Source organism: Hymenobacter crusticola, from assembly GCF_002154225.1.
GTDB classification, from domain to species: domain Bacteria; phylum Bacteroidota; class Bacteroidia; order Cytophagales; family Hymenobacteraceae; genus Hymenobacter; species Hymenobacter crusticola.
In genome coordinates this window covers 1-180,662 of sequence record NZ_MTSE01000010.1, presented here as the reverse complement: position 1 = coordinate 180,662, position 180,662 = coordinate 1, and the positions used below count along the sequence as shown (strand labels likewise).

Here is a 180,662-nt window from a genome sequence, read left to right as displayed (position 1 = left end):
CTCCTTTTTTCAAGGAGGGGTTGGGGGTGGTCTGGCTAGAACTAGGAAACTAGACCTAGCTTGTCGTTCAACGACCTTTAACCACCCCCAACCTCTCCTTGAAAAAAGGAGGGGAGCTCCTAGTTTCTAACTACTTCACGACCTCCACCTTGATGTCGACATCCTTCTTTGGCCAGCTGTAAGCATCGACTGGCTCGTTGGCTATTTTGTCGATAACCTCTAAGCCCTCGACTACTTCGCCGAAGACCGTGTATTTGCCATCGAGGGCCGGAACGCCACCATCCGTCTGGTACGCTTTGAGTTGGGCGGGCGTGAGCTTGCGACCCGACATGGCTTGGGCCATAGCAGGAGCCATCTTTTTGCCGTGCACGATGTAGAAATCGTTGTTAGAGGAGAGGCGGCCTGGGTTCTGCTCGTCGTCGTAGCGGGCCATGCCTAGGGCACCGTGCTTGTGAAAGTGAGCGGGTCGCACTTCGGGGGGCAGGTGGTACTTCGTAATGCGGATGGTGCGGTGGTCGGAGCGGCCACCCTGTATCACGAGGTCTTTCACCACACGGTTGAAAACCGTTTCATCGAACACGCCTTTGCGGGACAGCAGCAAAAAATTGGCTTTGTGGATGGGGGTATCGTCGTAGAGTTTGATGCGCATATTCCCTAACCGCGTGTGAAGAATAACTTCGGAGGCCGGGTACTGCTTCAAATAGGCAAGGAGCAGGGGCGCCGCGTTGCTGTCGGTGAGCGTTGTGAGGTCGGGGCCCGGCGCGGAGGGTGGAGCAGGTTTCGCAGCAGGAGCTTCGGTGGGCTGGTCTGCCTGGCCGCACGCCGTAGCAAACAATAGAGCAACGCCTAACCCTACTACTTTCGACCAGCCAACGAGCACAGAACGGAGAGAAAACATAGGAGCGGAAAAGAGAAAAGTGCAGCGCCTCAAACGGCGCTATCCGAATAAACGGGCTGCTAGCTGACGTATAACCTAGGCAAACAGCTTGAAAAGCAAGAGGCTAGGCCACATAAGGCACAAAAAAAGTTGCTGCCGCCCAAAGGCGACAGCAACTCAAAGTAACTAGAATATGCGGAAAAGACCGGGGCTAGCTTACAGCTTGATGCCCATCTTTTTGGCAATGTCCTTGAACATTTCCGGATCGTAGTCATCAGCGCCGGGCGAGTTGAGCTGGGGCTCTTCCTCTAGCTCGGGGTACGGCACGCCCATAAAGCCACCTTGGATTACTTCCAGGGGTTGGCCGTCTTCGGGGTGCGAACCGTTCCAGATGATGCCCGCTTGCTTGTAGTCGTCGGGGCTGAACGTATAAAGTTTCAAGTGGAGCTTCTGCTCTTCTTGCAGCTTTTTCGCTTCAGGGAAAGCATCATTGCTAAGCTCCGGTACGGGCACTAGCTTGCTTACTTCCACGCCAGTTAGCTTCTCCAAGGCTTTTGCGTAGGCTACCACGTGTAAGCCACCGCGTACCAGCAAGTAGCCTACCATCGTGCGGGCGCACGGATCGGTTACCATTTCATACACGCGCATCTTGTTGGCCCGCGCTCCGCACTCCAGGAAGAAATTATGAAGCAAATCAAGCTTTAGGTTGCCGCTGCTGTGCACATATTGGCCTGTCCAAGGGTTGCCCATCGAGTCGTAGGGCAAGGCCGCTTGGGCGCTGGAGAGGAAGTGGTACGAGTTGCGCGCGTCAACTACCTCTTTCAAGGGACCTGGCTTTGGATCTTTGCCCCGAACGGTTTGGCCCGTCAAAAGCAAGTTGATGGCGTACGATACCGCCTCAATGTGGCTATATTCTTCGGCTGCAATGCTACAAGTCAGATCATAAAAAGGGCGCAAACGGTTACGTCCGCGGAAGTTGAACGACTGGAACGTGTAGTTCATTAGGGTCGACATTTCCCCGTATTTACCACCTAGCAACTCCTGAATGGCGGCCGCATCATTGGGCGAAGGATTCTTGGGCTTGGGCAGTTCAACGGCCAGCCGGTCATAGCGTAAGATCATTGTAGGCAGGTAAGGGTGAAACGAAAATGAGTCTACGGCGCGGGGAGCCGAGTGTATCAGCTCCCCGTGCCGTAGACTCATCGTACGCGGTTACTTACCTGGGGTTGGTATAATATATTGGAGCTCAACAGCAAATGCGGAGCGCCCCGCGACCTAGTTCCAGCCGTCGTCTACCTTCTTTTGGGGCTTTATTTTCTGCTTCTGCTTAGGAGCTTCGCCACCCTTCGTCTTTACTTTTATCTTCTCAGGCGTAGCTGAGGGCGTTGCGGGAGCCGCTGGAGCTGCGGCGGGCGTTGCGGCTTCGTAGGTAGCAGGCGTGGCCGGAGCTTCTTCCGCCGACTTAATCTCGTCGGGGCGCTCTATGGCTTTTTCTTTCTGTAAGGCGAGCAATTTTTCCTGGGGCACCAGCTCATTCTTGTTCCAGGTTTTGATTTGAGCGGCTAGCTCGGCCTTTTCGGCCTTGGTTTGCTTTTTCGGCAGCAAGGCATCTAGGTCGGGGCTGCCGGCATCTTTCCAGGCAGTCATCCACATCGAAGCCACCATTGTGGGGGCACCCTTGAGCCGGTAGGCTACCTGCCCGCCTACTTCCTTGTGGTAGGCATCGGCGAAGGCATCAGAATAGGAGCGACGCGTTTTGCCAAATTTGTGTGAATAAGTGTATTTGGTTTCGGGCGTGAAGTCGCGCGTCACCTTTTCCTCCAGGTCGAATGTAGCACCTAAGAAGCCGTATGACTCTTGCACTACTTGCCAGATAGCGCCCTGTGGATCCTTCAAGTAATGGCCCGGGTCGCTGTCGAGCTTGTACTCCGCAATGTGGCGCTCAGGTAACTTGCTTTCCCACAAGCTGTGCAAACCGGCCTGGTTAGTCAGCTGGCCGTCGTAGTTTTCGGTGGTGTGCAGCGGCACAAAAGCGTCCGAGACGTAGTGACCTAGATCGGCGGAAAGGCGAATGATAGCGGTAGTGTCACGCTGCTTAAACGCTTCGGTGAGCTGATCCTTTACTTCCATCACCGTCCACGGCACCGTGCCGTATTTGCGTAGCGTATCGGTGGAGTACTTGGCGCTGGCTTTGTCCCAGGCTTTGGGCATGTCGCCAAACGGGTTGTCGCCGTAATGGTCCATGTCGATGTAATGTTTGGGGGCTTCGGCAGGGTCGGCTTCGCGGCGCTCATCGGGCGCCGTTATTAGCCGTACAATTTCGGAGAGGTGCCGAAAATAAAAGCCTTGCATAGCGCTAGGCAAGGCGTAGATGGCAACCTGCCCGATGGTGCGGTGGGCAAAAAAGCCCCAGCCAGGGGATAAGGCTGGTAGCAGGAGCACCAGGGCCAGCACAAGTAATGTCTTTCTCATAACGGATAAGGAAAATAAACCGCCAAGCGTACGGCAATACGAAGGTCGGAATTTTCTTATAAGTTTTGGATAATGCCGGGATATTCGGAGGAGATAGGAGCTAGCTAGTAGAAGGTAAAAGTTGCCAATTAAGACAATCTTGCGCCCACCAGCTTCTATCTTCTACTGCCTCGCCCTCAAGCCCTAGGTCCTGCCATGAATATTTCTAGGAAGAAAATAAATTACGACATCAACCCGCCGCTGCGTAAATACCTGCACGACTACGACCGCGAAACTAAGCTGCCCGTCACCTACGCCGATTTGCAGCACTTCACGGGCTCCTTCCCGCGCCTCGACCGTGCCGGGCGTGACACGCTCTGGCAGACGGTATTTTACGAGCCGAGCAGCCTGCGCGAGCTGTCTACGGGGCTGTCGGAGGTGTATGCGCTGCTGAAAACCGACGGCGACCTGTCGTTTTCGGAGCACCTTATTGCGGACCGGATTGATTACTGCCGCTTCGGGAATAGCAATCCGTTTCGGGTGCGCATCGTCAACCAATACAACGACAACTACGACTACTTCTACGTGAAGCGGGCGGATGCCTCGCGGGTGTACGGCCTGGAGCTAGAACACATCTTGTCGCCTAATCGCATCAACTACCTCGTTTACCGCGATTCGCTGATTGAGGAACACATTGCGGGTATCCCCGGCGACGACTTTATTCGGCACCACCTCAACCGGCCCCACCTCAACCAGGTGCGCATTGCCAAAGAGTTTGTGAAGTTCAATGAACGGTGCTTTGCCCGGCTGCTCGGCGACATGCGCGCCTACAACTACGTTATCGACGTGACGCCCGACTTCGAAGATGAGCAGTACCGCGTGCGGGCCATCGACTTCGACCAACAGAGCTACGAGGGGCGCAAAACGATGTACTTGCCGCAGTTCTTCAAAGACAACCTAGCTATTGTGCAGATGTGCGGCGAATTGCTCACGGCCGAAAGCGTGCGGCAGTACCAAACAGAGGAACGCTCGCTCATGGCCCGGCGGGTGCGTACCGCGCGTTACCGTCTCAAAGATCTGATCGACTGCATGCGCGCCGATGAAGTGTCGACGCCCGAAAAAGTACTCGAGCTGAAAGCCGAGCTAAACCGCCACCACCGTACCGAGCTGTTTGATCGTTGCCGCTCCATGGGCGACGTTGTGCGGTTGAACCTGCAGATTATGCTTCTCGGAAAAAAAAGGTGAGCGGAGCATAGTAGCCTACGCTAGCTATGCTCCGCTCACCTTGCTATGATGCCGGTATGCTACCTAGCTTTTCTTCGTGCGGGTTTCTACTGCCTCAGCAGCATACCGCTCCGAATAGCGTTCTAGCAGCTCCCCTAGGCGCGTGAAGATGAAGTCCACAGCTTGCTCCCGAACCGAAACACAGTCGCCTTCAAATTCTTGGCGTACTTCTGTTGCGTGATTTTGGTGCAGGAAGGTAAAAAACATAGTGCCCACCGGCTTGATGTCGGCTTCGGAAGCACCGGCCCCGCATAAGCCCGTGATGGCGACGCACACATCAGCGGGCAGTTTCTTGTGCAGGCCCATCACCATCTCGTTTGTCACCTGCTGCGACTCGGCCGTGTACAAACTCAAGGAATCTTGGCTTACTCCCAGCAGCTTGTGCTTAGCCAGCGGATGGTACGTAACGACGCTGCCGAGCAATACTTCGGAGCTGCCAACACCTTTGGAAAACTCGGATGCTAGCAGACCCGCCGTGCAGCTTTCAGCAAAGGCAATGGTGAGCTTGAATTGCAGAAATTTCTTGACGAGGTTATCTATTTCGGGTGTTTCCATTGCGAAAGTACATAGAGCGTAGGGCTGCATATACTTTCGCAATCGGTTCTGGGTTGGCAACAAACAGCGGCTTTTATTGCCCGGCTCTTAGCTAGCTCAACTGTACAAGCAGCATACTCTAGCGCTTAGCTGAACCATTGGAACGTAGCCTTTTAGGACGCCTGATTGGATAAGCCGGTCATATAGAAACGGTTATCCCACAAGCTCCTCTAGCGCCTAGGAAAGAGCAATCAACTACGCGGAAATAGCCACGCAGTAAGTGCCAATGGAGCACGAATTAGTTAGGAAAATACGACATGAGAATCAAAACGCTTTAATCTTAAATTAATGTATATAAAGCGTTGAATAAAGCAACTTTTGAGTGGTTATTTCAGTCAACTAAACAGCACCTAGAGGATGAGCGTGAAGTGACTTGTTGGTGAAGAAAAGTAGGCTGCTGTAGCTAGGGTTGATTACCAATAGATCAGTCAGTTTATACGTTCACCTTTACCACTCAAGTAATGTTTACATGTCTATTATTCTGCCTGCGTTGGCAAGGCTTGATTATGCTATTTGCTCTGGTGCTGCTATCAGATGTTGCCAGCGCGCAGACATTTGATCAGGTAACGGCCATTGATGCCAGGCTAGGCAACGGCACCGCAGTGGGATACAACTTGGCAACCGACGCTGCTGGTAACGTCTACGTCACAGGAACATTTCAGGGGCGTCTTGTACTCGGGTCTACCACGCTAACAAGTGTGGGCGCCGATGCTCAGTTTGTAGCGAAGCTAGATGGGAATGGGAGTTGGGTGTGGGCCGTACGTGGTGGCAACACCAGCTCGCAAAGCTCCTTTAGCAGTGCGCCAAACTTAACAGTAGACGGGGCCGGGAATGTTTACGTCACGGGACCATTACTAGGAAGCTTTGCTTTCGGATCTACGGTCTTACAGGCTGCCAGCAGAACCGGCGCTGATATAATGGTGGCGCGCCTGAATGGAACAACTGGGGCGTGGGAGTGGGCTGTGCGAGCAGGCAACGCAGATAATGTAGACAACACGCAACAGGGAACCGACATTAGCGTGGATGCTACGGGTCATGTATACGTTACGGGAGGCTTCAGCAAATCAACTACTTTCTACGGACCTGCCGCTACTCCGCAGCTTACCCTGACAAGCACGGGGAGTACCAGTGACATTTTTGTAGCTCGATTGGCCGCAACCACGGGTGCCTGGCAGTGGGCGGTGCATGGGGGCGGTGCCGGCTCCGACCTAGGTACGAGCCTGACCGTCGATGCTAGTGGGAGTGTGTACCTTACGGGCTCTTTCCAGGGTACCGCAGCCAGTCCTGCTTCCTTCAGCCCGGCAGCGGGTACTAGTGCACTCACCCTAACCAGCCCGGGTGGCTCCAGCGATATTGTCGTGGCTAAGCTCGACGAAAACTCCGGGACTTGGCAGTGGGCCGTGCGGGGGGGCAGTACCGAAGCGGATGCTGGAACAAGCATTGCCACGGATGCGAGCGGGCACGTATTTGTTACGGGAAAATTCAAAGGTGGCGGCACCGTGAATTCTTATCCACCGATTCCGGTCGCGCCCGCGACATTCGATAGCCCTAGTGCCGCGCAACTTACCCTCACGGGTACCCCTAGTGCGCTACACGACATCTTTGTGGCCCGACTCGACGCCACAACGGGCAATTGGCAGTGGATCGTGCGAGGTGGCGGTGGCTATACGAATTCGGGAACTAGCATTGTGGTAGATGCCACTGGTACACCTAGTATAACGGGATATTTTGGATCAGGCGCCTCGTTTACTCCGACCAGTTCGGGTAGTCCCATCAACTTGACTGGGCTTAGAGCTAACAATGGTTTTCTGGCACGATTAGATGCTGCTACGGGCGCATGGCAACAAGTAACATCGGTTGCTGCTCCCAATGGCTCAACTAGCTACGGCTCCGCCTTGGATGGTAACGGACACGTCTTTCAGACGGGCTTTGTCATAGGCAATGCAAAGTTCGGCGATTCGCCCGCAACGACCGTCCTAGGTTCTCACTTGCAAAATGTTTTTATAGCCCGGCAAGATGCCACTGCGGGAGCGGTGCAATGGGTGGTGAGTGCGGAAGCAGGTGGCATGAAGCAAGTAGTCAGTACGACTTCCGATGCAGCAGGCAACGTCTATGTGGCAGGAGTTTTCCGAGGAACTATCGTGTTTGGGAATACGACATTGACAAGTGAAGGGACGTACGAGGGTTCTGAGGGTTCTGGTAGTGACCTGGCGGTATTTATTGCCAAGCTAAACCCGGCAGGTGCCTACCAGTGGGCGGTGCGGATAGTCGGCACTGCTTTGTACGCCAATAATAACCCGTACCTATTCGATATTCGGCGGCAGGGCTTTGATATTGCCGCCGATGCTAGCGGGCACGTATACATTACCGGTGGGGTTATGAATAGCGCTACTTTTTACAATGCGACGACGGGTAGCGTGGCCCTGACCTTACCACAAACGTCACCACAAATAGGTTACAACCGTGTCCGAACCTTCGTTGGGCGTTTAGAAGCTTCTTCGGGTACGTGGCAGTGGGCAGTACCAGCGGGAACTGATCCAGTCAACAGCAGTGGTGGGTTTTGTCTGGCCATAGATGCCGACGATAACCCCTATGTAGGAGGTATTTTTCAAGAGAAAGCCACTTTCGCTAAAAGTGGTGGCGGCGAATTTACGCTCACCGCAGAGCCCGTTTATAGCGAAATGTATGTGGGGCGCCTAAACCCTGCGGATGGTACCTGGCGCTGGGTGGTACGTGGGGGTGGCCCCAGCAACGACGTAATCTATGGTATTGCAACTGATGCCAGCGGGCACGTATTCGTCACGGGCTGTTATATTGGTAGTAGCACTTTCGATAGCCCCACGGGTACTCAGCTTACGTCATCTGGCTTTGTGAACGGTACGCAAGCAGTAGTAGCCCGGCTCGACGCCGCAACAGGCAACTGGCAGTGGGTTGCGAAGGCAGGAACCACCGATCGACTCTCACAGGGAGTGTGCCTGGGACGTGGTATTGCGGTTGATGCTAGTGGTGACCCTTATGTAACGGGCAACTTTACCAAAGATGCCGTGTTTGGTTCGAGCGCGCTAAACCCGGGCGGTGATCAGACGAGCGCTTTCGTGGCGCGCCTCGATGGCGCTACTGGCACATGGCGCTGGGCCGTGAGCAGCAAAGCAGGCGCCGTCTCGGGCGATAACATCGAAGTAGATAAGGCTGGACACGTTTATGTGGTAGGTACGCTGTATAGTAACTCTACATATGGTACGCCTGTCTTTAATGCAGTACCTGCCACGGGAGCTTCTTTGCTAACGCCTACTACTTATGGTGATAACGATGGGTTTGTGGCCCAACTTAGTACTGCCACCGGCGCGTGGCAACAAGTAGCTACCGTTGGAGGCACTGGGCAGGACCAGGGCGCTGACCTCGTGCTAGGTAGTCAGAACCGGTTATATGTGTCAGGAAATTATATGAGCAGTGAACCGGCGTTTGGATCCTTGAAGACCTTGAATGGAGGGACTCATTATAGCACAGGCTTTTTAGCGCGTCTGTCATCGGGTTGGGTGTTGCCTGTGCGGGAAAAGCAGTTGGAAGCGCAGAAAGCTAGCTTCCGGGTGTTTCCAACGCTTGTCAGCACAGGGCAGTCGTTGCGTTATGCTGTTGAAGAACAGCTAGGAAAAGAAGCTCTGATAGAGCTATACACGGCGACGGGGCAGCGAGTAGCGCAGTGGTCGGTATCGGCGGCAACGGGGGCACTGCCAGCGCCAGCACTGCGCGCAGGCGTTTACCTGGTGCGCTTGACGAGCGCAGGCACTACGCAGGCCACGCGCATTGTCGTGTATTAAGTTTGAAAAAAAGCGCCTAGCCGCGTCTTAACATAAAGACGTGGCTAGGCGCTTTCGTTTTGGTTGATGCTCGCGAACTTACTCCTGTTTGTACACCACGCCCTGCTTCATCACAAAAGACACTCGCTGCAAGGTTTTGATGTCCTGCAAAGGGTCGCCGTCGACGGCGACTACGTCGGCTAGCTTGCCGGGCTCTAGCGTACCTAGGTTGGTGGTTTCGCCCAGCAGATCGGCGGCGTTGAGGGTGGCGGCGCGCAAGGCTTCCAAGTTGGGCATGCCCGCTTCGGTCATGTATTGAAACTCCAGGGCATTCACGCCATGGCGATACACGCCAGCATCCGTGCCAAAGGCGATTTTCACGCCGGCTTTGTAGGCTTTGCCGAAGGTACCTTGCAGCAAAGGGCCAATACTAAGCGCCTTGGGCTGCACCGCTGCCGGGAAGTAGCCCACGATTTTAGCCGAATCAGCCACTGACTTGCCGGCAATGATGGTGGGCACGTAGTAGGTGTTGTACTTTTTGGCGAGCTTCATGCCGTCTTCGTCCATGAGGGTCCCGTGTTCAATGCTGGTCACGCCGGCGCGTATAGCCCGCTTGATGCCTTCCGCGCCGTGTGCGTGGCAGGCCACTTTCATACCTAGGTCGCGGGCCGTTTCGACTACGGCTTTAATTTCTTCCTCGCTATACTGCGGACCGCTGCCATCTTTCGATAAGTCGAGCACACCGCCGGTAGAGGCAATCTTGATGACGTCGGCGCCGCGCTTGAACTGCTCGCGTACCGCTTGGCGGCATTGGTCGGGCCCATTGGCTACACTCGATGGCTGACCTAGCTTGTCCATCAGTTCGCGTGAGAGGCCATTCGTATCATCCATGTGGCCACCCGTGGCCGAAATGGCATTGCCGGCTGTGAAGATGCGCGGGCCAACCACTTGGCCGCGGTTCACAGCGTTGCGCAGCGATACGTTCACGCCCGAGCCACCTAGGTCGCGCACGGTGGTAAAACCGGCCATGAGTGTTTTGCGCGCGTTGTCAAGGGCACGGTACGCTAGGTCGGCGGGATTGAGGATGAACTGCTCGCTGAAGTTGTTTCGGCCGGGCTGCGTCTCGATATGTACGTGGCAGTCGATGAGACCGGGCAACACGGTTTTGTTCTTCAAATCAATCACCTTATCGGCCGCGCTACCGGTGGTGTAACCTTGCTGCACGGATGCCACGCGGCCATTTTCTACCACGAGGGTCATCTGCGTTTGCGCCCGACCGGAACGGACGTCGAGCAAACGGCCACATTGCAAGTAGGTTTTCTGGGCGTGTGCAGTAAACGCCGATAGTAGTAAGCCGCTGAGGAGGAGGGGTAGAGGTCGTGTGAGCATAGAAGAACGGTTAGGAAACAGCATTAAGGTAGGCATTAGAACTATGCTGCATGTAGCGGTATCTGGTCGAAATGCCTACCTTGTTCGGCGTTGTTCACTTCTTTTCCAACCTACCTTTTTCCTTAATGGCTACCCACGACGAATTCGAAACCGCGGCTCAGCGCGCCCAGCAACTCCCCACGAAACCTTCCAACACAGTTTTACTAGAACTTTATTCGCTCTACAAACAAGCCACCGAAGGCGACGTAACCGGTTCGCGTCCTGGTGGGTTTGATTTCAAGGGCATTGCCAAGTATGATGCGTGGGCTAGCCTCACGGGTAAAAGCAAAGAAGCGGCCCGCCGCGAATATGTGGAACTGGTAAACTCCCTGTTCGCCTCTGCCTAAGGAAGGCACCGCTTTAGGCAAGGTTCTCAAGCTCAAGCGAATTTTATAGCTAGCTTTTAAGAATATAACTACAATTTCAAAAGAAAGAGGCATCCCATCTAGGATGCCTCTTCGCTTTGCTAATCGTCCACAAAATCCGAGGAATCCGAAAAATCCGCTCGAATCCGTGGTTTAGACTTTCGGAGCGGGTAGGTCGAAGGCGACGGCGTTATGCTCGAAGTGGCCTTTGTGCGAACCATCACAGAAGGGCTTGTTGCTGGAAAGGCCGCACCGGCAGATGCTGACCCGCTCGCGCCCGCCTAGGCCATAGGGCTGGCCTTGCGCATCTACAATTTCGAAGTCACCCTCTACGCGCAGAGAGCCATTAGACAGAACGGTAAGTTTGGTTGCCATGAAGAAGAGATTAGGTAAAATAAAGCGAAGTATGCGTTGCGGAATACGTGCATACTAAACGTGTCGGGCAAGATACAACAAAACGCCCCGATCGATTAAGAACGGGGCGTTAGGAAAGCCAGTCAATTAGCTAACGAAGTAGCAAAGCAACCTTACTGCGTGAGCACTGCCGTAAACAAGCGCCGTTCGCTGGTACCATCCGGCAACAGCGCATTTACTTGCAACACATAGGTGTTGTTTGCCCGCGACATCGCATTCGTGCCGGTAGCTGTGGCACCCACTACGGCGCCATCAGCGGTGTTGCGGAGAGCATTAGCAGGTACGCTTAAAGTCGCCACGCCATCCGCAACGGGGAGGGTACCTAGGTCCTTGGCCTTCGCCGTACCGCTTACCGAGTAAGTGCTTGTAACCTGCACGTTGCTGGCCGCACTCACACCGCTGATCTTGAGCGTCAGGGTGCTGTTTCTGTTGTAGTCAGCAGTAATCGTCTCGATGTTGTCGTTGAAGGTGATGGACGTTTTGGGGACGATCATCTCGTCCAGAACGTCATCTTTTTTACAGCTAGCCAAGCTGAGCGCCACCAGGCAAAGAAGCAACAAGTGGTGTAAATATCTTCTCATAGTTGTCTTTCGTGAAAATGGAGGAAGGCCAATGGCTTTCCTGTGAAGCTAGGTTCCCTAATTCCTAGCGGCCTGGGTCCCAGAAAACGGTTGGTGCAGTAAGGTCCGTGCGAGCAGGCGTATTCTGTGGGTTGGCTGTCCGCTCCACGTCGGAGTAGGGCAGCACACGCGGAATCTGCGTCAGTACGGGGTTGATCGATACCGGTGTGAGGCTCGGGAAACCAGTACGACGCCAGTCAGACCACGGCTCGACAGCAACGCCATAGTTGGCTACAAACTTTTCCTCTATGATGTTTTGGAGTGGTGTAGCCGCCGTTGCCAGCGCAGGCCGACTCGCGATGTAGGTGTTGATCGCAGCAGTAGTCACGCCGGCCATCTGCATAGAAGCGGTGATGGCGTCGTTGAGTTTGGTTTGGGCTAGCGCTACATTGCCACTACGCAAGTAATACTCGGCCAGAATGAAGTTATACTCCGAGTACGTGAGCATCCGGATAGGCGCATCACCAGCGTATTCCTGTGCACCTGAGCCCGTTTTGGCACCACGCAAAAATGTACCAATTCGGGAGAAGTTAGTGTTTACGCCTAGGTAGCCAGTACCATTACCCGCACCAGTATATTGCCCCGCTGGAGATTCCGTGAAGTAGAACGGACGGCGTGGGTCATTCTTGGTATTCATTATGTTCACCAGCGTAGTGCTGGGGAAGAACTGGTTGGCCCGGCTCGTCTCAAACTGGTTGATTGGATTCGTCTTGCCGGCTACGGCTTCAAAAGCTAGCTGGAAGTTATCCGCGTTGCTCGTCATGAAGGCACTAGCGGGTTGGCTTAGCAGCGTAGCCAAGTTGGAATTAGCCGTTGCGGAAAGCTTGGGGTAGTAGTGCAGGTAAAGCCGCAGCTTAAGCGTGTTGGCAAACTTCTTCCACTTCACTATGTCACCACCGTAGATCAAGTCGTCGGCACTGGGACGTAGCGTAGAGGTTTTGTCCAAATCGGCCACGCCAGCGTCGATTAGGGTAATGAGGCCCGTGTACACATCCTGTGATGACGTGTAGGCAGGTTGCGGGTTATCTGCAAACTTCAAGGCTTCCGTGAAAGGAATATCGCCAAAAGAGTCAGCCGTTATGGAGAACAAAAACGCTTGCATCAGCTTGCTAACGCCTGCGTAAACGGGGCTAGAAGTCTGCGTCTGCTCAATGAGCTTCTGCAAATCAGCCTGGGCGCTACCGTAAATAGCCGTGCGCCACACGTTGTTCATGTCCGTCGGCGTAATGTTGTAACGGTCGTAATCGACAGGTTGTACACCGGCGCCTCCTTGGCCCGCAAACTGTTGCACAAACAAGGCTGTGTAGCGGTGCAGGTCCGAGCCCATTAAAAAACCTAGGTGCGACTCGGCGCCCACCAACACGTTGTTGGGTGGCGCAACTAGTACGGCATTAGGGCTATTATTTACGTCCAAAAAGTCGTCGCACGCGCTGAGTAGCCCCAGCGCTGCGGTAAACGCTACGTATTTAGTAAAGCGAGAAAGTTGCATGCTTGCAGGAGGTAAAGCCGTTAGAAAGTAAGCCGGATAGAGCCGCCATATGTGCGGGTCTGAGGCAACGCGTTATACTCCAACCCTTGTGAGTTGCTCGCGCCCTGGGCATTTACCTCTGGGTCGATGTGCGGCACGTTTGGGGCGTATAAAAACACGTTACGGGCGTTAAGACCTAGCTCTACAGAGCCTAGGAAGGTGCGGTTAGTCAGGGCTTTTGGCAGCACGTAAGTAAGTGCTACTTCCCGCAGACGGATCCATGAAGCATCAAAGATGATGTACTCGGCCACGCTGGCGCCGTAGAGGTCGGTGAAGTAATCTTCGGCCGTAATCTGCGTGGTGTTGGGCGAGTAAGTGCCATCACCATTAGCTACTACGCCCTTGTGTACGTAAGTCCGGTTGCGGTCTTGAGTTTCTTTAACCGAGCCTGAGCGCCGCAAGTCGGTGATGTTGCGGCCGTAGATGTCGCCGCCGTAGCGAACATCAAGCAGCGTATTCAACGTTAGGCCCTTCCACGAGAACGTGTTCGTCATGCCGCCCGTCCACTGTGGGTTTGGGTTGCCTACGATCTGGTTCGTAGCGGCTGTAGCCGTCCGGCCATTCGCATTGAGCAACAACTGGCCATCAGGGGCATGTTGGAAAACACTACCGAAAATAACACCATAAGGCTGGCCCGCAATCAGGCGAGTGCTAGGGGTTGTGAAGCCTCCAAGGGTAATCTGATCGACACCAGGAGCTAGCTCCAGTACCTTCGTCTGAACGTGCGTCCAGTTGATGGAGTTGCTGTACGTGAAGTTAGTGGTCTTAACTGGAGTGGAAGTAACCAGCAATTCAATTCCTTTCGCTTCCGAGCGCCCAATATTCTGGTACGAACTGGTGAAGCCTGAGGCGCCCGCCACTGGTACTGCAAAAATGATGTCTTTGCTTTGCTGATTGTACACGGTAGCCTCCAACCCGAGGCGTCCGCCGAAGAAGCTCAGGTCGGTGCCTACTTCATAGCTGGTCGTAAATTCTGGACCTAGGTTCGCGTTGCCCGCAGCGTTGCCATACGATTGGCCTGATTGTCCTCGGAAAGGGAAAGCAAGGGCAGGGCCAAAACCGTCGGAAGGGTTGTTGGTAGAGGCGTAGTACGTCTCGGTCCGGTATTCGTCCGCTTCGCGGCCTACCTGGGCCGCCGCTCCCCGAATAGAAGCAGAGCTCAAGAAACGATTGTCTTTCAGGCTAGGAATCAGCTCCGTTAGAACTACACTAGTCGAAACGCCAGGATAGAAATAAGAACGGTTGTTTTTGCCGAAAGTAGAAGACCAGTCATTCCGGCCGCGTAGCGTAATGAAGGCAGCCTTGCGGAAATCAAACCCTACTTCGCCGAAGGCTCCAATCAATCGACGCTCAGTTTGCAGTCCGTAAGGAGTGAAGTTGAGCGTATTGGTAATGTTGTTGTAACCTCGTACCTGAATGTTGTTGCCTACCACGCCGATGTCGGTCGTGCGGCGCTGGTTGATTTCGTTGCCTAACAGAACACGAACCCCAAACTTGTCATTCAAATCGCGGTGCGCATTTAGAAACAAGTAAGAGCTTAGCTCGCGCCGTGTGAAGGTTTCATCTTCAATAGCACCTACGCCGCTTACGGCTGAAGCGCCTTTCCCGTCACGAGCGTTTACCCGCTTGATGGTTTGGGCATACGTGTCAGTACCTAGCTTGTAGTCTACCGACAACCAATCCGTGAAGTCATACCCTAGGCTGATGTTGCCCACAATACGGTTGAGCTCATCGTTATAGGTGTTGTACTTGATCGTCCACAAGGGGTTGTCGTCGGTGCTGTACCACGTGTTGTTCGCAGCAAGGCGTCCGTTGGTAGTCGTCACGTCAGCCGGAACCTGTTGGCCACCGGTAGGCAGCTCGTAAGGGTAGCGGCTGAGGTCGTAGCTACGCGGCAAAAACCACGAGCGGAAGAAGGGGTTAGCGAGTTGGTTGCCCTGCTGCGTCCGTTGCGAAACGTTATTGGTGAAGATCGTACTAATAGAGGTGCGCAGCTTCGGCGTGAGGTTGGCGCTACCATTGAAGGTCACCGTGTTTCGCTTCAGGTCGTTGTTGTCCAGAATACCTACCTCGTGCAGGTTACCGTAGGAAGCATAATAGCGCGTACGCTCAGTGGCACCCGAAAGCGAAACATTGTTCTGGAAGTTGGAGCCTGTTTTAAACAGATCCTTTACGTTGTCGGGGTTGATGGAAAGCTGCTCCTGCTCTCCGCGGAAGTTGGTTACGGTTTGTCCCGTTACCAGTGGCCCCCAAGACGTATTGCTTAGCGGATTAAATACGCCGCGGTTGCCCTGCCCATAGATGTTCTGGTAATCAGGCATGCGCGATACCTGCACGATATTGTAGTTCGACAGGAGCGTTACGGTCTGCTTCTTCGAGTTTTGAGAAGAGCCTTTCTTTGTAGTAATAATCACCGCACCGGCTGCTGCACGCGAGCCATACAGCACTGCCGCTGCAGGTCCTTTCAGCACCGATACTGATTCAATGTCATCTTGGTTGATGTCGATAGCACGGTTGGAGTTTGAAACGCCAGATTGTAAGGCGTTGCCTGTGCCAGTGGCGCCACCGCCGTTATCGATTGGAATACCATCTACTATGAACAGCGGTTGGTTGCTACCCGTGAACGTCGTTTGGCCTCGAATAAAAATGCTGGCCGAGGAGCCTACCATGCCGCTAGAGCCTTGAATGCGCACACCAGCAACCTTCCCCGTCAAGGAGTTAACGACGTTCGTTTGCCGGGCCTGAGTCAGTTCTTCATTTTTGATTTCCGAAACTGAATAACCTAGGGCCTTGCGCTGTTGCTCCACGCCGAATGCCGTGACAACTACTTCGCTAAGTTGCTTGGTGTCCTCCGCTAGGCGAATGCTAAACTTTGTTTCGTTCCCTACAGGTAACTCCTTGGTTAAGTAGCCAACGGAGCTAATAACCAGCGTACTATTTCCTTCAGGTACACTAAGGGTAAAAGTACCATCTGCATTGGTCGACACACCGTTGGAGGTGCCTTTCAGTAGGATGGTTGTGCCGGGTAGCCCACTGCCCGTAGTTTGGTCGAGAACTTGTCCAGAAATGCTTCGGTTTTGGGCCGCCACTTGTTGCATTAAAGCAACAGTAAGAACGGGAATCGTAAGTAGAGTTTTTCTCATGCTAGAGCCTTTAAAAATAGATGTGTGGTAAAGAGCCTTTTGCTCGCATCCTTCCAAGAAAAACACTACTTATCGTAAAAACAAGATCTGTAAAAAAATACTGTAGTTTTTAATGGAATATTAATGCGTTTGTCTTCCTTTTAATGATTTTAAAATATTTTGAGCTTTTAGATAAAAAGAATTAACGCAGAGATGCGGGAAGGGTCATTCGCATAATTTGTGAATAAATAGTAATAAACTGTGATGCGTCTACCGCATACTACATTTCCGACGATGATCAGGTGAAGTAACAAGAAGAGGGGCCACACGAATCTTCGTGCGGCCCCTCTTCTTGTAATGCTAATGTTTTGGACGAGTTAAGCCAAGAAAAGCAGTGCTTACAATAGTTCCTTGCGCATCACGTAGTCGTTCATCCAAAACGGGCCAATCGGAATATCTTCCTCACGGTAGTGCTGAAAGCCCTGACGCTCATAAAACGCAATAGCCGGATTATAGCGGTTAACGTTCAGCTCCAGAGCGGTGCCACCAGAAGACCGCGCAATATCTTCTACTGCCTTGATCAACTGCTGACCTAGCCCTTGACCTTGGTGGGAAGGTAATAAGTAGATCTTGTTGAGGTGGTAAATGCCTTGCTCCTTAGCCGAATATGACGCAAAGCCGCTCGGGTGGCCTTCACAGTATAAAATCAAAAACTGTTGACCTTGCTCCCGCATCTGCCGCTGCAACGAGGCAGGCGTGTAAATGACGCGGTACATGTATTCCAGTTGATCCTTGGAGATGATAAAACGATACGTCGGCTCCCAGGTAGCTTCGGCAAGGCTGACAATGGTGGGGATGTCGGCCAGGGTGGCAGGCTGAACAACAACGGCGGCAGAATTTGCTAACATAGGCTGCAAAAACGTCATTTTCTGGCGAAGAACCGAACCCATTTCGCTTGTATCGCCCTTTTAGGCCCGAAATTCCTGGCTTCTAAAATACGAACGATGCTTGGTAGTCGTTCGTATACAACATTCACCTTATTGCATACAATGAAACGACTCTTGCTGCCGCTTGCCCTTCTGACGACGATACTGACGCCGCTTGCTACCCAGGCCCAACAAAAAACGACGGCGGCTACTCCTTCAGCAGTAGAACGGGACTTGCGCACCTTCAGCGCCTGGGTCGATCAAAAGATTGATAGTGCTTCGGCTGGGGCGCACCGCAAATGGCCTAAGCTTATGGCTGACTACGACCGGCAGAGCGCCCGCCTCGACCGCGCCGTGGATAGCCTCTCTGTGCAATCGAAGCAGAAATACGTAGCCCAGAAAGCACGCTACAAGGCGTGGTCGGCGGAGCAGCAGCAGCTAGAAGCTAGCGTGCAGAGCGACCCAGCCAAAGCCACAGCCATCCAAAATAAACTGCTGGGCGAAAATGTAACTATCAGTAAGACTCGCGCCGCCGAGTTACCCGATTTGTACGGTCGCTTCTTAGAGTCGACGCGGGCACAGCGCCGCAGCTGGACTGCTACCGACTGGACTGCCGCAGGGGTGGTGCTCGCTAAGCTGAATGGCCGCTATGACCAAGTGCGTGACCAGCTGGATATCGACGAAAAAGTGCGTATCCGCTCGTTACAAGGTGAATTTCGGACGCTGGAGAAAGCCAAAGATGTGAAAGACATCTTTAATGGCCTCTAAACTCGTTGCCTAGGTAGGGGCTGGCGTCGTAGCCAGCCCCATGCCGCCGGGACGCTGTAGAACAACTTGATGGCAAGGTGAGGCTGCACGCGCTTGGCGAACTCCGTGCTAACAATCTGGTTGCTGACGTCAGTCGCGAAAACGTAGGCTACCGCTCGCAGGCCATCCTTCAAAGCGCGAGGTAACCACTCGTACTCAAGCCAACTCATGGCCTCGCTCCAGTCGCCAGTTGATTGGTGCTTGTCGTTGAGTAGTAAGGGGCAGTGTAGCCAGCTTTGGAGCGCCGTTGCTTGCTGGGCACCTTTGATAACTTCAATCGCCGTCAGGTTGCCGTACCAGCGGGCATATAACACTTGTTCGGCTTCGTAATGCCAGAACTCAATAAGCCGGTGGCCGTGCGTATCCGACACGGTCGATAGTAAGCGCGGTTGGGTAGGCATCGGACGATAAGGAAGAACGATAGGGGAAACGATAAGACACGTATCTAATATAACATAAAGGAGGAATTTATGTACTATGCTGTGGCGCTGCCACTATGCTAAGTAATTGGCCGTGGTTCTGACCCGATGCGTTATTTTTGCGGCTCACTTTTCGTTCCGCCCCTAGGTCATGCATATTGCAATCGTCGGAAATATTGGCGCCGGCAAAACCACGCTAGCTAATAAATTGGCCCACCACTTCCACTGGGAAGTGTTTTTGGAAGACGTAGATCACAATCCGTATCTCAAAGATTTCTACGACGACATGCCCCGGTGGGCGTTTCACTTGCAGGTATATTTTCTAAATAGCCGTTTTCGTCAAACGCAACGAATTAAGACGTTGCAAAGCGCTGGTAAAGGCGTAATCCAGGACCGCACCATCTACGAAGATGCCCACATCTTCGCGGCTAACTTGCACGAGTCTAGCCTTATGACGGAGCGCGACTACCAGAACTACCTAAATCTGTTTGAGTCGATGATTAGCATGGTAGAGCCGCCCGACCTGCTGCTGTACCTACGCGCCGATTTGCCGAAGCTGATTCAGCAGATTGAGAAGCGCAACCGCGACTACGAAAACAATATCAAGATTGAGTACTTGCGCAATCTTAACGACCACTACGAAAAGTGGATCAGCAGCTATAAGCATGGTAAGCTGCTGATCGTGGATGTAAACCACCTCGACTACGTACAGAACCCTGAGGACCTAGGTACCATCATCGACCGCATCAACAGTACCTTGTTTGGGCTGTTTTAATCACAGCCCTAGAGGCCGAACGCCCCACCGTGCGCTTGGCCTCTAGGGCTGTGCGAAACCTAGCAGGTCGTTATAGTTACGGCAAAGCCTGAATGCGCCGGGGGCCATTTCTACCGGTTTGCTGTTGGATATGCGCTTTATTCTCCCTCCAACGCTCGATTCAAGAATTGCACGAGCGGCTGTGCCGCTTGAAAGCTAGCTAGCACACGCGGCACAAAATCGGGCGCCAGCAGCTCGGCATCGGTGAACGATTGCGACACAAAGAAATCTTTCAGTTTGAGCCACTCAATATCGGGGTCGTTCTTGTCGTATCCTTTCGGTGGACGTTGGAGCCGTTCGCCCTCGAAACCATCTGGGAAGTGCTGTTGCATCTTCGGGGCTTGGCGCAGCTCATGAAACTCGGCGCCGTTGTAGTGAATTTCCTGGCGGATACGAGCTAAGCTCGCTGGCTCTGGGCGCCATTTGCCGGCGCCTACCCACGTTTGGCCGTTAGCTTCCACCGCAATAAAATAGCCAGCCCACGGTGAGTGGCGCCCGCCGCGGCCCATGCCGGCTCCCATCCGGTTTTTGTAGGGCTCGTCGCTCTGCTGAAAGCGGTCGTTTTTGTTGATACGGAACATCGAATCGGAAGGTGTGATGCCTTGCAAATCGGGGTCGAAGCGCTGCAAGCCGTGCAGCAGCTCCTGCACTAGGGCCGTGAACGTGGCCCGCGCCCGATGATAGTCGGCACGGTTGGCATCCATCCAGGCTTTATTGTTGTTGGCAGCTAGGTTGTTCAGGAATTTGAGCAGAAAGGGGAGGTCCATGCGTAACAGAAGAAAGGCGGGCTGTTCACTACAACCTGCCCGGCAAGAAATAGATTTGGCAGCTGGCAGAAAGCTACTTGTACGTCAGCACCGTTAGGGCGTCGCCTACGCGTAGCGTTCCTTGCTTAGGACCCGTAACGTTCTGGCCAAACATGACTTTCTTATTGATGGTGCGGTAAGTAGCTAGGGTGCGTAGCGGCTCGCCATGACTACTTTTCTCTGCCGTTTGCTGATCTATAGTTGTCATGACGCACCGGCTGCAGGCGCGTACCGCCCGAAAAGCGAGGTCGCCAATCTGGAATTCATTCCACGTGTCTTCGGCGTAGGGGGCGCCGCCTGAAAATACGAGGTTGGGCCGAAACCGATTCATTAGTACGGGCTGATCGAGGCGGGTATTTAGCTCATCTAAAGCCGATTGCCCAATGATCAGGTAGGGGTAATCATCCGCAAAACTCACTAGCGTGTTTTTGGGGTTCAGTTCCGGCTCTACATCGCGGCGCACCATATCCGACATATATACCAGCTTACAGGGCTGGTTTAGCGCTATGCTGAGCCACTCGTCGACGGCTTTGTCGGCGCGGCAAGCAAACACCATGTCGTCCCAAATCGTGACGAACAAGGTGCGCTCGGGGCTAGCTTCGAAGGGAACGTAGAGCGGCAGCAGCTCCGGGCGTTGCCGGTGCGTGAGCAGGAAACCGTTGTAGGCAGGATGAACATCAAGCAGCGCCATTTCGGCGTGCTGACGCTGGGTCATGAACTGGTTGCGCTCGTTCACAATCAGCCAACGGCGGTCGTGGCGTAAGCCTCTTAGTTCAATATCAGCTTCGGTCAGTCGAATACCGCCAAGGGATTTAACAGGATAAATGTAGAGGTCGGAGAGGGTAAGAGGCGCAGACATGCGGGCAAAGGTACAAAGCTAGGTTCTGGCCTAGGCTGTCAAAGGCCGAAGAATAAGTAGGCCCTAAACACAAGCAGAGACGCGCACTAGTGCGCGTCTCTGCTTGTGTTTACTTCATTTGTAGCGCTTAGGGCTGCTGTTGGGCTATTTCCACGGCGCGGTACAGGTTCACCACGCCGCCTGTGTTAGAGAGCTGATCGAAAGGTACTTTCGTCTGCGTGCCGGGCTTCAATACCTGCGTGTGGTAGGGCACCGCCGACTGCTGGATAATGCGCTTCAGATCAGTGGGCGTCAGCTTGGGAAAGTACGACTTCAATACCGCGGCAATTCCTGACACTACGGGGCCGGCCATACTGGTGCCGCTTTCGTTGCCGTATTTGCTGCCGGGCAGCGTCGAATAGATGTTTACGCCGGGCGCAAACACATCTACAGTGCGCTTGCCGTAGTTAGAGAATTCGGCAGCTAGCTTCTCATCGTCTTGGCGGGCCGAGGCTCCTACCGTAATCATGTTCGGAATGGTTTTGCCATCCAGGAAGCGCGGCGAAGGATATTGCGTTTCCACATCGAGGTCCTTGTTTTCGTTGCCGGCGGAGTGCACTAGCAGCACGCCCTTGCTGCCCGCGTACCGGATAGCTTCTTCCACGGCAGGGCGCTGGGGCGAGTAGTACTTGCCGAAGCTCATATTGATAATCTGAGCACCGTTGTCGACGGCGTATCGGATGGCATTGGCCACGTCCTTGTCATGCTCGTCGCCATTGGGCACCGCCCGCACCGCCATGATGCGAATGTTGTCGGCTACGCCTTGCACCCCTAGGTTGTTGGTACGGTCGGCACCGATAATGCCTGCCACGTGCGTGCCGTGTTCGGGGTCGGGTCCGGTCACGTCTTTGTTGCCGTAAGCGTGGTCCTTGGTGTTATCAGGGTTGTCACCTACAATTTCGCGCGGGTTATACTTGAGGTTGAGCGAGTAATCCAGTCCGGTTTTACCGTGCTCGGCGGCCTTTTGCATTTCGGCTACTACCGTTTCGGCGTCGGCAAAGCCCATCGTAGTGATGCCTCGGTAAAGCTGCGTGGTGACGTCGAGCAAAGCCGGGTTAGTCGTGGGTGGGTGGTGCAAGGTGGCCGTATCGAGACGGGACACATTTAGCGCCTTCTTCACCTGCGTTACTACTTCGCTGGTTTGCTCATAGAGCTGGCCAATTTGCTGCGCTTGTTGGGTGCTCTCGGTGAGCTTCTCCTGGTAGGTTTTCTTTACCTGAGTGTACAAGTCAAACTCGTCGCGTTTGGCTGCCGGCACCGACGTACGAGTTTTGCCTTCGTACAACGGTTGCAGCTTGGCCATCAGGCGGGTGTCTTCGTAGGTGTCGATGTCGACGTTGCGGCCATCCTTGGCACCTAGGAAATTCCAGCCGTACACGTCGTCGATAAAGCCGTTGTGGTCGTCGTCTTGCCCATTGCCCGCAATTTCTTTGGGGTTCTTCCACAGCACGCGCCGCAGATCTTGGTGGGCGGTATCCACACCCCCATCAATCACCGCCACGATAACAGGCGTAGACTTACGGCTCTTTAGTAGCTCTTGGTAAGCACGGTTGGTGCTCACGCCCACAACGCCACCATCGGTTTGTGCATCAAGGTGAAACCACTGTTGGGCTTGCGCTTCGGCACGAGTGGGAGGAGCGGGCGGCGCTGCTGGGGTTTGGGCAAAAGTAGCAGCCGGCACCAATAGCGCCAGTAGCAAAGGCTTGAGGGAAGAAGACAAGGAAAAAGACATTAGTGAGATGCAAGCAAGAAAGCGAAGTATACGCTGCCCAACACAAAACCGAAGCTAGGGGTGCAACGACGAATAAAGAAAGTAGTGATTAGGCCAAAGACGCTGAATTTGAGGGGAAGACGCATTACACAGCCGTACCTTGTGCGTGAGGCAACAGCCAATCTTCGCCGGCCCGACTTAGACATTGCACCCGCGTATTTTTGTCGCGGTATACTTCCAGCAGGCCTTCCCGAACGAGCGCATCGGCCACGCGCTGAGCAGCTTGCGCCGTAAGGCCTGCGGCAGCTCCCAGTTGAACGTTGGTCTGCCAGCGTTCAGCCATGAGCGCATAAGCAATACGCGCTAGCGTGCGACGGCGGCGCGGATCTTTGGTGCCTAGGCGTGCCCCGAGTGCCGCGCCTAGTCGCTCCTGAATGGCTTCGGGGGTAACCAAGATGGGTGGCGTTTCGTCGCGAGTAGCAATGCGTTGCGCAAATTGTTCGAGCACGGAAGACGACGAAGGCAAGCCGGCATCAGTCATACGACAGCGGTCTGGATATAAATATTAACTAGTTGGATGTAAATGTGTAGCGAATAGATAAATATTGTTAAGTCTGGGGTCTACTTAGTTAGCAATTAGGTATAAGGTAGATGATCTTGTGTTGAATAACCTGTTAAGTAGGGCCTTATCAACCATACACCATTAAAAACGGATGTACTGGGCAAATAATTTAAGTTAATGGCTCTAGTATCGAAAGTGTTAGCTGAACTAACTACCGCACAGCCGACTCGATTGGACTTCGTTTGGCAAAGATAACAAAAGCTAGGCAAGGACTTGGGCAAAGGCATAACGGCATAAAGCTACCTTGCAAGAGGACTGTTGCGCAGTTATTAGCTGTGTAAAATGCTACAAAGTGAAAGAGTGCGGCAACCTCTAGGCGCGTCGTGTATCTTTACCTCGTTCTATTGTTCCTGTCCGAATGCGTCTTTCTAATCTTCGTGCCGCGGTACTTCTGCTGTTGCTGCCGCTGCTAGCCCACGCCCAAACGCCTAAACATTACACCTCTGCCGATATTGCCCTAGGTCTGCGCAAACTCAATGTGCTGGGCTCAGTGCTCTACATCGCAGCTCACCCCGACGACGAAAACACGCGCCTGATTGCCTACATGGCTAACGGCCGTCTGCTCGAAACTGGCTACCTAGCATGTACCCGCGGCGACGGTGGACAAAACCTCATTGGGCCCGAAATCCGGGAGCAGCTAGGTGTCATCCGGACGCAGGAGTTGCTGGCGGCTCGCCGCACCGATGGTGGCCGGCAGTTTTTCACCCGCGCCAACGATTTCGGCTTCTCTAAAACGGCCGAAGAAACCTTTACCATTTGGGACAAAGAGCAGGTGCTCGCCGATATGGTGTGGGTGATTCGCCAGCGCCGCCCCGACGTGCTCATTACCCGCTTCCCACCGGATGCCCGCGCTGGCCACGGCCACCACACGGCGTCCGCTATCCTCGCTGCCGAGGCTTTTGATGCGGCTGGCGACCCTAAGCGCTTCCCTGAGCAACTGAAGTACGTGCAAGCTTGGCAGCCTAAGCGCTTGCTCTGGAACACGGGCAGCTTCTTCGTGAAACCCGGCGAGTCGATGGCTGGCTATATCAGCGTGGATGCGGGCGGCTATAATGCCTTCCTAGGTCAGAGCTACGGCGAAATTGCGGCAACTAGTCGCTCCAATCACAAAAGCCAAGGTTTTGGATCGGCTGCTACGCGGGGAGAAGCCCTGGAGTATTTTCAGCCGGTGAAAGGGGAGAAGGCGGCCAAAGACCCGTTTGAAGGTGTGGATATGACGTGGAACCGCGTGAAAGGCGGAGCAGCTGTGGGGAAGCTGATTGATGAAGTGATTAAGAAGTACGACCCTAGCAATCCGTCGGCTAGTGTGGCGGGGTTAGCCAAGGTATATGAGTCCTTGTTCCGCTTACGGATGAGTAACAAGGACGCTTTCTGGCTGGATGAGAAGATTAGCGCTACTTCTGCTTTACTACAAGCTTGCTCAGGAATTTACGCAGAAGCAGTGGCAAATGAGTCAAGTATCGCAACCGGTTCAGAGCTCACAATAGATTACGAAATTGTAAATCGGTCTGTGCTGACAGCAAAACTGGATAAGGTTACAATCAGCAAAGTTTATTCTCCTAATGATCCGGTAACAGTTACGTTAGACGCTCCGCGAGTAGATTCTAAGCAAGCTGCTGAACTTGTACCAAACAAACGAGTGAACGGAAAGCTAACAGTCAGTGCATTCACCAACTCTTTGGTTTCACAGCCCTATTGGCTTCGTGAAGAAGGATCAGTCGGAATGTACAAGTTTACGGAGCCTAATCCACAAGGCACGGTGAAGGAGCAGCTACGTGGTACGCCCGAAAATGCTCCTGTAGCTTCTGCCTTCTTCTCTTGCACCATTAATGGAGCATCACTTCTTTTTACCGTTCCCGTTCAATACAAGCACACTGACCCCGTCCAAGGCGAGCTGTATCAACCCCTGGCCGTAGTGCCAACAGTGGCGGTAAACATCGGCGGCAAAGCCTACGTCTTCTCCGAAAACCAGCCGAAAACCGTTCCTGTAACCGTGCGCGCGGGGCGTGATGGCGTGCGGGGCACCCTAGCTTTAGCATTGCCGGCGGGCTGGAAATCAGAGCCCGCGTCGGCTAGCTTCGACCTAGCTTCGAAAGACCAAGAGCGAACCATTCAGTTTCAGGTGCAGCCAACGGGCAACCAAGAAAGCGTGGGCCAGCTTCGCGCCGTAGTTACCGTGGATGGACAACAATATGCGCGTGGTATCCAGACCATTGAGTACAACCACATTCCAACCCAAACGCTTTTCCCCGAAGCTGTAGCGCCGCTCGTGAAAGTGGACCTGAAGCGCAAAGGTCAGCAAATCGGCTACCTCATGGGCGCCGGCGACGAAGTGCCCGATGCCTTGCGCCAAGTGGGCTATACCGTCACGCTGTTGAAGGAAACTGACATCACGCCCGAAAATTTGCGGCGCTTTGATGCCGTGCTGCTTGGCGTGCGCGCCTACAACGTGCTCGACCGCCTGAAGGTGCTCCAGCCCACCCTACTCGACTACGTGAAGGATGGCGGCAACCTCGTGGTGCAGTACGTGGTGAACCGCGGCACCGTAATGCCGCAAATTGGGCCGTACCCCTTCATGCTTTCTACCGACCGCGTGACGGTAGAAAACGCCGACGTTACATTTCTCAAGCCCCAACACCCCCTGCTGAACGCGCCCAACAAGATCAGCAACAAGGATTTTCAGGGCTGGGTGCAAGAGCAAGGCTTGTATTACCCGAGCCAATGGGACGCGCAGTATCAAACCATCATCAGCAGCCACGACCCGAACGAGAAGCCTAAGGAAAGCGCTATTCTCGTGGCCGATTACGGCAAAGGGCACTACATCTACACAGGGCTGTCGTTCTTCCGGGAGTTGCCGGCGGGCGTGCCTGGGGCCTACCGGTTGCTCACCAACATGATTTCGCTCGGTAAGTAACTACATGAACACGACAGTGCCGCAACGGCGCGAACTTCGATACTTTATCCTAGGCTGCTGCGTGCTGTGCCCGATTGCTTTGTGGGTACTGGATAAGCCGCTGGCTCTGTGGCTGCACGAGTACACCCGCGAGCTACAGCCCTTTTTCGAGGCGCTTACCAACGCCGTGGATAAAGTGTACATGACGTTGTTTTACTCCGCCGACCTAGGTGGTGTGCCCATTGGCTTTGTGGCGCTGTTCGTACTGTTTCTGTTGGGGCGTTTTGTGCTGCATGCTCCGAACCCAGGCGTGTTTTTGCTGATCGGGTTGGTACTACTCAACAGCGGAGTTGCCACCAATCTGCTCAAAATCTACTTCCAGCGCCCACGGCCCGATGCTTTTCTACTGCACGGCATGGCGGGCACGGGCTTCTGGCAGGCTACCACCCGCGACTATTCATTTCCCTCCAGTCACGCCACGCTTTACTTCAGCTTATTATTTCCGTTGGCTTGGCAGTTTCCGCGGTACCGGTGGCCGCTGCTAGTGTTGCCCATGCTGATCACCGTGGGACGGCTTGTGCTGGAGCTACACTTCCTAGGCGATGTGCTAGCTTCTGTTGGTCTGGTGGGCGTGCTCACTTGGCTGTTTAGCCGGCTGCCGTTCATTACGCCGCGCACGCCCTTTCGCTTGCGCCGGTATCAGCCGACAAAAACAGACGAATAGAGAAACGACGCCGTTTAGCTTAACCTCCCAAACTGTTAGAAGATGAGAAGCTAGCAGGTAAGTTCCTACCCTATGAACCACCCCGACAACCCACCACTCTTAACAAGCTGGCGCGCATGGTACCTCTTGGTACTCGCCGCTTTAGCCGCCGAAATCGTTGGCTTCACGCTTCTAACCCGCTACTTCGCGTGAGCCTGCTCGACTGGCTGGTCCTCGGTGCGACGTTGTTCTTCATTGTGGGCTACGGCACCTGGCGCACCCGCGGCAGCCGCGACCTGAACTCGTACCTGCTTGGCAACCGGGAGGCGCAGTGGTGGGGCATCGGGCTGAGCATTGTGGCTACGCAGGCCAGCGCCATCACCTTCCTGAGTGTGCCCGGCCAAGCCTACGACGACGGCATGCGCTTCATTCAGTTTTACTTCGGCCTGCCCCTCGCGATGGTTCTCATTGCCGCCGTGGCCGTCCCGATTTACCACCGCTTGCACGTATTTACGGCCTACGAATACCTCGAAACGCGCTTCGACCGACCCACGCGCACTTTGGCCGCTGGCTTATTTCTGCTCCAACGGGGCCTTAGCAACGGCCTCTCTCTGTACGCGCCGGCGCTGGTGCTGTCAGCCATCCTAGGGTGGAATACTAGCCTTACCGTGTGGCTGATCGGCGGGCTTATGATTGGCTATACCGTAGTGGGAGGCACGCGCGCCGTAGCGGTTACGCAGCAGTGGCAGGTCGCCGTTATCTTCACCGGCATGGTGGTGGCGGGTTACTTGCTAGTGCATTATCTGCCTGCCAATGTAGGGTTCGGGGATGCGTTGCGCGTGGCCGGTCATCAAGGCAAGCTCAACCTCGTCGACTTCCACTTCGACCCCAAAGACCGCTACAATTTCTGGTCGGGCATGACGGGGGGCTTGTTTCTGGCGCTATCTTACTTCGGTACCGATCAAAGCCAAGTGCAGCGCTACCTAGCCGGCCGCAGCATCAGCGAAAGTCGTTTGGGCCTGTTGTTTAATGGGCTAGTCAAGGTGCCCATGCAATTCGGCATTCTGCTGATTGGCGTGCTGTTGTTTGTGTTTTATCAGTTCAATGCCCCGCCGCTTACGTTCAACCGCCCAGTACGCGAACAGCTAGCCACCAATGCGCAGTACGCACCGGCGCTTCGCCAATTGGAGCAACGCCAAGCCACCATTGCCGCTGCCAAGCAAGCGGCTAACGCCGAGTTGGTCAACGCATTGCATGCCAATGATGCCGGGCAGTTAGCTAGGGCCCAAACCCATTTGCAGGTAACGGATGCGGCCACCCAGGGCTTACGTGCCGATTTGAAGTCGCTCCTGAAGCAAGGTGCGCCCACGGCCGAAGCGAAAGACACAGACTACATCTTCCTTTCCTTCGTGCTCGATTACATGCCGCACGGCTTCATTGGGTTGCTGATTGCCGTGGTGCTCAGCGCGGCCATGAGCAGCTCAGCCGCTGGCCTCAATGCCCTCGCTTCCACCACCGTCATCGACTGGTACCGGCTAGCTCGCCCAGCCGCCGATCAGCAGCACTACGTACTGGTGTCGCGCTGGGCTACGGCGGGGTGGGGGGTGCTAGGTATTGGGTTTGCGTTGTTTGCAGCGAAGCTAGAGAACTTGATTCAGGCCGTCAACATTCTAGGGTCGTTGTTTTACGGACCTATTCTGGGAATTTTTGTAGTGGCTTTCTTCATGCCACTGATCAAAGGCAGGGCAGTGTTTTGGGCCGCTGTGCTTGGGCAAGTGCTGGTGTTGTTGCTGTTCTGGCAAACCGATATTGCTTACCTCTGGTACAACATTATTGGCTGCTTTCTGGTGATGCTATTCGCGGCAATAGGGCAGAAGCTAGCCCGCCTGTAGCGCAGACTACAAAGCTCACGCTACAAAAAAGCCCCGGCGTTGCAGAACGCCGGGGCTTTTCAATGCTAGGTAAATGAGTCTTACTTACCGGCCGTGCCTTTCTTAGCTTCGGCAATCAGGTCGTCGTTCATTTTTACGTAGTCGTTGTTTTTCGCTTCGGTAGCTAGCTTTTTCGACTGCTCAGCGGCCGTGATGGCGCCTTTGTAATCCTTCATCTTGAGGCGGATCTTCGCTTCCGTCTGCACGTTCCAGAACTTGGGGTCTTTCTCGTTGGCCTTCTGAATCCAGGTAAGAGCCTGTTTCAGATCTTTGTTGTTGTCGTAGTAATAAACGGCGGCGGCAGCGTAGTTATCGGGCGTCACGGCGGCACCACCGTTCACCACTTTCTCGTTGATTTGGGCCATCACCTTGGCGTCTACTTCCGTGGTGATGCGGAATTTAGCGCCAGTGTTTTCCCACTGCATATCTACGTTGGCGGTGGCCGGCGTCAGGTCGCTGAAGTTCATTGTGAACGTCTCCACCTTGCTGGGCAGCTTGTAGGTTTTGGCCGTGAAGGTAGCCACGTTGTCCTCGTCCTTGAAGCCATCGACGTTGGCTCCTAGCTTCGTGTTCTTGTTCAGTACCATGGCCCATGCGTCCTTGTTCGGAATGCTGTAGAGGCCATACTCGCCGGCCGGAATTTTCTTGCCCTCCATGATTACTTCGTCGGAGAACTTGATGGTGGTGGTGGCGTTGGCGCCCGTGCGCCAGCGCTTGCCAAGTGGAGCGAGAGGAGATGCTACTCCGAAAGCAGTGCGCCCTTTCAGGCTAGGCCGCGAATAGGTGATGGTGATGTCGGTGAGACCAACGCGCTGCGTAACGGTGCTTTTGGGGCTAGGTTGTGGGGTGGTAATCTGCGCTTCGGCGCGACCAGCTAGGAGCATGCCGGTGAGGGCAAGAGCCGCAAACCCGGCGCGGGGAGAAATAGACAAAGTGGTCATGAAAAGGGGTGAATTAGTTGATTAGCGACCTAAAATTAGCAAAACCGCAGCGGGCGTAGGCTTTTTGTTTGCCACGAATCTCAAGTAGCGCGGACTTTGCCGTTCGCATTGCATCATTCCCACGCACAGGCCACAAAGTCTGCGTTACTTACGCGCCGTTCAACTATCCTTGTAGCGAGAACAAAGCACACCCAATGAATCTGCAAAACGCGTCGGCAACCCGTTGCTGCTCAGTTCGCCACCAGTTGAAAGCAGCAATAGCGAAGGGGAAGTGGCTAAGGCAAATAATCGTTGCCCTGCTAACTTCCGTGCTCACGGTAGCGGCCGCGCAGGCGCGCATTGTGCGCATCGAAATTACCAGCGTGCAGTCGCCCACGTTTGAGGGAAAGGCTTTCGGGAAGGTGGGCGCATACGAAAAATTGCGAGGCAAGGCCTACGGGGAAGTAGACCCTAGCTTGCCGCAAAATGCCCTTATCACGGATCTGGCATTGGCGCCGCGCAATGCCCGCGGCATGGTGGAGTACTCGATGGATATCTACCTGCTCAAGCCGCTCAACCTGCGCCAGGGCAATCATAAGCTGTTTTTGGAAGTGAATAACCGGGGCTCGAAGCTCTTTGGGGGCCTCAACAACAGCAGCGGCGGCAACGACCCTAGCACGGCGGCGCAGGCGGGCGAAGGATTTCTGATGAACCAAGGCTACACCCTAGCCTGGAACGGCTGGGACACGTCGGCTGCGGCGGGCAATAATAACTTGACCATCAGTGTGCCTGTTGCCCACCATCCGGATGGCTCGCCGATTACCGGGCCCGCGTACGAATACATCAGCTTCGAAAACACCACGACGCAGACGTTCAACCTCGCTTATCCAGCCGCCACGCTGGACCCAGCGCGGGCCACGCTCACCGTCCGCCAGCGGCTTAATGATGCACCCACGCCGGTGCCAGCTAGCGGTTGGGAGTACGCGAGTGAACGCACCATCCGGCTGCTGCCTGCCGGCACGGCCTTCCAGCAGAGTGCCATTTATGAGCTGGCGTACACGGCCAAGAACCCCGTGGTGGCAGGCCTAGGTTTTGCCGCTACCCGCGACTTTGTCGCGTTTCTGCGTTACGCCAAGGGCGATGATTTTGGCAATCCAAACCCGCTCGCCAGTGACGTACGCTATACCTTTTCCTACGCCCTTTCGCAGCCCGCCCGCTACCTGAACGATTTTCAGACCCTAGGTTTTAATACCGATGAGCAGGGCCGTCGCGTGCTAGATGGCATGGAAAACTGGCTAGGCGGTGGCAGTGGCATCGGGCTCAACTTCCGGTTTGCTCAGCCGTCCCGCACCGAGCGCAACCGGCAGAATCACCTTTACCCGGAAGCGCTGTTTCCCTTCGCTTACCCGGTGCTCACCGATCCGCTGACGGGCCAAACCGCCGGGCGTTCCGCTCGTTGCGCAGCGGCGGGTACCTGCCCCAAAGTGTTTGAGATAAACTCTGCTAATGAGTATTGGGTAAAGGCTGCGTCACTCTTACACACTGATTTGCAAGGCAATGATTTGCCCGATCCGGCAAATGTGCGGTTCTTCCTGATTTCCGGCGCCCAGCACGGTACCGGCGACGCCAATAACCGCGGTGTGTGCCAGCAGGGCCAGAACCCAACCAATGCGGAGCCCGCTTTGCGTGCTTTGTTTGTTGCCCTCGATCGGTGGGTGACTCAAGGCAGCGCACCACCTAAGAGCCAGGTACCTAGGCGCTCGGAGGGCACGGCCGCGCTGGCCGTGGCGCAACCCGGCTCCCTGACGGGCAGCGTACCAGCGGCAGACCTAGGGTGGCCATCCATCCCTGGCGTAACGTACACGGGCCTCATCAGCACGCGCTACGCGCTGGATTTTGGTCCTGGGCTAAGCCAAGGCCTTATCACGAAGTACCCGCCCACCGTAACGGGCCGGCCGGTGTACCCCAGCTTTGTATCGAAAGTAGATGCGGATGGCAACGAAGTAGCGGGCATCCGTCTGCCGATTGTGGCAGCACCCTTGGCCACAACCACCGGCTGGGCTTTGCGCCGGGCGAGCTTCGGGGAAAACGAGGGCTGCGAAGCTGCCGGTCAATATTTGCCTTTTCCCTTAACGCCTGCCGACCGCGCCGCTACCCATGACCCGCGGCGGTCGGTGCAAGAGCGCTACCGTACACATGCCGGCTATGTAGCAGCCGTGACAAAGGCAACTAAAGAGCTTGTGCAGCAACGATTTCTGTTAGCAGAAGACGCGCAAAAGTACATCCAGGCTGCGGAAGCTAGCTCCGTGTTGCGGTAGGCGGCGGCAGGTTTGCTGCTACACGGATGCTTAGTGCCTGTGTCTGTCCTATTGAACATCACTTCGACCAATGGGAGAAATAACGTTCAATGAGCTCTTAATACACGGCCACCTCTTTTTCGTCCAGCAACTCTTCCAGAGCTGCTGGTGTAGCCGGCGCGACTAGGCGCCGCAGGTCTACGTAGTAACACGCCATTTGCTGAGGGTAGAGCAGAAGCCAATCGCCGATGTGCACGGCATAACGTAGCTTCTTCCAGTGAATTAGAAACTCGCCGGCTGTGCTCCGGCTGGTTATGCTATCGGCGTTGAACTGATAACTAATTGGTTGCTGGAGCGCCGTATTCGTGGCGTAGCCCTTTCGTAGCTCCCGCTTCACGCGCCACTGCCGCCACCACGCATACACCAACGCTATGCCCCAAGCTGGCAAGAAGCCCCAGAAAACTTCTGTTGTTGGGTGGCGCACCCATTGCCAGATACCTAGCCCAAAACTAATGGTCAGCAGCAGAATGGACACGTACAGGAGCCACGTAACACGGCGAGTGCGCGGCTGCTGCCCCCAGAGTTGGTAGTTGACGGCCACATATTCATCGGCAGTCATGGTAACGTGGCGAGCTTCGATGGGAAGCGGGAAGCTAGGCAATAGGGCTAGGTTTAGGGCTGAGTTTGCTCAGTGCTGCGCGCAAAGATACTTTAGCTTGCGCCTAGTTAGCGTCTTGACAAGAATATGTTAATTCGGTTGATTAACAATTAGGCTCAGGTAGTGAACACCGTATTCATGCAAAAGCTTCTTTACCTAAGAGTCAGCTAAAAAATAGAACTGTGTTACTATACAAAAAGAAAGGCGAAGCATTGCTCCGCCTTTCTTTTTGTATGGTGGTTTGAAAAACCTAGGTCAACTCAAACTGTAGCTTCAGTAGATTCGCGTAAAGCCCGTTCTCATTGTCGGCGAGCTCCTCGTGGGTGCCTTGCTCCACAATGCGGCCGCCGTCAATCACCAGGATCTTATCCACCTTGCGGATAGTGCTGAGGCGGTGGGCAATGATAATGCTGGTGCGGTCCTTCATTAGCTCGTCCATGGCTCCTTGCACCAGCTTTTCCGACTCCGAGTCGAGGGAAGAAGTAGCTTCGTCGAGGATGAGGATGGCAGGATTTTTCAGGATGGCGCGGGCAATGGCAATGCGCTGGCGCTGACCGCCCGAAAGCTTAATGCCTCGCTCACCCACTATGGTATCGAAGCCTTCAGGGAAGCTTTGAATAAACTGCCACGCGTTGGCTTTGCGAGCGGCCGCCTGGATTTCCGCGTCAGTCGCGTCGGTTTTGCCGTAGGCGATGTTTTCGCGAATGGTGCCACCAAACAGCAGCGTTTCCTGCGGCACGATACCAATATGACGTCGTAGCGCCGTAAGATCGTACTGGCGTACGTCGCGGCCATCGACTAGAATATGCCCCCCGCTGAGCGGGTAGAACTGCATCAGCAGGCCGGCAATGGTACTTTTGCCTGCGCCGCTGGGGCCTACAAGAGCGATTTTCTCGCCCGCTGCAATGCAAAAGTCAATGTCTTGTAGCACCGGCACATCGGGGCGAGTTGGGTAGCTGAACACCACGTGTTCGTAGCGAATATCGCCGTGTATTTGCAACTGAGCCGCATCCGCTTGCTGGTACGTTGGCTCGCCTTCTTCGTCTAGTATCTCCAGAATACGCTCGGAAGCACCTAGGGTACTCTGCACTTTGCCGTACAGTTCGCCCAAGCCAGCTACCGAAGCACCAATAAAGGCCGTGTAGATAATAAAGGCCGTCAGGTCGCCGATTTGTAGGTGGTTAGGATCGGTGACGGGCGTGTGTACCAGCGTAGCGCCGCGCCAGAGTACCAGAATAATGCCGCCAAACAAACCAATAATCACGAACGACACAAAACCGCCCCGGTACAAATTGCTTTGCAAAGCGGCCCGCACCACCTTGCCCAAGGAAGAGTTATAGCGCCCAATCTCAAACTGCTCATTGGTGAAGGCCTTCACCGACGTAATAGCTTGCAGGGTCTCCTCAACGATAGTATTAGTGTGAGCTAGCTCCTGCTGCACGGTGCGCGCTAGGGTGCGGATTTTACGACCAAATAGCCCCGCCGCCAACACGATCGGTGGGAAAGTAAGCAGCATAAACAACGACAGCTTCCACGACACAACCATGATAAAGGCAATGCCGCCCACCAGCGTAAATACCTGCCGAAATAGCTCTGCCAAGGTCAGTGAAAATGAGTCCTGAATCTGGCCTACGTCGGAGGTAATGCGCGACGTGATGGCGCCCACCCGGTTTTGCTCGAAGAAGGGAATAGGCAGCTGCATGAACTTGGCGTACAGAGCCTGCCGAATGTCACGCACCGTGAATTCGCTCACCTGAGTGAAAAACCAAATGCGCCCAAAGGAAAAAATACCCTGCAGAACCGTCACCACAAACAGCCCGATTGCCACGCGGTTGATGTCGAGGGCTAGGCCTCCCGGCAGCACCAACGGCTCACCGGTGGCCACGTTCACCAGCTTGCCCGCTATCCAAGGAAACGACATGGTACTGAGGCTACTAAGCACCAGCAGCACCATGCCCACGCTGAACGTGCCCCGGTAGGGCAGCACGTAGCGAAAAATCCGCAGGCCGCGCCGGAACGATTCTTTGTTCAGTTTCACCTTTGGCGCTTCGCTACCTAGCTCGCCGCTGGTGTTCAATCCACTTCTAGCCATTTGTATAGAAATTAGAGCTTAGAAGACAGCGCTGAGGTAGAAGCAGGTGACAAAGCAGTAAGCACATACTAGCTATGGATCTAGGTTCTAAGCTCTTCCTTCTAAGTTCTATCAAAAGATTATTCAAACTTTACCTTGCCTTTCGGCTGCTCTACTTCTAAAGTAGCTGAGTTGCCAAACGGAACAAGCAGCTGAACCTGTACCGGGACTGCCTCTCCCTTTCGGGTGGCGGCCTTCCACGGGGGCATTACCCTGAGGACGCGCAAGGCTTCTGCGTCGCACTCGGGGCTTAGGCCCTTGGTGACGACCAACGTGGTCAAGTCTCCATCGGTTTCTACTATGCCCGTTACCACCACGTTGCCAGTAATCTGCTTGACGCGGGCCGCCTCCGGATACTTCACTTGCTGCTGAAAAAATTTGTTTAGGGCAGGTTGCCCACCCGGAAACTGCGGCGCTACGTCGGGCCGGTTAGCAGCCGGATTTTGCTGGGCTTGCATGTGATTTGCCTGCAACTCAATGGGCTGCTTCGCTGGTGCCGGAGTTGGCTGGACCTGCGCCGAAACCCTCAAACTTACGAGCAGGAAGATGAAGAAAAGATGTTTCATGAAGAATAAAAAAGTAGCGCGGAACGGCTTCCGCGCTACCAAGTATAGAAGTGGCACCAGACGCTCTTCCTAAACAACGGCTAGCGAGCAGAGTTCACCGGAAGAGAGGCGGGCCGTGAAATTGCCAGAAGGCCTAGGAAAGTCATTAAACCATTGACTATCAAGATCTCAAATCCAAACTCATAACCACCAAACCATGCTTTGGAGTTGGCGTTAATGATAAAAGTCAGGATAGGGCAGGCCACGCAAATGTAAGGCACGAGCTTGTCGTTGAGAGCCCGGCGCGAAAACAGTCCGAACGAGTACAAGCCTAGCAACGGCCCGTACGTGTAACCCGCGGCTTTAAACACCGCCGTAATGACGCTTTGGTCGTTAATGGCCTTGAAAATCAGGATGATGAGAATAAGAATAACGGAAAAAGCTAGGTGGGCTAGCTTGCGATAACGAGCCTGCTGCTGCTCAGGGAAGCGCTTGATATCCAGAAAATCGACGCAGAAAGAGGTAGTGAGCGCCGTGAGGGCCGAATCAGCCGAGGCGTATGTCACGGCGATGATGCCGAGGATGAACACAATACCCGCAAACAGTGTGAAGTGCTCAGTGGCTAGCAGTGGAAATACGTTGTCGCCGATGATTTTGCCAGTTGCTGAGTTAGTAGGAAGCTGAATGCCTTTCGCGGCGGCAAACTTGTAGAGCAACACTCCTAATGACAGGAAAAACACATTGACCAGCACAATAGAAATTGTGAACCAGAACATATTTTTCTGTGCTTCCTGCAAGTTGCGGCAGCTTAAGTTCTTCTGCATCAAGTCCTGATCGAGGCCCGTCATCACAATCGTGATGAAGGCACCCGAAGCAAACTGCTTCCAGAAGAACTTGTCGTCTTTCAGGTCAGAGAAGTAAATGCGCGACATGTCACTATCGCGCACGGTCTGTACCATCTGCTTGAAACCTAGGTTTAACTCTGAAGAAATCAGGTAAATGCTCACCCCTACGCAGGTGAGCATGGCCAGCGTTTGGAAGGCATCCGTCCACAAAATGGTTTTGAGGCCGCCACGAAACGTATACAGGTAGATCAACAGGATGCTAACCGAAACCGTCACGGCGAATGGCACGCCCATGGCATCAAATACGGCGAATTGCAATACCCCAGCTACCAGAAACAAGCGAAATGCCGCACCAATGGCCCGCGACAGCAGGAAGAAAAATGCGCCCGTCTTATAGCTCCAGAAGCCAAACCGTTGCTCCAGGTAAGTATAAATTGAGACGAGTTGTAGCCGATAGTACAGTGGCATGAGCACCGTACCAATAACCAGATAGCCAATAATATAGCCAAATACTACCGCCATATAGCTCCAGGCTTGCCCCATAACCATACCTGGCACCGAAATGAACGTGACCCCCGAGAGCGAGGTGCCAATCATCGCAAAGGCTACCATATACCATGGCGCATTACGGTTCGCAATGAAGAAGCTCTCACTGGTAGCCTTGCGCGAGGTAAGCAAGGAGATAATAATCAGGACGGTAAAGTAGCCGGCAATGAGGCTGAGGACCAGAGTAGGAGACATGCAGACAGGGAAATAAGCGTAAAGATATAGTAAGCTGTCACAACCAAATCAGCATCATCGGGGAGAGGCTAGATAGTGCACCCTGGTAATAGAGGTAGGTAGCTGATCTGGTGTTAGCTACAAATTGATCTATTCGAAGATTTTTTAGCTTTGGCGCTAGGGTACAGGTAACCTTTTAGGTAAAGAAAGAAGCTAGGTTGAACGAATTGAGGCCGGGTGCGTACCACATCTCACAATCGTTTCCGGAAACGATTGTGATCCTTTCCTTTTAGCTAAGTCATCTAAGTGCCTAGGTTGGTCTACGTGACCCGTTATCTTCAAAGATAAGCGCCCAAAATGGTGGATTTAGGCATAGTAGGAGTAGCAGGTAGTACTGCTGTCCTCATGGTTGGTTCAATTGCATTTTTTAACTGAAACGTTTGCGGTGTGTGTCGCTCTACCTCTTCAATCGACTATATGTCAACTTCTTTTACCAACATAAATCTGTTTATGACCTAGCTCATTCACGTTCTCTGCCATTGTTTCACTTAACGCCATTTATGAAAACAAAACTCTACGCTCTCATTGGTCGGATCCTGACGCTCCTGGCTTTTGTGCTGGCTGTTTTACTGGCCACTGGTGTTCATGCCCAGGCCTTCGTCTCCTCATCTACCAGCGCTACGGCTAGCCAGGGTCAGCCACTAACAATCTGGTAATCTGCTAGCTAAATGGCATGCACTAGAGGCACGTTGTCCGCAACTACATCCCTTCTGAATACGGAACATGGGCGCCGCCTCATGAAGGTTCTATCTCATCCACATTCCCAACACCACTATGATAACACATAGACTCAGCTTTCTTTCTTTAGCATTGCTAACCTCAGCAAGCCTCTACGCCCAAAATGCGCCAGTAACGCAGCAGATGGAATCGGGCGCACTTGGTAGCGATTGGAATACACTCACGGCGACGGGCACGACGTATATCACCTCCGCCACCGATGTGGCCGCTTCCCAAAACCCGGGTAACGCTACGAAGGTGGCAAGCTACACCGTCACATTTCCAGGACCCGGCTCCTACGACCTTTACGTGCGCGTGCGGGTGGGCTCGGGTGCCGCCAACGACGACAGCTTCTACTATGGCAATGGTTTCGGCGTCAAGGACCCAACCAACAGTGACGATTGGACCATCTGTAACAACCTGTACGGGGTGGGTTACACGGGTGGCGCCTTGGCAGTAGATGGTGGTGGCACGGCGGCTCAAACAGGCGTGTGGAAGTGGCTCAACCTTTCCAAGTTCAACGGGGGCGAGGCGCCCGTAACCTTCGTTGTGGCGGCCAATAACCTAACGCAAACCTTCCAGATTGGCGGCCGTGAAAACGGACTCGATATTGACAAGGTGGTCTTTGGCACAACAGGGTTGTACTTCACCGTCAATAACCTAGATAACGGGCAGCAGGGCTCAGTCAATCCGCCCACGCCGCCACCTACGCCCACTGGACCGCCCATTGCCGCAGGCAAGTCGAAGTTCCTAGGTGGTATCTACAGCAACGCACAAGCACCTAACTTCACGGCATACTGGAACCAGGTAACCCCCGAAAACGCCGGTAAGTGGGGCTCCGTCGAATCTACCAGGAACGTGATGAACTGGGCAGAGCTCGACGCGGCTTATAAGCTAGCGAAGGACAACGGCCTCCCGTTCAAAATGCATACGCTTATCTGGGGTGCACAGCAGCCTACCTGGATTGCCAGTCTTCCTCCGGCCGAGCAGTTGGCCGAAATCAAGGAATGGTATATGTTGGTGGCCCAGCGCTACCCAAACATCGACATCATTGAAGTAGTGAATGAGCCGTTGCACGCCCCGCCTACCTCGCCCGGTACCAACGGAGATGCCGGCAACTACGCCAATGCCCTAGGTGGTAGTGGCACTACCGGTTGGGACTGGGTGATTACTTCGTTTCAGTTGGCGCGTCAATATTTTCCGCAAGCCAAGCTGTGGCTCAACGATTACAGCGTGGAAAATACAATTACCAGTGCGCAGAACTATTTGGTTATCATAAATTTGCTCAAAAGCCGGGGCCTGATTGACGGCATTGGGGTGCAAGGCCACGCCTTCTCCACCCGGAACACGCCCGCCTCCACCCTGACCACCACTATCACCTCGTTCGCCCAGACGGGGCTGCCCGTATACATCACGGAGCTGGATATCGACGGCGTCAATGCGCAAGGACAATTGGACGATCAGATTCAATTAGCGGAATACCAGCGCGTATTTCCATTATTCTGGACGAATCCGGGGGTAAAAGGAATTACGCTGTGGGGCTACCGCATTGGACACTGGCGCACCACGCAAGGCGCGTACCTAGTGAACTCCGATGAAACCGAACGCCCGGCCCTCGCTTGGTTGCGGAGTTATGTAAAAGAGACGGTGCTAGCCACTAAAACCGCTGAGCGGTTTGCCGTTAATGCGTATCCGAACCCAGCCGCTGGGGGGCAGTTCACCCTGCAAGGCACCGAAAAGCTCAGCCGCATCCGCGTGCTCGACCTGAGCGGTAAGCAGGTATACGCTGTGCAAGTTGCCAAGCAGCCTGCTATAGACGTAAAGCTTAACGTGGCGCCAGGCCTTTACATCGTGGAGTTGTCGGATGGGCAGAGCACACAGTCGAAGAAGCTAGTGGTGGAGTAACCTAGGTTGCCTTCTAATCGCCACGCGTAAAGCTTTACAAAAGCCCGTTTCATATGATGGAACGGGCTTTTGTATTTCAAAGCATCAGCCGTAAGTGCCACTCTAACAGCTGAAGAGATGACCACGTGTGCAGGGTAGTGTACATAAATTGTTTATATCTAATTTATTTAATATTTATCTGCATGCTATTTGATGGAGTTCGTGAGCCGATAAGGCAGTTCTCTTACGCGTTCATCTATAACATCATTGCATGAAATTTTATTTACTCTGTATCGCTAGCCTGCTAAGTGCCAGTGCAAGTATGGCGCAACTAACGCGTCCCAGTCGCGAAATTCGTCCCGAGCGCAAGCAACCACAAGACCCGATTCAGGCTGAGTTGTCTAAAGCAACTATTGCCCAAGCTCCCGCAAAAAAGGGGACTACTAGTACAATAGTACCTAGTAGTATGATGGCCTACATTTGGTCAACGAGCACTAGTAAGTGGGTGCTACCCCCAACGTTACACAAGTATATCTACGATAGCAAAGGCAGTTTGCAACAAGAAATAATTGCGGACTCATCTGCGACGCAGCCCGCATCTCGTTATTCTTATTCTTATAACTCCAATGGCTCAGCATCTACCTATCTAGAAGAAACCTGGACAGGAACAGCCTGGAGGAATGCCTCACGCAGTGTTTTTAGCTATGACAGCCGTGGCTACGAAACCGAGTGGTTAAGACAAAAGTGGGTGAATGGCGCCTGGGAAAATGAGTCTCGTGATATCAGCAACTATAGCAGCCTGGAAACAGAATTGCTGAGACAAGATTGGGTGAATGGTGTTTGGCAAAATAAGTCGCGATTGGCTTATTTCTTCAATACCCAAGGCCGGTACACGGGTGATGTCTACCAAGAGTGGGATGGGAATATGATAGTTTATGGCTACCGAACCTCCTTTACCTATAACGCTAATGGAGCTATAACTCAACAAATAAGCGAGAGTTGGGACAAAAATCGTAACGATTTTATCCTAACATACCGCTACTCATACATTTACAACGCTGCTGGTGGGAGAATAGAAGAAGTAGGCGAAGACTGGAACATTGTAACTAACAGCTTCGTGCCTTCTAGGCGCTATATATATACCGTAGTAGCTGCGCAGCCATGGTCAGAATATGTACTCCAAGTATGGCAAAACGGCACTTATGTGAACGCCTGGCGCACTATTAATCCTATTCGTGATGCAGAAGGACGGTTGACTCGCTATGAATCACAACGTTGGTACAGCACTATTTGGCAAGATGAAGAGCGTACTACCATTTCGTACCAAGCAAATGGCTCCTATGAGCAATTAATAGAGAAGTACGTGAATGGTGAATGGACTAATAGTCTTCGTTATAGCGATATCAATCAGGAAGAAGGTGTCTTTTTGGAAAATAAGAGTGAGACTTGGAATGGCAATTCCTGGAAGATCTTCTATGGTCGGCGTTTGGTGCTGAACTACGATGCGGCAGGGAACATCAAGCGCAGAGTCGACCAAGAATATAGTACCGCTGACGAAAAGTACATCAATACTAAACTATATACTTATGGTAATTACCAAACAATCACGCTAGCAAATCAACGTGCCGCGGCTCTGACAGCTGCTACCCAAGTGTACCCTAATCCTACTGCTGGCAAGGCGACGTTGCAGCTAGCTGGTTTACCGCAAGGCCAAGGTGTACTACAGGGTCAATTGCTTAATACCCTAGGTCAGGTAGTACAGCAATTCACGCTCAAGCTGCAACAAGGAACTGTCAACCAAGAGCTAGATCTAAGTCAACTGAAGGCTGGCGTTTATACCTTGCGGATACAGACGAAAGAAGGAGCCATCGTGAAGCAAGTCGTCCGACAATAAGTAGCTAGATCTCTACACGAAAGCCCAGTCAGCGGAAGCTGGCTGGGCTTTCGTATTTCTATAGGCTGTGTTCTATTCCCAATCTTGCCAGCGCATCACTTCGCCTACGGCTGGCGCGTGTAGCTCACCGCGAAGCATGCCGCCGTGCGCTACTTCTTCCAGGGTGCGTAGCGGCTCGGAGGCGGGCTCATCGGAGAGGTCGAAGGTACCGTAGTGCATGGGCACCACATGGCCGGCGCGCAGCACGTTGGCGGCTTTGGCGGCCTCGTGCGGGTCCATGTGGCTCAGGTGCATCATAAACGAGGGTTTGTAGGCCCCAATCGGCATCAAAGTAATGTCGATGGGGCCAAATTGCTCCTCGATCTGCTCGAAGTGGGGGGCGTAGGAAGAGTCGCCGGCAAAGTAGAGAAGCTTATCCGCCACCCGAATCATGAAGCTGCCCCAAAGCACACGGTTCAGATCGTTGAGGCCACGGCGGTGCCAGTGCGAGGCGGGCAAGTAAGTGATTTCCAAAGGGCTATCGGGACCTAGGTCGTACTGCTGCCACCAGCCAGCTTCTTGCACCGGCAGTTGCCGCCCCATGCCGCGCAGGAGCGGCGTCATGCGCAAAGGCGCCAAGGCTTGCATCTGCGGATTTTGGCTAACGAGCAGCTTGATGGAACGCTCATCGAGGTGGTCGCGGTGCCCGTGGCTGAGCAGCAGGTAGTCGATGTTGCGAATGTCCTCGGGGCGGCAAGGCAGCGCATGGCGGTGGCGCAAGCCCAGGGAGGAAAATAGCACGGGGTCGAAGAGGAGTGTGCGGCCGCCTGCCCGCAGCAGAAAGCACGCGTGCCCTAGCCACACCAGCATGTCTTCCTTCGACTCAAAAACGTCGGCGCACGGCACCACAGCTGGAGCCCACGTATCGGCTTCCTTCTCGGCCTTCTGTTTGTTTTTGGTCATAACCTTCCAACGGAAAACAGTGCTGAAGCTAGGTTCGTACAGCGTGTCGCCATTGGCAAATTCATTCCCGAAAAGCTTATTGCCGGGGTAATTACGACGTATCGTCGTCAACTGCGGGTTGTTGGCGTAGCTAATGCGGGCGGCCATGAAGGAGGGGTTAGGAGCGAGGATTCGTTTGGGAGCCAAGCTAGGGAAGAAACAGGTGTACGTTCTGTTCTTTGCCAAGAGAAGCGCCCTTTATCTAGCCTAGCACGGCACAACAAGCCGTGTGCAGTAGACTCTTACAAACAACAAAGCCCCGGAAACTTCCCAGGGCTTGTTGCGCAAAAGCGAAAAAACAGGTTATAGCGCAGCGGCTAATACCCATATGGCATCATGGGCGAGCCGTACATGCCACCGTACCCATATCCTGGGCTAGCACCTTGCGATACGCGCACCCCACCCGACACCGAAATATTTTCTGTCAATTGGTAGTCGGCGCGAATGTTCACGCCCGAGCCCATACTGCCAAACCCAGCGTACGGATTCACTCTAGGGGCAAATGGCTGAGTGGAGAGATCTTTCCACGCCATGCCGGTGAGAGCCAGCCGGGGGCTTACTAAATAAGTACCGCCAGCCTGTACGAGCACATTGTTGGCAGTGTTGAAGTTTGGCGTTAGAGGTTGGTTCGTCTCGCTTGTGTAACGATTGCCTAGGTACGATTGCGTGCGCAGAAAGGTAGTACCCGCGAAAACCCGGAAGCGATTGGAAACTTGGTACGTAGCTGTTGGGCTGATGTAAGACATGGTGCCATAGCGACCAGCGAACTGCATACCCGCGTCTAGGTTGTACGATACTCGGGAGCGTATCAAACCAAGCTTCGATGCAGGCTCAGGAGCTCTTGGGGTCTGCGCGGCAGCTGTACCCGCCCAACACAGGCTAGCACCAAGAAGCAAAATAGAGAAGGAGAAACGCATAGGAGGCAGTGCTAAAGACAGAAACCAGCCGAAATCAAGTTCAAGATACGCAAAACCTAGGCTTTACAGAAGAAGTGAGCGGGCCACTTTTGTATTGGTTGAAAAAGGAACAAGGCATTATGGATGACGGGTGGGGCGCGTTAGCCACACAACACCGCCGAGGCACAACGCAAACCAGGCAAAAGGGAGCCGTAAGTCTACTAACGATAACGCGCCGAAAACCAAGGTGGTTGCAATACTAGCTAACCCCTGCATGGCTTGGTTTAAGCCAAAGATTTCGCCTCGGTTGGCAGCCGTTGTTCGTTGGGCAAGCAAGCCTTCCAGCAAGCCCTGAATCAGCGACAGGGTAAGACAATCGACGATGGTAAGAATAGTGAGTGCCGTGATGGAGTGACCTACCAGCCCATAACCGGCTAGGGTAGGGGCACCAAGCAAGGCTAGCCAAAAAATGGTGCGGCGCGGTGGCAAACGGCCCGCTAGGTAGGTGTAAAATAAATAGTTGATAACAATGCTGAGTCCGCCGAAGAAGATGAAGTAGTACGACAAGCCGCGCGCGGTGAGCTGCAATTCGCCTAGGCTAGCGTAAGCAACAAAGTAGAAGTAGTAGCCTGTGCTGAGCGTAAGTGCGACTTGGGTGAGGACCACGCGGCGCAAGCCCGGCGCCGCTAGGTCGTGCGCCCGAAGGCGTGCCCAGAGCGTCAGCACGTTGGTCGCGCGGCCTACTTCGGTCCATAGCTCTGCGCCACGCACCGCCGAGCGCTGAAGTTGAGTTTCGCTGAACCCTAGACTCAGCAAGACATTCAAACCCGATAACCCAACGGCTAAGCTGGCTACAGCGTGCGCCTGCTCTGGCAATGGCACGGCAAACAGCGTTAGGACCAAGCCGGCGGCCATAGGGCCCAGTACGAAGCCCAGCGATACAATAGCGCCTTCAATACCTAGGTTCTGAAACAGCCGCTCCTTGGGAGAAATATCGGTGATGGCCGAGCGCACGGTAGCGTACATGCCATTGGTGAGTCCATCACTAAGCCGATTGGTGAGGTAGTAGCCCGCGCGCACGGGCAACAGCAAGCAGTTGGCCGCCAGCGTGCCCACCGCCGAGATAATCAGGATTGGACGCCGCCCGTAGCCGTCGGAGAGGCGACCTAGCAACGGGGCCGAAAAAAGCTGTACCCCCAAAAATAGCGCAGTGCCCACCGAAAGCCATACCTGCGGCTGCGGCAATCCGCGCACAAATTCGGGCATGATTGGGCCTACCGCCGACCCTACAATGACATCGAGCAGAATGATAGCATAAATCAGATAAAGGCGGCGGTCTTGGAACATGCCCGTACGTACGGCTAACAAGCAAAAAAGCCGTCCTACTACTGGACGGCTTTTCGGAAATAAAAACAATAGCCGCTTTCTACTTCGCCTTGCTACCTAGCCAAGCCGCCCGGTACTTCTGCATCTGCTTGGTTACGGGGCGACCCGCTTTCTCATTCGGGACAACTTCCAGTAGCGGGCTCTCAACCAACGTCACTTGCGCTGTGCGTTCCTGCCCACGCGAGCGAAAGGTCACGGGGATGGCGTCGCCGGGCTTGTGTTGCGCTAACAGTTGGGTGAGCTCTGCCTGGTTGCGCGGCGACTTGCCGTCGAGTTTGGTGATTTGGTCATCGCGGTCGAGGCCAGCTTGGTAGAGCGGGCTGCCCACGAGCGTGTTGCCGCCCACGGCAATGATACTATCGGCAAAGGCTAGGCGCGTTAGCCCTAGGCTAGCTTGGCCCGGCTTGGCCCGGCGTACCACCAGGCCTGCAGGCGCGAGCAACTGCTCATAGTTGGGGAGTTGATGCCCCGTGATATGCTCGCGAAAGAAGCGACCAGCAAAGGCCGTATCGCGGCTGACCTGACCGAGTACGCGTTGCAGATCAGCCAAGGTATAAGGGCGCTCGGGGGCGTAATCGCGCTGCGGCTTGCCATGTTGCTGCCACACAGCCCGCATAAAAGCATCTAGGTCAGTCTTGTAGTTCTGGCGCAGCATCATGTCCAACGCTAGTGCATTGCCTGCCCCAATAATGTAGTAAGATAGATAGGTGTTACCGCGGTTGTTGGGATCAATGCTGACGGCGGCATCCACGAAGGGTGCCTGCTGGCTCATCTCCACGGGCGAATAGCGGCTGGCCCCCGGCGAATTGAGCATGGCATTTACCACGCCGGTCACATCTTCTAGGTATTGATCTTCGGTAAATGCACCAGACCGCCGCAAGATCAGGTCGCCATAGTATTGGGTGAAGCCTTCCGCAAACCACAGAGCCTCACTCATGTTAGCGCGCTCAAAATCGAACGGTTCCAAGGACTTAGGGCGAATGCGCTCCACATTCCACGAGTGGAAAAACTCGTGCGATACCGTACCTAGGTTTCGCAACACGCCGGGGCCACGCAACGGACTGCTGCTCGTGATACTGGTGGAGTTGCGGTGTTCCATGCCATCGCCGCTGGTCTGGGGCAAGTAGTTAGCAACGAACGTGTAACGGCCGAAATCGTAGCTAGGCAGCTCGCCGAAAATAGCTGCTGCTTCGCGCACTACTTTTTTAGTTAGCTCCGCGTACGTGTCTAGTTCCGCATCGGTGCCCGTGTGCACCACGGCTAGCTCTATGGTCTTGCCTTGTTCCTGCCAAGTGCGCACCTTCTGCGGCCCGAGGGATGTTGGGCTGTCCATAAGATACTGCAGGTGAGGCGCGTAGTAAGTGCCTTTTGCCGGATCTGGCTTGAGCTGCGTAGCTACTTGCCAGCCCGTTGGGAGCTCAAACTTTACTTCGGCCGGTCGCTGCTCCTGGCCATGAGCGAAAGCTAGGGTAGCCGGCATGTTCAAGTGAGCGTGGATCTGATCGATGCCGGCGTAAGTACCATCGGTCCGGTCGCCGTAGAGCGTGTAGGTGAAGCGCACCGTACCATCGTGGCCGCTTACGTCCCACCCATACGGATCGGACTGGTTTATTTTTAATGCTTTTCCTTTAGAGTCAGTGGCTTGCACGGCATACACGTTTTTGGCAAACTCGTGCAAAGCGTAGCGCCCCGGTGAGCTGCGGGCCATGCGCACTTGCAAGGTGCCCGGCTTTAGCTCCGTAAAAACCACCGTGATGTTGGCTTCGTGGTGTGCGGCATTAGGGAAAGCAACGGTATACTGTACTGGCGTTGTTTGCGCCAGTGCCGCGCTAGGCAGGGCCATCGCGAGCAAGATAGTAGCGGCAAGATTCCGCATAGGGAAGTGGTTGTGAAGAGTAGAAAGCGCCTAAAATTAAGAGCCAAGTTGAGAAAACAACGTTGGTTCACGCTTCTGCTGGTTCCTCAAAAACGGTGGCTTCAATCATGCCCGCGTAAAAAGTTCGCCGGTTTTGTGCCCGTAGCCCTAGCTTATTCAATTCAGCATGGAGCGCTGGTAGCTGCCGGGCACTAATACCAGTCGTAATCCGGAAGAATTTATACATCACAGCCAGCAAGGCCCGTTGCCACCCCAGCGGCGGCTGACAAAAGTCGGCCAGCAGCCACACGCCGCCAGGTTGCCGCGCCGCATTGAGCTGCTGCATAACGGCTTGCAGTCGGGCGGGGGCAAATAAGTCTAAAAAGAAAAAGGTGACAATCGCGTCAAAAGTCTCGTGCGTAGCTAGCGAAGCTTCGGTGCCAAGGCGAAACTCTACTTGCGCCAGGTACCTAGCTCCCGTGCCGCGCAGGGCCTGCTGCGACTTGCGCAACATAGCGGTAGAGGCTTCTAGGTAAAGCACCTGCGCCTGTGGACACCGGCGGAACACTTCGCCCAGTACCCAACCCGTGCCACCACCAATAATCAGTATTTTGGGGGCACCCGGTGGCAAGCCGACCAAGGCTGCCTGTTGAGCTCGCCGCAGCGCTCGGCCAAAGACTAGCCTAGCTAGGAAGTCATAAAAGCCTGCTACTCGGTCGAAGCCCGAATCCGGAGTCGTCATAAAGGAATGTAAGCACTGGCTTGCACCCTACGCCGTTCAAGGTAAGAACGTTGTATGGGAATCTGGTAGCGGCGTTAGCGCGTAAAACATTATGGTAGCGCAGGCGCAGGGGAAAGCCAGTCGCTTGGGGACCCCTGGAGTATTTTTTGTGTTAGGCAACGTATGACGAATCATTTGCGCCGTTTGCTAGCTGGCCTTACGCTGTTTGTGGCCGAGTTCACCGTCACCCTGCTGGTTGGCATTCTAGGAGTTCTCATCTTTCTGTTTTTAGGGCGCGAAGTGCTTAATCAACAAGTAACTGCCTTTGATGAGCAAGCAACAACCTGGGTCCGTGCGTTGCTAGGCCCCAACCAGTTAGGCTGGGTGCGCAGCGTGACGTTCTTAGCTTCGGCCAACTTTATTATCGTCGCTGCCTCGCTGCTGATCGGCTACTTCTTGCTGCGCCGCCGCCACCGATGGTACACGCTGCTGGTGCCGGTGGTGGCCATTGGGAGCATCGTACTAAACCTAACGCTGAAAAACGCTTACCAACGGCCACGACCAGCCATGCCGTTAGTAGCCGCCGAAGGACTGAGCTTTCCTAGCGGCCACGCCATGATTGCGGCGTCTTTTTACGGTTTGCTGATTTATTTAGTGCAAACGCATATGCGCAGTCCTACATTACGCTGGATACGGCGTCTGCTAATCCTAGGGCTGATGTTCCTAATTTTACTCATTGGCCTCACCCGAGTGTACCTGCGCGTGCACTATACCTCCGACGTGCTGGCCGGCTTTATGGCTGGCGGCGTGTGGCTTCTGCTAGCAATTCCGTTGCTTAAACGCATTGAAAAAGAGACCAAAAAACGGTTTAAGTCTACTATGCAAGCAGCTGAAAAACAGGCTCAATAGCGTAGAAAACAACTTTTTTTAGGAAAATATTTTCTTGGTTTTGGCGAAACATTGCCTACTGCCTGTATCTTTGCACCGTCAAAAGGCACCTCTAGCATAAGAGATGTTCTTTGCACCACCCGCGCTTGTGGCGAAATTGGTAGACGCGCTGTCTTCAGGCGGCAGTTCCGAAAGGTGTGAGAGTTCGAGTCTCTCCGAGCGCACAGAAAGCCGGCCCCGATGGGCCGGCTTTTTTTGTTTTGGCTGTCTCTGTTTTAGCCACCATTGCGCTATCACTGGTACATAACGCTCGCTTATGAAGAAGCTCACAGAACGTTTTCTGGCCTTGCTAGGCTTGCTGACGGCCGAGTTAGCACTCGCGGGCGTTGTGTTCCTCGGTGCCTTTGGGCTATTCTTCTACCTAACCCGCGTGGTATTCGTAGAGCATTCCACGACGCTCGATAACTTCGCCTTTCGGCAGATGGACGAGCTGCGCGCCGCCGAGCCAAGCTTAACTGCTTGGGTTAGGCGCATTACTTTTTTTGCCTCGGCACCCTTTCTGACGGGCGCGGGCATTGTACTACCTAGCCTACTAGCTTGGCTGAAGCGCCGCCGTGAAGCACTAGAGTTGTTCTTGGCAGTGCTAGGTTCAACTCTTCTAAACCAGTTTCTGAAAAGCCACTTTCACCGCTCGCGCCCCGAAACCGCTTTGTTTCCCCAGCCCGGCTTGAGCTTCCCAAGCGGCCACGCCATGATTGGGGTGGCGCTGTACGGCTGTGCGGCGTGGCTGCTGTGGCGTCATGGTCGGCACCCTTTCTGGTCGGCGCTGCTGCTTGGGTGGGCGCTTGTTGTTGGCCTGAGCCGCATCTACCTGCACGTGCACTACGCCACCGATGTGCTCGCTGGCTTTGCTGCGGGCATTGTGTGGCTGGTGCTGTTACGTACTGCCTTGCGCCTATGGTGGCGGGAGCAGCAGCAGGTAACGATACCTGAGGAGCTGTGAAACTGTACAGGTACAGGTTTCCTGGCTCCTCAGGCATAGCTAGGTAAGCTTTACACGTACGCGCAGCGCCAACAGACCTTTGACACCCTGGAGTTCTTCCAGCTCTAACTCCTCCACGCCGGGCTCTAGAAGCTCGCGGTCTTGGAGATAGTCGATGTACTCGAGGTACTCGTCGGCCTCCCGGGACTGGGAATACACCAGTGCAATGGTGCCCGGTTGCGTGAGCCGTTCGCCAGTGCCAAGCACCGTGGCCTTGTCGATGCGCTTTTTAATGATTTCGTAGCGAATGTTATAAGCGCCGTCCACGTCAAACTGACGCTCATCTTGTCGGAAGCGGATGCTCAGCGGCTGGCTGTGTACCAAGATGAGCTGGGTAGTGTCGAGCGGTACAGGCAAGCTAGGTTTCAGCGCCTGGGTGCGCCGCGTAATCTCAATGGTAACCAGCAACTGCCACAAACGCAGGTTCTTGAGGAAAACCAAGTCAAAGGGCTTGTTCTCGACCAAAGAAGCGCCCATGTAGATATTATATTCCACCCCATCGGTCTTAAACCGTTGGAAATAGTGGGGGTACATTTGCTGCGCTTTTTCTTCCTCCTCGTCGAGGTAGTCGCTGATGGTGTCGTTGAGCAACATCACGCTCTGCTCGAAGGCTTTCCGGCGTTTGTAGAGAATACCTAGGTTGGCGTCCATGTTAGCCCAATAATCAGCGATGACTGGGCGCACATCGGGGGCATTCTCCGCTAAGTAGTCAAATAGCGGCTCTACTTCCGTCTTCAGCGACTCGAAGATGCTGACCTCATCGCCCGTCAGGATGCCCTGGCGAAGCCGGCGTAAGTTCTTGTTTACGTAAAACTTAAGCTCGTCCAAGATGGGCAGCTCCTGGTATTCTGAAGCTTTCTTAAGGACTTTATTGGCTAGCGTGAGGTGCTCAATCAAGTCGGCTTGAATGGCTTCGTTGCGAGCCGTGCTGCTGCTGCGAATGTCGGAAGAGCCGTGCAACGGGTACACATCGTGGAAGACAATGCCTTCCATCTCCGCGTTTTTGTTGCCAGCCTCAAACTGCTCTAGCAGGTGCAGGGCCGCATCCGTGAAGCGCCATTCCATAGTCGGGTGAATGGCCGTAAATTTCTCCCGAATAATAGATTGGACGCGCGTTTGCAACTCTTCCGCATTGCGCTTCACCGCCACGGCAAACAGCGGCACAAACTGTGTTACCTTCTCCAGGCAAAATTCGTCTAGGTCGCCTACGTTAGGGGAACCTAGCTCCAGCAAGCCCACCGTGTCGTCGCCGTAGGGGAGCAGCGCCAGGATGGCCGAGTTAATACCCAGGCTCATAATCTGCTGACGTAGGTCCTCGGGGATGTCGGCTTTGGCCACATCTTCAAGTACCAGCGGCTGGCGGTCTTGCCAAAGCTGATTATAGATCAGGCGGAATCCGCTGGTAGCATCCTGGTTCGTGAGCTGCTTGGTCAGAAAGCTATGGTTGATCTTACGGCCAAAATCAACGAATGCCTGTTTCTTTTCGTCGTAGGCAGCAATACCTAGCTGAAGAAAAGGTCGGCCAAACAGTACGCGCAGCTTTTCCTGAATCTGCTCGAGGCGGTCCGAAGCTTGCAGTACGTCGCGCTCCAAAAGGTCGTACTTCAGCTCCGACAAGATTTCCTGATCCGTGACATCTACCAGGTGAAGGATGTTGAATCCTTCTAGCTCAAACTTTTCGGCCGGCAAGTATTCTTGCCACAAATCAGTGCGGTGAAAATTGCGGGTGAGCAGGTCGATCTGCTCTTCCGTCAGCTCCGGCCGCTCGCCGATTACGTGCACGTTCAGGAACGACGAATCGAACGTAACGCTGTAATGCCGATACAAGCCAATGTTGTAATCGGGCACGGTGAAAATGATGGAGCTCGTCGTTGGGAGCGTTACGCCGTAAACGTTCTCTAGGATGAGCTGATACACCATGCGCGTGGTGTGAATGCTCATGGTACGCGCATCAATATTAAGCGGCTGCTTAATGGTCCTGTTGCCATTGAGCAACACTTGCTCAAAGAGCGGCGTTTGGTAGAAACTATAAAATTGAAACGGGGGAATAGCGCCACTGATATCCGTTTCGCGGGCGGCCGGCGGAAACAGCGCAATCATAAGCGTTTCAACTAGGTCGCAGTTGCATTCCAGCACGCTCATATCGGTAATCGGGCCACGGCACCAATCGTGGGCCGCTACCTGCTCTCCGATGGCATGGGCCAGCAGCGAAATGCCAGGATTACTGTCTTGTTCGCGCGACTTCCAATAGGCAATAAGCGGCTCTAAGCTTAGCGTCGATTTGAAGGGAAACCCCAAAACAGTCGGACGGGCGGTGAGTTCGGTCAGCATAGTGGAGGCAAAACAGATGAAGGCGCTAATAAGTTGAGGGGGAGAGCGATAATCGAAAGCCTACCTAGCTTTGCCTAGTATTTGTATACGTAGCTAGCCTTAGTACCGGTTCAGCGTGTAGACCCGTCGCTGGGTTTGCCCGTTTGGTCTGAATTCAAAGGTGATCGTGTTCGTCGGAACACCGTACGTTTTCGTCTGGCTAATCTGGGCACTTTTGTTTTGATTTACCCAGTAGGTACAGCAACCGTCACCTTGATAGCTACCCTTGAGCTGAATGTTGTTAATAGTGTAGCGTACAGTATCTGGTTTAGAACCAATCACACGGTGCACAACAAATAGGGCGTACTCATAACCGTCCAGTTTCAAGTTGTTGGCGGTTGTGAACGGCGTATTGTTATTGAGCACGATAGCCAGGCTGTCTTGTCTTTGAGTGCGGAGAAACTGTATAGTTTCGACGGCTTTTTTAACTGCCGGATTGGTGGGTTTGGTGTAGCGCTTCAGATACACCGTATCGATGTCTTTCCGAGCAAAACCCTGTGTGCTAGCTGTGTCTAAATTGAATTTGAAGAACAGAGCATCGGCGTAATCGTCCTGCTTATCGCAGGCAACACTGCCGCAACAAGCGGCTAAAGCAAAGGCAGCTCCGCCGGTCAGGAGCCAGGAAAACAAGGTGCGTAGCATAGAGCGCAAAGATACGTGAGGCGTCCGCAGCAGCTTCAATAAAAAAGCCAGCCCTGCGCGGACTGGCTTTTGTACGTAATTCGGGCCTAAGTTATTGCTTTAGGAAGCGTTTGGTTTCGGTGCCGGTACGCGTTGTGATTTTGTAGTAGTAAGTGCCGCTAGGCAGATCATCCACGTTCGTGATGAGCACCTGGGGACCTTTTTCTTTGTTTTGTTGGCTGATCAGCGTCCGCAAAGTAGTACCTCGGCCGTCTAGCAATTCTATCGTTACGGGACCAGCTTTCGAAACAGCGTACTCTAGCTGGGTAGTAGCCGTACTTGGGTTTGGAAATACCGTGGTACCTAGGTTGTTAGCCGCAGTGCCCAGCTTCTCGGCGGAGTTAGGATCCATTAGCAGAAACACACTTGGGCGGAAGTAATGACCTAGGCCCGTACCGCCGCGTCTGTGGCGTCCACCTGCAAAACGTGCTGTTGTCTGCTGCTCTGTAGTAGCGTATTTTGCTACGATAGCCTTGGTGTCGGCCATCCATTTTTCCCGTTGCGGCTCAATCTCTGTGGCGAGCTGCTTGATGTTGGCGCTGTACTTTTGGGCTAGCTGTCCTACCTTCAGCATAATGGCGCGCATTTCGGTCCGCTGTTGCTGGAATTGCTGGCGTTGGGCTTCCGTTAACTCTAAGCGCGCAGGCCCAGACTGACCACCGGCAGCAGTAAGCCGTAGACTTTGGCGCAAAGCTTGGCCCTGGCGGCGGCTGGCTTGTAGCTGTGCGCGGTAGGTGGTCAGTGCGGCTTTATCTTCGGCCGATAGCTGCACTTCTAGCTTTTGACGCTGCTGGCGCACTGTGGGCAACACGTTTTCCGCGTAGTAGGCCCGGAGCTCTTGGCGGGCTGGTTTGTCGGCCCCACGAGCCGGACCCTGGGCAAAAGCGCCGAGGTAGCCCGTGGTCAAGAGAAGCACAAGCAGAAAGAGAAGAAAAGCTTTGAAGGAAGTGACTCTCATGATAGGAGAAAGATAAAGTTGCTAAACCCGATTTCTCCCAATAGATCATGACTGCCGTGAAGCGTTTAATGAGGACGCAAAAAAACCGCTCAATCTTTTGAGCGGCTCCAGTGCCTCGCGTGAGTAAGCTAGCTGCTGGTGCAGCTATATTGGTATTATCGATCCAGGGCAGTAGCGCCCGATAAGGGGCCCATTGGGCCGCCAGCTAGCAGCTTGGTTCGCAACGAATCCGACACACCTTCGATTTGCGGCCGAATCTGGCTAAGCGCGTGACGCAGAGCGTCGATGTCGGCTAGGCGGCTCGCGTTAGTTTGCGAATAGCCGTGGTAGAGCGCGACTTGTACCGTTGAGTAGCCAACGCCCCGGTAGCAACCGAGTACCTTGCCGTGCGAATTGATGACCTGCACTTGCGCGCGCACGCTGCTCCGGTAATATTCTAGGGGTACTCCAAGTAAGCTAGGTGCCATGAGCGTAGCCATCTGCAAGACCTGAAACCCTTTGCCTTTGCGCTCATTCACTACGGAAGTGATGGTAAGCTTCAGACAGCCGAATTTTATATTGTCAGTGGGGTCGACAATGTTCTGGGTTACTTCGTGCTGAAACAGCTGCTGCGGTGCATCTGCTAGCAGGCTGTCGGTGTTGTCCAGCGTGCTATGGTCGATAGCTAGCTCTAGGTTGGGCAGGCGATTCTCGAACGCGGCCGAGTGGGGCCTGAAAATCACCCGATCAACTGAAACGCAGCTAACCAAAAGGGGGAAACAGGACAAGCAAAGCAGCGAGTAACGCAGCAGAGAGTTCATGTAGATAGGCAGCAAATAGGTCAGGAGGGCGTAAATAGAATACAAAAATAAACAACTGTCACACTATTTCTTCCTGGGGTAATACAATTATATAATAATTAATATAAATACTTGAATAAACAAAAAAAGCCTGTCTATGACAGGCTTTTTTTGAAGAAACAGTATGATTTTGCTTCTTTTGCTTACAGGCTAGCCTAAGGAAAATACATAATTTACTATGAACGTAAAATCCTAATGAGCCTGATGGGCTAGCTCGCTATCGGGTTCAGCCAAAGCCGTGACGTCGGGGGCATAGTAGTTATCAACAAACTCACCTTCCCAGCGCGCAACTACGGCAGTTGCTAAGCAGTTGCCAATCACATTGACGGCCGTACGAGCCATATCCATGAGAGCATCGATACCAAGGATGATGAATACTGGCCAGGAGGGTAGGTTAAACGAAGCTACCGTTGCCAACAGAATAACTAGCGAGGCGCGGGGCACCCCAGCTACACCTTTGCTGGTGAGCATGAGGGTGAACACCATGACCAACTGTTGACCAAACGAAAGCTCTATCCCGGCGGCCTGCGCGACAAAAACCGCGGCCAGCGATAGATAGAGGGTAGTGCCATCGAGGTTGAACGAGTAGCCCGTTGGCATCACAAAGGCCACAATACGGCGTGGCACCCCAATGCTCTCCATGGCCTCCATCGCACGAGGCAATGCTGCTTCTGAGCTAGTTGTGGCGAAGGCAATACTAACCGGCTCGGCAATAGCTTGCACAAAGCGCTTCACTGGAATACGCATGAGCAAGGCCACCGGCAATAGCACCAGCAGCAAAAAGGCAATGAGGGCTCCGTAGAGCGTAAGGAGCAACTGAAAAGCATTCAGTAGCGGTGCAAAGCCCATTTTGCCAACGGTGTAAGCGAGGGCACCGCCCACGCCCAACGGCGCAAAGAACATGACTACATTCGTAAACTTGAACATCACTTCTGATAAGCTCTCGGCGAAGCGGAGCATCGGACGGCGGTGCTGCTCGTGCACCATGGCTAGGCCAATGGCGAAGATGATGGCGAAGATAACTACTTGTAATACTTGCCCTTCTGCTATCGACTTGGCAATATTTTCGGGGAAAATATGCAAGATGATGTCGGCCGTGGTTTGCTCGACGGGCTGCAGCTTTTCGGCGTCGGCTGCTACGCCGCTCTGCGAAACCCCGACGCCAGCCTTCGTTAGGTTGATAGCAGCTAGGCCGATGAAGAGGGCAAACGTGGTGATAATCTCAAAGTAAACCAGCGCCTTAAGCCCCATCTTACCAACCTGCTTCAGGTTGGCATGTCCGGCAATACCAACTACTAGCGTAGCAAACACGAGTGGGGCAATAATGGTCTTTACCAAGCGCAAAAAAACGTCGCTCAGCACTTTTAGCTTCATGGCTACCTCCGGGGAATCGTGCCCTAGTTCGGCCCCCACAAACATGCTCACGACAATCCAGAACGTGAGCGAACGGCGCTGCGCAGCGTAGAGCGCGAGAGCCGCCAAGAATATCCACCGCACTGCAACGGGAACAGCTGCCGGCAGCGCAACTACTTGGTAAGCAGTCAGCGCGGTGAGGGCCGCAGCCAGTAAGAAAAGAACAAGAACTAGCGGGACAAGACGCGAAAACTTCATGCAGGAAAGTCAGGGGTGAATCGGCGGAAACTCAGCAAAGATAAGTTTTTGCGCTTGTAAGCAGGTGCCTCTTTCCTAGGCAAGCGCCTCAACGAAAAAAGGCCACAAAGTGGCCTTTCTGCGAAGGGAGCCTAGCCTATGGCCAGCTGCGCTGCGAAGCACAAGCGTTACTTAGCAACAACCACTTTTTGCGTCAAGGTACCAGTACTGGTTTTCACCCGTAGGATGTACATGCCGGTTGCTACCTGCGGCGTCACGTGGTAAGCTTCCCCGTTGTTAGCTAGCAATTCCTGCTGAAATTGTTGCCGGCCGCTCATATCAAGTAACTCTAGCGTAGCTGACTGAGCTACATATTGCTGGAGCTGTAGGTAGAACTTGCCGGCGTTCGGGTTGGGGTACACCGTAAAGCTAGCTGGTGGTACCTGCTCGATGGTAACAGCTTTGATAGGAGAATACACACGCTTGTCGTTGGCAAGTTCTTGCCGGAGTCGGTAGTAAACTAGGCCGACGGGCGCTTCGGGGTCTTTGGCTTGGTAGACGTGTGGGTCGGCGCTGGTGCCAGCACCAGCTTGATAGAGCAGTTCCTGAAAGTTTTTTCCGTCTACTGACCGTTCCACGACAAAGCGCCGGCTATTGCGCTCAGTCTGCGTGTGCCAGTCCAGCGTAACCGACTGATAGCGCGCGGCTACGGCAAAATCAGTTAACACGGGTGTGGTAAAAGCGCCAACGACCGGGTAAAATACCCCGTTGGGCACAACTTGTCGCACTAGGTTATTATCCTTATTAGCGTATTCTAGTACTAGTCCCTGACTGCCGCCGTGCTCTCCATAATACACCACGACATCATGCAAGCCAGCACTAAGTACTTTCGTAGCCGTTACTTCTCGGTAGCTGGTTTTGTCGCCTAGGTTGCTGGCTACTGGTTTCGAGTCGTTATCGAACCACAGGGAAGCGCCATCGTCCGAACCGAGGTAGAATGTGTACGTGCCAGGCGTTGTGATGTACAGTTTACCCCGAAAGCGAGCACTAAACTCATCGGGTCTGTTGGGCGCATAGTAAGTTGCTACGGGACCAATGGTAAAGTTGTCGTTTTCCGCTTCTTCGAATTGTAAATTGTCAATAATGCGGTCGGTGATAGCAGGTGTATGAGTCTGAAAGAATACTAGGTCGTCGTAGAAATAACCTTTGTAATAGTCCGCACGAAGGCCAACGGCATCGTTTGTTTCTTGCGCCTGCGCAGGGTGGGTGCGGAAGGCAAAAAACGAACAGCTACTTATAAAAACGGTGAGTTTGAACAGAAGAGAACGGGTGGAAAAAGCTTTCATGGACTCGAGAAAAAAGACGGGAGAGGCAGAGGAAGGTCATATAAGGATAATACGATAGTGGGCCTGGAAAAGATGACGATTACAGTAAATAGTATGGTATTTTCTCTAGTTAAAAATAAGTAATATATTTATTTATTTGAATGTTAATAATTTACGCATTGAGTAATTCAGTAATTATTTTTCTCGAACAATAAAAACCATTCCCTGTTGAGCTTGCTCGTACGCTAAAAAGCTAGGCCCGCACACCTTACGCCGCCTTAGGTGCGCTACGGATGAGCCAAGAAAACTTTGTGGAATTGCCTATTTGCTAAAGGTGCCGGCCGCTATGTAGCATGTTATCCGGTAATTGAGTAACGACCTAGCTGCTCAAAAAGCGGAAAGACGTAGGGTAACCTGCTAGGCTCTGCTAGTCGTTAGTAGCTGACAGATAGCAGCTAGGAACTGAAAGGAAGATTTTCGTTGGCGAGTTGCATTACTGAATGATGCTATTTGTACTATTCAGTTATCTTTAACACAGGCTCGGGCATGTTGAATCTGCCATAAATGCCCAATTTGCAGGCGCAAACACTTGCTTCTTTTTTCTGCCCATCATCATTGGCCTACCATGCTCACCTGGACGCTCGAAACGCGTGAATTGCCCTTGCGCTACATTTGGAAAATATCCCGGAGCGCTTCTACTTCCAAAACCAACCTGCTGGTGCGCGTAAGTTCTGCGGGCGGTGCTATCGGGTGGGGGGAGGTAGCCCCAAATATCCGCTACGGCGAAACACCGACCGGTTTGCAGGTCGAATTTGAACAGCTGCTAACCAAGGGGCTCGATAAGGTCGGTTCGTTGGCTGAGCTAAGTAGCCTGCTTGATGCACAAGCCCCCGCTCACGCTCTGCGGTTTGGGCTTGAATCGGCGTATGTGCATCTGCTGGCCAGCCAAACGGGGCAGCCGGTAGCGCACGTGCTTGGCCTGGCGGTGCCAGCCGCCGCGGTACCAACGGCATTTACGCTGCCTATCATGGAGCCCGGTGTGGTAGCTGCTTTTGTGCAGGGGCAGCAGATGGGGCGTTTTGAGCTGCTAAAGATTAAGGTAAACCAGGAAAGTGGTTACGATCTGCTACGCGAAATAACCCGCGCGCTACCAAATCGGCTACTTATTATTGATGGCAATGAGGCGTGGGCCGACGCTGATAGCTTGTTGCAGTTTTTGGAGCAGATCAAGACGCTGCCAGGCTTGCGAGTGCGCCTACTGGAGCAGCCTTTGCCGGCCGCTTGCGCCGACCACTACCGTTATTTGCGGCCGCTGAGCCCGTATCCGGTATTCGCCGACGAGTCGGTAACGGATACCGCTGACTTTGCCGACATAGCTCAGCAGTTTCACGGCGTGAATATGAAACTAATGAAGGCTGGTGGCTACCAGAATGGCATCCATTTGCTGCGCCAAACCCAAGCGCATGGTCTCCAGACGATGATTGGTTGCATGGTGGAAACCACGCTAGGTATCTGGTCGGCGCTACAAGTTAGCAGCCTCGCGCAGGTGTGCGACCTAGATGGGTTCCTGGTTGTACAGGATGAACCGTTCGGCTTAGTACAGGAGGAAAAGGGGCTACTAACTGCGGCGCTTACACCGTTGATTTAGGTGCTCACCAGCAATCACGCTAGCTTATAGCACCTAGCCATTGAGAATAGCTAGGTGAAATGAATTTTTTGTTTGATACAAGAATTTGGCTCTTCGCTAGCCTCGCCCGTCCAGAAGGCTAGAGAGCTTATAGCAAATCGTAAATTTTTCTCGAATAGTGTTGCAACATATAATGTATGTACATATATTTGCAATGTTTTCCAGCCGCTCATGAAAATCGAAGACGAAATCAAACAGCCTGTGTTCAAAGACGACTACCAGAAAAGCTACATCAACCTGATGTACACCGCTGGTTGGTTAGGCTTGCGGCAGGCCGCGTCCTTTCGGGAGTATGGGGTTACCGGCCCGCAGTACAACATCCTGCGCATTTTGCGGGGGCAGCATCCGAAGCCCGCAACGGTGAACCTGCTCATTGAGCGCATGCTGGATAAAACCAGTAATGCTTCTCGCATCGTCGATAAGCTGGAAGCGAAGCATTTGGTGACGCGTACAGTTTGCCCGAATAACCGGCGGGCCGTGGACATCTGTATCACGGAGGCAGGCCTAGGTTTGCTGCAACGCATTGACCAAGAAGGGGCTATCGAGCGGACGGGCTTGCAAAATCTCAGTCAGGAAGAAGCTACCGAACTCAATAGATTACTTGATAAAATCCGCGACTGACGGCTCTCAGTCTTTCTCTTTCCCTTTTCAATCATGAAAAAAATTGCTCTGTCCGCTTTGGTTGTAGCTAGCCTGTTTACCGCTCCGGCTTTCGCTGGCAACCCTGTTGCTAATAAAGCTACCGCTAGCACCGCCAAGCCTGCCGACGCAGCTTATAAAGTACAGCCTCAACTCAGCAAGCTAGGTTGGGAAGGCAAAGCTGTAACGCACGGTCACAATGGCACTGCTGATTTCACGGGTGGTGAAATCCTGGTGCGTGGCAACCAAATTGTAGGCGGCACTGTGACCGTTGACATGAAGACGCTGAAGGCTACCGACATCACCGATGCCGAGAACAATGCTAAGTTCATGGGCCACATCAACTCCGATGACTTCTTCAGCACCGCTAAAAACCCAACGGCTACGTTCAAAATTAAGAGCGTAACGCCTATTAAAGGGGCTGCTGCCGATGCAAACAACGTAAACATCACCGGCGACCTGACCATCAAGGGCATCACTAACTCGGTGACTTTCCCCGCGAAAGCTGGCGTGAAAAACGGAGTAGCTGCTGCTTCAGGCGTTGCTACTGTAAACCGCACGAAGTACGATATCAAGTACGGCTCGAAGTCGTTCTTTGAAGGCATCGGCGACAAAGCTATCTATGATGACTTTACGCTGAGCTTCAACGTAATTGCCAAGAAGTAAGCTCGTAAAGCTAGCACCAGCTAGTCAACAAAAAAGCCCGCTGTTGTAGCGGGCTTTTTTGTTGACTAGCTGGTGCTACTAGAAGTACCTAATAGCCTCCGCCATTTGGCAGAGATTGGGCCGGCATTGAGCTAGGTGCCGCTTGATTAGGCTGAATGGTAACGCTGTTATTACGCAACGATAAACGTAGCGGAGCCACGTTCGTCTCGCGCAGGCTAATGATGCCATAAACCGTTTCGCCCGGGTGGATAACCTTATTAGCCATATCGTAGCGCACAAACTCTCTGCGCAAGTTTGCATTAGCTGTGCCAGCCCCGATCATGTTGCCAGCTGCGATAAATGGCCCGGTGGGTAAGAAAGTGCCGCCGGTTGTAGTCGTTTGCCCGGTATACTGATTGGTTGTGGTAGTGCCCCCGACGTTGAAATTGAGGAGAGTATATAGCGCGTAAATGGCCACGCCCTGCTTTAAATCGTGCGCAGCTTGTACGGGCGGAACCGGCATAATGGGACGGTCCCCAAAGGAGAGCTCCAGGTCACGGGAGAAATCTAGGTCAGTGCTAGTATTGTTCTTTAAACGTATCGCTACTACTTGGTAGCCTCGTTTGTGCTCTTTCTTAGTGTACTTCTTATTGCCACCGTGCTGCTGAAGAGCGCTATATTGGTAGCTAAACTCCAGGGGTTCGTTGGAGCGGCTGTTTGATTGGTAAGTACTGATACGGTCGGGCTGAATGGCATGGTAGCTACCAGCACAGCCTGTTGCGGCTAATAGAGTTGCACCGGCCACGAAGCAGGTAAAATTTTTCGGCATAAAGCAGATAAGTTGGAAGGATAAAGTTGGAATAGGCTCCGACAGTTTCCTCACAAAGGGCATACCTACTGCCTGGTTGTTTATAAATTACTTACTATATAATAAGTTAAATATAAATATTTAGTTGTTTTGTTATGTGCTTTCTTTTGGAGGTTGATGAAGTGGGTTCACCATCGGAAGTCATAAAGGAATAGCTAGCTCCCGCGGCAGCTCAAACCGCAGGTTACGACTCTTGCTGCGGTTATGCAGCTGGGTGAGAAAATCGTCTAGCTCGGGCTTGTATTCCAGCCAGAGGTCCTCGTGTAGGTTCGTCAGGACCAACTGCGCGGTGCGGGTGGTCAGGCGGGCGGTGCCCACGTAAAAACCATTGTAGGGCGAGTCGAATTGGCCGGTATAGTTATCGAAGATCAGCCGCAACGTATACAGGTTCAGGTCAACTTCTAGGCGCTTATCTTTGGTGATGCGACGGGCGCGGGCAGTTTCCTTAGTGGCTTTGCTCAGGGCTTTGGTGAGGCTACGGTTGAGCAGGCGGCCCGTCACGGCTACGTTGAATAGCTCATGGATGCGGTCAGAGGTTTCGGCAAATACCTGCTCCACCGTCACTTCGGGCAGCAGCTCGAAAGCTAGGGTCTCGTACAACTCGGCGTCGCGGCGCACGGCACGCAATAGCAACGCTTCTTTCTCTTTGTCGGAGAGATGTTTAAGGGCTTTCTTGAACTCACTGGAAGGAACGGGCATAGAACAAACGCGGAAAGCTAGCTAGGAGAGAAACGAAGAGAGAGATGAGCTGGCAAAAGATTTTGCAAGCTAGTGCATCGGCTGGCGTAACAGACGAAAACTACCTCTGTTTTCACGAAACGATTTGGCCGCCAATGGGGTTATATATGACCGCAATACCTAGTCGGACCTACCTTTTGTGCCTGATATACCGTACTTTTGCGTCATGAAAACGAACCCGCAAATCGATTACGAAGAGGACGTACTGTTACTCGAAGAAACTATCGACGTGCGCGACCTGATCGTGTACAATGACGACGTGAACACTTTCGAACACGTTATCAAAACGCTTATTGACGTGTGCGGCCACGAGCCCGAGCAGGCGGAGCAGTGCACCCTGCTAATTCATTATAAAGGCCAGTGCACTGTGAAGCACGGCGCCTACGATGAGCTAGCTGGTATGTGTACCGCCATCCACGACCGGGGTATTTCGGCGGACATACTTTAGATGGTTAAATGGCTAAATGATTAAATGGTTGGTCGTTCGGGCCTAGGTTTTAGAACCATCAGTCATTTAACCACTAACTATCCAGCCATTTGACGATTAAACTAGATGGAGTTTCCTTCCAAGCTGATTGAAAATGCCGTTGGGGAGCTGTCGAAGCTGCCAGGCATCGGAAAAAAAACGGCCTTGCGGTTGGCCTTGCACCTACTCAAGGCCGAGACGGATACCACGGCTTCCCTAGCCGAAGCGCTAGCAAAGATGCGCTTCGAAATTACCTATTGTCAGACTTGCCACAGCATCTCCGACGCTGAAGAGTGCTCGATTTGTGCCAACAAGCTGCGTGACCACAGCACCGTCTGCGTGGTGTCGGATATTCGGGATGTCATTGCCATCGAAAATACGGCGCAGTACCAAGGCGTGTACCACGTGCTCGGCGGCGTTATTTCGCCCATCGAGGGAGTTGGCCCGTCGGATCTAACTATTGACTCCCTATTAGCCCGCATTCCGGACTCAGAAATCAAGGAAGTTATTCTCGCTATCAGCCCTACCATGGAGGGTGATACCACTGCTTTCTACTTGTCGCGCAAGTTGCGCGACTTTGAGGGTGTGCACATCAGCACCATTGCGCGCGGCATTCCGATGGGCGGAGAGTTGGAATATGCCGACGAAATTACGCTTGGTCGTAGCATCGTAGATCGGCAGCGGCAAGTGCGGTAAGCTAGGCGCCGTTCGTTCTTTGAGCCGGTGGTCAGCGTGTGGAGCTGGCCACCGGCTTCTTTTTGCAAGGCTATTGCCAACTAGTACGAGGGCGCAAAAGCGGAAACTAGGGGCTAGCTGAAATAGCTAACGTCAGATATCTTACTTTTGCCGCCCCATTCATTTTGCAATAAGCCAATGCTCACAGTAGAAAAAATCGGTGGCACCTCCATGAGTGCGTTCGGCGATGTGCTGAACAACATCATCCTGTATAACCGAACCGGCGCGGAGCTTTACAACCGTATTTTCGTCGTGTCGGCGTACGCGGGGGTAACCAACTGGCTGCTGGAGAACAAGAAAACAGGTGAACCAGGTGTGTATCACCGCATCACCGAGCATAAGAAGTTTCATCAGTCACTCAAGGAAGTGGCCGTGAAGCTGAAGGCACTCAACAAGAAATACGAGTCGCTGGGCCTGGATATAGCCGCTGCCGATGCCTTTATTGAGCAACGCATTCAGGACGCGCAGACTTATCTGAATAGCCTAACCAACATTCTCGCTTCGGGCTACGTGAGTAGCGAGAATATCTTGCAAGCCGCTCGCGAAATCCTGGCGTCTATCGGCGAAACGCACTCGGCCTTCAATGCCGTGAACATCCTTCAGAATCGCGGCATCAACGCCACGCTGGTAGACCTAAGCGGTTTCCACGACCATAAGTCGTACACCATCGATCAGCGCATTCGGCACGCGTTCAAGAAGATTAATTTCGCCGAAACTATTTGCATTGCCACGGGCTACGCGAAGGGTACCGAAGGTATCATGCGCGAGTTCGACCGCGGTTACTCGGAAGTGACCTTCAGCAAGATAGCGGTGGCGGTGAAGCCGCAGGAAGCCATTATCCATAAAGAGTACCACTTGTGCACCGCCGACCCTACTATGGTTGGGGTGGAGAACTGCTTCCCCGTAGGATTCACCAACTACGACGTGGCCGACCAGCTAGCGGACGTCGGGATGGAGGCTATTCACCCGAAAGCCTCGAAGCCGCTGGAGATCAATAAGATCAATCTGCGGATCAAGAATACGTTCGAGCCCGAGCACCCCGGTACGCTTATCACCGAAGATTACATTTCGCCTCAGAAGCGCGTGGAAGTAATTACCGGCACGGAGAAGGTAGTAATAATCGATGTCTACGATCCACTCATGGTAGGCGCGGCCGGCTACGACCTCGATATTATGCAGACCTTCTACGACCTAGGTATCAGCTACAGCTTCAAGGCCACGAGTGCCAACAGCATCTCAGTCGTAATCTGGGAGAAGGATTGCCACAAGAAGCTGGTGCAGGACTTGCAGGCCAAGTACGAGAAGGTGACCGTCGAGAAAGCAGCCATGGTCTGCATTATCGGCTCCAACATCGACCAGCCGGGCTTGTTGGCCAAAGCAGCGGGGGCCCTAGCCAACGACGGCGTCAACATTATGAGTGCAGGCTTTGCGCTGCGCAAAGTCAACATTCAATTTCTGGTCGCCCGGGGAGATTTTCGCAACGCTATTATTGCGTTGAACAAAACGCTGTTTTTTTAAAAGAAAAGCAAGCTAACATGCGGTGGGCTCCGGCCGAAGTTGTACCATTGTGTAGTGCAGCTTTGGTTGGGGCCCACCTCGTTTTTGAGAGGACTATAGACGGCCACCCTTTGCGTATCTTGTAAGACTTCCTCACGCGTCCCTGTCCTCCGTCCCGTGAAGCTTTCTATCGTTATTGTTAATTACAATGTTAGCTATTTTCTGGAGCAGACCCTGTTATCGGTCCGGCGAGCGGTGGAGAAGTGGGGTGCGCCAACTGAGATATTTGTGGTCGATAACAACTCCGTGGACGGTTCTGTGGCCATGGTGCGGACGCGCTTCCCAGAAGTTGTTCTGATCGAAAACAAAGACAACCCAGGTTTCTCCAAAGCCAATAACCAAGCTATTCGGCGCGCCTGCGGGGAGTACATTCTGTTGCTTAACCCCGACACCGTCGTAGAGGAAGACACTCTGCAAGCCTGCGCCAACTTTATGGACCAGCACCCCGAGGGTGGGGGGCTAGGGGTGAAGATGCTGGATGGACAAGGTAAGTTCCTACCCGAGAGCAAACGCGGCCTGCCCACGCCCTGGGTGGCCTTTCACAAAGTATTTGGCCTAGCTAAGTTGTTTCCGAAGTCGCGCCTATTTGGCCGCTACCACCTGGGCTACCTCGACAAGGATCAGACGCACGAGGTGGAAGTGCTCAGCGGAGCCTTTATGTGGCTACGGCGCAAGGCCCTAGACAAGGTAGGGCTGCTGGATGAGGATTACTTCATGTATGGCGAGGACATTGATTTGTCGTATCGCTTGATGCAAGGTGGGTGGAAGAATTACTACTTCCCCGAAACCCGCATTATTCACTACAAGGGCGAAAGCACGAAGCGGACGAGCATCAATTACGTGTTCATCTTCTACCAAGCCATGGTCATTTTCGCCCGCAAGCACTTTGCACCAGGCCGGGCCGGCGCTTTTTCCTTACTTATCAACCTAGCTATCTGGCTACGGGCCGGAGCAGCCATGGCTGAGCGCCTGCTAGCGCGGGTGGCCCCGGTGCTGCTCGATGCCGGGTTGATTTATGGTGGTATGTACTTTCTAAAGAAGTACTGGGAAGTCAACCACAAGTACGCCCCTGAGCCGTATCCGCCCGCATTTATGGTGGCAGCGGTGCCGGCTTACATTGTTGTGTGGCTCACGACGGCCTATTTCAGCGGAGCCTACGATAAAGCCACGCGCGCATCGCGCATTGTGTGGGGCGTGTTTGTGGGCACTATCCTGATTTCGGCCATTTCCAACTTTCTGGATGCCTACCGCTTTTCCAAGGCCCTGATTATCCTAGGTGGTACTTGGAGCGTGGCGGCCCTCGTGGGCAGGCGGCTGGCAGTGCATTTCTTGCAGTATGGCTATCTGAGTTTGAATGAACGACGCCCCAAGAATATTGCGGTAGTCGGCACCGCTACGGGCAGCCGCCGGGTCCGGCAGCTCTTGGAAGCAGCTGGGGTGCAAGCGCGCATTATTGGGCACGTAAACCCCGCCGGTAGCCCTGAGGATGCCAACGACGACTCGCTGGGCGAGCTGCGGCAGATGGAGGAAATCATTCGTATTTATGAGCTAGATGAGTTGATCTTCTGCGGAAAGGATTTGCCCGCCAGTCAGTTTATTGCCCTGATGGTGCGGCTCTCACAGCAGATTTCCATCGACTACAAGATTCTGCCGGAGGATAGTGAATACATTATTGGTAGCTCTTCCAAAGATTCGCCCGGCGACTATTATGCTCTGAACATTGGGCTGAGCCTTTACCAGCCCCAGCAAATGCGCAATAAGCGCCTGCTCGACGTGCTCACCAGCCTAGGTTTCTTGTTGGGCACGCCGCTGTTTATCTGGTTTGAAAAGCGCAAGGCCGGCTTCCTGCGCAACTGTTTGCGAGTGTTGGCCGGTACGCGCACCTGGGTAGGGTTGCGGCATTCGGCAGGGCCCCGGCGTACCGCCCGCGCTATTTTGTCGCCGGCCGACGTAGCCGAGCACGGCGCCCCTCTGACCGATTCTACCCGGCGGCGCCTGGAGCTGCTCTACGCCCGGAACTACGTGCCTAGCACCGATTTGAGTATTTTGTTTCGGCGGTTTCGCTGGCTAGGCCAGGAGTAAAGTTAGCGTAACGTACGTGCGTTAAATTCTTACTTTTGCGCATTCTCCATTTCGTTACTGTCTCATGTCCAACCCCGTTGCTACCGTTGCTTCCTCTTTCTTGTCGGACCGTGTCACGACGATGCAGGAATCGCAAACCATTGCCATGGCCAAAAAGTCGCGCGAGCTAGCGGCCCAGGGTCATGACGTTATTAACCTGAGTTTCGGCGAGCCGGACTTCCAAACGCCGCAGTACATTAAAGATGCGGCCAAGCAGGCCCTCGACGAAGGCTTCACCTTCTACACGCCCGTGCCTGGCTACCTCGATCTGCGCCAAGCGATTGTTGAGAAGTTTAAGCGCGACAACCAGCTGGACTACAAGCCCGAAAACATTGTGGTAAGCACCGGCGCCAAGCAATCGTTGGCGAACGTGCTGCTGAGCATGGTAAATCCTGGCGACGAGGTAATCATCTTCGCGCCGTACTGGGTGAGCTACTCGGAGATGGTGAAGCTGGCCGAAGGCAATCCAGTGGAACTGGTGGGCACGCTGGAAAATGAGTATAAAGTAACGGCCGAGCAGCTAGACGCAGCCATCACGCCGCGTACCAAGCTCATCATGTACTCGTCGCCCTGCAACCCAACAGGCTCCGTGTTTACGCGCGAGGAGTTTGCCGCTATTGCCGAGGTAGTGGCTCGCCACCCGCACGTGCACGTGCTGGCCGACGAGATTTATGAGTACATCAACTTCACGGGTGAGCACGTGAGCCTAGCCCAGTTCGACGAAATAAAAGACCGGGTAATTACCGTGAATGGTTTCTCAAAGGGCTATGCCATGACGGGCTGGCGCGTGGGCTACCTAGCTGCGCACAAAGATATTGCAACGGCCTGTGACAAGCTGCAAAGCCAGATTACGTCGGGTACTTGCTCCATCGCGCAGCGCGCGGCCCTCGCCGCACTAAAAGGCGGGCGAAGCTCGGCCGATGAAATGGTGACGGCTTACAAGCGTCGCCGCGACCTGGTGCTGGAAATGGCGAAAGATATTCCCGGCTTCATCATGCCGAAGCCAAACGGCGCGTTCTACGTTTTCCCCGACGTGAGCGGCTACTTCGGCAAAACGGCTCCTGACGGCTCGACCATTGCTAACGCCAACGACCTAGCACTGTACCTGCTCAACGACGCCCACGTATCATCGGTGGACGGTGAAGCGTTTGGGGCGCCAAGCTGCATTCGCTTCAGCACGGCGGCAGCCGATGAAAAGCTGAAGGAAGCGTTTACGCGCATCAAAGCTAGCCTTGAAAAGCTGAAATAAGCAGTAGAACGAGTAATGCGAAGCTCCGGCTACGCGCACAAACAGAGCAAGTTTCTGAAAGCCGCGCAAGGTGAACAAACGCGCAGGAACTTGCTTCGCTTGCGCGCGTAGCCGGAGCTTCGCGCTACTTGCCGTTCTGCCTTACCTTTGCGCTTTCTTTTCAAAACATCACAATGCCTGCGCTTACGCCGTCCGCCACGCTCCCTACTTTATTCGACGCTTTCACCAATTTGACTGCCCTTATTGTGGGCGACGTCATGATAGACGCTTACGTGTGGGGCAAAGCTAGCCGCCTCTCGCCCGAAGCGCCCGTGCCGGTGGTAAGCGTGAGTCGCACCGAGCAGCGGCTCGGGGGCGCGGCCAATGTGGCGCTGAATGTGCAGGCTCTTGGGGCCACGCCGTTGCTTTGCGCCGTGGTAGGGCAGGATACCGGCGGCGACCAGTTGTTGCATTTGTTGGCAGAAAAGCACCTTTCCGCCGAGGGTATTGTACGGAGCGCTTTCCGGCCTACCACCGTGAAGCAACGTATCCTCGCTTCCGACCAGCATTTGCTACGCATCGATTCAGAAGTGGAAACGGATTTGAACGCGGAGGAAAACGCGCAGCTTATCGCGCGCTACGAGGCGCTACTAGCCCGGGCTGATGTCGTTATTTTTGAAGATTACGATAAAGGGGTACTGCACGAAAACAGCATTCAGCACTTCATCGACCTAGCTCGTCAGCGTGGCATCCCGACGGTGGTTGATCCGAAAAAGAAGAACTTTCTGGCCTACCGGCATTGCACCTTATTCAAGCCTAACTTGAAAGAGCTACGCGAAGGTCTGAAGCTAGAATTCAACGACACCGACGCCGACCGGCCAAAATTTGAGGCAGCCGTGACACAGCTCCGAGAGCTACTTACGCCCGAAATTGTGCTAGTAACGCTCTCCGAGCGGGGTGTATTCAGCGAATCGGATGCGACAGGGCGCACCTACATTCCGGCGCACATTCGCAGTATCTCTGACGTCTCCGGCGCCGGCGACACCGTAATCAGTATTGCGGCCCTGTGCATCGCGTTGGGGCTCACGGCACCTGCCACTGCGGCACTGGCCAACCTAGGTGGTGGCCTGGTGTGCGAGCAGGTAGGCGTGGTACCGATTGAAAAGCAACGACTACTGAAAGAAGCTGTAGCGGCGCGAGTGCTAGGCTAGCAAGTAGACCTAGGTCACTCAACGATTACCCCATACTTATTGACCAGCCCCGGCAACCCTTCAAGCGCAAACCGTGCTTTTTGAAGTGGATTACTATCGGGGTCGATGATGAACCCAGTGGCCGTGCGAAAGTCAGCGCCGCTTAGTTGCGTCTGGTGGAAAATAGCGCCCGTCAGCGTACAGTCCTGAAAGACGGAATTGGTAAGGTCAGCACTGGTGAAATCGACGTCCGTCAGGGCGCAGTTAACAAAGCGGGTACTCAGCATACGCTTGCCATAGAACGAGGCATACGACAGCTGACAGCCATCGAAGTGCACTTCGAACAGCATATCCCGGCAGGCGGTGAATTGAACGCCTGCTAGCTTACACTCTTGAAACGCAATGTTTTGCAGGCCCGCACCGGCTAAAGCTACCAACGACAGGTTGCAGCGCTCAAACAGACAATCAATGAACCGCTTGTTGGAAAGATCAGCGTTGGAGAAGTCACAGTTGATAAAATGACACTGCTCTACTTCCTGGTAAGGCTGCAACTGCTCACGCGTCCAGCGTTCAAAGACGTTTTCGGGCGGAAAGCTACTGGGTTTGCGAGAAGCAGCGCGGCGTTTCATGCGTAATCAAAAAGAAAAGTGCGATGAACGAAGCCATTCATCGCACCATCAAAGCTAGGCTGGGGAAGGATAAACAGAATAATTTAGCGCATCTGCGGGCTGTACTCTTTCACGGTCTCGATAAAGACGCGCACGTTGTCGGCGTCGGTGTCGGGGTACACGCCGTGGCCTAGGTTGGCAATGTGGCGGTGTGGTCCAAACTGCCGCAGCATCTCGATGGTGGCCTGGCGCACCTGTTCGCGCGTGCCGTACAGGGCGCAGGGGTCGAGGTTACCTTGCAGGGTTTTGTCGCCAACAAGCGGCCGCACCAAGCTAGGGTCTTGGTTCCAGTCGAGGCCAATGGTGCGGCAGGGGAGCTGGGCGAAATCGGCTACGGCAAAGAAAGCACCTTTGGCGAACACCGTGACGGGCACATCTGGAATGGCGCGGCAGATTTCGGCAATGTAGCGCGTGCTAAACTCCTGGTACTGGTGTGGCGGCAGGATGCCCGCCCACGAGTCGAACACCTGCACGAGGTTGGCGCCGGCTGCTACTTGGGCTTGCAGGTAAGCAATGGTCGTATCCGTGATTTTGCGCAGCAGCTTGTGGGCTAGCTCCGGCTCGGCGTACAGCATCCGCCGGGCTTTGGAGAAGGTCTTGGAGCCGTGGCCCTCCACCATATACGCCAAGATCGTCCAAGGGGCGCCGGCAAAACCGATGAGCGGCACGCGGCCATTGAGCGCCTTTTTGGTCACACGAATAGCTTCGAGCACATACCCTAGGTGCTCCTCGGGGTCGGCCACGCGCAGGTTTTCCACGTCCCGCGCCGATTTGATAGTTTCTGGGAACAGCGGGCCGCGGGCTTCCAGCATCTCGTAGGTGAGGCCCATGGCCTCGGGTACCACCAAGATGTCGGAGAAGATGATGGCTGCGTCCACGTCCAGCGCATCTACGGGCTGAATGGTAACCTCCGCCGCTAGCTCCGGCGTTTCGACCAGTTCTTTGAAACCGCTCAGGCGGGCACGCAGCTCGCGGTATTCAGGCAGAATGCGACCGGCTTGGCGCATGAGCCATACGGGCGTACGTTCGGTTTCTTCGCCGCGGGCGGCACGGAGCAGCAGGTCGTTTTTGAGCATAACAGGGGTGGTGAAATCGGCCGCAAGTTACGGCGGCGCGGGCGTTATTTCGTGCAGGTGCTTCTTCCCACGGTGGAAGGAAGCCGAAAAACGCAGTTGTACGCAGAAGCTAGGCTAGGATTCTGCGGAATCTTCGGGAAGTGAAGCGTTACTCCTGAAACAGCGCCTTAATCGCCGTAGCCATAAAATTCACCCCAATAGCTAGGGTAATAAAGCCCATAATCCGAGCTAGCGCCGACATACCCGGCCGCCCTAGGTAGCGCGTGAGCCGTAGCGACGACATCAGAATGATATAGCTTGCCAGCGCTACCAGCACAAAGCCAAATACAATTAACCCCATATCGGCATAGGTCAGGTGCTTGGTGAACAAACCAATACAGACCGCAATAGAGCCCGGCCCCGAGAGCATGGGCATGGCCAACGGCGTAAAGGAGATGTCATCTTTCTGCATGCTTTCTTCGAGGGCTGCCGGCGACACCCGGTCGCGGTTGCCACCAGGGGTGAGCAGGTCGAAGGCCGAGCGCATCAGCAGAATACCACCCGCAATGCGCAAGTGATGAATGTTGATACCGAAGAAGTTAAGCACGTATTGACCCGCGAAAAAGGATACGGCTAATACGCCCACCATGTATATGCAGGCCCGCAAACCCGTCTGGCGGCGGGCGGCGGGCGAGTCCGATTCCGTCAGCGTCAGGAAGACGGGCATGGCGCTGAAGGGATTAACGACCGAAAACAAAGTGGTGAAGGTGGCAAGCAGAATTTCCATGGAGCGCGAGCAAACGACGTCCCAAAGGTACAAGGATTGCCCGTCGGCAGAACTGGAAAATACTATGTTTGCAGCTTAACTGCGGAAGGAGCTGCTACGTACAAAGCTATACTCTCCTCTTCTCTCCCTGACCCTACACGTTCCTTGATCTGTGTCCAAACTTGACTTCACCTGGCTATTGCTAGCCCGGTGCTTAACGCTGCTCGTCGGCGTAATGGCACTAGTGGCTACCTTATTGCCTCTGCTTCGCCAACAAGCGTGGTGGATCCGCGTGTTCGATTTTCCTCGCCTACAAATTGTGGGCGTATCCCTGGGCAGTGCCCTAGCTGCCTGGCTGCTAGGTGTTCACCACTGGCCAGCAGGCGTCGTATTGCTCGCATTGCTAGTGATAGCCTCTGGCTACCAGCTCTTCCGTATCCTGCCGTACACGCCGCTGCGGCCGAAACAAGTGGAAGATAGCAAGCTCGACGGCAGCAAGGCCGCGCGACAACGGGAAATCAGTATTCTGGTAACGAATGTGCTGATGACCAACCGCGACGCGGGCCGCTGCTTGCGCGTCATTCAGGATTACGACCCCGACATCGTGTTAGCCGTCGAAACCGATCAGTGGTGGCTAGATCAGCTGGAAGTATTGAAAGCTCGCTATCCATACACTGCCCTAAGACCCTTGCCGAACACCTACGGGCTGCTGGTTTTTTCGCGGTTGGAGCTTGTAGAGCCGCAGGTTCGCTTCTTAATCGACGATGATATTCCGTCGTTCCATAGTCGTGTCGTGCTGCCCTCGGGCGAACTGGTGCGCCTGCACTGCCTGCACCCGAAGCCACCCGCACCCGCCGAAAGCAAAACGAGTACCCGCCGCGACGCCGAATTGCTACTCGTCGGCCGTGAGATTGAATATTCCGACGAGCCCACCATTGTGGCTGGCGACATGAACGACGTGGCGTGGTCGCACACTTCGGAACTGTTTCGGCGCATCAGTGGGCTCTTAGATCCGCGCATTGGCCGTGGCTTGCTGCCTACTTTCCACGCCGAATACAGCCTATTGCGCTGGCCGCTCGACCATATTTTTCACTCGGCGCATTTCAAAGTGAAAGATATTCAGCGGCTGCCCTACATTGGCTCCGACCACTTTCCCATCTTCATCCGTCTCAGCTACGAACCGCAAGCCAAGGCCAAGCAATCGTTGAATGCCGAAAAGCCCGATGCAGCTGATGAGGAAGAAGTGGAAGAGAAAATTGCCAGTGGCTTTGAGGAAGAAGCCGAAGAAGAGCGTGAGCAGCAAAAGTCTGCAAATCAAGGTATTACGTCTACAAAAAGCACCAAGTGAGTAGAGTAACATCTGCCATTCCTGGTATTATGCAGAAGCGGCCCTAGCTACTTAGATAGCTAGGGCCGCTTCTGCATAATACCAGGAATAATACTTAGTCGTCGGCTTCGTACAGAAAGGCCATCTGCCACTGGGCCACTGCCGCTGGCAACAAACGCATCACAGTGTTGCGAAGCTGATAGATGAACGGATTCTTGATCTGTGAAGCCCAGCCTAAAAACCAGGAGGTTTGCACAATGCGGGTAGTCCGAGGCCTTCGTCGCCGCTCAAACTCGCGGAATGCAGCAGGCAGCTCTGCGTTTTGCTCCAAGCACCTAGCCAGGATAGCTGCATCCTCCACTGCTTGGCCCGCGCCCTGACCTAGGTTCGGCGTCGTAGCGTGGGCCGCGTCGCCGAGCAGTAGCACACGCCCGTAGGCAAAGCGGCGAATGGGTTTGATATCCAGAATATCGCCCCACAAGTAGGCATCGGCGGGCGTATGGGCCAGTAGCGCGGGTGCGGGATAGGGGAGGTCGGCAAAGAGTTGCTCTACTTCAGGCTTGTGTAGGTTTTTGAAAACCGGATCATTCGGAGTGGGCGTGTTGACGCAAGCAAACCAATACACGCGTCCGTCTACCAGCGGCACGTAGCCGAAACGCCGGCCGCGCGTCCCCCAGATTTCGGTGGAGTTGCCAGGCGGCAAGCCTAAGCTAGCAGCATCGACCACGGCCCGCCAACAGGTGTAGCCCGCGTAGCGCGGCTGGCTTTGCGGGAGCAGCTGCAAACGCACCCGCGAGCGGATACCATCGGCCGCCAGCAGGGCATCGCCGGTAGCGGTGGAGCCGTCGGCAAAGTGCGCCGTGACTTGGTGGTCTTTTTCTTCGAAGCGCACAAACGGCTTCCCTAGGTGCACAATGGTAGATGGCAGTTCACTGAGTAGCGCCTTCTGTAAATCGGCGCGGTGGATGCCAACGTTATCGAAACCTAGCTTGCGGGTAAATGGCTCTGTATCGGCTGTTTGCAATGCGCGGCCTTGGTGGTCGAGCAGGCGCAAGCCCTTAACCGGCTGCGTGTACGCTTGCACTGTTTCGTATAAACCTAGCTGCTGAAGTGCCCGCATGGCGTTGGCGCCCAGCACCACACCAGCCCCAATTTCGCGCAGCTCGCGGGCCGCCTCGAACACCTGCACTGTATGACCTAGGTTGAGCAGTGCCCGCGCCGTGGTAAGCCCATTGATGCCCGCGCCGATAATGAGAAAGTGCATAGAGGAGAACTAAAGAGTGCTGTAACTTTAGCAACAACTTCGTGCTATGCTATCATTCCCCATTCTCCTAGCTGCTATGCTTTTGCATGCGCCACAGGACCCAGACGCGCCTCGCGCCCTCAACTTGCAACGCATTCCTATAACCGGCCCGCTGCCAACGAGCTTTGTGCCTAGTGGCTGGCTAGTAGAGAAGCAACTCACGGCAGACCTCAATGCTGACCAGCGCCCAGACAGGGTATTAATGTTGAATGAAAAGAAAGTTGCTCAGCAGGAAAATTCCGGCGACGAACGTGCTTTGGTAGTGCTTTTGGCACAACCCGATGGCACTTGGAAACGAGTGGGTGCTTCCAATAAGGTTGTTTACTGCAAAAGTTGTTACGGCGCGCTGAGTGGCCCCGCAGGAGGCTTCCCCGACGTCAATGTGAAGAAAGGTGTGGTCGTTATTTACCAGGAAGGCGGCTCGCGCCAAGCTTGGAACACGACCACGCGCTTCCGCTACGAGCCTAGCACAAATCGAATGCGGCTCATCGGCGTGGATGAAGTGGTGGTTGACCGCGCCAACGGAGATATCAGCACTACTAGCACCAACTTGCTCACTGGCACACAGGAGGTGTCGGAGGGGAGAATTGATCAGGATCAAGTCAAAAAGACGCGCCATAGTGTGAAGGCGTCGAAGCGCTACTTGGAAGGGTTCAATCCAGATGAAGTGTGGAAATAGAGCAGAGACGAACGTCATCTCGACCAGCGGCAGCAATGACGTTCGATTGGATAGAAAACACAAAAAGGCCCGGAAGCTAGCTTCCGGGCCTTTTTAGTATGCTAAGCAGCAATTATTTGCCTACTTCTTCGTAATCAACGTCGGTCACGTTGTCGTGGCCGGCGGGCTGGCCTTGCTGGCCGTTGCCGGCACCACCAGGCTGACCACCGAAGCCGTCAGCACCAGGCTGGCCTTCGGCACCACCTTGGGTAGCGTTGTACATCTCGGTCGAAGCCGTCTGCCAAGCTGCGTTGATAGCATCCATGGCCGTGCTGATCTGACCTAGATCTTTGCTTTCGTGCGCTTTGCGCAAGTCAGCAAGGGCATTTTCGATGGCGGTTTTGTTGCCAGCGCTCAGCTTGTCGCCGTACTCTTTCAGCTGCTTCTCGGTTTGGAAGATCATCGAGTCGGCAGCGTTTACTTTCTCAATGCGCTCTTTTTCCTCTTTGTCAGCTTGCTCGTTGGCTTTCGCCTCGTTGCGCATCCGCTCGATGTCAGCATCAGACAAGCCCGACGAAGCTTCGATCCGGATCTTTTGCTCTTTGCCCGTGCCTTTGTCTTTGGCCGATACGTGCAGGATACCGTTGGCGTCGATGTCGAAGGTTACTTCGATTTGCGGAACGCCACGGGGTGCTGGTGGAATGTCCGACAAGTGGAAGCGGCCAATCGTGCGGTTCTGGCTAGCCAACGGACGCTCGCCTTGCAACACGTGAATCTCTACCGAAGGCTGGTTGTCGGAAGCCGTCGAGAACGTCTCCGATTTCTTGGTTGGAATCGTCGTGTTCGACTCGATGAGCTTAGTCATCACGCCGCCCATCGTTTCGATACCCAGCGAAAGCGGGGTCACGTCGAGCAGCAGAACGTCTTTTACTTCACCAGTCAGTACACCACCTTGGATGGCAGCACCCACGGCAACTACTTCGTCAGGGTTTACACCTTTCGAAGGCTTCTTGCCGAAGAACTTTTCTACTTCTTCCTGGATGCGGGGGATACGCGTCGAACCACCTACCAAGATTACTTCGTCGATATCCGACGTGCTTAGGCCAGCGTCTTGCAGCGCCTTTTTGCAGGGCTCCATCGAGCGACGAACTAGGTTGTCAGCAAGTTGCTCGAACTTAGCACGGCTCAGTTTTACCACCAAGTGCTTCGGACCCGAAGCGGTAGCCGTCACGTAGGGCAGGTTGATTTCCGTCTCGTTCGAGCTAGAAAGCTCCACTTTAGCCTTTTCAGCAGCTTCTTTCAAGCGCTGTAGGGCCATAGGGTCTTTGCGCAGGTCGAGGCCTTCGTTTTCCGAAGAGAATGTCTCCGCCAGGAAGTTGATGATCACTTGGTCGAAGTCGTCGCCACCTAGGTGCGTGTCACCGTTGGTGCTCAGTACTTCAAACACGCCATCACCTAGCTCCAGAATCGAGATATCGAAGGTACCACCACCTAGGTCGTACACGGCGATTTTCTGATCTTTGTGCTGCTTATCTAAGCCGTAGGCTAGGGCAGCAGCAGTAGGCTCGTTGATGATACGCTTCACGTCGAGGCCCGCAATAGCACCAGCTTCTTTGGTAGCTTGGCGCTGGGCATCGTTGAAGTAAGCCGGAACCGTAATAACGGCTTCGGTTACAGTAGTACCTAGGTAGTCTTCAGCGGTTTGCTTCATTTTCTGAAGCACCATAGCTGAAATCTCTTGAGGCGTATATTGACGGTCGCCGATTTGAACCGCTACGGTGTTGTTGGAACCGCGCACCACATCGTACGACACGTGCTTGGTTTCTTCGCCCACTTCGCCGAAGCTACGGCCCATGAAGCGCTTAATCGACTGGATTGTATTCGTAGGGTTGGTAATGGCCTGACGCTTTGCCGGGTCACCGACTTTACGTTCGCCTTTACCATTATCGAGGAACGCCACAATCGAGGGAGTCGTGCGACGACCTTCGCTATTCGGAATCACCACTGGCTCGTTGCCTTCCATAACGGCGACGCACGAGTTGGTGGTGCCGAGGTCAATACCGATTATCTTTCCCATGTGAATGGTTACAGTTTATAATTAGAGAGGAAATGTCAGTTTCAAAGTGTGCGAATCACGCACGCTGGGATAATGACAAGCAGCGTACCAGGGCCGTTTTTAGGCTTTTTTCGTGACAGATTGTCAATAACGATCCGCTGCCAGTTACTTTTTCGGTCGGACTGACTTTTACGAGGGAAAACTGCCCAAGGATAACTGCCAAGACGGCTTAATTATGACCTGTACTGTAGCGCTAAGCCTAGGTATAGCACATCGTTGCACGACACTGGCGCTGTTGCTCGTTGCCATCCAGCACGATTTTTAACTCGGCTTATCAGCGCACGGCCGGATTTGCAATCCGGTCGTTGGAGCTGCGGATTTGCAATCCGCCCGTGCGCGCCGTTAGAGTTGTCATTCAAACGTAGCTGCCCACGTTGCGGGGAGGTGGGGATTACAAATCCCCACCTCCCCGCAACCTGATTGCAAATCCGGCCGCGCCGCGCAGATGCTGAGCACGCCACATAGAGCAACTAGTAGGCTTAGCCGTTTTGGCTAACACAAAGGGCATTTCGGCTCAATCTGCCTTCCCAGCAGCGGTGACCTTTGCATCATCAACCAACCGAAATAGCTCTTTATGAAAGCGGTAAGAATTCATGCCTTTGGCGGCCCGGAAGTTTTGCAAGTAGAAGAGAACGTAGCGCGCCCAGTGCCGGCAGCTGATGAAATCTTAGTTAAGGTATATGCCAGTGGCGTAAACCCAGCCGACTGGGTAGTACGGGAGGGTGGCAACGACGTGCTGCGGCCCTACCTGACGTTGCCCATGATCCTAGGTTGGGATGCGGCCGGCATTGTGGAGGAAGTGGGTAGCGCGGTAACGGAGTTTCAAAAAGGGGACGCGGTGTACGGCGAACCTAGTTTCCCCAGCGCTGGTAGCTACGCGGAATATTGCGCAGCCAAAGCCAACCAGTTTGCCCATAAGCCCAAAAGCATCAGCTTCAACGAAGCGGCGGGCGTGCCGCTGGCCGGCCTCACGGCCTGGACGGCTCTCTTCGAAGATGGCCAACTGCAGGCTGGGCAACGCGTCCTCATTCAAGGCGCCGCGGGTGGGGTAGGTAGCTTGGCCGTGCAGTTTGCCAAAGCTAAAGGCGCCTATGTCATCGGCACGGCCTCGGCCAGCAACCTAGAATACCTCCGACAGTTAGGTGCTGATGAAGCGCTGGACTACCGGAATCAGCAAATGACGGAGCTAGCTCAGAGTGTAGATATGGTGCTGGAAGCCTCGCCGCTGCGCGACAACGCGGAGCGCCTGCGCACGGTGGCCGTGCTGAAGGAAGGCGGTATCTTTGTTAGCGTCAATCTGGATTTTCCGTTTAATGAGGCAGTGCAAGCCGCCCTGGCCGCCAAGCACGCTACCGGTAAACTGTCGAATAACCAGCCCCGGCAGGAGTGGCTAACCGAAATGGCCCAGCTAATTGATGCAGGCCAGGTACAGGTAGTCGTTAGCCGGGTATATCCGCTGGAGCAGGTGGCCGATGCTCACCGCGAAAGCGAAACCCGGCACGTGCGGGGCAAGTTGATACTGGAAATTCGAAAAGAAGCCGAGCAAGCATGAGGCATTTCAAGACGATAAGCGACTTCCATGCCTACCGCGGCTTGCCGAAGCCCCAGCACCCGTTGCTTAGCGTGGTGAATGTTGGGACGGTAGGACCCCTGCACGCCGAAGAGCCAACCAATTTGCTCTTAGACTTTTACACACTTTCGGTCAAACGAATGCGCAACGTCAAGGCCACGTACGGGCAGCAGCCGTTCGACTTCGATGCAGGCATCATGTCCTTTATGGCGCCCCGGCAGGTATTCAGCATCGCGGCGGTCAATCAAGACGAGGATATAGAAAAATCAGGGTGGGTGCTCTACATCCACCCTGATTTTATCTGGAATACGCCGCTGGCTACAACCATCAAGCAGTACGATTTCTGGGATTACGCGCTCAACGAATCATTATTCCTTTCTGCCAAGGAAGAGGCCACCATCATGGCTATTGTCCTCGCTATTCAGGAGGAGTATGAGGCCAATATTGATAAGTTCAGCAAGCCTATTATCGTTTCGCAGATCGAAAGCTTGCTGAATTATGCCGACCGGTTTTATCACCGCCAATTTATTACCCGGGAAAAAACCAATCATCAGGTGCTCGAACGGGTAGAAACTCTGCTCCACGCATATTTCAACAGCCAAGACTTGGTGGAGAAAGGCTTACCAACCGTGCGTTACGTTGCCGAACACTTGCACCTCTCGCCTAAGTATCTGAGCAGCCTGCTGCGCGTATTGACCGGGCAGAACACCCAGCAGCACATTCACGCCAAGCTGATCGAAAAGGCCAAGGAAAGATTATCGACGACGAGCCTCACCGTGAGCGAAATTGCGTACGAGCTAGGTTTTGAACACTTACAGTCGTTCAGCAAGCTATTCAAAGCCAAAACGAAACTGTCACCGCTAGAATTTAGGACTTCTTTTAATTAAGAAGGTAGAGCGAAGCCCGTGTTGCCAACCGGGCATGATACTCCAGACTTCCTCGGTTGTGGGATGCCCTCCTGTAGCGTCAAGCAGGAGCTTGGCACTACAACGTGGCATACTGCCCCAAAAACCCGTTAATCCTATCACGCCAAACCTTCGGGTAGAGAACATGATACGGCTCGTGGCCAACTCCCACGAAGTAATGCCGATCCTTCGGGCCGCCTAGGGCGTCGAAGATTTCGTCTGTTTCTTGGCGCGTCACGCGGGCATCGTCGAGGCCGTAAAGGAGCAGGGTAGGAGCCGTAACGCGCCGGGCAAACTCCCGCGAATTCATCTTGAAGGGCCAAAAACCATTCTGTACGCCCCCCCAGAACACCAGCAGGTTGGCCAGGGGAAAGTCAGGCACGCCCATAGAATGAAAACGGATCTGCGTGGTTTCGAGCAGGCTGCCGTAAGGGCACTCAATGATGCTGGCCGTTGGCTTGATACCCAGTTCGCTTTGGGCCCGCAGAATGGCTACTGCGCCCATCGAAATGCCATAAAGGCACACCGGCGTGGTGGGCGTTTGCTGGTGCAAGAAGTGAAAGGCCGCCGCCACGTCGAAGGCTTCGCGGTAGCCCACGGTGCACTGGTTGCCATCGGAGCCACCATTGCCCGCAAAATCAACGAGCAGAACCGAGTAACCTAGCTGGCGGAAGTTGTCGGCTTCGGTCAGTAGCTTGTCCTTGTTGCCCGTGTAGCCGTGGAACAACGCCACGCAGCCCTTGGCCTCGGGCAATGCACTGTACCACGCTTCCAGACGACCATTGGGGCTAGCTAGCTCGATGGTTTCGTACGGAAACGCGGGGTAAATCTGGTTTACCGGCTTGGGGTTCTCGACGCCCGTGAGCAATACTTTCAGCCGGTCGAAGCGGGACAACTCCTCGGGCTGATCGGTGCGCGGCTTTAGCTCAGTGGAAAAATGCGTGAAGTTCCAGGCATGGCAAAAAGCGAGCACATTGGCGGAGGCAAACAGGAAAAGAGCACCAGCGGTAAGCGGAAAACGTAATTTCATCGAGGTCGGCGAGCAGTGGGGTTGCCACGCGGCGGCCGATTACCAGAACCGGGTTGGCTGCCGGAAGTTTTGGGACTTGTTGGGCGTCCTCCAACTGGTTTGCGGGCGGCAGGCTGCTCAGCGGAAGGAACGTCAGCTGCGCCCTTTTTCGTGAGTGCAGGCCGCTGATCTGGCATTTTAGTAGCCGAAAAAGCTGCTTTTAGCTTTTTTACTTCTTCCGCCGTGAGTTCGCGCCACTGGCCGGGTGCCAAGTTTTCGATACCTAGGTGTGCAATCTGGCTGCGCACGAGCCGCAGGGTGGGGAAGCCTACCGCCGCCGTCATTTTGCGCACTTGCCGGTTCATGCCCTGCGAAATGGTAATGCTCAGCCAAGAGGTTGGGATGTTGGCCCGAAAGCGAATGGGTTTGCTCCGCTCCCAAAGAGTGGGCGCTTCGGCCAGCAGTTCCACTTGCGCGGGTGTCGTGAAGCCGTCTTTGATTTGCACGCCGCGACGTAGCTTTTCCAGCGCTTCTTCCGTCGGCTCGCCTTCTACCTGAGCTAGGTACGTTTTGGGCACCTTAAAACGCGGCTCCGACAGCCGGTGCTGCAAGGGCTTGTCGTCGGTGAGCAGTACGAGGCCTTCGCTGTCGTAATCCAAGCGGCCAACGGGGTAAATGCCGGGCACTGCTACAAATTCCTTGAGGGTGGTCCGGCCATTCTCGTCGGTGAATTGGGTAAGAACTTCAAACGGTTTGTTGACGAGAACGTAGCGCATTGATTTAGAAATTAGAGGTAAAAACTAAGAACGGAGAGGAACAAGTCAACAGGAGTCAGCTGACCTGCCATTTGCGCTGTGGGAGCTTGGATTTCGGCGCTCAACATACATAGAACGCACTCCACGCGTTCTAGCCGCTCACTTCTACGTTTGCCTAATGTTACTGCTTTCGCGCTTGTAGTTGCTTTAGGCGAACTTCAAGGACGCGGCGCGGTACTGCCGATACCACGTTGCCATTCGGGTACACGATAAACTCGCCACTATCGCGCGTGGTACGACCCGTTTTGCTTTGCTCGCGGTAAGTATGGTACACGTAGGTGGCAATGTGCGTTGTGTCGGTGGCTAGCTTTTCCGAGGGTTGCGCTTGGCGGGAAGCAACAGTGGCTGTGTGGGGTAGTATGTGGCCCGCCTCATCGCGAAACGTTACTGTATCGGCGGCAGCCGTGAGTTCCGCGAGTTTGGCTGCGTAAGCGACGGAGTCTTTGCGGCTGAAGGGGCGAAAGGTAAACTTCTCGGGTCGATAGTAGCCGGGTTCACCTAGGCCGCTGCTGACGTATTCAGAAACAGCAGCTTTCGATTGCCGCTCCGATGAATTACAGCTAGTCAATAGGGTAGACCCAAGCAGCAGGAAGAGCGGAGCAAATTTCATGGTGTGCAATAAACTAAGAGTAGAGCCGAGGCAGCGAATGTAAAAGCGCGCCACCATGCAATGCTGGTAAGCATGGCTTAGCGCGTACCACGCAAAAATAGCAGCCAAAGAATTGATCAGATGCCGCCTGAATACTTCCGGGTGGCCCATTCGGTGGTTATCAGCGCCAGCAGGAGGAAGAACAACCATTTGAGGTTGATAAGATCCTTCAGGTCTTCTTGGCTGTAAAGCACCGGCTTGTAGTCGGCTTTTTGAATATCCTGCGTGAGCTGGGCAAATTGGCTCGGATAATACAGCCGCGAATTGTTGCGACGACTGAGCTGGTAGAGCAGGTTGTGGTTGGCACGGGCATCGAGGGCTTCGAGTTGCTGTTCCTGGACCAGCAGCTCGCCCCGATCTTGCTGGGCTTGGCCGCCGAGCGTGGCGCGAGCTTGGTAGCGGTAGAGGCCACCGGGCAGCGAACCTAGGTGCAGCGGAGCACCATCTTCGCCGGTGGTGTAGCTGAAGGTGCGGGTCTTGTTTTTTTCGTCGGTAAGCGTGAGGCTGATCTGCTGGCCGTAGATGCGCTCAAAAATGGCGTTGTAGGTTTCGGCCCCGAACGTCACGTCGTCGGCAGTGGTGAAGGCATCCTGGGTGGGATAGACGTCGAGGCGCTTCTTGTTGGCATTTTGGGTCAACAGTTGCAGCGTGCGAATGATCATGCGGTCATACGCTTCGGGGCGGTCGTCGTGGTCAGCGGCTTCTTGCAGACGCCACTGCCAGCTGCCATCGGTGAGCAGCGTTGCCTGCTTTTGCGTTGGTAGGCCACCAAGAACCAGCAAGGGCTTCTGCGTGCTTACCTTACCCACTTGCTGAAACAGCGCGGCTTCGGCACCGCCCCCTAGGCGCAGGTCGCCGAAGGGTACGGCTGCGGGCGGGTATGCGGCAAAGCGCCGTAGGGCCTCTTCTTCGAACGTGAAGCGCGAAAACGCAGGATTCGGTACGGGCGTCACGTCGTCGGTCTGGGTGCCGCGGGGCGTGATGGTGAGGCCCGAACCTAGGGTGTTGTACGCGTTCAGGTCCGACTGCGCACCTAGGATGTAAAAGGCCGGAGTACGCTTGGTGCGAATTTGGGCCAGCACTTCGGCGCCCGCGCCACCACGCGCCGGAATCTGGTGCAAGATGGCTACGTCGTAGTCCTGCGCTTTGAGCGGCGCAATGCCCGGCAAATACGAAACTAGGTCGAAGTTGTCGTTTTGCAGGATAGCGGCCCGCAGCGCCTTCAAATCGGGATGGGGAGCAGCGCCGGCTAAGAGCACCCGGAGTTTACCTTTCACTACTTCTACGTAGGCAAACTTGCTGTTGTTAAGCGTTGTAAACTCGCCAGGCTGCTTCTCAATCACCACCTCGTAGCGGCGCTTACCGGGCGCGGGCGCCGTAATTAAAAAGGTTGTTTTTTGGCGCCGCTGATTCGGAGCTAGGGTCACGCGCTTGGTTTCGAGCACGCGGCCCTTCTCCCGCAACTGTACCGTGGCCACCCCACCGCTAAAACCATCATAGCCAATTTCAGCTTCAATCGGGAAGCGGTTGCCGCTGAAGGCTACGCGGTTGTAGGTAAGCGCTGGCAAACTCAGGTCCTTTTTAGGCACGGTGTCGCCTACGGCTACACTATAGATCGGGAAGTTGAACTGCGAATATACCGGCGACTGGCCCTGGTTCACAATGCCATCTGACACCAGCACTACGCCAGCGAGGTTGCGCCCATCATAAGCTTCCTGCACGCCCGAGAGCAGGCCGTTCAAGTCCGTAGCCGGCACCTGAAAGCGTAGCGAATCGGGCCGGGAGGTGCGGGCGTTCGGGTCGAGAGTGCGGGTTTCCACGTTGAAGCCCCGGCCGCGCAAGGTGGTTGCTAGCTGTTGCAGACCGGTACTGGCCTGGCTAAGCACAGCGGGCGGCGTGAACAGCCCCACCGACTGCGAGTTATCGACGGCCAGCACCACTGTGGGCTTTTCCGTCGTCGTGCTAGTCGACTTCACGAAAGGTGACAGCAGCAGAAAGCATAAGAAGCTGACGACCAAGAAGCGTAGCAACGCCAGGCCGTAGTTTAGGGGCTTGCTCCACGGCGCCTTAGCCGAGTAAAGCAGGGCCGCATAGCCTGCCCCCGCCGCCAGGCACAGCAGAATAAACCAGGGAGAAGCAGAAACAGAAATCAAAGGCGAGTTGGATAGCTAGAGCGATAAGAACCCCAGTTGGCCCTGCATAGTTGCTTGCAGGCAAAGGAGCCCCGGCGAAGGTAGGAAGTTGCGGGCGAAGCGAGTGTAGAAAGCTAGGTCGTTATCTTGGGCTGAAGTGCTATTATAATGAATGGATCAACGTAGTGCTAACGTCTTTGTCTGTATGTGGAAGCTAGGTTTTAGGCTATTATTAGCAACGCTTAGTCTGTGCGCACTGTTGCCAAACAGGTGCATCTCTCAACGCAAACCAAGCAGTCCGCCCAAGCATTTGCTTGGTAATCTTCGCTACGATACGCTCTTGCTAGCTGCTGATTATTCGGAATGCGGTGAGTTTGGTGGTCACCATGAAATAATTAAGGTGTATATGCAAGAGCAGGAGCGAGTACAACTGCGCAACTCTCCTGATTGGGAATCGCTGCCGCTCACCGCCGCGTGGTTTGTGGATAGTACCCAATGTCCTCAACCTAGGGTAAAGCTTGTCTTTAAAAAGCAACGGCTGCTTCAGATGGAGGAGGAAACTAGTATTAAGCAGTACATACAAGCGCTTTTGTTGGAGAACCTTAAAGACAATGGCATGACGATGAGCAATGCGGGCAACCACTATCAGGTTAAAAAAGCGCGGAGAGATGATTTGCAAGTCACTTACTGGGATGTCCATGACTCATTTAGTGGATTTGAGGTGCTACGCAAACGGCTGTTTGGAAGATAATCTATAGCAATGAGCCAGGTTCGGCTCTGGCGCTTTGATTCCGAACTTCGCTAGTAAGCGTATTGAGAAAATTGAGCGATTCCTAACCGGGTATGGTGGCCGCCAAATGGCTTATGGAACTGCTTTTGTATTGCGTATTTTTGTCTGTAGACAGGAACTTGCTTAGTGCAAAGAACCCAAGGTCAAGGCGGCTCCGATAGTTAGCGCATGAAAAAAGTATTATTTATTCTGTTAGCAACCCTAGGTTTCATTTTCGCCCACAATCCAGCCCGTGCGCAACGCATCGTGCGGGTAAAGCTCAGCGATGGGGGCTCCACGCTAAACGCACATTTCCCCCGCGACTACACCGACCGAACCTTTATCAAGGGGTTGGCCATGTACCGCAACAAGATTGAAGACTTGGTGGGTTGCCTTATCTTACTAGAAGACAAGGACAAGGCGAGCATCATCGGGCAATACATTAAGTCGGGGGAGCCGCCTTTGCGCAGTTCTACGCTGTCGGATGTGCTGTACAACTCCAAAATCAGCTCGGCTTCGGCCATGAACGGCAGCTATATGGTGGCCTCGGTGGCGGCGTCTACCGCGTCCATTGTGGAGGTCATTCTGACGGACGTGAACGGCGTGTTGGTGCCCGAAACCTCGATTCCGTACCTAGATATTTGCCGAGCCGCCAAGAACGTTGATAAGGAGATTAAGAAGAAAATCTACTATATCCGGTCGGCGAAAGTAACGAGCGTGCATAGCCGCACTTACCAAGAAATTAATACAGAGGCCGGCATTAGCGGCACTGTATTCAGCGCGGGCGGCAAGGTGTACAACTCCTCCGATCAGTTCAAGACGGATTACGTCGTGTCGGTGGACTTAGTGAGCCTCACCAACTTGCTCATGACCAAGAACTGCGACAACCTGATCAGCAACAGCGAGCTAGCTGTGCGCCAGCAGGTGCAGCAGGAGAAGATGGTGGTAGACAGAGCTGAGCAGGAGCGCCGCATGCGCGAAAGCGAATTGAACGCGGCCCGCGCCGAAGCCAACGAGCTGAAAAATCGCGTGGCCGAAATGCAGGAAATGCTAAGAAGTCAGCGCGTAGTAGCCGACGAGTACCGGGCGCAGGTAAATAACCTCAAAGATGAGCTAATGACGGCGCAGAAGAAAGTCACGCGCCTGCAAGCCGAAACCGTCGAGGTTCAAACCAGAGCTTCTCAGGTAACGGCCTCTGCGCAAGCGCAACCCGCAGCAACTGAGAGTAAAGCCACCAACCTGGTGCAGAAATCAGATATATCCGTGATTTCGGAAGTGAAGAACTTGTCGAGCGAGGAAGTAAAGCAGATGGGTTTCAAAGAAGTGAAGCCGGAGTAGAGAGATACCAATCAACAAAGCGGAAGCTGTTTTTGGTGAATCCTTGAAACAGCCTCCTGCCTTTGTTGGAACTTAGGCTGCCACCAACTCCGGCTGCTGCACCTGCTTCCGCCGCCGAAGAACCAGCGCTATGCAAAACAGAATGCCGCCCGCTACCATCACCGCCCCGACCCACTCCGGCGACGTGTACCCTAGGCCCGCCGCAATCGGCAGACCACCTAGGTAGGCGCCGAGGGCATTGCCGGTGTTGAAACCCGATTGGCTCAGCGAGGAAGCCAGCATCTCGGAACCCTTCGCCGCCCGGATCATGAGCATTTGGATAGGCGCTGCCGTGGAGAAAGCTAGGCCACCGGTCAGGATGGTCATCAGGACAGTAGGAATTTGGTAATGAGCCGCTAAAGGAATAGCGAGGAGCGCCGTCGTCATGGCCATGAGCAGCCACGTGGTAGCCCGTAGCGGCGACATGCGGTCGGTGAGCCAGCCACCTAGGAAGTTGCCCAGTGCCATACCGACGCCGGCCAGCACCATGAGGAAGGTAACGGCATTGTTGCTGAAGCCCGTCACCTCCGTGAACAGCGGCACGATGTAGCTAAACCACGCGAAAAAGCCACCATTGCCGAGCACCGTAATGGCAATAATCATCCAGGGTTCCAGCTTAGTAAAGGCGTGAAACTCATCTTGCAGGCGCGTGTTCTTGGCCGGCAAATCGGGGAGCAAGCGGCGCACACTCACCACCGTGAGTAAGGCCACCACCACGATTAGCACGAACGGAATTCGCCAGCTGAAGTTATGACCTAGGTAGGTGCCAATCGGGACGCCGATGATGTTGGCAATGGTAAGGCCCGCAAACATAATGGAGACGGCCTGCGCTTCTTTGCCCGGCGCTGCCAAGCGCCCCGCTACTACGGCGCCCACACCAAAGAATGCACCGTGCGGCAAACCAGAAATAAACCGCGTCAGCAGCATGATATGATAGCTAGGTGCCAGCACTGATAACGCATTTCCCAGCGCAAACAGCCCCATCAGCAGGGCCAGGATCTGCTTGGGCGGCAGCTTGCCCGTGAGAGCTACCAGCAGCGGCGCCCCTACCACCACACCCAAGGCATAAGCCGAAATGAAGTGCCCCGCCGTCGGAATGGAAATGTGCATGGCGTGGGCGATATCCGGCAGAATACCCATCATGACAAATTCGGTCATACCGATGCCGAGTCCGCCTAGCGTGAGGGGAATGAGGGAGCGTTTGGAGTTCATGAAAGCAAATTGATTATAGCCGTAGCGGGATGTAGCGCAAAGCGCTGCCTCGCGGATCGTTGAACAACTTGCACCTAGGTTGTTGCAAGCGTACCTATTCAACGGTAGCGCGAGGCAGCGCTTCGCGCTACTGTATAAAGGAAGTGTCGGGCCGTCAGGCCCTCTTAACCAAGGCCTAACAACCCGACACGTTGCATTCTTGTTCAGAAATAAAAAAGAAAACCTAGGTCAGCATGCCGCCATCAACCTGCAACACCTGGCCCGTAATGTAGGCCGAATCGTCGGAAGCTAGGAAAGCGGTAGCCTTGGCCACGTCTTCCGGCGAGCCGCCACGCTTCAGCGGAATGGCTTTGCGCCACTCGTCCACTTGCTTGGGGTCGAGGATACCCGTCATTTCGGTTTCGATGAAGCCAGGCGCAATAGCATTGCAGCGAATGTTGCGCGAACCTAGCTCCAGCGCCACCGACTTGGTGAAGCCGATGATGCCCGCTTTCGAGGCGGCATAGTTGGCCTGCCCCGCGTTGCCTTTGATGCCCACCACCGAGGTCATGTTGATGATGCTGCCAGCTTTGGCGCGCATCATCGGCTTGGTAGCAGCCTTGGTGAGGTTGAACACCGATTTGAGGTTTACGTTCAGCACCTGGTCCCACTGCTGCTCGCTCATGCGCATGAGCAGGCCGTCTTGCGTGATACCGGCGTTGTTTACCAGAATATCCAGCTTGCCAAACTCGGCCACCACGTCGTCGACCAGCTTTTCGGCCTGGGCGTAGTCGGAAGCGTCGGAGCGGAAGCCCTTGATTTTAGTGCCGTGCGCCGCCAGTTCCTGTTCGAGCTGCTGGCCTTTTTCCACGCTGGAAAGGTAAGTGAACGCCACGTTGGCACCTAGCTGAGCGAAATGCGCCGCAATTGCGCGGCCAATTCCTTTGGAAGCGCCCGTGACGAGGGCGGTTTTTCCGTCGAGCAGTTTTGTCATGCGGCGAAGGTAGTAAATGGAGTTGTTAGCCGATAGCCATTAGCGCTGGCTTTCGCCTAAAGTCTGGGCAAAGCAATCAAGTGCGTAGCTTGCAGCGCTGTTTTGTTTGAGAAGCTAGCCGCTAATGGCTACCGGCTAACAGCTCTTACTCATGCGTGAAGTCGACATCTGCATTCTGGGGGCCGGGCCAGGTGGCGCCACGGCCGCCCTACACCTCGCCAACGCCGGCCAGCGTTGCCTGCTCGTAGACCGCGCCACTTTTCCGCGGGATAAGATCTGCGGCGATGCCCTCAGTGGCAAAGTAGTGATGGAGCTACGCCGCATCGGCGCCGATTTGCCTGGCAAGCTAGCTGCCTCGCCCATGCAAGTGCCCGCCTGGGGCATCGACTTCTTTGCCCCCAATGGCCGCCGACTTAGTATCCCGTTTAAGCCCACCGGCGGCAGCACCGACGTAGTAGGCCACGTAGCCAAGCGCCTCGACTTCGACAACTTTCTACTTGAAGAGGTGCGTCGCCGCCCCGAAATTGAGCTGCTAGAAGGCGTCGATATCACGCGTCACGAGCGTACCGCTGCCGGCCGTTGGAACCTAGCTTCGACCGATGGCGCCGTAGAAATTTCGGCTAAGCTGTTGCTGGTTGCCAACGGTGCGCAGTCGGCGTTTGTGCGTCAGGTGGCGGGGCACGCGCTGGAGCCGGCGCACCACTGCGCTGGCCTGCGCACCTACTACCAGGGCGTAACGGGCCTGAATCCGGCGAGCTTCATCGAACTACACTTTCTCGAAGAATTTTTGCCCGGCTACCTCTGGATTTTCCCTTTGCCTAACGGCCAAGCCAACGTCGGGGTGGGCATGCTAACGGCGGCCGTATCGAGCAAGAAAATAAATCTGCGCGAGCGGCTCCATGAAATACTCGCCACGCACCCCGCGCTGAAAGACCGTTTTGCCACGGCTGAGCGGCTAGGTCCGGTGCGCGGTTTTGGGTTGCCGCTCGGCTCGAAGCGGCGGGCACTGTCGGGCGAGGGGTATATGCTCCTGGGTGACGCAGGCTCCCTCATCGATCCGTTCACCGGCGAGGGCATCAGCCACGCGATGGTCAGCGGGCGGCACGCGGCCGATTGGGCAGCGCAAGCGCTAGCGGCAAATAATGTCGCCCCTAGCTTCTTGCGCCAGTATGATGCGGCCGTATACCGCCGGCTCGGGCAGGAGCTGCGCCTGAGCCACGCCATGCAGCGGCTCCTGAACTATCCTTGGCTATTCAATTTCATCGCGAATCGGGCCACCAACAACCCCACTTTGGCCGCGACGCTGTCAAGCATGTTCGTCGACCTCGATTTGCGCGAGCGGCTGCGCCAACCTAGCTTTTACTTGAAGCTGCTGTTTGGCGGTAAGCTGTAGCGAGAAGTTATTAGAAGCTACGGCTGCTCGGTAGCCGAAACCTTCGCATCTGGGGCGGTAGCAGAGGCGCCGGTGGTGTCGATACCAACGGAGTCGCGGACGCGGGGCTCTTGCTTTTCCGAAAGAAGGGCACGCCGAGCCTCTAAGCTAGGTTTTTCGGTTTCGATGGTGGTGGCGCACTGCGTAGTGAGCAGCAAGGTAGCAAGCCCAAAAAGTAGCGTAAGTAAAGAGTGTTTCATTGTGGTATGGTCAGGAAGGGGCACCGGTAGCCGGGTTGCACTTTCTACGTAGCGCGGTTGTTTGAAGGGGGTAAGTATTTCGCATTTCTACTTTGCCAAGTCCTTAACAATAGCCGCCAACCCTAGGTTATGGTGGGTAGCAAACCCTGGTTATCTTTGTCGCGCCTCCCGGCCCTGGCCCGGCGCGGTTTTCTTTTCTAATCTGTTCTCTTCAAGACAAGTAACATGGCATTGCAATACGACCTGGTCGTTATCGGCAGCGGCCCCGGCGGCTACGTAGCGGCTATTCGGGCCTCGCAGCTCGGGCTGAAAGTAGGCGTGATAGAGCGGGAGTCGCTCGGCGGTATCTGTCTCAACTGGGGCTGCATCCCGACGAAAGCGCTGCTCAAGAGTGCTCAAGTATTTGAATACATGAACCATGCAGCCGACTACGGTCTGAAGGTCGAGGGCGCGAGCTACGATTTTGGGGCAGTAATCAAGCGCAGCCGCGGTGTGGCCGATGGCATGAGCAAAGGCATCAACTTCCTGTTCAAAAAGAATAAAATCGAAACGGTATCGGGCGTGGGCAAGCTGCTCGCCCCGGGCAAAGTGGAGGTGACGAAGGCCGACGGCAGCAAAGAAACCGTGGAAGCCAAGCACATCATCTTGGCCACCGGCGCCCGCTCGCGCGAGCTGCCCGCTATGCCGATTGACGACAAGAAAATCATCGGCTACCGCAAGGCCATGACGCTAGAGCAAATGCCCAAGCGCTTGGTGGTGGTAGGCTCGGGCGCCATCGGCGTTGAGTTTGCGTACTTCTACCGCTCCATGGGCTCGGAAGTGACGGTAGTAGAATTCCTGCCCCGCATCACACCCGTAGAAGACGAGGAAGTTTCCAAGCAAATGGAGAAATCCTTCACCAAGATGGGGATCAAGGTGATGACCAGCGCCGAAGTGACCAAGGTGGACACCAGCGGCCCTGGCTGCAAAGTGACGGTGAAAACTGCCCAAGGCGACCAGCAAATTGAGTGTGACGTGGTGCTATCGGCTGCCGGTGTAGTAACCAACATCGAGAACATTGGCCTCGAAGAGCTAGGTATCAAAACGGAGCGTGGCCGCGTAATTGTGGACGACTTTTACCGCACCAACGTGCCCGGTATCTACGCTATTGGCGATATTATTCCCGGTCCGGCATTGGCACACGTTGCTTCGGCCGAAGGTATTATTTGCGTGGAAGCCATCACCGGCCACCACCCCGAGCCGCTCAACTACCAGAACATCCCAGGCTGCACGTACGCGTCGCCGGAAATTGCCTCGGTGGGCCTCACCGAAGCCGAAGCCAAAAAGCAAGGCTACGACGTGCTAGTGGGCAAGTTCCCCTTCTCTGCCTCGGGCAAAGCCAGCGCTGGCGGCGTGAAAGACGGCTTCGTGAAAGTTATCTTCGATAAGAAGTATGGCGAGTGGCTAGGAGCCCACATGATCGGCTCGAACGTAACCGAGATGATTGCCGAGGTAGTCGTAGCGCGCAAGCTCGAAACTACCGGCCACGAAATCATCAAGGCTGTGCACCCGCACCCCACCATGTCGGAAGCGATTATGGAAGCGGCGGCGGCGGCTTATGGTGAAGTAATTCACTTGTAGTCTGTTCCGGCTATTTGATCAAGTAAAAAGCCCTAGCATCCGCTGCCGGATGCTAGGGCTTTTCGTTGAAGACAAGACATCTCTTAAACCATGGAAAAATTTCCTTCCTACCAGCGTTTGTTCTTATTCCTGCTGGCTGGTATTGCTTTGGTCGTAGTTGGCGGCTTGCTGAAGCGGCAAAACGTGGGCGGCGCTGGCTTGTTTGCGCTGGCTGGGCTAGCTATTCAGGCCATCGCCATGATTATGATGGTGTATCGGTATGCAAAAGGACTAGGAAAGAGCTAGCGCAGCTTTAAAAGCGAAGTGAATGCACCCCGCCGATTGGCTTTGGTGCAGCTGCCGCAAGCAAGACGCCCGTTTTGCTAGGTTGCGTTCTTATAACTTGTTATCAACAGGCGGACAAACCTCCCAAGCCGAAGGACGCAGCGTGAGCAACTGGCCGGGTTGGTAGGGGTAGCCATCGTTGGGCAAGGTGATTAGCAGAGTAGAGCCGTCGGAAGCTAGGCGCACTCGGGCTTGGTTGCCCGGCAGTATTTTCACAATTGTAGCCTGAGTAATCGAGATAGAAGTTGGCGTTGGGAGAAGCGTTGGTGGGCCATCTTGGCGCACCCGACCTAGGTCTAGCTCAATAACCCGGTCGGCTAAAGCGTGCACTTCCGCCGGATCGTGGCTAACCAAAATAGTGGTTAGGTTAAATTCATGGTGGGCATGGCGTAGCGCTTGTTGCAGGTGTTGACGCGTGGGGTAGTCGACGGCGGCGAGGGGCTCATCCAGCAGCAGCAGGCGCGGACGTCGCGCCAGAGCCCGCGCCAAGGCCACGCGTTGCTGCTGCCCGCCCGAAAGTTGTGATGGGTAGCGGTGCGCCAACGCTTCAAGCCCCGTTAGTGTGAGCAGTTCCGGCACAATTGCTTGGTTCTGTTGCCTCGGTAAGGCAAACGCTAAGTTCTGCTGCACCGTCATGTTCGGAAACAGCGCATAATCCTGAAACACAAAGCCAATAGAGCGGTGGGCCGGCGGAAGCCACACCCGGCGTTTATCGTCGTACCATACCTGCTCACCCGCCCGCAAGTAGCCGGCCTCGGGGCGCGTCAGGCCGGCGAGCAGGCGTAGCAGCGTGGTTTTGCCAGCGCCCGAGGGGCCATACAGCGCCACAAACTCACCCGGCCGAATAGCTAGGTGCACGTCCAGTGTAGCAGGTCCGGCCGCCGAGTGAAGCGCTTTGATCAGGTGAAAATCGAGCATCAAGCGGAGTAGTTAGACCGACGTTTGGTAAGCCAAGACAACAGCAGCAGCAGCAGCAGCGCCAGGCCCACCAGCACGAGGGAGTAGGCGTTTGCTTGCGCATAATGCTGGCTTTCTACGGCGTCATAAATGGCGATGGAAGCCACGCGGGTTTGACCGGCAATATTGCCCCCGATCATCAGCACCACCCCAAACTCGCCGATGGTGTGCGCGAAGGTGAGCACAATGCCACTAAGCAGCGCCGGCTTGCAGTTGGGTAGCAACACCCGCCACAGTGTAGTCAGGCGCGATTTGCCCAAGGTGGCGGCGGCTTCAGCCAGGGAAGGAGGCAGGCGCTCGAAGCCTGCTTGCAAGGGCTGCACCATAAACGGCAAACTATACAACAGCGAGCCAATAAGAATACCCGTGAACGTAAAGTTGAGTCGCAGACCTAGCGTGTGCTGCAAAAACCGCCCTAGCCCAGTGTCGGGACTGAAAGCCAATAGCAAATAGAAGCCTAGCACCGTAGGCGGCAGCACCAGCGGCAGGCCTACGAGCACTTCCGCCAGTGGCTTGATGCGGCTGCGGGTGTAGGCCAGCCAGTAAGCCAGTGCCGTGCCGATGCCCAGCAGCAGCAAGGTCGTGAGGGTGGCCAAGCGCAACGTCAGTGCCAGCGTTTGCCAGTAATCTTGCAAGGGGAGAAGGGGCTAGCGGGGAAGAGTAAAACCGTACGTGCGCAGCACTGAGCGAGCCGGAGCGCTGGCTACAAAATCGACAAACTGGGTAATAGCTGGGTGTTGTGCCCCGCTTTTCAGCACCACAAAGCGCTGCTCCAGCGGCGCGTAGGCTTGCTGCGGAATTAGGTAATAGCGCCCTTGTGCTTTCAAAGCAGGGCTAAGAGCTAGGGCCAGAGCGAGTATACCCACATCGGCGGCACCCGTGGCGGCGTAGTTGGCCGCTTGGGCAATATTTTCTCCGAACACCAAGCGCGGTTGCACCCGGTCGTAGAGCTGGTAATGGCGTAGAATTTCCACTGCCTTTTTGCCGTAGGGCGCGTGTGTGGGGTTCGCAATGGCAATTTTTCTTACCCGCGCGTCGAGCAGCGTTTGCTCACCCCGGAGCGCTGGGTCCAGCGTTTTGCTCCACAGCACCAGTTGCCCTTGGGCGTAGAGCACGGGTGCCGCTGCCGCGAAACCTTGCGCTTGCAGCTGCCGCGGATAGTCGCTATCGGCGGAGAAAAACAGCTCAAACGGAGCGCCGTGGCGAATCTGCTCGTAAAACTTGCCCGACGACCCATACGTCACGTCGACGCGCACGCTAGGGTGCTGGGCCGCGAATACCGCCACGAGCGAATCCATGGCGTACCGCAAATCGGCGGCCGCGGCAACCCGTAGTGTAGTCGTCTGGGCCGACGATTCGGCAGCAGGCGAGTGCTCTTGCGACGAGCAAGCCGTGAAAAGCAAGCCGGAAAGCGCGAAGAAAAGCCAGTATAAACGGGACATAAAGGGAAGACTACAAAAAAAACAGCCACAAGCAGCTAGTCCAAAACCAACAGCGCAAAGAGCGTCGCCCGGCAAGACCACTGCGCCGCTCCCGCACCTAGGATGGCTGAGCGTTGTGCTTTTGCCTATATAACGAAATAGACGAGCTGACGTTTGCTTCTGGCTGCGGCTTTTCGCTTGTTGTCAAACGGCAGCAGCCCGTTCACTTAGTCCTGCGACGACGCTACCAGTGGCTTGGCGGGCGCAAGGCTAGGTTTCGGTTTGCGACTTACCAAGAATACGCCCAGAAAAATCAGCGACGCTTGCAAGGCTTTCTCCAGCGTAAAAGTGTCTTTGCCGAGCCCAACGGCAATAATAACGGCCAGTACCGGCTGCAAGTAAATGTACACGCCCGTCAGGGCGGGGCTGGCGTACTTAAGGGCCCAGTTGTTAAGCAAATACGCGAGAATCGTGAGGCAGATGACCATGTACAGAATCTCGGACCAGATGAGCAGCGGCAGGTGAGCATAGTCGATAGCTACCGCCTGCCGCCAGCCGAAAGGCACTACCGCCAAGGCGCCCACCAGAAAAATGCGGGCCAGAACCGTGAACGGATGATACTTGCGCATCAGTGGGGTGACAATAACCAGGTACACGCCGAACGCCGTGGCATTGAGCAAAATGTATAAGTTGCCCAGCGGCGTATCCTGGCCCGGAGTAGCACCGGTTTTACGACCTAGGATGATGAGGGCAGCACCTACGCCCGCCAGCACAATCCCCGCGGCCCGCGCACGGGTAATCTTTTCCCCGAGCAGGACGGCCGACGCGAGTACAACCACAATTGGCGACACTGTTTGAACCAGCGACGCGTTAATAGGCGTAGTAAGCTCTAGGCCCGAGAAAAAAAGCAGTTGATTAGAAGCAATGCCAATCAGGCCGCAAAGAACGGCGCGAACGTTATCGGCGCGGCCGGTAATGCGGTCTTGCGTAACCAAGCGGCTCAGAATACCAAAAAACAATGCTGCGCCGATAACGCGCAGCGTGACCAACCCAAACGGCCGGGCAAAATGCGGCATTACATCTTTCGACAGGCTGTAGTTGGCTGCGTAAATGAAAGCCGCTGTAAACAAGGCGGCGTGGACGCGTATAGGATTTTTCATTTCAAGGCAAAGGTACGCAGGCAACATCCCAACCGCCTACTTTTGCGCCTCACCTAGGTTATATGGCTACCGGTTCCCTGTTCGACTCTGACGCTTCTGCTTCTTCCGCTCATTCGGCTACTACGGCGGCGCGGCCCGGCGCCCCGCTGGCCGAGCGGCGCCGCCCCCACACCCTCGCCGACTATGCTGGCCAGCAACACTTGGTAGGCCCGGAGGGCGTGCTGCGGCGTTACCTAAACGCGGGGCGCTTGCCTAGCCTCATCCTGTGGGGACCACCCGGCGTAGGCAAAACCACCCTAGCGCACCTACTGGCCGACGAGTTGAAGCTGCCTTTTTCGGCCTTGAGCGCCATCAACGCGGGCGTGAAGGACGTGCGCGAGGTGATTGACCGGGCCAAAAAGCAGCGTAATACCATTTTGTTTATTGATGAGATTCACCGCTTTAGCAAGTCGCAGCAAGATGCGCTGCTCGGGGCGGTGGAGCAGGGCGTGGTTACGCTCATCGGAGCCACCACGGAGAATCCCTCCTTTGAAGTCATTCCGGCCTTGCTGAGCCGGGCGCAGGTGTACGTGCTAGAGCCGCTCGACAAAGATGTGCTCATCAGCATTGTGGATAAGGCGCTGGCGGAAGATGAAATCTTGAAGCAACGCAACGTGCGCATGGCTGAGTACGGCGCCCTGCTCACCATCTCGGGGGGCGATGCGCGCAAACTGCTCAACCTGCTCGAAATTGTAGTGGAAGCTAGCCGCCCCGACCCGGCCACGGGCGAAATTGTCATTACGGATGACGTGGTGCAAAAGCTAGCGCAGCAGCACCTAGCTCGCTATGATAAAGGCGGCGAAATGCACTACGACGTTATTTCGGCCTTCATCAAAAGCATCCGCGGCTCCGACCCCAACGCGGCGGTGTACTGGCTGGCTGTGATGCTGGAAGGCGGCGAAGATCCGAAGTTCATTGCCCGCCGCTTGCTCATCCTTGCCTCCGAAGATGTGGGCAACGCCAACCCCAATGCGTTGATGCTGGCGCAGAGTTGCTTTCAAGCTGTAACCGTGATCGGGATGCCTGAAAGTGAGATTATTCTGTCGCAAACGGTGGTGTATCTGGCTACCAGCGTCAAAAGCAACGCCTCGTACCTTGCCATCAAGCAAGCTCGCTCGCTCGTACGGCAACAAGGCGTGCAGGCGGTGCCTATTCCGCTACGCAACGCGCCTACCCGGCTGATGAAGCAGCTAGGTTACGGAAACGAGTACATGTATTCGCACGACTACGAAGGCAGCTTCGCCTACCAAGAATTCTTGCCCGAGGCGCTCAGCGGTACTGTTTTCTACGAGCCCGGCCAAAATGCCAGCGAAGCCAAGCTCCGCGAGCGGCTACGACAGTGGTGGGGCGAGAAGTACAAATATTAACGTAGCGCGGCCTTCGTGATCCGCACTTGCCAGTAGCAGCGGCCAACGTGCTATGAGACAAACGCGGACTTCAAAGTCAGCGCTACGCCACGCGGAAAAGCACCCAAAGCCTTCTACATTTGTTAGGCTACCATCTACCTATTTTTCAATCTACATGAGACAATTTCTTAAGTACGTGCTGGCTACCCTGGTAGGCCTCGTACTTTTCGCCGTAATCGGCGTGGTGGTGCTGATCGGGCTAGCCTACAGCGCCTCCCGCTCTGAAAAAGACGTGGTAGTAGCCACCAACTCTGTGCTGGAGCTGAAGCTAGATAAGCCTATTTCGGAACGCGAAAATCCGGGTTCTTTTGCCGCTTACATCACCGGCGACAACGCCCAAAGCACGGGCCTTGACCAGCTCAAAGACGCAATTCGCCGCGCCAAAACCGACGACGATATCAAGGGCATCTTCTTGAATGTGGAGCTCGTGCAAGCTGGTATGGCCACGCTAGAAGAGGTGCGCGACGCGCTGTTGGACTTCAAAAAGTCAGGCAAATTTGTTGTGGCGTACAATGACCTAGCTTCCGAAAAGAGCTACTACCTCGCTTCAGTCGCCAACAAAATCTACCTGAATCCGCAGGGCACGCTGGAGTTCAACGGCCTCAGCTCGGAAACGTACTATTACAAGAATCTATTCGAAAAGGCTGGCATCGAGCCATATATCTTCCGCGTAGGTTCGTTCAAGAGCGCAGTGGAACCCTACTTCCGCGAAAGCATGTCGGACTCGGCACGGCTGCAAACAACGTCGTTCCTAAACTCACTCAATAACTTCATGCTCGGCCACGTAGCCACGGCGCGGGGTATTGCCCCGAACCGCATCAAGATCATCAGCGACTCGATGCTGGTTCATAATGCCGACGACGCCAAGCAGCTCGGCCTCGTGACGGACCTAGGGTATTACGACCAAGCCCTCGACTATATGAAGGGTAAAGTGGGCGTGGCTAAAGACAAGAAGCTGAGTATGATCAGCCTCGACCGCTACGCGAAGTCGCAGGATGAAGAAGGCGACGCCAGTGGCAACCGCATAGCTGTTGTATACGCCGAAGGCGACATCGTGACGGGCAAAGGTGGCGATGACAATATTGGCAGCACGCGCTTCGCGGAAGCTATTCGCAAAGCTAGGTTAGATGATAAGGTGAAGGCGGTGGTGCTGCGCGTAAACTCCCCTGGTGGCTCGTCGCTGGCGTCGGATATTATCTACCGCGAAGTAGCCCTCACAAAGAAAGTGAAGCCCGTTATCTGCTCTATGTCGGACGTGGCGGCTTCGGGTGGCTACTTCATCGCCATGGCCTGCGACACCATTGTGGCGCACCCAAACACGATTACGGGCAGCATCGGGGTGTTTGGCGTATTGCCTAACATCCAGCCGCTGCTGCGCGACAAGCTAGGCGTGACCACCGACCGCGTGACCACCGGTAAGTTCTCTGATTTGCCCACCATCACGCGCCCGCTCACGGCTTTCGAAAAGCAACAGCTCCAGAAAGAAGTGGATCGTATTTACGCCGACTTCACCACCAAAGCCGCGCAAGGTCGCCACATGCCGGTAGAGCGCTTGCGCCGCCTGGCCTCGGGGCGGGTATGGTCGGGGGAAGAAGCCAAAGCCCGCGGCCTCGTCGATGTGCTCGGCTCCTTCGATGATGCCATGCGTATTGCCGCTCGTCGGGCCAACCTGAAAACTGACGAATACAAAGTGCAGTACTTGCCCAAGCAAGACGCCAACCCGTTTTTAGCGCTATTCAATAGCTTTGGCGAGGAAGCTCGCTTGCGAATGATCAAGCAGGAAATGGGCCCCATGTACCCCATGTACGAGCAATACAAGAAGCTCACCCAGATGCAAGGCGTGCAAGCTAGGTTGCCGTTTGAGCTGAGTATTCAATAGCTAGCTGCTTAAAAAGGTAACCGGCACCCAGGCTGAACTCAACGGAGTACTCGCCTGGGTGCCGGTTACCTTTTTAAGCAGCTGTTTTTTGGTAGCAATGGTGATCGTTGCGCCCAAATGAGATTAAGTAGTGTACTCTATATATTACCACAACTCATGGATACTCCCCAAACGCTCATTCGGCAAGCATACGCTGCATTCAACGCACGCGACATCCCGACGGTCCTTGCCACGCTCCACCCCCAGGTGCGCTGGTCGCGGGCCTGGGAGGGCGACTATGCTACCGGCCACGACGAAGTGCGAACGTATTGGCAGCGGCAATGGCAAGAACTGGACCCACACGTTGAGCCTACCACTATCCGGGAACTACCCGATGGGAGACTAGAAGTAACGGTGCAGCAGCTAGTGAAGGATATGCAGGGAAAACTAATTTTTGAGGGTCTGGTGAAGCACCTGTACACCGTCGAAGACGGCTTGCTGCGGCAAATGGACATTGAGCAAGTGTAGTACCTATCTGCTCAGTAGTCAGAAGCTTGATTATTGACCTGCTTTACCTTTTAAGTAAAGGCTGCTCAGGTAGGAAAACAAAACGCCTCGTCGCAGACGAGGCGTTTTGTTTTCCTACAATGGTAGGTACACTACGGCCGTCGGATGCCGTGGTAAATGGTGGTGCCCGTACCGTTGCTGGCGCCTGTTCGCTTGGCAACGCTAAAAACGGCACTATCGCCAGCAGTGTAGAAAGTGGCGTTGGCGATTACACGTGGCGCGGCTGACGTATTCAAGCTATAAAAATTATAGGCAGTGCCATGCGGAAGCTGAGGTGCGCCCGGCACGCTAGGGTAATAGTTAAGCAGCGCATCGCCCCATTGCACGCTACTTGCACCGGTTGCCGCAATAACTACTTCTTGGTCAGGCAAGCGCGTTCTAGTAGTAGGTGATTGGTAAGCGCTGTACTCATAAACGACTTTGCAGAGGTAGGTTCCGGAAAATGGCAGATCTATGCGGTTGAAAAGATTGAAAGGCGCAATTTTGATCGTTTTGGTTACGGAGTCACTTTTTCCGAAACCTAATGCTTTAAGCTTAACTGAATACACGCCCGGTGATTCGTAGATATGCGAAGGATTTTCTGCTTGTGAAGTAGTGCCATCGCCAAAGTTCCACATGTACCGCAGCCCATTCTTGGACTTGTTCTGGATAACTATGGTAGTTGCCGATTCACCGTTCTCTGGCAAGTCGAAGGCCGTAGCAAACTCGGTATCAGGTTGAATTTCATTGTCTTCGCAAGAGGCTAATACAATAGCAGATGCTAAGAGTAGTAAAGGAAGCTTCATGATTAATGAATCGCAGCTTTATTATTTTATAAAATAAGTATATACATCAATAAATATGCTAAAGCATAAAAGCACCGTGACTATCTGCACGATGCATTACTGCTAGGCTGCTACGAGCCTATAATGAGTGTAGAAGTAAGGAATAGCTCCTGTCAGAAGTTACAATGCGTATACTTGTAGCCTCTGGCTCTTTTCTCTATGCAACAACTCCGCGACGCTACCGCTTACATCCGCCAGCAAATTGGCGACTTCCAACCCGAATTCGGCATTATCCTCGGGACTGGCCTAGGTGCTTTGGTGAAAGACGTAACCATCGAGCACACTTTGCCTTACGCCGACATTCCGCACTTCCCCGTGTCGACGGTGGAAAGCCACTCCGGCAACTTGCTGGCGGGCACATTGGCGGGCCGGCGGGTGCTGGTGATGCAGGGGCGCTTCCATTATTACGAGGGCTACTCGATGGAGCAGGTGGTGTTTCCGGTGCGCGTGATGAAGCTGCTCGGCATCAAGAAGCTATTTGTGAGCAACGCCGGCGGTGGCCTCGACCCTGAGATGAACTACAGCGACCTGATGCTGATTGAGGATCATATCAACTTGCAGCCCAGCAACCCGCTAGTGGGCAAAAACCTGGATGAGCTAGGTCCGCGCTTCCCCGATATGTATGAGCCTTACGACCTAGGTTTGCTGATGCAAGCCGAGGCCGCCGCCCGCGAGCTAGGTTTTGCCGACAAGGTGCGGCGAGGCGTGTACGCTAGCTTGCCTGGGCCTATGCTCGAAACACCCGCCGAGTATCGCTACCTGCGCACCATCGGCGCCGATGGCGTGGGCATGAGTACGGTGCCCGAGGTTATTGCCGCCCGCCACGCCGGCCTGCCAGTGCTGGCCGTGTCGGTTATCACCGACTTGTGCGCGCCCGGCAAGCTGAAGCCCGTGGAGCTAGCCGACATCTTGCGCGCCGCCGCCGACGCGGAACCGCGTCTAACCGCTTTATTTAAAGCGGTCATTGCGCGGCAGCAAAGCACTTAGACTGCGGCCGGGTAGGGTAGTGGTAGCACTATCGGCAAACTGGTAGCGCAGATCCGGAATAGCGAGTTCCTCGAACACCAACTTGCTTTTGCCACTCATCGTGAGCTGGGCCTGCTGAATGTGGTTGCCGGTCTGAAAGCGCACAACAGGGCCACCAGTGGCATGCCCAGCTATTACCCGCAGCCGGTGGAGCGTATTATCGCGTAGCTCAACCAAACTGCCATTGTCGGCCTGGATTAGCAAGCTATCCTGCGCAAAGCCTTTCACCAACACCCGGCAGTTGTCCCAGGGTTGGGCTAGGTCCGTCTGGGTCTTGCCCTTCACGGTGTAGGTGGCATCGGTGCGCAACGCGGCAAGGCTTGGGCACGTGATGATAATCGTTGCTTCTCGGTTGCCCAGGAAAAGGGGGCGGAATTCGCTGGGAAAGTGGACCCCTAGGGTCAGTTCGCGTCCGCGCCGCTGCACGTGCAGTACGTCGTTTAGGGACTTAGAAACCCGCACGCTGTACGGGCCTGGCTGAATACGCACACTGGTTAGGCTAGCCGCCTCCAGATGCAGCGCGTTGAAATCGCGGAGCGGCAGCGTCACGAAATCCCGGAGTGGGTCGCGGAAAGAGCCGGCACGGTATTCGGCCCGGAGCGCGTTATTATAAAGGCCAAGAGCCACAAGCAGCACCGCCAGCGCCGCCAAAACTAATTTATTGCTGGTTTTCATGGGAAACGGAAGGGAGAGGAGACGTAGGAAAATGCGTGGCTGTGTAGGTAGCATAGCGTTGCTGCACTTCATCGAGGCTGATGCCGAGCAGGAAAATGGTGCGGAAGAATTCGGGCAACTCTTGCTGCACAAACCGTTCGCGGCGATATACCTTGATTTTGTCGTCGCTGGCGGGAGCCACAAAAAAGCCGATGCCGCGCTTGTTGTAAATCACTTGCTGCTGCTGCAAAAAGTCGTAGGTGCGCATCACCGTGTTGGGGTTCACTTGCAAGTCGCCGGCTAGCTCGCGCACCGAGGGCAGGCGATGCTCTTCGGGCCACGTGCCCAGCAAGATTTGGTCGCTCACGTAGGCCGCTATTTGCAGGTAAATGGCTTCATTATCTTTGAATTCCATGGGTAGAGCCTCGCGGCTTAAAGTTGCTTTTCGCGCAACCGCGCGTAGGCGGCCAGCCAGAAAAGAGCGGAAAGAACCAGCAGCATAAGCTCCGGCAAATACTGTTGAGTGCCCGTGGGCGTGAGGCGATAGTACGCACGCTCATTCTCAATGAAATCGGCGCTCAAAAAAGGAAGGCTAAAGCGCAAATCAACGCCCAGGGTTGACTTCAAAAAGCTGTAGTTGAGCACGCTCACCAGCATCAGGAGGGCAAAAAAGGCTACGGCTGTTTTGATAAAAGCGAGCTTCTCGAAAAACAAACTTCCCCATAAGGCTAGGCTGTGCACGGCGGCAAACAGCAGAAATGAATAATAGGCTTTTTCCTCCCGCGCAAATAGGTTCAACACTGGCTTCTGCTGGGTTCCGTATTTCGCAAGCGTTATAACTACGCTATCGACGGCGTAGAAGACCCCGATGTAGACAAGCAGGAAGAACAAGAAAGAGTACAGCCACGCTACCACGTACTTTTCGAGGTGTGAGGCGGGCAAGCTCAGGGCTGCAATGGCCCGCGCCTTACCGCTAAAATCGGCGAAAATATTACTGGTGAACAGAAAGCCGCCGCCTAGCATGAACATCCCAAAAAACACAGCCTGGGCTCTGGTGTTGGGTGCGCCGCCGTTCAGATAGCTCAGAAAACCTAGCACCAGCAGCAGAGCGCCCGCTAGCACGCCAGCACCCATCAAGTAGCTTTTCCAGTGTTCGGCGGTGTGCTTCTGAAACAGCCGGCTAAAGCGCGGCAGACTAAACAGATTGTACATAGCTAGGTTGGTTGAGGTAGGAAGTGAGCGCCTGATTAGGCGCCGTAATGGCATTGAACAATAACTCTAAATCAATCTTGCTGGGCCTGCCGGTGAGATTAGGCAAAATCGCCTGCTGGCCCCGCATCGAGTCTTCGGCGTAAAGCGCTTCGTGCGCGTGAGCGGGACTTACCGTCGCAAAAGTGAGGTGCTCCGCTAGCTGCTCGAGGTCTTCGTTCAGGACAATGCGCTGTTGATGCAGCACCACTACCGTATCGATGAGGTTATCTAGGTCGCGTACCTGGTGGGTGGAGATGATAACGCAGCGCTCCGGCGTGAGGGTCGAGGCAATCAATCGGCGGAATTGCGCTTTCGAAGGAATATCCAGGCCGTTAGTGGGCTCATCCAGCACCAGCAGGTTGGTGTTGGTAGCCAGGCCAAAGGCAATCATGAATTTCTTCTGCTGCCCAAAGGACAACTGGCTTAGCACAGCGTGTAGTGGCACATCAAATTCGTGCAGGTAGCGCTGAAAGCTAGCTCCATCAAACTGCGGGTAAAAGCTAGCGGTGCGCGCAACAAACTGCCCACCCGAGAGGGCCGGCACATACACTTCCTCGGGCAGGAAGTACACCTTCTCCAGCATGGAGGGTAAACGCTTTGCAGTCGACTGGCCATTGAGCAAGCACTGACCTGCCCGCGGAAAAGCTAGCCCCACCAAGTTCTTGAGCAGCGTGCTTTTGCCCGCGCCGTTTCTGCCCAACAGCCCATAGATATGCCCTTGCTCCAAGGTTAGGCACAAGTCTTCTAATAACAGAGGACGGCCAGGATAGCCGAAGCTCAAATTCTCAACCTTTATCATGTTTATTACTGTTATGGTGTACTATTGATGTAATACACCATAAACATACTTATTGCTTCTATTGCTTGTACAGGGTACCCCGAAAAATATTTTTAGCAGTCAACAGCTTACATAAACAAACTCGCCTTTCTGCTGCTGCTCGTACCACGACGGGTACAAACAGCGGCAGAAAGGCGAGTTAAGTGTTAGACCGTAGGCTTGACAGCTAGCTTGTTGCAAGCCAGCATAGGCGTAAGCCCCAAGCCTAGCTTAGCGTACTAGTGTGAAAGTATAGAGCTCGTACTTGTTCTCTTTATTTCCACGGCCGTAAAGTAATCTCTGGGTATTAACACCATTGATTGTGTATTCTTGGGCTACTCCTTTATGGTCGGTGAGCTGTAGCGTATGATTGCCATCACCGGCTAGCTTCCAAGTTCCGATGTAGCCCGTGCTATCAGCTAGCAACGTTTGGGCGTAACGACCATCGGCCATAAACTGGATACGATATCGGTCTTTAATATTTGGGCCATCGGTGTATTGGCTACCAGCCATTATCTGCTCTAGCTGCCACGTGTGTACGACCTGCGCCATGGTCACGGGCTCTAGGGGGGGAGGCGTGCACCCACATTTCCCCGGCTCTATCCCCGCGGCATTACAGCTCACCAAGAAGGCGCCGAGGCTCAGAAATTTTAGATAGGTAGTAACTGTACGAAGCATATAGGAAAGAATTAGGTATAAAGGATATGTAGAGGAGACCTATTAGCCTCCAAACGTTGCATAAGAGCTAGCTAGAAAAGATAATTATTTCAGAATAACCGTCTTGCGCTGGTAGTTCAGCACCGTGAACACGCCTACGCCGCCTTGTACTGTCGATCGGATAGCCGATGGTTGGGCGAAGGGGTTACCGTTCGCGCTGCGCGCATCATCCGTCGATTGCATAAACTGGTAGTACGGCTGATCGATGTGATACAAGCTAATGACGAGCGTATCCTGTGGATTGAACCGGTAGCTGGTACCTAGGGTAACGAGCTGTCCGTTGGTTAGCCGGTCATCGACGTTGTAATCGCTCTCCGTGTCCTTATTGACGAAGTTTTTGTGGATCTGGAAGCGGTAGAAGTCGGTCGTGTTGGCGGGGTCTTGGAACCGGGCTAGCACATACGCCTGACGTTCTCCTTCGGGCTTGTCATTAAACTTCCATTCCACCGATTCGATGGGAATAGTCGTGGGCATGGTGGCCGTGCCCGTTAGGTGGCGGCCTTGCTTATCCGTAATATCCAGCTGGAAGGTATTGCCGGGGCGGGCTGTAAGGCGCCGCTTGCTGATGTGCGTGTACGTCTTGCGCGTGCGCCGGTCCAGGCCGGGTGCGTATTGGAGCGTGTCGTGAGTGCCGTTGGGTAAGGTAAGGACCACCGTTACCTCGGGCAGCGTGATGGTTTCGGTCGTTGAGAGGTAAGGCACGGTTTCCGTCACCGTGAGGCGCGGCGTGATGCCGTCTTCCAGGTAGCATTCCGCCACGAGTTGAGCCGGACCAGAAGGTAACTCGATATCAATGTCTTTCTGCAAGCCGCAGTTGGCTAGCAAGAAAACAGGTAACGTATGGAGCAGGCGCAACGAGGTGGGACGGAAGTTCATAGGGCGACAAAAGGAACGGAAAGCAAGGCTACTGAATCAGAACTTAGAACTTGAAATTGTAGGTAAGCGCCGGGATAACTGGGAACAGCGACACTTGCCGAGCCCGGTAACCAATTACTAGGTTCGTCTGCTCGTCTTTAACCTGATCGAAGTAGATGAAGTACGGGTTGCGGTGATTGTAAGCATTATAAATGCTCAGCGTCAAGTCTTGTTCGCCGTGGCGCGGCCGGAATTTATACACCACCCCTAGGTCGAGCCGGTGGTAGGAAGCGAGGCGGTAGCTGTTGCGTTCGGGGTACACAGGCACCACGTTGTAATTAGCGCCATAGATATCTTGGTAAATGAAGCGGCTCTGTGGTAGCGTGGTTGGGTTGCCCGACGAAAAGACGAAGGAGCCCGTGAGGTTGAACCGGGTGGAAAGCTGGTGCAGCACCACTGCCGTCAGGTTGTGGCGGCGATCATAAGTTGGATAGAAGGTTTCGCCGTTGTTGATACCCGTCGTGCCTCGTTGGGGTGGAAACTTGCGCTTGGTCCAAGCTAGGGTGTAGCCAATCCAACCCGTGGTGCGGCCTTGCTTTTTCTCCAGGTACAGCTCATTGCCGTAGGCCCAGCCGTTGCCAAACAAAAACTCGGCATCCAAATCGGAGTTGGCAAAAAGCTGCGCTCCGTCACGGAAATCCACCTGGTGATGCGCCCACTTGTAGTACACTTCATCCGTCAGCAAAAACTTGCCATTGCCTAGCAGAAAGCTCACGCCCGTCGCTACTTGCTGCGAGCGTTGGGGCTTCACATTCAGGCGCGATGGATACCAAATATCCGTTGGGAGCGTAGCGCCGGAGTTTGTCACCAAGTGCACATACTGGTACATCTGGGCGTAGCTCAGCTTCAGCGAGGTCTTAGGCGAAATTGAATACCGACCGGCGAAGCGTGGCTCGATGCCGCCAAAGTGGTCGGAGCCGGACTGGAAGCCGGTGAGGCGCAACCCGTAGTCTAGCTGCAAGTTTTTGTTGACGCGGAAATTATCAGAGATGTATACCCCAGCTTCCTGCCCCGTGTAATGCACATCGGAGTTGATGTTGAGCGTACCGTCGCCACTATTGGCATTCAGGCGCCCTACCCCAAATTGGTGGTTGGTAACCGTGGCGCCAAACTTCAGGGCATGTCGTTTGCTGAGCGCATAGTCAAAATCGGTACGGATGGCCTGGTCGCGGATATTCGACGAGATACCGAAGCCAAACTGGTCGAGCTGGTTACCAATCTGGTATTTATAGTCGGTACCCGAGACAGTGGTGTTCACGTACAACTTGGGCGAAAAGACGTGGTTCCAGCGCAGGGAGCCTACCGTGTTGCCCCAGTTGAAGCTGATATTGAAACCATTGGTGCTGTTGAAGCCAAAAATATCACGACCTAGGTAGCCCGTCAGGAACACCTGGTCATTGTCGCCTAGCTTGTAATTGGCCTTGAAGTTGAAGTCGTAAAAGTAATAATCCGGGATGGGGTTGTAGTCCGGAGACCCTTCGTTGAGCTTGTTGATCTGGCGGGTGAAAATGTCGAAGTACGTCCGCCGGCCCGACACGAGAAACGAGCCCTTGCCTTTCTTAACGGGCCCTTCCACCGTTAGGCGCGAAGAAATAAGCCCAATGCCGCCGCTTACCCCGATCTTCTCCGGGTTGCCTTGCCGTAGCTTCACATCTACCACCGACGACAAGCGCCCGCCGTACTGCGCCGGAAAGCCACCCTTGTACAGATCCACGCTCTGCACGGCATCTGAGTTGAATACCGAAAACAGCCCGAACAAGTGCGACGGATTATACACGACGGCATCGTCTAGCAAGAACAAGTTCTGGTCGGCGGAGCCGCCCCGTACGAAGAGGCCACTGGTGCCCTCGCCGCCGTTTTGCACGCCGGGCTTGAGCTGTAAGGTTTTCAGAATATCGACCTCGCCAAAAAGCGCCGGCAGAAGTTTGGCTTCGCGAGCCGTGAGGCGCTCGACGCTCATTTGCGGGGCCCGTAGCTTCTGCTCCAAGGTACCCGAGCCTTGCACCACCACTTCACCGAGCTCGTTGTTGGCCGAAGCTAGGCTGAAGGAGAGCCGCTGGTTTTTGGTCAGGTTGATAGTGCGCGTCAGGGTTTGATAGCCAATAAAGGAAATCACAAGGTCCTGCGTGCCCGCCGGCAACGACACCGAGTAGAAGCCCGTGGAATCGGCTGTGACACCCGTGCCGAGGGCGGGAGCCGCCACCGTAGCGCCCGGCAAGGCCTCTTTTGAATCGGCACGTACGTAACCGCTCAACGTAAAGCGCGCCTGTGCCCAAGCAGGCAGAGGCGCGCTAACTACCAATAATCCGAGAAGGGAAACGAACAGTAAAAGTCTAAAACGCATTACGACAGCAGGAAAGCACAAAGGTAAAAAGATGCGCTTCCCTAACGTCGGCTCTCCGTTATTTATCGTGTTTTCAATACGATATAACTTTTGCGCTGTGTTAGTAGCACTACTCGCAAGTACGCTATTGCACGTAGGATTGCAACGTCTGGGTAAGCTGCGGCGCTGATACCACGCCCGCCTGCCGCCATACTGGCTGTCCTTTGTGGAATAAAATCAGCGTGGGAATGCTCTGAACCCGGAATTGCTGGGCCGCCGCTTGGTTACGGTCGACATCAATTTTAATCACTTTTACTTTTCCTTGGTGTTGCGCGGCTACTTGCTCCAGAATAGGCGCCATGGTTTTGCAGGGGCCACACCAGTCAGCGTAAAAATCGACCAGAACCGGCATTCCGGGACTATTAATAAGTTCGGCAAAAGACTTCTTAGGCATGATCAAGCTTCGTTAAGTACACAAATTGGGAAGCGCTAGCCACAACAACAAGCGCTTCGGCTTTACTACGAAACTTGCTGGCAAAAGGAATAGTGCAAAAGAGAAAAGCCCGGCGCAAGTGCGCCGGGCTCTTTCCAAAAGCTAGGTTGCTTTATTTCTCGATTACGGTGATGTCGTTGGCGGCGGGTGCCAGCGTGAAGCGGCCACTCACCACACGCTTTCCGGCTACTTGGCATTCCCAAACGTACTTGCCCGGCGTTGCTTTGGCTGCTTCGCCGGCACTCGTAGCGAAATATTCCGCCTCCGACGGCTCCGACGGAAATACCACGTCAATCCCTTTTTGGGGTGAGTCAACCTGCTTGGAAAGGATATATTCCTTGCCCGTAGATTGGTTGGTGACGACAAACTTGGCGGTATAGGTGCCGATTTGTCCAAATTTATCCACCACGCCCAGCTTCACGTAAGGATCAGTCGACACCAGCCACGTTTGAGCGTAGGAGGTTGTTGGAGCAAGAAAAAATAGCACTAGAAGCAAGCCAAAGGCCCGGCAAACATGCGCAAAAGAGGAGGTAGAAGCGGGAGTAGCGTTACGCATAGAAGGAAGAGAAATGACAAGCAAGACAAGTATGGTTGATACCGCAGTAAGCCCCGTAGGACGCTGGGAATCATCTAAGAAGTAGAAAAGCAAAATGCTAGCCAATCAACTAAAATTGAACTATAGCTGTACTTGAAAATTTATCAAGTTGATAGCACCAAGGGTTATTCTTTGCAAAAGCATGCGTGTTTGCGTGTGATTATTGTTGAATCAATAAGAAGTATGCCACGTCGTCGTACGGTTCATTCAGATCAATTTCTCGAAACAGAGCGCCGAACCAGCGGCGAGCCGCAGTGCCAGTTGTGCTTGCGATACGTTCGGCACGTGACGCGCCACCACTTAGTGCCACGAGAAGAAGGAGGGCGCTACGGGCCAGTCGCGGATCTGTGCCAGCCCTGCCACAGCACCGTTCATTTGCTGTTGAGCAACCGAGAGCTAGCCCGGAAGTACGGTACCATTGAAGCGCTACGAGAAGCAGAAGAGTTGCAGAAGTATCTGCACTGGATTCGGCGCAGCCGGGTAGAGCACATTTCCAATCGGCGTCGGCGCTGGAACTAGGGGTGGCACATGCTTTCTTCGCGCACAAAAGCTCGTATCGTTTCCGTCAGCAGCATACCCCTAGAAGGCACTGGTCTTATCTTCGAGCTTTCCGGCGGCGGGCTGAAGCGCGCTGGCTGAGCCGTTTCTCATTACGATTCATGCAACACTATTTTGTTCCCTTCGCCCAATTGCGTCAACAGCCTACTATTCTAGTAGATAGTACTGGCCTAGGTGCCGCGCTGGTGCTCGCCCATTGGCGCGGCGCCGCTACTCCGGAGTCGTTGCGCGATGATACCAGCGCTGGCTCTGTGTTGCGTGCTTTGCGCGCGCCTACTGTGCCTGGCTTCGCTGCAGCAGCTGTGTCGGCCAATCATTTTGATGTAGATGGGTTTGTGGGGGTGTGGAGCTTGCTGTATCCTGAGGCCGCTCTGCGCCACGAAGCGCTGCTGCGGCTCACGGCCACCCTCGGCGATTTTCGGGAGCTAGATTGGAACAACCCACTAGCTGACCACGCCTTAAAGCTGGTGTGTTGGCTTAACGCCAAAGAAAAAGCACTGTTTTACCCGCCTTTTGGGGCACCAGCCGTTCGGCGTCGCGAGGATGAAGCTTCCGCTGACAAATTTGCGTGGTTTCTGCCCGCCTTCGGCGAAATACTGGAAAATCCGGAGGTCGGCCGTGGAGCTTGGGAGCCGGAGTTTGTGCGCGTACACGAGGCTAGTGCCGTTATGCAAAGCTCTGCTACATACCTCACGCGCTACCCAGAAATTGGGCTGCTGGTGGTGCACACGCCGGAGCCGCTGCCGTACTACGCCTTGTTTGGGCCGACGGCGGGCTTTGATATGGTGCTAAGCTGCTACGGTGGGCAACGGTATGAATTTGAATACAAATACACCACGTGGATCGACCTAGAGTCGCGGCCGACGCTGCCCCGTTTGCCACTCGATAACCTAGCTACTCGCCTGAACGCCCTGGAAACCAGCGCCCGCCGCTGGACCTTCGACCCCGTGACCGACACGGGGCCGTTGTTGCGTCTTGCGGGCAAAGGCCTTACCAAAGCGCAGCGCTACGCCGACCCCGATCAGCGTCCAATCTACACGTCTTCGATGCCCCCAGAAGTGATGGAGCACGAGATAGTCACGTTCTTCCAGCAGCATTACGCGGCCATTACGCCCAGGCGGTACTGGAGCTGGACGGAAATTCGGGAAGTGGGCGCTAAGGCAATGGCCTCGTAAGCTGAAACATAACGCCTAGCTAGTTTCGCCAAACCCTACTACGCGTAGGGAGCTTACTCCTCCGGCGCCCTTACGCACGTGAATCTGCGTGGTGACGCGCTCCTTCAAGGCATCTACGTGCGAGATGACGCCAATCATTTTGCCGGAGCCCTGCAACGTTTCTAATGCAGAAAGCGCCACATCTAGCGTGTCAGGGTCGAGTGTACCGAAGCCTTCGTCAATAAATAGCGTGTCGATCTGCGTTTTGCGGCCTGCTAATTCTGACAGACCTAGGGCTAGCGCTAGACTCACCAGAAAGCTTTCGCCACCTGATAGCGAATTCATGGAGCGCGTGCTATCGGCTTGGTAATGATCGACGATGAGCAGGTCAAGGTGCTCGTCGGGGTTCCGTGTGATGCGGTAGCGGTCGTTGAGGCGGTGCAGGTGGCGGTTGGCTAGCTCCGTCAGGCGGGCCAGGGTTAGGCCTTGAGCAAACTCGCTGAACTTCTTCCCGTCGGCTGCGCCAATGAGGTCGGCGAGGCCGCGCCAGCGGCGAGCTTCTTGCTGCTGCTGCTCTAGCTCAACGGCTAGCTTGGCATGCCGCTCTAGGCCGCGGTGATGATCGGCGAGGCGCTGCTGCCGTTGCCCTAGCTGCTGGTTGAGCAGGGCTAGGTTTTCATTAAGAGCTTTGACTTTCTCACGAATCGTTTCGGAAGGCTCATCGGTCAGGGCCCGCGCTTGTTCTACCTGAAGCTGTTGGGCGGCTTCGGCGAGGCGCTGCTGGATAGCGGCCACGGCGCGCTCATGGCTTTGTAGCTCATCGGTGAGGCGGCGTGCTTCTGTATCGGGTAAGAGCAAGCTGGTCAGCGCCGCAGGGTCGTGGGGGAGTCCCGCAGCCGCTAGGCTAGCAACGAGGGCAGCATGCTGGTGCTGGCGCTCTTGGTGCTGGTGCTCCGCATCCTGCTCACGCTGCCGAAGCTGATCTTCAGCGCGGGTGAAACGGGTTTGCTGTTCGTGCAGCGTTTGCGTGAGGCGCTCCAGCTCCGCGGTACGGCGCTGCACTTCATCGGCAAACTGCTGGCGAGCCACGGCTATGTCAGGGCCTGCAAAAAGGGCCTGGCGTTGCGCTTTCTGCTGCTGAATGGCGGCATACTTATCGACCAAGTCCTGCTTGTTTTCGCGCAGCCACTGATGGGTTTCCGTGTGATTTTTGCCGAGTTCATTCAACCTAGCTTGGCTGGTTTCGCTCTGCTTTTCCAGCGAAGCCAATGCCTCTTTCTTCTGCTCAAACTCCGCGCTGAGCTGCCGACACCGAGCAATTAGCTCCCGCCCATTTTCCTCATTGAAGCTCAATCCAAAGCTGCTCAGCAAACTGCTGATCTGCTGCTTCACTAGCGGTACGCGCTCTTCCGCGTCGTGAAGCGCGGCGGTTACCGTGGCTAGGTCTTGCTGGTATTCCTGCTGCTGGCGCTGTGCACTTTCCTGCTGGCTAAGCGCTTGCGCTAACGCTACTTCGGCTGCCGGTCGTTGTTGCTCTAGGGTGCGTAGCTGCTGCACCACCGCCTTTACTTCGTCGGCAGCTGTCTTTTCGTCGGCTTCCAACAGCAAAGACAAGGTACCCGGCAGGGCGGCAGTAAGCTGTCCGCCGGCTTGCTCCAGCATGTTCACGTAAGTCGACGTGCGGTTCAGGCGCGTGTTCAGCGCGCGTACCTTCTGGCTAAGCTCCTCTTCCCGGTTTTTGTCGCGCTCCAACGACTCTTCGCTGATGCCTAGCAGACCAGCAGCAAAAGGGTGCTCAAGGGCACCACACACCGGGCACGGCTGCCCCGGCGTGAGCAGTTCGCGCGTTTCGGTGTGCGAAAGAATAAGCTGCTGGAGCTGCATGGAGCGGCGCAGGTCGTCCCAGTGCTGCTGCTGCGCCTGATAATCGCGCTCTAGCTGCGCCCGGTGATGGTGCAACCGCCGCAGCCACTGGTCGCGGTGAGTGGCGGCAACTTGCAACTGCGCGCCTAGGTCGGTGAGCTGCTGCTGGGCGAAGCTAGCCTGCTGCTGGTGCTTCGTAACAGCCTCTGCTGCTTGCCGCTGCCGTTGCTGAAGCCCTTGTTGGCGTTGCCGTAGCTGGCCTAGCTCGCTGCGCAGATGGTCCCAGTCCTGCAGGTGAGCTGTGAGTTCTGGTAGAGTGTCGGCTAGCTCGGCTAGAGGCCGGTGTTGGTTGAGCCACGCTACTAGCTCGGTTACTTGTTGCTGGAAGGCGCGCGCCTGCGCCGCCAGTTGGTCTAGCTCCGCTTTCTGGCGTTTGCACTGCTCGTTTCTTTGGTCGTAGAGCTGCCTAGCTTGTAGGAGCAGATCTTCGTCGCGCTGCACTAGCAAATCGAGCTGCTCAGCGGCGCGCAAGCGAGGTTCCTGCTCCTGCTGAGTTGCCAGAGCTGCCGTTCTAGCTTCGGCAGCAGCAGTGCGTACTTGGGTGGCAGCAGCTAGCTGCTGTTGGAGCTGGGGAAGCTGCTGGCGCAAATCGTCTGCACTGCGCCGGAGCTTCTGAATGTCTTCTTCCGCGCGCTGTAGCAACGCCCACGGCGTGCGGAAGGGTAGGGCTTGGGCGTGCTTATCGAGGCGTTGCTGGGCGGGAACTAGCGTTTCAGCTTTGGCCGTGAGCTCCGTAAGCTGCTGTTGGCCGCGGTGCTGCTGCGTGGTAAGCTCAATCAAGCGGTTGAGCCAGTTTTGTGCTTCCGTCAGACGCTGTTGCTCCTTAGTAGCAATGGTTACTTGGCTTTGCAGGTTCTGTACTTCCGCTTCTAGCTCCAGCACTTCCGCGGCGGAAAGCAGCGTGACGCCAGCCAGCCCGGCGCGCAATACGTCTACGTGCTGAGCCTCTTCCTTCGCCTTACGGAAGGCAAACACGGAAATATCTGAGTACTTACGCGTATCCGTAATCTTCTCCAGCAACTGTGCCCGCTCACCGGGACTCGACTTCAGAAACCGCGTAAACTCACCCTGCGCCAGCAACACCGAGCGCAAAAACTGCCGGTATTCTAGGCCGCTCAGCTCCGCCACTTTACTCGGGACCTTCGACTTGTAGGTCTCCAGAAAAGGCCAGGTTTCTTCGCCCCCTATCACGCGCCGTTCGCTCAGCTCCATGCGCGAATCTTGCAGGGGGCCATCAGGGCGCTTGCGGGCGCGGTGCTGGCCCCACTTGGCGCGGTACCAGTTGCCATTCACGGCAAACTCCACTTCCGCCCAACTTTCGCCCGTGCCATGGCTCATCACCTGCTCGGGGCCGCTGCCGTCGTGGCGCGGCACTTGGCCGTAGAGGGCTAGGGTAATGGCGTCGAGAATAGTGGTTTTGCCCGCGCCAGTAGCGCCGGTAATGGCAAACAAGCCGGCATCAACGAGCGGCGAGTTGGCAAAATCGACTTCGTGCTGCCCGCGCAGTGAGTTCAGGTTGAAGAAGCGGACGCGGAGAATTTTCATAGGTGGAAGCCGGCGAAAGAAAGAACCGGGTAGAGCTAAGAGACTGTCGTGCTAAGTGACGTGAGGGCAGCTAAGAGAAGAGCCGCAAAATGCCGTCACTACAAACTTGTAAGACCACGAAGATACCTATACTTGTGCTGCGGAGGCAAGTAAAAACGCCGCTATAATCTTTCAGCTGCTATGATTCTTATGCCCACATTCGCTAAGGGAAGCCCGCTTTAGGTACCAACCTAAAGCTTTATGAAACGAGTCAAACAACTCATAAAATCCTTTGGCATCCTTGCAGAAAGACCATTTGCTGCTCTGCCCACCAAGATTTCAAATGTGCAAGTTGCGCGGGTAACCCACTGCAAGAATGAATGTCCATTTTGCTTTCCGCACGGAGTTGAAACTTCGAACGCTACCATTCTAAATCGGCAGCGAAGTTGGAAGCGGTTTCGCAAAACGCAGTGGAAACGCTAAACCAACAACGCCACCTAGGTAACCTAGGTGGCGTTGCTTTTAGTGTCAAGTGTCTTGTTAGAAACTAACGTTTTGCTGTCAGTACGTCTGGCACTTTGGTCCATTGAATATCCGGGTAACGGTCGTTGTCTAGCGGCTCCTCTAATTTCGCTAGGCCCGTGAACATGTTGTGCAAATACTGCATACCCTGCCAAGGTGGGAATACTTCGTCTTTGGCTGGCATCAGGGTGCGCGTCACGTTGATCATGCCTTTCAAAAAACCTAGGCTTCCAACCCGGAACAACTTATAGGGCTTTCCCGTGGCTTTGCTGGCGTCGGCCTGCAACTCGCGGATGCTGGCTACTTCACCGGCCACGCGCAAGTACCTAGGGGTGCTTGGGTCGAGGGCGGCGGCGGCGGTGAAGTTGGCGGTGTCGACCATGGTGGTAAAATCCAGCGGCTGATCGGCGTCGCCCCAGTACACCACTCGGCGCGGACCTTGCAACACAACCGGCGCCTGACCCTTGAGCAGGTCCATGAACATGCCGTTGAGAATAGACGTGGCTTGAATGGGTGCTTGATCAACTCGGCGCTGAAACTCCCGGCGCAGGTCGAAGTTGCGGTTTGAGCCCTCTGGCAAACGGGTAAAATCGGCTGAGTAATCAGAGGGGATAAAGCGCGGCACCCCCGCGGCTACGGCCGCGTCGAGCAAGCGCGTTTGCGCCTCCACAATCACCTCGCGCAGCCCCGACAGCGCTGATACCACGCACGTTGCGCCAGCGCAGGCTTTTGTTAGCTCTTCGGCGTTAGTATAGTCAATTTCTATTAGCTCACACCCTTGCAAGCGCAGCGAAGCGGCTTCGGCAGTGTTGCCCTTGCCCGGGCGCACCAGTGCCCGCACTGTGGCTCCTCGCCGCCGAAGATGATGGGCAATCAATAAACCTAGGGCGCCAGTAGAGCCAGCTAGCACGATGGTAGCCGGTTCTGAAGCTAGGGTATTAGGGGTGGTGGGCTTTGTCGCCATTAAAATCTGCTGTTAGAAACTGAGATTGCGCCCAATTATATTGTTACGAAGCGTAACAAGACATACAGGCGAAGGCAGAGAATGTTATAGATAGTGCGCGCTACGCCTCCCGCATCAATTCTAGGAGTTCGTCGAAGGTGCGCAGTAGGTCTTGGCGTGCTTCTTCCGGCTCGCTTTCCAGGCGACGCTCAAACACTTCGCGCTCCGTGAAGTCGTGGAGGCTGCGGGTAAGAGGCTCGGGCTCATCGAGCGGGCGCAAAGCCACGAGGCGCAGGTGACGACGATTTAGAACTTCAAGCTGGGTACGATCGAGCGTTGCAAGGACCTTCAGGAGCTGCTCGGCAACTTCGGTTTGTCCGAGCTCGGAGCGCACTTCCAGGTCGATCCAGGCGGGCAGCGAGTAGCCTGTGTTGTCGTACGTGGTGAGCTTGCTGAGCACTTCTTCCAGGCTGCCATGGAAGCGGGCTAGCCGTCGGCTGCCGGGCACGGCGAGGGGTTCGATTGTTACGCTGCCTAAAGCGAAATTCAGTAGGACCACCTCTTTGCCGTGGTCGATTTCGGAGAAGGAGAGGGGAATGGGCGAGCCGGAGTAGCGGATATGCTCGCGGCCCCCCACGCGCTGCGGCCGGTGCAAGTGCCCGAGGGCCACGTAATCGAATACCGTTGGGAAGTGCTCGGCCGACACCTGACCTAGGTTGCCGACGTGAATGGTACGCTCCGAATCGGAGGCAGCCCCCCCGGCGGCGTACAGGTGACCGGTGGCTAGTACCGGCACGCCTGCCTCTTTGAGCTGCCACACCAACTCGACCTCGGCGGCGCGAGCGTAGTGGTCGGCAATGCCCTGGCGGATGCGGGTTTCGCGCTCCTCCGCCGATTCGCCCGGCACCGACAGGCGCACATCCCGGTCGCGCAAGAAGGGGATGGCGCACACTACCAGTCCAGGTTTGCCGAGGGCATCGTCTAGCACAAGTACTTGTTCGTCAAAGCACTCGGGCACGCAGCCTACCACGTGCACGCGCAAGTGGCGTAGCAAGCGAGCCGGGGCATTGAGTGTGGCAGGCGAATCGTGGTTGCCGCCCACTATCACAATATCGCGGCAGTCGGTGGCCTGCATTTGCAGCAGAAAGTTATAGTACAGCTCCAGCGCGGCATTCGACGGCGAACCGGTATCAAACACGTCACCCGCCACCACGAGCACTTCTACGGCTTGTTCGCGTACCGTCTGAACCAGCCAGGTAAGGAAATGCCGGTGTTCTTCGGTACGCTCGTGGCCGCCAATAAAGCGCTGACCTAGGTGCCAATCAGCCGTGTGAAGAATTCGCATAGGAGAGGAAAAGCAAAGAAATCAACTTCGAAAATAGCTGATTTTCGGTGAGGAAGCTAGAATGGTCCTGTTGCGGGAAGCGTCGGCGGCGTGCGGCGCATGGTATGTTTGGCGCTAGAGTAACCTAGGTGCTTTGCCTATGCCGACGCAAAAAGCCCCGGCCGCGCTACCTCCGAAGGAAAGCCGCGCAGCCGAGGCGAGTACATTGAGAAAGGTGATGCCTAGTGCACGGGCTGCTTCTCAAACTCCGTAATGGCTTCCCCTAGGTCGTACACGGTGGCGCCGGGGAGGGCGGCCTGCAAAATGCTAGCACCCGCCGCCGAGCGGTACCCACCCGCGCAATGCACCAAAATAGGTTTGTTGATTGGCACCTCGCCCGCGCGGTCGCGCAATTCGGGCAAGGGAATGTGTAGCGCATTCGGAAAAATCGATTGCTTACTTTCCGTTGTGTTGCGGATATCAACGATGGTAAAATCCTCGGGACGTTGGCGCACGTGTTCTAGGTCGAGCTCAGGACTGGTAACCGGCAGCACAGGGGGCGTGAGCAACGCGCCGCGAATGTTGGTTTCGTAGCCAATTTTGGCCGTTTTGCGGATAACCGTGTCGAGGGCAATCTGCGAATCAGCAATCAAATAGAAAGACTCTTTCGGGCCCACAACTGAGCCTAGCCAGGTTTCAAACTTGCCACCGTCCATCAGGTTGATGGCGCCCGGCAAGTGACTAGCGCGGAACGAAGCCGCTGGCCGGGTATCAACCACCAGAACGTCGTTTGCTAGCAGCGCATCTGACTGCAAGCGCGGCACTGCGCGCACGCTGTCTTCAAAGGGCTGGGCACCTAGCTTGTTGAGCGCGACATCGTAAGGAAAATACTTCGGCACAAATGGCTGGTCCTCCAACAATACGCGCACGAACTCCTGCTCCGGCATGGGCTGTAGGGCGTAGTTGGTTTTCAACTCCTTGCCGATGGTGCTATCGAGGTCGGGGCTGGTTACTTTGCCGCATAAGGAGCCGGGGCCGTGCGCTGGGTACACGCGCGTAGCGGGCGGCAGCGACATCAGCCGCTGGCGGGTGCTGCGGTAAAGTTGCGCGGCAAGTTCTTCGCGCTGGTGGCTGCCGAGGGCTGCATCTTCGCGCAGATCGGGGCGGCCTACGTCGCCCACAAAAAGCGTGTCGCCGGTAAACACGGCCCGGGTCTGGGCGCTATCGTCCATGAGCAGTACTGAGATGCTGTCGGGCGAGTGGCCGGGCGTATTGATGGCGTGCAGCTCCATGGTACCTAGGTTGATTCGGTCGCCGTCGTCGAACGTATCGTGCGGGTAAAGAGCTTTCGAATATTTGCTGCAGTAAATAGTAGCGCCGGCTTCCTCCGCTATTTCTAAATGGCTGGAGACGAAGTCGGCGTGGGTATGGGTTTCGATGACTGCCACGATGCGCGCGTCGTGTTCATCGGCGAAATCATAATAAGGTTGAGGGTCGCGGCCTGGGTCGATGAGCGCCACTTGGCGGCCGCAGCGGATGGCGTAGCTGGCATGCGCTAGGCCCTTGTCATAAAATTGCTGAATCTGAACGGAGGTACTACTACTCGGCAGAGGACTCATGGTGGTTGGTTGTGGTGGGAGGCACGACTACTTACGCGGAAGCAGGCGTGACTACTTCAAATATACGTAAGCTCACGTAGGACGAGCAGTCTCAAAGCAGAAGAACCCCTGCTGGGCTAAGCTGTTCAAGGTGATACCTGCGTCTACGACCTTAAGATACATGGTTCTACCTAAAGGGTTTATGCTTGAGCGTTCAAAAAAAGATAAGGTAACGAGGAGGGTGAGCAGTCGTCAAGATCAGAGAAATAGATAATCAATAAAAAAGCCCCGACCGAGTGGCCGGGGCTTTTCGCGGAGAACCAAGAAGGAACCTAGCCTAGCTTTTCAGCTTGACTTTATCGTCCTTCATTTTGGCCTTGCCTTCTTTACGCCCTTCCATCCGGTCTTCGCGCATGGTGGCGTACTTAGTGTACTGCTCGGGCGTCAGGATGCCTTTGAGCTGGGTTTCGTATTGCTCGCGGGCAGCTTGCATGTCGTTGCGCATAGTAGTCCGGTCGCCGCTGGCCATGGCGCTGGCGCGCTTTTCCTGCATTTGCTGGGCTTGGGTGAGTGTAAGCTGGCGTACTTTTTCGGTTTGGTCGGCGTTCAGACCTAGCTGGGTAGTAAGCTGTTTGGCGCGGGCCTCGGCCATTTGCTCGGGCGAGCGTTGCATGCCCCGACCCATACCACCGCGGGCCGTACCGCCAGCAGTAGACAGATCATCGGTTTGGGCGGAGGCGACGCCCGTGGACAAAGCGAAAGCCGCGAGGAGAATGAGCAACTTTTTCATAGGGGGTGTGTCTGTTTGGGTACTTACTGCCGGTTGGATGGCAGGACAGGAGCTAGGTTTAACCCACACCCGGGAAAGTTTGCGCTTCCACTAGCCTCCGCCACCATAACCGGATAAAAAGTTATATTCGGGCCAGCCGAAATGCGGTTTTTTGTTGCATTGTAGCTTCTACACCTTCTTTCACTTTCTCATTTTCTACTCTGTCTATGGCAAATATTTTCGCCAAGAAACCCCTAGCGCAACTACTGGGTGAAGCCAACTCTTCGGGGCACGGCTCGCTGCAGCGAACGTTGGGGGCGGGCAACCTTGTAGCGCTAGGCGTGGGCGCTATTATCGGCGCGGGTCTGTTCGTGCGCACGGCCAATGCCGCAGCCCAGGCCTCGGGCCCGGGCGTGACGCTGGCCTTCGTGCTAGCGGCGTTCGGCTGCGTGTTTGCCGGTCTGTGTTACGCCGAGTTTGCGGCTATGATTCCGATTGCTGGCTCAGCCTATACCTACGCCTATACTACCATGGGCGAATTTGTAGCCTGGGTTATCGGCTGGGCGCTTATCATGGAATATGCGCTGGGCGCGGCTACCGTGTCCATTGCCTGGAGCGAATACCTGAATAAGCTCTTGGAGGTCTTTGGCACCAGTATACCGTATAGTCTCAGCCACTCGCCCTTCGAGCACGCCGTGGTCAATGGCGTAACGCAGCAAGGAATTGTCAACCTGCCCGCCCTGCTCATTATCGTGGCGCTGAGCTTGTTGCTCGTAAAAGGTACGCAAGAGTCGGCGCTGTTCAACGCCGTTGTGGTAATCCTGAAAACGCTCATCGTGCTGGTTTTCATTGCTGTCGGCTGGCAGTTTGTAAACCCCGCTAACCACACACCTTACCTCATTCCGGCCGATGCCGTGGTGAAAAACGCCGCTGGCGAAGTAGTACGCACCTACGAAGGGTGGAACAAGCACGGCCTGGGCGGCATCCTCGGGGGCGCCGGCATTGTGTTCTTCGCTTTCATCGGTTTTGACGCTGTAAGCACGGCCGCACAAGAAGCTAAAAACCCCAAGCGCGACATGCCCATCGGCATCCTAGGTTCGCTGGCTATTTGCACGGTATTGTACATCCTGTTTGGGCACGTACTCACGGGCGTGGCCAACTGGCGCGAATTCGCTGACCCGGCTTTGGGCGGCGAAGCTTCAGTGGCCTACGCCATCCGGGCGCACATGCCCGGCTACGGCTGGCTGGCTACGGCCGTCACGGTTGGTATTCTACTCGGTTTTACCTCCGTTATCCTGGTGATGCTCATGGGACAGAGCCGCGTGTTCTTCTCAATGGCGAAGGACGGGCTGATGCCTAAGGCTTTCTCGGAGCTGCACCCCAAGTTTAACACGCCCTACAAGTCTAACCTCATGCTGATGGTATTTGTAGGCTTGTTCGCGGCCTTCGTGCCTGGGTCACTGGCCGGCGACCTTACCTCCTTTGGCACCCTGCTAGCTTTCGTGCTAGTAAGCATAGGGGTATGGATTATGCGTAAGTCTGATCCCGCACAGCCTCGCCCTTTCTTGGCGCCACTTTCTTCGCCGAGCTTCCCGCTGGTACCATTCATGGGTGCTATTGTGTGCGTGGCTCTTATTGCCGGCCTCGATGAATTTACGCTGAAAGTAGCTTTTGCTTGGATGCTGCTTGGCTTTGTTGTCTACTTCCTGTATGGCAAGCGCAACTCAATGCTGCAAAAAGGCATTGTGGTAGTGCCTACCGAGATGGATGAGGAAGCCTTTATCAAACCCGACAAGCATAATGCTTAATCGGCAGGGTATTCTGCTCACCTAGCTAAGAAAGAAAGCCTTACCCACTGCGGGTAAGGCTTTCTTTTTAACTGGCTACAACCTGTACTTCGCTTTTGAGCTTGAGTACCCGGTCGCCGTTCGCTTGAACAATAACAAAGGCCGGATTATCGGCTGTGCCGTGGCGCGTAACGGCGTGGCCTTTCAGCTTGCGCGTTACCAGCTCTTTGTGGGTTTCTTCGATCTTGCCGGTGGCCGTACCGGTACCATATTTCCAACTGACGGTGGTGCCTTTGCGCATAAAAAGTGAGATGAGGAGAAAAAGAGTAGCCAAGCAAAAAGTAGGTATACTCAGCTAGATATATAACGGAGGGAATAATAGGTGGGAAGGGGCGGAGGCTAGCAGGCAGCACTTGCCCTACGATGTAACAAAATATGATTAGTTATTAATCTCGTAATCAGCCGTTTGTTCGAGCCGCGACACGGATAAATAGTACGCGTTTATACGTATTTTACTCTCTTTTGATAAAATTTTCACCTTCCTATCATCCAAACCAATAATTATATTCTTACATTTGATTCGTCTTATAAAAGATTGGATTATTCAAGCATAAGTGCCTGCCATTCCGGCCATAACGAGGCTTGCGATGGTCCAGTCCCTGCACTCACCTATTTATTAAAAACAAACTTTTAACCCATGGCGTCGAAAATCCTCTCCTTCATCTGCCATATGCCCGGAGTGATGCCCGGAGCTTATCCTTCTGTACCTACCTCACCGGCGCCTGCGAGAGCAGCTGACCGCAAAAACAACGAAAACAAGCAAGTAGAAGGTGGCCATTTTACGGCTATCTACGAGAACGAACGGTTTGTCCGCTTCAAATACATCAGTAACGCTAGCCGCTCATAGTATTGCCTTAGCTTCTACACCTGTTTACTGACCAGCGCCGCGCTTTCTTCGCTCGAAGGAAGCGCGGCATTTTTATGTGCCACACCAGTGGAACGGGCCAAGGCCGGATTTCGGCTAACTTGCGGCCCAGTCTAGTCGTTTTGCCTGCATGAAGGATCTGTCGTTTCGTTTTTTATTTCTCCTATTAGTAGGGCTGGGGCTAGCTTCCGAGCCACTCCGGGCGCAGCAGCCTGCTTTTTTGCCCGATGAAAACTCGTACTACGGGGTAATAGCCCGCAGCAGTGGTCGTTCGCTCGACGTGGTGAATGCCTCCGCCGAGCCAGGAGCTGCTACAGTGCAGTGGGAATTTACGCAAGCGCCGAGTCAGCAGTGGCGCTTCGTACGGGTGTCGCCGGGCAGCGTGTATTTCCGCATCGAGGCCAAGCACAGTGGAGCGTGCCTAACCGTGGAAAAGAACGAAGAAAACTCGCCGCTTGTGCAGCGGCCCTGGTCGGGTAGCTTCTACCAACAGTGGGCCCTCACATCCGGCGGACCAATCGGAAGTATTCAACTGCTTAACCGCGGCACCGAGCGTTGTGCATCGCTGGCCGCGGCCGACAAAGCCAACGGCACGCCTGTGGTGGCACAGCAGGCCCAGAACCGAGCTACCCAGCAGTGGCGCTTGTTTAAGCTGCACCTGAACCTCGACCCCAAGCAACCCGGCTTCGGCACGCCCGAGCCGCTAACTTCTCTGAACACGCCCGGCAACGAGCTGAAGCCTGTGCTGGCGCCCGATGGGAAGACATTGTACTTGGTACGCACCAAGTACGACGGCAATACGGAGGGCAACACCGAATCGGGCGATAGCTGGCTGAGTACGTCGGCGGATGGGCGGGCTTGGGCAGCCGCCACGCGCTTAGATGCACTGAACACGCCGCAGCACAACGGCGTGATGGCCATCACGGGTAACGGCAGCTCGCTGCTGGTGCGCGGCACCTATGAGCGCGACGGCAGCTTCCGCGACGAAGGCGTTTCGAAAGTGGCCCGCAACCTGACGAAGGGCGTACGCCCCCAGCGCTTAGCCATTGCCAACTACTACTCCACAAATATTGCCACCGACTTCTTCGAAACGCCCGACGAGAAGATTCTGCTGCTCTCGTTGGAGCGCTCCGATACCTACGGCAATAATGATTTGTACGTGAGCCGGGCGGGCGCTGGCGGGGCTTGGTCGGAACCGCTAAACCTAGGTCGGGTGCTAAACTCGCCAGGTTTTGAGTTTGCGCCCTGGCTGGCACCCGATGGCAAAACCTTGTATTTCTCGTCGTACGGTCACGCGGGCTACGGCGGCGCCGATATCTTCGTGAGCACCCGCCTCGACGACACCTGGACGAACTGGACGGAACCTCGCAACCTAGGGGCGCCGCTCAATGGCCCTGGTTTCGATGCCTACCTCAGTCTCACGCCCGACGGCAAGCAGGCCTACCTCGCTTCGGGTCGCACGGCTAATACGCCGGCCGACCTGTTCCGCGCCGTTGCGGGTATACCCCCCGTCGATACGGTAGCACCTGCCCCGGCAGTGGCTCCAGAAGTAGCGGCCCGCACACTGCTCACGGGCCGGACGCTCGATGCTAAAACGCGGCAGCCCGTTGTGGCAGAAGTAAAGGTAACCCGCCTCAGCAGCGACCTAGCTTTCAACGCCACCGCCCGCACTGGCGCGTCGGGGGGCGCCTTTCAGTTTTCCTTGCCGCCGGGGCAATACCGCCTGGCCGCCACCAGCAGCGGTTATCTCACGGCCACCGATACCGTCACCATGGTTGGCTCGCTCAACCGTGATTTGCTATTAGTGCCAGCTAGCGTTGGCTCGCGGCTGGAGTTGCCTACCCTTATTTTTGCCCAGGGTAAGTACGCACTGCTGCCCGACTCGTACGCTGAGTTGAATCGTCTGGCTCGCACGCTCACCGACAACCCCACGGTGAACATTCGCCTCGAGGGCCACACCGACAACCAGGGCAACCCAGCGCTCAACCAGAAGCTCTCGGAAGACCGTGTGGCCGAAGTGCGGCGCTACCTCATCACGCGCGGCATTGCCGAGAGCCGAATCAGTGTGATTGGCTACGGCGGTACCAAGCCGCGCACCAGTAACGAAAAAGAGGAAACCCGCCGGCTCAATCGGCGCGTAGAATTCACTATTACCAAGCAGTAGCTAGGTTCGGCAGGAGCTTTTCGAAAAGGCCGTCGTGCAGTTACCTAGCTGCACGATGGCCTTTTTACTTTTCGTTTATGCGAGCTACCATTCTACGTCAATTAGAACTGCCCAACTTACCGTCGGCTTCGGGGGTGGAGGTAGTAGGCGACCGGGCCTACATCATCGGCGATGATTCGCCTTTCCTATACTGCCTCGATGTGCATTCTTTTGCGGCCGGCGCACCGGTTACGTTGTTTGAAACCGCTCACTTTAGCACCGGCCGTATTCCCAAAGACCTGAAGCTAGATCTGGAAAGCATGACCGTAGTGCCTGGTTCCAATGGCGAAACGAACCTGCTGCTGTTCGGGTCCGGCGCTACTTCGGCGCGGGAAAATGGCTTTTGGGTTGAATTGACTGCCGATGGGAGGGCGGCTGCCACGGTGTATCCGGTGTCGCTGGCGGGGTTGTATGCTGCGCTGCGGGCGGCTTTGCCAGCGGGCATCACCCTCAACTTGGAAGCAGCTGCTGCTACCCAAACCGAACTATTATTATTCCAGCGCACCGTAGGCTCTACAGCTGGCAACCTAGTGTTTCACTTGCCACTTTTGCCTACCCTAGAGTACCTGCGGCACCGACAAACGCAAGTGCCACCAGTACAAACGCAATTCTACTTATTACCAGCTATTGAGGGCAAGCCAGCAGGCTTTTCTGGCGCTACGGTGTTTCAGGATACCTTGTTTATCACGGCCTCCGTCGAAGACACGGGCGATGCCGTCGCCGATGGCACGGTGCTAGGTAGTTTCATTGGCATATTGCCCTCTACTGAATCAGCCAGCCGGACGGCTCCCATAAATCTGCCGCTCACCCAATTGGTACTACCTAACGGCAACCCCTACCGCGGCAAAGTAGAAAGTGTAGCCGTGCGCCATGTGATGCGGCCCGGCCAGTACGAGCTATTGCTCGTGACCGATGACGACGCTGGCGGCTCTACGGCCGTAGTCGTAGAGGTAACCATCTAACTTTGCTAGAAAGAAGCTAGGCTAGGTAGCTAGCCCCTTTTTGGCTTTTAGGCCAAGCATTTCTACCCTCAAAAATGTTAAGAGTTGAGCCAAGAAATTTTTTTGTAAATAGAAAAACCGAATAGCACACTACTTCGTACCTACCCCCAACTACTGCCAAGTTTCAGGCAATAGTCTTCTCCTTGCTTCTCTCATTTTCAGGAGCAAGGTTTTTTAATGTCATGTTATATAGTAAAATTTTAATATAAAGATGTAGTTTCTCGCATTGGTTACAGTTCTGTTTATGCTGCTTTGTTACTTCTATTCTTTGTATGCTTGAGTCTCACTTTGAAATTTTTCGGGGAACTGATACCCTTTACCATTTCCATTTACGGAACCAACACGCCGATGTCTTGCTAACTGGGCATCCGTACTTTTTCAAGCCTGGTTGCTACATCGGTATTATGAATGTGCGTGCGTATTGCCGGTCGCAGTATATCACGCGCAATGACGAGCGTTCCAGTTATAGCTTTCGGATGCACGATGACATGGGCGAAACAATTGCGCATGGTGCCACTTACTGCACCATGAGTGAGCGTGAACAGGCCATCCAGGAAGTGCTAAACCTAGCAGCTGTGGCGCCCGTCGTGTACCTAGGTTCCATCGTGTCGGTGGAAGTAAATATGCCCTAGCACTTGCGCTACTCTTATACAAGCGCTGCTCACTGAGGGTAAGGCGGTGGGGCTGCGTAGAAGCGCTATTGAGCAAGCTTAGGCGGTATCAAATAGGGGTGCAATCCTAGTGTTCACAGCTGAGCCTAGTAGCCCAAAGCTAGGTCTTGTAATATCTTAGCCGGTAATTCACTAACTCACTATACTAGCCAATGCAAGCAACGATTGAAGCATACCTGGCAGCCTACAACGCAAAAGATATTCCGGCGATGCTGGCCCTGCTCGATGAGCAAATAGTGTTCGAGAATGTTTCGAATACATCTGGTGTCATCACCACCTCAACCAAGCAAGAGTTTGCGGCACTAGCTAGGCAGTCGGTAGACTATTTCGCAGAACGCAGGCAGATCGTCCGATTTGCAGTGATGGGTGCTGGTGCAGCGGCCGTCGAAATTGACTACCAAGCAACGCTCGCGCAGGACCTGCCCAACGGTCTGAAAGCTGGAGAGCAACTGAAACTCAGGGGCGTGAGCGTGTTCGAGTGGCGAGACGGTAAGTTTACGCGCATCAGCGACTACAGCTAGGTACGAGAACCTAGGCTGCTGATTCGTAAAACTGTTGCCCGACGGAGTGGTGGTTTATTTCTAGCCAGCAGGTAAGCGGCGAACTTCGCCAATTTGCGTTTATTGCTTCATCACTAAAGCAATGACGATGAGCAAGCTCCCTGCTTTTTTAGCTTCCGTATTACTCACCGTGGTGTGTAGTGGATTTTACCACGCAGCCGCTTTATCAGCCGACCTTCGGCCGATGCCAGCCAAGTCCGCAATCAGGACGGGGGCGGAGCAGACGGAACAGTATATGCCTTATCTGCAAGGCAAACGTGTTGCGATACTAGGGAATCAAACCACCATTCTTGGTAAAAAGCACCTAGTTGATAGCCTGAAAACGCGAGGTATAACCATTGTCAAGGTGTTTGGCCCAGAACACGGCTTCCGTGGCAACGCGAGCAACGGCGCCCACGTGCAAGACGAAGTGGACCGCGCCACGGGTATCCCCATTGTCTCGCTCTACGGAGCCAAGCACAAGCCTTCCGCAACCGACCTAGCCGATGTCGATGTGATGCTATTTGATTTGCAGGATGTCGGTTGCCGTTTCTACACTACCATCAACACGCTAAGTGATATCATGGAGGCGTGCGCGGAAACAGGTAAAGAGCTCGTCATTCTGGACCGTCCCAATCCGAATGGCTACGTGGATGGGCCTGTGCTCGACATGAAGCTTAAGTCGGGCATCGGTAAGTTTCCCGTTCCCATCACCCACGGCATGACCATTGGGGAGTTTGCCCAAATGATCAACGGGGAGGGCTGGCTGCCGAATAAAATGCAGTGTAAGCTCAAAATTGTGCCCGTACAGAACTATGCCCATGCGATGGAATACACCCTACCCGTGAGTCCGTCGCCTAATCTCAACACGCAACAGGCAGTTCTGCTTTACCCTTCCTTGTGTTTGTTTGAGGGAACCATTGTAAGCCAGGGTAGGGGCACACGGATGCCATTCACCGTGCTAGGTAGCCCCGATCTAAAAGGCATTTACTCGTTCTCGTTTACGCCCGTGAGCTTACCAGGTAAGTCGGAAACGCCTTTGCACCAAGATCAGGTTTGTTACGGTCTTGACCTGCGAAAATACGACACCGCCAAACTGCGCAAAGCGGGCAAGATTAACATTCAGTGGATGATGGATCTGTACAAGGCGTATCCAGCTAAAGAAAAGTTTTTTGATCGAAGCCTAAGCAAGCAGATAGGACGAATTGAGGCTCTGGCGGGTACTACGCTCTTCAAAGAGCAAATTACGATGGCTAAGAGCGAGACGGAGATTCGCAAAAGCTGGGAACCGCAGCTAACTGCCTACAAGGTCATGCGGAAAAAATATACGCTTTATCCGTAACCGTGAGTGGTAACCTAGCAGCCCACAACTAGATGATCTCATACTCCCGCAAACCTAGCCTCAATCGTCAACAGGCAGTTTTGAGTAAACAAAACGAAAAGTAATGTTGGTACTATGCTTTGTGTATAGATATAAAAACCAAGCAGTTACACCTAAGTGATGTGAGCTAAAGAAAGCTAGCTTATTTGCTAAAGCAATTAGTGCTATTTAATTTAGCTTGAAATCATAAGCTATTTAGGAATGGCTGCTAGAAGAAATAACCCGCAAACCGTCGTTCTTGACTCCTCTTTAGCTGGGGAATTTGATGAATTTGAAACGCAGGATTATGCCGACGAGAATACCTCCTCTGCGTTTTCTGAAGAGGCCGATGCTTCTTTGTGTCCAAACTGTGGCGAGCCGCTAGTGTGGCATGATGAAGCGTGCAGTGCGCCACCACCTCTCGCCGTTACGCCGGAAGAACCTGTGCCCAGCCTTGATACTGATCCTAGCCCTAGCTTAACGCCTTCCCGTTTTGCCTACGCCATCGGTCAGCCTGTGCAACCAACTCACAATTCCCAACCCTACACCATTATTTGGCGTGGGCAGGTGAAAGAGCGCCACCCCCGCACGGGGCTACTCTACCGCGTCAACGTCTACAGACTCAACAATGGCTTCTGGGACTGTTACTTCGAAGCCGAGCTACAAGCAGCCTAGCTAGTAGAACCAGGAGGTGAGCTAGGCGCTCCGAGTTACTGGATTTGTAGCATAAGACAGCCCGAAAGCGCAAGTTTTCGGGCTGTCTTGTGTGATGTTTATTTTCCCAGCAATACTTGATTTAGAGGTTAAATTCTAACTAGAGCTTCGTATTCTTCTCGTTGAATAATTGTGGGAGCCATCCTGACGAGCAGGGCGGTGTAGCTTGATCTTGGCGAAACAGAAGATTGTAAAGCGCTGAAAACGCGAAAAAGGCCAGAAATCAATTTTCCTAGCATTGCTAGAAGAACTGATTTCTGGCCTTTTAGTGCCACGTGTGGCTAAAAAGTACCCAGAGCCGGGGTCGAACCGGCACATCTTGCGATATTGGTGTTTGAGACCAACGCGTCTACCGATTCCGCCATCTGGGCTTGTCTCGTTCCTACGACTCAGGAACGGGTGGCAAACTTAGAGAGACTTTCTTGAATTCGCAAGAGGTAGCGTCGTTTCAAATAATAAGTGCGGACTTGTTGTAGGGCTTGTGGGCGCACATCGACGGGCAAACCGGGGTAGCCAGCCAGCACGGGTTCAATGCCTGCATCCAGAGTCTCAGACAAGGTGTTGACTTCATTCTCAATACGTTGGACTACTTCGGCATCAGGCTCAAACTCCAGTTCCATCAGTTGTTCATTAAGCTCCATTACTTCCATTAAAAAATCTGGTGGAAGCTCCTGTTTTCCTTCTTCCAGCAGCCCGTGCAAGCCCAAAATGTAGGCCATACGCAGATCAGGGTCGGAGAGGGTACGGTAAGCGTTGGTGTTGAGCGTAGCGAGGTGCAAGATTTCCTGTTGCCGTTCTGGGCCTTCAGTGGCATGAAAGTCGGGGTGATACTGCCGGCTCAGCGTGTAGTACTGTCGCTTTAGAGCTGCCTCATCAGGCTGGAAGGTTTCAGGAAGACTATAAAAGTCAAAGTAGTTGGTGTCCATAGTTAGCAATACCGCTCTGGCCGATTATAGTTGGGGTTTTCAAGTGCGTATACCGCTTTATTGTCTTCTTCACAGTTGCGGCTCCAAGTATTATAAAAAGTTTGGCCTTTGACGAAAAGCGTTTTTTCATCCGCAGAGAGGTGCGAAGTTGACTCAGGCGAGTGCGCGCTGATGATGTCAGAACCTAGTTACTGCCGAAGCTAGGCTATTGCTGGAAAGCCTCGAACTGCTTGTTGCACCGAGAAAGCCTGCGCTGGCGCCGCAAACAGTTTTTTTGTGGCGGGCCATACCTCGCCAAATAACGCTGAGCGTCGGTAGCTATCCAGTGTGGCCACGGACTCCCAATGGCTGTAAGTACAATACGTGTGTGGCTGATCAACATCTTGCCATAGCTCCAGGTGATGACACCCGGGTACTTGGCGAATTTTATTTTCTGAAGCGCTGAATAGCTGCAAGAAATCGGCTATAGCATCAGGCCGAAAGCTCATTCGCACAATTCTTATTATCATTGACTTAACGCAGTAGCGTTGAGCAAAAGGTAGAGCTCATAAAGTATGACACTGTGTCTCATTTTACTTAACATAATATAAAAACAAATACAACCAATTGTTTTATAACGATTTGCGAAGAGAGTAGAGCTAGCTTTTGGCACTGACCTCCACCTCTACTGGAAAGCGCACATCAACTTGAGAGTCGAAGTAAAGGCCTAGTAGCTCGGCGGCGTTTCCCTGGTTGATGCCGATGCAGAGGATATCTTGGCTGTTGAAAATGCACACCGCGTCGCCGGGGTCGGCGGCTTGAAAGTGGGGAAGAATGTCGCGGATTGTTTCGCGGGCAAAGTGCACTGACCCCACGCGGCCCCGGCCAATAACTTCCACGGCCGTGCGGCTGATATTGGTAATGAGGTTGCCGTAGTGGTCGATGTGCACCACATGCCCCGTAATGCGGTTGTCTTGAAGCCGGAGCTGCCGATTGACTTTCTGATTGAGCTCAGTGGTAGCCGGACCTAGATCGGCTAGTAAGCCGCCTTGAGCAAGGTGCACGGCCGCAGGCGCCAGCACATCTCGGGTAGGGGAGGGCGTGGGCAGAGCCGGTAAGCGCACCAACTCTTCGGGAGAACTGTCGGTGAGCAAGGCAATTAAGCCATTATCGGCGGCTACAAAATAGTGGCCCTCGTGCAAGGCGGCGTGCCAGCGGGGCTGCGGGCCGCCATAATCGTTCACGCCGAGCAAGTGTACCGTGCCGGGCGGAAAATCTCTAAACACCGCATTGAGAACGTATAGAGCGTGAGCGATGTTGAAGGGTTCGATGGCATGGGTGATGTCCAGAACGGGTTGCGTAGGCGCCAACTGAAGCAGTCGTGCCTTCACGGCAGCTACATAATGGTCGCGGTAGCCAAAATCGGACAGAAACGTAATCAGCCCCATGCCGGAAATAGAGATTCTTCGTACTATTGTTTAACCCGATGCGGGGGCGGCAAAAGTAGGCGTTTTAGGCGAACTAAGCTGAACTTACGCCGCTATTGCCGGGTCATTTCCCTAATTCATTCGCTAAAAAGCACCCACAGATTGGTCGAGAAAATCATCACCCTCGAAAATGTTTCCCTCGTCGACTTCCTCGGACCCGACAACCAAAACATTCGCCAACTAGCCGCCGCCTTCCCAGGTAGTAAAATAATTTCTCGCGGCAACGAAATTAAAATTCAGGGCCAAACGCCCGTCATTGCGCGTATCAACGAAATTCTGTCTTCCCTCATTGAGCACTACCACCAGTATGGCCAAATCACGGATAAAGTGGTGAGCGAGTACGTATCGGCTGCCGATGATGAGCAGCAGGAGCGCATCATTGCCACCTCTTCGCCGGCCGATGTTATTGTGTTCGGTGCAAAGGGCGGTGTGATCAAGGCTAAGACCCCCAACCAGCAGCGCCTCGTCGATTCGGTGCTCAAAAACGACCTGACCTTTGCCCTTGGTCCGGCCGGTACGGGCAAGACCTACATTTCGGTGGCGCTGGCCGTGCGGGCGCTCAAAAACAAGGAGGTCAAGAAAATCATCATTTCGCGCCCGGTGGTAGAAGCAGGCGAGAGCCTAGGTTTCTTGCCCGGCGACATGAAAGAAAAGGTCGATCCGTACCTACGCCCGATTTATGATGCTTTGGAAGATATGATTCCGGCCGAAAAGCTGAAATTCTACCAGGACAACAAGATCATCGAAATCGCGCCGCTGGCGTACATGCGGGGCCGGACGCTCAACAATGCCTTTGTGCTGCTCGACGAGGCCCAGAATACCACGCCCTCGCAGCTCAAGATGTTCTTGACCCGCATGGGGCCCTCAGCGAAAGTGATGGTAAACGGCGACCGGAGCCAGATTGACTTGCCCACCAAGCAGAAGTCGGGCCTGTTGCAGGCGCTGGACATTCTGAAGGATGTACGCGGCATCGGCTTCGTGGAGATGAGCGCCGAAGACGTGGTGCGTCACCGTTTGGTGAAGGAAATCGTGTACGCCTACGACCGGTTTGATGCCACCCAACAAAAAGAGCAAGCCAACCGGCCTGTGCGCGAGTACCGCCCGTACCAGAAAAACAACGACCGCCCAGATCGGCACCCCGATGCGCGGCCAGAAAACAACGGTACGGCTTCGTTGCCCGTCAACCACGAACAGCAACTGTAACGTTTCGTACTTGCGGGATTGGCCTAGGTCAGTCCCGCATTTTTTATACCCTTTCTCAGCAACCTAACACGGAACTGCTTGCTTGGCTTGGATGCTGCTTTGTCATGCGACATCGAGCCTTTTAAAAATGATTCGGCAACGAACTGAGTTCGCAACTAGTTGAATGCCCTGATCTGATTTGTAGTAGCCGCTTGCTTCTAGGAGTAAGCGGCTTTTTTATTGGGCCTGTGGGCGAAAAGGTGGTGCTGGTATGGATATTGGCCGTGCGTAGGGTAATCTATCGTTAGCCGGTTTATTCTAGTTGCTATGATCCGTTGGGCTCCTTATGCCTTTGTGCGCCTTACCCTGGCGCTTGCTGCGGGTATTCTTACTTACTTCTACCTAGGCAACGCGCTACCGGACATGCGAGGGGCCGTGTTGGTGATAACTGTGCTGTTTTTGGGCGTGCAAGTTTGGTCGACGCGCAGTGCAAACCTAGGCCTGACCAACGCCGCCGGCTTGCTGGCGCTGCTTACCATCTATGGCACTGGCCTCACCCTTACCCAGCAAGCTACCGAGTCGCGCCGCGCTGATCATCTTTACCGCTTTGGGAGCCAAATCGAGTTCTATCGGGCTGTGGTGAATGACTATACGGTGGTACGCCCGGCTACGTACGCTACCACAGTGCGCGTATTAGCGGTGCGGGTGCACGGGCATTGGCAGCCGGCAACGGGTGGCATCCGGGTGTCCATTCCAAGGCAAGAAAACAGCGCAGTAGTAGCTGCTCCGCAGTACGGCGACGTGTGGCTCGTGCGCGGTGCCCCCACCCCGAGCAAGCCCCCGCTCAATCCTGGTGAGTTCGACTACCGTCGCTACCTCGCCTACCATCAGGTGTATCACCAGCAGTTCATCCACCCAGATCAATACCGCATGATCGCCGCGCAGCCACCTAGCTATTTGCGGGCAGTAAGTATGCGTGCGGCACGCACGCTCGATGGCGTGTTTCGGCAGTATGTGCATGCGAAGCGCGAGTATGCCCTCGCTTCAGCCTTGGTGCTTGGCATCAAAGACGACGTCGATCAGGAGACCAAGCAAGCTTACGCCAACACGGGTACCACGCACATCATGGCCGTGTCGGGGTTGCAGGTAGGACTATTGTTTGGAGCAACTATGTGGCTGTTGAGTCAAGTACCTGGGCGGCGCGGCCCGTTCTTCCGGGCTATGACCGCCGTGCTGGGCCTAGCCGTTATCTGGACGTATGCCTTTGTCACGGGCTTGTCGGCGTCGGTGCTGCGGGCAGCGGTGATGTTTAGTTTCATCATCGTGGCGCGGGCTACCGGCCGCCAGAGTACGATGTACAACACGCTGGCCGTGGCTGCGTTCGGCCTGCTCTGCTACGATCCGTATTTGCTAGTAGATGTAGGTTTCCAACTGTCGTTTCTAGCGGTGCTCAGCATTGTGTACGTGCAGCCGCGCATTATGACCTGGCTGGACGTAAAAGGCTATTTTGTGGCCCGACAGCGCCCCTGGCAACCTAAGGTGGTGCAGAAGCTCTGGCAGTGGACGAGTTGGCTGATGAATAGTATTTGGCAAGCCACGGCTCTATCGCTGGCGGCGCAAGTGGCTACCTTCCCGCTAGGATTATTCTATTTTCATCAGTTTCCTCTTAGCTTCCTTGCTTCTAACCTCGTGGCGGTGCCTATATCCTCGGGGGCGGTGTACGTCGGATTAATACTGTTGCTGCTGAAGGGAGCAATAGCTTCTCTTGGCTTGGTTGCACCCGCGCTGGCCACCGGGCTCGACTGGATACCTAGGTTGGTGGCGGGAGTATTTGAGCTGATGATCTGGCTGTTCAACGAGTATATCTTCCGAATTGGGCGCCTGATGCCCGGCGCGCTCATCAGCGGTATTCATGTGACGGCCCCACAAACATGGCTAGTTTTCGGCGTTATCTTGACGCTACTCACCTTCTTTGCTGCCCGCCGCTTGGTGTGGCTCGGGCTAGCGTGCTCGCTATTGGGCGCGTTTGCTGGCAATCAAGTATGGGCCGCTCACCAACTCAAAACTGACGAGCGACTCATCATTTACAGCATTCCGCGTCGCTCCGTGTGCGGCTTCTGGCAAGGGGCCTCCGCCGATATTGTAATGGTCGATTCCTTGCCGCTCTCCGACCCTGAGCGTACGTACCGTATTGTGCCGGGCCTTATTGCCCGCGAAGCGCAGCGGGTGCAGTACCATATGGGGTGGCGTGGGGCCGCTGTGCCTGCCACTCAGTGCGCACCCGATAGCGGGCTGGTGCTCATGGCATGGCGCGGCTTGACGGTAGCGTTTGTCTCGCAGCCACTCAGCTCGGCCCGGCAACCAAAACCTGTGTCGTTGGTCGTGTTGCGGCGCAATGCCCGGGTAAAAGCGGCCGACCTAGCTGCTGTATTTGGGAAAGATATTAGGATTGTTTTTGACTCTTCCTGCCGTTCTTGGTACGTTCAGCGAATGGCCCCCGAGCTGCAACAGCTTGGTATGCAGACGTATGATGTAACGACGCAAGGGTTTTATAGCATACAGCCGCGCTCTTAGGCAAGGGAGGGAATGCGCCGAGGCGAAACCGAGAACCCTAGCAAGGCAGTATATAGTTTTATAAGAGCGTCATTTTCGTTAGGTTTGATTACCATGCCCCTCAAATAAATCACCGGCTGCGGCCTAGTTCACGCTCGCAGTGGTGCCGATTTTTCAACGCCTAGTCTTGCACGACCATGGAAAATATGCCTACTCAGGAGCTGGAAGAGCTGCGCTACATCAGCTACGAATCACAGGATGCGATTGGCTACATCACGCTGAATCGTCCTGACAAACGCAACGCCTTGAGCTACGATGTGGTAGCCGAGCTCAAGCAGGCTTTCGAGGTCGCCGAAGACGATGAGCACTGCAAAGTAATTGTGCTGCGGGCCGTGGGCGACGTGTTTTGCGCCGGCACCGACCTAGCTTCCATTCAGGAGCAGGCACTGCAAGGCGTAGGGTACCCCGATCATCTGTCGGATTCGGCTCACCTCATGCAGCTTTTTCATCAGATCTATACCCTCAAGAAGATCGTCATTGGGCAGGTGCAGGGGCACGCGCTGGCGGGCGGCTGCGGCCTAGCCACCATCTGCGATTTTGCGTTCACCGTACCTGATGCGCAGTTTGGCTACACCGAAGTGAAGCTAGGGTTGTTGCCGGCCATCGTGAGCGTATTCTTAGTGCGCAAAATAGGGGAGGCCCGCACGAAACAGTTGTTACTAACGGGTGACGTTATTTCGGCCCAGCTAGCTGCCGACTTTGGTTTGGTTAACTTCTTGGTGCCCAAGGAAGAGCTAGCAGACAACGTCTATCGGTTTGCGCGCCGCTTGTGCGTAGAGAATTCTGGCCAGAGCATGGAAATCACGAAGGAGATGCTCGCACGGCTTCCCGACATGGCGCTGGAAGACAGCTTGCGCTACGCCGCTCAGCTAAATGCGGAGGCTCGCAGCTCCAACGACTGCCGCCGGGGAGTAGAGGCTTTCCTGAACAAAGAAAAAATCGCCTGGGACTAGCTAGGTGCCCAACGGATATTGGAGTGTAGCCGCGCCACGCGCCGCCTCCAGTACTTGCTCTGGCAGCTACTGCGAAGGAGGCGCGTGGCGCGGCTGCTAAAACTTCACTTTCGCCAAAACGCTTTAAACATCCTCAGTCCTGTGCTGGTTAGCACCTTATGACACCCCTAGCAGCAGCTGCCGTTGTCACGGCCACTTTTCTGGGAATGGAGTTTGTTGCGTGGTTCATGCACCGATTTGTGCTGCATGGGCCACTCTGGTTTCTGCACCGCTCGCATCACGTGCGCCACCCGCACCGCTTCGAGCGCAACGACTTCTTCTTTTTGTTTTATGGTTCGCTGTCGATGTTATTCATCATCTACGGCTCCGCTGACAAAGACTGGCGCTTCTGGGTCGGGTCGGGTATTGCGGCGTATGGCACCCTGTACTTCTTTGTGCATGATGTGTTGATCCATGGTCGGCTGCGGTTTTGGCGCAAATCACGCAATACCTATTTGCGGGCACTAAATATGGCCCACAAAATGCATCACAAAACCACGGGGCGCGATGGCTCCGAAGAATTTGGCTTGTTGTGGGTATCACCCCGCTATTTTTCTTTGGCGCGCCGCAAGCCCGCGCCTGATCGAGAGAGTCGCCGACTCAGGGAGTCGGCCAATTAAGACGTAGTAGGAGCAGGCACCGTGGGACATTTCTCAATCAGCGATTTAGAGCAGCTTTCGGGTATCCGGGCGCACACCATCCGCATGTGGGAGCAGCGGTACGGAATTCTGCGACCCGTGCGCACCGCCACCAATATCCGGACCTACTGCGACAATGATTTGCGCCGCCTCCTGAACGTAGCAACGCTGTGTGGCCGCGGCCAGCGCATTTCGCACGTTGCGCGACTTAGTGATGCAGAGCTAGCCCAAGCCGTACTTGCCTGCTGCGATGCCTCCTGCGATTATGAGCGCCAGGTAAATGCTCTGCTAGCTGCTATGCTCGAGATGGACGAGCTTCGCTTGGATAGTTTACTTAGGAATGCCATACAGCAGTTGGGTTTTGAGAAAGCCATCATGCACGTGGCCTATCCCTTTCTGCAACGAGTGGGGGTACTATGGCAAACTGGCACTGTAAATCCCTCTCAAGAGCACCTAGTCACGCACCTGCTACGACAGAAAATTATGGCCGCCACGGATGCGCTAGCGCCTGTGCAGCCTGCTGAGGCCCGTCGCTGGGTGCTATTCTTGCCGGAGGGCGAGCTGCATGAACTAGCGTTGCTCTTCATGAACTACGCGTTACGGGCCCGAGGCCATCATGTATTATACCTAGGACAGAACTTGCCAAGCAGCGAGCTCAAAAACATATGCGCTACCTACAGCCCGTATGCCCTTTGTACGGTGCTGACGGCAGTGCCCGAACGCGACCGAGTGTCAGATTACGTTCGGAACCTGGTCGAGACCTGCCCCGACACGTTACTGGTCTTATACGGCCCGCTTGCCCAACAGCTCTGCTTGGAAAAGCCGAAGAACATCATCCGCCCGGCCTTGATGACGGATTTTTTAGCGTTGGCCGATGACGCTAAGTTAGTTTGCAACGACCGGCTCCAGTACGAGCACATATCGGTACGCTAATAATTATAGCATCTGCTAGGCAAAGGCTACCAATAGTTGGTAGCCTTTTAGCGTTTACCCCCTGAGCATAGCTGCTAGCTTACCGTTTGCTAGCTGTGGTAGCTGCATCGAAAATAAATTTGCTTTCTACTAGCTAAGCAATCCTCCTTTTAAGGTGCAAAACCTAGCTCGACAGTATACAAGTAGCTACACGAATTTTGTCGTGCTATAAGCTTGTTGAACGGCCGAAAAGTGTATTTTAACGATTGGTTGCGTGACATTGCAGAAAAATAACACAAATAATCCAACTGATTATCAGTCACTTCGTACGTTGTCAACGTGCTTTATTCTACCAGTCTTCGTGAAAAATATTTTAGTCTAGTTTAGACCGCTTCTTAACAACCCCGTATATTTGTTTAACCTTTTGCCATAAAAAGCTAGACAGTATGACCTCTTTGGAATTCACAGATCAGGTACAAAAGATTTCTTACTCTCTAAAGCCCGTGGCGATGAACCTGACCCGCGACGCTGACGATGCTAAAGATTTAGTGCAAGAGACGTTGTTGAAGGCGCTGCTTAATAAAGATAAGTTTAAAGCGGGCACCAATTTGAAGGCGTGGTTGTATACCATCATGCGCAACACCTTCATTAACAACTACAACAAGATTACTAAGCGCAATAGTAACATCGACAGTACGGAGTACTTCCAGTACTTTAATACGGATGAGAACTATATTACACACAACGGTGCCACCAGTGACTTCGTAGTAACAGATATCAACGAAGCTATTGCCAACCTAAGTGCTGACTATCGAACGCCGTTTATGATGTACTATATCGGGTATAAGTACCTGGAAATTGCGGAAAAGCTGCAAATTCCGATTGGTACGGTGAAGAATAGAATTCACATTGCCCGCAAGGAACTGAAACAGGCGCTGACGGTATACGCCCCGGGCGTGTAGGGAATAGGGAGAGAGTACAACTGCCGCCTGGGCGTATCGCGGGCCGTAGGTGACATTGGCTTTAAGCCCCGTCGCTTGCGGTCCGTTGTTTTTTCACAGCTCGCATCAACTTGGTATAAGACCAAGCTGATGCGAGCTGCTTTGTTTTCGCAGAGTACCTAAGTGCTTTGCAACAGACCTAGGTGTGCAAAACAAAGTAAGGCTCGGCTTTGTAGCTTGCAACCACCTCATTTATTCTTCGCGCTTGAGCTCCTCACAACCCAAACAAGTTCTTGTTATTGGATCTGGCTTTGCTGGTCTGGCCGCCGCAACCACCCTAGCCCAACGAGGCTACCGCGTTACAGTTCTAGAAAAAAATAGTGGGCCTGGCGGTCGGGCCCGGATGTTCCAGGCTGAGGGTTTTACCTACGATATGGGGCCCAGCTGGTACTGGATGCCCGATGTGTTTGAGCAGTACTTCAGCCGGTTCGGGCACCGCGTAGCCGACTATTACGACTTGGTGCGCCTTGACCCTTCCTACCAGGTTGTGTTTGCTGGTAACGATTGCGTGAATATCCCAGCCCAAATGCCGGCGCTACGTCAGTTGTTTGAACGCATTGAGCCCGGCAGCGCTACTCGGCTCGACGAATTTCTGCGGCAAGCGGCCTACAAATATGAAGTTGGCATCAATAAGTTTGTGCACATGCCGGGGCGGTCATTGCTGGAGTTTGCCGATCCGCGCCTGCTGGTGGATGCTATGCGCCTCGATGTGCTACAGAGTATGAGCAAGCACGTACGTAAGTTTTTCAAGCACGAAAAGCTTATCAAGCTAATGGAGTTCCCAGTGCTGTTTTTGGGCGCTACGCCCCAAAACACGCCGGCCCTGTACTCGCTCATGAACTACGCCGACCTAGCTCTTGGGACATGGTACCCCATGGGCGGCATGCACAAGATTGTAGAGGGGATGGTAAAGCTAGCCCGCGAGCAAGGTGTAGCACTGGAGTACAACCAGGAGGTGCAAGAAATTAAGGTGGAAAATGGCCACGCGACGGGCGTGCTAACGGCGGCTGGCTTCCGCCCCGCCGACATCATAGTGGCGGGTGCTGACTACCACCACGCCGAGCAGCAGCTGCTCCGCCCCGAGTACCGCCATTACGATGAAGCCTACTGGAATTCGCGGACGATGGCACCGTCGTCGCTGCTTTTCTACCTAGGTATCAACAAGCGGCTCGACCGGCTGGAGCATCACAACTTATTTTTCGACGAAGATTTCGAAGGGCATGCCCGCGAGATCTACGAAGCGCCACAGTGGCCGAGCAAACCGTTGTTTTACGCGTCGGCACCTTCCAAAACGGACCCGAGCGTAGCTCCCGACGGTTGCGAAAATCTCTTCCTGCTTATGCCCGTGGCTCCTGGCTTGCCAGACACGGAAGAGACGCGGGAGCGTTATTACCATTTGCTGATGGACCGGCTGGAGAAGCATTGCGGGCAGAGTATCCGCGACGCGGTGGTATTTAAGCGCAGCTACGCTCACCAGGACTTCATTGCCGATTATCACAGCTACAAAGGCAACGCCTACGGGCTAGCTAACACGCTCCGACAAACGGCCATCCTGAAGCCCGCGCTCAAAAGCAATAAGGTGAAGAATCTTTACTTTACGGGCCAGCTTACTGTGCCGGGTCCTGGCGTGCCGCCCTCGCTTATCTCTGGGCAAGTGGTAGCGAAAGAAGTAGAAAAGGAGTACAGTGTACGTTAGTCGCGAACCTAGGGTAGCCGCTTCTTCGTATTAACGAACTCGAGAATTTACTAGGTAATTCACCATTCAGACCTCAACACCCAACACTTCCGTGGACCACGTTGCCCTCTTTAATGACACCAGCCTAGCGTGCAGCAAGCTGATTACTGCCCGCTATAGCACGTCGTTTACCTTGGGCATCCGGACGCTCGATCGGCGCTTTCACCTACCGGTGTACGCGGTTTATGGCTTTGTACGCTGGGCCGACGAAATCGTGGATACCTTTCACGACCATGATAAGGCCGCCTTGTTCGCCGACTTCAAGCGGCAAACTGATGAAGCGCTGGCCATGCGCTTTAGCTTGAGCCCGGTACTGCACGCGTTTCAGCTGATGGTGCACCGCTATGGCATCGATCGGGAATTCATTGATGCTTTTTTGCGAAGCATGGAGATGGACCTGGAAGACAACCACTACAACCAGTCGCTGTACGAGGAATATATTTATGGCTCGGCGGAAGTAGTAGGCCTTATGTGTCTGCGCATCTTCTGCGAGGGCGACCAGGCCATGTTTGAGCGTTTGCGCGAGCCGGCGCGGCGGCTAGGGTCGGCGTTTCAAAAGGTGAACTTCCTGCGCGACATTCGCTCCGATTACGAAGAGCGGGGTCGAGTTTACTTCCCCGGTGTCGCGTACGAACGGTTTGACGACGTCGTTAAGCGTGAAATCGAAGCCGATATCCGGGCCGATTTCGACGCGGCTTATGCGGGCATCATACAGCTGCCGCGCGCCGCCCGCTTGGGCGTTTACCTCGCCTACGTGTATTATTTGAAGCTTTTTCACAAAATACGACAGCTGCCCGCGGCCCGAATTTTGGGAGAACGGGTGCGCGTACCCGACAATACGAAGCTGTTATTGCTCATGGGTTCGTACTTTCGGTATCGCCTACGGGCCATCTGACAACGAAACTGCTACCGCGTGAAGCTGCTATCTGTTCCTATTGCGCTCCTCCTTTGCTCTTTTCGAGCACCTAGCTTGCCCGCCCCTTTTCTCAGTACTCCTGTTTGTCTTTCTAACCCTGTGGTTGCTTCTTCGCCCTATCACCTTGCCGCGCTTCGGCAGCATTACCAACAGGCAGCCGCCGACAAGGTAGCCGGCGAGAAATTCTACCAGCTCATGGCTGGCTACGACCAGCGCGACCCGGTGGTGCTAGGGTACAAAGGCGCCGCCGAAGCCATCAAAGCCCGCGATGCCTCCTTGCTCGACAAGCTTCGTTATGTGCAAGCCGCTACCCAGACCTTCGAGCAAGCTGTAGCGCTGAACCCGAAAAGCGCCGAAATTCGCTTCCTACGCTTCAGCGTGGAAACCAACCTGCCGAGCTTTTTGGGCCTGAGCACCCACATCGATGAAGATCGGCACGTCATGCTCACCAGCGTCCTAAACCATCCTAGCTCTGGCCTAGATGCCGACGGCTTCGCGACCATCCGCACGTACTTGCGGACGCACGGGAAAATAAGCCCTGAGGAAGCTCAGAAACTGGATAACATCAAACATTAAACAAGCTAGGGTGTAGGGTGCAGCCGACGAGGTTATATATCCTCTGTCAGCGGCTTAACTGTTTGGCTTTGCCAGTGTAAAACTGGCCGGTAAAAGCGCGGTGGCAGGGAGACGTTAGCAGTTGATTTGAGCGTTTTTAACGATGCCTAAGCTGGACTTTAGCTAGCTCGTGTATAAACTTATCACTTCTAGCCTAACACCCACAACCTTCTGCTAGGTTTTGCGGTTAGGAAGCTATGCCGCACCAACTGAGCGTCCGTATCGACCCCAATTCCGGCTTCTGCTTCGGCGTCATTTATGCCATTCAGATGGCCGAAGATATTCTGCAAGAACAGGGCTATTTATACTGCCTTGGCGATATCGTACACAATGATGAAGAAGTAGAGCGTCTTGAGAAGCAAGGCCTGCGTATCATCGATTATGACACGTTTGCGCAACTGCGCAACGAAGCCGTACTGATCCGGGCCCATGGGGAGCCACCTAGCACCTATCAAACAGCGCTGGAGAACAATCTGACGCTCATTGATGCGTCGTGCCCGGTGGTGCTAAAGCTGCAAAACCGGATCAAGACCAGCTACGACAAAAAAGAGCAGATCTTTATCTATGGCAAGCATGGCCACGCCGAAGTGCGCGGCTTACTTGGGCAGACGAGCGGCAACGCGGTGGTGTTTGAGAACTTAGATGAGCTATTGCGCCACGAGTTACCTAGCAACGTAACGCTCTACAGCCAAACGACGAAAAGTACCGACTCCTTTTACCGCATCAAGGACGAGCTGGAACAACGTGGCTACTCCGTAGCAGCCAACGATACCATCTGCCGCCAAGTAAGCAACCGCGACAAAGACCTGCGGCGCTTTTCGGCGCAGTTCGATCAGGTGGTGTTTGTGTCTGGCACAAAAAGTAGCAACGGGAAAGTGCTCTACCAAGTGTGCAAAGACACTAATCCAAACACGCACTTTATCTCCAAGGTAGATGAGATTCAGACCGAGTGGTTTCAGCCCGGCCAATCGGTGGGCATCTGCGGAGCCACTAGTACGCCCATGTGGCTTATGGAAAACGTGCGCGATGCCCTGCTACAGCTGTAGCGGCGTATCTTGTTTGTTACTACAGGAATCCTTGCTCTGACTAATGCTAGCCACCCAGCCTACCACAACCGCCCAACGCGTGAAGCCTGAGCCCCTCAAGGGGAAAGGAGTGGGCGTGGCGGTGCTGGTTCTTGGGCTGTGGGCAACATTGCTCTCGTTTCTGCTCGCTTCCTACCAACCCGATTGGGCAACGCCCTGGCCCTATTTGCTAGCTTTGGTGCAAACGCACCTGTACACTGGCCTGTTCATCACTGCCCACGATGCAATGCATGGGGTGGTAAGTAGCAACAAGCGTGTGAATAACACCATCGGAACCATTACAGCGCTGCTGTTTGCCTACAATTGGTTTCCTAGAATGCTGCCTAAGCACCACCAGCACCACCGCCACGTCGCTACCGAAGAGGACCCTGATTTCCACGACGGCAAGCATCCTGGGTTTTTGCCGTGGCTGGTACGATTTGCCTGGAACTACGTGACCTGGTGGCAAGTAGTGCTCATGGCCATTACCTACAACGTGCTGAAGCTATTTTTTCCGATGGCAAATGTTATTGCTTTCTGGATGATACCTGCGGTGCTAGCTACGGTGCAGTTGTTTTTCTTTGGTACCTACCTGCCCCACCGTGGCGAGCACGCGCCCGATAATCCGCATAAATCGCGTACGCAATTGCGGCACCACCTGTGGGCTTTTTTGAGCTGTTACTTTTTTGGGTATCATTACGAGCACCACGATCAGCCCTACCTTCCTTGGTGGCGGCTCTGGCAAACTAAATAGCCTATGCTACTCGTTTCGCTCTTCCAAATGACTCCATGGCCGTTGATGCGCAGTGGGTTGGGGATGAGCGATTTGCTACTGATGCTGGCGGCACTCGTCCTTGCATGGGCATTGCGTCGGCAGCGTCAACAGAACCGTGCACTGCGGCACGAACAAGCTGCGTTGCGCCGGCAGCAGGAAGAACTAGCGAAGCTTAGCGAAACCAAGAGCCTGCTGTTCTGTGCTCTGGCGCACGATGTGCGCAGCCCGTTAAGTTCGCTCTACTCCTTGCTCACCTTGCTCGACCTAGGTACTATTCCGATCGAACGACTAACGGCGCATAAGGAGCAACTTACGCATACCCTAGGCACTACACTGCAACTGCTTGATGGCTTGCTTCAATGGTCGGCGGCACACGTACAAGATATCCGCCCGCGCCCCAGAACGCTAGTGTTGAATGACTTGGTAGCAGAAACGCTTGCTTTAGTAAAGATGGAAGCAGCGCACAAACAAATCAGTCTGCGAGATGAGCTAGCCCAGCCGTGTGCCTGCTTAGCCGACCCCGATATGACCCGGATGGTCTTGCGTAATCTGCTGAGTAACGCAATTAAGTTTACGCCCGAAGCTGGCACAGTCAGAATTACGGCCGAGCTGAAAGGGGCCTTTTGGGAAGTAGCGGTAACGGACACCGGCGTAGGCATCACTGATGCAGATCAGCCTCGTATCTTCAGCGACACCAGCGTGCACAGTACCAGCGGTACTGCTGATGAGCGCGGTGCCGGCCTAGGCTTGCGGCTTTGCAAAGAATTTGTGGAGCGCAACGGTGGGCAGCTCAGCTTTCAGACTACCCCAGCGCTAGGTACCACCTTCTGCTTCACCATTCCGCGGGCGGCTGTGACAGTCGCCGACTATGCCCCCGAGCTAGCACCAGACCACCCTAGGGCTGCCGCCGAATAAGCGCACGGTTGACCAGGCGCTCTGTTACCTGCTCCCGGTACGTTTGGCCCAGCGGTAGCGTATAGCCACCTAGGCGTACTTCTAGGCTATTGATGGCCTCGATGTGCTGGGTATTGATAAGGTAAGAGCGATGCGTGCGCACGAATAAGGCGGCGGGTAGCTGTTCTTCTAAGTTCTTAAGATTGACCAGCGTTAGATGCGTTCGGCCGTCGGTGGTGTGGAGCTTGGTGAAGTCTTTCAGGGCTTCGATAAACAGGATCTGATGGTAGCAAAGGCGGATGTATTGCGCATCAGCCCGGATGAAGAAGGCATCGTCGGCGGTTATTTCCTGCCCCCGAGCTAGGTCGCTAACCTTAGTGACGGCCCGCAGAAAGCGCTCCATCGTGATGGGTTTGAGCAGATAATCAACCACATCCAAATCGAAAGCCTCGAGGGCGTATTGCGGATAAGCCGTCAGGAGGACCACTAGGGGCGGTTGGCGCAGAGTGCGTACTAGCTCCAGACCGCTTAGCTGCGGCATTGCTACATCAAGGAAAAGAACCTGCACGCGCTCCTGCGTCAGAAAAGCGTGCGCGGCCAGCGGATCACTGAAGGTCGCTTTCAGATCGAGCACATTTGTTAGAGCAATGTAGCTGCTGAGCAAATCCAAGGTTAGCGGATCGTCATCGAGCAGCGCGCAGGTAATTTTCATAAAGGACGTACGTAGCCAGTAAGCGCTATGATAAGCAATCGTACCCACACGCGCTACATTTTGCCCAATAATACTGCCTACACAAGCTTTATGCAGATAGTAATATGTTTTTGATGCATGTTGTTCGCGTTAAGCAACTTAGGGGGCAAAGATTCGTTAATGGAGTAACCTGTTCTGCATGCAGCGCCACTGACCAACTTCGGACGAAGCCCGGAGGCTTCTGATCGGGTGCTGACCTACCTATTTGCCAGCATATGAAACCGTTGCTTATGGTGCCCGTAGTGCCGCCACCCATCATCCTTGCCACTGTTCTGACTGTTGATCATAACCAAGGCTTGCGCCGCTCGTTGCGCACCAACTTTGGCCTGAGTACCCAGGCCATAAACGCGCGGCTCGATCCAGACATGGATTTGCTTTATCTATCGGAAACCACTCTGCCCGGCTCGTTGCCTTGCTTGGCTGTGCTGGAGCAGCCGGGCATTACGATCGTCACCCTGCGCACCGGGTACCTCGAGTGCGTGCTGCCGCATAACAAGGAGGGGCGGCGGCCCACATCTTCCCTTGCCAACCTAGCTACCGGCAACTGCTTTTTGTCGGCCAACAACCGGAAAGTTGCTATTGCTGCTTTCTCCAACCAGGAGTTGGAGCCCGAGCGCATTCTTCTAGAAGTATCTCATCGGCCCAATCTGCTGGATTATCTGCGTACCGAAAGCTTCACGCTGGAAATATCTGGCGCCCACCGCCGGCGCCTCACCCGGCCCCTATCTGTGCAGGTGATGCTAGAGTTCACAGTCGAGTAAGGACCAAGCTACTGATCGGGCTAGGAGTATAATCACGAAGGCCCCACCCCTAGCTAGGGGTGGGGCCTTCGTGGTTGCTAGGTGCTGTTCGCCTAGTGTTTATCCGAATGAGTGCTGTTGTTTTTCTTGCAGCAATCGGGGAGGCGGTCGTAGGCGCGCGCGTCGGCGGTTTGGCCATCGGCGTCGTAGCCAGTGCGTTGCACAGCGGTGCGCAGGGCTTCGGGTGTGGTTTTATCGGGGCGGTAGGTTACCGTGAGCAGCTTGCTTTGCACGTCGAGGTTAGCAGCCTGCACACCTTTTTCGTAGGCCATCGATTTCTCTAGGCGGGCTTTGCACATGTCGCACACCGCCGACGTTTTGAACTGTACTTGCTCGGCGCCACCTTTGGCTTTTGTCTTGGCGACTTCTTGAGCCTGAGCTGCCGACACGGTGAAGAACATGGTTGCGGCCAGCAGGAAAGATGAAATCGTTTTCATGGGAAGAGAGTTAAAAAACTAGGTAGACCTAGGTTGATCAGGTGCCTAGCGAAGGTTAAACAACAGATGCGGTAAAAAGAGTCGGCAATGACTACTCGATTTTGAAGCGCAAGCCCGCGTACGTGAGGCGGCCGTAAGTTGGCCCCCACACCATCGCGGCGTCAAAGTTGGGGCCGAAAGGTTGGGCTGCGCCTGCAATAGGATTGGGCTGGCGGTAGTTAGTTAGGTTCTCAACGCCGGCATACAGCTCAAATCGTTTGAATGCTCGCGTAAGCTGCGCATTGAGTAAGGCAAAGCGCGGCGCCAGAGGTAAGTCGCTCTCGGCAAGGCCACCATGGTGTGCGCCCGGATGCGGGGCTAAGGGGCGCTGCCCGTACCACTGCACCGTGAAGTCGCCGCGCCACTTATCGAAGGCGGAAGCGTACCCTAGGTTTACGAACGCACGATGCGGCACGGTGAGCGGCCGGGGCAGCAGCACGCCACTGTAGTCGGTGCGCACGTCGAGGTACTTGTAAGCGGCTTTGGCTTGCAAGCCCTTAACGGGCTCTACTTGTACTTCGGCCTGGAAACTGCGCGAGAACGAGCGGCCCCCCGGAGCTAGGTTGGTCAGGATAAGCTGGCTGGGGTCGGTGTAGGAGTCGGCCACGACTTGGTTTTGGAACCAAGTATAGTAGTAGTCCGTCACGAAGGTAGCCTGCCGCCCGGCCAAGGTGAAGTACTGTGTGAAGCTACCGCCCACGTTCCAAGCCCGCTCCGGCCGCAAATTTTGGTCGATAACAAACGTACGCGAGCTAACCAGCATACCGGCATTCTCAGCAATGGGGTTAGCCACCCGGAAGCCCCGACCTGCTGCTCCGCGCAAGATGGTGCTAGGCGTCACGTCGTACTTCGCATTGAGGCGCGGCGTGAGCACCCAGCCGTACAGGTTGTGCCGATCCACGCGCAGGCCACCCACCAGCGTGAGGTTGCGCGCGTTTTGATACGTGTACTCGGCAAAAGCACCCGGCACCCGCTCGAAGCGGTTGCGGTGCTCACGCGCATACTGCTGTGCCGGCGTTTCGTTCACATACGTAAAGCCCTGGCGTAATACCTCGCGGTAGTCATCGTGCAGATAGCTCACGCCTAAGCGGTACGTGTGGGCTGTCGTGCCAATGATGCTCTGAAACATCAGGGTGCCCAGGCCAGTGCGCTGGGTGCCGTCGTAAGTACGCAGGCCATACCGCGAGTCGAAAGCGTGGCTCGTGCCCGTGAGCATCAGGCCGATGCTCTGGTAGGGGCGGCCCGGCCAGGTGTAGCTGGTTTTGCTGTAGCCGGTATAGCGGTCGGTGGTGAGCGTGGTGCCGTAGTACGTACCAGGGTTGTTTTCCCGAAAGCCCATCTGGCCACCCTGACGGGTTTCGCGCAAGGCACCTAGGCCTAGCTCGCTCACAATGCCCTTGCCCGACTTGTACTTCCACTTGTTGAACAAGTTGTACTGCGTGGCCAGGGGCAGATCCAGGAAGCCATCCTTGTTGCGGTCGACGCGGTTGCCGAGGTGGTCGGTGTGCAACAGCAGGGCCGTGCTCAGCTTCTCCGACGGCTGGGCCGACACGTTCAGGTTCAAGTCGAACTTGCCGAGGTCGTTGGCATAGGCGTTGAACAGCAGCCGTTCAGACTTCTCGGGCTCCTTCAGGCGCACGTTTACCTGCCCCGAGATGCTTTCGTAGCCGCTTACCACCGAGCCCATGCCCTTGATGATGTCGATGCCATCAATCCAAGTGCCTGACAAGTAGCCTAAGCGGTAGGGTGTCGACAGGCCGCGCAAGGCCGGCAAGTTATCGACCGTCATCAGCGAATAGGCCCCATCCAAACCGAGCAGTTGGATCTGCTTGGCACCCGATACGGCATCGGTGGTTGAAACCTCCACGGAGGCGTTGGTTTCAAAGCTCTCGGCTAGGTTGCAGCACGCCGATTTGGTCAGGTCGCGGCTGGTAATGACTTGTGTGTTAGTGGGCGTGAGGGCCGAGTAGCTTTGGGTGCGACCTTCTACTTTCACTTCGCCTAGCTCGGTGTTGCGCCGCAAGGCCACCCGTACGTAGGCATTGTCGCTGAGCGTGATGGTATCCGGCAGGTAGCTCAGTGAGTTGATAATGAGTTGGTTGGTGGCACGCGCCGGCCGTACGAGGCTGAAGGTGCCAGCGGCGTCGGTGGTCGTGACGCCATCGGCCGAGCCGAGCCAGCGCACCACAGCGCCGGGTAGGGGGGCCGACGAAGCGGCATCGGTCACCTGCCCGCGCACGGGGGCTAGGGCATCCGATTGGGCAAGGGCTAGGTGGGTGCTGCCCAGCCACAAGCTAAGCATTGGCACCACCAAGCGCCCAGAAAAAGAAGTCATGGTAGCAGGGAGTTAGCAACGTTTTCGACGAAAAGCAGAGCAGCCTCGTGCGCACACGAAACCGCTGCCGCTCCGTGGGGAGCGGTTCGGAAAACAATTGCTAAACGACCAGGGTGCAGACGAACGTCAGCAATGTCCGGCCAGCCCGTAACGGCGGCGAGCTATCGGACGCGTGCCAGGCGGCAGCTTGCACCAGTTGCGGTGCTGTTGGCACTCCCGGCCAAACGGCCGTCGGGAGCCAAGCTGCTACAAACTCCGGCACCAAGCTTTTCAGCAGGCCCGCTGCCGCCGAGGAGGCGTCGAGCTTGTGAAAGTGCGCTTTGAAGTCGCAGCAAGCGCCTTTGAGGTGGGCACTAACCGAGTGGCGCTCCGGCGCCGGCTTGGCACTAGGGCAGCCGTGGTGCGGCGTCGAGAAAATGACGGCCGTCGTGGTGTGTCCGCTCTGGTTGCAGGTATGGCGCAGCACCGTGAGCCCCACCGAAGCGGTGAGGACCAGCAGGGCCAAAAAGCCACTGAACAGCCGATGAGCAAGCGGACGTTTCACACCCCAAAGATACGCACTTACGGGCAATACCTTGTGTAGAATAACGCGTTGGTGGGTGCGGAATCTGGGCTAGGCTTACCTACTTGGTCTTGAAGGTCAGGCGGTAAGGTTTTAGTGGATAACCGTCGAGCGAACGAAAACCGCCGTCCTCCATGAATCCCATCAGGATCAAATCGTACGTCTGGCCGGGCTTCAGATTGACCTTGTAGGCGAATGACTTCTTGTCCGCTGAAAAGGGAGTACTACCCACAACGGGCGTTTTTCCGCCCGCATCAGGGCCTAGGTCCAAGCTGCGGCTTGGCCCCATCGGGCGCGAAAACTCCACCCGAATTTCCTTCACATTTGCGTCCAGATATCCGTCGCTGGGAATGGCCGGCGTGATGCTGCTGACCACGGGGCGGTTGCTCTCGTAGGCTTGCAGAAGCTGCGCTTTGTTGATGGGCTCGACGTAGTAGTGGGTCTTGGTTAGGAACGCTTCCGTGGCGTCGCTGTTGGCGAAGTCTAGCTCGATGAGCTCCTTGATGGCCTGCTGTTTATTTTTGGCCTGCTGGTAATAAGTCTTGCAAATGGCGTAACCCATGTAGTACCCTAGGTCGGGCACGTGGTTCGGGTCGTCGGACTCTTGGTTGTAGAACCAATTGCCGTAGTAAGGCGAAAATAGCTGCGCTTTAAATTTCTCCTTTAGCTCCTGCTCGTGCTTGGGGCCATACGTCATGTAAGGCAGCGGCATGGTTTTGCCCGTCACACATTCCGTTACAAAATCGCAGACGCCCTCATTCAGCGCTTGCCCCAGCAGGGTGCTCCCGGAGGCTTTCTCCTGGGTGTGCACGTATTCGTGGATGTTGAGCGGGACAATGTTCTGGGAGGGCTCGGATTTGTAGTGCCTGGTAAGAAAAGCACTCTTGTTTTTCGAAAATTCAGAAACGTCCGTCGTGGCCGTCCCAATAGCTAGCTCAGTGCCAATGAGTACCAAGCTATCCTTGACGGTGCCACCGGAGCGGAGCGCTCCGATAGTGAAGTAGATGCTGGCGGGGCGCAAAGCAGGATACAACTTTTTCAGCTTCTTCAGAGCCGGCTCGATCTGGCGCACGGCGGCTTTTGCGCGCCAAGTATTCGGGCGAATAGAATCCCAAAACCTAGGGTGCTGCCGGATGGAGCTTACCCACTCTTGCGGGGTATACGCCCGAACTTCCATGAAGGCCCGCAAGCCAGGAGTACCTTTGTCGATGTATAGTTTCTTGATGTACTGGATCTGCTTGAGGCTGTCAGTCGTGCTACGGATGCTGTCGTAAGCCACCCAGAAGTTGTTGACATCGGTGAAGAAAACCTGCTGTTTCCGTTGCGCAACGACGGCTAAGCAGCTAGATAAGCTGAAGAGTAACAGGCTAATGATCTGCTTCATGTAGTTAATCTTAGTACATAATAGTTTATAAACTGCGTCGTTAGGGTACATGGTGCGTTGTTTATTGCACTTCCCATAAGCACAGTTTTATTATTTCTAGATAAGTACTGACGCTGATAATTTCGTAACGTCTTCTCCACCATCTCCCACTTTTTTATTTCACTAGTACCAGTATCTAGCCTAAAACGCATTTGAGCGCTTCAAAACGGCGTTTTCAGGTGGTGGTAGAAAATGGTAAATCGTGGTGGGCTTTTCGGGGGCAATGAGTACTTTTGCTATTATCCCTCACCTGAGCCCACCCGGCATGAATCTTCTCTCTGGCGAATATGAGTGCAAGCTGGACCCGAAAGGGCGCTTGGTGCTACCCGCCAAGGTGAAGGGGAGCCTGCCGCAGGAGACTGGAAACCAACTTGTACTCGTGCGTGGCTTCGAGCCGTGCTTGGTTTTATACCCGAGCTCTTCTTGGCGCGTGATCCACGACAAGGTGATGGCGCTGGATGAGTTCAATGAAGAATACCGCCAGTTTCAGCGCAATTTCTTCCGCGGCATGACGGAAGTGGAGCTCGACAACATTGGGCGCTTTATGCTGCCGCGCACCATGCTGCGTTATGCGGGCATCGAGAAGGAAGCCATCATTGTGGGGATGGGCAACCGCTGCGAAATCTGGGACCCGGAGCGCTATGATGCTTTCCTGATCAAAGACCAGAAAAGCTTCTCGCAGCTGGCCCAAAAGTTTTTGTCAACTGATATGCCGCTCGGCGGCTCCGCAGCCGCATGAGCACCTACCAAAACGATACTGCCTACCACCGGCCCGTAATGCTGGCCGAGTGCCTGGAAGGGCTAGCCTTGCAGCCGGAGGGCCGTTACGTAGACGTGACTTTCGGCGGCGGCGGCCACTCGGCCCGGCTCTTGGAGCGCCTTACCACCGGCCACCTCTACAGCTTCGACCAGGATGCCGACGCCGAGCGCGAAGCCGCCAAGCTAACCCGGCCGCAGTTCACCTTCATCCGCGCCAACTTCCGCGACTTGCACCAAGAGCTAGCCCGCCTCGGTGCGCTGCCCGTTGACGGGTTGCTGGCCGATCTAGGTGTTTCGTCGCACCAGTTTGACACGCCGGAGCGCGGCTTCAGCACCCGCTTCGATGGGCCCTTGGATATGCGCATGGACCCGGAGGGTGACCGGACTGCTGCCGACATTATCAACGACTACGACGAGGCCGCCCTGCACCGCATCTTCGGCATGTACGGGGAAGTCACGAATGCCCGCACCCTCGCCAAAGCCGTCGTAACGGGCCGGCGCGGACGGCAGCTCACGACCATTGGCGAACTGAAGCAGGCCATTGCGAGCTGCATGCCGCGGGGCAAGGAAAACAAATACCTAGCCCAGGTATTTCAAGCCTTACGCATAGAGGTGAACGATGAGATGGCCGCGTTGCAGGAAATGCTCCAGCAAACGGCCCAAGTGCTGCGCCCCGGTGGCCGCTTGGTGGTGATGAGCTACCACTCGCTGGAAGACCGGTTGGTGAAGAACTTCATGGCCAAAGGCAAGTTCTTCGGCGAAGTGGAAAAGGATTTCTACGGCCACACGCACACGCCTTACGAGGTGCTCACGCGCAAGCCCGTTGAGGCGTCGGCCGCGGAAATAGCCGAAAACAGCCGCGCCCGCAGTGCCAAGCTGCGCGTGGCAGAACGGACAAACAGTTAATCGACGCTTGAAATATGGCATTGAATACAATAAAACCACCCGTTACAAAACCCCGCGCCAATGTGCCGCGCGAGGTAGTAGCCGTTGTGCCGGAGCCGGTAAGCCAGCCGATGCCGGAGCTAGCCCCAACCCCTAAGCCGAAAGCCAAAGCCGCCCCCGAGCCAGAAGAAGTGGAAGCTGGGCCGCGCAGCTCGTGGAGCGTGTTCACGGTGCTCGACCGCGCCATTCGCATGGATGGGCTCTTTCGGGAGGGGTTGCCCGTGCGCTTCCTGCCGCACGTGCTGTTCATCATGTTTCTGACGCTGCTGTACATCGGCAACACGCACTACGCGTACCGCATGAACCGCAACATTCAGAAGCTGAAGCTCGAAACCGAAGACTTGCGCGCCGACTACACTACGCTCTCCGCCGACTACATGGAGGCTAGCAAGCAAAGCGAGGTAGCGCGCAAAGTGGCCGCCTACGGCTTAGTCGAAAGCTCCTCGCCGCCCTTTCGCATCAACGTGCCAGCGGGCCACCTCGATGAAGCTTCGCTGGACATGGTGCCGCTGCTGACGGCCGATTCGATTGCCGCACGAGCTAGGATTGATTCACTAGCTACGGCCGCCCCGCCCGCCGAGGCCAATATCACCGAGGCCGGTCCGCCCGCCCCGACGACCGACTTGCCCGCAGAAATCGAAGATACTCCGCGCTCATCCAATCATTACGAATAGCACCGCAATGAAAGGCAACGTTAAGAAGGCGATAGTAACGCGCGTACGGCTAGCATTCCTAGGCGTATGCTTGTTTTCGGCGGCCATCATCTGGAAGGTGTCGCGCATTCAGTTTAAAGAAGGGGAGAAGTGGCGTGCGCTGGAGCAAGAGCGCCGGGTGGTGTACCAGCCGGTGTTTGCCACGCGCGGCAACATCCTGGCTAGTGATGGCAAGAGCATGATGGCGACCTCGCTGCCTTTTTACCGGGTAGCCTGGGACCCTAGCGTGGTCGACAAGGAAACTTTTAAGAGTGGAGTTGATTCACTGGCGATATTACTGTCACGTTTCTTCGGCGACCGTTCGTCGCAGGAATACAAGCGTCGTCTGAAAAACGCCAAGAACGCTGGGGTGCGCTATGTGCGCCTCAACTCACGGCAGATCAACTATCAGGAGAAGAAACTGCTTTCCTCGTGGCCGGTTTTCCGCGCTGGTAAGAACAAGGGCGGCGTTATTTTCGAGAAGGTTGATAAGCGTTTCCGGCCGTTTGGTGGGCTGGCGCAGCGCACCGTGGGCTTCCTGAACGAAGACAAGAACGGTGCGGGCCTAGAGTTTACCTACAACCGCTACCTAGCCGGCAAAGACGGCGAAGCGTTGTTTGAGCGCCTGCCCGGTGGCAACAAGCCCATCTACGACGGCACCGAAGTAAAGCCCCAGCCCGGCTACGACATCCAGACGACGCTCGACATCAACTTGCAAGACGTCGCTGAAAATGCGCTGTACAAATCTCTTATTCAGAATGACGCCCAATACGGCTGCGTGATTCTGATGGAGGTGCAAACTGGCGAAATCAAGGCGGTGGCCAACCTCGGTAAAGTGGCCGAGGGCGTGTACCGCGAGGATTACAACTACGCCTTCGCCGACCAAGGCCGCACCGAGCCGGGCTCTACCTTCAAGCTAGCTTCCATGATGGCGCTGTTTGAAGAAAACCCCAACATCTCGCTCGACGACACGGTGAACACGGGCCGTTCGGGCTCCATGCGCATTGGTGGGGCCGTGAAAACGGACACGCACGCCTACGGCAAGGTGTCGGTGAAGCACGTAATCGAGGTGTCGTCGAACATTGGCGTGGCGGTGCTCATCGACCGAGAGTTCAACAAGAAACCCGAGCGCTACGCCGAGCACCTCAAGAAGTTTGGCCTGAACAAACCCCTCGGTTTCCAGATGTCGGGTGAAGCTAGGCCCTACATCAAAGACCCTACGGACCGCTCGTGGAGCCGCACCTCGCTCACGACGATGTGCATCGGCTACGAGCTGAAGCTAGCTCCGCTCCAAACGCTGGCCTTCTACAACTCCATTGCTAATAACGGAGCGAAGGTGCAGCCGATGATCGTGAAAGAAATCAAGCAGAACGGCCAAGTGCTGGAGCACTACGAGCCGAAAGTGCTGATTCCGAAAATCTGCTCCGACGAGACCCTAGCGAAGCTGCGTGCTATGCTGGAAGGCGTGGTGGTGGAAGGCACCGCCCGCGCCATCCGCACGCCCGACTACTCCATTGCGGGCAAAACCGGTACGGCCTGGAAGTTCAAAAACGGTCAATACACCAAGATGTACTCGACTAGCTTCTGCGGCTACTTCCCGGCCAATAAGCCCAAGTACAGCTGCATTGTGGTGGTCGACTCGCCCAAGCGGGGCAACTGGTCGGGGGCGCAGGTGGCCGCGCCAATCTTCCGCGAGGTGGCCGATAAAGCCATGGCCCGCGACGCTGCCAGCCAACGGCCGCTCCTGGCGCGCGCGCCGGTGAACAAGTCGTATGTGCCGCTGGTGAAAGCCGGCATGCAGGATGAACTGATGGAAGTATGCCAGCAGCTAGGGGTAAGCACCCACTCCCGCGCCGAGGGCGACGACTGGGTGCGCGCTACCACCTCCACTGACTCAGGCACGAAGTCGCTCACGTGGCAGTCGGCGGCCGTGCGGCCCGGCCGGGTGCCCAACGTGCAAGGCCTAACGTTACGCGACGCGTTGTTCCTGCTCGAAAACCGGGGCCTGCGCGTGCGCACGCTCGGCAGCGGGCGCGTAAGCCGCCAGTCGATTGCGGCGGGCAGTCCGGCCCGGCGCGGTTCGCTCATCACCCTAGAGCTAGCTCCTATTGGGGCAACGCCTACGATTATTACGCCCGTTGCGCCACCGGCTAACGCCCCACTAGCCGATATGAAATCATCAACCCACCCCGAAAACGAGGGAGCTAAGACGGAGGCCAAAACGGCGTCAAAGTCGAAAGCTTAGAACACCGCTGCTAGCTACCTAGGCCATTGGCCCAGGGAACAGCCCTTTTACCAGAAGCTACCAGCAAAAACACACTGCTTCAGAATGTCAATCCTACCACCCACCACCCATTCGCTTACGGATCTGCTGACGGCCGTCACGGTGCAGGCGCAGCACGGGCCCGCAGACGTGCGCGTCAGCGGCCTCACGCTCGACTCGCGGCAGGCGGCGCCGGAGCTAGCTTTTTTCGCCTTGCGCGGAGCCCAAACCGATGGGCACCAGTTTATTGCCAAAGCGGTAGAGCAGGGGACGGCCGTCGTGGTGTGCCAAGAGTTGCCCGCGGAGCTGAACCCCGCTACTACCTACGTGCAGGTGCCCGACAGCGCCGAAGCCATGGCGCACATGGCGGCGGCGTTCTACGACCATCCTTCCAAGAAGCTAAAATTGGTGGGCGTGACGGGCACGAACGGCAAAACCACCTGCGCTACGCTGCTGCACAAGCTGTTTCGGGAGCTAGGATACCACGTGGGCTTGCTGAGCACGGTGCAGAATCAGATTGACGAAGAAGTAATACCCGCCACCCACACCACGCCCGATGCTATTCGGCTGAATGCGTTGCTGGCGCAAATGGTGCAGGCCGGTTGCACCCACACCTTTATGGAGGTTAGCTCGCACGCCGTGGTGCAGCACCGCGTCACGGGCTTGCAGTTTGCGGGCGGCATCTTCACCAACCTCACCCACGACCACCTCGACTACCACGGCACGTTCGACGAATACCTGAAAGCCAAGAAAGGCTTCTTCGATGGCCTGCGCAAAACGGCGTTTGCCCTCACCAATGCCGACGACAAGCGCGGCATGGTGATGCTGCAAAACACCGCCGCTCGCCGCGAAACGTACTCGCTGCGTAACCTAGCTACCTTCCGCGCCCGACTGGTGGAAAACGCCGTGCACGGGCTGCACCTAGAGATTGACGGGCGCGACGTGCAGTTCCGCCTCATTGGTGTGTTCAATGCCTATAACCTTTTGGCCGTGTATGGCGCTGCTGTGCTGCTGAGCGAAGATGCAACCGAGGTGCTCACCATCCTCTCGGGCCTAACGTCAGCGCCCGGCCGCTTCGAGCCGACAGTCTCGGCGAAAACGCGCGTGACTGGCATTGTGGACTACGCCCACACGCCCGACGCGCTGGAAAACGTGCTCAGCACCATCGCCCAAATTCGGCAACCGAGTCAGCAGGTAATTACGGTGGTGGGCTGCGGCGGCAACCGCGACGCCGCGAAGCGCCCCATCATGGCCGACCTCGCCGTGAAGGGCTCCAACCGCGTCGTGCTCACGTCCGACAACCCGCGCTTCGAGGACCCCAACGACATTTTGGCGCAGATGCAGGCCGGCGTGCCGCCCCAGGAGCAAGGCAAGGTGCTGACCATTCCGGATCGGCGCGAAGCCATCAAAACGGCGTGTGCTTTGGCCCAGCCCGGCGACATTGTGCTGGTAGCGGGCAAGGGCCACGAAACGTACCAGGAGATAAAAGGCGTACGGACGAGCTTCGATGACAAACAGGTTTTGCAAGAAATGTTTGACTTGTTGGGAAAGTAAGCCACTGACCTAGCCAAAAACCCGCAAAAAGACAACAGTTGACCGCAAACCAAAAAACGAAATCTTTGCAGCTTGGAATAATCTCAACTGCCACTCGCTGACCTCTGCGCCCATGCTTTATTACCTTTTCACGTACCTCTACAAACATTATCACCTGCCGGGCGCGGGTGTGTTCCAGTTCATTTCGTTTCGGGCAGCTATGGCGGTGATTACCTCGCTGCTCATTGCGCAGGTTTTCGGCAAAAATCTAATTCGCATTCTCCAACGCAAGCAAGTTGGCGAGAGTATCCGCGACCTAGGGTTGCAGGGCCAGATGGAAAAGAAAGGTACCCCTACGATGGGCGGCCTGATCATCTTGCTGGCTATTCTGGTACCGGTGCTGCTGTTTGCCAAACTCGACAACATCTACATCGTGCTGATGCTGTTGAGCACTATTTGGCTTGGTCTGATTGGCTTCCTCGACGATTATATTAAAGTAGTAAAGAAGGACAAAGAAGGCCTCGCGGGGCGCTTTAAGGTGCTAGGTCAGGTGGGCCTAGGTATCACGGTGGGGTGGGTGCTGTTCTTCAGCAACGACGTAACCGTGCGCCAATACTTGCTGCCTAACGGCCAGCTTTCGGCCGTAGATGCTAGCTCGGTGTACCAGGATGTGAAGCTGATGATTACGACCATTCCCTTCGCCAAGAACAACGAGCTGAACTACGGCAACTTGTTCCAGTACGCGGGGCCGTACTTCAACGGGCTCTACAGCTTCCTCTACATTCCCATTGTCATCCTCATCATCACGGCGGTAAGCAACGGCGCCAACATCACCGACGGCCTCGACGGCCTCGCGGCTGGCACTTCGGCTATCATCGGTATCACCCTAGCCATCTTCGCTTTTGTGAGCGGAAACTCTATTCTGGCTGATTACCTGGATATTATGTACATCCCCAACTCGGGGGAGCTGGTAATCTTCTGTACGGCTTTCGTGGGGGCGTGCGTGGGCTTCCTGTGGTACAACAGCTACCCGGCCCAGGTCTTCATGGGCGACACGGGTTCTTTGGCTATCGGGGGCATCATTGCGGTGCTAGCTCTCATCGTGCGCAAAGAGCTGCTGATTCCGATTCTCTGCGGCGTTTTCCTGATCGAAAACCTCTCGGTGATGGTGCAGGTGAGCTACTTCAAATACACCAAGCGCAAGTACGGCGAAGGCCGACGCCTGCTGCGCATGTCGCCCTTGCACCACCACTACCAAAAGCTAGGTTACCACGAATCCAAAATCGTGTCGCGCTTCTGGATTGTGGGTATTATGCTGGCCGTACTTACGCTCGTAACCTTAAAGCTTCGCTAACCCCTCAGGACCTCGACGTAAGAGCTAGGCTCTTGTCTTTCCCTTACTTCTCAGTTCTACGCTTTTCTTCTCATGTCTCAAAAAATCGTCATCCTCGGTGCAGCTGAAAGTGGAGTAGGAGCCGCGCTCCTAGCTCAGGCCAAAGGCTTCGACGTGTTCGTATCCGACCGCAGCCCGATTCAACCTATATATAAGGAGAAGCTGACGAAGGCGGGCATCCGCTTCGAGGAAAACACGCACACCCTCGACGAGATTCTGACGGCTGAAGAAGTGGTCAAGAGCCCCGGCATTCCGGAGAAGGCGCCCGTCATTCAGGCGCTGCGCGAAAAGCAGATTCCGGTCATTTCCGAAATCGAGTTAGCCGGCCGCTACACCAAGGCGAAGTGCATCTGCATCACCGGCACCAACGGCAAGACGACCACTACGCTGCTCACCTACCACCTGCTCAAAGAAGCGGGCTACAACGTGGGCCTAGCCGGCAACGTGGGCTACTCCTTGGCCGAGCAAATTATCGAAGACAAGTACGAGTACTACGTGGTGGAGCTCAGCAGCTTCCAGCTCGACGACACCCACGAGTTCCACCCCTGGATTGCGGTGCTGCTCAACATCACCCCCGACCACCTCGACCGCTACGGCTACTCGCTCGAAACGTACGCCCAAGCCAAGCTGCGCATTGCGAAAAACTTGAAAGGCAGCGACTTCTTCATTTACAACGCTGATGACGCCGTAACGCAGAAGCAATTCCAATCGGTTTTCTGCGAGGCGACGCTGCTGCCCTTCAGCCTGCACAAGCGCCCCGACTTTCAGCTCTCGGGCTACTACTGCGCCGAGCAGGAGGTGTGCTTGCCCATGTCGGCCGTGCGCACCGACGACGACGTGCACCTGAGCACAGCCGCCTCGCCGCTTATCGGCCAGCACAACCGCCAGAATACCCTAGCCGCTGTGCTAGCCGCGCGCGCCGCTGGCGTAGAGCCTGTGATGATAGAAGTTGCTCTAGGTACCTTCCGCAACGCCGACCACCGCCTGCAACCCGTGGGCGAAATCAACGGCGCCCGCTTCATCAACGACTCGAAGGCCACCAACGTGGAAGCCGCCTGGTACGCCCTCGATGGTATTCGTCAGCCCATCATCTGGATTGCTGGCGGCACCGACAAAGGCAACGACTACACCACGCTGATTCCGCTGGCCAAATCGCGCGTGAAGGCGCTGATTTGCCTCGGCGTTGATAATGGAAAGCTTAAGGCCTCGTTCGGCGAGGTGGTGCCGCACCTAGAGGAAACCCAAAGCGTGGAAACCGCTGTGCGCCGGGCCGTCGAGCTAGCCCAGCCCGGCGACGTCGTGCTGCTCTCGCCCGCTTGCGCCAGCTTCGACCTATTCAAAAATTACGAAGACCGCGGCCGGCAGTTTGCGGCCGCCGTGGAAAAGATAACCAAGGAGCGAAGTAGTGAGGTTAGTCACTCTGCCTAGGTTTCAGTTCGTCACTCCTTCTTAATCCGCCACTCAGTTATTCTTCTATGGAACCCATTAAGCTCTGGCTGCAACGCAACCTCAAAGGTGACCCCGTTTTGTGGGGCATTGTTATCCTGTTTTCCTTCATCAGCATTGCGGTGGTGTACTCAGCCACGGGCACGCTGGCGTATAAGAAGATGGGCGGCAACACGGAGTACTTTCTCATCAAGCACACCGGCCTGATCCTGGTGGGCCTGGTGTTCATGTGGGGTGCCCACCGCATCGACTACCGCTACTACTCGCGCCTGTCGCTGTACGCGCTGCTGCTGTCGGTGCCGCTGCTGTTGTTCACGTTTTTCTTCGGTGGCACCACGCTTAATGACGCTTCGCGCTGGCTGACTATCCCCATCATCAACCAGACATTTCAACCCTCCGACCTAGCCAAGCTAGCCCTCATTGCGCATCTAGCCAGCATGTTGAGCCGCCGTCAGCAGCACGTGCAGGACTTCAAAACCACGCTGCTGCCCGTAATGCTGTGGGTTGGTTTGATCTGTGGTATCATCATTATGAGTAACGCTTCCACGGCGCTGCTGCTGTTCGTGACGTGCCTGCTGTTGATGTTCATTGGGCGCGTGCCGCTCAAGCAAATGGTGGTGATGGTGGCCATTGGGCTAGTGGTAGGCGGGGTAGGCCTAGCTTCGGGACAGCGCTACAAAACGGTGGTGAGCCGTATCTCAAGCTTCACTGATAAGTCGAAGCCCGTTCCGTTTCAGCTGGAACATAGCTATATTGCCATTGCAACGGGCGGCGTGACGGGCAAGGGGCCAGGTAAGAGCACGGAGCGCAATATTCTGCCGCACCCGTACTCCGACTTTATCTACGCGGTTATCATCGAAGAATACGGTATGGCGGGCGGCGCTTTTGTGCTGTTCCTGTACCTAGCTTTTCTCTATCGAGGGCTGAAGACGGTGATGAACAGTGCGGGCGCCTTTGGGGGGTTGCTCTCGGCGGGGCTGAGCTTCAGTCTGGTCTTGCAGGCGATGGTGAACATGGGGGTGGCCGTGGGCCTAGGTCCGATTACGGGTCTGCCGCTGCCGCTGCTGAGCATGGGCGGTACGTCGCTGATCTTCACTGGTATCAGCATCGGTATTATTCTAAGCGTGAGCCGCGGCGAGATGGAAGTGCGCCCCATGAACGACCAGCCCAGTGACACGCCACGCATCCCCAAGAAAGCCGCTTATGCGTAGCAAAATAGCCGGCGTCGAATTTTAAAAGATGAACGAACAACAGGTAGCTTTTTTTCCTTCGCTTTAGTTAACTAGAGGGTAGCATTAGTCTGAACCAGTTGAAACCACCCATTCAACATGCAAAGCGCCGCACCCACCGTCACCACCCCACCCATGCCCGAGTCAGGATTCAATCCTAAGCCTACCAAAATGTCTCCCACGCCCTACCGCGTTATCATCAGCGGCGGGGGCACGGGCGGGCACATTTTTCCGGCCGTGGCTATTGCTAACGAGCTGCGCCGTCGGCAGCCCGAGGCCGAGATTTTGTTTGTAGGAGCCAACGGCCGCATGGAAATGACCCGCGTGCCTGAAGCCGGCTATGAGATTGTAGGCCTTGATATTAGCGGCTTGCAGCGCCGCCTGACGCCGCAAAACTTGCTGTTCCCGGTGCGAGTGTTTCGCTCGGTGCGCAAGGCGGGCAAGCTGCTGGAGAGCTTCCGGCCCGATGCCGTGGTTGGGGTAGGCGGGTACGCCTCAGCCCCGGTGCTAATAGCAGCTACTTCGCGTGGCATTCCGGCCCTTATTCAGGAGCAAAACTCCTACGCGGGGCTCGTCAACAAGCTGCTCAGCCGCCGCGTCGACCGTATCTGTGTGGCTTACGAAGGCATGGAAAAGTTCTTCCCCGCCACCAAGCTCGTGCTGACCGGCAACCCCGTGCGGACCGAAATTGCGGGCGGCAGCAGAACCGAGGCGTTACAATTTTTTGGGCTTTCGCCGGAGAAGAAAACGCTGTTGGTAGTGGGCGGGAGCCTAGGTGCCCGCACGCTCAACCAGGCTACTGCCGCCGCACTGTCGCGCTTGCAAGAGGCTGGCGTGCAGCTCATCTGGCAGACGGGTAAATTGTATTATCCCGAAGCCCAACAACAAGCCGCTAGCTACGCGGAAGCTGGACTGAAAGCGCTGGAGTTCGTGAAGCGCATGGACCTAGCCTACGCCGCCGCCGATGTGGTAATATCTCGCGCCGGTGCGCTGTCCGTGTCGGAGCTGTGCCTTACGGGCAAGCCGAGCATTCTGGTGCCCTCGCCTAACGTGGCCGAAGACCACCAAACCAAAAACGCGCTGGCGCTGGTCCAGCGTAACGCCGCCCTGTTGGTGACGGATGCCGAGGCGCCTACGAAACTCTACGACCAAGCCCTCGCCTTACTCGCAGACCCCAGCCAACAGCAACAACTCAGTCAAAATGTGCGCTGCCTTGCGCACCCCGATGCCACAACGGCTATTGTGGACGAACTCCTAGCTCTGATGGACCGCGCATGAACCCGGTAGCAGCTTTTCCTTACGTCTATTTCTTGGGTATCGGCGGCATCGGTATGTCGGCGCTGGCCCGTTGGTTTCAAGCCAACGGACATCAGGTCAGCGGCTACGACAAAACCAGCACGCCCCTTACCGAAGCGCTATCGGCGGAAGGCATTGCGGTGCACTACGAGGATGCCGTGGAGAACATCCCGGTTGAGGTACGAAATAAGAAGGAGCAAACGCTTGTCGTACTCACGCCTGCCATTCCGGCCAACCACCAAGAATGGGCCTGGCTGCGCGAAAACGGCTACGACATCCGCAAACGGAGCCAAGTGCTAGGGCTGCTCACAGCTGGGCAGCACACCATTGCGGTAGCTGGCACCCATGGCAAGACGACTACCTCCTCGATGGTAGCGCACCTGCTCCACCACGCGGGCGTGCCGTGTGCGGCGTTTTTGGGCGGTATTGCCGTGAACCTAGGTTCCAACTTGTTGTTACCACCCAAAACGGAAGGTGATCAGTCGACCAACGTTCCAGTAGTTGTCGAAGCCGACGAATACGACCGCAGCTTCCTCACGCTGTTCCCCGACGTGGCCATTGTCACCAGCACCGATGCCGACCACCTCGATATTTATGGGGATAAGGACGCGTTGGTAGAGTCGTTTCGCAAGTTCGTGAGCCAAATCAAGCCCGGTGGCTTGCTGCTGCTCAATCACACGGCTGACCCTAGCCTAGCCGAAGCGGTGCCGGCTGGCGTGCGTGTGGTGCGCTACGGATTGGAAGCCGCGCAAGCCGCCGACCTCTACGCAACCAACATCACGGCGCACGGCCATCAGTTCCGCTTCAACCTGCACGGACCCTTCGGCGAAGTAGCCGATTTGGAGCTAGCAGTGCCCGGTTACCACAATGTGGAAAATATGTTGGCCGCTTCTTGCGTGGCGCAATTAGAAGGTGTTCAGGCGGATAAGCTGAAAGCAGCCGTAGCAGCCTACAAAGGCGTGAAACGTAGATTCGAATTTATCGTAACAGCGGGCCGGAAAGTATATGTAGATGACTATGCTCACCACCCGCGCGAAATCGAGGCGTTCTTACGTTCTCTGCGGGCGCTCTATCCTGAGCAGCGCCTTCGCGTCGTGTTTCAGCCCCATTTGTTCACCCGTACCCGCGACTTTGCGCCGGGCTTCGCCGAAAGCCTGAGCCTAGCCGACGAGGTGGTGATGCTGGATATCTATCCGGCCCGGGAGCTGCCCATTGCGGGGGTGACGTCGGATATGATTCTTTCGCAGGTAACGGCCCCGCGCAAAACCTTGCAAACCAAAGAACAGGTGTTGGCAACTGCCAAAACTGATACCGATTTTGACGTGCTGGCCACTGTCGGCGCGGGTGATATTGACCAACTAGTACCCCACTTACGAACAATCCTAACGGAGCGCTGGAATGGAGCTGAAGCGTAGAGCCAATAATCTGATTTTCGCTACTGTGTGCTTAGTGCTGCTCACGGGATTAGCGGTGTTTGCCGGCGTGCGGCAAGCCAGCCGACCCGTGAGCAATGTTATCGTGAACATCAGCAACGAGTTCAACAACTATTTCATCAGCGAAAAAGAAGTCACGGCATTGCTCACCCGCAACGGTCAGCAGCCGCTTATTGGTGCTGACCCTAGCGAGCTGGATTTGAAAGCGCTGGAGGCGCGCTTGCGGGCGCATAGCTTCGTAAAGGAGGCTCAAGTGTACCGCGACCTAGCCGGCAACCTGCACGCCGACGTGCGCCAGAGCCGCCCCATCGTGCGCCTCACCCACAACGATACCCGCCTCGACACTTACCTCGATACCGAAGGGCAGTTGCTGCCGCTTTCGCCTTTGTTTACGGCCCGCGTAGTGCCCGTGTCGCGGGTGAGCGGGCCGCCCTTGCAGCCTGGATTTTTTCGGGACTCTACCGGCCAGCGTTACTTGGAGTTTCTGCGCTATATTGATGAACATCCGTTCTGGCGCGCCCAGGTAGCGGAGGTGTTTATTGCGCCCAACGGGAAGGTTTCTTTCACCCAACAAGTAGGAGACCAACGTATCGAATTTGGCTCTCCTGATAATATTTCAGAAAAATTCGCGAAACTAATGGTATTTTACCGGCAAATTCCGCCGGCCCTGGGTTGGGACACGTACCACCGTGTCAATGTCGAATTCAAGGACCAGATCATTTGCGAATAACTGACCTCTACGCTACGACGCGCAGCTATGCGTTTTCGAAGAACAACCTCTTGCAACTAAATTATCACTCTCTCTCGCCCGTCTCTACCCATGCAAAACGATAAGATTGTAGTCGGCCTCGACATTGGCACCACTAAAATTTGCGCCCTAGTTGGGCGAAAGAACGAGTTTGGCAAACTTGAAATCCTCGGCATGGGCAAAGCGGTGTCGGAAGGCGTCGTGCGTGGCATCGTGTCGAACATTGATAAGACCGTTGATGCCATTAAAAAAGCCATCCGTCAGGCCGAAGAACAATCAGGTATCAACATTGGCGTAGTCAACGTGGGTATTGCTGGGCAGCACATCAAGAGCTTGCAGCACAACGGCAGCATCACGCGCGCTTCCATGGACAATGAAATTACCGTGGAAGACGTGAACCGCCTGACCAACGACATGTACCGCCTGGTGACCCCGCCCGGCTCGGAAATCATCCACGTAATGCCCCAAGACTACAAGGTGGATTACGAGGAAGGCATCCTGGACCCCGTGGGCATGTCGGGCGTGCGCTTGGAGGGCAACTTCCACATCATCACGGCTCAGAGCACGGCTATCAACAACATCAATAAGTGCGTGACGAAGGCCGGGTTAGAAATCGATAACCTGATCCTGGAGCCCCTGTCGTCGAGCATGTCGGTGCTGAGCGAAGAGGAGAAAGAGGCCGGTGTAGCCCTGATCGACATTGGCGGTGGCACCACCGACCTCGCTATCTTCAAGGACGGCATCATCCGCCACGCGGCGGTGCTACCCTTTGGTGGCAACATCGTGACGTCTGACATCAAGCAAGGCTGCTTGGTGATGCAGAATCAGGCCGAGCAGCTGAAGGTGAAGTTCGGGAAAGCCATTGCCGAGGAAGCTAGCGACTACGAAATCGTGAGCATCCCTGGCCTGCGCGACCGGGCTCCCAAGGAGATTTCCCTCAAAAACCTCGCTCATATTATTGAGGCGCGGATGGAGGAAATTATTGAGTTGGTATACGCTGAAATTCAGCGCACTGGCCACGGCGACAAGCTAGCGGCTGGCATCGTGCTGACCGGTGGCGGCTCGCAGTTGCAGAACCTCGTGCAGCTAACGGAGTATATCACCGGTATGGATACTCGTATCGGCTACCCCAACGAGCACCTAGGGAAGAGCAAGATTGAGGCGGTGAAGTCGCCGATGTACGCTACTACCGTTGGGCTCGTGCTGTCGGGCTACCGCTCTATCGATGAGCGCGTGACCCGCAGCTACGAAGAGGAGCCGCAGCTGCCTGCGTACCGTCCGGCCCCCGAGGTTCGGCCTACGCCACCGCCCGCGCCTACGCAGCAGCAACAACAGCCCGAGCAACCTGCCCCGCCGAAGAAAACTTCGGGTGCTGGCAAGTTCTTCATGGACATCATCAGCCGCACGAAAGGACTGCTGATTGACGATTTTGACGATAAACAGTATTAGTTTAAAGGCTAAATTGTCAAATGGCTAAATAGCTGAATTGGTAAATGGTCGTCGTCTAACACCCTTTACAAACATCTGTTAACAATTCGGCCGATTCAGTCATTCGCCACCTATCATCTGACCTGTCAACAATGAATTATAAATTCGACATCCCGGCGCAATCCGACTCCATCATCAAGGTGATTGGCGTGGGTGGGGGCGGCTCTAATGCCGTCAACCACATGTTCAGCCAAGGTATCAAAGACGTTGAGTTCGTCATTTGCAACACCGACAAACAGGCGCTGCAAAGCAGCACCGTACCCAATAAACTCCAGATTGGCGTCGACCTGACCGAAGGGCTAGGTGCCGGCGCCAACCCTGAGCGAGGCAAGCAAGCGGCCATTGAAAGCCGCGAGCAAATCCGCGAGTTGCTCAGTAACGGTACCAAGATGGTCTTTATCACGGCTGGTATGGGCGGTGGTACGGGCACGGGCGCCGCGCCCGTCATTGCCAAAGTAGCGAAGGAGCTAGGTGTCCTCACGGTAGGTATCGTGACGGCGCCTTTCATGTTCGAAGGCAAGAAGAAGCGTCAACAGGCCGAGCACGGTATCAAAGAACTGAGCGAGAACTGCGACACGGTGCTGGTAATTCTCAACGATAAGCTCCGCGAGATTTTTGGCAACCTGCCCATTCGCGCTGCTTTCGCTAAGGCGGACAACGTGTTGAGCACGGCGGCTAAGAGTATCGCGGAAATCATCACGGTAACGGCCGAGGTGAACGTGGACTTTGAAGACGTGAAAACGGTCATGAAGGACAGCGGCGCTGCCGTAATGGGTAGCAGCATCACGGAGGGCGAAAACCGCGCTCATCGTGCGGCTGAGGAGGCTTTGGCTTCGCCGTTGCTCAACAACACCGACATTCATGGTGCGCAGAAGATCCTGCTCAGCATCATGTCGGGCGACCAGGCTGAGCTGGAAATGGACGAACTCACCGAAATCACGGAGTACATCCAAGACAAAGCCGGCCAGGACGCTGAGGTAATTTTCGGTCACGGTATCGACTCGACCTTAGGTCAGAGCATCCGCGTGACGGTTATTGCTACCGGCTTCGCCCGCGAAACGCACAACATCAGCATTCAGGGCCTAGGTACGCGAGCCGAGTCGGGCCCAGACGCACAGATCAATCTGTTCGACAAGGATCGGCAGGAAGCCCCGGCGCCGGTTGTACCGACGTTTAGCACGCCAGCACCTGCACCGGCGCCCGTAGCTGCTACCCCTGAGCCGCCGAAAGTGACGTTTGATCTGGAGACTTCGCCGTACTCCGCACCTGTACCGCCTGTAGCAGCACCCTCGTCGCCGGCTCCAGAGCCAGTGGTATATCAGGCAGCCCCCCAACCTCAGCCCCAACCAGCCCCCGCGCCGGTACCTTCCGCACGGCCTTCCTTGGATGCGCGGGCTGAAGAACGCCGCCGCCGCTTGCAGGAATTAAGCAACGGTCTCACCAATGATGCCATCAAGGATCAGTTGGAAACACCTGCTTATCTGCGTCGGCAAGTGAAGCTGGAAAACGTTGTGCCGTCAGGCGAGCGTAATATTTCACGCTTTAACCTATCTGACGATAACGAACTCCTTGGTGACAACCGTTTCTTGCACGACAACGTCGATTAGTTGCCAAGCATAAAGCACAAAAAGCTAGGCCCACCGAAGATTCTTCGGTGGGCCTAGCTTCTTGATAAGCGTATCATTAGCGCTGCGTTTTGGTAGCAGAGTCTGTAAGTTGGGCGTGGTTCATATTGATCGGATCAGCTCTTTCCGGATCAGCGGAAGTGGTCAGGGGGTGCGACGCTACCGAACATGCTGTCAGAAGCGTTAGCAGTGAAAGACAGAGCAAACGAGTAAAGTTCATGCAAATCAGCGAGGAGAAAGGGTGGTTAGAAAAGAATCAAGTACTGCGTAGTAGGCGGTTGAGAGGCTGCTCTACTATATAATAAAGTACAATAGCTAGAATATTTAGAACAACAAAAAGCTTGCCTGAATTTTCAGTCCAATTCCTTGCTAACCAAGCCTGTATGAAACCCATGTGAATAAGGTAAAAAACGTAAGAGCTTTTACCTAGTAGTTGTAATGGTGGAGAAGCCAGAAGGCGACGAATCCAAGTCTGCTCGGTGAGCAATCCAGCAAAAAACGTGATAATACCACTGGGAAGCACCACGTTATTGAGTGTAGTGCCGAAGGGATGTTCTTGCCCGTAGTTATAGCCACCTTTTACCCAGACCATGCCGCCTAGTGCAGCTGCCATTATAAGTACACCTAAGTAGGTAAGGAAGCCAGAAAAAGAGTAGCGTCGCAAGCGTCCTTGCCTGTACCAAATAGCGAGTTGCATCCCCGCATAGAACTCAAAGCACCGCCCGAAAAAGGTGTACAGTAGTACAAATTTGAAATCGCCGAACAAGCCATGGTGGTGCAATTGGCCTACCGTAAGAACTAGTAGACAGCCAAATGCTAACAATAGAAAAGGTTGAATCCATAACTTTATCTGCTTGTGCATCAGTATGAAAGCTATAGGTGCAAACAGATAAAAGCATTCCTCTACTGTGAGCGTCCAGCCCTGCGCTATACCCGAGAACTTCATCTCATCGAAGAAGCCGCGCAGAAACAGTACGTTGAATAACCAGGTACGCAAGGCAAATATTCTTTCTGTCTGAAAACGCAGCAGAAAGAATGCGGTGGTAAGCAGAAAATACATGGGATAAATTCTCGCCATGCGATTACGCAAGTAAGTGCCCCACCAGCGACTGTCCCGTTGCTCAGTACCATAGTAACGCAACGTGATTAAGAAGCCGCTCAGCACGAAAAAGATGGACACACCGATGTGAAACTCCAATACGATTCGGCTTAATAGCTGAGTAGCTCCTTCCGGCTGGAACGGATTGAAATGGTGCAGAAAAACCAAATAGGCGGCTACTGCTCGTATTCCCGTGAGGGCTGGTAGGTAAGTGGTCGAAAGCGTATTGACCTGTGCAGCGCTAGGTCGCGGGAGAAGAATAGGCATGGCGGAAGAATACAACCGCAAAATAAGCGCCCTATCTAGCTCCTAGGGTTTGAACGGGTCCGAAAAGCGCGCGTCCTGAATAAAGGTTGAGTCCGTAAGCGTATTCAGAAACGCAATAAGCTGCTTCTTTTGAGTTGTTGTAAGAACCAGTTGGTTGCTGAAAGCGGAATTGGTAGCATCCAGCAGGTTCGGGTCGATATTGGGGCTAGCAAGCTGCACATGGTCGCTGTAGTGGTCGAGTACTTGCTCAAGCGTTTGGAAGCGTCCGTCGTGCATGTAAGGTGCCGTCAGGGCAATGTTGCGCAGCGATGGTGCTTTGAACTTACCATTGTCGTAGCTCTGCTTGGTAACGCCGCCCCGACCTAGGTCTGTGAACGTAGCGTCGAGGCCGTTGTTGAAGAAGTCGCGGGCCGTAAACAAGGGGGCGCCGTGGCAATGAAAGCAGTTAGCACCCGGCAACGACACCGCTATGGGGTGGGTATTGAACAAGTTCAGGCCCTGCAACTCTGTCTGGTTCAGTGCCGTTCGGTCGCCGTTGTTGTACTTGTCAAAACGGGAGTTAGCCGAAATCAACGTGCGTTCGAATTGTGCCAAGGCCTTCAGCACGTTTTCTTCCGTAATGACTTTGGAGCCGAATGCTTGCCGGAATAGAGGAGGATATAAGTCAGTTTGCTGGAGCTTGGCTACCCCATCAGTCAGTGACTGATGCAGCTCCACCGGGTTTTCGATAGGAATACGTGCTTGCTGCTCCAGCGTCGCAACGGCACCGTCCCAATTCAAGCTAGTTTCCCAGAGCACGTTGGCTAGCGACATAGCCCCGCGCGGATGCTCCTGCCCATCGACGCCCAACGCGCGCGCCCGACCATCGGTGAATGCCTTGCGCTGCTGGTGGCAACTGCCACACGACATGGTATTGTCGCGCGACAGTTTGGTTTCGTAAAACAAGAACCGACCTAGCTTCACGCCCTCTTCCGTTAAGGGGTTATCGGCAGGAACCGTGACGCTCTGCGGAAATTTGCTGGGCAGCGCTAAACTATAGGGCGTGGTCACGACCGGTGTATCCTCGTCCGATTCCTGCTCCGGGTCCGTTTTGCCGCACGCTGCCAGCAAAAAGAAAACGAAAGCCGCAGTCCAGAGCCAAGAAGAAATACGCGGAAGGCTAGGTAGCATAGGCAGGGCAGGAGTATTCTTCAAGATACATATTCGCGCTCATAACACCGCTGGCTACAGACGGGTTTCACGCGTACAGAACGTATTCTGAACGCACTTTCAAGCGCAAGATTGTCGCTTACGTTATTCTTGCTTTCTTTTTAGTAAGTACTTGGTTTGCTTGAAGCTATAACCCACAGCCACGACAAAACGGCCCGCGCTGGCGGGGTGGTCGGTCAAGGCCGTGTACACGGGCAACTGCACACTGGAGTTCAGCGAGAAATTCTTATAGTACACGTCCAGCCCGGGGCCGAGTAGCGCGTTGTTCATTTCGTGCTCACCGGTGAGGTGTCCTTCCAGTTCTTCGCCGTCAGTCTTTTCATAAAAGAATTGGGCAGAAGGGTATACCTGCCAGTTGGTGCCTAGAGGGAGGCGATAAAACAGGCTAGCGAAGGTAGTGGTGCTAGGTGCAATGCTGTTCTCGAAGCGGTTGCGTGAGGCCACGCGGTAGCTACTGTTCACACTTAGCCCTAGGCTGTGCCAGCTGCCGATATAGTTGGCATACACGAAGCCATCAGTGGTGCCCGTGCCGACTTGATTTAGCAGCGGATAGCGTCGGCCGTCATGGTTTACGCGTTGGAAATTACCCGTTGGAAGCTTCACCCCGCCGCCCACAATCAAGCGGCTCTGCACGCCGGCCGTCTCGATGTTGCGGATCAGATGATAGCCGGCAAAAACCGTTACGTCGCCGAGACCGGAGGCGTTTAACTGCTTGCCGTTAATCTGCGAAGTGTTCATTACGTAAGGCACAAACGCATTCAGCTCCACGCGTTGTGAGAGGAAGTACTTACCGCGCAGCTCGATCACCCGAAAGGCTTCGTAGTCGTCGGGGTCGCCGTGGTGGGAGTGCTCGTAGCCGGTGTCGTTGTTGAAGTGCGCGGGAAAAAACGGTCGCACGCCATTCGGGAAAAACTGCGGAGTTTGCCCTAGCTGACGGTAGCCGTTGAAGATACGGTAACGGTGCATCAGTGAGACGCCACTTTGGTTATCGTAGGGAGTAATGCCCATGAAGCAACCGCAAATATCGCAGGCGTAGCCCGTGGCGCTGAATGCTAGGAGCAGGGAAATAGAAAGAAAGAATTTTTTCATGAAGCTAGCTTAGTGTCTACAAAGTCGTGTAGAAATAAATTGGTCGTCGCGCAGCTTATTACTAGGGCTGGCGCTCGGCTAGGCGCTTGTCTTTGATGAATTGCTCGTCGGTAAGTGTGGCCAAGAAGGCCAGTAAGTCACTTTTCTCTTGGGCCGAAAGCGCAATGCCGAACTGGCTGCTAGGTTGGCGCAACAGCGGATCGAGCGTGGGAGAATCCACCACACCCTGGTCGTAGTGGTCGAGCACTTGCACCAGTGTCTGAAAGCGGCCATCGTGCATGTAAGGCGCCGTGCGGGCAACATTGCGCAGTGAAGGCACTTTGAAAAGACCTAGGTCGCTAGCCACGCGCGTGATGTGTGCCCGCCCCGAGTCAGCGGCGAAAGAGCGGTCTAGGCCATTGTTGCGAAACGAACCATCGGTAAACAGATCGGTGCTGTGGCAAGTGGCGCACTTGGTGGCAAACAGCGCTTTGCCACTTAGCTCGCTCGCGCTGAGGGTACCACCAGCTTCTTGCCGAACATAATGGTCGTAGCGAGAATTGGCCGAAGTCAGCGACGCCGTGAACTGGGCTAGCGCCCGCAACAGCTGATACGAGTCGATGGGGGAGGTACCGTACACCGCGGTAAAACGACGTGGATAATCGGGGTCAGCGTTGAGCTTACGCAGTACGTTCTCCAAGGTCTCGTCCATCTCGACCGGGTTGGTGAGCGGTGCCAGCGGTAATGTCTCCAAGTTTTTAGGTCCGCCGTCCCAGAAAAAATTAGATTTCCATCGCAGGTTTTGCAACGCCGGTGCGTTGCGCGTACCTAGCCGGTTTGCCACGCCATGACTCACGCGATGATCAGCATTGGCAAAAGCAACAAACTGCTGGTGGCAACTTCCGCACGATACCTCGCCGGTCCGAGAAAGCTGAGGATCGTAGAATAGCGTGCGACCTAGCTCAAAGGCTTGCTGCGTCGGAGGATTGGTTTCCAACGCGTAAGTCGGTACCGGAAAGTTGGCGGGCAACACAGAGCCAGGCACTGTTACCGTAGGCTGCACATCGGCGTCGGGGTGGCAACTGCTCGTGAGCAGTCCTGCCAGCCCAAAGGCTGGCAGGACTAGCAACATGCTTTTCATCACGAGTTAGTTGGCGTGAATATGCGCCACCGTGAACATGCCGCTTTTACTGTAGTTATCGGCAACCTGCACGGAGGTAGCACCGCCCATGCTATTGGAAAGGTTCGCGAAGCGAATCTGATTTGGACTAGCAAACATCTTCAGCACGTCGGCCTGCATATGAATCTCCGGGCTATGATCTGTGCGCACCATAAGGGTGGTGCCGTTGAAGCTAGGTGAAATCGTACGGATCGTGTTGTAAGGATGTTGAAAACCACCAATATGAAATAGGAGCCCACCTCTGCTCGCCTGTGGCGAGGTGCCCTCTAGCTTCATGAAGATGTAGCCTGAATTCCACGTCCAAAACATGTTGTTGCTTGGGTCGAGCGCTCCTGTTTGCGCGCCAGATACATTGCGCGTACTATCGACACCAATCGTGAAGGTGATGCCGGTATAGTCTCCTACCGGTACGTCTTTGAGGGAAAGATGCTTGGAGGCATCATCGGCTTGGCTAACCAAGTAATAGCTATCGGGCTGCACGTACGCAGTGCCATCTGCTTTCGTCAGGCGGATGTTTGAGATGTAGTAATTGAAGGTCGTAACCGTAAACTGGTCGCCGGCGGCTGTTGTGTAGTTGCCGGTGTTAAGAGCTAGTGGGGAGTTGCCTACTACATTGTCAAATTCGATGTCCACTCCTCCGACACTATCGGCGGGAGTTGTATCGTCTTTGTCGCAGCTGGTGAAGGTAATAGCGGTAAAGGCCAGCGCTAACCAAAGCGAGGAAAGTTTAGAAAACAGCATTTGTGAAAGTCTTCGGGTAAAACTGAAACGCAGGCGTATGTGCTGGCACTATCTTCCAGAAAGTGTCAGCGGTTCGCCCCAAAAGCGGAGTTCAGACCTGAAGGGAAGGAGGATGAAAAATGCTGTGTGCGGGCGTAAATGCGTAGGCGGCTGCCACAGGCAGCGCATACTGCGGCGACACGGAGGGCCACCAAATGGGCGCACTAACGAGCGAAGCAAGCGGCGCTACTGCTTCGTATTTTACTTTCGCAAAACCTACGGGTGCTTTGCTTTCTGCATCGGCTGCCTTGCGAAGCTGCTTAGCCAAATGACACTTACCATTACAGTGAAGTTGAGGCTTCGCTTTATTCACGCAGAAAAGCTCCGTGATTCGCTCCTTGTGCACTTGGTAATCCAGCACCATCAACTCCTGACTGAACGTCTGGAGCAGGATAAGTGCGGATAGAAACCAAGCAAAAGCGCGCGTCATGCTGCAAAAGCAGGTAAGTGAGATGGCAAAGATAGGGGCTAGGTCCAGGATGCAAATCTTGAGCGCAAGATTTGTTCGCCAGACAATTCAGATCAGAAAGCGATGAGTTGGTCGGTCTGCTCGGCGAGCAATTGCTGGTATAAGGCATTCGTGAGCTCCCCATCAGCCGTCAGGTGCTGGTCGAGGAATGGTAGCCGAACGCGGGTGGGAAGTACTGCCGTACCTAGGTACATCAGAATGTCGGTCATGTGGCTCAAGGCTAACAGACCTCCTTGGCTACCGGTACCTAGGCCAACAAGTGCCGCTTTCTTGCCCCGAATACCCCCTGGATAGGGGAGGCCATCAATAAACATTTTGAGCACGCCTGGATAGGAGCAGTTATACTCAGGCACTACGAAGACGAGTTTATCTGCTTCGCTGGCTAGCTTGACGAGTTGATTGAATTCTGGGTGCTGGCCTACGTTATCGTAAAGCGCATTGGTGATAAAATCAGCAGGCAGCGCTGCTAAGTCAAGCAATTGGTGAGCTGCTCCGCGTTGTGCTAATAAGCTAGCATACAAGTGTGCAATGCGAAGTGCGCGTGAATTGGGTCGGTTGGTGCCCGCGATGATAGTAATCATTCAGCGTGTGTAATAAAGAGAAGTTAACCCATAACAGTTAAGTGCGCAGTTTGGCTATATAATGCCAGTAGCTAGTGCGAAAAGTCTCAACTTTCAGTTTGTAAGCTTGGGTACAGGACAATAAAAAAGCGAACCAGTGCTGGTTCGCTTTTTTATTATGTTTAAATCAAGCCTTAAGCTAGGTTGTTAGAAGTAGCTTTTGCCGAAATAAACTCACGGTTCATAAGGGCAATATTTTCCAGCGAAATACCTACCGGGCACTCAGCGGCGCACTGACCGATGTTGGTGCAAGCGCCGAAACCTTCCTTGTCCATCTGGGCAATCATGTTTTCCACGCGGGTCTTGCGTTCTACTTGGCCTTGTGGCAACAAAGCTAGCTGCGATATTTTTGCCGACACGAAAAGCATAGCCGAAGCGTTCTTACAAGCCGCCACGCAAGCGCCACATGCAATGCAAGTAGCCGCTTCGAAAGCACGGTCAGCAACGGGCTTCGGAATTGGAATCTCGTTGCCGTCCGGAGCACCACCAGTGTTTACGCTCACGTAGCCACCGGCCTGAATGATACGGTCGAAGGCCGAACGATCCACGCTTAGGTCACGGTTTACCGGGAAAGCGTTGGCACGCCAGGGTTCAATCGTGATGGTGTCGCCATCGCTGAACTTACGCATGTGAAGCTGACAAGTCGTCGTACCTTTTTCTGGTCCGTGCGCGCGGCCGTTGATGAACAAGTTACACGAACCACAGATTCCTTCGCGGCAATCGTGGTCAAAGGCAACCGGTTCCTCTCCTTTATGCAGCAGGTCCTCGTTCAGTACGTCCAGCATCTCCAGAAAAGACATTTCCGGGGAGATATCTTTTACTTGATATTCCACAATCTGGCCCTCAGCGTTGCGGTTCTTTTGCCGCCATACCTTTAGGGTGAGATTCATGGGTTTGGCATTCGGGTTACTACCAGCCATTTTATAAAAATTTGAATTTTGAGTTTTAAATGTTGAATGAGCTAAGGAATGAACAATGAATAGCTGCTTAGCATTCTACTACCTAGCAGCTATTCAAAATTCAACATTCAAAATTCAACATTACTTATAGCTGCGCTGCGTGAGCTTCACGTTTTCGAACTGCAGTTCTTCCTTATTCAGGATTTCGGGCTTGCCTTCGCCGGCAAATTCCCAAGCAGCCACGTAAGCGAAGTTTTCGTCATCGCGCAATGCTTCGTTCTCAGGCGTCTGGTATTCCTCGCGGAAGTGACCACCACAACTTTCGTTCCGGTGCAGAGCATCGTCTACCATAAGCTCACCTAGCTCAATGAAGTCAGCTACGCGGCCCGCATTCTCCAGGGCTTGATTCAACTCTTCGTTGGTGCCAACCAGTTTCAGGTCGCTCCAGAACTCCTTACGAAGCTTCTGAATCTCTGCCTTGGCATGGCGCAAACCCTCTGCATTACGTGCCATGCCGCAGTATTCCCACATAATGTGGCCAAGAGCCTTGTGGAACTCTGTTGGCGTCCGGTTGCCTTTGATGCTAATCAGCTTGTTGATCCGCTCCCGTACCTCAGCTTCTGCCTGCGCGAAAGCAGGGTGCTGCGTCGTGACGGGCGTGGGCGCCGTTTGAGCTAGGTAGTCACCAATCGTATAAGGAATAACGAAGTAACCATCAGCCAAACCTTGCATCAGGGCCGAAGCACCTAGGCGGTTAGCTCCGTGGTCAGAGAAATTGCACTCACCGGTAGCATACAAGCCCGGAATAGTGGTTTGCAAGTTATAATCAACCCAGAGGCCACCCATGGTGTAATGCACAGCTGGGTAGATGCGCATCGGCAACTCATAAGGGTTTTCGCCGGTGATCTTCTCGTACATCTCGAACAAGTTGCCATATTTCTGGCTCACCTTGTCGGCGCCTTCACGCTTGATAACGTCGGCAAAGTCGAGGTATACGGCTAGGCCTGTCGTTCCTACGCCGCGTCCTTCGTCGCAAGCCTGCTTGGCATTACGTGAAGCCACGTCGCGAGGTACTAGGTTACCGAAAGCAGGGTATTTACGCTCCAAGAAGTAGTCGCGCTCCTCTTCTGGAATCTGACGTGGGTCACGCTTGTCGCCCTTGGCTTTTGGCACCCACACCCGGCCGTCATTACGCAGCGACTCCGACATCAGCGTCAGCTTCGACTGGTAATCGCCCGATACCGGGATGCAGGTTGGGTGAATCTGGGTGAAGCAGGGGTTGGCAAAGAAAGCACCCTTCTTGTGGGCGCGCCATGGAGCCGTTACGTTGCAGTACTTGGCGTTCGTACTCAGATAGAATACGTTACCGTAACCACCCGTAGCTAGAATGACAGCGTGCGCCGAGTGCGTTTGGATCTCGCCAGTGATGAGGTTACGCGTTACGATACCGCGGGCTTTGCCATCTACTACTACCAAATCCAGCATTTCGGAACGGGTGTAGAGCTTCACCTTTCCGTAAGCCACTTGGCGACTTAAAGCCGAATAAGCACCTAACAATAGCTGCTGACCCGTTTGACCGCGAGCATAGAAAGTGCGGCTTACCTGCGCGCCACCAAAGGAACGGTTAGCGAGCAATCCACCGTATTCGCGGGCGAAAGGTACACCTTGTGCTACGCACTGGTCGATGATGTTTACCGATACCTGAGCCAATCGGTACACGTTGGCTTCGCGGGCACGATAGTCACCACCTTTGATAGTATCATAAAACAAACGGAACACAGAGTCACCGTCGTTTTGATAGTTCTTAGCAGCGTTGATGCCACCCTGCGCCGCAATGGAGTGGGCGCGGCGTGGCGAATCGTGATAGGTGAAAGCTTTTACGTTGTAGCCTAGCTCCGCTAGCGAAGCTGCCGCCGATGCACCTGCCAAGCCCGTACCGACGATGATAACGTCGTATTTACGTTTGTTGGCTGGGTTTACGAGCTTGACGTTGAACTTATGCTTCTCCCATTTCTCGGCCAATGGGCCCTCGGGAATTTTGGAATCCGGTAGCATCTTAATGAGCGAGTTCTGGTTTGAAGAAGAAGAAATACAGCGGCATCGCGGCAAAACCAGCGCACACAATGATGGCGAAAGCGTAGCCGATAATCCGAACAAGGGGAGTGTACTTGCGATGGTTCAAGCCTAGCGTTTGGAAACCGCTACGGAAACCGTGGATTAGGTGGTAACACAAAGCCACTTGGGCCGCCACATAAAGCAGTACATACCACCATTGCTTAAAGGAACTGTACACCAAAGTGTAGAGGTCCGCGTTGTTGTTGATATCGGGGTCCAAATCGCCGAAACGGGCCCGATAAAAGAAGTTGTACATGTGTACCAGCAAGAAAAGCAGGATGATGGTGCCGAGCAGCGCCATGCTGCGCGAGTACCAAGGACTGTTCTGGCTAGGACGGCTATCCACATAAGCGACCGAACGAGCTGCCCGATTTCGGACGGCTAGCGTATACGACTCGTAAATGTGGAAAACGAAACCCAATAGTAATCCCCACTCAACAGTGCGAATCACTGGGTTGGTGCCCATGAAGTGTGAATAAATGTTGAAGGCGGCTCCGCCATCATCCTTGAACAGCTGAAAGTTGCCAATCAGGTGGACTACCAAAAACGAGCAAAGAAACAAGCCCGTGATGGCCACTATGACCTTACGGCCAATACTGCTGGAAAATGTATTACTAATCCAACTCATAGGAGCTACTAGTAGGTAAAGAAACGTTAGTTGTAGTGGTCAAAGGTAGGAGCCGATTATGTACGAAACAATCCAAATTATTCGTTTGGCTAGTACATGAATCAATCTCGAACCTCCGTCGTTAGAGCATACTAGCTTTCTTCTAACCTAGCCCCGTACTTTTTTGTTAGATTTCTCAGCGGCTTTTTTGCTCTTTTTCATCCCTCTGCACACAACCTGATCTTCTATGATTCTTTCGCTACCTGCTGCTAATAGGCGGTTGCTACTGGCATTGTGGATAGGCTTATCCTGTTTGCTGCTTTTAGCGCGCAACACCCAAGCTTCCCACTTACGTGCCGGCGACATTCAAGCCAAAGTGGACACAACGGCGGGTCGCAACCCACGCCGCATCTTCTTCAAGATGATCTTGTACACGGACAACGCTCCATCAAGCGTCCGGCAACCAACCGCTACAATCTTCTTTGGCGACGGTACTAGCAGCGGAGTGGATGCTATTAAGCGCTCTACGGCTGATCCGATACGCGTGTCGAATACCACCGACCTCAATATCTACTACTTTGAGCACACCTACAATGCGGTCGGGACCTACACGGTCAGCTTTATCGGAGAAAACCGCAACCGGGATATTCTGAACATTCCTGATTCATTTAACCGGTCGTTCTACATCTCCACCACGATTGTCATTGATCCGGCGCTGGGCTTTAACCGTGCGCCCATCTTAACGGCACCTGCTATCGACCGTGCTGGTCGCAACCAAGTGTTTTTGCACAACCCCGCTGCTTTTGATGCAGATGGCGATTCCTTGAGCTTTCAGCTGGTGCGCTGCCAGTATGTGCCCGAAGGTATAGAAGGTACGGCTTCCCCTACAGGCAATAACCGGCCTAACAACCAGGTTTGCCCTGGCTATACTTTTCCCGACGATCCTGCTTTTGGTGGTACCAGTGTCCTTTACAATGGGCCCCCCAGCGACCCGGGTGGGAATGCTGTACGGTTTTCGCAGGACGTGCGAACCGGCCAAATCGTGTGGAATGCGCCGTTTAGGCTAGGTTATTACAATGCTGCCTTCGTGGTAAGTGAGTGGCGACGCGTAGCCGGAGCACCGGCTCGGCGCATCGGTCAAGTAATTCGGGATATGCAGATCATCGTAGAAAACAACGAGAACCTGCGGCCCCTCCTCAAAATACCCAATGACACTTGCGTAGTGGCCGGCACCACGGTAACACGTACTATCACCGCTACCGACCCTGATCGGAATCCGGTTACCATTTTTGCGTATAGCGGGATCATTCCGCCGGCTACCTTCCGGCAAACAGCAGCAGGGCCACCCACAGCGCGTGGAACTTTCACATGGACGCCTAACTGCAACAACATCGCGAGCGAGCCAACGCAAATTGTGTTCAAGGCGCAAGATACTCCCACTTCCGGTTCGCCACTGATCGACGAGCGAGGATGGCGAATTACGGTGATTGGGCCGGCTCCAACGGGGCTAACTGCTCAGCAGAACGCAACGATTCCACCCTCCGTGACGCTACGCTGGAACCGGTACCTAGCCGATTGTGTGGGCCGTGATGGCATTCAACTTTTGATTTTCCGTAAGGAAGGTTGCACTAACTTCACCCCATCTGCCTGCGAAACTGGCTTACCTGCTTCATTAGGCTATGTGCAGGTGGGTTCTGTCGCTAAAGACACCCAGCAGTTCACCGATACGCAAGGTTTAGAGCGAGGCAAGTCCTATTCGTACCGCATCTACGCAACGTTCCCACTGCCTGGTGGTGGAGCTAGCTTAGCCTCGCAAGAGGTTTGCGTGCCAATACAAGGCAAGAGCGCTCTACTCAAGAACGTAACGGTAGACCAGACCAGCACTACAGCCGGCGCTATCACGGTGCGTTGGACGGCGCCTAAAACGGGCCCCAACATCCCAGGTGGCTTTCCAACTCCGAATAGCTATCGCCTCTCGCGGGCCGTAGGGCAGGGTACTACCAACTTTACATCCGTATTCACAACTAGCAACCTAGCCGATACTAGCTACGTGGACACAGGGCTGAACACCCAGTCGAACGCGTATACCTATCGCCTAGAGTTCTTTGTAGGTGGCATACCTGGGCAAGCAGGCGTGCAAAGCGAGTCTACTCAACCAGCATCGAGTGTGCGCCTGACCGCGGTAGCCAACCAAACCGCCACGCAGGTGAACCTAACCTGGACGTACGCGGTGCCGTGGACTAATGCGGGGCGTCCTACACTAGTCTTCCGTCGCAACCCAGGCAGCAATACCTTTGTGCAGATTGCTAGTGTAACAGGCGGGGCTACTGGCGGTAGCTACGTGGATCAGGGTTCGGCAACAGCGCCGTTGCAGAAAGGGGAGACCTACTGCTACTACGTGCAGACGGAAGGCGGCTATGGTTTGCCTGGCAACTCCTACCTGAATACGCTAATCAACTTGAGCCAGCAGCAGTGTGTCGTGCTAGCGGCCATACCGTGCCCGCCAGTGTTACGCTTGGTGAACAATTGCGACAGCCTGAACGCAGTAGTGAGCAGCCGCTCCGGGGTGTTCCCGCGCCCAGGGGAGACGTACACCAATTTCTTGCGCTGGACTTTGGACACAAATGCGCCTGCGGGCTGCGTTACAGATATTGCCTACTACCGCATTTTCTCGCGGGCCGCTAACGAAACGCAAATGAGTTTGCGCGACTCTACCCGCACCCCCGGCGTGACCAGCTACGATGACAAAGGGTTGCTGTCGCAAGCTGTGTGCTACCAAGTGCAGGCGGTGGATGTGCGCGGGCAGCGCAGTGCGCTCAGTGCGGAGGTGTGCGCCGACAACTGCCAGCTGTTTGTGTTGCCGAATATCTTCACGCCAAACGGGGACGGTATCAACGATACGTTCCGGCCGAAGGTGT

156 protein-coding genes and 2 tRNA genes are annotated in these 180,662 nt (G+C 54.8%); 74 read left to right on the top strand and 84 right to left on the bottom strand.

Annotated features, from left to right (window positions below; translation table 11 throughout):
* Positions 1-130: 130 nt before the first annotated feature.
* The 3 genes from BXP70_RS18470 to BXP70_RS18460 form a co-directional block, all read right to left on the bottom strand.
* Positions 131-898 carry a peptidylprolyl isomerase gene (locus BXP70_RS18470; RefSeq protein ID WP_086595594.1) on the bottom strand — a complete coding sequence of 256 codons (768 nt, stop codon included), beginning with the start codon at positions 896-898 and terminating at the stop codon, positions 131-133.
* Between the two features lie 195 nt (positions 899-1,093).
* Positions 1,094-1,999: a manganese catalase family protein gene (locus BXP70_RS18465; protein ID WP_086595593.1), complete on the bottom strand. Its 906-nt coding sequence runs from the start codon at positions 1,997-1,999 to the stop codon at positions 1,094-1,096.
* A gap of 153 nt (positions 2,000-2,152) precedes the next feature.
* The gene (locus BXP70_RS18460) at positions 2,153-3,349 is read right to left on the bottom strand and encodes a zinc dependent phospholipase C family protein (RefSeq protein ID WP_143436566.1); all 1,197 of its coding nucleotides are present in this window, start codon (positions 3,347-3,349) and stop codon (positions 2,153-2,155) included.
* Positions 3,350-3,544: 195 nt separating this feature from the next.
* Between BXP70_RS18460 and BXP70_RS18455 the strand changes: the two genes are divergently transcribed.
* Positions 3,545-4,573, top strand: a complete 1,029-nt coding sequence (locus tag BXP70_RS18455) for a hypothetical protein (protein WP_086595591.1) — start codon at positions 3,545-3,547, stop codon at positions 4,571-4,573.
* 63 nt (positions 4,574-4,636) lie between these two features.
* Here the strand turns inward: BXP70_RS18455 and BXP70_RS18450 are convergent, their stop codons facing one another.
* Entirely contained in the window at positions 4,637-5,167 is a 531-nt protein-coding gene (locus BXP70_RS18450) for a CinA family protein (RefSeq protein ID WP_086595590.1), read from the bottom strand.
* A 500-nt stretch (positions 5,168-5,667) separates the two neighbouring features.
* Here BXP70_RS18450 and BXP70_RS18445 point away from each other — a divergent pair, with 500 nt between their 5' ends.
* Complete coding sequence (locus BXP70_RS18445; RefSeq protein ID WP_086595589.1) at positions 5,668-9,024, top strand: T9SS type A sorting domain-containing protein; 3,357 nt, start codon at positions 5,668-5,670, stop codon at positions 9,022-9,024.
* Between the two features lie 78 nt (positions 9,025-9,102).
* Here BXP70_RS18445 and BXP70_RS18440 read toward each other — a convergent pair whose 3' ends face one another.
* Positions 9,103-10,392: a metal-dependent hydrolase family protein gene (locus BXP70_RS18440; protein WP_086595602.1), complete on the bottom strand. Its 1,290-nt coding sequence runs from the start codon at positions 10,390-10,392 to the stop codon at positions 9,103-9,105.
* A 125-nt stretch (positions 10,393-10,517) separates the two neighbouring features.
* Between BXP70_RS18440 and BXP70_RS18435 the strand changes: the two genes are divergently transcribed.
* Positions 10,518-10,778, top strand: coding sequence for an acyl-CoA-binding protein (locus BXP70_RS18435; protein WP_086595601.1), 261 nt, complete (start codon positions 10,518-10,520; stop codon positions 10,776-10,778).
* Between the two features lie 171 nt (positions 10,779-10,949).
* Here BXP70_RS18435 and BXP70_RS18430 read toward each other — a convergent pair whose 3' ends face one another.
* From BXP70_RS18430 to BXP70_RS18410, 5 genes are all read right to left on the bottom strand, one after another.
* Complete coding sequence (locus tag BXP70_RS18430; protein WP_086595588.1) at positions 10,950-11,171, bottom strand: CDGSH iron-sulfur domain-containing protein; 222 nt, start codon at positions 11,169-11,171, stop codon at positions 10,950-10,952.
* A 152-nt stretch (positions 11,172-11,323) separates the two neighbouring features.
* On the bottom strand, positions 11,324-11,791 hold the full coding sequence (locus BXP70_RS18425; RefSeq protein ID WP_143436565.1) for a hypothetical protein: 468 nt from the start codon (positions 11,789-11,791) through the stop codon (positions 11,324-11,326).
* 64 nt (positions 11,792-11,855) lie between these two features.
* Positions 11,856-13,319, bottom strand: a complete 1,464-nt coding sequence (locus BXP70_RS18420) for a SusD/RagB family nutrient-binding outer membrane lipoprotein (protein ID WP_086595586.1) — start codon at positions 13,317-13,319, stop codon at positions 11,856-11,858.
* A 20-nt stretch (positions 13,320-13,339) separates the two neighbouring features.
* On the bottom strand, positions 13,340-16,501 hold the full coding sequence (locus BXP70_RS18415) for a SusC/RagA family TonB-linked outer membrane protein (RefSeq protein WP_086595585.1): 3,162 nt from the start codon (positions 16,499-16,501) through the stop codon (positions 13,340-13,342).
* Positions 16,502-16,878: 377 nt separating this feature from the next.
* Complete coding sequence (locus tag BXP70_RS18410; RefSeq protein WP_086595600.1) at positions 16,879-17,388, bottom strand: GNAT family N-acetyltransferase; 510 nt, start codon at positions 17,386-17,388, stop codon at positions 16,879-16,881.
* A 141-nt stretch (positions 17,389-17,529) separates the two neighbouring features.
* On the opposite strand from BXP70_RS18410, the gene BXP70_RS18405 reads away from it, so the two are divergent.
* Positions 17,530-18,174 carry a DUF6565 domain-containing protein gene (locus BXP70_RS18405; protein WP_086595584.1) on the top strand — a complete coding sequence of 215 codons (645 nt, stop codon included), beginning with the start codon at positions 17,530-17,532 and terminating at the stop codon, positions 18,172-18,174.
* Here the strand turns inward: BXP70_RS18405 and BXP70_RS18400 are convergent.
* Positions 18,171-18,614, bottom strand: a complete 444-nt coding sequence (locus BXP70_RS18400) for a hypothetical protein (protein WP_143436564.1) — start codon at positions 18,612-18,614, stop codon at positions 18,171-18,173. The genes BXP70_RS18405 and BXP70_RS18400 overlap by 4 nt on opposite strands.
* A gap of 169 nt (positions 18,615-18,783) precedes the next feature.
* Here BXP70_RS18400 and BXP70_RS18395 point away from each other — a divergent pair, with 169 nt between their 5' ends.
* On the top strand, positions 18,784-19,407 hold the full coding sequence (locus BXP70_RS18395; RefSeq protein ID WP_086595582.1) for a deoxynucleoside kinase: 624 nt from the start codon (positions 18,784-18,786) through the stop codon (positions 19,405-19,407).
* A gap of 137 nt (positions 19,408-19,544) precedes the next feature.
* On the opposite strand, the gene BXP70_RS18390 is transcribed toward BXP70_RS18395, so the two are convergent.
* The 4 genes from BXP70_RS18390 to BXP70_RS18375 all read right to left on the bottom strand — a co-directional run bounded on the left by BXP70_RS18390 (position 19,545) and on the right by BXP70_RS18375 (position 23,402).
* Positions 19,545-20,213 carry a DUF2461 domain-containing protein gene (locus tag BXP70_RS18390; protein ID WP_086595581.1) on the bottom strand — a complete coding sequence of 223 codons (669 nt, stop codon included), beginning with the start codon at positions 20,211-20,213 and terminating at the stop codon, positions 19,545-19,547.
* A 73-nt stretch (positions 20,214-20,286) separates the two neighbouring features.
* Positions 20,287-21,111, bottom strand: coding sequence for an MOSC domain-containing protein (locus BXP70_RS18385; protein WP_086595580.1), 825 nt, complete (start codon positions 21,109-21,111; stop codon positions 20,287-20,289).
* Between the two features lie 127 nt (positions 21,112-21,238).
* Positions 21,239-22,870: a S8 family peptidase gene (locus BXP70_RS18380; RefSeq protein WP_245849677.1), complete on the bottom strand. Its 1,632-nt coding sequence runs from the start codon at positions 22,868-22,870 to the stop codon at positions 21,239-21,241.
* A gap of 136 nt (positions 22,871-23,006) precedes the next feature.
* The gene (locus tag BXP70_RS18375; protein ID WP_086595578.1) at positions 23,007-23,402 is read right to left on the bottom strand and encodes a hypothetical protein; all 396 of its coding nucleotides are present in this window, start codon (positions 23,400-23,402) and stop codon (positions 23,007-23,009) included.
* Positions 23,403-23,841: 439 nt separating this feature from the next.
* On the opposite strand from BXP70_RS18375, the gene BXP70_RS18370 reads away from it, so the two are divergent.
* The 3 genes from BXP70_RS18370 (at position 23,842) to BXP70_RS18360 (ending at position 28,971) form a co-directional block, all read left to right on the top strand.
* Positions 23,842-26,397 carry a PIG-L family deacetylase gene (locus BXP70_RS18370; protein WP_086595577.1) on the top strand — a complete coding sequence of 852 codons (2,556 nt, stop codon included), beginning with the start codon at positions 23,842-23,844 and terminating at the stop codon, positions 26,395-26,397.
* 4 nt (positions 26,398-26,401) lie between these two features.
* Positions 26,402-27,100 carry a phosphatase PAP2 family protein gene (locus BXP70_RS18365; protein ID WP_086595576.1) on the top strand — a complete coding sequence of 233 codons (699 nt, stop codon included), beginning with the start codon at positions 26,402-26,404 and terminating at the stop codon, positions 27,098-27,100.
* 188 nt (positions 27,101-27,288) lie between these two features.
* Positions 27,289-28,971 carry a sodium:solute symporter gene (locus tag BXP70_RS18360; protein WP_086595575.1) on the top strand — a complete coding sequence of 561 codons (1,683 nt, stop codon included), beginning with the start codon at positions 27,289-27,291 and terminating at the stop codon, positions 28,969-28,971.
* An 80-nt stretch (positions 28,972-29,051) separates the two neighbouring features.
* Here the strand turns inward: BXP70_RS18360 and BXP70_RS18355 are convergent, their stop codons facing one another.
* Entirely contained in the window at positions 29,052-29,951 is a 900-nt protein-coding gene (locus tag BXP70_RS18355; RefSeq protein WP_086595574.1) for a DUF2911 domain-containing protein, read from the bottom strand.
* A gap of 194 nt (positions 29,952-30,145) precedes the next feature.
* On the opposite strand from BXP70_RS18355, the gene BXP70_RS18350 reads away from it, so the two are divergent.
* Entirely contained in the window at positions 30,146-32,248 is a 2,103-nt protein-coding gene (locus BXP70_RS18350) for an alpha/beta hydrolase domain-containing protein (RefSeq protein WP_245849676.1), read from the top strand.
* 97 nt (positions 32,249-32,345) lie between these two features.
* Here the strand turns inward: BXP70_RS18350 and BXP70_RS18345 are convergent, their stop codons facing one another.
* From BXP70_RS18345 to BXP70_RS18330, 4 genes are all read right to left on the bottom strand, one after another.
* Positions 32,346-32,846: a hypothetical protein gene (locus tag BXP70_RS18345; protein WP_086595573.1), complete on the bottom strand. Its 501-nt coding sequence runs from the start codon at positions 32,844-32,846 to the stop codon at positions 32,346-32,348.
* 289 nt (positions 32,847-33,135) lie between these two features.
* Positions 33,136-34,977: an ABC transporter ATP-binding protein gene (locus BXP70_RS18340; RefSeq protein ID WP_086595572.1), complete on the bottom strand. Its 1,842-nt coding sequence runs from the start codon at positions 34,975-34,977 to the stop codon at positions 33,136-33,138.
* Between the two features lie 119 nt (positions 34,978-35,096).
* Positions 35,097-35,582: a TonB family protein gene (locus BXP70_RS18335; RefSeq protein WP_143436563.1), complete on the bottom strand. Its 486-nt coding sequence runs from the start codon at positions 35,580-35,582 to the stop codon at positions 35,097-35,099.
* Positions 35,583-35,662: 80 nt separating this feature from the next.
* Positions 35,663-37,147 carry a sodium:solute symporter gene (locus BXP70_RS18330; protein ID WP_086595570.1) on the bottom strand — a complete coding sequence of 495 codons (1,485 nt, stop codon included), beginning with the start codon at positions 37,145-37,147 and terminating at the stop codon, positions 35,663-35,665.
* Positions 37,148-37,686: 539 nt separating this feature from the next.
* Between BXP70_RS18330 and BXP70_RS29950 the strand changes: the two genes are divergently transcribed.
* From BXP70_RS29950 to BXP70_RS18320, 3 genes are all read left to right on the top strand, one after another.
* Positions 37,687-37,842: a hypothetical protein gene (locus BXP70_RS29950; RefSeq protein WP_179197738.1), complete on the top strand. Its 156-nt coding sequence runs from the start codon at positions 37,687-37,689 to the stop codon at positions 37,840-37,842.
* 154 nt (positions 37,843-37,996) lie between these two features.
* The gene (locus tag BXP70_RS18325; RefSeq protein ID WP_179197737.1) at positions 37,997-39,808 is read left to right on the top strand and encodes an endo-1,4-beta-xylanase; all 1,812 of its coding nucleotides are present in this window, start codon (positions 37,997-37,999) and stop codon (positions 39,806-39,808) included.
* A gap of 250 nt (positions 39,809-40,058) precedes the next feature.
* Positions 40,059-41,681: a T9SS type A sorting domain-containing protein gene (locus BXP70_RS18320; RefSeq protein ID WP_086595568.1), complete on the top strand. Its 1,623-nt coding sequence runs from the start codon at positions 40,059-40,061 to the stop codon at positions 41,679-41,681.
* Positions 41,682-41,753: 72 nt separating this feature from the next.
* On the opposite strand, the gene BXP70_RS18315 is transcribed toward BXP70_RS18320, so the two are convergent.
* The 5 genes from BXP70_RS18315 to BXP70_RS18295 form a co-directional block, all read right to left on the bottom strand.
* Complete coding sequence (locus tag BXP70_RS18315) at positions 41,754-42,770, bottom strand: MBL fold metallo-hydrolase (RefSeq protein WP_086595567.1); 1,017 nt, start codon at positions 42,768-42,770, stop codon at positions 41,754-41,756.
* Positions 42,771-42,979: 209 nt separating this feature from the next.
* A complete protein-coding gene (locus BXP70_RS18310) occupies positions 42,980-43,579 on the bottom strand; it encodes a hypothetical protein (RefSeq protein WP_143436562.1) in 600 nt (199 codons plus the stop codon).
* A gap of 117 nt (positions 43,580-43,696) precedes the next feature.
* A complete protein-coding gene (locus BXP70_RS18305; protein WP_086595598.1) occupies positions 43,697-44,905 on the bottom strand; it encodes an MFS transporter in 1,209 nt (402 codons plus the stop codon).
* 79 nt (positions 44,906-44,984) lie between these two features.
* Complete coding sequence (locus tag BXP70_RS18300) at positions 44,985-46,820, bottom strand: M61 family metallopeptidase (protein WP_086595565.1); 1,836 nt, start codon at positions 46,818-46,820, stop codon at positions 44,985-44,987.
* Between the two features lie 67 nt (positions 46,821-46,887).
* A complete protein-coding gene (locus BXP70_RS18295; protein WP_086595564.1) occupies positions 46,888-47,541 on the bottom strand; it encodes a class I SAM-dependent methyltransferase in 654 nt (217 codons plus the stop codon).
* 162 nt (positions 47,542-47,703) lie between these two features.
* Here BXP70_RS18295 and BXP70_RS18290 point away from each other — a divergent pair, with 162 nt between their 5' ends.
* The 3 genes from BXP70_RS18290 (at position 47,704) to BXP70_RS18280 (ending at position 49,411) form a co-directional block, all read left to right on the top strand.
* Positions 47,704-48,429, top strand: coding sequence for a phosphatase PAP2 family protein (locus tag BXP70_RS18290; protein ID WP_086595563.1), 726 nt, complete (start codon positions 47,704-47,706; stop codon positions 48,427-48,429).
* A 121-nt stretch (positions 48,430-48,550) separates the two neighbouring features.
* Positions 48,551-48,632 (top strand) — tRNA-Leu (locus BXP70_RS18285).
* A 92-nt stretch (positions 48,633-48,724) separates the two neighbouring features.
* Positions 48,725-49,411: a phosphatase PAP2 family protein gene (locus tag BXP70_RS18280; protein WP_086595562.1), complete on the top strand. Its 687-nt coding sequence runs from the start codon at positions 48,725-48,727 to the stop codon at positions 49,409-49,411.
* Positions 49,412-49,450: 39 nt separating this feature from the next.
* On the opposite strand, the gene BXP70_RS18275 is transcribed toward BXP70_RS18280, so the two are convergent.
* From BXP70_RS18275 to BXP70_RS18250, 6 genes are all read right to left on the bottom strand, one after another.
* Positions 49,451-51,781 (bottom strand): hypothetical protein, encoded by a 2,331-nt coding sequence (locus tag BXP70_RS18275; RefSeq protein WP_086595561.1) that lies wholly within the window; start codon positions 51,779-51,781, stop codon positions 49,451-49,453.
* Positions 51,782-51,880: 99 nt separating this feature from the next.
* Positions 51,881-52,462 (bottom strand): hypothetical protein, encoded by a 582-nt coding sequence (locus BXP70_RS18270; RefSeq protein ID WP_143436561.1) that lies wholly within the window; start codon positions 52,460-52,462, stop codon positions 51,881-51,883.
* A 91-nt stretch (positions 52,463-52,553) separates the two neighbouring features.
* Positions 52,554-53,459, bottom strand: a complete 906-nt coding sequence (locus tag BXP70_RS18265) for a T9SS type A sorting domain-containing protein (protein WP_086595559.1) — start codon at positions 53,457-53,459, stop codon at positions 52,554-52,556.
* A gap of 155 nt (positions 53,460-53,614) precedes the next feature.
* The gene (locus BXP70_RS18260) at positions 53,615-54,259 is read right to left on the bottom strand and encodes a hypothetical protein (protein ID WP_143436560.1); all 645 of its coding nucleotides are present in this window, start codon (positions 54,257-54,259) and stop codon (positions 53,615-53,617) included.
* 231 nt (positions 54,260-54,490) lie between these two features.
* Positions 54,491-55,909: a dicarboxylate/amino acid:cation symporter gene (locus BXP70_RS18255; RefSeq protein ID WP_086595557.1), complete on the bottom strand. Its 1,419-nt coding sequence runs from the start codon at positions 55,907-55,909 to the stop codon at positions 54,491-54,493.
* Between the two features lie 167 nt (positions 55,910-56,076).
* The gene (locus BXP70_RS18250) at positions 56,077-57,234 is read right to left on the bottom strand and encodes a T9SS type A sorting domain-containing protein (RefSeq protein WP_086595556.1); all 1,158 of its coding nucleotides are present in this window, start codon (positions 57,232-57,234) and stop codon (positions 56,077-56,079) included.
* A 604-nt stretch (positions 57,235-57,838) separates the two neighbouring features.
* Here BXP70_RS18250 and BXP70_RS18245 point away from each other — a divergent pair.
* The 3 genes from BXP70_RS18245 to BXP70_RS18235 all read left to right on the top strand — a co-directional run bounded on the left by BXP70_RS18245 (position 57,839) and on the right by BXP70_RS18235 (position 60,205).
* Positions 57,839-58,861 carry an enolase C-terminal domain-like protein gene (locus BXP70_RS18245; RefSeq protein ID WP_086595555.1) on the top strand — a complete coding sequence of 341 codons (1,023 nt, stop codon included), beginning with the start codon at positions 57,839-57,841 and terminating at the stop codon, positions 58,859-58,861.
* A 210-nt stretch (positions 58,862-59,071) separates the two neighbouring features.
* Positions 59,072-59,521, top strand: a complete 450-nt coding sequence (locus BXP70_RS18240) for a MarR family winged helix-turn-helix transcriptional regulator (protein WP_086595554.1) — start codon at positions 59,072-59,074, stop codon at positions 59,519-59,521.
* 33 nt (positions 59,522-59,554) lie between these two features.
* Positions 59,555-60,205: a YceI family protein gene (locus BXP70_RS18235; RefSeq protein ID WP_086595553.1), complete on the top strand. Its 651-nt coding sequence runs from the start codon at positions 59,555-59,557 to the stop codon at positions 60,203-60,205.
* An 88-nt stretch (positions 60,206-60,293) separates the two neighbouring features.
* Here BXP70_RS18235 and BXP70_RS18230 read toward each other — a convergent pair whose 3' ends face one another.
* Both BXP70_RS18230 and BXP70_RS18225 read right to left on the bottom strand, forming a co-directional pair.
* Positions 60,294-61,013, bottom strand: a complete 720-nt coding sequence (locus tag BXP70_RS18230) for a hypothetical protein (RefSeq protein WP_086595552.1) — start codon at positions 61,011-61,013, stop codon at positions 60,294-60,296.
* Between the two features lie 180 nt (positions 61,014-61,193).
* Positions 61,194-61,751: a hypothetical protein gene (locus BXP70_RS18225; RefSeq protein WP_086595551.1), complete on the bottom strand. Its 558-nt coding sequence runs from the start codon at positions 61,749-61,751 to the stop codon at positions 61,194-61,196.
* 205 nt (positions 61,752-61,956) lie between these two features.
* Here BXP70_RS18225 and BXP70_RS18220 point away from each other — a divergent pair, with 205 nt between their 5' ends.
* The 6 genes from BXP70_RS18220 to BXP70_RS18195 all read left to right on the top strand — a co-directional run bounded on the left by BXP70_RS18220 (position 61,957) and on the right by BXP70_RS18195 (position 69,108).
* Positions 61,957-62,238 (top strand): ATP-dependent Clp protease adaptor ClpS, encoded by a 282-nt coding sequence (locus tag BXP70_RS18220; RefSeq protein WP_086595550.1) that lies wholly within the window; start codon positions 61,957-61,959, stop codon positions 62,236-62,238.
* Between the two features lie 105 nt (positions 62,239-62,343).
* Complete coding sequence (recR, locus tag BXP70_RS18215) at positions 62,344-62,952, top strand: recombination mediator RecR (RefSeq protein ID WP_086595549.1); 609 nt, start codon at positions 62,344-62,346, stop codon at positions 62,950-62,952.
* Between the two features lie 177 nt (positions 62,953-63,129).
* Entirely contained in the window at positions 63,130-64,509 is a 1,380-nt protein-coding gene (locus tag BXP70_RS18210; protein WP_086595548.1) for an aspartate kinase, read from the top strand.
* Between the two features lie 156 nt (positions 64,510-64,665).
* Positions 64,666-66,630 carry a glycosyltransferase gene (locus BXP70_RS18205; RefSeq protein WP_086595547.1) on the top strand — a complete coding sequence of 655 codons (1,965 nt, stop codon included), beginning with the start codon at positions 64,666-64,668 and terminating at the stop codon, positions 66,628-66,630.
* Between the two features lie 64 nt (positions 66,631-66,694).
* On the top strand, positions 66,695-67,918 hold the full coding sequence (locus BXP70_RS18200; protein WP_086595546.1) for a pyridoxal phosphate-dependent aminotransferase: 1,224 nt from the start codon (positions 66,695-66,697) through the stop codon (positions 67,916-67,918).
* A 173-nt stretch (positions 67,919-68,091) separates the two neighbouring features.
* A complete protein-coding gene (locus BXP70_RS18195; protein WP_086595545.1) occupies positions 68,092-69,108 on the top strand; it encodes a bifunctional heptose 7-phosphate kinase/heptose 1-phosphate adenyltransferase in 1,017 nt (338 codons plus the stop codon).
* Between the two features lie 14 nt (positions 69,109-69,122).
* On the opposite strand, the gene BXP70_RS18190 is transcribed toward BXP70_RS18195, so the two are convergent.
* From BXP70_RS18190 to BXP70_RS18180, 3 genes are all read right to left on the bottom strand, one after another.
* Entirely contained in the window at positions 69,123-69,716 is a 594-nt protein-coding gene (locus BXP70_RS18190) for a pentapeptide repeat-containing protein (RefSeq protein ID WP_086595544.1), read from the bottom strand.
* An 83-nt stretch (positions 69,717-69,799) separates the two neighbouring features.
* Positions 69,800-70,831, bottom strand: a complete 1,032-nt coding sequence (gene hemE / locus BXP70_RS18185) for a uroporphyrinogen decarboxylase (RefSeq protein ID WP_086595543.1) — start codon at positions 70,829-70,831, stop codon at positions 69,800-69,802.
* 148 nt (positions 70,832-70,979) lie between these two features.
* On the bottom strand, positions 70,980-71,597 hold the full coding sequence (locus tag BXP70_RS18180) for a MarC family protein (RefSeq protein WP_086595542.1): 618 nt from the start codon (positions 71,595-71,597) through the stop codon (positions 70,980-70,982).
* A gap of 151 nt (positions 71,598-71,748) precedes the next feature.
* Between BXP70_RS18180 and BXP70_RS18175 the strand changes: the two genes are divergently transcribed.
* Positions 71,749-72,924 (top strand): endonuclease/exonuclease/phosphatase family protein, encoded by a 1,176-nt coding sequence (locus tag BXP70_RS18175; protein WP_218779814.1) that lies wholly within the window; start codon positions 71,749-71,751, stop codon positions 72,922-72,924.
* A 94-nt stretch (positions 72,925-73,018) separates the two neighbouring features.
* Here the strand turns inward: BXP70_RS18175 and BXP70_RS18170 are convergent, their stop codons facing one another.
* A complete protein-coding gene (locus BXP70_RS18170) occupies positions 73,019-74,167 on the bottom strand; it encodes an FAD-dependent monooxygenase (RefSeq protein ID WP_086595540.1) in 1,149 nt (382 codons plus the stop codon).
* 46 nt (positions 74,168-74,213) lie between these two features.
* Here BXP70_RS18170 and BXP70_RS18165 point away from each other — a divergent pair, with 46 nt between their 5' ends.
* On the top strand, positions 74,214-74,885 hold the full coding sequence (locus tag BXP70_RS18165) for a hypothetical protein (RefSeq protein ID WP_143436559.1): 672 nt from the start codon (positions 74,214-74,216) through the stop codon (positions 74,883-74,885).
* A 112-nt stretch (positions 74,886-74,997) separates the two neighbouring features.
* On the opposite strand, the gene dnaK is transcribed toward BXP70_RS18165, so the two are convergent.
* Complete coding sequence (gene dnaK, locus BXP70_RS18160) at positions 74,998-76,941, bottom strand: molecular chaperone DnaK (protein ID WP_086595538.1); 1,944 nt, start codon at positions 76,939-76,941, stop codon at positions 74,998-75,000.
* 613 nt (positions 76,942-77,554) lie between these two features.
* On the opposite strand from dnaK, the gene BXP70_RS18155 reads away from it, so the two are divergent.
* A complete protein-coding gene (locus BXP70_RS18155) occupies positions 77,555-78,532 on the top strand; it encodes an NADP-dependent oxidoreductase (protein ID WP_086595537.1) in 978 nt (325 codons plus the stop codon).
* On the top strand, positions 78,529-79,437 hold the full coding sequence (locus tag BXP70_RS18150) for a helix-turn-helix domain-containing protein (RefSeq protein WP_086595536.1): 909 nt from the start codon (positions 78,529-78,531) through the stop codon (positions 79,435-79,437). The genes BXP70_RS18155 and BXP70_RS18150 overlap by 4 nt, the downstream gene beginning before the upstream one ends.
* A gap of 97 nt (positions 79,438-79,534) precedes the next feature.
* On the opposite strand, the gene BXP70_RS18145 is transcribed toward BXP70_RS18150, so the two are convergent.
* The 4 genes from BXP70_RS18145 to BXP70_RS18130 form a co-directional block, all read right to left on the bottom strand.
* Positions 79,535-80,485 carry an alpha/beta hydrolase gene (locus tag BXP70_RS18145; protein ID WP_086595535.1) on the bottom strand — a complete coding sequence of 317 codons (951 nt, stop codon included), beginning with the start codon at positions 80,483-80,485 and terminating at the stop codon, positions 79,535-79,537.
* Positions 80,482-81,240 carry a pseudouridine synthase gene (locus BXP70_RS18140; RefSeq protein ID WP_086595534.1) on the bottom strand — a complete coding sequence of 253 codons (759 nt, stop codon included), beginning with the start codon at positions 81,238-81,240 and terminating at the stop codon, positions 80,482-80,484. Before BXP70_RS18140 ends, BXP70_RS18145 begins: the two co-directional genes overlap by 4 nt.
* Positions 81,241-81,400: 160 nt before the next feature.
* Complete coding sequence (locus BXP70_RS18135; RefSeq protein ID WP_143436558.1) at positions 81,401-81,889, bottom strand: hypothetical protein; 489 nt, start codon at positions 81,887-81,889, stop codon at positions 81,401-81,403.
* Between the two features lie 116 nt (positions 81,890-82,005).
* Positions 82,006-84,081, bottom strand: a complete 2,076-nt coding sequence (locus tag BXP70_RS18130; protein ID WP_245849675.1) for a vWA domain-containing protein — start codon at positions 84,079-84,081, stop codon at positions 82,006-82,008.
* Positions 84,082-84,265: 184 nt separating this feature from the next.
* Between BXP70_RS18130 and BXP70_RS18125 the strand changes: the two genes are divergently transcribed.
* Together BXP70_RS18125 and BXP70_RS18120 are read left to right on the top strand one after the other, a co-directional pair.
* Entirely contained in the window at positions 84,266-84,811 is a 546-nt protein-coding gene (locus tag BXP70_RS18125) for a hypothetical protein (protein WP_143436557.1), read from the top strand.
* A gap of 207 nt (positions 84,812-85,018) precedes the next feature.
* The gene (locus BXP70_RS18120; protein ID WP_086595531.1) at positions 85,019-86,167 is read left to right on the top strand and encodes a hypothetical protein; all 1,149 of its coding nucleotides are present in this window, start codon (positions 85,019-85,021) and stop codon (positions 86,165-86,167) included.
* A 72-nt stretch (positions 86,168-86,239) separates the two neighbouring features.
* Here the strand turns inward: BXP70_RS18120 and BXP70_RS18115 are convergent, their stop codons facing one another.
* Together BXP70_RS18115 and fabG are read right to left on the bottom strand one after the other, a co-directional pair.
* Complete coding sequence (locus BXP70_RS18115) at positions 86,240-87,418, bottom strand: MFS transporter (RefSeq protein ID WP_086595530.1); 1,179 nt, start codon at positions 87,416-87,418, stop codon at positions 86,240-86,242.
* Positions 87,419-87,641: 223 nt separating this feature from the next.
* Positions 87,642-88,391 carry a 3-oxoacyl-[acyl-carrier-protein] reductase gene (fabG, locus tag BXP70_RS18110; protein ID WP_086595529.1) on the bottom strand — a complete coding sequence of 250 codons (750 nt, stop codon included), beginning with the start codon at positions 88,389-88,391 and terminating at the stop codon, positions 87,642-87,644.
* A 151-nt stretch (positions 88,392-88,542) separates the two neighbouring features.
* Here fabG and BXP70_RS18105 point away from each other — a divergent pair, with 151 nt between their 5' ends.
* Positions 88,543-89,784, top strand: a complete 1,242-nt coding sequence (locus BXP70_RS18105; RefSeq protein ID WP_086595528.1) for a geranylgeranyl reductase family protein — start codon at positions 88,543-88,545, stop codon at positions 89,782-89,784.
* A gap of 17 nt (positions 89,785-89,801) precedes the next feature.
* Here BXP70_RS18105 and BXP70_RS18100 read toward each other — a convergent pair whose 3' ends face one another.
* Positions 89,802-90,023 (bottom strand): hypothetical protein, encoded by a 222-nt coding sequence (locus BXP70_RS18100; protein WP_086595527.1) that lies wholly within the window; start codon positions 90,021-90,023, stop codon positions 89,802-89,804.
* A 225-nt stretch (positions 90,024-90,248) separates the two neighbouring features.
* Between BXP70_RS18100 and lpdA the strand changes: the two genes are divergently transcribed.
* Both lpdA and BXP70_RS18090 read left to right on the top strand, forming a co-directional pair.
* Complete coding sequence (gene lpdA / locus BXP70_RS18095) at positions 90,249-91,643, top strand: dihydrolipoyl dehydrogenase (RefSeq protein WP_086595526.1); 1,395 nt, start codon at positions 90,249-90,251, stop codon at positions 91,641-91,643.
* Between the two features lie 90 nt (positions 91,644-91,733).
* Positions 91,734-91,928 carry a hypothetical protein gene (locus BXP70_RS18090; protein WP_086595525.1) on the top strand — a complete coding sequence of 65 codons (195 nt, stop codon included), beginning with the start codon at positions 91,734-91,736 and terminating at the stop codon, positions 91,926-91,928.
* A 90-nt stretch (positions 91,929-92,018) separates the two neighbouring features.
* On the opposite strand, the gene BXP70_RS18085 is transcribed toward BXP70_RS18090, so the two are convergent.
* From BXP70_RS18085 to BXP70_RS18070, 4 genes are all read right to left on the bottom strand, one after another.
* Positions 92,019-92,885 carry an ABC transporter ATP-binding protein gene (locus tag BXP70_RS18085; RefSeq protein WP_086595524.1) on the bottom strand — a complete coding sequence of 289 codons (867 nt, stop codon included), beginning with the start codon at positions 92,883-92,885 and terminating at the stop codon, positions 92,019-92,021.
* Complete coding sequence (gene modB, locus BXP70_RS18080) at positions 92,885-93,559, bottom strand: molybdate ABC transporter permease subunit (protein ID WP_086595523.1); 675 nt, start codon at positions 93,557-93,559, stop codon at positions 92,885-92,887. Before modB ends, BXP70_RS18085 begins: the two co-directional genes overlap by 1 nt.
* Positions 93,560-93,571: 12 nt before the next feature.
* On the bottom strand, positions 93,572-94,366 hold the full coding sequence (gene modA / locus BXP70_RS18075; RefSeq protein WP_086595522.1) for a molybdate ABC transporter substrate-binding protein: 795 nt from the start codon (positions 94,364-94,366) through the stop codon (positions 93,572-93,574).
* 206 nt (positions 94,367-94,572) lie between these two features.
* Positions 94,573-95,505 (bottom strand): DMT family transporter, encoded by a 933-nt coding sequence (locus BXP70_RS18070; protein ID WP_086595521.1) that lies wholly within the window; start codon positions 95,503-95,505, stop codon positions 94,573-94,575.
* A 62-nt stretch (positions 95,506-95,567) separates the two neighbouring features.
* Between BXP70_RS18070 and BXP70_RS18065 the strand changes: the two genes are divergently transcribed.
* The 3 genes from BXP70_RS18065 to BXP70_RS18055 all read left to right on the top strand — a co-directional run bounded on the left by BXP70_RS18065 (position 95,568) and on the right by BXP70_RS18055 (position 99,336).
* The gene (locus tag BXP70_RS18065) at positions 95,568-96,911 is read left to right on the top strand and encodes a replication-associated recombination protein A (protein WP_086595520.1); all 1,344 of its coding nucleotides are present in this window, start codon (positions 95,568-95,570) and stop codon (positions 96,909-96,911) included.
* A 154-nt stretch (positions 96,912-97,065) separates the two neighbouring features.
* Positions 97,066-98,829: a signal peptide peptidase SppA gene (gene sppA / locus BXP70_RS18060; protein ID WP_086595519.1), complete on the top strand. Its 1,764-nt coding sequence runs from the start codon at positions 97,066-97,068 to the stop codon at positions 98,827-98,829.
* 156 nt (positions 98,830-98,985) lie between these two features.
* A complete protein-coding gene (locus tag BXP70_RS18055; protein ID WP_086595518.1) occupies positions 98,986-99,336 on the top strand; it encodes a nuclear transport factor 2 family protein in 351 nt (116 codons plus the stop codon).
* A 131-nt stretch (positions 99,337-99,467) separates the two neighbouring features.
* Here BXP70_RS18055 and BXP70_RS18050 read toward each other — a convergent pair whose 3' ends face one another.
* A complete protein-coding gene (locus BXP70_RS18050; RefSeq protein WP_086595517.1) occupies positions 99,468-100,160 on the bottom strand; it encodes a PKD domain-containing protein in 693 nt (230 codons plus the stop codon).
* Between the two features lie 198 nt (positions 100,161-100,358).
* On the opposite strand from BXP70_RS18050, the gene BXP70_RS18045 reads away from it, so the two are divergent.
* Positions 100,359-101,186: a purine-nucleoside phosphorylase gene (locus BXP70_RS18045; protein ID WP_086595516.1), complete on the top strand. Its 828-nt coding sequence runs from the start codon at positions 100,359-100,361 to the stop codon at positions 101,184-101,186.
* Here the strand turns inward: BXP70_RS18045 and BXP70_RS18040 are convergent.
* The 9 genes from BXP70_RS18040 to BXP70_RS18000 all read right to left on the bottom strand — a co-directional run bounded on the left by BXP70_RS18040 (position 101,148) and on the right by BXP70_RS18000 (position 108,951).
* Positions 101,148-101,900 (bottom strand): hypothetical protein, encoded by a 753-nt coding sequence (locus tag BXP70_RS18040; protein WP_086595515.1) that lies wholly within the window; start codon positions 101,898-101,900, stop codon positions 101,148-101,150. The genes BXP70_RS18045 and BXP70_RS18040 overlap by 39 nt on opposite strands.
* Positions 101,884-102,294, bottom strand: coding sequence for a GntR family transcriptional regulator (locus BXP70_RS18035; RefSeq protein WP_086595514.1), 411 nt, complete (start codon positions 102,292-102,294; stop codon positions 101,884-101,886). Before BXP70_RS18035 ends, BXP70_RS18040 begins: the two co-directional genes overlap by 17 nt.
* Before the next feature lie 17 nt (positions 102,295-102,311).
* Positions 102,312-103,091 (bottom strand): hypothetical protein, encoded by a 780-nt coding sequence (locus BXP70_RS18030; protein WP_086595513.1) that lies wholly within the window; start codon positions 103,089-103,091, stop codon positions 102,312-102,314.
* Complete coding sequence (locus BXP70_RS18025) at positions 103,075-103,929, bottom strand: ABC transporter ATP-binding protein (protein WP_086595512.1); 855 nt, start codon at positions 103,927-103,929, stop codon at positions 103,075-103,077. Before BXP70_RS18025 ends, BXP70_RS18030 begins: the two co-directional genes overlap by 17 nt.
* A 249-nt stretch (positions 103,930-104,178) precedes the next feature.
* Positions 104,179-104,625: a hypothetical protein gene (locus tag BXP70_RS18020; RefSeq protein ID WP_086595511.1), complete on the bottom strand. Its 447-nt coding sequence runs from the start codon at positions 104,623-104,625 to the stop codon at positions 104,179-104,181.
* A gap of 84 nt (positions 104,626-104,709) precedes the next feature.
* On the bottom strand, positions 104,710-105,540 hold the full coding sequence (locus BXP70_RS18015) for a DUF4249 domain-containing protein (RefSeq protein WP_086595510.1): 831 nt from the start codon (positions 105,538-105,540) through the stop codon (positions 104,710-104,712).
* 43 nt (positions 105,541-105,583) lie between these two features.
* Positions 105,584-107,923: a TonB-dependent receptor gene (locus BXP70_RS18010; protein ID WP_086595509.1), complete on the bottom strand. Its 2,340-nt coding sequence runs from the start codon at positions 107,921-107,923 to the stop codon at positions 105,584-105,586.
* 124 nt (positions 107,924-108,047) lie between these two features.
* Positions 108,048-108,356, bottom strand: a complete 309-nt coding sequence (trxA, locus tag BXP70_RS18005) for a thioredoxin (RefSeq protein ID WP_086595508.1) — start codon at positions 108,354-108,356, stop codon at positions 108,048-108,050.
* A gap of 151 nt (positions 108,357-108,507) precedes the next feature.
* On the bottom strand, positions 108,508-108,951 hold the full coding sequence (locus BXP70_RS18000) for a hypothetical protein (RefSeq protein ID WP_086595507.1): 444 nt from the start codon (positions 108,949-108,951) through the stop codon (positions 108,508-108,510).
* Positions 108,952-109,173: 222 nt separating this feature from the next.
* Here BXP70_RS18000 and BXP70_RS17995 point away from each other — a divergent pair, with 222 nt between their 5' ends.
* Together BXP70_RS17995 and BXP70_RS17990 are read left to right on the top strand one after the other, a co-directional pair.
* Positions 109,174-109,509 carry an HNH endonuclease gene (locus tag BXP70_RS17995; RefSeq protein WP_245849674.1) on the top strand — a complete coding sequence of 112 codons (336 nt, stop codon included), beginning with the start codon at positions 109,174-109,176 and terminating at the stop codon, positions 109,507-109,509.
* A 140-nt stretch (positions 109,510-109,649) separates the two neighbouring features.
* Positions 109,650-110,723: a DUF6687 family protein gene (locus BXP70_RS17990; RefSeq protein ID WP_086595505.1), complete on the top strand. Its 1,074-nt coding sequence runs from the start codon at positions 109,650-109,652 to the stop codon at positions 110,721-110,723.
* 15 nt (positions 110,724-110,738) lie between these two features.
* Here the strand turns inward: BXP70_RS17990 and BXP70_RS17985 are convergent, their stop codons facing one another.
* The 5 genes from BXP70_RS17985 to BXP70_RS17965 all read right to left on the bottom strand — a co-directional run bounded on the left by BXP70_RS17985 (position 110,739) and on the right by BXP70_RS17965 (position 119,326).
* Positions 110,739-114,170, bottom strand: a complete 3,432-nt coding sequence (locus BXP70_RS17985; RefSeq protein ID WP_086595504.1) for an SbcC/MukB-like Walker B domain-containing protein — start codon at positions 114,168-114,170, stop codon at positions 110,739-110,741.
* Positions 114,171-114,696: 526 nt separating this feature from the next.
* Complete coding sequence (locus BXP70_RS17980) at positions 114,697-115,635, bottom strand: NmrA family NAD(P)-binding protein (RefSeq protein WP_086595503.1); 939 nt, start codon at positions 115,633-115,635, stop codon at positions 114,697-114,699.
* 100 nt (positions 115,636-115,735) lie between these two features.
* Positions 115,736-116,959 (bottom strand): exonuclease SbcCD subunit D C-terminal domain-containing protein, encoded by a 1,224-nt coding sequence (locus BXP70_RS17975; RefSeq protein ID WP_086595502.1) that lies wholly within the window; start codon positions 116,957-116,959, stop codon positions 115,736-115,738.
* Positions 116,960-117,180: 221 nt separating this feature from the next.
* Positions 117,181-118,557: an MBL fold metallo-hydrolase gene (locus BXP70_RS17970; RefSeq protein ID WP_086595501.1), complete on the bottom strand. Its 1,377-nt coding sequence runs from the start codon at positions 118,555-118,557 to the stop codon at positions 117,181-117,183.
* A gap of 316 nt (positions 118,558-118,873) precedes the next feature.
* Positions 118,874-119,326, bottom strand: coding sequence for a hypothetical protein (locus tag BXP70_RS17965; RefSeq protein WP_086595500.1), 453 nt, complete (start codon positions 119,324-119,326; stop codon positions 118,874-118,876).
* Positions 119,327-119,532: 206 nt separating this feature from the next.
* Here BXP70_RS17965 and BXP70_RS17960 point away from each other — a divergent pair, with 206 nt between their 5' ends.
* Positions 119,533-121,113, top strand: coding sequence for an amino acid permease (locus BXP70_RS17960; RefSeq protein ID WP_086595499.1), 1,581 nt, complete (start codon positions 119,533-119,535; stop codon positions 121,111-121,113).
* 67 nt (positions 121,114-121,180) lie between these two features.
* Here the strand turns inward: BXP70_RS17960 and BXP70_RS17955 are convergent, their stop codons facing one another.
* A complete protein-coding gene (locus tag BXP70_RS17955; RefSeq protein ID WP_086595498.1) occupies positions 121,181-121,393 on the bottom strand; it encodes a hypervirulence associated TUDOR domain-containing protein in 213 nt (70 codons plus the stop codon).
* A 396-nt stretch (positions 121,394-121,789) separates the two neighbouring features.
* Between BXP70_RS17955 and BXP70_RS17950 the strand changes: the two genes are divergently transcribed.
* From BXP70_RS17950 to BXP70_RS17920, 7 genes are all read left to right on the top strand, one after another.
* Positions 121,790-121,999: a hypothetical protein gene (locus BXP70_RS17950; protein WP_086595497.1), complete on the top strand. Its 210-nt coding sequence runs from the start codon at positions 121,790-121,792 to the stop codon at positions 121,997-121,999.
* 148 nt (positions 122,000-122,147) lie between these two features.
* Positions 122,148-124,181, top strand: coding sequence for an OmpA family protein (locus BXP70_RS17945; protein ID WP_086595496.1), 2,034 nt, complete (start codon positions 122,148-122,150; stop codon positions 124,179-124,181).
* 77 nt (positions 124,182-124,258) lie between these two features.
* A complete protein-coding gene (locus tag BXP70_RS17940) occupies positions 124,259-125,182 on the top strand; it encodes a DUF6929 family protein (protein ID WP_086595495.1) in 924 nt (307 codons plus the stop codon).
* 311 nt (positions 125,183-125,493) lie between these two features.
* A complete protein-coding gene (locus BXP70_RS29530) occupies positions 125,494-125,853 on the top strand; it encodes a DUF1508 domain-containing protein (protein ID WP_143436556.1) in 360 nt (119 codons plus the stop codon).
* Positions 125,854-126,044: 191 nt separating this feature from the next.
* Positions 126,045-126,413, top strand: coding sequence for a nuclear transport factor 2 family protein (locus BXP70_RS17930; protein WP_086595493.1), 369 nt, complete (start codon positions 126,045-126,047; stop codon positions 126,411-126,413).
* Positions 126,414-126,534: 121 nt separating this feature from the next.
* A complete protein-coding gene (locus BXP70_RS17925; RefSeq protein ID WP_218779813.1) occupies positions 126,535-127,773 on the top strand; it encodes an exo-beta-N-acetylmuramidase NamZ family protein in 1,239 nt (412 codons plus the stop codon).
* 240 nt (positions 127,774-128,013) lie between these two features.
* The gene (locus BXP70_RS17920) at positions 128,014-128,466 is read left to right on the top strand and encodes a hypothetical protein (protein ID WP_086595491.1); all 453 of its coding nucleotides are present in this window, start codon (positions 128,014-128,016) and stop codon (positions 128,464-128,466) included.
* A gap of 328 nt (positions 128,467-128,794) precedes the next feature.
* Here BXP70_RS17920 and BXP70_RS17915 read toward each other — a convergent pair.
* The 4 genes from BXP70_RS17915 to BXP70_RS17900 all read right to left on the bottom strand — a co-directional run bounded on the left by BXP70_RS17915 (position 128,795) and on the right by BXP70_RS17900 (position 130,858).
* Positions 128,795-128,876, bottom strand: a tRNA-Leu gene (locus tag BXP70_RS17915).
* Positions 128,877-128,894: 18 nt separating this feature from the next.
* A complete protein-coding gene (hscB, locus tag BXP70_RS17910; RefSeq protein WP_086595490.1) occupies positions 128,895-129,431 on the bottom strand; it encodes a Fe-S protein assembly co-chaperone HscB in 537 nt (178 codons plus the stop codon).
* Between the two features lie 200 nt (positions 129,432-129,631).
* A complete protein-coding gene (locus BXP70_RS17905) occupies positions 129,632-129,940 on the bottom strand; it encodes a putative quinol monooxygenase (protein WP_086595489.1) in 309 nt (102 codons plus the stop codon).
* A 129-nt stretch (positions 129,941-130,069) separates the two neighbouring features.
* Complete coding sequence (locus BXP70_RS17900) at positions 130,070-130,858, bottom strand: SAM hydrolase/SAM-dependent halogenase family protein (RefSeq protein WP_086595488.1); 789 nt, start codon at positions 130,856-130,858, stop codon at positions 130,070-130,072.
* Positions 130,859-130,999: 141 nt separating this feature from the next.
* Between BXP70_RS17900 and BXP70_RS17895 the strand changes: the two genes are divergently transcribed.
* The 12 genes from BXP70_RS17895 to BXP70_RS17840 all read left to right on the top strand — a co-directional run bounded on the left by BXP70_RS17895 (position 131,000) and on the right by BXP70_RS17840 (position 144,255).
* Positions 131,000-132,100 (top strand): PhoH family protein, encoded by a 1,101-nt coding sequence (locus tag BXP70_RS17895; protein ID WP_086595487.1) that lies wholly within the window; start codon positions 131,000-131,002, stop codon positions 132,098-132,100.
* A 306-nt stretch (positions 132,101-132,406) separates the two neighbouring features.
* Positions 132,407-134,653 (top strand): ComEC/Rec2 family competence protein, encoded by a 2,247-nt coding sequence (locus BXP70_RS17890; protein WP_086595486.1) that lies wholly within the window; start codon positions 132,407-132,409, stop codon positions 134,651-134,653.
* Positions 134,654-134,829: 176 nt separating this feature from the next.
* The gene (locus tag BXP70_RS17885; RefSeq protein WP_086595485.1) at positions 134,830-135,645 is read left to right on the top strand and encodes an enoyl-CoA hydratase/isomerase family protein; all 816 of its coding nucleotides are present in this window, start codon (positions 134,830-134,832) and stop codon (positions 135,643-135,645) included.
* A 158-nt stretch (positions 135,646-135,803) separates the two neighbouring features.
* Positions 135,804-136,304: a sterol desaturase family protein gene (locus BXP70_RS17880; protein ID WP_086595484.1), complete on the top strand. Its 501-nt coding sequence runs from the start codon at positions 135,804-135,806 to the stop codon at positions 136,302-136,304.
* Between the two features lie 21 nt (positions 136,305-136,325).
* Complete coding sequence (locus tag BXP70_RS17875) at positions 136,326-137,255, top strand: MerR family transcriptional regulator (protein WP_086595483.1); 930 nt, start codon at positions 136,326-136,328, stop codon at positions 137,253-137,255.
* Positions 137,256-137,680: 425 nt separating this feature from the next.
* Entirely contained in the window at positions 137,681-138,196 is a 516-nt protein-coding gene (locus BXP70_RS17870; RefSeq protein WP_086595482.1) for an RNA polymerase sigma factor, read from the top strand.
* A 244-nt stretch (positions 138,197-138,440) separates the two neighbouring features.
* Complete coding sequence (locus BXP70_RS17865; protein WP_086595596.1) at positions 138,441-139,931, top strand: phytoene desaturase family protein; 1,491 nt, start codon at positions 138,441-138,443, stop codon at positions 139,929-139,931.
* Between the two features lie 91 nt (positions 139,932-140,022).
* Complete coding sequence (locus BXP70_RS17860; RefSeq protein ID WP_086595481.1) at positions 140,023-140,865, top strand: phytoene/squalene synthase family protein; 843 nt, start codon at positions 140,023-140,025, stop codon at positions 140,863-140,865.
* A 120-nt stretch (positions 140,866-140,985) separates the two neighbouring features.
* Positions 140,986-141,462, top strand: a complete 477-nt coding sequence (locus BXP70_RS17855; RefSeq protein WP_086595480.1) for a hypothetical protein — start codon at positions 140,986-140,988, stop codon at positions 141,460-141,462.
* Between the two features lie 236 nt (positions 141,463-141,698).
* A complete protein-coding gene (locus BXP70_RS17850) occupies positions 141,699-142,547 on the top strand; it encodes a 4-hydroxy-3-methylbut-2-enyl diphosphate reductase (RefSeq protein WP_086595479.1) in 849 nt (282 codons plus the stop codon).
* 43 nt (positions 142,548-142,590) lie between these two features.
* A complete protein-coding gene (locus tag BXP70_RS17845; RefSeq protein WP_086595478.1) occupies positions 142,591-143,319 on the top strand; it encodes a fatty acid desaturase in 729 nt (242 codons plus the stop codon).
* Positions 143,320-143,346: 27 nt separating this feature from the next.
* A complete protein-coding gene (locus tag BXP70_RS17840; protein WP_179197736.1) occupies positions 143,347-144,255 on the top strand; it encodes a sensor histidine kinase in 909 nt (302 codons plus the stop codon).
* Here BXP70_RS17840 and BXP70_RS17835 read toward each other — a convergent pair.
* A complete protein-coding gene (locus tag BXP70_RS17835; protein ID WP_086595476.1) occupies positions 144,236-144,946 on the bottom strand; it encodes a LytR/AlgR family response regulator transcription factor in 711 nt (236 codons plus the stop codon). The two genes, BXP70_RS17840 and BXP70_RS17835, sit on opposite strands and share 20 nt — an antisense overlap.
* A 254-nt stretch (positions 144,947-145,200) precedes the next feature.
* On the opposite strand from BXP70_RS17835, the gene BXP70_RS17830 reads away from it, so the two are divergent.
* On the top strand, positions 145,201-145,746 hold the full coding sequence (locus BXP70_RS17830) for a hypothetical protein (RefSeq protein WP_086595475.1): 546 nt from the start codon (positions 145,201-145,203) through the stop codon (positions 145,744-145,746).
* Positions 145,747-145,838: 92 nt separating this feature from the next.
* Here BXP70_RS17830 and BXP70_RS17825 read toward each other — a convergent pair whose 3' ends face one another.
* The 4 genes from BXP70_RS17825 to BXP70_RS17810 form a co-directional block, all read right to left on the bottom strand.
* On the bottom strand, positions 145,839-146,222 hold the full coding sequence (locus BXP70_RS17825; protein WP_086595474.1) for a heavy-metal-associated domain-containing protein: 384 nt from the start codon (positions 146,220-146,222) through the stop codon (positions 145,839-145,841).
* A gap of 91 nt (positions 146,223-146,313) precedes the next feature.
* Positions 146,314-148,596 (bottom strand): TonB-dependent receptor, encoded by a 2,283-nt coding sequence (locus BXP70_RS17820; protein WP_086595473.1) that lies wholly within the window; start codon positions 148,594-148,596, stop codon positions 146,314-146,316.
* Between the two features lie 100 nt (positions 148,597-148,696).
* On the bottom strand, positions 148,697-149,140 hold the full coding sequence (locus BXP70_RS17815; RefSeq protein WP_143436555.1) for a hypothetical protein: 444 nt from the start codon (positions 149,138-149,140) through the stop codon (positions 148,697-148,699).
* 79 nt (positions 149,141-149,219) lie between these two features.
* The gene (locus BXP70_RS17810) at positions 149,220-150,542 is read right to left on the bottom strand and encodes a hypothetical protein (RefSeq protein ID WP_086595471.1); all 1,323 of its coding nucleotides are present in this window, start codon (positions 150,540-150,542) and stop codon (positions 149,220-149,222) included.
* A 304-nt stretch (positions 150,543-150,846) separates the two neighbouring features.
* On the opposite strand from BXP70_RS17810, the gene mraZ reads away from it, so the two are divergent.
* The 13 genes from mraZ to ftsZ all read left to right on the top strand — a co-directional run bounded on the left by mraZ (position 150,847) and on the right by ftsZ (position 167,413).
* Positions 150,847-151,320, top strand: a complete 474-nt coding sequence (gene mraZ / locus BXP70_RS17805) for a division/cell wall cluster transcriptional repressor MraZ (protein WP_086595470.1) — start codon at positions 150,847-150,849, stop codon at positions 151,318-151,320.
* Entirely contained in the window at positions 151,317-152,246 is a 930-nt protein-coding gene (gene rsmH, locus BXP70_RS17800) for a 16S rRNA (cytosine(1402)-N(4))-methyltransferase RsmH (protein ID WP_086595469.1), read from the top strand. Before mraZ ends, rsmH begins: the two co-directional genes overlap by 4 nt.
* Before the next feature lie 14 nt (positions 152,247-152,260).
* On the top strand, positions 152,261-152,959 hold the full coding sequence (locus BXP70_RS29945; protein WP_179197735.1) for an FtsL-like putative cell division protein: 699 nt from the start codon (positions 152,261-152,263) through the stop codon (positions 152,957-152,959).
* Positions 152,960-152,966: 7 nt separating this feature from the next.
* Positions 152,967-155,222 (top strand): penicillin-binding protein, encoded by a 2,256-nt coding sequence (locus tag BXP70_RS17790; RefSeq protein ID WP_086595468.1) that lies wholly within the window; start codon positions 152,967-152,969, stop codon positions 155,220-155,222.
* An 84-nt stretch (positions 155,223-155,306) separates the two neighbouring features.
* Positions 155,307-156,794, top strand: a complete 1,488-nt coding sequence (locus tag BXP70_RS17785; protein ID WP_086595467.1) for a UDP-N-acetylmuramoyl-L-alanyl-D-glutamate--2,6-diaminopimelate ligase — start codon at positions 155,307-155,309, stop codon at positions 156,792-156,794.
* A 112-nt stretch (positions 156,795-156,906) separates the two neighbouring features.
* The gene (mraY, locus tag BXP70_RS17780) at positions 156,907-158,127 is read left to right on the top strand and encodes a phospho-N-acetylmuramoyl-pentapeptide-transferase (protein ID WP_086595466.1); all 1,221 of its coding nucleotides are present in this window, start codon (positions 156,907-156,909) and stop codon (positions 158,125-158,127) included.
* Between the two features lie 72 nt (positions 158,128-158,199).
* Positions 158,200-159,594, top strand: coding sequence for a UDP-N-acetylmuramoyl-L-alanine--D-glutamate ligase (murD, locus tag BXP70_RS17775; protein ID WP_086595465.1), 1,395 nt, complete (start codon positions 158,200-158,202; stop codon positions 159,592-159,594).
* Between the two features lie 47 nt (positions 159,595-159,641).
* Positions 159,642-160,823, top strand: coding sequence for an FtsW/RodA/SpoVE family cell cycle protein (locus BXP70_RS17770; RefSeq protein ID WP_086595464.1), 1,182 nt, complete (start codon positions 159,642-159,644; stop codon positions 160,821-160,823).
* Positions 160,824-160,976: 153 nt separating this feature from the next.
* Complete coding sequence (gene murG / locus BXP70_RS17765; protein ID WP_245849673.1) at positions 160,977-162,119, top strand: undecaprenyldiphospho-muramoylpentapeptide beta-N-acetylglucosaminyltransferase; 1,143 nt, start codon at positions 160,977-160,979, stop codon at positions 162,117-162,119.
* Positions 162,116-163,552 (top strand): UDP-N-acetylmuramate--L-alanine ligase, encoded by a 1,437-nt coding sequence (gene murC, locus BXP70_RS17760; protein ID WP_086595463.1) that lies wholly within the window; start codon positions 162,116-162,118, stop codon positions 163,550-163,552. The genes murG and murC overlap by 4 nt, the downstream gene beginning before the upstream one ends.
* Positions 163,536-164,300 carry a cell division protein FtsQ/DivIB gene (locus tag BXP70_RS17755; protein ID WP_086595462.1) on the top strand — a complete coding sequence of 255 codons (765 nt, stop codon included), beginning with the start codon at positions 163,536-163,538 and terminating at the stop codon, positions 164,298-164,300. Before murC ends, BXP70_RS17755 begins: the two co-directional genes overlap by 17 nt.
* Before the next feature lie 90 nt (positions 164,301-164,390).
* On the top strand, positions 164,391-165,767 hold the full coding sequence (gene ftsA / locus BXP70_RS17750; protein WP_086595461.1) for a cell division protein FtsA: 1,377 nt from the start codon (positions 164,391-164,393) through the stop codon (positions 165,765-165,767).
* Positions 165,768-165,898: 131 nt separating this feature from the next.
* A complete protein-coding gene (gene ftsZ / locus BXP70_RS17745) occupies positions 165,899-167,413 on the top strand; it encodes a cell division protein FtsZ (RefSeq protein ID WP_086595460.1) in 1,515 nt (504 codons plus the stop codon).
* Between the two features lie 274 nt (positions 167,414-167,687).
* Here ftsZ and BXP70_RS17740 read toward each other — a convergent pair whose 3' ends face one another.
* From BXP70_RS17740 to BXP70_RS17695, 10 genes are all read right to left on the bottom strand, one after another.
* A complete protein-coding gene (locus BXP70_RS17740) occupies positions 167,688-168,797 on the bottom strand; it encodes an acyltransferase family protein (RefSeq protein WP_086595459.1) in 1,110 nt (369 codons plus the stop codon).
* Between the two features lie 42 nt (positions 168,798-168,839).
* Entirely contained in the window at positions 168,840-169,967 is a 1,128-nt protein-coding gene (locus BXP70_RS17735; RefSeq protein ID WP_086595458.1) for a cytochrome-c peroxidase, read from the bottom strand.
* Positions 169,968-170,090: 123 nt separating this feature from the next.
* Positions 170,091-171,095, bottom strand: a complete 1,005-nt coding sequence (locus BXP70_RS17730) for a hypothetical protein (protein ID WP_086595457.1) — start codon at positions 171,093-171,095, stop codon at positions 170,091-170,093.
* A 61-nt stretch (positions 171,096-171,156) separates the two neighbouring features.
* Positions 171,157-172,215, bottom strand: coding sequence for a cytochrome-c peroxidase (locus BXP70_RS17725; RefSeq protein WP_086595456.1), 1,059 nt, complete (start codon positions 172,213-172,215; stop codon positions 171,157-171,159).
* Positions 172,216-172,221: 6 nt separating this feature from the next.
* Positions 172,222-172,995, bottom strand: a complete 774-nt coding sequence (locus BXP70_RS17720; RefSeq protein WP_086595455.1) for an MbnP family protein — start codon at positions 172,993-172,995, stop codon at positions 172,222-172,224.
* 91 nt (positions 172,996-173,086) lie between these two features.
* A complete protein-coding gene (locus tag BXP70_RS17715; protein WP_086595454.1) occupies positions 173,087-173,464 on the bottom strand; it encodes a hypothetical protein in 378 nt (125 codons plus the stop codon).
* Positions 173,465-173,556: 92 nt separating this feature from the next.
* On the bottom strand, positions 173,557-174,084 hold the full coding sequence (locus BXP70_RS17710) for an NADPH-dependent FMN reductase (protein WP_086595453.1): 528 nt from the start codon (positions 174,082-174,084) through the stop codon (positions 173,557-173,559).
* Positions 174,085-174,257: 173 nt separating this feature from the next.
* A complete protein-coding gene (locus tag BXP70_RS17705; RefSeq protein ID WP_086595452.1) occupies positions 174,258-175,013 on the bottom strand; it encodes a succinate dehydrogenase/fumarate reductase iron-sulfur subunit in 756 nt (251 codons plus the stop codon).
* A 150-nt stretch (positions 175,014-175,163) separates the two neighbouring features.
* Positions 175,164-177,077 carry a fumarate reductase/succinate dehydrogenase flavoprotein subunit gene (locus tag BXP70_RS17700; RefSeq protein WP_086595451.1) on the bottom strand — a complete coding sequence of 638 codons (1,914 nt, stop codon included), beginning with the start codon at positions 177,075-177,077 and terminating at the stop codon, positions 175,164-175,166.
* A gap of 1 nt (position 177,078) precedes the next feature.
* Positions 177,079-177,765 (bottom strand): succinate dehydrogenase cytochrome b subunit, encoded by a 687-nt coding sequence (locus tag BXP70_RS17695; RefSeq protein WP_086595450.1) that lies wholly within the window; start codon positions 177,763-177,765, stop codon positions 177,079-177,081.
* Between the two features lie 226 nt (positions 177,766-177,991).
* On the opposite strand from BXP70_RS17695, the gene BXP70_RS17690 reads away from it, so the two are divergent.
* A partial coding sequence (locus tag BXP70_RS17690; RefSeq protein WP_143436554.1) for a gliding motility-associated C-terminal domain-containing protein occupies positions 177,992-180,662 on the top strand: 2,671 nt, incomplete at its 3' end.

Bases quoted from the DNA above. Each gene is read 5' to 3' on its own strand.
- BXP70_RS18470 (WP_086595594.1), bottom strand. From the start codon at position 898: ATGTTTTCTCTCCGTTCTGTGCTCGTTGGCTGGTCGAAAGTAGTAGGG.
- BXP70_RS18465 (WP_086595593.1), bottom strand. From the start codon at position 1,999: ATGATCTTACGCTATGACCGGCTGGCCGTTGAACTGCCCAAGCCCAAG.
- BXP70_RS18460 (WP_143436566.1), bottom strand. From the start codon at position 3,349: ATGAGAAAGACATTACTTGTGCTGGCCCTGGTGCTCCTGCTACCAGCC.
- BXP70_RS18455 (WP_086595591.1), top strand. From the start codon at position 3,545: ATGAATATTTCTAGGAAGAAAATAAATTACGACATCAACCCGCCGCTG.
- BXP70_RS18450 (WP_086595590.1), bottom strand. From the start codon at position 5,167: ATGGAAACACCCGAAATAGATAACCTCGTCAAGAAATTTCTGCAATTC.
- BXP70_RS18445 (WP_086595589.1), top strand. From the start codon at position 5,668: ATGTTTACATGTCTATTATTCTGCCTGCGTTGGCAAGGCTTGATTATG.
- BXP70_RS18440 (WP_086595602.1), bottom strand. From the start codon at position 10,392: ATGCTCACACGACCTCTACCCCTCCTCCTCAGCGGCTTACTACTATCG.
- BXP70_RS18435 (WP_086595601.1), top strand. From the start codon at position 10,518: ATGGCTACCCACGACGAATTCGAAACCGCGGCTCAGCGCGCCCAGCAA.
- BXP70_RS18430 (WP_086595588.1), bottom strand. From the start codon at position 11,171: ATGGCAACCAAACTTACCGTTCTGTCTAATGGCTCTCTGCGCGTAGAG.
- BXP70_RS18425 (WP_143436565.1), bottom strand. From the start codon at position 11,791: ATGAGAAGATATTTACACCACTTGTTGCTTCTTTGCCTGGTGGCGCTC.
- BXP70_RS18420 (WP_086595586.1), bottom strand. From the start codon at position 13,319: ATGCAACTTTCTCGCTTTACTAAATACGTAGCGTTTACCGCAGCGCTG.
- BXP70_RS18415 (WP_086595585.1), bottom strand. From the start codon at position 16,501: ATGAGAAAAACTCTACTTACGATTCCCGTTCTTACTGTTGCTTTAATG.
- BXP70_RS18410 (WP_086595600.1), bottom strand. From the start codon at position 17,388: ATGTTAGCAAATTCTGCCGCCGTTGTTGTTCAGCCTGCCACCCTGGCC.
- BXP70_RS18405 (WP_086595584.1), top strand. From the start codon at position 17,530: ATGAAACGACTCTTGCTGCCGCTTGCCCTTCTGACGACGATACTGACG.
- BXP70_RS18400 (WP_143436564.1), bottom strand. From the start codon at position 18,614: ATGCCTACCCAACCGCGCTTACTATCGACCGTGTCGGATACGCACGGC.
- BXP70_RS18395 (WP_086595582.1), top strand. From the start codon at position 18,784: ATGCATATTGCAATCGTCGGAAATATTGGCGCCGGCAAAACCACGCTA.
- BXP70_RS18390 (WP_086595581.1), bottom strand. From the start codon at position 20,213: ATGGACCTCCCCTTTCTGCTCAAATTCCTGAACAACCTAGCTGCCAAC.
- BXP70_RS18385 (WP_086595580.1), bottom strand. From the start codon at position 21,111: ATGTCTGCGCCTCTTACCCTCTCCGACCTCTACATTTATCCTGTTAAA.
- BXP70_RS18375 (WP_086595578.1), bottom strand. From the start codon at position 23,402: ATGACTGATGCCGGCTTGCCTTCGTCGTCTTCCGTGCTCGAACAATTT.
- BXP70_RS18370 (WP_086595577.1), top strand. From the start codon at position 23,842: ATGCGTCTTTCTAATCTTCGTGCCGCGGTACTTCTGCTGTTGCTGCCG.
- BXP70_RS18365 (WP_086595576.1), top strand. From the start codon at position 26,402: ATGAACACGACAGTGCCGCAACGGCGCGAACTTCGATACTTTATCCTA.
- BXP70_RS18355 (WP_086595574.1), bottom strand. From the start codon at position 29,951: ATGACCACTTTGTCTATTTCTCCCCGCGCCGGGTTTGCGGCTCTTGCC.
- BXP70_RS18350 (WP_245849676.1), top strand. From the start codon at position 30,146: ATGAATCTGCAAAACGCGTCGGCAACCCGTTGCTGCTCAGTTCGCCAC.
- BXP70_RS18345 (WP_086595573.1), bottom strand. From the start codon at position 32,846: ATGACTGCCGATGAATATGTGGCCGTCAACTACCAACTCTGGGGGCAG.
- BXP70_RS18340 (WP_086595572.1), bottom strand. From the start codon at position 34,977: ATGGCTAGAAGTGGATTGAACACCAGCGGCGAGCTAGGTAGCGAAGCG.
- BXP70_RS18335 (WP_143436563.1), bottom strand. From the start codon at position 35,582: ATGAAACATCTTTTCTTCATCTTCCTGCTCGTAAGTTTGAGGGTTTCG.
- BXP70_RS18330 (WP_086595570.1), bottom strand. From the start codon at position 37,147: ATGTCTCCTACTCTGGTCCTCAGCCTCATTGCCGGCTACTTTACCGTC.
- BXP70_RS29950 (WP_179197738.1), top strand. From the start codon at position 37,687: ATGAAAACAAAACTCTACGCTCTCATTGGTCGGATCCTGACGCTCCTG.
- BXP70_RS18320 (WP_086595568.1), top strand. From the start codon at position 40,059: ATGAAATTTTATTTACTCTGTATCGCTAGCCTGCTAAGTGCCAGTGCA.
- BXP70_RS18315 (WP_086595567.1), bottom strand. From the start codon at position 42,770: ATGGCCGCCCGCATTAGCTACGCCAACAACCCGCAGTTGACGACGATA.
- BXP70_RS18310 (WP_143436562.1), bottom strand. From the start codon at position 43,579: ATGCGTTTCTCCTTCTCTATTTTGCTTCTTGGTGCTAGCCTGTGTTGG.
- BXP70_RS18305 (WP_086595598.1), bottom strand. From the start codon at position 44,905: ATGTTCCAAGACCGCCGCCTTTATCTGATTTATGCTATCATTCTGCTC.
- BXP70_RS18300 (WP_086595565.1), bottom strand. From the start codon at position 46,820: ATGCGGAATCTTGCCGCTACTATCTTGCTCGCGATGGCCCTGCCTAGC.
- BXP70_RS18295 (WP_086595564.1), bottom strand. From the start codon at position 47,541: ATGACGACTCCGGATTCGGGCTTCGACCGAGTAGCAGGCTTTTATGAC.
- BXP70_RS18290 (WP_086595563.1), top strand. From the start codon at position 47,704: ATGACGAATCATTTGCGCCGTTTGCTAGCTGGCCTTACGCTGTTTGTG.
- BXP70_RS18280 (WP_086595562.1), top strand. From the start codon at position 48,725: ATGAAGAAGCTCACAGAACGTTTTCTGGCCTTGCTAGGCTTGCTGACG.
- BXP70_RS18275 (WP_086595561.1), bottom strand. From the start codon at position 51,781: ATGCTGACCGAACTCACCGCCCGTCCGACTGTTTTGGGGTTTCCCTTC.
- BXP70_RS18270 (WP_143436561.1), bottom strand. From the start codon at position 52,462: ATGCTACGCACCTTGTTTTCCTGGCTCCTGACCGGCGGAGCTGCCTTT.
- BXP70_RS18265 (WP_086595559.1), bottom strand. From the start codon at position 53,459: ATGAGAGTCACTTCCTTCAAAGCTTTTCTTCTCTTTCTGCTTGTGCTT.
- BXP70_RS18260 (WP_143436560.1), bottom strand. From the start codon at position 54,259: ATGAACTCTCTGCTGCGTTACTCGCTGCTTTGCTTGTCCTGTTTCCCC.
- BXP70_RS18255 (WP_086595557.1), bottom strand. From the start codon at position 55,909: ATGAAGTTTTCGCGTCTTGTCCCGCTAGTTCTTGTTCTTTTCTTACTG.
- BXP70_RS18250 (WP_086595556.1), bottom strand. From the start codon at position 57,234: ATGAAAGCTTTTTCCACCCGTTCTCTTCTGTTCAAACTCACCGTTTTT.
- BXP70_RS18245 (WP_086595555.1), top strand. From the start codon at position 57,839: ATGCTCACCTGGACGCTCGAAACGCGTGAATTGCCCTTGCGCTACATT.
- BXP70_RS18240 (WP_086595554.1), top strand. From the start codon at position 59,072: ATGAAAATCGAAGACGAAATCAAACAGCCTGTGTTCAAAGACGACTAC.
- BXP70_RS18235 (WP_086595553.1), top strand. From the start codon at position 59,555: ATGAAAAAAATTGCTCTGTCCGCTTTGGTTGTAGCTAGCCTGTTTACC.
- BXP70_RS18230 (WP_086595552.1), bottom strand. From the start codon at position 61,013: ATGCCGAAAAATTTTACCTGCTTCGTGGCCGGTGCAACTCTATTAGCC.
- BXP70_RS18225 (WP_086595551.1), bottom strand. From the start codon at position 61,751: ATGCCCGTTCCTTCCAGTGAGTTCAAGAAAGCCCTTAAACATCTCTCC.
- BXP70_RS18220 (WP_086595550.1), top strand. From the start codon at position 61,957: ATGAAAACGAACCCGCAAATCGATTACGAAGAGGACGTACTGTTACTC.
- recR (WP_086595549.1), top strand. From the start codon at position 62,344: ATGGAGTTTCCTTCCAAGCTGATTGAAAATGCCGTTGGGGAGCTGTCG.
- BXP70_RS18210 (WP_086595548.1), top strand. From the start codon at position 63,130: ATGCTCACAGTAGAAAAAATCGGTGGCACCTCCATGAGTGCGTTCGGC.
- BXP70_RS18200 (WP_086595546.1), top strand. From the start codon at position 66,695: ATGTCCAACCCCGTTGCTACCGTTGCTTCCTCTTTCTTGTCGGACCGT.
- BXP70_RS18195 (WP_086595545.1), top strand. From the start codon at position 68,092: ATGCCTGCGCTTACGCCGTCCGCCACGCTCCCTACTTTATTCGACGCT.
- BXP70_RS18190 (WP_086595544.1), bottom strand. From the start codon at position 69,716: ATGAAACGCCGCGCTGCTTCTCGCAAACCCAGTAGCTTTCCGCCCGAA.
- hemE (WP_086595543.1), bottom strand. From the start codon at position 70,831: ATGCTCAAAAACGACCTGCTGCTCCGTGCCGCCCGCGGCGAAGAAACC.
- BXP70_RS18180 (WP_086595542.1), bottom strand. From the start codon at position 71,597: ATGGAAATTCTGCTTGCCACCTTCACCACTTTGTTTTCGGTCGTTAAT.
- BXP70_RS18170 (WP_086595540.1), bottom strand. From the start codon at position 74,167: ATGCACTTTCTCATTATCGGCGCGGGCATCAATGGGCTTACCACGGCG.
- BXP70_RS18165 (WP_143436559.1), top strand. From the start codon at position 74,214: ATGCTATCATTCCCCATTCTCCTAGCTGCTATGCTTTTGCATGCGCCA.
- dnaK (WP_086595538.1), bottom strand. From the start codon at position 76,941: ATGGGAAAGATAATCGGTATTGACCTCGGCACCACCAACTCGTGCGTC.
- BXP70_RS18155 (WP_086595537.1), top strand. From the start codon at position 77,555: ATGAAAGCGGTAAGAATTCATGCCTTTGGCGGCCCGGAAGTTTTGCAA.
- BXP70_RS18150 (WP_086595536.1), top strand. From the start codon at position 78,529: ATGAGGCATTTCAAGACGATAAGCGACTTCCATGCCTACCGCGGCTTG.
- BXP70_RS18145 (WP_086595535.1), bottom strand. From the start codon at position 80,485: ATGAAATTACGTTTTCCGCTTACCGCTGGTGCTCTTTTCCTGTTTGCC.
- BXP70_RS18140 (WP_086595534.1), bottom strand. From the start codon at position 81,240: ATGCGCTACGTTCTCGTCAACAAACCGTTTGAAGTTCTTACCCAATTC.
- BXP70_RS18135 (WP_143436558.1), bottom strand. From the start codon at position 81,889: ATGAAATTTGCTCCGCTCTTCCTGCTGCTTGGGTCTACCCTATTGACT.
- BXP70_RS18125 (WP_143436557.1), top strand. From the start codon at position 84,266: ATGTGGAAGCTAGGTTTTAGGCTATTATTAGCAACGCTTAGTCTGTGC.
- BXP70_RS18120 (WP_086595531.1), top strand. From the start codon at position 85,019: ATGAAAAAAGTATTATTTATTCTGTTAGCAACCCTAGGTTTCATTTTC.
- BXP70_RS18115 (WP_086595530.1), bottom strand. From the start codon at position 87,418: ATGAACTCCAAACGCTCCCTCATTCCCCTCACGCTAGGCGGACTCGGC.
- fabG (WP_086595529.1), bottom strand. From the start codon at position 88,391: ATGACAAAACTGCTCGACGGAAAAACCGCCCTCGTCACGGGCGCTTCC.
- BXP70_RS18105 (WP_086595528.1), top strand. From the start codon at position 88,543: ATGCGTGAAGTCGACATCTGCATTCTGGGGGCCGGGCCAGGTGGCGCC.
- BXP70_RS18100 (WP_086595527.1), bottom strand. From the start codon at position 90,023: ATGAAACACTCTTTACTTACGCTACTTTTTGGGCTTGCTACCTTGCTG.
- lpdA (WP_086595526.1), top strand. From the start codon at position 90,249: ATGGCATTGCAATACGACCTGGTCGTTATCGGCAGCGGCCCCGGCGGC.
- BXP70_RS18090 (WP_086595525.1), top strand. From the start codon at position 91,734: ATGGAAAAATTTCCTTCCTACCAGCGTTTGTTCTTATTCCTGCTGGCT.
- BXP70_RS18085 (WP_086595524.1), bottom strand. From the start codon at position 92,885: ATGCTCGATTTTCACCTGATCAAAGCGCTTCACTCGGCGGCCGGACCT.
- modA (WP_086595522.1), bottom strand. From the start codon at position 94,366: ATGTCCCGTTTATACTGGCTTTTCTTCGCGCTTTCCGGCTTGCTTTTC.
- BXP70_RS18070 (WP_086595521.1), bottom strand. From the start codon at position 95,505: ATGAAAAATCCTATACGCGTCCACGCCGCCTTGTTTACAGCGGCTTTC.
- BXP70_RS18065 (WP_086595520.1), top strand. From the start codon at position 95,568: ATGGCTACCGGTTCCCTGTTCGACTCTGACGCTTCTGCTTCTTCCGCT.
- sppA (WP_086595519.1), top strand. From the start codon at position 97,066: ATGAGACAATTTCTTAAGTACGTGCTGGCTACCCTGGTAGGCCTCGTA.
- BXP70_RS18055 (WP_086595518.1), top strand. From the start codon at position 98,986: ATGGATACTCCCCAAACGCTCATTCGGCAAGCATACGCTGCATTCAAC.
- BXP70_RS18050 (WP_086595517.1), bottom strand. From the start codon at position 100,160: ATGAAGCTTCCTTTACTACTCTTAGCATCTGCTATTGTATTAGCCTCT.
- BXP70_RS18045 (WP_086595516.1), top strand. From the start codon at position 100,359: ATGCAACAACTCCGCGACGCTACCGCTTACATCCGCCAGCAAATTGGC.
- BXP70_RS18040 (WP_086595515.1), bottom strand. From the start codon at position 101,900: ATGAAAACCAGCAATAAATTAGTTTTGGCGGCGCTGGCGGTGCTGCTT.
- BXP70_RS18035 (WP_086595514.1), bottom strand. From the start codon at position 102,294: ATGGAATTCAAAGATAATGAAGCCATTTACCTGCAAATAGCGGCCTAC.
- BXP70_RS18030 (WP_086595513.1), bottom strand. From the start codon at position 103,091: ATGTACAATCTGTTTAGTCTGCCGCGCTTTAGCCGGCTGTTTCAGAAG.
- BXP70_RS18025 (WP_086595512.1), bottom strand. From the start codon at position 103,929: ATGATAAAGGTTGAGAATTTGAGCTTCGGCTATCCTGGCCGTCCTCTG.
- BXP70_RS18020 (WP_086595511.1), bottom strand. From the start codon at position 104,625: ATGCTTCGTACAGTTACTACCTATCTAAAATTTCTGAGCCTCGGCGCC.
- BXP70_RS18015 (WP_086595510.1), bottom strand. From the start codon at position 105,540: ATGAACTTCCGTCCCACCTCGTTGCGCCTGCTCCATACGTTACCTGTT.
- BXP70_RS18010 (WP_086595509.1), bottom strand. From the start codon at position 107,923: ATGCGTTTTAGACTTTTACTGTTCGTTTCCCTTCTCGGATTATTGGTA.
- trxA (WP_086595508.1), bottom strand. From the start codon at position 108,356: ATGCCTAAGAAGTCTTTTGCCGAACTTATTAATAGTCCCGGAATGCCG.
- BXP70_RS18000 (WP_086595507.1), bottom strand. From the start codon at position 108,951: ATGCGTAACGCTACTCCCGCTTCTACCTCCTCTTTTGCGCATGTTTGC.
- BXP70_RS17995 (WP_245849674.1), top strand. From the start codon at position 109,174: ATGCCACGTCGTCGTACGGTTCATTCAGATCAATTTCTCGAAACAGAG.
- BXP70_RS17990 (WP_086595505.1), top strand. From the start codon at position 109,650: ATGCAACACTATTTTGTTCCCTTCGCCCAATTGCGTCAACAGCCTACT.
- BXP70_RS17985 (WP_086595504.1), bottom strand. From the start codon at position 114,170: ATGAAAATTCTCCGCGTCCGCTTCTTCAACCTGAACTCACTGCGCGGG.
- BXP70_RS17980 (WP_086595503.1), bottom strand. From the start codon at position 115,635: ATGGCGACAAAGCCCACCACCCCTAATACCCTAGCTTCAGAACCGGCT.
- BXP70_RS17975 (WP_086595502.1), bottom strand. From the start codon at position 116,959: ATGCGAATTCTTCACACGGCTGATTGGCACCTAGGTCAGCGCTTTATT.
- BXP70_RS17970 (WP_086595501.1), bottom strand. From the start codon at position 118,557: ATGAGTCCTCTGCCGAGTAGTAGTACCTCCGTTCAGATTCAGCAATTT.
- BXP70_RS17965 (WP_086595500.1), bottom strand. From the start codon at position 119,326: ATGAAAAAGTTGCTCATTCTCCTCGCGGCTTTCGCTTTGTCCACGGGC.
- BXP70_RS17960 (WP_086595499.1), top strand. From the start codon at position 119,533: ATGGCAAATATTTTCGCCAAGAAACCCCTAGCGCAACTACTGGGTGAA.
- BXP70_RS17955 (WP_086595498.1), bottom strand. From the start codon at position 121,393: ATGCGCAAAGGCACCACCGTCAGTTGGAAATATGGTACCGGTACGGCC.
- BXP70_RS17950 (WP_086595497.1), top strand. From the start codon at position 121,790: ATGGCGTCGAAAATCCTCTCCTTCATCTGCCATATGCCCGGAGTGATG.
- BXP70_RS17945 (WP_086595496.1), top strand. From the start codon at position 122,148: ATGAAGGATCTGTCGTTTCGTTTTTTATTTCTCCTATTAGTAGGGCTG.
- BXP70_RS17940 (WP_086595495.1), top strand. From the start codon at position 124,259: ATGCGAGCTACCATTCTACGTCAATTAGAACTGCCCAACTTACCGTCG.
- BXP70_RS29530 (WP_143436556.1), top strand. From the start codon at position 125,494: ATGCTTGAGTCTCACTTTGAAATTTTTCGGGGAACTGATACCCTTTAC.
- BXP70_RS17930 (WP_086595493.1), top strand. From the start codon at position 126,045: ATGCAAGCAACGATTGAAGCATACCTGGCAGCCTACAACGCAAAAGAT.
- BXP70_RS17925 (WP_218779813.1), top strand. From the start codon at position 126,535: ATGACGATGAGCAAGCTCCCTGCTTTTTTAGCTTCCGTATTACTCACC.
- BXP70_RS17920 (WP_086595491.1), top strand. From the start codon at position 128,014: ATGGCTGCTAGAAGAAATAACCCGCAAACCGTCGTTCTTGACTCCTCT.
- hscB (WP_086595490.1), bottom strand. From the start codon at position 129,431: ATGGACACCAACTACTTTGACTTTTATAGTCTTCCTGAAACCTTCCAG.
- BXP70_RS17905 (WP_086595489.1), bottom strand. From the start codon at position 129,940: ATGATAATAAGAATTGTGCGAATGAGCTTTCGGCCTGATGCTATAGCC.
- BXP70_RS17900 (WP_086595488.1), bottom strand. From the start codon at position 130,858: ATGGGGCTGATTACGTTTCTGTCCGATTTTGGCTACCGCGACCATTAT.
- BXP70_RS17890 (WP_086595486.1), top strand. From the start codon at position 132,407: ATGATCCGTTGGGCTCCTTATGCCTTTGTGCGCCTTACCCTGGCGCTT.
- BXP70_RS17885 (WP_086595485.1), top strand. From the start codon at position 134,830: ATGGAAAATATGCCTACTCAGGAGCTGGAAGAGCTGCGCTACATCAGC.
- BXP70_RS17880 (WP_086595484.1), top strand. From the start codon at position 135,804: ATGACACCCCTAGCAGCAGCTGCCGTTGTCACGGCCACTTTTCTGGGA.
- BXP70_RS17870 (WP_086595482.1), top strand. From the start codon at position 137,681: ATGACCTCTTTGGAATTCACAGATCAGGTACAAAAGATTTCTTACTCT.
- BXP70_RS17850 (WP_086595479.1), top strand. From the start codon at position 141,699: ATGCCGCACCAACTGAGCGTCCGTATCGACCCCAATTCCGGCTTCTGC.
- BXP70_RS17845 (WP_086595478.1), top strand. From the start codon at position 142,591: ATGCTAGCCACCCAGCCTACCACAACCGCCCAACGCGTGAAGCCTGAG.
- BXP70_RS17840 (WP_179197736.1), top strand. From the start codon at position 143,347: ATGACTCCATGGCCGTTGATGCGCAGTGGGTTGGGGATGAGCGATTTG.
- BXP70_RS17835 (WP_086595476.1), bottom strand. From the start codon at position 144,946: ATGAAAATTACCTGCGCGCTGCTCGATGACGATCCGCTAACCTTGGAT.
- BXP70_RS17830 (WP_086595475.1), top strand. From the start codon at position 145,201: ATGAAACCGTTGCTTATGGTGCCCGTAGTGCCGCCACCCATCATCCTT.
- BXP70_RS17825 (WP_086595474.1), bottom strand. From the start codon at position 146,222: ATGAAAACGATTTCATCTTTCCTGCTGGCCGCAACCATGTTCTTCACC.
- BXP70_RS17820 (WP_086595473.1), bottom strand. From the start codon at position 148,596: ATGACTTCTTTTTCTGGGCGCTTGGTGGTGCCAATGCTTAGCTTGTGG.
- BXP70_RS17810 (WP_086595471.1), bottom strand. From the start codon at position 150,542: ATGAAGCAGATCATTAGCCTGTTACTCTTCAGCTTATCTAGCTGCTTA.
- mraZ (WP_086595470.1), top strand. From the start codon at position 150,847: ATGAATCTTCTCTCTGGCGAATATGAGTGCAAGCTGGACCCGAAAGGG.
- rsmH (WP_086595469.1), top strand. From the start codon at position 151,317: ATGAGCACCTACCAAAACGATACTGCCTACCACCGGCCCGTAATGCTG.
- BXP70_RS29945 (WP_179197735.1), top strand. From the start codon at position 152,261: ATGGCATTGAATACAATAAAACCACCCGTTACAAAACCCCGCGCCAAT.
- BXP70_RS17790 (WP_086595468.1), top strand. From the start codon at position 152,967: ATGAAAGGCAACGTTAAGAAGGCGATAGTAACGCGCGTACGGCTAGCA.
- BXP70_RS17785 (WP_086595467.1), top strand. From the start codon at position 155,307: ATGTCAATCCTACCACCCACCACCCATTCGCTTACGGATCTGCTGACG.
- mraY (WP_086595466.1), top strand. From the start codon at position 156,907: ATGCTTTATTACCTTTTCACGTACCTCTACAAACATTATCACCTGCCG.
- murD (WP_086595465.1), top strand. From the start codon at position 158,200: ATGTCTCAAAAAATCGTCATCCTCGGTGCAGCTGAAAGTGGAGTAGGA.
- BXP70_RS17770 (WP_086595464.1), top strand. From the start codon at position 159,642: ATGGAACCCATTAAGCTCTGGCTGCAACGCAACCTCAAAGGTGACCCC.
- murG (WP_245849673.1), top strand. From the start codon at position 160,977: ATGCCCGAGTCAGGATTCAATCCTAAGCCTACCAAAATGTCTCCCACG.
- murC (WP_086595463.1), top strand. From the start codon at position 162,116: ATGAACCCGGTAGCAGCTTTTCCTTACGTCTATTTCTTGGGTATCGGC.
- BXP70_RS17755 (WP_086595462.1), top strand. From the start codon at position 163,536: ATGGAGCTGAAGCGTAGAGCCAATAATCTGATTTTCGCTACTGTGTGC.
- ftsA (WP_086595461.1), top strand. From the start codon at position 164,391: ATGCAAAACGATAAGATTGTAGTCGGCCTCGACATTGGCACCACTAAA.
- ftsZ (WP_086595460.1), top strand. From the start codon at position 165,899: ATGAATTATAAATTCGACATCCCGGCGCAATCCGACTCCATCATCAAG.
- BXP70_RS17740 (WP_086595459.1), bottom strand. From the start codon at position 168,797: ATGCCTATTCTTCTCCCGCGACCTAGCGCTGCACAGGTCAATACGCTT.
- BXP70_RS17735 (WP_086595458.1), bottom strand. From the start codon at position 169,967: ATGCTACCTAGCCTTCCGCGTATTTCTTCTTGGCTCTGGACTGCGGCT.
- BXP70_RS17730 (WP_086595457.1), bottom strand. From the start codon at position 171,095: ATGAAAAAATTCTTTCTTTCTATTTCCCTGCTCCTAGCATTCAGCGCC.
- BXP70_RS17725 (WP_086595456.1), bottom strand. From the start codon at position 172,215: ATGAAAAGCATGTTGCTAGTCCTGCCAGCCTTTGGGCTGGCAGGACTG.
- BXP70_RS17720 (WP_086595455.1), bottom strand. From the start codon at position 172,995: ATGCTGTTTTCTAAACTTTCCTCGCTTTGGTTAGCGCTGGCCTTTACC.
- BXP70_RS17715 (WP_086595454.1), bottom strand. From the start codon at position 173,464: ATGACGCGCGCTTTTGCTTGGTTTCTATCCGCACTTATCCTGCTCCAG.
- BXP70_RS17710 (WP_086595453.1), bottom strand. From the start codon at position 174,084: ATGATTACTATCATCGCGGGCACCAACCGACCCAATTCACGCGCACTT.
- BXP70_RS17705 (WP_086595452.1), bottom strand. From the start codon at position 175,013: ATGAATCTCACCCTAAAGGTATGGCGGCAAAAGAACCGCAACGCTGAG.
- BXP70_RS17700 (WP_086595451.1), bottom strand. From the start codon at position 177,077: ATGCTACCGGATTCCAAAATTCCCGAGGGCCCATTGGCCGAGAAATGG.
- BXP70_RS17695 (WP_086595450.1), bottom strand. From the start codon at position 177,765: ATGAGTTGGATTAGTAATACATTTTCCAGCAGTATTGGCCGTAAGGTC.